This is a genomic window from Serratia marcescens (assembly GCF_006715005.1).
In the GTDB taxonomy this organism is placed as follows: domain Bacteria; phylum Pseudomonadota; class Gammaproteobacteria; order Enterobacterales; family Enterobacteriaceae; genus Serratia; species Serratia montpellierensis.
Genome location: NZ_VFMJ01000001.1, coordinates 2,730,317 through 2,960,046, shown reverse-complemented (window position 1 = coordinate 2,960,046; position 229,730 = coordinate 2,730,317). Strand labels below are relative to the sequence as shown.

General features: G+C 57.2%; 211 protein-coding genes, 4 pseudogenes and 1 other annotated feature (2 of these 216 running past the window's edge). Of the genes and pseudogenes, 130 read left to right on the top strand and 85 right to left on the bottom strand.

The features are described from left to right. From FHU12_RS14230 to dinG, 4 genes are all read left to right on the top strand, one after another. A protein-coding gene (locus FHU12_RS14230; protein ID WP_141970076.1) for a glutathione S-transferase family protein crosses the window boundary here: on the top strand, window positions 1-314 show its final stretch. It extends 343 nt beyond the left edge of the window; the window shows 314 of its 657 coding nt (coding positions 344-657); the start codon falls outside the window, past its left edge; it ends in the stop codon at window positions 312-314. A 124-nt stretch (window positions 315-438) separates the two neighbouring features. Then, window positions 439-771, top strand: coding sequence for a carboxymuconolactone decarboxylase family protein (locus FHU12_RS14225; RefSeq protein WP_141970074.1), 333 nt, complete (start codon window positions 439-441; stop codon window positions 769-771). Continuing rightward, window positions 761-1,153 carry a tautomerase family protein gene (locus tag FHU12_RS14220; RefSeq protein ID WP_141970073.1) on the top strand — a complete coding sequence of 131 codons (393 nt, stop codon included), beginning with the start codon at window positions 761-763 and terminating at the stop codon, window positions 1,151-1,153. The genes FHU12_RS14225 and FHU12_RS14220 overlap by 11 nt, the downstream gene beginning before the upstream one ends. A 66-nt stretch (window positions 1,154-1,219) precedes the next feature. Beyond that, window positions 1,220-3,418, top strand: a complete 2,199-nt coding sequence (dinG, locus tag FHU12_RS14215) for an ATP-dependent DNA helicase DinG (protein ID WP_141970071.1) — start codon at window positions 1,220-1,222, stop codon at window positions 3,416-3,418. Here the strand turns inward: dinG and FHU12_RS14210 are convergent, their stop codons facing one another. Next, window positions 3,419-3,853: an Lrp/AsnC family transcriptional regulator gene (locus FHU12_RS14210; RefSeq protein WP_063988798.1), complete on the bottom strand. Its 435-nt coding sequence runs from the start codon at window positions 3,851-3,853 to the stop codon at window positions 3,419-3,421. Between the two features lie 136 nt (window positions 3,854-3,989). Here FHU12_RS14210 and FHU12_RS14205 point away from each other — a divergent pair, with 136 nt between their 5' ends. Then, window positions 3,990-4,898, top strand: coding sequence for a DMT family transporter (locus tag FHU12_RS14205; RefSeq protein WP_141970069.1), 909 nt, complete (start codon window positions 3,990-3,992; stop codon window positions 4,896-4,898). Window positions 4,899-4,901: 3 nt separating this feature from the next. On the opposite strand, the gene prpR is transcribed toward FHU12_RS14205, so the two are convergent. Further along, window positions 4,902-6,503 (bottom strand): propionate catabolism operon regulatory protein PrpR, encoded by a 1,602-nt coding sequence (gene prpR, locus FHU12_RS14200; protein ID WP_141970067.1) that lies wholly within the window; start codon window positions 6,501-6,503, stop codon window positions 4,902-4,904. Window positions 6,504-6,872: 369 nt separating this feature from the next. Between prpR and prpB the strand changes: the two genes are divergently transcribed. The 4 genes from prpB (at window position 6,873) to FHU12_RS14180 (ending at window position 11,171) form a co-directional block, all read left to right on the top strand. After that, window positions 6,873-7,763: a methylisocitrate lyase gene (gene prpB / locus FHU12_RS14195; protein WP_141970065.1), complete on the top strand. Its 891-nt coding sequence runs from the start codon at window positions 6,873-6,875 to the stop codon at window positions 7,761-7,763. Between the two features lie 33 nt (window positions 7,764-7,796). Beyond that, window positions 7,797-8,960, top strand: a complete 1,164-nt coding sequence (gene prpC, locus FHU12_RS14190) for a bifunctional 2-methylcitrate synthase/citrate synthase (protein ID WP_089180679.1) — start codon at window positions 7,797-7,799, stop codon at window positions 8,958-8,960. Window positions 8,961-9,010: 50 nt separating this feature from the next. Further along, the gene (locus FHU12_RS14185; RefSeq protein ID WP_141972990.1) at window positions 9,011-10,462 is read left to right on the top strand and encodes a bifunctional 2-methylcitrate dehydratase/aconitate hydratase; all 1,452 of its coding nucleotides are present in this window, start codon (window positions 9,011-9,013) and stop codon (window positions 10,460-10,462) included. A 79-nt stretch (window positions 10,463-10,541) separates the two neighbouring features. Beyond that, window positions 10,542-11,171, top strand: coding sequence for a LysE family translocator (locus tag FHU12_RS14180; RefSeq protein WP_019454632.1), 630 nt, complete (start codon window positions 10,542-10,544; stop codon window positions 11,169-11,171). Here FHU12_RS14180 and FHU12_RS14175 read toward each other — a convergent pair. Beyond that, complete coding sequence (locus tag FHU12_RS14175; protein WP_141970062.1) at window positions 11,168-12,007, bottom strand: helix-turn-helix transcriptional regulator; 840 nt, start codon at window positions 12,005-12,007, stop codon at window positions 11,168-11,170. The genes FHU12_RS14180 and FHU12_RS14175 overlap by 4 nt on opposite strands. A gap of 99 nt (window positions 12,008-12,106) precedes the next feature. Between FHU12_RS14175 and FHU12_RS14170 the strand changes: the two genes are divergently transcribed. The 4 genes from FHU12_RS14170 to FHU12_RS14155 are packed head-to-tail and all read left to right on the top strand — an operon-like array spanning window position 12,107 to window position 17,118. Next, window positions 12,107-13,531, top strand: a complete 1,425-nt coding sequence (locus FHU12_RS14170) for an MFS transporter (RefSeq protein WP_141970060.1) — start codon at window positions 12,107-12,109, stop codon at window positions 13,529-13,531. 56 nt (window positions 13,532-13,587) lie between these two features. Beyond that, window positions 13,588-14,217: an FMN-binding negative transcriptional regulator gene (locus FHU12_RS14165; RefSeq protein WP_141970058.1), complete on the top strand. Its 630-nt coding sequence runs from the start codon at window positions 13,588-13,590 to the stop codon at window positions 14,215-14,217. 38 nt (window positions 14,218-14,255) lie between these two features. Further along, the gene (gene ybiB / locus FHU12_RS14160; protein WP_141970056.1) at window positions 14,256-15,215 is read left to right on the top strand and encodes a DNA-binding protein YbiB; all 960 of its coding nucleotides are present in this window, start codon (window positions 14,256-14,258) and stop codon (window positions 15,213-15,215) included. A 46-nt stretch (window positions 15,216-15,261) separates the two neighbouring features. Continuing rightward, on the top strand, window positions 15,262-17,118 hold the full coding sequence (locus FHU12_RS14155) for a M3 family metallopeptidase (RefSeq protein WP_141970054.1): 1,857 nt from the start codon (window positions 15,262-15,264) through the stop codon (window positions 17,116-17,118). Between the two features lie 62 nt (window positions 17,119-17,180). On the opposite strand, the gene FHU12_RS14150 is transcribed toward FHU12_RS14155, so the two are convergent. The 3 genes from FHU12_RS14150 to FHU12_RS14140 all read right to left on the bottom strand — a co-directional run bounded on the left by FHU12_RS14150 (window position 17,181) and on the right by FHU12_RS14140 (window position 19,160). Next, the gene (locus tag FHU12_RS14150; RefSeq protein ID WP_101453365.1) at window positions 17,181-17,816 is read right to left on the bottom strand and encodes a carbonic anhydrase; all 636 of its coding nucleotides are present in this window, start codon (window positions 17,814-17,816) and stop codon (window positions 17,181-17,183) included. A 286-nt stretch (window positions 17,817-18,102) separates the two neighbouring features. Beyond that, window positions 18,103-18,363, bottom strand: coding sequence for a multiple stress resistance protein BhsA (gene bhsA, locus FHU12_RS14145; protein ID WP_060432705.1), 261 nt, complete (start codon window positions 18,361-18,363; stop codon window positions 18,103-18,105). A gap of 167 nt (window positions 18,364-18,530) precedes the next feature. Beyond that, window positions 18,531-19,160: a flavin reductase family protein gene (locus tag FHU12_RS14140; protein ID WP_141970052.1), complete on the bottom strand. Its 630-nt coding sequence runs from the start codon at window positions 19,158-19,160 to the stop codon at window positions 18,531-18,533. Between the two features lie 118 nt (window positions 19,161-19,278). Between FHU12_RS14140 and rlmF the strand changes: the two genes are divergently transcribed. The 5 genes from rlmF (at window position 19,279) to FHU12_RS14115 (ending at window position 24,246) form a co-directional block, all read left to right on the top strand. Then, window positions 19,279-20,244, top strand: coding sequence for a 23S rRNA (adenine(1618)-N(6))-methyltransferase RlmF (gene rlmF, locus FHU12_RS14135; RefSeq protein ID WP_185742311.1), 966 nt, complete (start codon window positions 19,279-19,281; stop codon window positions 20,242-20,244). A 294-nt stretch (window positions 20,245-20,538) separates the two neighbouring features. Further along, complete coding sequence (locus FHU12_RS14130) at window positions 20,539-21,843, top strand: methyl-accepting chemotaxis protein (protein WP_141970050.1); 1,305 nt, start codon at window positions 20,539-20,541, stop codon at window positions 21,841-21,843. Window positions 21,844-22,028: 185 nt separating this feature from the next. Then, window positions 22,029-22,598, top strand: coding sequence for a TetR/AcrR family transcriptional regulator (locus FHU12_RS14125; protein WP_141970048.1), 570 nt, complete (start codon window positions 22,029-22,031; stop codon window positions 22,596-22,598). An 11-nt stretch (window positions 22,599-22,609) separates the two neighbouring features. Then, window positions 22,610-23,248, top strand: coding sequence for a GNAT family N-acetyltransferase (locus FHU12_RS14120; RefSeq protein ID WP_141970046.1), 639 nt, complete (start codon window positions 22,610-22,612; stop codon window positions 23,246-23,248). After that, window positions 23,236-24,246: an alpha/beta hydrolase family protein gene (locus FHU12_RS14115; RefSeq protein WP_141970044.1), complete on the top strand. Its 1,011-nt coding sequence runs from the start codon at window positions 23,236-23,238 to the stop codon at window positions 24,244-24,246. Before FHU12_RS14120 ends, FHU12_RS14115 begins: the two co-directional genes overlap by 13 nt. Here FHU12_RS14115 and ybiO read toward each other — a convergent pair. From ybiO to dps, 6 genes are all read right to left on the bottom strand, one after another. Then, a complete protein-coding gene (gene ybiO, locus FHU12_RS14110) occupies window positions 24,243-26,468 on the bottom strand; it encodes a mechanosensitive channel protein (protein ID WP_141970042.1) in 2,226 nt (741 codons plus the stop codon). The genes FHU12_RS14115 and ybiO overlap by 4 nt on opposite strands. A 153-nt stretch (window positions 26,469-26,621) precedes the next feature. Next, the gene (gene glnQ / locus FHU12_RS14105) at window positions 26,622-27,344 is read right to left on the bottom strand and encodes a glutamine ABC transporter ATP-binding protein GlnQ (protein ID WP_004939230.1); all 723 of its coding nucleotides are present in this window, start codon (window positions 27,342-27,344) and stop codon (window positions 26,622-26,624) included. Continuing rightward, entirely contained in the window at window positions 27,341-28,000 is a 660-nt protein-coding gene (gene glnP / locus FHU12_RS14100) for a glutamine ABC transporter permease GlnP (RefSeq protein ID WP_019454487.1), read from the bottom strand. Before glnP ends, glnQ begins: the two co-directional genes overlap by 4 nt. Window positions 28,001-28,103: 103 nt before the next feature. After that, window positions 28,104-28,847, bottom strand: coding sequence for a glutamine ABC transporter substrate-binding protein GlnH (gene glnH, locus FHU12_RS14095; RefSeq protein WP_038880498.1), 744 nt, complete (start codon window positions 28,845-28,847; stop codon window positions 28,104-28,106). A 338-nt stretch (window positions 28,848-29,185) separates the two neighbouring features. Continuing rightward, the gene (locus tag FHU12_RS14090) at window positions 29,186-29,452 is read right to left on the bottom strand and encodes a DksA/TraR family C4-type zinc finger protein (RefSeq protein WP_141970040.1); all 267 of its coding nucleotides are present in this window, start codon (window positions 29,450-29,452) and stop codon (window positions 29,186-29,188) included. A gap of 140 nt (window positions 29,453-29,592) precedes the next feature. Next, window positions 29,593-30,096 carry a DNA starvation/stationary phase protection protein Dps gene (dps, locus tag FHU12_RS14085; RefSeq protein WP_004939215.1) on the bottom strand — a complete coding sequence of 168 codons (504 nt, stop codon included), beginning with the start codon at window positions 30,094-30,096 and terminating at the stop codon, window positions 29,593-29,595. 367 nt (window positions 30,097-30,463) lie between these two features. Between dps and FHU12_RS14080 the strand changes: the two genes are divergently transcribed. Next, entirely contained in the window at window positions 30,464-31,009 is a 546-nt protein-coding gene (locus FHU12_RS14080; RefSeq protein WP_141972986.1) for a shikimate kinase, read from the top strand. On the opposite strand, the gene nanQ is transcribed toward FHU12_RS14080, so the two are convergent. Together nanQ and rhtA are read right to left on the bottom strand one after the other, a co-directional pair. Further along, the gene (nanQ, locus tag FHU12_RS14075; RefSeq protein ID WP_141970038.1) at window positions 30,991-31,458 is read right to left on the bottom strand and encodes an N-acetylneuraminate anomerase; all 468 of its coding nucleotides are present in this window, start codon (window positions 31,456-31,458) and stop codon (window positions 30,991-30,993) included. The genes FHU12_RS14080 and nanQ overlap by 19 nt on opposite strands. Window positions 31,459-31,590: 132 nt before the next feature. Next, entirely contained in the window at window positions 31,591-32,478 is an 888-nt protein-coding gene (gene rhtA, locus FHU12_RS14070; RefSeq protein WP_141970036.1) for a threonine/homoserine exporter RhtA, read from the bottom strand. A gap of 399 nt (window positions 32,479-32,877) precedes the next feature. On the opposite strand from rhtA, the gene ompX reads away from it, so the two are divergent. Then, the gene (gene ompX / locus FHU12_RS14065) at window positions 32,878-33,396 is read left to right on the top strand and encodes an outer membrane protein OmpX (protein WP_019454480.1); all 519 of its coding nucleotides are present in this window, start codon (window positions 32,878-32,880) and stop codon (window positions 33,394-33,396) included. Between the two features lie 87 nt (window positions 33,397-33,483). On the opposite strand, the gene FHU12_RS14060 is transcribed toward ompX, so the two are convergent. Then, the gene (locus FHU12_RS14060) at window positions 33,484-34,467 is read right to left on the bottom strand and encodes a nitrilase family protein (RefSeq protein ID WP_141970034.1); all 984 of its coding nucleotides are present in this window, start codon (window positions 34,465-34,467) and stop codon (window positions 33,484-33,486) included. Window positions 34,468-34,558: 91 nt separating this feature from the next. Between FHU12_RS14060 and FHU12_RS14055 the strand changes: the two genes are divergently transcribed. Next, on the top strand, window positions 34,559-35,431 hold the full coding sequence (locus FHU12_RS14055) for a LysR family transcriptional regulator (RefSeq protein WP_141970032.1): 873 nt from the start codon (window positions 34,559-34,561) through the stop codon (window positions 35,429-35,431). A 4-nt stretch (window positions 35,432-35,435) separates the two neighbouring features. Here the strand turns inward: FHU12_RS14055 and FHU12_RS14050 are convergent, their stop codons facing one another. Beyond that, the gene (locus tag FHU12_RS14050; protein WP_141970031.1) at window positions 35,436-35,966 is read right to left on the bottom strand and encodes a GNAT family N-acetyltransferase; all 531 of its coding nucleotides are present in this window, start codon (window positions 35,964-35,966) and stop codon (window positions 35,436-35,438) included. Between the two features lie 29 nt (window positions 35,967-35,995). Here FHU12_RS14050 and FHU12_RS14045 point away from each other — a divergent pair, with 29 nt between their 5' ends. Continuing rightward, window positions 35,996-36,184, top strand: coding sequence for a hypothetical protein (locus FHU12_RS14045; RefSeq protein ID WP_141970029.1), 189 nt, complete (start codon window positions 35,996-35,998; stop codon window positions 36,182-36,184). Between the two features lie 164 nt (window positions 36,185-36,348). Here the strand turns inward: FHU12_RS14045 and FHU12_RS14040 are convergent, their stop codons facing one another. From FHU12_RS14040 to FHU12_RS14025, 4 genes are all read right to left on the bottom strand, one after another. Then, window positions 36,349-36,861 carry a hypothetical protein gene (locus FHU12_RS14040; RefSeq protein WP_141970027.1) on the bottom strand — a complete coding sequence of 171 codons (513 nt, stop codon included), beginning with the start codon at window positions 36,859-36,861 and terminating at the stop codon, window positions 36,349-36,351. 122 nt (window positions 36,862-36,983) lie between these two features. Then, window positions 36,984-37,751: a molybdopterin-dependent oxidoreductase gene (locus tag FHU12_RS14035; protein ID WP_141970025.1), complete on the bottom strand. Its 768-nt coding sequence runs from the start codon at window positions 37,749-37,751 to the stop codon at window positions 36,984-36,986. Beyond that, entirely contained in the window at window positions 37,744-38,349 is a 606-nt protein-coding gene (locus FHU12_RS14030; RefSeq protein WP_063988827.1) for a cytochrome b/b6 domain-containing protein, read from the bottom strand. Before FHU12_RS14030 ends, FHU12_RS14035 begins: the two co-directional genes overlap by 8 nt. Window positions 38,350-38,361: 12 nt before the next feature. Further along, window positions 38,362-38,988, bottom strand: a complete 627-nt coding sequence (locus tag FHU12_RS14025) for a hypothetical protein (protein ID WP_060421289.1) — start codon at window positions 38,986-38,988, stop codon at window positions 38,362-38,364. A 141-nt stretch (window positions 38,989-39,129) separates the two neighbouring features. On the opposite strand from FHU12_RS14025, the gene FHU12_RS14020 reads away from it, so the two are divergent. The 9 genes from FHU12_RS14020 to FHU12_RS13980 all read left to right on the top strand — a co-directional run bounded on the left by FHU12_RS14020 (window position 39,130) and on the right by FHU12_RS13980 (window position 50,016). Next, a complete protein-coding gene (locus tag FHU12_RS14020; RefSeq protein WP_021504273.1) occupies window positions 39,130-39,801 on the top strand; it encodes a heavy metal response regulator transcription factor in 672 nt (223 codons plus the stop codon). Further along, window positions 39,798-41,219, top strand: a complete 1,422-nt coding sequence (locus FHU12_RS14015) for a heavy metal sensor histidine kinase (RefSeq protein WP_141970023.1) — start codon at window positions 39,798-39,800, stop codon at window positions 41,217-41,219. Before FHU12_RS14020 ends, FHU12_RS14015 begins: the two co-directional genes overlap by 4 nt. A 528-nt stretch (window positions 41,220-41,747) precedes the next feature. After that, entirely contained in the window at window positions 41,748-42,587 is an 840-nt protein-coding gene (locus FHU12_RS14010) for a winged helix-turn-helix domain-containing protein (RefSeq protein WP_141972985.1), read from the top strand. Between the two features lie 165 nt (window positions 42,588-42,752). Next, a complete protein-coding gene (locus tag FHU12_RS14005) occupies window positions 42,753-43,382 on the top strand; it encodes a helix-turn-helix transcriptional regulator (protein WP_141970021.1) in 630 nt (209 codons plus the stop codon). Window positions 43,383-43,809: 427 nt separating this feature from the next. Further along, entirely contained in the window at window positions 43,810-44,397 is a 588-nt protein-coding gene (gene ecpA, locus FHU12_RS14000; protein WP_004939148.1) for a common pilus major fimbrillin subunit EcpA, read from the top strand. A gap of 78 nt (window positions 44,398-44,475) precedes the next feature. After that, window positions 44,476-45,144: an EcpB family pilus assembly chaperone gene (locus tag FHU12_RS13995; protein ID WP_141970019.1), complete on the top strand. Its 669-nt coding sequence runs from the start codon at window positions 44,476-44,478 to the stop codon at window positions 45,142-45,144. Window positions 45,145-45,194: 50 nt separating this feature from the next. Continuing rightward, complete coding sequence (locus FHU12_RS13990; protein WP_141970018.1) at window positions 45,195-47,714, top strand: CS1-pili formation C-terminal domain-containing protein; 2,520 nt, start codon at window positions 45,195-45,197, stop codon at window positions 47,712-47,714. Continuing rightward, the gene (gene ecpD / locus FHU12_RS13985) at window positions 47,704-49,338 is read left to right on the top strand and encodes a fimbrial adhesin EcpD (protein WP_141970016.1); all 1,635 of its coding nucleotides are present in this window, start codon (window positions 47,704-47,706) and stop codon (window positions 49,336-49,338) included. The genes FHU12_RS13990 and ecpD overlap by 11 nt, the downstream gene beginning before the upstream one ends. 9 nt (window positions 49,339-49,347) lie before the next feature. After that, on the top strand, window positions 49,348-50,016 hold the full coding sequence (locus tag FHU12_RS13980; protein WP_060438937.1) for a fimbrial biogenesis chaperone: 669 nt from the start codon (window positions 49,348-49,350) through the stop codon (window positions 50,014-50,016). Here FHU12_RS13980 and FHU12_RS13975 read toward each other — a convergent pair. Beyond that, window positions 50,013-51,479 (bottom strand): sensor histidine kinase, encoded by a 1,467-nt coding sequence (locus FHU12_RS13975; protein WP_141970014.1) that lies wholly within the window; start codon window positions 51,477-51,479, stop codon window positions 50,013-50,015. The genes FHU12_RS13980 and FHU12_RS13975 overlap by 4 nt on opposite strands. 3 nt (window positions 51,480-51,482) lie before the next feature. Beyond that, complete coding sequence (locus tag FHU12_RS13970) at window positions 51,483-52,196, bottom strand: winged helix-turn-helix domain-containing protein (RefSeq protein ID WP_141970012.1); 714 nt, start codon at window positions 52,194-52,196, stop codon at window positions 51,483-51,485. A 150-nt stretch (window positions 52,197-52,346) separates the two neighbouring features. Here FHU12_RS13970 and FHU12_RS13965 point away from each other — a divergent pair, with 150 nt between their 5' ends. The 4 genes from FHU12_RS13965 to FHU12_RS13950 all read left to right on the top strand — a co-directional run bounded on the left by FHU12_RS13965 (window position 52,347) and on the right by FHU12_RS13950 (window position 54,645). Then, the gene (locus tag FHU12_RS13965; protein ID WP_141970010.1) at window positions 52,347-52,958 is read left to right on the top strand and encodes a cytochrome b/b6 domain-containing protein; all 612 of its coding nucleotides are present in this window, start codon (window positions 52,347-52,349) and stop codon (window positions 52,956-52,958) included. 10 nt (window positions 52,959-52,968) lie between these two features. Further along, entirely contained in the window at window positions 52,969-53,745 is a 777-nt protein-coding gene (locus FHU12_RS13960; RefSeq protein WP_141970008.1) for a molybdopterin-dependent oxidoreductase, read from the top strand. 59 nt (window positions 53,746-53,804) lie between these two features. Continuing rightward, window positions 53,805-54,095 (top strand): pentapeptide MXKDX repeat protein, encoded by a 291-nt coding sequence (locus tag FHU12_RS13955; RefSeq protein WP_060436890.1) that lies wholly within the window; start codon window positions 53,805-53,807, stop codon window positions 54,093-54,095. Between the two features lie 79 nt (window positions 54,096-54,174). Next, window positions 54,175-54,645 (top strand): YkgB family protein, encoded by a 471-nt coding sequence (locus FHU12_RS13950; protein WP_019454465.1) that lies wholly within the window; start codon window positions 54,175-54,177, stop codon window positions 54,643-54,645. 45 nt (window positions 54,646-54,690) lie between these two features. Here the strand turns inward: FHU12_RS13950 and FHU12_RS13945 are convergent, their stop codons facing one another. After that, a complete protein-coding gene (locus tag FHU12_RS13945) occupies window positions 54,691-56,730 on the bottom strand; it encodes a choline transporter (protein ID WP_141970006.1) in 2,040 nt (679 codons plus the stop codon). Between the two features lie 398 nt (window positions 56,731-57,128). Between FHU12_RS13945 and betI the strand changes: the two genes are divergently transcribed. The 3 genes from betI to betA all read left to right on the top strand — a co-directional run bounded on the left by betI (window position 57,129) and on the right by betA (window position 61,023). Then, window positions 57,129-57,731 (top strand): transcriptional regulator BetI, encoded by a 603-nt coding sequence (gene betI / locus FHU12_RS13940; RefSeq protein WP_038880897.1) that lies wholly within the window; start codon window positions 57,129-57,131, stop codon window positions 57,729-57,731. Between the two features lie 14 nt (window positions 57,732-57,745). Continuing rightward, window positions 57,746-59,218 (top strand): betaine-aldehyde dehydrogenase, encoded by a 1,473-nt coding sequence (gene betB / locus FHU12_RS13935; protein WP_123894349.1) that lies wholly within the window; start codon window positions 57,746-57,748, stop codon window positions 59,216-59,218. Between the two features lie 137 nt (window positions 59,219-59,355). Beyond that, window positions 59,356-61,023 carry a choline dehydrogenase gene (gene betA / locus FHU12_RS13930; RefSeq protein ID WP_141970004.1) on the top strand — a complete coding sequence of 556 codons (1,668 nt, stop codon included), beginning with the start codon at window positions 59,356-59,358 and terminating at the stop codon, window positions 61,021-61,023. A 101-nt stretch (window positions 61,024-61,124) separates the two neighbouring features. On the opposite strand, the gene FHU12_RS13925 is transcribed toward betA, so the two are convergent. The 3 genes from FHU12_RS13925 to FHU12_RS13915 form a co-directional block, all read right to left on the bottom strand. After that, complete coding sequence (locus FHU12_RS13925) at window positions 61,125-62,750, bottom strand: FMN-binding glutamate synthase family protein (protein ID WP_141970002.1); 1,626 nt, start codon at window positions 62,748-62,750, stop codon at window positions 61,125-61,127. A 185-nt stretch (window positions 62,751-62,935) separates the two neighbouring features. Continuing rightward, window positions 62,936-63,526: a LuxR family transcriptional regulator gene (locus tag FHU12_RS13920; RefSeq protein ID WP_004939094.1), complete on the bottom strand. Its 591-nt coding sequence runs from the start codon at window positions 63,524-63,526 to the stop codon at window positions 62,936-62,938. 21 nt (window positions 63,527-63,547) lie between these two features. Continuing rightward, window positions 63,548-64,264 carry an EAL domain-containing protein gene (locus FHU12_RS13915; RefSeq protein ID WP_079656351.1) on the bottom strand — a complete coding sequence of 239 codons (717 nt, stop codon included), beginning with the start codon at window positions 64,262-64,264 and terminating at the stop codon, window positions 63,548-63,550. 514 nt (window positions 64,265-64,778) lie between these two features. On the opposite strand from FHU12_RS13915, the gene FHU12_RS13910 reads away from it, so the two are divergent. The 4 genes from FHU12_RS13910 to FHU12_RS13895 are packed head-to-tail and all read left to right on the top strand — an operon-like array spanning window position 64,779 to window position 69,745. Continuing rightward, complete coding sequence (locus FHU12_RS13910) at window positions 64,779-65,321, top strand: fimbrial protein (RefSeq protein WP_033647475.1); 543 nt, start codon at window positions 64,779-64,781, stop codon at window positions 65,319-65,321. Between the two features lie 48 nt (window positions 65,322-65,369). Continuing rightward, entirely contained in the window at window positions 65,370-66,056 is a 687-nt protein-coding gene (locus FHU12_RS13905; protein WP_141970000.1) for a fimbrial biogenesis chaperone, read from the top strand. 12 nt (window positions 66,057-66,068) lie between these two features. Beyond that, complete coding sequence (locus FHU12_RS13900) at window positions 66,069-68,663, top strand: fimbria/pilus outer membrane usher protein (RefSeq protein ID WP_084826566.1); 2,595 nt, start codon at window positions 66,069-66,071, stop codon at window positions 68,661-68,663. Window positions 68,664-68,677: 14 nt separating this feature from the next. Further along, window positions 68,678-69,745 (top strand): fimbrial protein, encoded by a 1,068-nt coding sequence (locus FHU12_RS13895; protein ID WP_260440730.1) that lies wholly within the window; start codon window positions 68,678-68,680, stop codon window positions 69,743-69,745. 75 nt (window positions 69,746-69,820) lie between these two features. On the opposite strand, the gene FHU12_RS13890 is transcribed toward FHU12_RS13895, so the two are convergent. The 5 genes from FHU12_RS13890 to FHU12_RS13870 all read right to left on the bottom strand — a co-directional run bounded on the left by FHU12_RS13890 (window position 69,821) and on the right by FHU12_RS13870 (window position 75,552). After that, entirely contained in the window at window positions 69,821-70,279 is a 459-nt protein-coding gene (locus FHU12_RS13890; protein WP_141969997.1) for a helix-turn-helix domain-containing protein, read from the bottom strand. 206 nt (window positions 70,280-70,485) lie between these two features. Further along, a complete protein-coding gene (mqo, locus tag FHU12_RS13885; RefSeq protein WP_141969995.1) occupies window positions 70,486-72,066 on the bottom strand; it encodes a malate dehydrogenase (quinone) in 1,581 nt (526 codons plus the stop codon). 461 nt (window positions 72,067-72,527) lie between these two features. Next, window positions 72,528-73,955 (bottom strand): alkaline phosphatase, encoded by a 1,428-nt coding sequence (gene phoA, locus FHU12_RS13880; protein ID WP_141969993.1) that lies wholly within the window; start codon window positions 73,953-73,955, stop codon window positions 72,528-72,530. Window positions 73,956-74,085: 130 nt separating this feature from the next. Beyond that, the gene (locus FHU12_RS13875) at window positions 74,086-74,793 is read right to left on the bottom strand and encodes a glutathione S-transferase N-terminal domain-containing protein (protein ID WP_060440382.1); all 708 of its coding nucleotides are present in this window, start codon (window positions 74,791-74,793) and stop codon (window positions 74,086-74,088) included. Between the two features lie 75 nt (window positions 74,794-74,868). Next, the gene (locus FHU12_RS13870) at window positions 74,869-75,552 is read right to left on the bottom strand and encodes an ArsR/SmtB family transcription factor (RefSeq protein WP_141969991.1); all 684 of its coding nucleotides are present in this window, start codon (window positions 75,550-75,552) and stop codon (window positions 74,869-74,871) included. 80 nt (window positions 75,553-75,632) lie between these two features. Between FHU12_RS13870 and FHU12_RS13865 the strand changes: the two genes are divergently transcribed. Both FHU12_RS13865 and FHU12_RS13860 read left to right on the top strand, forming a co-directional pair. After that, window positions 75,633-76,652, top strand: a complete 1,020-nt coding sequence (locus tag FHU12_RS13865) for a cytochrome P450 family protein (protein WP_141969990.1) — start codon at window positions 75,633-75,635, stop codon at window positions 76,650-76,652. Window positions 76,653-76,664: 12 nt separating this feature from the next. Then, window positions 76,665-77,012: an antibiotic biosynthesis monooxygenase family protein gene (locus tag FHU12_RS13860; RefSeq protein ID WP_025302122.1), complete on the top strand. Its 348-nt coding sequence runs from the start codon at window positions 76,665-76,667 to the stop codon at window positions 77,010-77,012. A 31-nt stretch (window positions 77,013-77,043) separates the two neighbouring features. Here FHU12_RS13860 and FHU12_RS13855 read toward each other — a convergent pair whose 3' ends face one another. Continuing rightward, complete coding sequence (locus FHU12_RS13855) at window positions 77,044-77,775, bottom strand: isochorismatase family protein (protein WP_089195680.1); 732 nt, start codon at window positions 77,773-77,775, stop codon at window positions 77,044-77,046. 132 nt (window positions 77,776-77,907) lie between these two features. On the opposite strand from FHU12_RS13855, the gene FHU12_RS13850 reads away from it, so the two are divergent. Beyond that, a complete protein-coding gene (locus tag FHU12_RS13850) occupies window positions 77,908-78,804 on the top strand; it encodes a LysR family transcriptional regulator (protein ID WP_141969988.1) in 897 nt (298 codons plus the stop codon). Window positions 78,805-78,973: 169 nt separating this feature from the next. Next, window positions 78,974-79,471 carry a P-loop nucleotide/nucleoside kinase family protein gene (locus FHU12_RS13845; RefSeq protein WP_141969986.1) on the top strand — a complete coding sequence of 166 codons (498 nt, stop codon included), beginning with the start codon at window positions 78,974-78,976 and terminating at the stop codon, window positions 79,469-79,471. Window positions 79,472-79,501: 30 nt separating this feature from the next. Here the strand turns inward: FHU12_RS13845 and FHU12_RS13840 are convergent, their stop codons facing one another. The 4 genes from FHU12_RS13840 to FHU12_RS13825 all read right to left on the bottom strand — a co-directional run bounded on the left by FHU12_RS13840 (window position 79,502) and on the right by FHU12_RS13825 (window position 81,701). Further along, complete coding sequence (locus tag FHU12_RS13840; RefSeq protein WP_141969984.1) at window positions 79,502-80,008, bottom strand: GNAT family N-acetyltransferase; 507 nt, start codon at window positions 80,006-80,008, stop codon at window positions 79,502-79,504. A 58-nt stretch (window positions 80,009-80,066) separates the two neighbouring features. Continuing rightward, complete coding sequence (locus FHU12_RS13835; RefSeq protein WP_004939031.1) at window positions 80,067-80,324, bottom strand: YjhX family toxin; 258 nt, start codon at window positions 80,322-80,324, stop codon at window positions 80,067-80,069. Between the two features lie 233 nt (window positions 80,325-80,557). After that, complete coding sequence (gene cynS / locus FHU12_RS13830; RefSeq protein ID WP_141969983.1) at window positions 80,558-81,028, bottom strand: cyanase; 471 nt, start codon at window positions 81,026-81,028, stop codon at window positions 80,558-80,560. A gap of 19 nt (window positions 81,029-81,047) precedes the next feature. Then, a complete protein-coding gene (locus FHU12_RS13825) occupies window positions 81,048-81,701 on the bottom strand; it encodes a carbonic anhydrase (RefSeq protein WP_141969981.1) in 654 nt (217 codons plus the stop codon). Window positions 81,702-81,815: 114 nt separating this feature from the next. Between FHU12_RS13825 and cynR the strand changes: the two genes are divergently transcribed. After that, a complete protein-coding gene (gene cynR, locus FHU12_RS13820) occupies window positions 81,816-82,766 on the top strand; it encodes a transcriptional regulator CynR (RefSeq protein ID WP_141969980.1) in 951 nt (316 codons plus the stop codon). Here cynR and FHU12_RS27525 read toward each other — a convergent pair. After that, window positions 82,690-83,120: pseudogene (locus tag FHU12_RS27525) on the bottom strand (hypothetical protein). The gene cynR and the pseudogene FHU12_RS27525 overlap by 77 nt on opposite strands. A 91-nt stretch (window positions 83,121-83,211) precedes the next feature. On the opposite strand from FHU12_RS27525, the gene FHU12_RS13810 reads away from it, so the two are divergent. Further along, complete coding sequence (locus tag FHU12_RS13810; protein ID WP_141969978.1) at window positions 83,212-84,123, top strand: alpha/beta hydrolase family protein; 912 nt, start codon at window positions 83,212-83,214, stop codon at window positions 84,121-84,123. A gap of 86 nt (window positions 84,124-84,209) precedes the next feature. Here FHU12_RS13810 and FHU12_RS13805 read toward each other — a convergent pair whose 3' ends face one another. Further along, the gene (locus tag FHU12_RS13805) at window positions 84,210-84,425 is read right to left on the bottom strand and encodes a hypothetical protein (protein WP_025302132.1); all 216 of its coding nucleotides are present in this window, start codon (window positions 84,423-84,425) and stop codon (window positions 84,210-84,212) included. Next, complete coding sequence (locus FHU12_RS13800) at window positions 84,422-85,066, bottom strand: Ssp6 family T6SS pore-forming effector (RefSeq protein WP_065424615.1); 645 nt, start codon at window positions 85,064-85,066, stop codon at window positions 84,422-84,424. The genes FHU12_RS13805 and FHU12_RS13800 overlap by 4 nt, the downstream gene beginning before the upstream one ends. A gap of 181 nt (window positions 85,067-85,247) precedes the next feature. Here FHU12_RS13800 and FHU12_RS13795 point away from each other — a divergent pair, with 181 nt between their 5' ends. Beyond that, window positions 85,248-86,840, top strand: coding sequence for an ABC-F family ATPase (locus tag FHU12_RS13795; protein WP_025302134.1), 1,593 nt, complete (start codon window positions 85,248-85,250; stop codon window positions 86,838-86,840). A gap of 51 nt (window positions 86,841-86,891) precedes the next feature. Here the strand turns inward: FHU12_RS13795 and moeB are convergent, their stop codons facing one another. Further along, entirely contained in the window at window positions 86,892-87,647 is a 756-nt protein-coding gene (gene moeB, locus FHU12_RS13790) for a molybdopterin-synthase adenylyltransferase MoeB (protein ID WP_141969977.1), read from the bottom strand. A 2-nt stretch (window positions 87,648-87,649) separates the two neighbouring features. Further along, window positions 87,650-88,888, bottom strand: a complete 1,239-nt coding sequence (gene moeA, locus FHU12_RS13785; protein WP_141969975.1) for a molybdopterin molybdotransferase MoeA — start codon at window positions 88,886-88,888, stop codon at window positions 87,650-87,652. 157 nt (window positions 88,889-89,045) lie between these two features. Between moeA and FHU12_RS13780 the strand changes: the two genes are divergently transcribed. The 6 genes from FHU12_RS13780 (at window position 89,046) to gsiD (ending at window position 96,241) form a co-directional block, all read left to right on the top strand. Next, window positions 89,046-89,582: a DUF924 family protein gene (locus FHU12_RS13780; protein ID WP_038880951.1), complete on the top strand. Its 537-nt coding sequence runs from the start codon at window positions 89,046-89,048 to the stop codon at window positions 89,580-89,582. A gap of 358 nt (window positions 89,583-89,940) precedes the next feature. Then, on the top strand, window positions 89,941-90,897 hold the full coding sequence (locus tag FHU12_RS13775) for an isoaspartyl peptidase/L-asparaginase family protein (RefSeq protein WP_141969973.1): 957 nt from the start codon (window positions 89,941-89,943) through the stop codon (window positions 90,895-90,897). Window positions 90,898-90,916: 19 nt separating this feature from the next. Then, window positions 90,917-92,791, top strand: a complete 1,875-nt coding sequence (locus tag FHU12_RS13770; protein WP_141969971.1) for a dipeptide ABC transporter ATP-binding protein — start codon at window positions 90,917-90,919, stop codon at window positions 92,789-92,791. Window positions 92,792-92,814: 23 nt separating this feature from the next. Continuing rightward, window positions 92,815-94,350, top strand: coding sequence for a glutathione ABC transporter substrate-binding protein GsiB (gene gsiB / locus FHU12_RS13765; RefSeq protein WP_141969970.1), 1,536 nt, complete (start codon window positions 92,815-92,817; stop codon window positions 94,348-94,350). Window positions 94,351-94,402: 52 nt separating this feature from the next. Beyond that, the gene (gsiC, locus tag FHU12_RS13760; RefSeq protein WP_038880960.1) at window positions 94,403-95,323 is read left to right on the top strand and encodes a glutathione ABC transporter permease GsiC; all 921 of its coding nucleotides are present in this window, start codon (window positions 94,403-94,405) and stop codon (window positions 95,321-95,323) included. A 9-nt stretch (window positions 95,324-95,332) separates the two neighbouring features. Further along, window positions 95,333-96,241, top strand: coding sequence for a glutathione ABC transporter permease GsiD (gene gsiD / locus FHU12_RS13755; protein ID WP_185742310.1), 909 nt, complete (start codon window positions 95,333-95,335; stop codon window positions 96,239-96,241). A 433-nt stretch (window positions 96,242-96,674) separates the two neighbouring features. Here the strand turns inward: gsiD and FHU12_RS13750 are convergent, their stop codons facing one another. The 4 genes from FHU12_RS13750 to ptrR all read right to left on the bottom strand — a co-directional run bounded on the left by FHU12_RS13750 (window position 96,675) and on the right by ptrR (window position 100,393). After that, the gene (locus FHU12_RS13750) at window positions 96,675-97,001 is read right to left on the bottom strand and encodes a hypothetical protein (protein ID WP_074181154.1); all 327 of its coding nucleotides are present in this window, start codon (window positions 96,999-97,001) and stop codon (window positions 96,675-96,677) included. Window positions 97,002-97,461: 460 nt separating this feature from the next. Beyond that, entirely contained in the window at window positions 97,462-98,304 is an 843-nt protein-coding gene (fghA, locus tag FHU12_RS13745) for an S-formylglutathione hydrolase (protein WP_141969968.1), read from the bottom strand. A gap of 14 nt (window positions 98,305-98,318) precedes the next feature. After that, window positions 98,319-99,443, bottom strand: coding sequence for an S-(hydroxymethyl)glutathione dehydrogenase/class III alcohol dehydrogenase (locus FHU12_RS13740; protein WP_043142415.1), 1,125 nt, complete (start codon window positions 99,441-99,443; stop codon window positions 98,319-98,321). Window positions 99,444-99,472: 29 nt separating this feature from the next. Continuing rightward, window positions 99,473-100,393, bottom strand: coding sequence for a putrescine utilization regulator PtrR (ptrR, locus tag FHU12_RS13735; protein WP_141969966.1), 921 nt, complete (start codon window positions 100,391-100,393; stop codon window positions 99,473-99,475). 105 nt (window positions 100,394-100,498) lie between these two features. On the opposite strand from ptrR, the gene FHU12_RS13730 reads away from it, so the two are divergent. The 7 genes from FHU12_RS13730 to mglC all read left to right on the top strand — a co-directional run bounded on the left by FHU12_RS13730 (window position 100,499) and on the right by mglC (window position 108,869). After that, window positions 100,499-101,656, top strand: coding sequence for a YbfB/YjiJ family MFS transporter (locus FHU12_RS13730; protein ID WP_141969965.1), 1,158 nt, complete (start codon window positions 100,499-100,501; stop codon window positions 101,654-101,656). A gap of 244 nt (window positions 101,657-101,900) precedes the next feature. Further along, window positions 101,901-102,566, top strand: a complete 666-nt coding sequence (gene folE / locus FHU12_RS13725; protein WP_004938969.1) for a GTP cyclohydrolase I FolE — start codon at window positions 101,901-101,903, stop codon at window positions 102,564-102,566. Between the two features lie 79 nt (window positions 102,567-102,645). Next, window positions 102,646-103,818 (top strand): DUF418 domain-containing protein YeiB, encoded by a 1,173-nt coding sequence (gene yeiB, locus FHU12_RS13720; RefSeq protein WP_141969963.1) that lies wholly within the window; start codon window positions 102,646-102,648, stop codon window positions 103,816-103,818. Window positions 103,819-103,944: 126 nt separating this feature from the next. Further along, complete coding sequence (galS, locus tag FHU12_RS13715; protein WP_141969962.1) at window positions 103,945-104,982, top strand: HTH-type transcriptional regulator GalS; 1,038 nt, start codon at window positions 103,945-103,947, stop codon at window positions 104,980-104,982. 264 nt (window positions 104,983-105,246) lie between these two features. Next, the gene (gene mglB, locus FHU12_RS13710; protein WP_141969960.1) at window positions 105,247-106,239 is read left to right on the top strand and encodes a galactose/glucose ABC transporter substrate-binding protein MglB; all 993 of its coding nucleotides are present in this window, start codon (window positions 105,247-105,249) and stop codon (window positions 106,237-106,239) included. Window positions 106,240-106,338: 99 nt separating this feature from the next. Further along, window positions 106,339-107,847 carry a galactose/methyl galactoside ABC transporter ATP-binding protein MglA gene (mglA, locus tag FHU12_RS13705; RefSeq protein WP_033637724.1) on the top strand — a complete coding sequence of 503 codons (1,509 nt, stop codon included), beginning with the start codon at window positions 106,339-106,341 and terminating at the stop codon, window positions 107,845-107,847. Window positions 107,848-107,858: 11 nt separating this feature from the next. Next, window positions 107,859-108,869 (top strand): galactose/methyl galactoside ABC transporter permease MglC, encoded by a 1,011-nt coding sequence (gene mglC / locus FHU12_RS13700; protein WP_004938953.1) that lies wholly within the window; start codon window positions 107,859-107,861, stop codon window positions 108,867-108,869. Between the two features lie 67 nt (window positions 108,870-108,936). Here mglC and sanA read toward each other — a convergent pair whose 3' ends face one another. The 8 genes from sanA to metG form a co-directional block, all read right to left on the bottom strand. Next, a complete protein-coding gene (gene sanA / locus FHU12_RS13695; protein WP_060432736.1) occupies window positions 108,937-109,680 on the bottom strand; it encodes an outer membrane permeability protein SanA in 744 nt (247 codons plus the stop codon). A 169-nt stretch (window positions 109,681-109,849) separates the two neighbouring features. Beyond that, entirely contained in the window at window positions 109,850-111,547 is a 1,698-nt protein-coding gene (locus tag FHU12_RS13690; RefSeq protein WP_025302151.1) for an NAD-dependent malic enzyme, read from the bottom strand. Between the two features lie 221 nt (window positions 111,548-111,768). Beyond that, on the bottom strand, window positions 111,769-112,653 hold the full coding sequence (gene cdd / locus FHU12_RS13685; RefSeq protein WP_141969958.1) for a cytidine deaminase: 885 nt from the start codon (window positions 112,651-112,653) through the stop codon (window positions 111,769-111,771). Window positions 112,654-112,791: 138 nt separating this feature from the next. Continuing rightward, window positions 112,792-113,487, bottom strand: coding sequence for a CidB/LrgB family autolysis modulator (locus FHU12_RS13680; RefSeq protein ID WP_019454415.1), 696 nt, complete (start codon window positions 113,485-113,487; stop codon window positions 112,792-112,794). Next, window positions 113,484-113,891 (bottom strand): CidA/LrgA family protein, encoded by a 408-nt coding sequence (locus tag FHU12_RS13675; protein WP_025302154.1) that lies wholly within the window; start codon window positions 113,889-113,891, stop codon window positions 113,484-113,486. Before FHU12_RS13675 ends, FHU12_RS13680 begins: the two co-directional genes overlap by 4 nt. A gap of 138 nt (window positions 113,892-114,029) precedes the next feature. After that, window positions 114,030-115,241: an MFS transporter gene (locus FHU12_RS13670; RefSeq protein ID WP_141969956.1), complete on the bottom strand. Its 1,212-nt coding sequence runs from the start codon at window positions 115,239-115,241 to the stop codon at window positions 114,030-114,032. 131 nt (window positions 115,242-115,372) lie between these two features. After that, window positions 115,373-116,440: a sugar ABC transporter substrate-binding protein gene (locus FHU12_RS13665; RefSeq protein ID WP_141969954.1), complete on the bottom strand. Its 1,068-nt coding sequence runs from the start codon at window positions 116,438-116,440 to the stop codon at window positions 115,373-115,375. A 222-nt stretch (window positions 116,441-116,662) separates the two neighbouring features. Next, the gene (gene metG, locus FHU12_RS13660) at window positions 116,663-118,690 is read right to left on the bottom strand and encodes a methionine--tRNA ligase (protein WP_141969952.1); all 2,028 of its coding nucleotides are present in this window, start codon (window positions 118,688-118,690) and stop codon (window positions 116,663-116,665) included. A 159-nt stretch (window positions 118,691-118,849) separates the two neighbouring features. Between metG and apbC the strand changes: the two genes are divergently transcribed. Beyond that, on the top strand, window positions 118,850-119,962 hold the full coding sequence (gene apbC / locus FHU12_RS13655; protein WP_141969950.1) for an iron-sulfur cluster carrier protein ApbC: 1,113 nt from the start codon (window positions 118,850-118,852) through the stop codon (window positions 119,960-119,962). 45 nt (window positions 119,963-120,007) lie between these two features. Here apbC and FHU12_RS13650 read toward each other — a convergent pair whose 3' ends face one another. Continuing rightward, window positions 120,008-120,637: a phosphatase PAP2 family protein gene (locus FHU12_RS13650; protein ID WP_141969948.1), complete on the bottom strand. Its 630-nt coding sequence runs from the start codon at window positions 120,635-120,637 to the stop codon at window positions 120,008-120,010. A gap of 232 nt (window positions 120,638-120,869) precedes the next feature. Here FHU12_RS13650 and udk point away from each other — a divergent pair, with 232 nt between their 5' ends. The 4 genes from udk to dcuC all read left to right on the top strand — a co-directional run bounded on the left by udk (window position 120,870) and on the right by dcuC (window position 125,623). Further along, window positions 120,870-121,511, top strand: coding sequence for a uridine kinase (gene udk / locus FHU12_RS13645; protein WP_141969946.1), 642 nt, complete (start codon window positions 120,870-120,872; stop codon window positions 121,509-121,511). A 125-nt stretch (window positions 121,512-121,636) separates the two neighbouring features. Next, window positions 121,637-122,218 (top strand): dCTP deaminase, encoded by a 582-nt coding sequence (gene dcd, locus FHU12_RS13640; protein WP_019454407.1) that lies wholly within the window; start codon window positions 121,637-121,639, stop codon window positions 122,216-122,218. A gap of 44 nt (window positions 122,219-122,262) precedes the next feature. Further along, entirely contained in the window at window positions 122,263-124,095 is a 1,833-nt protein-coding gene (asmA, locus tag FHU12_RS13635) for an outer membrane assembly protein AsmA (RefSeq protein WP_141969944.1), read from the top strand. 175 nt (window positions 124,096-124,270) lie between these two features. Beyond that, window positions 124,271-125,623: an anaerobic C4-dicarboxylate transporter DcuC gene (gene dcuC, locus FHU12_RS13630; protein ID WP_141969942.1), complete on the top strand. Its 1,353-nt coding sequence runs from the start codon at window positions 124,271-124,273 to the stop codon at window positions 125,621-125,623. Window positions 125,624-125,654: 31 nt separating this feature from the next. On the opposite strand, the gene FHU12_RS13625 is transcribed toward dcuC, so the two are convergent. Then, window positions 125,655-127,238 (bottom strand): TerC family protein, encoded by a 1,584-nt coding sequence (locus FHU12_RS13625; protein WP_038881010.1) that lies wholly within the window; start codon window positions 127,236-127,238, stop codon window positions 125,655-125,657. A 645-nt stretch (window positions 127,239-127,883) separates the two neighbouring features. Here FHU12_RS13625 and galU point away from each other — a divergent pair. The 16 genes from galU to FHU12_RS13545 all read left to right on the top strand — a co-directional run bounded on the left by galU (window position 127,884) and on the right by FHU12_RS13545 (window position 148,414). Further along, window positions 127,884-128,783, top strand: a complete 900-nt coding sequence (galU, locus tag FHU12_RS13620) for a UTP--glucose-1-phosphate uridylyltransferase GalU (RefSeq protein ID WP_141969940.1) — start codon at window positions 127,884-127,886, stop codon at window positions 128,781-128,783. A gap of 40 nt (window positions 128,784-128,823) precedes the next feature. Then, window positions 128,824-129,717 carry a sugar phosphate nucleotidyltransferase gene (locus FHU12_RS13615; RefSeq protein WP_141969938.1) on the top strand — a complete coding sequence of 298 codons (894 nt, stop codon included), beginning with the start codon at window positions 128,824-128,826 and terminating at the stop codon, window positions 129,715-129,717. Between the two features lie 293 nt (window positions 129,718-130,010). Beyond that, window positions 130,011-131,147, top strand: coding sequence for a polysaccharide export protein (locus FHU12_RS13610; RefSeq protein ID WP_089186857.1), 1,137 nt, complete (start codon window positions 130,011-130,013; stop codon window positions 131,145-131,147). A gap of 16 nt (window positions 131,148-131,163) precedes the next feature. Continuing rightward, on the top strand, window positions 131,164-131,598 hold the full coding sequence (locus FHU12_RS13605; protein WP_089185719.1) for an arsenate reductase/protein-tyrosine-phosphatase family protein: 435 nt from the start codon (window positions 131,164-131,166) through the stop codon (window positions 131,596-131,598). Between the two features lie 16 nt (window positions 131,599-131,614). After that, window positions 131,615-133,792, top strand: a complete 2,178-nt coding sequence (gene wzc / locus FHU12_RS13600) for a tyrosine-protein kinase Wzc (protein ID WP_141969936.1) — start codon at window positions 131,615-131,617, stop codon at window positions 133,790-133,792. 295 nt (window positions 133,793-134,087) lie between these two features. Continuing rightward, entirely contained in the window at window positions 134,088-135,521 is a 1,434-nt protein-coding gene (wbaP, locus tag FHU12_RS13595) for an undecaprenyl-phosphate galactose phosphotransferase WbaP (RefSeq protein ID WP_141969934.1), read from the top strand. A 147-nt stretch (window positions 135,522-135,668) separates the two neighbouring features. After that, complete coding sequence (locus FHU12_RS13590) at window positions 135,669-136,757, top strand: glycosyltransferase (RefSeq protein WP_141969932.1); 1,089 nt, start codon at window positions 135,669-135,671, stop codon at window positions 136,755-136,757. A 10-nt stretch (window positions 136,758-136,767) separates the two neighbouring features. After that, window positions 136,768-137,754, top strand: coding sequence for a glycosyltransferase family 4 protein (locus tag FHU12_RS13585; RefSeq protein WP_141969930.1), 987 nt, complete (start codon window positions 136,768-136,770; stop codon window positions 137,752-137,754). 22 nt (window positions 137,755-137,776) lie between these two features. Continuing rightward, on the top strand, window positions 137,777-139,294 hold the full coding sequence (locus tag FHU12_RS13580; protein WP_141969928.1) for an MATE family efflux transporter: 1,518 nt from the start codon (window positions 137,777-137,779) through the stop codon (window positions 139,292-139,294). A gap of 34 nt (window positions 139,295-139,328) precedes the next feature. Next, entirely contained in the window at window positions 139,329-140,306 is a 978-nt protein-coding gene (locus FHU12_RS13575; RefSeq protein ID WP_089185725.1) for a polysaccharide pyruvyl transferase family protein, read from the top strand. Window positions 140,307-140,443: 137 nt separating this feature from the next. Beyond that, window positions 140,444-141,862: a mannose-1-phosphate guanylyltransferase/mannose-6-phosphate isomerase gene (locus tag FHU12_RS13570; RefSeq protein ID WP_089185726.1), complete on the top strand. Its 1,419-nt coding sequence runs from the start codon at window positions 140,444-140,446 to the stop codon at window positions 141,860-141,862. Window positions 141,863-141,875: 13 nt separating this feature from the next. Beyond that, the gene (gene cpsG / locus FHU12_RS13565; RefSeq protein WP_141969926.1) at window positions 141,876-143,255 is read left to right on the top strand and encodes a phosphomannomutase CpsG; all 1,380 of its coding nucleotides are present in this window, start codon (window positions 141,876-141,878) and stop codon (window positions 143,253-143,255) included. Between the two features lie 95 nt (window positions 143,256-143,350). After that, on the top strand, window positions 143,351-144,505 hold the full coding sequence (locus FHU12_RS13560) for a glycosyltransferase family 4 protein (protein WP_141969924.1): 1,155 nt from the start codon (window positions 143,351-143,353) through the stop codon (window positions 144,503-144,505). 103 nt (window positions 144,506-144,608) lie between these two features. Continuing rightward, window positions 144,609-145,610, top strand: a complete 1,002-nt coding sequence (locus tag FHU12_RS13555; RefSeq protein WP_185742309.1) for an acyltransferase family protein — start codon at window positions 144,609-144,611, stop codon at window positions 145,608-145,610. A gap of 141 nt (window positions 145,611-145,751) precedes the next feature. Continuing rightward, window positions 145,752-146,912: an O-antigen ligase family protein gene (locus FHU12_RS13550; protein ID WP_185742308.1), complete on the top strand. Its 1,161-nt coding sequence runs from the start codon at window positions 145,752-145,754 to the stop codon at window positions 146,910-146,912. Further along, on the top strand, window positions 146,912-148,414 hold the full coding sequence (locus FHU12_RS13545; protein WP_141969918.1) for a hypothetical protein: 1,503 nt from the start codon (window positions 146,912-146,914) through the stop codon (window positions 148,412-148,414). The genes FHU12_RS13550 and FHU12_RS13545 overlap by 1 nt, the downstream gene beginning before the upstream one ends. Before the next feature lie 111 nt (window positions 148,415-148,525). Here the strand turns inward: FHU12_RS13545 and FHU12_RS13540 are convergent, their stop codons facing one another. Then, window positions 148,526-149,584 carry a glycosyltransferase family 4 protein gene (locus tag FHU12_RS13540; RefSeq protein ID WP_141969916.1) on the bottom strand — a complete coding sequence of 353 codons (1,059 nt, stop codon included), beginning with the start codon at window positions 149,582-149,584 and terminating at the stop codon, window positions 148,526-148,528. Window positions 149,585-149,974: 390 nt separating this feature from the next. On the opposite strand from FHU12_RS13540, the gene FHU12_RS13535 reads away from it, so the two are divergent. The 4 genes from FHU12_RS13535 (at window position 149,975) to FHU12_RS13520 (ending at window position 157,526) form a co-directional block, all read left to right on the top strand. Further along, window positions 149,975-152,614 carry a beta strand repeat-containing protein gene (locus FHU12_RS13535; protein WP_141969914.1) on the top strand — a complete coding sequence of 880 codons (2,640 nt, stop codon included), beginning with the start codon at window positions 149,975-149,977 and terminating at the stop codon, window positions 152,612-152,614. Between the two features lie 380 nt (window positions 152,615-152,994). After that, the gene (locus tag FHU12_RS13530) at window positions 152,995-154,761 is read left to right on the top strand and encodes a type I secretion system permease/ATPase (protein WP_047728091.1); all 1,767 of its coding nucleotides are present in this window, start codon (window positions 152,995-152,997) and stop codon (window positions 154,759-154,761) included. A 54-nt stretch (window positions 154,762-154,815) separates the two neighbouring features. Continuing rightward, window positions 154,816-156,147, top strand: coding sequence for an HlyD family type I secretion periplasmic adaptor subunit (locus tag FHU12_RS13525; RefSeq protein WP_141969911.1), 1,332 nt, complete (start codon window positions 154,816-154,818; stop codon window positions 156,145-156,147). Between the two features lie 2 nt (window positions 156,148-156,149). Continuing rightward, complete coding sequence (locus tag FHU12_RS13520; RefSeq protein WP_141969909.1) at window positions 156,150-157,526, top strand: TolC family outer membrane protein; 1,377 nt, start codon at window positions 156,150-156,152, stop codon at window positions 157,524-157,526. A 20-nt stretch (window positions 157,527-157,546) separates the two neighbouring features. Here the strand turns inward: FHU12_RS13520 and FHU12_RS13515 are convergent. Continuing rightward, a pseudogene (locus FHU12_RS13515) lies at window positions 157,547-158,664 on the bottom strand (IS3 family transposase). A 495-nt stretch (window positions 158,665-159,159) separates the two neighbouring features. Here FHU12_RS13515 and galE point away from each other — a divergent pair. The 8 genes from galE to gnd all read left to right on the top strand — a co-directional run bounded on the left by galE (window position 159,160) and on the right by gnd (window position 170,225). Then, complete coding sequence (galE, locus tag FHU12_RS13510; protein ID WP_141969907.1) at window positions 159,160-160,179, top strand: UDP-glucose 4-epimerase GalE; 1,020 nt, start codon at window positions 159,160-159,162, stop codon at window positions 160,177-160,179. 371 nt (window positions 160,180-160,550) lie between these two features. Next, a complete protein-coding gene (rfbC, locus tag FHU12_RS13505) occupies window positions 160,551-161,084 on the top strand; it encodes a dTDP-4-dehydrorhamnose 3,5-epimerase (protein WP_141969905.1) in 534 nt (177 codons plus the stop codon). Beyond that, the gene (gene rfbD, locus FHU12_RS13500) at window positions 161,084-161,944 is read left to right on the top strand and encodes a dTDP-4-dehydrorhamnose reductase (RefSeq protein ID WP_141969903.1); all 861 of its coding nucleotides are present in this window, start codon (window positions 161,084-161,086) and stop codon (window positions 161,942-161,944) included. Before rfbC ends, rfbD begins: the two co-directional genes overlap by 1 nt. A gap of 166 nt (window positions 161,945-162,110) precedes the next feature. Further along, window positions 162,111-162,953: a glycosyltransferase gene (locus tag FHU12_RS13495; RefSeq protein WP_141969901.1), complete on the top strand. Its 843-nt coding sequence runs from the start codon at window positions 162,111-162,113 to the stop codon at window positions 162,951-162,953. Window positions 162,954-163,074: 121 nt separating this feature from the next. Beyond that, window positions 163,075-163,908 carry an ABC transporter permease gene (locus FHU12_RS13490; protein WP_049205867.1) on the top strand — a complete coding sequence of 278 codons (834 nt, stop codon included), beginning with the start codon at window positions 163,075-163,077 and terminating at the stop codon, window positions 163,906-163,908. After that, window positions 163,898-165,214, top strand: coding sequence for an ABC transporter ATP-binding protein (locus tag FHU12_RS13485; protein WP_049205871.1), 1,317 nt, complete (start codon window positions 163,898-163,900; stop codon window positions 165,212-165,214). Before FHU12_RS13490 ends, FHU12_RS13485 begins: the two co-directional genes overlap by 11 nt. 8 nt (window positions 165,215-165,222) lie before the next feature. After that, window positions 165,223-168,597, top strand: coding sequence for a GT99 family glycosyltransferase N-terminal domain-containing protein (locus FHU12_RS13480; protein ID WP_141969899.1), 3,375 nt, complete (start codon window positions 165,223-165,225; stop codon window positions 168,595-168,597). A gap of 221 nt (window positions 168,598-168,818) precedes the next feature. Further along, entirely contained in the window at window positions 168,819-170,225 is a 1,407-nt protein-coding gene (gene gnd, locus FHU12_RS13475) for an NADP-dependent phosphogluconate dehydrogenase (RefSeq protein WP_141969897.1), read from the top strand. Between the two features lie 74 nt (window positions 170,226-170,299). Here gnd and hisIE read toward each other — a convergent pair whose 3' ends face one another. The 9 genes from hisIE to hisL all read right to left on the bottom strand — a co-directional run bounded on the left by hisIE (window position 170,300) and on the right by hisL (window position 177,587). Then, entirely contained in the window at window positions 170,300-170,920 is a 621-nt protein-coding gene (gene hisIE / locus FHU12_RS13470) for a bifunctional phosphoribosyl-AMP cyclohydrolase/phosphoribosyl-ATP diphosphatase HisIE (protein ID WP_060440333.1), read from the bottom strand. Continuing rightward, a complete protein-coding gene (gene hisF / locus FHU12_RS13465; RefSeq protein ID WP_060440332.1) occupies window positions 170,914-171,690 on the bottom strand; it encodes an imidazole glycerol phosphate synthase subunit HisF in 777 nt (258 codons plus the stop codon). The genes hisIE and hisF overlap by 7 nt, the downstream gene beginning before the upstream one ends. Further along, window positions 171,672-172,409 (bottom strand): 1-(5-phosphoribosyl)-5-[(5-phosphoribosylamino)methylideneamino]imidazole-4-carboxamide isomerase, encoded by a 738-nt coding sequence (gene hisA, locus FHU12_RS13460; RefSeq protein WP_060421534.1) that lies wholly within the window; start codon window positions 172,407-172,409, stop codon window positions 171,672-171,674. The genes hisF and hisA overlap by 19 nt, the downstream gene beginning before the upstream one ends. A 5-nt stretch (window positions 172,410-172,414) precedes the next feature. After that, on the bottom strand, window positions 172,415-173,005 hold the full coding sequence (gene hisH / locus FHU12_RS13455) for an imidazole glycerol phosphate synthase subunit HisH (protein ID WP_033637766.1): 591 nt from the start codon (window positions 173,003-173,005) through the stop codon (window positions 172,415-172,417). Then, on the bottom strand, window positions 173,005-174,072 hold the full coding sequence (gene hisB / locus FHU12_RS13450) for a bifunctional histidinol-phosphatase/imidazoleglycerol-phosphate dehydratase HisB (RefSeq protein ID WP_033637767.1): 1,068 nt from the start codon (window positions 174,070-174,072) through the stop codon (window positions 173,005-173,007). Before hisB ends, hisH begins: the two co-directional genes overlap by 1 nt. After that, entirely contained in the window at window positions 174,069-175,157 is a 1,089-nt protein-coding gene (gene hisC / locus FHU12_RS13445) for a histidinol-phosphate transaminase (protein WP_141969895.1), read from the bottom strand. Before hisC ends, hisB begins: the two co-directional genes overlap by 4 nt. Then, window positions 175,154-176,461, bottom strand: coding sequence for a histidinol dehydrogenase (hisD, locus tag FHU12_RS13440; protein ID WP_141969893.1), 1,308 nt, complete (start codon window positions 176,459-176,461; stop codon window positions 175,154-175,156). Before hisD ends, hisC begins: the two co-directional genes overlap by 4 nt. A 4-nt stretch (window positions 176,462-176,465) precedes the next feature. Next, complete coding sequence (gene hisG / locus FHU12_RS13435; protein ID WP_049202244.1) at window positions 176,466-177,365, bottom strand: ATP phosphoribosyltransferase; 900 nt, start codon at window positions 177,363-177,365, stop codon at window positions 176,466-176,468. Window positions 177,366-177,437: 72 nt separating this feature from the next. Beyond that, window positions 177,438-177,564 (bottom strand) — a sequence feature (His leader region). Beyond that, window positions 177,540-177,587: a his operon leader peptide gene (gene hisL, locus FHU12_RS13430; protein WP_100396937.1), complete on the bottom strand. Its 48-nt coding sequence runs from the start codon at window positions 177,585-177,587 to the stop codon at window positions 177,540-177,542. (Overlaps the previous feature by 25 nt.) A 229-nt stretch (window positions 177,588-177,816) precedes the next feature. Here hisL and FHU12_RS13425 point away from each other — a divergent pair, with 229 nt between their 5' ends. Next, on the top strand, window positions 177,817-178,641 hold the full coding sequence (locus tag FHU12_RS13425) for an SDR family oxidoreductase (protein ID WP_141969891.1): 825 nt from the start codon (window positions 177,817-177,819) through the stop codon (window positions 178,639-178,641). Between the two features lie 15 nt (window positions 178,642-178,656). On the opposite strand, the gene FHU12_RS13420 is transcribed toward FHU12_RS13425, so the two are convergent. After that, window positions 178,657-179,541 carry a LysR family transcriptional regulator gene (locus tag FHU12_RS13420; RefSeq protein WP_141969889.1) on the bottom strand — a complete coding sequence of 295 codons (885 nt, stop codon included), beginning with the start codon at window positions 179,539-179,541 and terminating at the stop codon, window positions 178,657-178,659. A 137-nt stretch (window positions 179,542-179,678) separates the two neighbouring features. Here FHU12_RS13420 and FHU12_RS13415 point away from each other — a divergent pair, with 137 nt between their 5' ends. Next, a complete protein-coding gene (locus FHU12_RS13415; RefSeq protein ID WP_141969887.1) occupies window positions 179,679-180,869 on the top strand; it encodes an MFS transporter in 1,191 nt (396 codons plus the stop codon). Here FHU12_RS13415 and FHU12_RS13410 read toward each other — a convergent pair. Next, window positions 180,860-181,765 (bottom strand): LysR family transcriptional regulator, encoded by a 906-nt coding sequence (locus FHU12_RS13410; RefSeq protein ID WP_141969885.1) that lies wholly within the window; start codon window positions 181,763-181,765, stop codon window positions 180,860-180,862. The genes FHU12_RS13415 and FHU12_RS13410 overlap by 10 nt on opposite strands. A gap of 248 nt (window positions 181,766-182,013) precedes the next feature. Here FHU12_RS13410 and speB point away from each other — a divergent pair, with 248 nt between their 5' ends. The 4 genes from speB (at window position 182,014) to FHU12_RS13390 (ending at window position 186,680) form a co-directional block, all read left to right on the top strand. Beyond that, window positions 182,014-182,946 carry an agmatinase gene (gene speB / locus FHU12_RS13405; RefSeq protein ID WP_141969883.1) on the top strand — a complete coding sequence of 311 codons (933 nt, stop codon included), beginning with the start codon at window positions 182,014-182,016 and terminating at the stop codon, window positions 182,944-182,946. Window positions 182,947-183,023: 77 nt separating this feature from the next. Beyond that, on the top strand, window positions 183,024-184,409 hold the full coding sequence (locus FHU12_RS13400; protein WP_141969881.1) for a sodium:solute symporter family protein: 1,386 nt from the start codon (window positions 183,024-183,026) through the stop codon (window positions 184,407-184,409). 34 nt (window positions 184,410-184,443) lie between these two features. Further along, window positions 184,444-185,871: a purine-cytosine permease family protein gene (locus tag FHU12_RS13395; RefSeq protein ID WP_141969879.1), complete on the top strand. Its 1,428-nt coding sequence runs from the start codon at window positions 184,444-184,446 to the stop codon at window positions 185,869-185,871. Continuing rightward, window positions 185,868-186,680 (top strand): nitrilase-related carbon-nitrogen hydrolase, encoded by an 813-nt coding sequence (locus FHU12_RS13390; RefSeq protein WP_141969877.1) that lies wholly within the window; start codon window positions 185,868-185,870, stop codon window positions 186,678-186,680. Before FHU12_RS13395 ends, FHU12_RS13390 begins: the two co-directional genes overlap by 4 nt. A gap of 74 nt (window positions 186,681-186,754) precedes the next feature. Here the strand turns inward: FHU12_RS13390 and FHU12_RS13385 are convergent, their stop codons facing one another. Then, complete coding sequence (locus FHU12_RS13385; protein WP_141969875.1) at window positions 186,755-187,738, bottom strand: magnesium and cobalt transport protein CorA; 984 nt, start codon at window positions 187,736-187,738, stop codon at window positions 186,755-186,757. 11 nt (window positions 187,739-187,749) lie between these two features. Further along, window positions 187,750-188,169, bottom strand: coding sequence for a GNAT family N-acetyltransferase (locus tag FHU12_RS13380; protein WP_141969873.1), 420 nt, complete (start codon window positions 188,167-188,169; stop codon window positions 187,750-187,752). 130 nt (window positions 188,170-188,299) lie between these two features. Here FHU12_RS13380 and FHU12_RS13375 point away from each other — a divergent pair, with 130 nt between their 5' ends. Continuing rightward, a complete protein-coding gene (locus FHU12_RS13375) occupies window positions 188,300-189,400 on the top strand; it encodes a PQQ-dependent sugar dehydrogenase (protein ID WP_141969871.1) in 1,101 nt (366 codons plus the stop codon). A 13-nt stretch (window positions 189,401-189,413) separates the two neighbouring features. Here the strand turns inward: FHU12_RS13375 and FHU12_RS13370 are convergent, their stop codons facing one another. Both FHU12_RS13370 and FHU12_RS13365 read right to left on the bottom strand, forming a co-directional pair. Continuing rightward, a complete protein-coding gene (locus FHU12_RS13370; protein WP_060432761.1) occupies window positions 189,414-190,034 on the bottom strand; it encodes a glutathione S-transferase family protein in 621 nt (206 codons plus the stop codon). Between the two features lie 89 nt (window positions 190,035-190,123). Further along, window positions 190,124-190,780, bottom strand: a complete 657-nt coding sequence (locus tag FHU12_RS13365; RefSeq protein ID WP_060432762.1) for an HAD family hydrolase — start codon at window positions 190,778-190,780, stop codon at window positions 190,124-190,126. A gap of 107 nt (window positions 190,781-190,887) precedes the next feature. Between FHU12_RS13365 and FHU12_RS13360 the strand changes: the two genes are divergently transcribed. Both FHU12_RS13360 and FHU12_RS13355 read left to right on the top strand, forming a co-directional pair. Beyond that, window positions 190,888-191,124 carry a hypothetical protein gene (locus tag FHU12_RS13360; RefSeq protein ID WP_141969869.1) on the top strand — a complete coding sequence of 79 codons (237 nt, stop codon included), beginning with the start codon at window positions 190,888-190,890 and terminating at the stop codon, window positions 191,122-191,124. Continuing rightward, window positions 191,069-192,091, top strand: a complete 1,023-nt coding sequence (locus FHU12_RS13355) for an isopenicillin N synthase family dioxygenase (RefSeq protein WP_141972982.1) — start codon at window positions 191,069-191,071, stop codon at window positions 192,089-192,091. The genes FHU12_RS13360 and FHU12_RS13355 overlap by 56 nt, the downstream gene beginning before the upstream one ends. A 58-nt stretch (window positions 192,092-192,149) precedes the next feature. Here the strand turns inward: FHU12_RS13355 and FHU12_RS13350 are convergent, their stop codons facing one another. Next, window positions 192,150-193,295 carry a trans-sulfuration enzyme family protein gene (locus FHU12_RS13350; protein WP_141969867.1) on the bottom strand — a complete coding sequence of 382 codons (1,146 nt, stop codon included), beginning with the start codon at window positions 193,293-193,295 and terminating at the stop codon, window positions 192,150-192,152. A 12-nt stretch (window positions 193,296-193,307) separates the two neighbouring features. Continuing rightward, window positions 193,308-194,675, bottom strand: coding sequence for a pyridoxal-phosphate dependent enzyme (locus FHU12_RS13345; protein ID WP_141969865.1), 1,368 nt, complete (start codon window positions 194,673-194,675; stop codon window positions 193,308-193,310). 466 nt (window positions 194,676-195,141) lie between these two features. Here FHU12_RS13345 and FHU12_RS13340 point away from each other — a divergent pair, with 466 nt between their 5' ends. Further along, entirely contained in the window at window positions 195,142-196,347 is a 1,206-nt protein-coding gene (locus FHU12_RS13340) for a serine hydrolase (RefSeq protein WP_185742307.1), read from the top strand. A 102-nt stretch (window positions 196,348-196,449) separates the two neighbouring features. On the opposite strand, the gene FHU12_RS13335 is transcribed toward FHU12_RS13340, so the two are convergent. The 3 genes from FHU12_RS13335 to FHU12_RS13325 form a co-directional block, all read right to left on the bottom strand. Further along, the gene (locus tag FHU12_RS13335; RefSeq protein WP_204275807.1) at window positions 196,450-196,941 is read right to left on the bottom strand and encodes a fimbrial protein; all 492 of its coding nucleotides are present in this window, start codon (window positions 196,939-196,941) and stop codon (window positions 196,450-196,452) included. Between the two features lie 19 nt (window positions 196,942-196,960). Then, on the bottom strand, window positions 196,961-197,878 hold the full coding sequence (locus FHU12_RS13330) for a fimbrial protein (RefSeq protein ID WP_141972980.1): 918 nt from the start codon (window positions 197,876-197,878) through the stop codon (window positions 196,961-196,963). A 141-nt stretch (window positions 197,879-198,019) separates the two neighbouring features. Next, window positions 198,020-198,340, bottom strand: coding sequence for a hypothetical protein (locus tag FHU12_RS13325; protein ID WP_060432766.1), 321 nt, complete (start codon window positions 198,338-198,340; stop codon window positions 198,020-198,022). A gap of 665 nt (window positions 198,341-199,005) precedes the next feature. Here FHU12_RS13325 and FHU12_RS13320 point away from each other — a divergent pair. From FHU12_RS13320 to FHU12_RS13280, 9 genes are all read left to right on the top strand, one after another. Next, window positions 199,006-199,527, top strand: a complete 522-nt coding sequence (locus FHU12_RS13320; protein WP_025302212.1) for a fimbrial protein — start codon at window positions 199,006-199,008, stop codon at window positions 199,525-199,527. Between the two features lie 78 nt (window positions 199,528-199,605). After that, window positions 199,606-200,142 carry a fimbrial protein gene (locus tag FHU12_RS13315; protein ID WP_141969861.1) on the top strand — a complete coding sequence of 179 codons (537 nt, stop codon included), beginning with the start codon at window positions 199,606-199,608 and terminating at the stop codon, window positions 200,140-200,142. A gap of 46 nt (window positions 200,143-200,188) precedes the next feature. Continuing rightward, the gene (locus FHU12_RS13310) at window positions 200,189-202,723 is read left to right on the top strand and encodes an outer membrane usher protein (protein WP_141969859.1); all 2,535 of its coding nucleotides are present in this window, start codon (window positions 200,189-200,191) and stop codon (window positions 202,721-202,723) included. Between the two features lie 81 nt (window positions 202,724-202,804). Continuing rightward, complete coding sequence (locus tag FHU12_RS13305) at window positions 202,805-203,569, top strand: fimbria/pilus periplasmic chaperone (RefSeq protein WP_048321394.1); 765 nt, start codon at window positions 202,805-202,807, stop codon at window positions 203,567-203,569. Between the two features lie 71 nt (window positions 203,570-203,640). Next, complete coding sequence (locus FHU12_RS13300; protein ID WP_141972978.1) at window positions 203,641-204,279, top strand: fimbrial protein; 639 nt, start codon at window positions 203,641-203,643, stop codon at window positions 204,277-204,279. Between the two features lie 50 nt (window positions 204,280-204,329). Continuing rightward, window positions 204,330-204,884, top strand: a complete 555-nt coding sequence (locus tag FHU12_RS13295; RefSeq protein WP_141969857.1) for a fimbrial protein — start codon at window positions 204,330-204,332, stop codon at window positions 204,882-204,884. A 24-nt stretch (window positions 204,885-204,908) separates the two neighbouring features. Next, window positions 204,909-205,331: a YuaE family lipoprotein gene (locus tag FHU12_RS13290; RefSeq protein WP_141969855.1), complete on the top strand. Its 423-nt coding sequence runs from the start codon at window positions 204,909-204,911 to the stop codon at window positions 205,329-205,331. After that, window positions 205,328-206,716 (top strand): FKBP-type peptidyl-prolyl cis-trans isomerase N-terminal domain-containing protein, encoded by a 1,389-nt coding sequence (locus FHU12_RS13285; protein WP_141969853.1) that lies wholly within the window; start codon window positions 205,328-205,330, stop codon window positions 206,714-206,716. The genes FHU12_RS13290 and FHU12_RS13285 overlap by 4 nt, the downstream gene beginning before the upstream one ends. Continuing rightward, the gene (locus FHU12_RS13280) at window positions 206,713-207,378 is read left to right on the top strand and encodes a response regulator transcription factor (RefSeq protein WP_141969851.1); all 666 of its coding nucleotides are present in this window, start codon (window positions 206,713-206,715) and stop codon (window positions 207,376-207,378) included. The genes FHU12_RS13285 and FHU12_RS13280 overlap by 4 nt, the downstream gene beginning before the upstream one ends. A gap of 54 nt (window positions 207,379-207,432) precedes the next feature. Here the strand turns inward: FHU12_RS13280 and FHU12_RS13275 are convergent, their stop codons facing one another. From FHU12_RS13275 to deoC, 4 genes are all read right to left on the bottom strand, one after another. Continuing rightward, on the bottom strand, window positions 207,433-208,800 hold the full coding sequence (locus tag FHU12_RS13275; protein WP_025302221.1) for an L-serine ammonia-lyase: 1,368 nt from the start codon (window positions 208,798-208,800) through the stop codon (window positions 207,433-207,435). A 92-nt stretch (window positions 208,801-208,892) separates the two neighbouring features. Beyond that, on the bottom strand, window positions 208,893-210,191 hold the full coding sequence (locus FHU12_RS13270; protein ID WP_141969849.1) for an HAAAP family serine/threonine permease: 1,299 nt from the start codon (window positions 210,189-210,191) through the stop codon (window positions 208,893-208,895). A gap of 979 nt (window positions 210,192-211,170) precedes the next feature. After that, window positions 211,171-211,935 (bottom strand): DNA-binding transcriptional repressor DeoR, encoded by a 765-nt coding sequence (gene deoR, locus FHU12_RS13265; RefSeq protein ID WP_141969847.1) that lies wholly within the window; start codon window positions 211,933-211,935, stop codon window positions 211,171-211,173. A 151-nt stretch (window positions 211,936-212,086) separates the two neighbouring features. Then, window positions 212,087-212,767: a deoxyribose-phosphate aldolase gene (gene deoC, locus FHU12_RS13260; protein ID WP_038881133.1), complete on the bottom strand. Its 681-nt coding sequence runs from the start codon at window positions 212,765-212,767 to the stop codon at window positions 212,087-212,089. Between the two features lie 213 nt (window positions 212,768-212,980). Here deoC and FHU12_RS27420 point away from each other — a divergent pair, with 213 nt between their 5' ends. Both FHU12_RS27420 and FHU12_RS27415 read left to right on the top strand, forming a co-directional pair. Further along, the gene (locus tag FHU12_RS27420; protein WP_260440727.1) at window positions 212,981-213,400 is read left to right on the top strand and encodes a hypothetical protein; all 420 of its coding nucleotides are present in this window, start codon (window positions 212,981-212,983) and stop codon (window positions 213,398-213,400) included. A gap of 1 nt (window position 213,401) precedes the next feature. Further along, window positions 213,402-213,803 carry an aldose epimerase family protein gene (locus FHU12_RS27415; RefSeq protein WP_260440726.1) on the top strand — a complete coding sequence of 134 codons (402 nt, stop codon included), beginning with the start codon at window positions 213,402-213,404 and terminating at the stop codon, window positions 213,801-213,803. Between the two features lie 37 nt (window positions 213,804-213,840). Here FHU12_RS27415 and ybjG read toward each other — a convergent pair whose 3' ends face one another. Together ybjG and FHU12_RS13245 are read right to left on the bottom strand one after the other, a co-directional pair. Further along, window positions 213,841-214,446 carry an undecaprenyl-diphosphate phosphatase gene (ybjG, locus tag FHU12_RS13250; protein WP_141969845.1) on the bottom strand — a complete coding sequence of 202 codons (606 nt, stop codon included), beginning with the start codon at window positions 214,444-214,446 and terminating at the stop codon, window positions 213,841-213,843. A 5-nt stretch (window positions 214,447-214,451) separates the two neighbouring features. Next, entirely contained in the window at window positions 214,452-215,186 is a 735-nt protein-coding gene (locus tag FHU12_RS13245) for a phosphatase PAP2 family protein (RefSeq protein WP_141969843.1), read from the bottom strand. Window positions 215,187-215,333: 147 nt separating this feature from the next. On the opposite strand from FHU12_RS13245, the gene FHU12_RS13240 reads away from it, so the two are divergent. The 13 genes and pseudogenes from FHU12_RS13240 (at window position 215,334) to FHU12_RS13180 (ending at window position 227,486) form a co-directional block, all read left to right on the top strand. After that, window positions 215,334-216,179 carry a 5'-methylthioadenosine/S-adenosylhomocysteine nucleosidase gene (locus FHU12_RS13240; protein ID WP_049205942.1) on the top strand — a complete coding sequence of 282 codons (846 nt, stop codon included), beginning with the start codon at window positions 215,334-215,336 and terminating at the stop codon, window positions 216,177-216,179. A gap of 140 nt (window positions 216,180-216,319) precedes the next feature. Next, window positions 216,320-216,832 carry a serine protease inhibitor ecotin gene (gene eco / locus FHU12_RS13235; RefSeq protein ID WP_049202226.1) on the top strand — a complete coding sequence of 171 codons (513 nt, stop codon included), beginning with the start codon at window positions 216,320-216,322 and terminating at the stop codon, window positions 216,830-216,832. Between the two features lie 403 nt (window positions 216,833-217,235). Then, window positions 217,236-218,711 carry a Tle-like phospholipase domain-containing protein gene (locus FHU12_RS13230; RefSeq protein ID WP_141969841.1) on the top strand — a complete coding sequence of 492 codons (1,476 nt, stop codon included), beginning with the start codon at window positions 217,236-217,238 and terminating at the stop codon, window positions 218,709-218,711. Continuing rightward, entirely contained in the window at window positions 218,708-219,451 is a 744-nt protein-coding gene (locus FHU12_RS13225; RefSeq protein WP_141969839.1) for an ankyrin repeat domain-containing protein, read from the top strand. Before FHU12_RS13230 ends, FHU12_RS13225 begins: the two co-directional genes overlap by 4 nt. 56 nt (window positions 219,452-219,507) lie before the next feature. Beyond that, entirely contained in the window at window positions 219,508-220,281 is a 774-nt protein-coding gene (locus tag FHU12_RS13220) for an ankyrin repeat domain-containing protein (RefSeq protein WP_141969837.1), read from the top strand. Window positions 220,282-220,370: 89 nt separating this feature from the next. Then, a complete protein-coding gene (locus FHU12_RS13215; RefSeq protein ID WP_141969835.1) occupies window positions 220,371-221,114 on the top strand; it encodes an ankyrin repeat domain-containing protein in 744 nt (247 codons plus the stop codon). Window positions 221,115-221,281: 167 nt separating this feature from the next. Then, window positions 221,282-222,256 (top strand): annotated as a pseudogene (locus FHU12_RS13210) (molybdopterin-binding domain-containing protein); the annotation flags it as partial. Window positions 222,257-222,336: 80 nt separating this feature from the next. Next, window positions 222,337-222,519, top strand: coding sequence for a hypothetical protein (locus FHU12_RS13205; RefSeq protein WP_230202221.1), 183 nt, complete (start codon window positions 222,337-222,339; stop codon window positions 222,517-222,519). A gap of 47 nt (window positions 222,520-222,566) precedes the next feature. Further along, window positions 222,567-222,764 carry a hypothetical protein gene (locus FHU12_RS13200; protein WP_060442994.1) on the top strand — a complete coding sequence of 66 codons (198 nt, stop codon included), beginning with the start codon at window positions 222,567-222,569 and terminating at the stop codon, window positions 222,762-222,764. 333 nt (window positions 222,765-223,097) lie between these two features. Further along, complete coding sequence (locus FHU12_RS13195; protein WP_141969833.1) at window positions 223,098-223,856, top strand: hypothetical protein; 759 nt, start codon at window positions 223,098-223,100, stop codon at window positions 223,854-223,856. Window positions 223,857-224,266: 410 nt separating this feature from the next. Then, window positions 224,267-224,644: a hypothetical protein gene (locus FHU12_RS13190; RefSeq protein ID WP_141969831.1), complete on the top strand. Its 378-nt coding sequence runs from the start codon at window positions 224,267-224,269 to the stop codon at window positions 224,642-224,644. Next, entirely contained in the window at window positions 224,641-226,017 is a 1,377-nt protein-coding gene (locus FHU12_RS13185; RefSeq protein WP_141969830.1) for a KGGVGR-motif variant AAA ATPase, read from the top strand. Before FHU12_RS13190 ends, FHU12_RS13185 begins: the two co-directional genes overlap by 4 nt. Beyond that, on the top strand, window positions 226,014-227,486 hold the full coding sequence (locus FHU12_RS13180; protein ID WP_141969828.1) for a hypothetical protein: 1,473 nt from the start codon (window positions 226,014-226,016) through the stop codon (window positions 227,484-227,486). Before FHU12_RS13185 ends, FHU12_RS13180 begins: the two co-directional genes overlap by 4 nt. Window positions 227,487-227,530: 44 nt before the next feature. On the opposite strand, the gene FHU12_RS13175 is transcribed toward FHU12_RS13180, so the two are convergent. Both FHU12_RS13175 and FHU12_RS13170 read right to left on the bottom strand, forming a co-directional pair. Beyond that, window positions 227,531-228,556 (bottom strand): phage portal protein, encoded by a 1,026-nt coding sequence (locus tag FHU12_RS13175; RefSeq protein WP_141969826.1) that lies wholly within the window; start codon window positions 228,554-228,556, stop codon window positions 227,531-227,533. Further along, window positions 228,556-229,665: pseudogene (locus FHU12_RS13170) on the bottom strand (phage terminase large subunit family protein); the annotation flags it as partial. The pseudogene FHU12_RS13170 and the gene FHU12_RS13175, both read right to left, overlap by 1 nt. On the opposite strand from FHU12_RS13170, the gene FHU12_RS13165 reads away from it, so the two are divergent. After that, window positions 229,616-229,730 carry the 5' portion of an ogr/Delta-like zinc finger family protein gene (locus FHU12_RS13165; protein WP_141969824.1) on the top strand. It continues 101 nt past the right edge of the window, so only the first 115 of its 216 coding nucleotides appear in the window; it begins with the start codon at window positions 229,616-229,618; the stop codon falls past the right edge of the window. The pseudogene FHU12_RS13170 and the gene FHU12_RS13165 overlap by 50 nt on opposite strands.

Sequence of the window (229,730 nt, the reverse complement as noted above, 5' to 3'; positions counted from 1 at the left end):
CCGATCATCCGCAGCGCTGGCAGCCGCAGGCGGCGGGGGCGGAACAGCTGAAAAACGCGGTAATGGATTATCGTGAGCGTTTATTGCAGCTGCTGAACGCCGCCGCCGGTGCAGCGGGCCCGTGGTTTCTCGGCAAGAGCTTCAGCGCGTTGGATCTGTACGTGGCGGTGATGTGCAACTGGCGGCCGGGCCGCGCGTGGTTCCGGCAACACTGTCCTCGGTTGTACGCCATCGCCGAACGGGTGGAGCAGCGGCCGGAGCTGAATGCGCTGCTGAGCGCTCAGTTCGACGGCGTTGCCCCGTTGGAATCGTGAAATCTCCCCGCCGCCCGGCGGGGAACCCTCCTGTTTTTCTGAACCGAGACTGCCGAAAATCCCGATTTTCACTCGCCGTGGCGGCGGGTAGCGTAAGGCTATCCGCAACTGACAGGAGAGTGTGATGCCATCAGAATCCCAGGCCGGGCAACAGGCGTTCGGCGATATTGCCCCCAAGCTGGCGCAGCTCAGCGACCGCGTTTTGTTTGACGATATTTGGCAGCGGCCGGCGCTGAGCCCGCGCGAGCGCAGCCTGATTACCGTCGCCGCGCTGGTGGCGCTCAACCGCGTGGAACAGCTGCCGTTTCACCTGCAGCTGGCGCAGCGCAACGGCGTGACGCGTCAGCAGCTGGCTGAGCTCATCACCCATTTGGCGTTCTACGCCGGCTGGCCCGCGGCGGCGTCGGCCGTGGCGCGCTTGCGCGAACTGGAACAGGAGGCCCACCATGCCGTTTAGCCGTATCGCCCTGCATCAGGGCAAGTCCGCCGACTATCTGCAAACCTTGTCCGACAGCCTGCATCAGGCGCTGGTGGAGGCCTTTGAGGTGCCGCCGACGGATAAATTTCAGGTGATCGATCAATACCGCCCCGGTGAGCTTATCTACGATCGCGATTATCTCGGCGGGCCGCGCAGCGCGGATTTCGTGCTGTTTTACATCACCGCCGGGCGGCTGCGCGACACCGATACCAAGCGGCGTTTCTACCGGCGGCTGGCGGCGCTGCTGGCGGAGAACCTGCGGCTGCGCCCCGAGGATGTGATGGTGGTGATCACCACCACTCAGTTGGATGAGTGGTCATTCAGCGCCGGGCGCGCCTCGATGATCGATCCGCAGGCGTAACTCGGGCTGACGTCGCCGGCGGTCTGTGGGACAATAGCGCCATCATTTCGTTTAGATAAGAGTTGAATGGCGCTCTCCTCCGCAGTTAAAGATCAGATTGGCCAGTGGTACAAAGCCCTGCAGCAGCAAATACCGGATTTCATTTCCCGTGCGCCCCAGCGACAGATGATCGCCGAGGTGGCGAAGACGCTGGCCGGTGACTACCCGCGCCATCTGGCGATCGAGGCGCCGACCGGCGTCGGTAAAACGCTGTCTTATCTGATCCCGGGCATCGCCGTCGGGCGGGCGGAGAGCAAACCGCTGGTGGTCAGCACCGCCAACGTGGCGCTGCAGGACCAGATCTACAGCAAAGATTTGCCGCTGCTGAAGAAGATTATCCCCGCTCTGAAATTTACCGGCGCCTTTGGCCGTGGGCGCTACGTGTGCCCGCGCAACCTGGCGGCGATGAGCACCGACGTCAGTCAACAGGGCGATCTGACGCTGTTCCTCGACGACGAGCTGGCGCCGTCCAGCGGCGAAGAGCAGGCGCTGTGCCAGAAGCTGACCAAGGCGTTGGCTCGCTTCGAGTGGGATGGGTTGCGCGATCACTATCAACAAAGCATCGACGATCCGCTGTGGGCCAAGCTGAGCACCGACAAGGCCAACTGTCTGGGGCGCAACTGCCACTACATTCGCGAATGCCCGTTCTATATCGCTCGCAAAGAGATCGAGAGCGCCGACGTGGTGGTGGCCAACCACGCTCTGGTGATGGCGGCGCTGGAGACGGAGTCGGTGCTGCCGAACCCGAAAGAGCTGCTGCTGGTGCTGGACGAAGGCCACCATTTGCCTGAGGTGGCGCGCGACGCGTTGGAGATCGACGGGGAAATTACCGCGCTGTCGACCAACCTGCAGCTGGACATGATCGTGCGCCAGGTCGAGCAGTGCATGACGCAGTACCGGCCGAAGAATCCGCCGGGGCTGGCCAACAGCGAGCGGCTGAAGAACCATTGCGAGGAGCTGCGCGAGTTGGTGCAGATCTTCGAGCATCAGGTCAGCGCCTACCTGCCCGGCGACAGCGTGGCGGCCGAGCACCGCTTTGAAATGGGCGAGCTGCCGGCGGAGATGGTGGAGAGTTGCGCGCGGCTGTTCAAACTGACCGATGCGCTGCGCGGGCTGGCGGAGTTCGTGCTTAACGATCTCACCGAGCAGACCGGCAAGCACGACATCGTGCGCCTGCACCGGTCGATCATTCAGATGAGTCGCACGCTGGGCTATCTGGAAGCGATGAGCAAGCTGTGGCGGCTGGCGGCGCTCGACAAGTCGTCCAACGCGCCGATCTCCAAATGGGTCACGCGCGAGCTGCGCGATAACGTTACCCATCTCTACCTACACTGCGTCGGCATTCGCGTCAGCGACCAGTTGGAGAAGCTGCTGTGGCGCAAGGTGCCGCACGTGGTGGTGACCTCGGCCACGCTGCGTTCGCTGAACAGCTTCGCGCGCTTGCAGGAGATGAGCGGGTTGAGCGAGAAGGCCGGCGATCGCTTTGAAACGCTCTCTTCGCCGTTCAATCACGTCGAACAGGGCAAGATTGTCATTCCGCAGATGCGCTACGAACCGGCGCTCGCCAACGAGGCGGAGCACCTCGAGGAGATGGCGCGATGTTTTCGCGCCGAGCAGGCGAGCGGCAAGCACAAAGGCATGCTGATCCTGTTCAGCAGCCACCGGGCGATGCAGACTTTCCTCAGCTACGTGACCGATCTGCGGCTGATGCTGCTGGTGCAGGGCGACCAGCCGCGCTATCGGCTGGTGGAAGAGCACCGCAAGCGGGTGGAGAAGGGCGTCGCCAGCGTGCTGGTGGGGCTGCAATCGTTCGCCGAAGGGCTGGATCTGAAAGGCGAGCTGCTGACCCAGGTACACATTCACAAAATTGCGTTCCCGCCGATCGACAGCCCGGTGATCATTACCGAAGGCGAGTGGCTGAAATCGCTGAAGCGCTATCCGTTCGAAGTGCAGAGCCTGCCGAGCGCCTCGTTCAACCTGATCCAGCAGGTCGGCCGCCTGATCCGCAGCAACCAATGCTACGGCGAGATCCTGATCTACGATCGCCGGCTGTTGACCAAAAACTACGGTTCGCGGCTGTTGGCGTCGCTGCCGGTGTTCCCGATCGAGCAGCGCGCGGTGCCGGAGGCCGACAAGGCGCATCTGGCGGCGCTGAAATCCGCCGCCGACGCGGCCAAAAAAGAGAAGAAGCGCGGCAACTCGTTTGCCCGCAAGCGGCGGCGTTAATCAGAGCAGCGGCGGCAGGCGGCGTTTGACCGGCGTGGTTTTTACGATCGAGGTGTTGCTCTGCGCATGCTCGGCCAGCCGATCGAGGGTGTGGTCGAGCTGTTCCATCGAGTGCGCCACCAGCCGCACGATAAAGCAGTCTTCGCCGGTCACCTTATCGCATTCGACCACTTCCGGGATCGCCTGAATCAGCTGCTCGACCTTCTTCAGCATGCCCGGCAGCGGCTTGATGCGCACCAGCGACTCGAAGGCGTAGCCCACCGCCTGCAGATTGACGTTCAGGGTATAGCCCTGGATCACGCCGTTTTCTTCCAGCCGCCGCAGCCTTTCCGAGGTGCTCGGCGACGACAGCCCCACCTGCGCGCTCAGCGTCTTCAACGATGCGCGCGCATCTTCCGCCAGAATGGTCAGGATTTGGCGATCGATATCATCCATAACGCCTCCGTTAGGTATTTTCTTTACTATAGCTGCGAGAAAAAGGCAGTTAAGCATATCTGCCTTTTTTATGCTATGGAAAGCCGCCTCGCAAAGCCGCAAGCTATGTCTCTGGGCAAGCTTCGAGGAACGCAGAATGAATGCAGAGATAAAACGCGGATCGCTGGAGATGACGGCGGCGATGCTGATTTCCGGCTCCATCGGCTGGTTTGTGCTGATGTCCGGCCAGCCGGTTATCAACGTGGTGTTTTGGCGCTGCGCGGTGGGGGCGCTGGTGCTGCTGGCGGTGTGCGGCGTATTGGGGCAGCTGCGACGCGATGCGCTGACGCGCGCCACGCTGCTGCTGGCGATCGCCGGTGGCGTCGCGCTGGTGATCAACTGGCTGCTGCTGTTTGCCGCCTATTCCTATGCCTCTATTTCCATCGCCACGGCGGTGTACAACACTCAGCCGTTTATGCTGGTGGGGCTGGGGGCGCTGTTTCTGGGGGAACGGCTGACCGCCCGCAAACTGCTGTGGCTGGGGTTGGCGTTCGGCGGCATGATGCTGGTGGTGCTGGCGCAGCCGCGGCAGACGGGGGAGCAGAGCCATTATTTGACGGGCATTGCGCTGGCGCTCGGTGCGGCGTTTTTCTACGCCCTGATGGCGCTGGCGGCCAAGCGGTTGAAGGGCACGCCGCCGCATCTTATTGCGCTGATCCAGGTGACGGTAGGGGCGATGATGCTGTTGCCGCTGGTGGATTTCCACGTTTCGGCCAGCGTTGGGCAGTGGGGGATGCTGGCGACGCTCGGGGTGCTGCACACCGGCCTGATGTATGTGTTGATGTACGGCGCGCTGCAGAAGCTGCCCACCAACCTGATCGGCTCGCTGTCGTTCATCTACCCGATCGCCGCCATGCTGGTGGATCGCCTGGCGTTTGGCCACCGCCTGTCTGCATGGCAGCTGCTGGGCGCGGCGATCATTCTGCTGGCGGCGGCGGGCATGAACCTGCTGGGCGAGCGGCGAGCGCGACTGCTGCCGGCCTCGGACGGCCGGCGCGCCGGCTGATGCTCAGGCCGGGTGCTTCAACCGGCGCCATAAGGTGGTGCGGCTGATCCCGAGCAACCGGGCGGCGGCGGCGTGGTCCCCCCCGCATCGCGCCAGCGCTTCATGAGCGGAGACGGGCACCGCCGGCGCCTCGGGCGGCGTGGCCGTCGCCAGCTCCGGCAGCAGCCACCTCAGCGTCTCGCCGCTCGGCGCTGCGCCGGTGCTCAACATCAGCGCCACCCGTTCCATCATGTTGCGCAGTTCGCGCAGGTTGCCGGGCCAGGCGTAATGACTCAGCGCGGCGTAACAGCCGGCCAGGGCGGCGCGCAGCGGCTCCGTCAGCGGCACGTCGAGCGCCGCCAGCGACTGTTTCAGAAAGTGCTCCGCCAGCATCGCGATATCGTCGCCGCGCGCGCGCAGCGGCGGTAGCTGCAGCCGCAGGGCGCTCAGGCGGTAGAACAGATCGGCGCGAAAGTCGCCCCGTTGAATCGCCTGCTCCAGGTGGTTGTGGGTGGCGCTGATGACGCGAAAGTCGACCGTTACCGGCTGTTGCCCGCCCACCCGGGTGATGGTTTTCTCTTCCAGCGCGCGCAGCAGTCGCGTTTGCAGGTGCAGCGGCATCTCGCCGATCTCATCCAGAAACAGGGTGCCACCGTTGGCGGTTTCCAGCAGCCCGCGTCGGCCGCCGCGCCGTGAGCCGGTGAAGGCGCCTTCCTCATAGCCGAACAGTTCCGCCTCCAGCAGCGATTCGGCGATGGCGCCGCAGTTAATGGCGACGAACGGCGGCGTCGCCCCCCTGGACGGTGCGCCGCGCCGGGAAAAGTATTCCCGGTGGATCGCCTGCGCCGCCAGCTCCTTGCCGGTGCCGGTTTCTCCTTCAATTAATACCGCCGCCGGCGAGCGGGCGTACAGCATGATGGTGCGCCGCGTTTGCTCCATCTGCGGAGACCCGCCCTGCAAATCGCCCAGCCCATAGCGCGGCTGGAGGGTATTGCGCGCGGCGTAATCGCCCCCGCGTTTGCTGCCGCCCAGCATCAGGCGCGTTACGTCCAATGCATCGCTGAAGGCGGCGCGCAGGGTGGCGGCGGAATAGAGGAAAATGGCGGTGAGCCCGGCCTCTTCCGCCAGATCGCTGATGAGGCCGGCGCCGACCACGGCCTGAATGCCGGCGGCTTTCAGCTCGGCGATCTGGCCGCGGGCGTCCTCTTCGGTGACGTAGCTGCGCTGTTCCAGCGGCAAATCGAAGGTCTGCTGGAACTCCATCAGTGCGGGCAGAGGCGTTTTATAGGTGATGACGCCGATCCGATCGGCGGTTCTGCGTGCCTTGCTCAGCGCCTGCAGTAGGTCGAAGCCGCCGGGCTTGACCAGGATGACCGGCACCGACAGGCGACTTTTCAGGTAGGCGCCGTTGGAGCCGGCGGCGATGATGGCGTCGCAAGGCTCGGTCGCCAGGCGAGCGCGGATATGCTGCACCGCCTCCTCAAAGCCGAGGCGGATCGGGGTGATGGTCGCCAAATGATCGAACTCGAGGCTGATATCCCGGAACAGATCGAACAGGCGGGTGATGGAGACGGTCCAGATCACCGGCTTGTCCGGCGTGCGGGGCGGCGTGATGTGATCGCTCATGATGAGTTACCGAATGAAAGTGGCTGCATTATACCCGTCATACTTGAAGCCGCCTCTTTGTTGGCTGCGCCTGTGCGCCCCAGTCACAGAGTTGTCTATGTTCCTGAGGGCTTACAGGCTTGCCGCCTTGATGCAGCTCCAATTATTTAGGGTATAGGTGTAGCCCGGTTTCAGTTATGTTTCAAATTTACTGTGTGAAACAACGATTGAAACGTTAACTGAAACGTTTTTTATCCCTTTGCCAGGCCAATGGCGCTGAATATGTTGTAACTCACTTATTTTTATCGTTTTTAATTTTTCCCCCACCGAAGTGCAACCTGGCCCGCTCCTTGCTCTGTCTGTTTCATCTGGCTAATCGGAGAAAACGTCATGACGCTGCGCTCACCCGGGCTCGCCTTTCGTCAGGCCCTGAGTAAAGAAAAACCCCTGCAAATCGCCGGCGCGATCAATGCCAACCATGCCTTGCTGGCTCAGCGGGCCGGATTCCAGGCCATCTATCTTTCCGGCGGCGGCGTGGCGGCCGGTTCGCTGGGATTGCCGGACCTGGGCATTTCGACGCTGGACGATGTGTTGACCGATATCCGCCGCATCACCGACGTCTGCCCGCTGCCGCTGCTGGTGGATGTCGACAGCGGTTTCGGCGCTTCGGCGTTCAACGTCGCCCGCACGGTGCGCTCGGTGAGCAAGGCCGGGGCGGCGGCGCTGCATATCGAAGATCAGGTCGGCGCCAAGCGCTGCGGCCATCGGCCCAATAAGGCCATCGTCTCCACCGAAGAGATGGTGGATCGCATCAAGGCGGCGGTGGATGCGCGCAGCGATCCGGACTTCGTGATCATGGCGCGCACCGACGCGCTGGCGGTGGAGGGGCTGGAGGCGGCCATCGAGCGCGCTCAGGCTTACGTAGCGGCCGGGGCCGACATGCTGTTCCCGGAAGCGATCACCGAGCTGGGCATGTACCGCCGCTTTGCCGAGGCGACGCAGGTGCCAATCCTTGCCAACATTACCGAATTCGGCGCGACGCCGCTGTTTACGACCGAGGAGCTGCGCAGCGCCCAGGTGGATATGGCGCTGTATCCGCTGTCGGCCTTCCGGGCGATGAACCGGGCGGCGGAGCGGGTGTACCGCACTTTGCGCGAGGAGGGCACGCAGAAAAGCGTCATCGACACCATGCAGACCCGCAACGAGCTGTATGAAAGCATCAACTACTATTTGTTTGAAGAGAAACTCGACGCCCTGTTTGCTCGCCAGCGCGACGAATAGGCGCTATTCACGCAGAAGCCAAATGAGGACAGTATGAGCCAAGCGATCCCCCCGCAAAGCCCGACTGGCGTTAAGCCGAAAAAATCCGTGGCGTTATCCGGCGTGCCCGCCGGGAATACCGCGCTGTGTTCCGTAGGGCGCAGCGGCAACGATCTGCACTACCGTGGTTACGACATCCTCGACCTCGCGCGCCACTGCGAGTTTGAAGAGGTCGCCCACCTGCTGATCCACGGCAAGTTGCCCAACCGCGACGAGCTGCAGGCCTATAAACACCGTCTCAAAGCGCTGCGCGGCCTGCCCGCCAGCGTGCGCACGGTGCTGGAGGCGCTGCCGGCGGCGTCTCACCCGATGGACGTGATGCGCACCGGCGTTTCGGCCCTCGGCTGCACGCTGCCGGAAAAAGAGCAGCACGGCGCGGCCGGCGCACGTGATATCGCCGATCGGCTGCTGGCATCGTTGGGATCGATGCTGCTGTATTGGTATCACTACAGCCACAACGGCGAGCGCATTCAGCCGGAGACCGACGACGATTCCATCGGCGGCCACTTTCTGCACCTGCTGCACGGCGAGGCGCCTTCCGCCAGTTGGGAGCAGGCGATGCACGCGTCATTGATCCTGTACGCCGAGCATGAATTCAACGCCTCGACCTTCGCCGGCCGGGTGATCGCCGGCACCGGATCCGACGTCTATTCGGCGATCGTTGGCGCCATTGGCGCGCTGCGCGGGCCGAAGCACGGCGGCGCCAACGAGGTGTCGCTGGAGATCCAGCAACGCTATGAAACGCCGGACGAAGCGGAAGCCGACATTCGCCGCCGCATCGACAACAAAGAGGTGGTGATTGGCTTCGGGCACCCGGTGTACACCGTCTCCGATCCGCGCCATCAGGTGATCAAAGAGATCGCGCTGCGCCTGTCGCAGGAAGCGGGCGCGATGAAGCTGTATGACATCGCCGATCGGCTGGAAAGCGTGATGCACGACACCAAAAACATGTTCCCCAACCTCGACTGGTTCTCGGCGGTGTCTTACCACCAGCTGGGGGTGCCCACCGAAATGTTCACGCCGCTGTTCGTCATGGCGCGGGTGAGCGGCTGGTCGGCGCACATCATCGAGCAACGGCAGGACAACAAAATCATTCGCCCGTCCGCCAACTATACCGGGCCGGAAGCGCGGGCGTTCGTACCGCTGGATCAGCGCTGAGCGCCGATCGTTATCGTGTCATTTTCACTCTGGAGCCTTTGGGAATCATGATGCTTGAGTCTGCCAATACCCGCCGTCCGCCGTTCGATCGCGAAATGGTCGATATCGTCGATTATGTGATGAAAGAGGCCGTCGATACCCCGGCGGCGTACCGCACCGCTCACTATTGCCTGCTCGATACCCTCGGCTGCGGGCTGGAGGCGCTGAGCTATCCGGCCTGCAAAAAACTGATGGGGCCGGTGGTGCCGGGCGCCGAGGTGCTGAACGGCAGCCGGGTGCCCGGCACCCGTTTCCAGCTGGATCCGGTGCAGGCGGCGTTCAATATCGGCGCCATGATCCGCTGGCTCGACTTCAACGACACCTGGCTGGCGGCGGAGTGGGGCCACCCGTCGGATAACCTGGGCGGGATCCTGGCGGTGGCCGACTGGCTCTCGCGCCAGGCGGTGGCGGCAGGCAAGGCGCCGCTGACCATGCGGCAGGTGATGATCGCCATGATCAAGGCGCATGAGATCCAGGGCTGTCTGGCGCTGGAAAACGCCTTCAACCGGGTGGGACTGGATCACGTGCTGCTGGTGAAGGTGGCGTCCACCGCGGTGGTGGCACAGCTGCTCGGCCTGAACCGCGAGGAGATCCTGAATGCGGTGTCGCTGGCGTGGGTGGACGGGCAGTCGCTGCGTACCTATCGCCACGCGCCGAACGCCGGCACCCGAAAATCCTGGGCGGCGGGGGATGCAACCGCCCGCGCGGTGCGACTGGCGCTGATGGCCGCCACCGGCGAAATGGGCTACCCCTCGGCGTTGACGGCGCCGACCTGGGGGTTTTACGACGTTTCTTTCAACGGCAAGCCTTTCCGCTTCCAGCGGCCGTACGGCGCGTATGTGATGGAGAACGTGCTGTTTAAAATTTCGTTCCCGGCGGAGTTCCATGCCCAGACCGCCGTGGAGGCGGCCATGACGCTGCACCGCCAGATGCAGGCTGCCGGCAAAACCGCCGCCGACATCGCCAGGGTGAGCATCCGCACCCACGAGGCCTGCCTGCGCATTATCGACAAGCAGGGGCCGCTGGATAACCCGGCGGATCGCGATCACTGCATTCAGTATATGGTGGCGATCCCGCTGCTGTTCGGCCGGCTGACGGCGGGGGACTACGAGGATCGGGTGGCCGAGGATCCGCACATTGATGCATTGCGCGGCAAGATCCATTGCCACGAAGATCCCGCCTTCACCCACGATTATCACGATCCGGAAAAACGCTCGATCGCCAATGCGCTGACGGTGGAGTTCGCCGACGGCAGCCGTCTGGATGAGGTGGCCGTGGAGTACCCCATCGGCCATGCGCGGCGGCGCGAAGAGGGTATCCCGCTGTTGATCGAGAAGTTCAAAATCAACCTGGCGCGCCAGTTTCCGGCCCGGCAGCAGCAGCGCATTCTCGAGGTGTCGCTGGACCGGCAGCGGTTGGCGCAGATGCCGGTCAACGAGTATCTCGATTTGTGGGTGATCTGAGGTAAGTGGCGCTGACAAGCCATGTCGGCGTCGCTATGATGGACGCTCCATTCCCGTCCGTCTTCTTATCAGGTGATTCATGATTGATGCCGCAACGCTGTTGTTGTTTTCCGGTGCCTGCGTGGCGCTGGCGCTGACCCCCGGCCCGGATATGCTGCTGATCGCTTCGCGCAGCGTCAGCCAGGGGCGGCGTGCCGGTTTCGCTTCGTTGGCGGGTATTCAGCTCGGTACTTACTGCCACGCGCTGGCGGCGGCGCTGGGGTTGTCGCAACTGTTCGTTGCGGTGCCGCTGGCTTACGACGCGGTGAGAATGTTGGGCGCCGCCTATCTGCTCTACCTGGCGTGGAAAACGCTGCGATCCGGCAGCAGTCTGCAGGCTTCCTCCGGGTTGCAGGCGGTGCCGACCGCGCGCATTTTCCGTCAGGGACTGTTCACCAACATCCTCAACCCGAAAATGGCGCTGTTCGTGCTGGCGCTGTTCCCGCAGTTTATCGATCCGCGCGCCGGCTCGGTGGTCGTGCAGATGCTGGCGCTGGCGACGGTGCTGAATCTGGTGGGGTTGCTGATTAACGGCGGGGTGATCCTGGCGGTCAGCGGCATGAAAAGCCGCTTTGCCGGCCGCCGTTTCAGCGCCCGCTGGCCGAACTACCTGCTGAGCGGGGTGTTCGCCGGGCTGGCCTGCAAACTCATTTTCGACAGCCGTCGTTAACCCTCGCGCAGCAGCGCTTCAAACGCCGCGCTGGCCGGTTCGTCCGGCAGCGCGCTGTACATCACCAGCCGCAGGTGATTCTCTTCGTCGACGATAAAAGAGGCGTGGTCAAAGGTGACCGGGCCGATCTCCGGGACGATGAAGCTGCGTCGCCCCTGGCAGCGCCCGTGGATATCGTGCTGCCGCCAGAGCCGGCGGAACGGCGGCGACACCCGCTCCAGCGCCTGTACCCGTTGGCGCATCACCTCATCCTCCGGCGCACGGGCATAGTCGCGGCGGAAGCTGGCCAGGATCTGCGGCGCCTGCGCCTGCCACTCCAGCAGGCGTTCATTAAGCTGCGGATCGGCAAACAGCATCCACAGCATGTTGCGCTCTTCCGTCGGACGTTCGTCGATGGCGAACAGCCGCTGCGCCGCCGGATTCCAGGCGATGATGTCCCAACTCAGGTTCATGACGTAAGCCGGCCGCAGCGTCAGATCGTCCAGCAGGCGCCGCACCAGCGGCGAGACCTGGCACCACTGATGGCCGACCGGCACCGGCGGGCGCTGATGCGCTAATAAAAACAGGTGGTAGCGGCCGGCGGCGTCGAGCTGCAGCACCCGCGCCAGGTTTTCCAAAAATGCCACCGACGCATTGATTTCCCTGCCTTGTTCCAGCCAGGTGTACCAGGTGAGGCCGACGCCGGCCAGCGCCGCGACCTCCTCGCGCCGTAATCCCGGCGTGCGGCGGCGGCTGCCGCTCGGCAAACCGACCGCCTCCGGCGACAGCTGTTCTCGTTTTTGCCGCAGAAAGTCCGCCAGTTCGTGGCGGGTGCGTTCGAGGGTGCGTGGGGGCATGGCGGCCGTCCTGTTGCTGTTAGTAATAGTATAAATGGCTATATAGTAACAGTTTAAACCCTGTTCCATACTGCGGCCATCATAATCTCTGGAGGTGGTATGGAACATTCATTATCTCGTGAGCGGCGAGGGCTGCCCGGCCTGCCGGTGCTGCTGTTGGGCGGGTTCGTCACGGTGTTCGATCTGTTTGTGGTCAACGTGGCGGCGCCGGTGATCCAGCGGCAGTTCGCCGCCGATTTCGCCGGTGTCGGTTTGATCGTCGCCGGTTATGAGTTGGCGTTTGGGGTGCTGCTGATCGCCGGTGGGCGCCTGGGCGATCGCTTCGGACGTCGGCGTCTGTTCAGCCTCGGCATGCTGGGATTCGCGCTGAGTTCTCTGCTGTGCGGGTTGGCGGGATCGCTCAGCCTGTTGATCGCCGCGCGTATTCTGCAGGGGGCGACGGCGGCGTTGCTGTTTCCGCAAATTTACGCCTTGATGCGGGTGCTGTACGCGCCGCAACAGCGGCGGCGCGCTTTCGCCTGGCTGGGCATGACGCTGGGGTTGGCGGCGATCTTTGGCCAGATCCTCGGCGGATTTATCATCGAGGCTAACCTGTTCGGCAGCGGCTGGCGCATGATCTTTTTGATCAATTTGCCGATCGGCGCACTGGCGCTGTGGGCGGCGCGGTGCATTCCCGAATCGCGGGTGGCGCAGGCGCAGCGGTTGGACGGCGTTGGCCTGTGGCTGGCGGCGACCGGCCTGTCGCTGTTGCTGCTGCCGCTGCTGGAGGGGCCAGCGCGCGGCTGGCCGTGGTGGATAGCGCCGATGTTGGCGTTAGCGATGCTGACGCTGTGGGGCTTCCTGCGTTGGGAGCGCCGTCTGGCGCAGCGCGGCGGCGATGCAGTGCTCGATCCGGCGCTGTTCCGTCAGGCGGGCTTCGCACCGGGTATGGCGGTGGTGCTGGCGATTTATGCCACCGCTTCCTCGTTTTTCTTGTGTTTCGCACTGCTGATGCAGGCGGGGGCGGGGCTGACGCCTTTTCAGGCGGGCAGTCTGTTCGCCCCGGCCAGCGCGGCCTTCATGCTGGCCTCGATGTTGGCGCCCCGGTTAGCGCTGCGTTGGGGTAATGGCGTACTGAGCGTGGGCGTGGCGATTTACGCCGCCGGGTTGGCGCTATTGATGGCGCAGGCGCTGTGGGGTGAGGCGCTGGCGCATCCGCTGCGGCTGCTGCCGGGGTTAGTGGTGCTGGGGTTCGGTCAGGCGCTGAGCATGACGCCGCTGCTGAATCTGGTGCTCGGTTTGGCGCCGGAGCGGCAGGCGGGCATGGCGGCGGGTCTGGTTGCCACCGTGCAGCAGGTGGGGGGCGCGCTGGGCATCGTGGTCAGCGGCGTCGGTTTTGTGCCGCTGTTGGCGAGCGGCGGCGCAGCGGAGCGCTATGCCCAGGCCTTTGCCGGCGCGATGCTCTGTAATTTGGTGGCGATGGACATTGCCCTGCTGTTGTTAAACCGGATCACTCGAAATACTCAGAAAGCGGATCTTAAGTAGGCCGTCGGCAGGTGCTTTACTGTCGTCATCATGAGAGAGCGTAAGGAGCCACACTGATGTTTCAACCCGCCGCATTTCGCGAAGACGATCTGGATGCCCAACTGGCGCTGGTGCGCGCCCACCCATTGGGGCTATTGGTCAGCCACGGCGAACAGGGATTGACGGCCGATCCGCTGCCGTTTCTGGCCGATGTCGAACAGGGGAAAATCCGGCTGCGGGCGCACTTGTCGCGCGCCAACGCGCACTGGCGGCGGCTGCAGCATGCGGCGGAATGCCTGGTAATTTTTCAGGGCGTGGAAGGTTATGTGTCGCCCGGCTGGTACCCGAGCAAACGCCAGACCGGCAAGGTGGTGCCGACCTGGAATTACAGCATGGTGCAGCTGTATGGCGTACCGACGGTGATGGACGACCCGGCCTGGCTGCGCCGCCAACTGATCGATCTGACCGCGCAGCAGGAAGGGCGCCGCCCGGCGCCCTGGCGGCTCGATGATGCGCCGGCCAACTACATCGCCGCGCAGCTTAAAGGCATTGTCGGTATCGAGATCGCCGTCACCCGGCGCGAAGGCAAATGGAAGATGAGCCAAAACCGCAGCGCCGACGATGCAGATGGGGTGATCGCCGGGCTGCGCGAGGGCGATGACGCGCAGCGGCGGTTGGCGGCGGAGGTTGAGCGGCGGCGCGGATAGGGTATGCTAACCGAAGAGTGAGCTGAGGGAACCTTCGGATGGATTACACCAAAATTATCAAAGAAATAGGCCGCGGCAAAAATCATGCGCGCGATCTGGATCGGCAGACCGCCTTTGAGCTGTATCAGGCGATGCTGGCTGGAGAGGTCCCCGAGCTGGAGCTGGGCGGCATTCTGATCGCGCTGCGCATCAAGGGCGAAGCCGAAGAGGAGATGCTGGGCTTCTACCAGGCGATGCAACAGCAGGTCTTGCCGCTGCAGGCGCCGCAGGGGCGGCCGCTGCCGGTGGTGTTGCCGAGCTACAACGGCGCGCGCAAGCAGGCCAACCTGACGCCGTTGCTGGCGCTGCTGCTCGCGAAAGTGGGCCTGCCGGTGGTAGTGCACGGTATTCTGGACGACAGCACCCGCGTGACCAGCGCCGAGATTTTCCATGCCCTGGGGCTGCCGTGGTCGGAACAGGCCGCTCATGCCCAGCAGCGCCTCGATAACGGCGAGGCGGTATTCATGCCGATTTCCGCGCTGTCGGCGCCGCTGGCGCGGCAGCTCGGGTTGCGTTGGCGCATGGGGGTGCGCAACAGCGCCCATACGCTGGCCAAGCTGGCGACGCCGTTCGGCGAACAGGATGCGCTGCGCCTCGCCAGCGTCTCTCACCCGGAGTATGTTGGCCGGGTGGCGTCGTTTTTCCGCCAGATCGGCGCCCGCGGGCTGTTGATGCACGGCACCGAAGGCGAAGCCTACGCCAACCCGCTGCGCTGCCCGCAGATTCATTATATTGCCGGCGGCGAACAGCGCGTATTGCTGGAGCGCACCTTGCAGGATGAAACGCCGGCATTGCCGGCGGCGAAAGACGCGGAAACCACCGCACGCTGGACCGAGCGCTGCCTGGCGGGCGAGGTGGCGATCCCGCAGGCCATCCAGCGGCAGGTCGCCTGTTGTCTGGTGGCCGCCGGCGAGAGCGAGACGCTCGAGCAGGGGCTGCAGCGGCTGCGTCAGGCCTAAGCGCGACTATACTGGGATATTTCCTCATCGGCTGAGAAGGACGGTTATGCAACAGGCTCTCGATTACTTCAATCAATTGAACCAGGATTACCTCGACGTTCACCGCGCCAAAGAAGAGCTGTTCTGGCAAAACTACATGGGCACCGGCGGTGAAGACGTGTCGGCGCGCTTTTCCGCCGCGGAAAGCGCCTATAAGCGCTTTATCGCCGAACCGCGCCGGCTGGCCGAGATCCGCAATCTGCTGGCCGGATTGGAAGCGCTGCCGCAGGAGGCGCAGCGCGATGCGCTGATCCACGGCCTGCAAGGTTGGCTGCGTTTCTTCGACTGTAACGCCATTGAAGATCCGCAGGCGCAGGCGTTGTTGGATCAGATCATTCATGCCGAATCCGATCTCTACTCGCGCCGCAAGGGCTATCAGGTCACGCACCTGAACGCCGACGGCCAGCGGGTGGCGGCCTCGCTCGGCGAGCTGCTGACCAACCAGGCGACCAACCCGAATGAAGACTACCGCCGCAGCTCGCAGCAGGCGCTGCGCGACCTGGAGCAATGGCTGCTGCATAACGGCCTGCCGGAGCTGATTGGCCTGCGCAACCGCTTTGCGCGCCAGATGGGTTATCGCAACTATTTCGACTACAAGGTGAACAAAACCGAGCGCATGACGCCGGAGCAGCTGTTCGCCATTCTGGATCGCTTCGAGCGGGAAACCCGCGAGGCCAACGCGCGCAGCCTGCAACAGCTGGCGGCCGACAAGGGCAGCCAGGCGCTGGAGCCGTGGAACGTGCGCTTCGCCAGCGCCGGCGACGTCACCCGTCAACTGGATCCTTACTTCCCGTTTTCTCGTTCGCTGGAACGCTGGGTCGACAGCTTCAAACGCCTGCACATCGGCTTTGGCGGCGCCGAGATGAATCTCGATCTGCTGGTGCGCAAAGGCAAGTATGAGAACGGCTTTATGCACGGCCCGGTGCCGCCGTTTGTGCGCCAGGGGGAATGGGTGCCGGCGCGCATCAACTTCACCAGCCTGGCGCAGCCGGGGCAGGTGGGCAGCGGGGCTTACGGGCTCAACACGCTGTTCCACGAGGGCGGCCATGCGGCGCACTTCGCCAACATTCGCCAGAATGCGCCGTGCTTCTCGCAGGAGTTCCCGCCGACCTCGATGGCCTATGCCGAAACTCAGTCGATGTTCTGCGACAGCCTGCTGGACGATGCCGACTGGTTGAAACGCTATGCGAAAAACGCCGCCGGCGAAGCGGTGCCCGATGCGCTGATCGAAGCCGGCATCGCGGCGCGCCAGCCGATGCGTGCGTTCAACGAACGCCACATCCTGCTGGTGCCGTACTTCGAGTGGGCGCTGTACCAGTGGGATGACGCGCAGCGAACGCCGGAAGCCATCACCGCGCTGGCGCGCGAGGTCGAGCAAAAGATCCTTGGCATCAGCGGCAGCCCGCGCCCGACGCTGGCGATCCCGCACCTGCTGTCGCTGGAGTCAGCCTGTTCCTACCAGGGCTATCTGCTGGCGATGATGGCGGTAGAGCAAACCCGTCACTTCTTCCTGCAGCGCGACGGCTACCTGACGGACAACCCGGCCATCGGCCCGGATCTGGCGCAACACTACTGGTTGCCGGGCAACAGCGTCAGCCATGACGACACGTTGCGTAGCCTGACCGGCGAAGGATTCAATCCGGACTATCTGGCGCAGGCGTGCAACCAGACGGTGGCGCAGGCGTGGCATGAGGCGCAGCAAACGATGGCGGCCGCGGCCAGGCGCCCGCAGCCGCCGGCAGATTTCGATTTGGAGGCGCACATCCGGGTGGTGGATGGCGAGACGGTATTGGCGGACAACGCCGACGGTGATGAACGGATGTGCCACGACTTCGCCGCGGCGATAGAGGCGCGCCAGGTTTAAGGCTGACAATAAAATCCACGCCGCGGCGTGGATTTTATTTAATGGCTAAAACCGGCGCTATTTTATTCGAAATAGACGTCGGGATTATCGGCCAGAGAAATGAAACTCTTGGTGTTTCTATCCAGCGTACGAATCTCCCCGCTTTCGATGTCGTACACCCAGCCGTGCAGGCGCAGCCCACTGTTGCGCAGACCCACCGCCACAGAAGGGTGGGTTTTGATATTATTTAGCTGAGCTATGACGTTCTCTTCAACCATAGCGTTAACTTTGTCTGTTTCGTTATCCCAGGTTTTCTTCTCGACCACCGCTTTGGCCGCATCCGCGTAGTGCAGCCAGTGGGCAACGGCAGGCATGGGGTCGAGGCACTGACAGGACGCGATAGCCTTCATGGCGCCACAGTTCGAGTGGCCACAAATCACGATATCAGTCACGCCCAGCGCCACCACCGCGTACTCGATGGTGGCAGAAACCCCACCCGGCTCCGGGCCAAAGGAAGGGACGATGTTACCGGCGTTGCGGATAACGAACAGTTGCCCAGGCTCTTGCTGCGTCACCAGCTCGGGCACCAGACGACTGTCAGAACAGGAGATAAACAGCGCTTTAGGATTTTGGCTGGAGGCCAGGCTGCGAAAGAGTTCCTTACGCTGCGGGAAAATCTCTTTCTGGAAACTGAGGAAACCTTCAATGATATGTTGCATACAACGCTCTCTGCATCTGTAGTCTGCGTAACATGATAATCATCCTCTCCCGTTAGTCCAGCAATGGGGTGGTAAAAAAATGTGTGCTCATCCCCCTGCAAACCCCATTAAATACGCGGTTTCTACCCGTTTCCGGCTGCATTGTCCGGTTCGTTTACGCGTGGGGTGCTGACGAAGCGGACGGCAATAAACTCGCTGTCGTACCCATTCAGCGCTGACGCACGCGAACATAAAAAAAGCCCGCCGGGATGATATCCGGCGGGCTTTTTGACGTCTGGGGCGGTGATTATTTGTAGATAACCGCGGTCGCGTGCATCAGGTTGTTGCCGCTGGTGGAGGTGATGGTGAAAGCTTTGGCACCCGCCGCATCGGCTTTGGCGGCCAGCTGAGAGGTCAGGCTACTCAGGTCGGTGGCACCGCTGGCGACGATCACGCCGGCTTTTTCGAATTGGGCGGCATCCTGGGCGCTGACGTGTTCAGCGGCGAAAGTAGTGAAAGAAACGGTGGCCAGGGCGATAGCGGCAGCAAAAGTTTTGATGGTTTTCATGTTCGTCATTCCTGTCAAAGTCAATTAGGGAAAAAGGGGTTTGCCTTTCGATGGGAGGATTATTGCGCAGTGACAGGCGGGATGAAATCGGAGAGTGTTGATAGTTTTATTCAATTTTTTTGATTATTAATTCCCCCGTTTATCTTCTGCCTAAACGGGGGAAACGATCAGCGTGTCGGGCGCGTCAGATCGAAACGGTGCTGTTCGGAAATGCCGTAGTAGGCGGTCGGGCCGCCGGCGCGCAGGATAGGCTCGGCGACGGCGGTCTGGTAGACGCCGTGTTCGTCCAGCAGCGCCGGATCGAGGTGCACCGCCACCACCTCGCCCAAGACCAGCCAGGTCTCCACCTGCTCCCCGGCGGCGGTTTGCAGTTGGATGCATTGGGTCAACCGGCATTCGAAGTTCACCGGGCTTTCGGCCACGCGCTCGGCTTTGACCCGGCGCCCGGGCAACGGCGTAACGCCGGCGAAGGCGAATTCGTCCTCACCGCGCGGCAGGGTGATGGAACTGTTGTTCATCGCTTCCGCCAGCGGGCGCGTCGCCAGGTTCCAAACGAACTCACCGGTTTCCACGATATTCGCCACGCTGTCTTTCCAGCCGGTGCTGGCGAAACCGATGATCGGCGGGCGATAGTTGAAGCAGTTGAAAAAGCTGTAGGGGGCGAGATTACGCAAGCCGGCGGCGCTGCGGGAAGAGATCCAGCCGATGGGGCGCGGGCCGACGATGGCGTTCAGCGGATCGTGCGGCAGGCCGTGGCCGGCGGCGGGTTCATAATAATAGCGAGATTCACGGCTCATGGGGGACCCTGTGGCAATCGATGAAGCTTTCATTGTGCCGGGTTTCCCGCCGCTGCGCCATTCCGGGCCGGATGTGTTATCTTACGCGCCGGAAATACCTTCAAGAGAGCCCGTCACGGTGGAAAAAAAGAAAACCTTCCCGCAGCAGAAAAGCGGCCTGCATCCGCGCAACCGTCATCGTTCGCGCTACGACTTCCCGGCGCTGATCGCCAGCTGCCCGGCGCTGGCACCGTTCGTAAAACCGAACGCCTGGGGCGATGTTTCGGTGGACTTCGCCGATCCGGCGGCGGTGAAAATGCTCAACCGTGCGTTGCTGCAACACTTTTACGGCATCGAGCACTGGGATATTCCGGCGGACTACCTGTGCCCGCCGATCCCCGGCCGCGCCGACTATCTGCACCACCTGGCGGATCTGCTGGCGACCAGCAACGGCGGCGAGATCCCGCGCGGCAAGGGCGTGGCGATCCTCGACGTCGGCGTCGGCGCCAACTGCATCTACCCGATCGTCGGCCTGCGCGAATACGGCTGGCGTTTCACCGGGTCTGAAATCGATCCGGTGTCGCTCAACGCGGCCAAGATGATCGTTGAGATGAACCCGACGCTGCGCAATAGCGTGCGTCTGCGGCTGCAAAAACAGCCTGAGCTGATTTTTAGCGGCATCATCGGCGCGGCCGAGAAATTCGACGCCACCCTGTGCAACCCGCCGTTCCACGCGTCCGAGCAGGAAGCGCGCGCGAGCACCCGCCGCAAGCTGCATAAATTGGGCAAAGGGGAAGTGGCCGACAAGCCGGTGCAAAACTTCGGCGGCAAGAACAACGAGCTATGGTGCGAAGGCGGTGAAGAAGCCTTTGTGCGCAAGATGGTGGAAGAGAGCGTCGGCAAGGCCAACAACTGCCTGTGGTTCACTTCGCTCATCTCGAAAAACACTACGCTGCCGGCCATTTATCATGCGCTGAAGGTGGCGGGCGCGGCCGAGGTGCGTACCATCGAGATGGCGCAAGGGCAGAAGATCAGCCGCTTCGTCGCCTGGACCTTCCACGACGCCGAGCAACAGGCCGCCTGGGCAGCCGAACGCTGGTGTTAATCCTTCCGGCGCCGGTTATCCTGCCGGCGCCGACAAAAAACCGCATTTTACCTTTCAATTTTCATCACTTACGTTATTCTCAATACAGTTTTGATAATAAAAATCTTAGGTTGTTGGTTTATTTAAATTCGAATAATTACTTTACTGAATAAATAAATTTAATCCGGTTAAGAGCAATAACCAGAAGGATCGGCGCTGCCCGTTCCTTCCGCGATGGCACGTCTGCGTGTGGGCGCGGCATGTGGCCAGAAAAAATAAGAAAAGCGCCATCATCTGCCACAAGGACTACACCTTATGCTGTTACGATTCAGTCAGTTAACTACCCACAAAGGCGCCGAACTGAGCGCGATAGAACACGCCGTTCCGATGATCGTATTCTCGCCAGACGGCACGGTCTTGCGCGCCAACGATCTCTTCCTCAGCACGCTGGGATTTCAACGCGATGACGTGATAGGTCAGCATCACCGTATTTTCTGCGATCCGAACTATGTCGCCAGCCCGTTATATCGTAAGCATTGGGAGACGCTGAATAAGGGGCAGCCCATCACTGACACCATAAAGCGCATCGCGAAAAACGGCGAGGCGGTGTGGCTGCAGGGCACCTATGCGCCGGTGCTGAATAAACAGGGTAAGGTAGTGGAAATCGTCAAGATCGCCAGCGAAGTGACCGAGCGAGTGACCCAGGCGCAGGAGCACCGCAGCCTGCTGGCGGCGCTGAATCGATCGATGGCGATGATCGCTTTCACGCCGCAGGGCACCATTGTCAGCGCCAACGACAATATGTTGGCGCTGATGGGCTATCGGCTTGAAGAGGCGTGTGGGCAGTCGCATGCGGTGCTGTGCCCGCCGGAGTTCGCCGCTTCCGACGATTATCGGCGGCATTGGCAGCGCCTGGCGCGCGGCAAGTTCATCACCGGGCGTTTTGAGCGCGTCAACCGGCGCGGCGAACGGGTATGGCTGGAGGCCAGTTACAACCCGATCCTCGACAACGACGGTCAGGTGGTGAAAGTGGTGAAAATTGCCCAGGACATCACCCGGCTGATGCAACAGCAGCAGCACGAAGAAGAGATGGTGCGCAACGCGCATCATCTGTCGCTCGACACCGATCGGCAGGCGGCGCAGGGTGCGGTCATCGTACAGCAGGCGGTGAAGGGCATGCAGCAGGTCGAAGCGGCGGCGCGCGAAACCTCAGACGTGGTCACCGAGCTGGGCAAGTGTTCTCAGCAGATCGGCACCATCGTCGAAGCCATTCGTAAAATCGCCTCCCAAACCAACCTGCTGGCGATTAACGCCTCCATCGAAGCCGCCCACGCCGGTGAGCACGGGCGCGGTTTTGCGGTGGTCGCCAACGAAGTGCGCACGCTGGCGGAACAGTCACGCAAGGCGGCGACCGAGATTGAACGCATGACCAAGTCTATCCAGCAAGGCGTGGCGGCGGCGATCGCCGGCATGGCGACCTGTGTGGAACAGGCCGGCGGCGGTGTGGCATTGACCCATGACGCCGGGGAAGTGATTAACCAGGTCAACATCGGCATGCATGACGTCGTGAAACTGATGCAGGCGTTTACGTCGGTGAAGCAGGGCGACGCGCTGCACTGAGTGTTCATCACGCCGCCCGCCGAAAACAGGGGCGGCGTTTTTATCTTCCCGCCGATTCGCACGCCGTTGAGCCGCGGTTCAATTTTGCCGGTCTATGCTATCTTTAAATATGAACGAACGTTCGTTCATATATTTATGTTGATTCGATGGCGCCAGGCGCCCCTTCACCCTTTCAGGAGTTGCCGATGGGAAACCGAGAAAGGATCGTCGAGGCCGCGCTGCACAGCTTTACCCATAAGGGATTTCATCAGACCAGCATGCGGGATATCGCGCAGGCGGCGGGCGTCAGCGTCGGCAATCTCTATAACCACTTTACCGGCAAGGAGGCGCTAATCGGCGAAATTGCGCTGCTGGAAAACGGCGTATTCGTCGAGCTCGTCGCCGGATTGCGGGCCGACAGAACGCGGCCGAAGCAGGCGCTGTCGGCCTTTTTCACCGCCTATCACGCCTTTGTTGCTGAACCGGCCAATGTACAACTGTCGGCGGAGATCGTGGCGGAGGTCGCGCGCAACCCGGCGTTGGCCGAGCCGTTCAGCGCCAACCAGCGGCAGTTGATTGAGGCGCTGGCGACGACGATCGCCGAGGCTCAGCAAACCGGTGAGATCGCGGCGGCGATAGCGCCGTTACCGCTGGCGCAGCTGGTGCTGGACGTGATCGAAAGTCAGGCCTGGCGGCAGGCGATATTTGCGTCGCCTGCGCCGGAGGAGACCGCGTCGGTGCGGCTGCTGGAACAGCTGCTCTACCGGCATGCCTAGTTGAGGTGGATATGCTGCACATTGAGCCGTACTGCAATGCTGACCGCCTGCAAACGGCGGCGCTGATCTACGCCGCGTTCTGCGACAAGTTCCAGCGCACGCGCCGTCTGAGCCCTCGCCTTCAGTGGCGTCTGTTCTATCGGCTGTGGAGTTGGCAGCAAAGCGGCAGCCGGGAGCGCAGCTTCGTGGTGAAGCAGGATGAACAGGTGGTGGCGGCCTTTGCCCTCCATGCGGCCGCCGGTGAGAACAACGCCGGGCGGCGTCCGCGCACCTTGCCGATTTGGCGGCTGTGCCGCCGCTATGGTTGGCTGAACGTGTGGCGCATGTATCTGCAAATAGCGGTGTTGCAGCACACCCCGGCGGCCGATGAGCTGTATCTTTCCTACCTGGCGGTGGCCGAGAGTCAGCGCGGCAAAGGGGTGGGCAGGCGACTGCTGCAGTGGATGAATGACTACGCCGCCGGACAAGGCGCGGGCCGGCGCCTGAGCCTGCACGTCAGCCGGCGCAACGTGGATGCGCAGCGCCTGTATCGGCGCTGCGGTTTTCAGGTGCGGAGAGAAGAACATTACGCGTCGTTGGGGCTGCTCTTCGGCCAGGCCGACTGGGTATTGATGGAGAAACGCGGCGGGGAGGCGACGTGCGCAAAATAGGGCTGTGCAGCGTGGCGCTGCTTCTGTTGGCGCTCGGCTGGGTCATTTTCGTCAACGACTTTCGCTTCGTCACCGAACCGGTCACGGTGACCGCCGGCGGCAACCGGCTGACCGGCACGCTGGTGTTGCCGCAGCATGCGCCGGTCAAGCCCGGCGTCGTGGTGTTCGTGCACGGCGATGGGCCGGCTAACGCCAGCCGCGACGAAGGCTATTACGGCATTTGGGAGGCGATGGCGCAGCAGGGCTACGCGGTTTTATCCTTCGACAAGCCGGGCGTTGGCGGCTCCGGCGGCAACTGGCTGCATCAGACCATGGCGGATCGCGCCCGGGAAACCGCCGATATCATCGACTGGGCCCGGCGGGACGGGCGCTTCGATGCACGCTGCGTGGGGCTGTGGGGCACCAGCCAGGCGGGGTGGGTGATGCCGGAGGTGGCGCGTTTGCGCCCCGACATCGCCTTCACGCTGGCGCTGGCGCCGGCGATCAACTGGCTGCGACAGGGGCGCTATAACACCCGGGCGGCGATGGCGGCGGCGGGGGATGATGAAACGCAGATCCAGGCGCGCGAGGCGTATTGGCGCCATATCCAAACGCTGCTCGAACAACCGGACGGCTATGCGCAGTACCGCCGCGAGTCTGGCGCCGCCGCCGCATTGAGCGCCGACCGCTGGCGCTTTATTCGCGTCAACATGGCCAGCGACGCGACGGCGGGATTGCGAAATTTCACCACGCCGGTGCACCTGATCCTGGGGGGGCGCGACGTCAACGTGGACGTGGACGAAACCGAACGTGTGTATCGGCAAACGATCCCGGCCTCGCTGTTGACCGTGACGCGTATCGACGAAGCCGACCACGTGATGATTAAACCGCTGTTCGCCCGCCATCCGTGGCTGATCAACGTGGTGGGGCTGTTTGCCCCGCGCTCGGTGCAATACGATACCTACCGGCAGGACGTGGCGGGCTTCCTGGCCGCCCAGCCCTGCGGCAGGGGGCGCTAACCGCCGGGAGCCGCGGGCGGTGCCTGTTCTTCGTGCGGCTGCGGCGCGCGGGAGATTTGCATCGCCTGCTGCGGCATGCCGATGCCGGCCCGATCGAAATGGATTTTCACCAGCCGATCGAGGGCGTATTGCACCACCCACTGTTTCAGCGCCAGCGTGCGCACCGTCACGCGGGTGGTGAACGAGCGGTCACCCAGCGCCACCACGCCATTGAAGACCGGCTCGCCAATCAGGAAATGTTTCACCTGTTCATCCTGCTTCAACGCCGCGATGGCCTGATGCAGCACCTCATTGACCCGATCGATGTCCTCGTCGCGGCTGACGGTATAATTGGCGCGATACACCCCGAACTCACGCGCATAGTTGGCCAGCGTAGTGATCGAAGAGTACGGCACGATGTGATAGACGCCGTAGTCGTCGCGCAGGCCGATCGAGCGGATGGTCATGCGCTCCACGGTGCCGGTGATGCCGCTGACGGTGACGTATTCGCCGGTGTTCATGCCGTTTTCGAACTGGATGAACACGCCGGTGATCACGTCTTTCACCAGCGTCTGGGCGCCGAAGCTGATGGCCAGCCCCAGCGCCCCGGCGCCCGCCAGCAGCGGCGCAATGTTTAGCCCCACCTGCGACAGTACGATCATCACGGTAATGGTGCTGATAACGATAGCCAACACGTTGCGAAACAGCGTCAGCAGCGTGCGTTCGCGCGCGCTCGGCCGCACGCCGTTGCTGAGTTCCAGCGCCAGGCGGTGCTCGATGATGCTGGCCATCAGCGTCCAGCTGAACACGGCGATCAGCAGGATCAGCAGGATATGCACCAGCCCGCCGAGGGTGCGCTGGCCATTTTCGCTGCTCGCCCACTGGTACAGGTTGATCAGGTGCCAGGCATCGAGCAGGAACAGCGTCACCGCCAGCACCACCATCACCCGCAGTATCTTCAACCCGTTGGGGATGTAAGAGTTGATGCGCCGCTCGAGCATCGGATAGCGCAGATTGACGTCGGTCGGCAGCGAAATGCGGCGGAAAATCCAGCGGGTCAGCATGCCGGACAGCAGGGCGCCGACGCCGACCACCAGCAGGCTTTTCACCGTGGCGCTCATCATAAAGCGCAGGCTGTTGCCGATGTCGAACTGAGACAGCACGAACAACACCAGAAAATAGGCGATCGCCAGCAGGTGCCAGATATGCCCCAGGCCGCGCAGGATCACGCTGAAAAACGCCATCGACCGTTCGGCCAGCAGGTTGATCTGTCGCTGTATCGGCTTGCGGTTGTGCAGGATCAGCCAAATGGCGTACAGCGTCAGCGCCAGCATCACCACCAGGTTGACGGCGGCGGCGGCCGGGTAGCTTATTTGTACCGCCACCACCGGCACCACCACCATCAGACCGTAGCCGATCAGCCCGCTGAGCCAGGCGAGACGCGTGTTCCAGTAACGCGCGCTCGGGTCGCTGAAGGGGAAGGGGCGCAGATAGTCGAAGTTAGGGGCGAAAATCAGCCGCAGCACCGCCTTGAAGAATTCAATCACCGCAAAGGCGCTGAGAAACAGGGTTTGCAGTCGCAGAATGGTGGCGCTGTCGGCGTGGACGTGGCGGGCGAACAGGTTGCCCGCCGCCAGCGCCAGCAGCAGTACCAGCAGATCGACGGCGAATGCGCCGAGAATGGCGGCGGGGCGCTTATACCACGGGCCGCGCTGCAGCCTGGCGTTGTGCCCCCAACTGCCCATGCGCTTGTACAGCGGTGCGATCAGCCGCCGGATCAGGTGGAACAGCGCAAAGGTGACCGCCACCGTCAGCAGAAAATAGCCCAGCGCGCGGAAAAAGCCGGCGGGATTGAAAACGCGCTTCGGGCCGGAATCGATCAGCTTTTGCAGCGCGCCGAGCTTTTGGTTAAAGGTGCCGATGCCTTCCTGCGCCAGCGAGTTCAGGCTGTCGCTCAGCGTGGCCGGCGTTGACTCCTCCGGCGTTGCCGGGGCGGCGGCGTGGGCATTGTCGGCGGCCTGTTTCAGGTGGTTGATGAGTTCCGCGCGCGCTTTGTCGTCCTGCAGCAGATCGGCCAGCGCGGCGTAGGCGGCCTTTTGCTGCTCGCTCTTGTCGGCGGGCGCGGGCGGCGCGTTTTGCGCCAGCGCTGGTAGTGCGAAGATGCTCAGGGTCAGCAACAGCAGCAGGAAAAGCAGGTGTTCTCGCAGATGAGAACCTCGTCGGGAGTCTGCGTTTGGCGGCATTGTTCCTCTCTTTGGCGTTCTGTGATCGGCGGATGTAAAAGCAATACGATGAAAACAATGAATATAGTAGGAAAGGAAACGCGATGGGGCGTGGGAACGCGTGCGGAATGAAAGCGGCGGGCGCGTGGCGCGCCCGCCGTTAAACCGCCAGGATCAGGACACGTGCTGCAGGAACTCCTGCAGACGCGGGCTTGGCGGGTGGTTGATCAGGTCGTGCGGGTTGCCGTCTTCGGCAATCCGGCCTTTATCGATAAAGATCAGGCGCGACGCCACTTTTTCGGCAAAACCGACTTCGTGGGTGACGATGACCATCGTCATGCCTTCCTCGGCCAGATCCTGCATCACCTTCAGCACTTCGTGGCGCAGCTCCGGATCGAGCGCGGAGGTCGGCTCGTCAAACAGCATCATTTTCGGCTTCACCGCCAGCGCGCGCGCAATGGCCACGCGCTGCTGCTGGCCGCCCGACAGTTCGGACGGATAGTGGTGGGCACGTTCCGCCAGACCGACCTTGGCCAGCAGCTCGCGCGCCAGCTTTTCCGCATCGGACTTCTTCGCGCCGCGCACGCGGATCGGGCCGAAGGCGACGTTTTCCAGCGCCGTCAGATGCGGGAACAGGTAGAACTGCTGGAACACCATGCCGGCTTCCTGGCGGATCAGCCGATCGTCTACTTTCGGATCGTTGGCTTTCAGGCCGTCGACGATCAGATCGCCGCTGGTGACCTCTTCCAGCTTGTTGATGCAGCGCAGCAGGGTGGATTTGCCGGAGCCGGACGGCCCGATGATCACCACCACTTCGCCTTTGTCGATCTTCAAGTCGATGTTGTGCAGCACCTGGGTTTGGCCAAAGTGCTTGGAGACATTTTTAAATTCAATCACAGGATTTTCATCCTTCTTTCCAGACGACGCAGCACGAAGCTCAGCACCAGGGTAATAATCAGATAGATAACCGCCACGGCGCTCCAGATTTCCAGTGCGCGGAAGTTACCGGCAATAATTTCCTGACCCTGACGGGTCAGCTCCGCCACGCCGATCACGATGAACAGCGAGGTGTCTTTGATGCTGATGATCCACTGGTTGCCCAGCGGCGGCAGCATGCGGCGCAGCGCCAGCGGCATAATGACGTAGCGGATGGTTTCGCGGCGCGACAGGCCGAGCGCCAGGCCGGCTTCGCGGAAACCGTTATGGATAGACAGCACCGCGCCGCGGGTGATTTCCGCGATGTAAGCGCCGGAGTTGATCATGATGGTCACCACCGCCGCGGTGAACGGATCGATGCGCAAGTCGCTAAATGCCATCGGCAGGGCGAAGTAGATGAACATCACCTGCACCACGATCGGCGTGCCGCGGATCACTTCGATAAACACCAACGCGATGTGGTTGGCGATCCAACCGCCGTAGGTGCGGGCAAAGCCGGCGACGAGGCCGATGATCAGGCCGCCAATCAGACCGAGGACCGAAATCCACAGGGTCATTTTGGCGCCCTCTAACAAGATAGGAATGGCGGGCCAGATGGCGCTCCAGTCGAACTGCATGATATTTCTCCCGGTGATCCCAAACGTGGGTATCAGATACAACGAAGCGCAGGGGGTTAAGCGACCCCCTGTGCTTAAGTTAATAGCTTGCTAAATTCACAGCTTACTTAGGTTCGGTGCCGAACCACTTCTTGTAGATCTCGTTATAGGTGCCGTTCGCGCGCAGGGTTTTCAGCGCGCCGTTCACCTTCTCGCGCAGCTCGTCGCTGCCTTTCGGGAAGGCGATGCCATACTGCTGTGCTTCCAGCGAATCGCCTACGGTTTTGAACTTGCCGGCGCCGGCCGTCTTAATGAAGTATAGGATGTTTGGCGTGTCGTGCAGCACCGCATCGGCGCGCTTGGTGCCCAGCTCCATGTAGGCGTTGTCGATGTTAGGGAACTGACGCAGATCCTTGGTTTTGATGTGCTGCTTGGCGTAATCCACCGAGCCGGTGCCGCTCTTCACCGCCACCACTTTGCCGTTCAGATCGTCGATGCTTTTCACGCTGTTGTTGTCGGCGTTGACCATCACCAGCAGGCCGCTCTTGTAGTAGCCGTCGGAGAAGTCGATGGCTTTCTTGCGCTCATCGGTGATGGTGATGCCGGCCAGCGCCAGATCGACGTTTTTGGTCTGCAGCGCCGGAATGATGCCGCCGAAGTCCATTGGCTTCAGGGTGTAGTCCAGCTTCAGCTCTTTGGCGACGGCGGCCCACAGGTCGATGTCGAAGCCGACGTATTTGTCGCCTTGTTTGAACTCAAAAGGAACGAAAGCGGTGTCGGTGGCGACCACCAGTTTGTCTGCTGCGTGGGAACTTACGGCAAAGGCCAGAGAGAGTGCGGCCAGGGAGACTTTAAAAATCGACTTCATGAGAGGAATTCCTGTACAGGTTGCGGATTACCCATTTTTTATATTGCAGTTGGTGCCATGAAAAAATCGTGCCATGTTTTCAACTACTATAAAAACAAAGAGTTAGTACGTGATGTTGTGCCGGAAAGGCGAATTGTTATGGTTATGCACCAAGGTGGAGCACCAAAATGGTGCGTAAGAATTATCTTGGTGCACAGGGCTATCATTAACCAAATTTTGGCTGTGAAACAACCGTTCTTTAACGTTTTTGCTTCAATATTGATAACTAACTCTAACTTTCATGATGCACTGACGGTGCAAGCGGGGCCGCGAGGGCGCAAAAGGGGGAGCAGATAATGCTAGCGCAACTGGCTGTCTTTGCTGCCGCGCCGGTTGTACAGGCTGGCGGCCGCGTGTTTTTTGTCTTGTTCGGTCTGGCAGGCGAGGCAAAAACGCACGCCTGTTAACGCCTTGCGGCGCGCTTCCGGGATCGGTTCTCCGCATTCCTGGCAATAGCGTTCGCTCTCGCCGTGCCCGAGCGCATCACGCGCGCGCTGCACCGCATCGTCGACGGTGGAGTCAATCTGATCTTGTACGGCGCCGTCCGCCGCCCAGCCGCTGGCCATCATAACCTCCTGACAAGGGAACCCTACCGTTTAATATGGGGCGTTTTTTGTACAATGCAACGGCCTCGCAAAAGAAAACAGGCCGGGCAAAGCCCAGCCTGTTCTGCCCGGAACGACGGGCCCTCTGCAACGCTTTCGCGTTATTCGATATTGGATTCGATGAACCACAGGAACTTGTCCAGATCGCGCGAGGCGGCGGTGAACATGTCGGCGGTGTCTTCGTCTTCCACTTCAGTAATCGCCTTGCGGATGTCATTCGCGACCGCGCCGTAGCGATCGGCCAGCGCCTTCAGGTGCTCTTGCACGCTGTGGATATTGGTCGGATAGCTTTTCAACGGCGTGCGATCGTTGACCACCTGTACGGTGCCCAGTGCGACGCCGCCCAACTGCACTACGCGCTCCGCGAAGGTGTCCTGATGCTCGATGATGGCGGTGCGGAAGCCGTCCAGCATTTCATGGACCGCGATGAAGTTCGCGCCGCGCATGTTCCAGTGCGCCTGTTTGGTGATCAACGAAAGATCGATAAATTGCACGACCTGATGGTTCAGCGCCTTGATGGCGGCCAGTTTGACTTTTTCGTCCAGATCGTTACGGGTATACAGCAGATCAGAAGATTTCGTTTTCACCAGTTTAGCGGTACTCATATCAGATATCCTCTTGATTAGTCGTTGTCCTATTTCGTTACGGGATCAATTATAGCAGGGGTATTTATTTTTGCCGTACGAAAATGGCTATTGCACAAATAGGAATGGCCTACTGGTAATATTTCAATGTGGTTTTTGTTTTTGATTAATGAAATTGATTTTTATTGGTTTTTTTATTTTTTGTTGCAGATTTATTATTTACCGCAGTGACGGTTTACCCCTGTTATTTTATTTTCATTGAGCATGCCGGCTTCATAGGAATATCCACTTTGTTATCGTGGTGTTAATTTTAAGCCTATTCAGATTGATAGCCGTAATTGATGCGGTTACAGTAGGGGAATTATCCCCTCTCTATGAGTGGCGAGTGATGAAAATTAACGTCGTCGGCACCAGCGGCAGCGGTAAAAGCACCCTGGCGCGTCAACTGGCGGAACGGCTTGACGTGCCCTATATCGAGATGGACAGGCTCTATTGGCGGCCCGAGTGGCAGGGGACGCCCGATGATGTCTTCCTGACGCGGCTTGAGCAGGCGCTGGCCGAAGCGGGCGAAGGCTGGGTGCTGGACGGCAACTACAGCCGCACGCAGCCGATCAAGTGGCGCGAGGTCGACTATATCCTGTGGCTGGACTACGGTTTCGGCCGCACGCTGTGGCAAGCTGTGCGCCGCGCGTGCCGACGCGCGGCCAGCAAACGAGAGCTGTGGCCGGGCACCGGCAACCGGGAAAGTTTTCGCCGTTCTTTTTTCAGCCGCGAGTCGATCGTGTTGTGGACGATCCGCACCTATTCCAAGAATCGGCGAAAATACCTGGCGGAAATGGCCGGCGCCGGGCGCCGCTTCGTACGCTTGCGTTCTCCCCGCCAGGCCGCCGATTTTGTACGGGCGTTGCCGCAGGGTCAAAGCAGCAGGCGGTGATGGATCCTCACCACCGCTTTTTTGATTTGCTGCGGCCGCTGCCAAAGACAGCCGGTTTTGTGCGGCTCCATTTGGAAAAAGATTGCGAACATGCCGTGCGTCATGTGCAGCGTTTGCGGGTGGCGTTTGATGTCCAGCAGCAGAAGGTCGCTATTTTCTGCGTGGGGCTGCTCGCGATGCCAGTCGCCCGCCAGACCGTATTCGATGCGCTCTTCACCGCTGATCAGCAGGTGGAGCGCGATGTACTCCTGATGCATCTCGGCGCGCTTCTGCGCCGCTGGCGTAGTGGTCAGCGTCATGACATCCATAAAAATGTTGTCGCCGTCGATCGGGTGATGGCCCGGCGCCAGTTCGGGCAGGTCGCATCGACGCAACTCGGTCAGGGTTGAAACCAGCGCCGGCGCGAGTCCGCGGCCGAAGCGTGGGTTGAACAGGCTGTTGTGAATCACTGTTATTCTCCATGTGAGCGAAAGTCCAAGGTGCCTGCGGTACAGGCTAAGGGGAAGTATGCCGACTTGTCACGAGGAAAACAGTTAACCCGCCTGCATTCCGGCGTTGCGGTCGGCAGGCGGGTCGGGCGATCAGGAAAGGCTTTCGAGGCGCGGTTTGGGGCGGATGGTTAGGGCGGATCCCATGGAAGCGGCGATGATGGCTGCCAGTGCCAGCCATTGCACGCCGCTCAGGTGTTCGCCGAGGAACAGCATGCCGGACAGCGCCGCCATCGCCGGTTCCAGGCTCATTAAGGTGCCGAAGGTGCGCGCCGGGATTTTGGGCAACGCAATGATCTCCAGCGAGTAAGGCAGTGCGGTGGAGAGGATCGCCACCGCCAGCGCCACCGGCAGGATATCGACATTGAACAGCACACTGCCGGTTTGCCAGGCGCCGATCGGGCAGAACACCAGCGCGGCGATCAGCGAGCCGAGCGCCACCGTGCCGGGGCCATGATCGCCACCGGCCTTCTGGCCGAAGATGATATAGACCGCCCAGCAGGCGCCGGCGCCGAGCGCGCAGGCGGCACCGAATGGATCGATCCCACCTACACCGTGGCCGAGCGGCAGCAGGAACCATAGCCCGGCGATCGCCAATGCCACCCAGAGGAAGTCGATCGGCCGCCGCGAGGAGAACATGGCCACCGCCAGCGGGCCGGTAAATTCCAGCGCTACGGCGATGCCGAGCGGCACGGTGCGCAGTGACAGGTAGAACAGGTAGTTCATCGCGCCGAGCGACAGGCCGTAGATCAGCAGCGGCAAGCGACTGCCGGCGGCGAGGCGCATGCGCCACGGGCGGAAGATGATGAACAAAATCAGGGTGCCGATGAAAAGACGCAGCGTGGTGATGCCTTCCGCGCCCACGATCGGGAACAGGCTTTTGGCCAACGAGGCGCCGCTCTGGATAGACACCATGGCGATGATTAACAGACAGATGGGCAGCAGCGCGGAGGGCGCTCTGCCGGAAGTAGATAACGACATCCTTAACGGGCCTTTTATGCGCCGTTCCTCAGCCTTGAGAAAACGGTCGAAACGGGGATGCGAGCAGTGTAAATGAAATGCGAAAATCTGTCTGAGAAAAGCGCACATCGCGGTGAAATCCGCCGATCCTCGGATGAGATGTGGTGAATTTGGTCAAAAAGTGCGCTTTTTCTTAAGAATTATCTGGATATTAAATAGGTGATTTTTGTCACAGAAAGCCGTAGAATACGGCCGAAAATAGAGCGAAAAGAAGAAGATACACTGTTCTTGAAATCTTCTGTTACACGATATAAAGCATTAGACACTCATTTCAAGGCAGAGTTTCACGCTAATTTTTGTTATATTTTCAAAGCATGAACAAATGGATGTACTTAATAATAAAACGCGTTTGAGGTGGTTATGAAAAAAATTGCATGTCTTTCCGCAGTAGCAGCTTGCGTATTAGCAGTTAGCGCAGGTACCGCATTCGCTGGTCAGAGCACCGTATCCGCTGGCTATGCGCAGGGTGATTTCCAAGGCGTTGCTAACAAAGCCGACGGTTTCAACCTGAAATACCGTTACGAGTTCGACAACAACCCACTGGGCGTAATCGGTTCCTTTACCCACCTGGAAAAGGACGGTTCTCAGGACGGTTTCTACAACAAAGCTCAGTACAACTCTATCTCTGCCGGTCCAGCATACCGTATCAATGACTGGGCGAGCATCTATGGTCTGGTTGGTCTGGGTTACGGTAAATTCACTACCAACGCTCAGAACGGTACTTCTCGTCACGACACCGCTGACTACGGCTTCACCTACGGTGCCGGTCTGCAGTTCAACCCAATCGAGAACGTTGCCCTGGATGTCGGTTACGAGCAGAACCGCATTCGTAGCGTTGACGTTGGCACCTGGAACGTTGGCGTAGGCTACCGCTTCTAAGTGTGTTCGTGCCTGCGGGCATGAACCTGCGGCAGCTTTTGCCGCACCGATAAAAAATCCGCCTTCGGGCGGATTTTTTTTTATCTGTTATCGGCTGCCGCGCCCCGTCGGCTGTGTCGAAAAGCGTGCGCTGCGGGCATCGCGCTCATAGCCTTGTGGCTCAGTCAGTAGCCCGTACAGCTCGGGGCGGCGTCCGTAAATCCAGCGGCGACCGGTGCTGAGCGGGATCAGCGTCAGATCGAGCTCGGCGCTGACCATCCGATCTTCCGCCGCCCAGGTCTCCGCCACGATGCGGCCGTAAGGATCGAGGATCATCGCGTTGCCGGTGCGTATCTCATCGTCATCGCGGCCCACGCCGTTGCTGAACAGCAAGAACAGCCCGTTGTCGTGAGCGCGCGACGGTAGCCAGCGCATCAGCCAGCCGCGGCCGTGTTCGCCGCGAAAGGCGGCTTCTATTGCCTGCGGATCTTCCGCGCGCCGTTGCCACAGCGCCTGCGGGATCGGCTTCATGCCGTGCGGGCTGCGCGAATGGGTGCCGCCGGTCTGGTGCGGGGCGATCAGCACGTCTGCACCCAGCAGCGCCGTCGCGCGCACATTCTCCACCAGATTGTTGTCCCAGCAGATCAAGACGCCCATGCGCACGCCCCAGGGGGTGTCGAACACCGTATACCGGTCGCCGCTGGCGATAGCCGGGTGCTCGAAGGCATGCAGTTTGCGGTGCACATGCAGTTCGCCGTCCGGCAGACAAACGGCATAGGCGTTGTAGCAGCGGCCGTCGTCGCCCAGCTCGATCAGCCCGACGCCGATCGCCATGTTGTAACGCTCCGCCAGCGGGCGAATGCGCGCCAGCGAAGGGCTGTTTACGATCGGTTCCGCCAGCGCCCGCACTTCGGCGACGGAAAGATGGCGCACGTGCCAATAGCCGGTGACGCACATTTCCGGGAAGGCCAGCAGCTGTATCTGTTGCTCGGCTGCCTCCGTGATAAAGCGTTCCATGGTCGACAGGTTGTAATTCTTGTCATTGGCGCGATGCTGGAATTGCACCGTGGCGGCGCGTAATGAAGGGGTCATGGTCTCTCTCCGGTTGGGGTCTGCGTTGATTACAGCAGGTGGATTGATTACTGTATAATCAATTAAATTCCTTATTCGATAACCTGATGGAATGGATATAAAACAACTGCGCGCCTTGGTGGCGCTGGCCGAACAGGGCAACTATCGGCAGGCGGCGAACCTGCTGTGCATCAGCCAACCGGCGCTGAGCAAACAGATTCAGGCGCTGGAAACCCAGCTCGGCGTTCGGCTGTTCGAACGTGGCCGACAGGGGGCGGTGCTCACCGCCGGTGGGCAGCGGCTGTACCCGGAGGCGCAGGCGCTGGTGGAACAGTACCAGCAGTTTCAGCGGCGCGCCCGGCGGGTGGCGCTCGGGGAAGCGGGGCGGCTGGCGCTGGGATTTGGCCTCTCCAGCTTTCATCTGGCGCCGCAGCTGGTGGCGGCCTTTCGCCAGCGGTTTCCTGAGGTAGCGATTGGCCTCGAAGACATGCCGTCGGAACGTCAGTATCAGCTGTTGTTGCAGGGGGAGTTGCAGGCGGGGTTCGTGCGCTTGCCGGTCAATACGCCGCTGTGCGGCGCGGCGTTGTTGAGCGATCGGTTGGTGCTGGCTGCGCCGGGCGCGCTGGCGCTGTGCGCCGACGATCTGATGGCGCGTTTCAATCAGCTGCCGCTGCTGCAGCTGACGCCGAAACGCGGGCGCGGGCTGAGCGATCAGTCGTTGCGGTTTATCGCCGCTCACCGGTTGACGCCGAACGTGGTGCAGCAGGCTGGCGATATCCAGACGCTGTTGGCGCTGGTCGCCGCCGGCGTCGGCGTCGCGCTGCTGCCGCACAGCATCACGCATATCGCGCCGGCCGGCATCGACATTTTACCGCTGAGCGGCGAGGAGACGGAGTGGCAGGTTGGTATCGCCTGGGATCCGCAGCGCGTGGACGCGCTGCGGGACAACTTCATTCAGACAGCGTTGGCGATGCAACGCGCTTAGGCATTCAAAGCGGGCAATGCATCACGACGATTGGACTCTGGTGGTACTCGCTGCGGTGGCTTTCGCTGAAACCGACCTTTTTCGCCAGCGCCAGCGAGGCCTGGTTTTCCGGCGAGATGATGCAGACGGTTTGCTCGCCCGGCAGGTGCGTCTTACCCCAGGCCAGCGCCGCCCGCAGCGCCTCGGTGGCGTAGCCTTTGCCGTGCGCCGAGCTCACCAGCGTCCAGCCCATTTCCGGCGCGTCGAGCGCCGGCGTGATGTCGCGCAGGAAGTTGGAGAAGCCGATGCTGCCGAGATACTCACCGCTCTGTTTGTCACGCACCGCCCAATACCCGTACCCCAACAGCGCCCAGTGGCCGACGTAACGCATCAGGCGCCCCCAGGAGTCTTCCCGGTCGCGCGGTGTGCCGCCGATATAGCGTACCACCAGCGGATCGGCCCACAATGCGGCCAGCGACTCGAAGTCGTCCAGCGTGTGTGCGTCCAGCCGCAGGCGTTCGGTGACAAGCGTTGGCGCGGTGTTGAATACGGTCATGTTGCTGCTCCTGCACAGGGTGAAAGGCGATGAAAAACAACGGCGTTCAGTATGCCAGAGAAATCACACCGCCAGCCACAACAGCCGGGTCAACAGAAAGCCGCTCAAGACTGAGCTGGGTGGTCAGCTTCGTCCAGGTTTCGAGGCCAGCCGCCGCCGTACAAGAGGCAATCGAGCAAGCGGGGATTGCATTGCTGACGGCGGGAGAAGAAGAATAAGAACGAACCGGAATTAGGATGAAAGTTCGGTATCGATGCCACGTGCGGGCGCTTCACTGGCTTCAACGCCACCGCGTTCATGCCATTCGCGGCGCCTTTGTTCCCACCACTCTTCGTGGAAGGCTTGCATCTCTTTCAGGCGCTGTTCCTTAACGTGCTGCTGGTCAGTATGAGAGGTTATGGGGGCTACGCGGGATTTCGATGACATAGAGGCCGTCCTTTATAAACTCTATTTTGTATAAATAATGCCCTGTATGGGCGTATTTTTTCAACAAAAAATCATAAATTTTAGCTAGTGCTGGCCTTAACGGTGCACTGAAGATGATCCTGGCCTGATACTGATAGGCAAACTTGAGAAGGGTTTCCCCGATGCCAACTACGAATAAGCGTTCGCGTTGGAGAAGGGTATAATGCATTGCGGTATAGGTATCGAAAGCTGAGCGCCGGTGCCTGTTTGCGTCGCTCAACGCCTTAACATCATAAAACTCCAGAGAGAAAGCATTATTGAGGAGAGCCGTGTCCACATACACAGGGGAAAACCAATGATGCATGTTTTGCCCAATTTTCTTGAAATCCAAATGATAGACGGCCGTTTTACCATCACCTTTTCTTACTGCAATCTGATACCTGTATGTGTCAGCTATCCCTGTGTGTGACGCCCTCACATCAATCTCCATGATAAAATCCTTTTTACTATTATTTTTCCTATAGTTATCCCCTTTGTGACGAACAGATTATTAACCGCGATGGAGAAGATCCTCCAGCCGCCGATGAGGCTTATGCGCAGCGCTGCGCAAAACTAAATGCCGCTGAACCAGTTGTAGCCCTGATCCTCCCAATACCCGCCCGGATTGACGTCGCTGACGAAGATCGCGGCGATATGCTTGGCGTTTTTGAACCCCAGCTTGGTCGGTACACGTAGCCGTAGTGGATAACCGTAGTCCGCCGGCAGCGCCTTGCCGCCGAAATCCAGCGCCAGGATGGTCTGCGGGTGCAGCGCGGTGGCCATGTCGAGGCTGGAGTAGTAACGATCGGCGCATTTGAAACCGACGTAGCCGGCGTTCAGATCCGCGCCGACGTGCTGCAGAAAGGTGCGCAGCGGCACGCCGCCCCATTGGCCGATGGCGCTCCAGCCCTCAATGCAGATCAGGCGAGTGATCTGGCTTTGCTGCGGCAGCCGCTGCAGCTGTTCCAGCGTCCAGGGCGCTTTTTTCTCCACTTTCCCCGCGACCTCAAGCCGATAGCCGGCGAGATCGATCTCAGGGACGTTGTATTCCGGGTAAAACGCGTTGAAGGGGAAAGGCTGGGTAATCTGATCGGGCCGGTAAGTTTGCGCCAGCCGATGACCGCTGAACAGCCAGGCCTGCACCCGGTCGTTCCAGCGCGACATGGCCCACAGCACCTTATCCACCCGATCGCCGTCTTGCAGGTTGCAACCGGTGAGCATGGCGATACCGCCCAGCGTCAGGCCGGAACGCAGCATCAGGCGGCGCTGCAGATTGACCAGCTGCTTTTTTTGGTCCGGTTCCAGCGTCGGCGCGGTTGCCCGCTGTTTTTTCTCATTCATGTTTGCCACCCGTTATCATCGCCCACAGCGTTTTGGGTACGACTATCACCATAAAGACGTGGATCGCCACAAACAGGCCAATGCCGGCCATGGCGAAGAAATGCACGTAGCGCGCGAAATCAAAGCCGCCAAACAGGGCGACCAATCCCTGCAGCTGAACCGGCTTCCAAATCGCCAGGCCGGACAGCACCAGTAATAGCCCCAGCGCCAGTACGCCGAGGTACATCAGTTTCTGAATGGCGTTGTAGTGGCCATGCCGGTGGCGCAGGCGCAGCGTCAATGCCAGCCAGATATCCTGCCGCAGCGCGCCGACGCGCAGCGGCAACAGATCGCGGCGAAAATGGCCGCTGAACAGGCTCCACAGCAGATAGCAGACGGCGTTGAGCGCCAATAGCCACATCACCGCCAAATGCCAACCAATCGCGCCGCCCAGCCAACCGCCCAGCGTCATCTGCGGCGGAAAGCGGAAATCGAACAGCGGCGAGGCGTTGTAGATTTCCCAACCGCTCATGAACATGCACACCATGGCGAACAGGTTGATCCAATGAGTGATTCGAACCGGCCAGCGATGCACCGGCCGCGACGCGTTGGTCTTCATGGCTTCCCTCCGTTACATCGGCGGCACGGTGCCGTCTTTGCCGGCGGAAATGCGGGTGGCGATGCGCTCGCCCTTATCGTTGACGGCGGAGAACAGCACGATGTGCACGCCCGGCTTCAGCAGGCTCAAATCGCCCGGATCCAGCGTTACGATCGGCACGTCTTCCGGCACGACGACGGTTTTCTGCTGGTTGCCGTAGGTGACGGTCAGGGTGCGGCCGTTGGATTTCACCAGTTTGCCGACGGTGCCGTTGGTCATGGTGTCCACTTTGCCATCGGCGGATTCCCAGGCTGAATGTCCTTCGCCGGTGCCGCGCAGGCTGGCGGCGAACACGTGCACTTCCAACGCTTTGAGCGTGCCGTCCGGCTGCGGCACGGCAGCGGTGCCGATAAAGCTGTCCGGTTTGATGTCGTCCAGCGTGGCTTTGGAAACGCTGAGCACTTTGGTCTGATCGTTCAGCTTGACGCTGAGTGTCTCGCCCTTGCGGTCGGTCAGTTGCAGATTGCCGTCGGCAACCTGGCTGATGGTGCCACGCAGCGGCGCGATAACCTTGCCCGGCGTTTGGGCGGCGGCGGCCAAGCCGCTGGACAGCAGTAACGTGGACAACAGTAAACCGGCTATACGATGACGGGTAATCATAACGTTCTCCTGAAATGAGTTTGCCGGTTAAGCATGGTTGAGCGATGGGGTCAGCGCCATGGCCGTTTGATGACATTAATGTCATCAAGTTTGTCCGCCGAAACTGCTAGTATTTTTTGCAGACGTAACGAGGTGGTGAGCATGCGAATACTGGTAGTTGAAGACGATATCGGCACAGGGGATTACCTGAAGAAAGGGCTGGGTGAGGCGGGGTACGGCGTCGATTTGGCGCGCACCGGCACCGACGGATTGTTTCGCGCGTTGGAGCAGGACTACGATGCGATCGTGCTCGATGTAATGCTGCCGGGGCTGGATGGTTGGCAGATTATCGAGGTGCTGCGCAAGAAAAGCGACGTGCCGATTCTGTTTCTCACCGCCCGCGATGGCGTACAGGATCGCATTCACGGTCTGGAGCTGGGCGCGGACGACTATCTTATCAAGCCGTTCTCGTTCACCGAGCTGGTACTGCGTTTGCGCACCTTGCTGCGCCGCGGGCCGGCGCGCGAAGCCGATCATTACGCTATCGCCGATCTGCAGCTGGACGTGCTGCGCCGCCGGGCGGTGCGTCAGGATCAGGTGATCCCGTTGACCAACAAGGAGTTCATGCTGCTGCACCTGCTGGTGCGGCGCGAGGGCGAAGTGCTGTCGCGCACGCAGATCGCCTCTCAGGTGTGGGACATGAATTTTGACAGCGACACCAATGTGGTTGACGTGGCGATCAAACGCCTGCGCGCCAAAATCGACCGGCCGTTCGACGTCAAGCTGATCCACAGCGTGCGCGGCATCGGCTATGTCTGCGAGCCACGTTCGTGAGCGGGCGCACGTCACGTCGGCCGGTGTCGCTGACGCTGCGCACCGCCACGCTGTTCGCGCTGGTGGCCGCGTTGGTGGTGAGCGGGACAGGCGGGTATCTGTTTAGCGCCATGCGTCAGGAAATGACGCTGCGCAGCGATCTGCAGGTGACCGGGCGCGTAGAGTATTTCCGCCATTTGCTGGGGCAGCGCTTTCCTTTGGCGCGCCTGACCGCCAATAACGGCCTGTTCGAAAACATGCTGGGCAATGAACAGGACGTGCTGATTTTCCAAATCCCGGGGCAAAAACCGCTCATCAACGTAAACCCCGCCAGGGTGGTCCTGCCGCCGATCGCGCCGACGCCGCCTGAACAGGCGCAGACGCTGGCCGCCGTGCGCGGCGGGGAAACGGCGCAGGGGGTACCGCTGCGCGCCGCTTCGGCGATGGTCCGATTGGAAGACGGCAGCCTGTTGCAGATCTCCGCCGCGCACGTGATGGTCAACGAACAGAAGATGCTGGCGCGTTACCTGTGGCGCATCGTCGCGGCGGTCGCGGTGGCTTTCCTGCTGATTGCGCTCCTGGGGTATGGGGTCATGCGCAGGGGATTGAAGCCGTTATGGCGCATGGCGGCGCAGGCGGCGCAGATTGCGCCCAATACGCTGTCGACACGCCTCAGCGAGCAGGGGGCGCCGAAGGAGTTGCAGCAGCTGACCCGTTCGTTCAATGCGATGCTTGATCGGTTGAATGAAGGCTATCAGCGGCTGACGCAATTTTCCGCCGATCTGGCCCATGAGATCCGCACGCCGGTAGGGGCGTTGATGGGCCAGTGCCAGGTGGCGCTTTACCAGCCCCGCAGCGTGGAGGAGTACGAAACCCTGCTGTCGAACAATATGGATGAGCTGGAGCGCATTTCCCGCATGGTGGAAAATATCCTGTTTCTGGCGCGCGCCGGCGAAGCGCAGTCTGCGCTGAACTACAGTCGTCTGGATGTGGCGCTGGAGCTGCGGCGGGTGGCGGATTACTTCGAAGGGCTGGCGGAAGAACGCGGCATCGCGCTGAGCTGCGAAGGGGAAGGCGTGCTGAAGGCGGACGCCATGCTGTTCCAGCGGGCGCTGAGCAACCTGGTGGCCAACGCGGTACGTTATGCCGACGAAAACAGCCTGATCGTCCTGCGGGCTGAACGGCGTGCCGATGCCTGGTGGGTGCAGGTCATCAATCAGGGGCCGCCGATCGCGCCGGCACAGCTGGAAAAGCTGTTCGATCGCTTCTATCGTGCCGATCCCGCACGCAGCGCCGGCAATCACGCCAGTGGGTTGGGGTTGTCTATCGTGCGCGCCATCATGACGCTGCACGGGGGAGAGGCGTGCGCGCAGTGTTCTGATGGCCGGGATTCTGCCAGTTTGACCTTTAGCCTGGTTTTCCCTTCATCAGTTCAATGAGCTGCAGCGAATGTTTTCGCCTACTGCGGATCATGCGATAGGCGTCATTCGCAAGTTTTTCCTTTCATTACTATTTCCCATCGCCTTGGCTGAACCTAAAATTTAACATTTACGTCGCGGTAAGCGCATTAATTCATCAGGATAATGCGGATGGCCTGCGGTCTGTGATTATGCTCAACATTCACTTGTTATTATTTTTTTATTAAAATTTAGTTCCCCAGTCCTTTTTTGAGATGTTTTTCCTTAAAATGGATAATCCGCGATACAAAAAACTAACTTTATGGTTTTTGGCGCGTCAATATATCAATGGGTGTGGTGATTGGTTAACCTTTGGTTATGGTTTGCAAGAAAAATCCTATATAAACGATGGTGAGGTGAAAAAGCGTATTTCGTGGCGTTAATTGAGTGGTTTTTCTTGCCTGTGCTTGGGTATTTTCGCGAATTACCTGATTAAATATTTATTTAATATTTCATTAACATTTGACGCCAAACTATAAATGATCGCTATAGTGAAAACATGTGAATAAAATGAAATATAGATTTAATGACCATATTCTCTTTGACGCAGACACCAGAACCCTTAGCCCAACAGATTTTTCTGACGATCCCATATCCATATCCAGTCCTTCCAAACGGTTGTTGTTGCTGTTGATTGCCCACCATGGCGAGGCCGTAGGGCGTGAACTGATATTCAAGAAGGTCTGGGACGATTACGGCATGGTGTCCAGCAATAATAATCTTAATCAGTGCGTCAGCAAATTGCGTCGGGTGATTAAAAACCTTGGCGTCGAGGATGAGGTTATTGTTACGGTCCCTAAAGTGGGTTTTATGTTGCGTGATGAGATTACCATCGAGTCTTATGAGGACGCGGAAGATATTCACGACGCGGAGCCTGCCGCGGCTGTGCCGGGAACTACGCCCGAAGCGGCAACCAATCCGCCGTCCGAAACCGCCATCAATAGGGCCACTTCTCATCTTGGTTATTCCCGCCGCGGGTGGCTGATGTTCAGCGCGATGGTTCTGGGGGGGATCCTCATGGCTATTGCTGTCACGGCCTATTTCAGCGGCTCGGGGGCCCGGCAGGAGAGCTACCTGGGAAAGTCGGGCAACTGTAAGGTTTTCATGTCGTTGCCTGATGCCTCCGCGACGGTCAACGCCAGCCTGAATCGGGATATTCTGGCTTACGCCGCGCACCAAACGGGAGAGTGCAGCGGCGATGAGTTTTTGCTGGTGGTGCGCAGCAATCAGGTTAGGGCTTACATTTCCGGCATTTCCCGCTTATTCCTGCTGCGCTGCAAGATCTTGCGTGAACATAAAATGGAGATCTGTTCAGGTTTGGAAAGCGACAATGCCGAGTTTATTAATTGACCATTGATAGCCGCTGCCCAACACGATTGAAGGACGATGGATATGACAAAAATATTACAGTGTTGAAATAGAACGTTCGACTTTCATTGGGCGGGTTGCCGTGTGGCGTTTACGAGAGGTATTTCCCTTTCTCTACCGCTTTCTACCTCATTATGGTGATTATGTATGGTTAAAGCCGATTTCGGTGATGCGCTGCTATTTTTTGAACCCAGCTATTTAGTGAGAAGAGGAATGGAAGCATTTCTCGTTACCCAATCAAGTGACAGCTATTTTATCGATACCTTGAGGGAGCTGGAGGGGGCATTGAAAGAGGGAAAGCCTCGCGCGCTTATTATGGAGTTATATCATCAGAGCGAATATTTGTATGATGTATTACGATTCGTTCTGACGGCAAAAAATGTCTGGCCGGAAATTCCCTTGGTGATTTTCACCACGGTAGAACATCCCGGCATATTAGCGTTGTTGGCGGCGGATGCGCGCATAGCTATCGTGGCTAAGGAGGACCCTTTGCATTGCCTGAGTGACGCCATTGCGGCTGCGGGCAAGTTCTCTGGCTATCGTTCCCCGCATATTCGCGCCCGGCTGGTGCACTCTACAGCCGCATTATCTGACGGTGAATGGCGAGTTTTGGCCATGATGGTTGCCGGCGCATCTCCACGAAGCATCGCCACCGTGACTCGCCGAAGCTACAAAACCATAAGCTCCCATAAACTGAATATTATGCGAAAACTGGGCCTCAATCAGGCCGGCTTTATGCGGCTTATCCTTACTCTGAGAACCCGATACCCTTCCTGACACGTGACGAGAAGCCCCCCTTTTCTCTACAGCGGCCGATCTTGATTGGCTGCTGCCTCCCTGCGTAAATCCAATCAATCCCCCCTCAGCGAACAACGCCGGCGCTGAAATTTTGCACCGACATGGGAAGGGCGAACAGAGCATATTTGTGGTTAAACAATCACCGCCTTGCAGGGGATAAACCACAATGTGATTGTGCTTTCATTAAAGGCTTAACCCGCTTTTTAATGTGATTGGTGGGGGGTTAAAACATTAATGTCGGGATTTAAATCTAAATATTTGAACTTTAGTAGTTAATGATTCTTTTTTGATCGGTCGGGGATATTCTTGTGGCGTCAAGCAGACTGGCTAAACGCAGTGATGCAAACGGCTGGCTGAGAATGGACGAAAGAAAGAAAACATATTCAACATTGAAGGGAGTTATACCATGAAGAAAATGACACTGGCTCTGGCGATCGTTTCCGCCTTTGCAGCGGTCAGCACTGCTCAAGCCGCCGACGTTACCGCTCAGGCGCTGGCAACCTGGTCTGCGACCGCCAAGAAAGACACCACCAGCAAACTGGTTGTGACGCCGATTGGCAGCCTGGCCTTCAACTATGCAGAAGGCATTAAGGGTTTCAACAGCCAGAAAGGCCTGTTTGACGTCACCGTGGAAGGCGATACCACGGCCACCGCTTTCAAACTGACCTCAAAACTGGTCTCCAATACGCTGACTCAGCTGGATACTTCCGGTTCTACGCTGGAAGTCGGGGTGAACTATAACGGTGCGGTGGTCGGGAAAACGGCTGAAACCACCATGATCGACACCACCGCCGGCATTTTGGGCGGCAATCTGAGCGCCCTGTCCAACGCCTACAACCAGGCCGGCCGCACCAGCGCGCAGGATCAGTTCACCTTCAGCATCATCGGCGCGACGTCAAACGGCACCACCGCCGTCACGGATTTCAGCACGCTGCCGGAAGGTATCTGGAGCGGCGACGTCAGCGTCGAGTTCAACGCGACCTGGACTTCCTAATCCCTCCGAACGATCTGCATCTGGCAGGGGGGAGACCTCCTGCTATTTATCGCTCATCAACGCCAGTGGAATACCGCAATGACACGCTTTTCTCTCGCCGTCACTCTGATGTTAATGCTGCTGCGGCCGGCTTTGGCTCTCGATGTGGGTGAGATCAGCTCCTTCATGCCTGGCGACAGCGCGCGCCTGAGCAAGGAAATCAAAAACACCACCGACAGCGGCCGGCTGGTGAACATCAAGATCGAACGCATTTCCAGTCCCCTGGCCTCCGGTACGGTGATCCCGATGAGCAGCCGGGATGAAATGCTGCTGTCGCCCGCCAGCCTGATCTTGCCGGCCAACGCCAGCGATGTGATCCGCTTTTACTACAAGGGGCCGAATGATGCCCAGGAGCGTTACTACCGCATCGTTTGGTTCGATCAGGCGCTGAGCGAGGCGGGGCAAAACTCCGCTCGGCGTAATGCCGTGGCCACCACGTCGGCGCGCATCGGCACCATTTTGGTGGTGGCGCCTCGGCAGGATCGCTTCGCCTATCAGTTCGCCAACGGACGGATCAAAAACACCGGCAACGCCACGTTCAAAGTGGTGGCCTACGGCAATTGCAGGAACAAGCAAGACGGCAGCGACTGCAAGGAAAACTATTTCGTGATGCCGGGGAAGGATCGCGCCTTCAGCAAGGTTGACGTCAACGATAAAAAAGGACGCGTCGCGCTGTGGCACGGCGAACAGTTTATCCCGGTGAAGTGATGCGCGCGTTATCCACGATGGATGCAAAACAATCACGCAAGGAGTGGCATGTGAACGCTGTGCTGTTGAGAACGCTTTTGGCTGCCGGTGCGCTGGCGCTCCCGACGCTGTTGCCTGGCCGTATGGCGATGGCGGCCGGTTTGACGCAGATTAACGGCGTGCTGATCCCGCACACTTTCAGCCTGGCGTTGCGCGAGGGGATGAGTATTCCGCTGTTATTGCATTATGAAAAGAGCGATGGCGTCAAAGACGACAGCCGCATCGGCCATGCCTTTCTCTACCTGGATCAGGACAGGCTAAAGATTCGTCGGGTGACGCTGGAGGATAACGACGACGGCGCCCGGCTGACGGCGTCGATTGCCGGCCAGCTGCAGGCTTTGCAGGATGCGCCATTCGATCGGCAGCAGCATATCCGGGTCGCGGACGACGCTTGGCTGGCGCTGGATTTCCGGCAGCTCAACCTGCAGCTGGTGGTGAAGGAATCCGCGTTGGGGACGGTGCTGCGCGCTCGTTCCAGCGACATCGGCGCGTCCAGCGTGGATGCCGTGAGCAGCACGCTGGATTATAACCTCGGGGTCTACGATAACCGGGCCCGCGCCAGCGAAGGCAACACCTCCAGTTATTTATCGCTCAACAGCGTCACGGCGTTGCGTGAACACCACGTGGAGTTGAACGGCTCCATCTACGGTATCGGCAGCGGCGATGAAAACGCCACGCTGTACAAAGCGATGTACGAGCGTGATTTCGCCGGTCGCCGTTTCGCCGCCGGCATGTTGGACAGCTGGAATCTGCAGTCGCTGGGGCCGGTCACCACCATCAACTCGAGCAAGATTTATGGTCTGTCCTACGGCAACCGCGCCAACTCGACGGTATTCGATAATTCCCAATCGCTGACGCCGATCGTGGTTTTTTTCCCCTCGGCCGGCGAGGTGCATCTGTCGCGCGACGGGCGGCTGCTCAGCGTACAAAACTTCACGATGGGCAACCATGAAGTGGATACCGGCAGTTTGCCCTACGGTATCTATGACGTAGAGGTGGAGGTCGTGGTCAACGGCAAAGTGGTCGATAAACGCATGCAGCGAGTGAATAAACTGTTCAGCCCTAATCGCGGCGCCAATGCGCCGCTGGCCTGGCAATTCTGGGGCGGGATGCTGCGCATGGACGACTGGCGAGGTGAACGGGAACGTCACCGCCCGGCAAAGGACTCTTATTTGCTTGGCGCTTCGGCTACCGGCAATCTGCAAACGCTTAATTGGGCGCTGTCGGGGTATTCGTTTGACGGCAACGCCGTCGGCGAGAGCCGCGTCAGCCTGCCGGTGACCGAGTCGATTCAGATCAACCTGCAAAATATGGCGGCCTCCGATCGCTCCTGGAGCCTGGTCAATAGCGTCAGCGCCGCGTTGCCCGGCGGCTTCAGCAGCGTATGGATCAATCAGGAGAAAACGCAGATTGGCGATCGTCTGTTGCAAAATGACGCCTATAACCGCGCCGTTGGCGGCAGCCTTAATCTGGGGGCGCTGTGGTCTCCGCTGGGCACCCTGAGCGCCAGCTACAACGACGATAAGAAGAACGACAGTCACTATTACAACGCCGATTATTACCAAAATATTTTTACCGGCCGCTTCGGCACGCTGGGCGTACGTGCGGGCGTGCAACGCTACAACAACGGCAGCAGCAACGCCAATACCGGCAAGTACATCGCGCTCGATTTTTCACTGCCGATGGGCAACTGGCTCAGCGCCGGCGTTTCCAACCAGAACGGCTACACCACCGCCAACCTGGCGGCACGCAAGGACATCAAGGACGGGCCGATCCGTACCCTGGGCGCCAACCTGTCGCGGGCGATTTCCGGTGATACCCGCGGCGACAACCGCTTCAACGGTGGCGGCTATGCGCGCTTCGACACCAAGTATTCGGCCGGCACGCTCAACGTCAGCAGCTCCGCCGACGGCTACGTTAACAGCAGCCTGACCGCGAGCGGCAGCGTGGGCTGGCAAGGGCGTGATATCGCCATCAGTGGCCGCAACGAAGGCAACGCCGGGATCATCTTCAATACCGGCATTGAAAACGACGGCCTGCTGACCGCACGTGTTGACGGCCGGATGGTGAAGCTGAGCGGCAATAAGAATTACCTGCCTTTGTCGCCTTACGGTCAGTACGACGTTGAGCTGATGAACAACAAAAACTCGGCGGAGAGCTTCGACATCGTCACCAAGCGCAAGAGCAAGCTCACCCTGTATCCGGGCAACGTGGCGGTGATCTCGCCGGAGATAAAACAGATGGTGACGGTGTTCGGCCGCATCAAAGCGGAGGACGGCACGCTGCTGGCCAACGCCTATATCAAGAACCATATCGGCCGCACTCGCACCGATGAGAAAGGCGAATTTATCATGGACGTCGACAAGAAATTCCCGGTTATCGATTTTACCCACAGCGGCAATCAGACATGCGAAGTGGATTTGGATCTCAGCAAGGCGCAAGGCGCCGTGTGGGTCGGCGACGTGATCTGCACCGGGCTGAAAACCTATGCGGGCAATATGTCATCCGGGGAGTCTGATCATGAGAGCTAACGTTGCGCTGTTGTTGTTGGCGCTGGTCGCCCCCGCGCTGCAGGCGGCGGTCAGCCAGACCAACTGGCCGGATGCGGCGGTCATGAAATTTGTCTTCGTGGAGAACAACGCCGACGACAACTTTTTCGTCACGCCGGCCGGCGGGCTGGATCCGCGTATGACCGGCGCCAATAAGTGGACCGGGCTGAAATACGGCGGTTCCGGCACTGTCTATCAGCAAAGCCTGGGGTACGTGGATAATGGTTACAACACGGGGCTGAATGCCAACTGGCGCTATGACATGTGGCTGGAAAATGCGCCGATAAAGAATCCGTTCCTCGGCTTGCGCTGCATCAACTGGTATGCCGGCTGCAATATGGATACCAGCTTGATTCTGCCGCAGACCACCGACGAAAAGGGATTTTACGGCGCCGTGGTCACGCCCGGCGGTGCAAAATGGATGCACGGCATGATGTCGCCGAGCTTCTATCAATATCTGAAGCAGATGGCGGCGGGCGAAGCTTTCAGCATGCAGATCAACGGCTGCCAAACGTCGGTGGCTTACGACGCCGCGGCCGGCGGCCGCTGTCGGGATCAGGCCAGCGGCAGCTGGTACAAGCGCACCGTCACGCACAGCAAGGCGGCCCACCTGCGCTTTATCAATACCAATGCCGTATCGGAGGTGTTCGTCAACAGCGATGGGGTGCCGATCATCGGCGAGGGCAATGCCGATTGCAAGAACCAGACCATCGGCGCCCGCTCAGGCATCATGTGCAAGATGGTCAGCTACGATTTGCAGACCGACGGCAGCGTCAGCAATACCTCGATTCATATTTTCCCGGCGATTAACCATGCGGCGCTGTCCTCTGCGGTGAACGCCGCCGATCTGCAGTTCAGTCTGAACGGCAACACCTGGAAAAACACGTCGGGCACCGGCAGCTACTATACGTTTAACGAGTTGAAGAGCAGCAACGCGGTCTATGTGTTCTTCTCCAGTAACTTCTTCAAACAGATGGTCGCGCTGGGGATTTCCGACAGCGGCACCCGCGATCTGATCAATTTCCGTTTTCAGAACACCACCTCGCCGGAGTCGGGATGGTATGAGTTTTCCACTTCAAACCAGCTGATTATCAAGCCGCGTGATTTCAGCATCAGCATTATTTCCGATGATTACGACAACAGCCCACACCGTGAAGGCTATGTCGGCCCGGCGGAGCCGGCGCTGGAGTTCGGCTACTTCGTGACCACCAGCGGCAAAACCGCCGCCGATCAGGTGAGGGTGATGGCGACCGGGCCGACTCAGGCGATCAACGGGGTGAACTATTGCCTCTTTTCTTCTGCGGATGACAGTACCCGGGTACCGTTCCCCGCCACCCTTGGCATCACCACCAGCACCAACGGCCAGCAGAGCTTCGCCGCCGGCTGCGATGGCCAGTGGCACGACATGACCAATGCGCTCTGGAGCAGCACCCCGTGGAATGATATCTCCGGTGAAGTGGGGGTGCTGAACAAGACCCGCGTGACCTTTAGCATTCCGATGAACAACCCGATCTCGCTGAGAACCGTCGACGGCAACGGTTGGTATGGCGACGTCAGCGCCGCCGGTGAAATTCATGTCGAAGCCACCTGGCGCAACATCAATTGAGGGCAGGGCGTGAAACTTGTGCTGATAGGGTTGCTGTGTTTGTCCTTCCCCTTTACCGCCGCCGCGATCAATGTCGGTACCCTGACGTTTGCCATGGATCAGGATCGCTCATTCACCGCCAAGCGGGTGTTGAATAACAACCGCAGCGCGCGCCTGTATCAGGTGAGCATTCGCGCTATCGATCGGCCGGGAGAGCGCGAGGTGCGCAGCCGGCCGGCGGACGGCGAGCTGCTGTTCGCGCCGCGTCAGCTGACGCTGCAGGCCGGGCAGGCGGAGTACTATAAGTTTTTCTACCGCGGGCCGCAGGATAATCGCGAGCGTTATTACCGGGTGTCATTTCGCGAAGTGCCGACCCGATTGTTCGAGCCGGGGCCGCGTCGGGGCGCCGGCGTCAACCTGGAGCCGATCGTGGTGATGGACACCATTCTGGTGGTACGCCCGCGTCAGGTAAACTTTGCCTATCGGCTCGATACCCAGCGCGGTACGCTCACCAACACCGGCAACACCTACTTCAAGTTCCTGCTCAAGCCGGGCTGCAACAGCACGGATGAAGAGGGCGTCACCGAATACCTGCGCCCCGGCGATACGCTGACCCATGCCGGTATTCGGCTGAAGGGGCAGAAATTCATTATTTATAACGACAAATTTATCAGCGTCGATCGCAGCTGCCTCGATTAACGCGGCGGAATGGCAAAGCGGAAGCAGGCGCCGCTTTGCGCTTGTTCGATCAGCTGAATATCGCTGTCGTGCAACTGCAGAATGCGCCGCACGATCATCAGGCCCAGTCCGCCGGAAGGGCGCCGGGCGCCGCTCAGAACAGACGGGCGCACGAACAGATCGGCGCGCAGCGTCTGCGGAATGCCGGGGCCGTTGTCGCTGACCTGCACCATTACCTGGTCTTCCTGCCGCCACAGCCGCACGCCGATGTCGCCGCCGGGCGGCGTATGGCGAATGGCGTTGTCCAGCAGGTTGGTCAGCACCCGCTCAATCATGCTGAGATCGGCGAACACCGGCGGAATGCCCGGAGCGATGTCGGCGTGCAGCCTCTGGTTGCGCGCCTCCGCCGCCAGCTCGAACTTTTGGAATACGTCCTGCAACAGTTCGCTGAGGGAGAAGGGCTCTTTCTGCGGCTTCACCACGCCGTACTCCAGCCGTGCCAGCTCGAACAGCTCCTGCGCCAGCTTGCCCACCTTGCGGCTCTGCGCCAGCGCGATCTCCAGATAGCGCCGCCGATCGGCTTCGCTCAGGGTGGCGGCCTTGACCGACAGCGTCTCCAGATAGCCGTGCAGCGAGGTGAGCGGGGTGCGCAGATCGTGCGAGACATTGGCGATGAACTCACGCCGCAGCCGATCCTGCTGTGCCAGCGTTTGCCATTGTTCGGCAAGGCGCTGCGCCATGCGGTGGAAGGCCTGCTGAAGCTGGCTGACTTCGTCGCGCCCGGCCCGTACCGCCGGCAGCGCCGCGTAGGCCTGCACCGCTTCGATGCCGCCGCTGTCCAGCGCATTGACCTGCCGGGTCAGGCGACGGATCGGGCGCGTCACCCAATAAAACGCGAAACCGCCGGCCAGCAGGCTGAACAGCACCATCACCCCGGAGGTCCACAGGGCCATCCTGGCCGCCGAGTTGAACTGGGCGTTGCTGGCCAGCGCCGTGTACTCTTCGCCGAGCAAGACCACGTACAGATAGCCTTCGATCCGGCCATCGACCTTCAGCGGCGCGACGCTGAACACCTTGCGCCCGTCCTCGCTGCGCGGATCGTCGCCATACACCGGCATCTGCGCGCCATCGAGCAGCGCCTGCAGCGGCGGCAATGCGACCCGCTGCCGTTTCAGATGCCCGGTCGGCGCGGCGTTGCCGATAATCGCGCCCTGTTTGTCGAGCAGGTAAACCTCCACGCTGGGGTTCACCGCCATCAGCTGATCGAACAGGGTATGCACCGCCTGCGGATCCGGTCCGTTCACCCCCAGCAGCGGGTTGCTGTCGGCGATATGCTGCGCCAGGTTGCCGGACAGGCGCTGGATCACCGCCTGGCTGTACTGGGTATTGCTGCGCACCTGCATCCAGCCGGAAAAGGCGCAGCCGATGACGATCAGCAGCGCGAAGATCAGCGTGAGGCGTTGCGCTAACGTAAGGTTTTTCATGGCTTACTCTTGCGGCGCGGCCGCGAATTTATAGCCCATGCCCCACACCGTGAGGATGCGCTCGGGTTCCGCCGGGTTGCGCTCGATCTTGATGCGCAGCCGGTTGATATGGGTGTTGACGGTGTGCTCATACCCTTCGTGCTGATAGCCCCAGACCTGATTCAACAGGCTGAGGCGCGAGAACACCTGGCCCGGGTGGCGGGCGAAAAAGTACAGCAGATCGAATTCGCGCGGCGTCAGCTCGACCGGCTGCTGGTGCAGGTGCACCTCGCGGGCGATCGGATCGATGGTCAAATCGTTGAAGCTGAGCACGCCGGCGTCCATGCGCAGGTTGCGGCTCATCGCTTCCTGGCGGCGAAACAGCGCCTTGACCCGCGCCACCAGCTCCAGCATGGAGAAGGGTTTGGCCAGATAGTCGTCGGCGCCCAGTTCCAGCCCCAGCACGCGGTGCACCTCGCTGGAGCGCGCGCTGGTGATGATGATCGGCGTGTAGCGCGTCATGGTGCGCGCCCGGCGGCAAATCTCCAATCCGTCCACGCCCGGCAGCATCAGATCGAGGATGAGGGCATCCCAGCCGCCCTGTTCCAGCATCGCCATGCCCCGGTTGCCGTCGGCGGCGTGGCTGATGGCGTAACCCTCGTCACGCAGATGCAGCTGCAACAGCTCGGCGATGTCGCCGTCGTCCTCGACGATCAAAATTCGTTTTGGCTTTTCCATTCTCATTACCGCTGATTGCCTGATTCTCTCTGAAGTCTACACAACCCCCACCGGTGGAGTTATCACATTTTATTTAACTTTGCGTGAGGTCTTGGGGAACAAATCCGGGGAATACTCGGCTCATCGCATCGCTAGCTGGCAGGAATCTTTATGAGCCTCACTCTCACTCCGGAACAACGACAGACCGTACATCCGCTGTGGCTGCGGTTGACGCACTGGCTGAATGCGCTGGCGATGCTGATCATGGTGACCAGCGGCTGGCGTATCTACAACGCCTCGCCGCTGTTCAACTTCAGCTTTTTCAACGAGTTGACGCTCGGCGGCTGGCTGGGCGGCGCGCTGCAGTGGCACTTCGCCGGCATGTGGCTGTTTGGCGTCAACGGGCTGTGCTACCTGCTGATCAACCTGGCCAGCGGGCGTTTCAAACGCAAGTATTGGCCGCTCAGCCCACGGCAGTTTCTCGCCGATATAGGTACCGCGCTGCGCGGCAGGCTGCAACACGCCGACCTGCGCCACTACAACATGGTGCAACGCGTGGCCTATCTGTCGGTGATGATCCTCGGCGTGATGAGTGCGCTGTCCGGGCTGGTGCTGTGGAAATCGGTGCAGTTTCCGCTGCTGCGCACGCTGCTCGGCGGTTATGAGGCGGCGCGCTATATCCACTTTTTCGCCATGTCGGCGCTGGTGGCCTTTGTCGCGATTCACCTGGTGATGGTGGCGCTGGTGCCACGGACGCTGCTGGCCATGCTGCGCGGACGCTAAGGAGTGAATGATGGAAAAGGATAAACCGATCATGACGGTCATTGAAGGGCAGGCGATCGTCAAAGAAGCGCAGCGGCTGTTGAGCGCGCCTTCGCGCCGCCGCTTTCTGCGCAACGGCCTGACGCTGGGCGGCATCGCCATGCTCACCGGCTGCGATCTCAGCGATAACGCCAACGTCGAACAGGCGCTGAGCCGCATCTCGCGCTTCAACGATCGGGTGCAGGGCTGGCTGTTCAATGGCGACCGCCTGGCGCCGGTCTACCCGGAATCGATGATCACCCGGCCGTTCCCGTTCAACGCTTTCTACGCCGAGGAGGACGCGCCGGACATCAACGGCGACGACTACCGTCTGGAGGTTGCGGGACTGGTGCAGGACAAACGCGCCTGGAGCCTGCCGCAGCTGCACCGGATGGCGCAGGTCAGCCAGGTGACGCGCCATATTTGCGTCGAGGGCTGGAGCGCCATTGGCAAGTGGGGCGGCGTGCCGTTCGCGACCTTTCTCAAGGCGATCGGCGCGGATCTGAGCGCCCGCTACGTCAGCTTCAAATGTGCCGATGACTACTACACCAGCATCGACATGGCCACCGCGCTGCACCCGCAGACGATTATCGCGCTGACCTATGACGGCCAGATCTTGCCGCGCAAGTATGGCTACCCGATGAAGCTGCGCATGCCGACCAAGCTGGGCTACAAGAATCCGAAACACATTCAGGTGATCGAGGTCACCAACCGTTTCCCGGGCGGTTACTGGGAAGACCAGGGTTACAACTGGTTTGGCGGCAGCTGAGGCGGCCGCCGGCCATTCTCCGGCACCCCGGTGCCTTTGACATGACGGAAGGAAATACCATGAAAAAGTTATTCGCAATGATGATGTGCAGCGCGTTGATGCTGGGCGTGGCCGGCGCCAACGCCGCGGACGGCATGAGCAAAGACGCGATGAAAAAGGACGGCATGAGCCAGATGTCGCACGACGGCATGGCCAAAGACGGCATGAAGAAAGAGTGTATGGGCAAGGAGTGCATGAAGAAAGACAAGATGGGCAAAGACGCGATGAAAAAGGATGGCATGGCGAAAGACGGTATGGCCAAAGACGGCATGAAGAAAGACGAAATGAAGAAGGACGCGATGGGGCACTAAGCCGCCGCACCCCGCGGCCGCAAGCGGGCGAGCCGCAAGCGGGCGAGCCGCGGCGGCCGCGGACAATTAAGGAGAGAGGATGATGCAGGCGACATGGCTGCGGCGCTTTCAGCGCTCGAACGGGGACGTTATCTTTATGCGCGCGGCGCTGGTGGTGATCTTTGCCGCCTTCGGTTACGCCAAGTGGTTTGATTACGAGGCGCAGGGGCTGGTACCGCTGATCGGCAACAGCCCGCTGCTGAGCTGGATGCATCAGGCGTTCGGCATCCGCGGCGCCAGCTATGCGCTGGGCGTTGCCGAGTGGAGCTTCGGTTTGCTGCTGCTGGCGGGATTCTGGTCGCGGCGGCTGGGATTGCTGGGGGCGATCGGTTCGACGGTGACCTACCTGACCACGCTGACGCTGATCTTTTCCACGCCGGGCGCCTGGGAGCCTTCCGCCGGCGGTTTTCCTGCCATGGCCGGGGCCACCAGTTTTTTAATCAAGGATCTGGTGTTGCTGGCCGGTTCCCTGGTGCTGCTGAAAGCCGACTTGCCGGCCGAGCAGGCATAAAAAAGGGCGTAGCCTGGCTACGCCCTTTCGCTGATTGACCGGTTATCACATATCCGGGAAGGTCAGGGTGCCCCCCGGCGCTTCGCGATGAATGTGCAGGAAGTTCAGGTGCTTCTCGTACTGGTCGAGGATATCGCCAATCACCTGTTCCTTGCTGTAGTCCATCAGGTCGTTGCCCTGGGTGCCTTCCATCAGGAAGGTTTCCAGCCGGTAGTAGTGCGACTTGCCGGAGCGCGCGCGGTAGGTGAAGCCCGGCACCGAGTAGCGCATCGGCCAGATCTGATAGATAAAGTTCTGTTCCTCACCCAGGTGCACCAGCAGCTCCAGGTGGTTCAGGCGTTCGTCTTCGGTCGGCGGCACTTCGCTGAACTCCACTTTCGCGCCGCGCAACTCCAGCTCGCGCGCCACGTCCTGCATCGCCGGGCGGCACACCTTATCCAGCATTTTCTGCGTGTACTGGGTGCCCGGGTAGTTCATCACCCGCGACAGGCGCTGCTTCCAGTTGAGCACGTCGTGGCTGGAGACCGGCACTGGCGCCAGGGTGCTGAGCGCGCTGGCCTTGCGGTAGTCTTCCACCCGCAGCGATTTATACAGCCCGGCCATCACGAAGAAGATCACGAAGCTGAACGGCAGGCCCATGATCACCGTGGTTTTCTGCAGCGCCGGCACGCCGTCGGTCATCAGCATGCCGATGGTCAGCAGGCCGATAGCCACCGACCAGAAAATCCGCAGCCAGTTCGGCGCATCATTATTAATGTCGGCCAGGCGCGAGGTGAAGTTGCCCAGCACCAGCGAGCCGGAGTCCGCCGAGGTGACGTAGAACAGCAGGCCGGTGATGGTGGCCACCGAGGCGCTGAAGGTGAAGCCGGGGTATTGCGCCAGCAGGCTGTAGAAGCCGCGCTCCGGGAACTGCATCACTTCCTGCGCGAACTCGGCGTTGCCGTGAATGATCTGGTAGAGCGCGCTGTTGCCGAAGATAGACAGCCACAGCAGGGTGAACACGAACGGTATGATCAGCGTGCCGACCACGAACTGGCGAATGGTGCGCCCGCGCGAGATGCGCGCCAGGAACAGGCCGACGAACGGTGACCACGCCACCCACCAGGCCCAGAAGAACAGCGTCCAGTTGTTCATCCACTCCACCGGCCGATCGAAGGCGAAGCTGTTGAGCGTCATGCCCATAAAACGATTGACGTAATCGCCGACGTTGAGCACCAGCGCGTTGAGCAGGAACTCGGTGTCGCCAAAGAACAGAACGAACAGGATCAGGCCGAGCGCCAGCAGCACGTTCAGCTCGGACAGGATGCGGATGCCCTTGTTGACGCCCGAGGTGACCGAGATGGTGGCCATGATCACCGACAGCAGGATCAGCGAGCCCTGCACCGTCAGGTTTTCCGGGATCTCGAACAGCACCTTGAGGCCGTAGTTGAGCTGCACCACGCCGATACCCAGCGTGGTGGCGATGCCGAAGATGGTGCCGAGCACCGCGGCGATGTCCACGCTGTGGCCGATCGGGCCGTTGATGCGTTTACCGAAGATCGGGTACAGCGCCGATCGGATGGTCAGCGGCAGATTGTAGCGATAGCTGAAGTAGCCGAGGGCGATGCCCATCAGCGCATACATCGACCAGCCTGTCAGGCCGTAATGGAACAGCGTCCAGACCATCGCCTGGCGTGCGGCCTCCAGCGTTTGCGCGTCGCCTTCCGGCGGCATCATGTACTGGGTCACCGGCTCGGCGACTGAGAAGAACATCAGGTCGATGCCGATGCCGGCGGCGAACAGCATCGCCGCCCAGCTCATCAGGCTGAACTCCGGTTTGGACTGTTCCGGCCCGAGCTTGATCGAACCGAAGCGCGAAGCGGCGATAAACACCACGAACACGATGTACAGCGTCGCCGCCAGCAGGTAGTACCAACCGAAGGTGGCTGACACCCAATTCAGCGTGCGGGTGATCCACTGCCCGGAGAAGTCGGTGAAAAAGATGGTCATCAGCGAGAAGGCCAGGATCAGCCCCGCCGAGGTGAAGAAAACCACAGGGTTGAGGCGGTCCTGCTGCGGTTTGGAGGAGGTTTCGTGGGTTGTCATCGTCATCCTCTGAACTGAGAAAATCGTGCCGCTCCGTATTCCGGGGCGCGTTGGCCTCTGAAAAACGGGCGAATGAAGGCGGCGGCCGTCTCCGCAGAGGAGGGCCTGAATGATGCCGCTTTCGCCTGTTGCTGAAGCGCCGGAGCGCTTCGCGGCGGGAACCGCTTACAGCCACTGATTTTGGTCAGATTCGTTAATTACCTCACAAAAATCAGCCAGTTCCACAACCAGATAGTACAAATTTTTAACCAGGCGGCAATAAAATATATGCAATTTTTATTGAACGTTCAATCAAAAAAAAGTTTAATAGTCCTCATGATGACCTGAATCACGGGCGAAACGGCAGTGAAATTTGCCCGCTGAGATAAGGCCGAAGTCGGTTTTGTGAGAGTCGAAATATGCCAAAGGTAGGAATGCAGCCAATCAGAAGGCAGCAGTTGATTGATGCCACGCTCGCCGCGGTAAACGAAGTGGGAATGCATGACGCCACCATCGCGCAGATCGCGCGGCGGGCCGGCGTTTCCAACGGCATCATCAGCCATTATTTCAAGGATAAGAATGGCCTGCTGGAAGCCACGATGCGCTATCTGATCAGCCATCTGGGCGAGGCGGTGAAGCTGCGCTTGCAGGCGCTGACCGATAACAGCCCGGCGGCGCGGCTGCAGGCGATCGTCGCCGGCAACTTCGACGACAGCCAGATCAACAGCGCGGCGATGAAGACCTGGCTGGCCTTTTGGGCCAGCAGTCTGCACCAGCCGCAGCTCAACCGGCTGCAGCAGGTGAACGGCCGCCGGCTTTATTCCAACCTGTGCGCCGAGTTTCGTCGCGTTATGCCGCAGCCGCAGGCGCGGTTGGCGGCCAAGGGGCTGGCGGCACTGATCGACGGACTGTGGCTGCGCAGCGCGCTGCGCGGCTCAGCGTTCAATCAGTCGCAGGCGTTGGCGCTCACGACCGAATACATCACGTTCCAACTCCGGGGGCAAACGCCGCCCGGAGGATAACCCAAGGAGATCCTATGTCCCGTTTTGGCTTGCAGAAGCTCTATATTCATGGCGCCTATGTAGACAGCACCGCTGGAAAAACCTTCAACGCCATTAACCCGGCGAACGGCGAAGTTCTGGCTGAAGTCCAGTCCGCCGGCGCTGAAGACGTCGATCGTGCGGTGGCCAGCGCGGCCAGCGGGCAGAAGGTGTGGGCGGCGATGACGGCGATGGCGCGTTCGCGCATCCTGCGTCGCGCGGTGGATATTCTGCGCGAGCGCAACGATGAGCTGGCGGCGCTGGAAACGCTGGATACCGGCAAAGCGATGTCGGAAACCACCGCGGTGGACATCGTCACCGGCGCCGACGTGCTGGAGTATTACGCCGGCCTGATCCCGGCCATTGAAGGCGAACAGATCCCGCTGCGCGAAACCTCATTCGTTTACACCCGCCGCGAACCGCTGGGCGTGGTGGCCGGCATCGGCGCCTGGAACTACCCGATTCAAATCGCGCTGTGGAAGTCCGCGCCGGCGCTGGCGGCGGGCAACGCGATGATCTTCAAGCCGAGTGAAGTCACGTCGTTGACGGCGCTGAAGCTGGCGGAAATTTACACCGAAGCCGGCCTGCCGGACGGCGTATTCAACGTGGTGACCGGCAGCGGCGCGGAGGTGGGGCAGTACCTGACCGATCATCCGGGCATTGCCAAAGTCTCTTTCACCGGCGGGGTGAAAACCGGCAAGAAGGTGATGGCCAACGCGTCGGGATCGACGCTGAAAGAAGTCACCATGGAGCTGGGCGGCAAGTCGCCGCTGATTATTTTCGACGATGCCGATCTGGATCGCGCTGCCGATATCGCCATGATGGCCAACTTCTACAGCTCCGGGCAGGTGTGCACCAACGGTACCCGCGTCTTCGTGCCGGCGGCGCTGCAGGCACAGTTTGAGGCGAAGATCCTCGAGCGCGTCAAGCGCATTCGCCTCGGCGATCCGACCGATCCGCAGACCAACTTCGGGCCGCTGGTCAGCTTCGCGCACATGGAGTCGGTGCTGCGCTTTATCGAGAGCGGCAAGAACAGCGGCGCGCGCCTGCTGTGCGGCGGCGAACGCGTCACCCACGGCGAATTTGGCAAGGGCGCTTACGTGGCGCCGACGGTATTCAGCGACTGTCGCGACGACATGGAAATCGTGCGTGAGGAGATCTTCGGGCCGGTGATGAGCATTCTCAGCTACCAGAGCGAAGAGGAAGTGGTGCGCCGCGCCAATGATACCACCTTCGGCCTGGCCGCCGGTGTGGTGACCAACGATCTGGCCCGCGCGCACCGCGTGATCCATCAGCTGGAAGCCGGCATTTGCTGGATCAACACCTGGGGCGAGTCGGCGGCGGAAATGCCGGTCGGCGGCTACAAGCAGTCCGGCGTCGGCCGTGAGAACGGCCTGACGACGCTGGAACACTACACCCAGATCAAATCGGTGCAGGTCGAGCTGGGCGAATACGCCTCGGTATTCTGATCTTCCCGCCGTCTTTCGAGCCGCAGCCGCGTTGGCTGCGGCCGACAATCTCTAGAGAGCCAAAATACACAGCCTGTTGCCGAGTCGCGCTTCGCGTCTTTGCCTGACCAGGCCTCTATAAAGTAAGGAGATAATGAATGGAATTTGACTACATCATTATCGGTGCCGGTTCCGCCGGCAACGTGTTAGCCACCCGATTGACCGAGGACGCCGACGTCAGCGTCCTGCTGCTGGAAGCCGGCGGCCCGGACTACCGGATGGATTTCCGTACCCAGATGCCGGCCGCGCTGGCGTTTCCGCTGCAGGGTCGCCGCTATAACTGGGCGTATGAAACCGATCCTGAGCCGCACATGAACAACCGCCGGATGGAATGCGGCCGCGGCAAAGGGCTGGGCGGTTCGTCCCTGATTAACGGCATGTGTTACATTCGCGGCAACGCGATGGACTTCGATAACTGGGCCAAGGCGCCGGGTCTGGAAGACTGGACCTATCTGGACTGCCTGCCGTATTTCCGCAAGGCGGAAACCCGCGATATCGGCCCGAACGATTACCACGGCGGCGAGGGCCCAGTGAGCGTCACCACGCCGAAAGCCGGTAACAACGAACTGTTCCACGCGATGGTGGAAGCCGGCGTGCAGGCGGGTTACCCGCGTACCGACGATCTGAACGGTTACCAACAAGAAGGCTTCGGTCCGATGGATCGCACCGTGACGCCGAAAGGGCGCCGCGCCAGCACCGCCCGCGGTTATCTGGATCAGGCGCGTTCGCGGCCGAACCTGAAAATCGTCACCCATGCGCTGACCGACCATATCGTGTTCGACGGCAAGCGTGCGGTAGGCGTCAAGTATTTGCAGGGCGACAGCAATCAGCTGACTCACGCCACAGCACGGCGCGAAGTGCTGCTGTGCGCCGGCGCCATCGCCTCGCCGCAGATCCTGCAGCGTTCGGGCGTTGGCCCGGCTGCGCTGCTGAAAAGTCTGGATATTAATGTGGTACACGATCTGCCGGGCGTCGGGGAAAACCTGCAGGACCACCTGGAGATGTACCTGCAATACGCCTGTAAGAAACCGGTATCGCTGTACCCGGCGCTGCAATGGTTCAACCAGCCGAAGATCGGCGCGGAATGGCTGTTCAACGGCACCGGCGTCGGCGCCAGCAACCAGTTCGAGGCCGGTGGCTTCATCCGCAGCCGTGCAGAGTTCGCCTGGCCGAACATTCAGTATCACTTCCTGCCGGTGGCGATTAACTACAACGGCAGCAACGCGGTGAAAGAGCACGGCTTCCAGGCGCACGTCGGCTCGATGCGTTCGCCGAGCCGCGGCCGGGTACAGGTGAAATCGAAAGATCCGCGTCAGCATCCGAGCATTCTGTTCAACTACATGGCGACCGAACAGGATTGGCAGGAGTTCCGCGACGCTATTCGCATCACGCGCGAGATCATGGCGCAGCCAGCCCTGGACGAATACCGTGGCCGCGAGATAAGCCCTGGGCCGGACGTGCAGACCGATGAGCAGTTGGATGCCTTCGTGCGCGAGCATGCCGAAACCGCGTTCCACCCGTCCTGCTCGTGCAAGATGGGCGAGGATGAGATGGCAGTGGTCGACGGCCAGGGCCGGGTGCACGGCATGGAAGGATTGCGGGTGGTGGATGCGTCGATCATGCCGCTGATCATCACCGGCAACCTGAACGCCACCACCATCATGATCGCCGAGAAGTTAGCCGATCGCATTCGCCAGCGCGCGCCACTGCCGCGCAGCACCGCCGACTATTACGTCGCCGGCGATGCGCCGGTGCGCAAGCAGTAACCGACACGCCCTCTCGCCGTTGAGGGGGAGGGCCGCCGTAGCAAGCAACCCCTCTCCATATGCTCTTCCCCAAGGCGAGGGGGCAACTCTTTTTTATCCCCTCATGCCGCCGGCAGCGAGATCGCCTGATCGAAACTGGTGGGCGTCGCCATACGCCACATGCGGGCGTAGAACTCGCTTTTGATCTCCGGTTGCAGCAGCGCGCCCGGCTCCAGGTAGTAATAGATATCGGCGTACACTTTGATCTCGGTCGGCGTGATGCGGCGCAGCATATGGTGCGAGGTCAGCTGTTCCGGGCGGCTGACGCCGGCCGCCGCCAGCATGTCCGCCAGCGCTTTCACCGTATTTTGATGGAAGTGGTAGACGCGCTCCGCCTTGTTCGGCACCACCAGCGCCTTCTGCCGCAGCGGATCTTGCGTCGCCACGCCGGTCGGGCAGTGGTTGGTGTGGCAGCTTTGCGACTGGATGCAGCCGACGGCGAACATAAAGCCGCGCGCCGAGTTCACCCAATCGGCGCCGAGCACCAGCACGCTGGCGATGTCGAAGGCGCTGATGATCTTGCCACTGGCGCCTACCTTGATTTGGTCGCGCAGGCCGCAGCCCACCAGCGTGTTATGCACGAACAGCAGCCCTTCGCGCAGCGGCATGCCCATATAGTTGGAGAGCTCGAGCGGCGCGGCGCCGGTGCCGCCTTCCTTACCGTCCACCACGATGAAATCCGGCAGGATGCGGGTGTGCAGCATCGCCTTGACGATGGCGACGAACTCCCACGGGTGGCCGATGCACAGCTTGAAACCGACCGGTTTGCCGCCTGACAGCTCGCGCAGCTGCTGGATGAAATGCATCATTTCCAGCGGAGTGGTGAAGGCGCTGTGCGAGGCCGGCGAGATGCAGTCGACGCCTTCCGGCACGCCGCGGGTGGCGGCAATTTCCGCATCCACCTTTTTCGCCGGCAGAATGCCGCCGTGGCCGGGTTTGGCGCCCTGGCTGAGCTTGATTTCAATCATTTTGACCTGCGGGCTTTGCGCCTGTTCGGCAAAGCGGCGCGGATCGAAATGGCCGTCGGCGGTGCGACAGCCGAAATAGCCGCTGCCCAGCTCCCACACCAGATCGCCGTTGTTTTCACGGTGATAGCGGCTGATGCTGCCCTCGCCGGTGTCGTGGTAGAAATTGCCCTTGGCCGCACCGAGGTTGAGTGCGCGAATGGCATTGGCGGAGAGCGCGCCGAAGCTCATGGCCGAAATGTTGAAGATCGACGCAGAGTAGGGCTGGCGGCAGTCGGCGCCGCCGATGGTGATGCGAAAACTGGTCGGGTCGGCGGCTTCCACCGGCCGCATGGAGTGGCCGATGCACTCATAGCCGGTTTGGTACACATCCAGCAGGGTGCCGAACGGCTTGTCGCCCATCTCGTTTTTCGCCCGGCGATACACCAGCGTGCGCTGGGTGCGTGAAAACGGAATCTCTTCATTATCCTGCTCGAGGAAATATTGGCGCAGTTCCGGGCGGATGAATTCGAAGAAGAAGCGCAGGCGGCCGATGATCGGGTAGTTGCGGCAGATGGCGTGGCGTTGCTGCGTGAGATCGTAGATACCCAGCACCATCAGGCAACCGCAGGCCAGGGCCGGCAGCCAGAACCACGGATGGTTGTGCATCATGATCAAGAAAACCAGGGTGAGCAAGATGCTCAGCACAAAGCAGGTATAGCGGCTGAATAAGGACGACTTCATAACATCTCCTGATGTTTATTTTAATCCACACGACATGACTCACGGATAATCCGTGTGCAAATCGTAACCAACAGGAGAGGATGTTGTGTGTCTGTTGCTGCTTTGTCGCCGGTTGTTACATTAATTTAACTTGGCGGGAGAAGGCGGGTTGCCGCGCGGCGTACCGCGCAACAAGCCAGGGCAGGTTATTTTCCGGCGACGAAGATGGTGCTCATGCTGCGCAGCCGCAGCTTTTTCATCGCGCTGTATTTCTGCGAAAAGATGGTTTTCGGATGCGTGCCGCGCTTTTCCGCAATGTGCAGCAGGCTGTCGCCGCGCAGCAGATTGAAGATCACATCGCTTTCCGCCGGGCTGAGCTCGCGGGTTTTCTGCACCCTGATGCCGCCCGGTTCTTTGCTTTCCAGCAGCCGCTGGATTTTTTCCTGCAGCGAATAAAGCGGAATGCGGGTGGAGACCAACTCGACGGAAATCCCCAGGATCGACAACAGTTTCACTACGCGCTCGTCGTCATAGAACACCAACAGGCGCGTTTTGCTGTTGTACTGCTGGTGCAGGGACACCAGGCTTTCGATCACGTTGACGCTCTGTTCGAGGTTTTGCGAGGTGAAAATCAGCGCGATATCGTGCTTGGTGATCTTCTCTGCTTTGGCGCCACCGTGCATGAAATCGGAAAACAGGCGGATATCGTACGCGCCGTAGTGTTTCTTCAGCAGCACCGACAGGCCAACATAGCTGTACTTACACTCACTAATCACAAGAACGTTGTTTTTAGACATAGGGCAAACACCAATACCGAGTTAAAAGTATTCAGCTGTAAGAAGCGAGTTCAAATCCTTGATGCTGGATTCCTTCCACAGCTTTCCCTGCAGTGCGTAATATGGCATTTCATCCAGCCATTTCTTGTGTTCGGGAGTTTCAACTCCTTCGATAATTACCTTGTAATGATTAAGGTAAAAGAAGCGCAGTAACGCGCGCATCAAGCCCTCACCGCCGGACTTTTTCATGAAGTCCCAAAGCAGAAAACGGTCGAGCTTAACGAAGCGGAACTGGCTGTTGTACAACGCGGAAAAACCCGCATAGCCAGAACCAAAATCATCGAGCCAAAATGAATAACTATTCAATGACGGATCGCCGTGCACGCGATCTTTCACCAGCCGGGTTGAATTCTCGCTGATCTCGAAATGAATACAGCGCATAGCATTAATTCTTTCGGCAAAGTGAGTATTCGCCAGCGATTGCAGGGAATAATCGTCAACATTCAAAGTGGCTATCACTTGGTTTTCATGAAACCAGTGTTTGTATTTATCGATCAGATTGATCTGATCCATCAAAATCTCAATCCGGGTGGCGCTGTCGGCATGGCGAAAGAACTGTTCAGGGGAAAAATGGGCATATTCGCTATTAAACGTAAAGCGAGACAGACATTCAACGGCCAGCAATTGTCCCGATTTCGCGAACATTGGCTGAAAAACATAATTAATGCCGTTATTTTTCTCTCTGAAAGAACTGCTCATTTCCCAATCCTTGGATTGATATTTAACTTGTTGATTTTAAATGGTTAAAAAGAAAGTTACTCCAGGCTTATTGGTAAATTTCTTATTTAAAGCGTCAGGATGGCCGAAGCGTGTCGACAGACCATTTAACGCGTAATTTGTGCCAAAGTCCAAACGTCGCAATCTGTTACTAAATGTAAATATTCGGGATAATATTCTGATTTTCAGGCCTTAATGCAAAATCTTGAACTCTGCAGCTTTCCCAAACACAGATTATTCCTATTCATATGAATCGTCAACATCGATCGATAGGTATCCGCCGATAGTTTATTCCTATCAAGAGGGGCCTTATGAATGTTTTAAACGATTTAACATTAAGAATATGCTTAGTCTATATTTCGTCCGGCAATGAGTTCATCGAGGCAACGCTCCTTTTCAGCAAGGGAGTGCTATCGCTGAGTGTATGCTCAGTGGCGGCAATATATATATAAGCCCGCCACTGAATCGATTATTTTATTGTTCTATGGAGCTGGAAATGAAAAAAGTATTATTGCCTTTGGCTGCCCTGGTATTGTCTGCAACTGCTTCCAACGCAATGGCAGCAAACGGCACTGTTAAATTCACCGGTGAAATCAAACAGTCTACCTGCCAGGTAACTAGCGATACTCAGAATAAAGAAGTTTACCTGGGTACTTACCCAACTTCTGCGTTCCCAACCGTGGGTTCTAAATCCGCTTCTAAAGCTTTCCAGATCTCTCTGGAAAAATGTGATGCCGGCGATTACAGCCTGCGCTTCGACGGTAACACCGTTGCTGGTAACCCAGACCTGCTGTCCGTAAGCAACGTTGGCGGCACTGGCGCTGCAGCTACCGGCGTGGGTATCGAAATCACCGATAACAACGGCAAGCCATTCGCTATCGGCGACGGTTCAAACATCAACGACGACGTAGCGAAAGTCACCATCGCTGCTGACGGTAAAGCGACCTTCAACCTGCAGGCTCGTTACCGTTCATTCGATAGCAACGTAACTGCAGGTCTGGCTAACGCCACCAGCCCGTTCACTATCGAATACAAATAATCGTCTTTCAGGACACACACGGCCAAGGATGGCCCGTAGAGGAAACCGATGAAAAAGTTCTTTGCTGCTCTGCTGATGCTGGGCACCTTTAACAGCTACGCCGGTATCCAGGTAGATGCCACTCGCGTTATCTATAAAGGCGATGACAAATCCGCCTCTCTGCCCATTCATAACGATGCTTCAGAAGCTTATATGGTGCAGACCTGGCTGGACACCGGTGACAGAAACCAAGTGCCGAAAAATCTGCCTGTCGTTGTCGTTCCACCGATTCTGAAATTGGACGCTGCTAAAACTGCAGTTCTGCGCTTTATCTATTCCGGTAATGGTTTACCTCAGGATAAAGAAACCCTGTTGTGGATTAACGTGCAGGAAATTCCACCGGCGCCGAAGCAAGAAAACGTGCTGCAGGTTGCGGTGCGTACCCGAATCAAACTTTTTTACCGGCCGGTGGCGTTGAAAGCGACGCTGGACGAGCAGGTACAAAACTTGCGTTGGCAGCGTGAAGGTTCACGTTTGCAAGTGATTAACGATGGCCCGCTGCATATTACCTTTGGGGCGCTGCATTTGAAAAACAGCGCAGGCAAGACCGTGGATGTGGACGCCAACATGGTGAGCCCGAAAGATCGCTTATCGATCAACATCCCGGCGGGCGTCAGCGTCGGCAACAAGATTGCTTTCAGTTATATCAACGATTTTGGCGGTAGAACGGAAGTCAAGGACGTTCCAGTACAATAAGAGAGACAGGGAATGGCAAATCAACGAAAAGTAGCAGGCGGAACGACGCGGCTGACACAGCTGATCCGAATTGCAATCATTGCCGCCAGTGCGCCGATGTTATGGAGTGAAGCGGCGCTGGCAGAGTTTAACATGTCGTTTATTCACGGCGATGAAAACCTGAGCAACGCGGAAGCGGTCGCTCAGGGCGATGCTTTGCAACCGGGCGTTTACCCATTCGACATCTACGTCAACCTGACTCAGGTCGATCATAAGGATGTTACTTTTCGTCAGGTTAAAGGCCAGACCGCGTCTCAACCCTGCCTGAAAGTTGAAGACCTGCGCAACTACGGCATCAAACTGCCGGAAACGCTGCAGGCCGGCAGCTGTGTTGATGTGTCTGAGTTGATTAAAGACGCCACCGTCAGCTATGACGCGGCGGTGCAGCAGATCAACATTTCCGTGCCGCAGACCATGATGGATCTGAGCGCGATCGGGGCGATCCCGCCAAGCATGTACGATGAAGGCATCAACGCGCTGTTCGCCAACTATAACTTCAACTACAACAAGAACAGCTATCGCCGAGATGACGCCGACGACAGCGAGTACATGTTCCTCGCGCTGAACAGCGGCCTCAACCTGGGCAGATGGCGCCTGCGCAACAACTCCACCTGGGACAAGCAGAGTGGCAGCAGCAGCAACTGGACCAACGTCTCCTCCTGGGCCGAGACCGATATCGTGCCTTGGCGCAGTCGTTTGGTGATGGGCCAGGCGAGCACCAACAACAGCGTGTTCAACAGCTTCCAGTTCCGCGGGGTACAACTCTCCAGCGTTGACGACATGCTGCCGGACAGCCTGCGCGGTTATGCGCCGGTGGTGCGCGGCGTGGCGGCGACCAACGCCCGCGTCGAGATCCGTCAGAACGGTTACGTCATCTATAGCACCAACGTCGCGCCGGGTCCTTTTGAGATCCACGACGTTTATCCGCATACCAACAACGGTGACCTGCAGGTCACCGTGAACGAGGCCGACGGTTCGCACAAAACGTTCAGCGTCGCCTACTCTTCCGTGGCCAACATGCTGCGCGAAGGCATTTGGAACTTCCAGCTGACCGCCGGTAAATACCACAACGGTAACGGCGGCTATCAGCCGAAACTGATCCAGGGCACCGCGGCGTACGGCATGAACTATGGCCTGACGCCATTCGGCGGCGCCATTATCGCCGAACATTACCGTTCCGCCGCCGTGGGTATCGGTAAGAGCCTGGGCTCATGGGGTGCTATCTCCGTGGACGGTTCTATTTCCGATACCGAGCTGGCGAACGGCGATCGCAAGCAGGGGCAGAGCTTCCGTTTCTTGTACTCCAAGTCGCTCAACCAGATGGGCACCAACTTCCAGTTGGCGGGTTATCGCTATGCGACGTCCGGTTACTACGATCTCAGCGATGCGGTCCAGGAGCGCAACAGCTGGCGCAACGGCATTTATGCCAATGATTACTGGGATCCAAACGATCTGCAGCCGGGGCAGCCTTCCTGGAGCAACAACCAGAAACGCACCCGATATACCGCGCGCTACGGCAACAAGCGTGAACGCGTCGAGCTGTCGCTCAGCCAGCAGCTGTGGGCGGGCGCCAGCCTGTACGCCAACGTGAGCCACCAGAACTACTGGGGCGTGTCCGGTAACGATCGCACGATTCAACTGGGTTACAACGACGGCTTCAAGCGCATTTCCTACGGTGTTTATCTGCAGGATACGCGCGGCCAGTACGGCTATTCCGATCGCAGCGTGAACTTCACGATGTCGATCCCGTTGGATTGGGGCCAGAGCAACAACTCGACCACCGCCAACTTCAGCGCGGCGCACAGCAAACAGAGCGGCGACAGCTACTCGACCGGCATCAGCGGCACCATGCTGGACGACCGTCGCATGAACTACTCGGTCTCCACCGGGCATACACAGTCCTCCGGTCAGAGCAGCAACCTGAACCTGGGCTACAGCAGCAGCATCGGTAACATCGACGGTAGCTATGCCTACAGTTCGAAATACCGCCAGGAAGGGCTGGGCCTCTCCGGTGGTCTGCTGGTGCACTCCGGCGGCGCGACCCTGACTCAGCCGTTGCAGAACACTATCTTGCTGGTGGAAGCGAAAGACGCCAAAGGCGTGCGTTTGGAAAACCAGCCGGGCGTGACCATCGATCGCTTCGGTTATGCGGTGGTGCCGTCGGCCAACCCGTACCGCTACAACTATGTGGCGCTGCGCACCGAAGATTTTGGCCCGGGTCTGGATGTGCCGGTGGCCAGTAAGCAAGTGGTGCCGACCGAGAAATCGGTGGTGAAGGTGAGCTTCGATACCTTCAAGGGCGTCAGCCTGCTGATTCACGCTCGTCTGGGTGATAACGGTTATCCGGCCATCGGCGCCGGCGTGTTCAACGAGTCCGGCCGCAACAGCGGCACCGTGGGCCTGGAGGGCGCAACCTATGTTTCCGGCGTGAAAGCGGGTGAAAAACTGACGATCAAATGGGGTCCGAAAGCCGATCAACAATGCGTACTGCCGATTCCGGCGGACGTGGGCGACAAACAAGCGGCCATGGGATATCAGGAACTGACCCTGCAATGCCAAAAACTGTAAGGTACACCATGAACTTGAACAAATTAGCACGTAACACACTTCTGTCGGTGGTGGGGCTGGCAGGGTTGGCCATGGCGCAACAGGCGGCGGCGATGCAATGCCGCTTCGGCAACTCGACGGGTTCAAAAAACCCGGTTGGCAGCGTGACGCAGGATATCGATGTCGGCCGCCCGATCGTGCTGGCCGCTAGCGACTTCGTCAAAGGCAACCTGATTTGGCGTTCGCAGAACTTTACCTCCACCTTTACCTGCTGGGATACGGATAACTACCCGCGCGGAGAGAACGCTTACATCTATTGGAACCCGCAGAACTCGTTCGGCGCACTGGATAAGTCGTTGGAGATTGGGGTATCGATCAACGGGCGTGATTATGATGCGATCAACCTGAAGCAAAGCTCCAACCGGCCGACGGGCCCTGATTTGGGGCCGGGTACCAAGCCGGGTAGTAACAGAAGAAAAGCCGATCCTCAGGCGGTGACTGCCACCTATTCGGTGTATATCAAAGCCACCGGGGTGAAACCGCCGGCGGGTAACTTCCCACCGTTGGCGCGCGCTTCGCTGTTCCAGATCGATGGTGAGTTGGGGCTGAACGCCACCAAAGACAGTAACTTTAACGCCTACATCAAGGGGCTGGACAAGATCCGCGTAATTCAGTGCAACCCGCAGATCACCGTGTTGGCCAACAATGGCGCCAGCGTCGATTTCGGCGTGCTAACCAGCTCCAGCGCCAAAACCGGCACCATCGCCAAGCAGGTGCCGTTCGATATCAAGGCTACCTTGAGCGGCGGCGAATGTGCCGGTCAATCTCTGCAGGCCAGTTTCAGCAGCACCAACGCCGATCCGTCAGACAACACGCAGATCCTGCCAACCACCCAACCGGGCGTGGCGATCTTCCTGACGCAGCAGCGCGACACCAGTAAAAAACCGATCCCACTGCAAACCAACGTGGATTTCGGCGGTGTGCTGCAGGATAAGCAGAACGAAGTGAAAGAGACCTTTATCGCGAACCTGAAGTGGTTGACCAATACGCCGAAGACCGGGGTGTTCAACGCTACCGCCAACGTCGACGTCACCTTCAAATAATTCGGCGTCTCGTCAATAAAGAAAGGGTTCAGTTCTCGCGAACTGAACCCTTTTTGTGCCTTAATACCGTAAGGATTAACGCAGCCCCATCCAGCTGGTGCAGACGCCTTCCGGCGGTTTGCCTGCATACCAACGAGGCAGCGCGGGGGCATCGTGGCGCGGTTCGGCCTCCACGTCTACCGGCTGGGCCGGCCATTCCGCGACGTCCCAGCGGGTGGTGCGGCGATAGACCGCCGGGGTTTTGCCGAACTGTTTCTTGAAGGCGCGCGAGAACGAAGGCTGAGAATCGAAGTGGTATTGCAGGGCGATATCCAGGATCGGGCGCGGGCTGGAACGCAGCGCCTGCGCCGCCTGCGACAGGCGCCGCTCGCGGATATAGCTGCCGAGCGCGTGGCCGGTGGTGCTGCGGAACATGCGCTGCAGGTGCCATTTGGAGTAGCCCGACTTGGCGGCGACGTTATCCAGCAGCAGCGGCTGGTCCAGATGAGTTTCAATCCAGTCTAGTAAATCGTGAATGATATTGACGCGATCCATGGTTTTAGTTCTCCCGCAAAAACGACATTCAGGTCACAGTGACTTAGCTTAATTATCCAAGAATATGCTTTGATAATAGGCGTGAGTGCGCCGTTACGCAAGGGTAAACCGGGGGTAAAAAGGTGGCCAAAAATGCTCTTTGAACGGCAGGGGGATAAAAGAAAGGCCGCATAAAGCGGCCTTTTCAGCAGGAAACGAGTGGAAAATCAGTTGGTTTCCGGCTTCACTTCAATGTAGTTCAGACCCAGTACGCTGCTGGTGTAGCCGCGGATCTTGTTGGTCATCTCGATATCGCCGTTCAGCTTGTGGCCGTAGGACGGGATGATTTCTTTCAGCTTGCTCTGCCATTCCGGCGTCGCCACTTTGTCTTTGAACACGGTTTCCATCAGGTGCAGCATGATTGGCGCAGCGGTGGAAGCGCCCGGCGAAGCGCCCAGCAGAGCGGCGATGCTGCCGTCTTCAGAGCTGACGACTTCGGTGCCGAACTGCAGCACGCCGCCTTTATCCGCGTCTTTCTTGATGATCTGCACGCGCTGGCCTGCGGTCCACAGCTTCCAGTCTGCCTGCTTGGCGTCCGGGAAGTACTCTTTCAACGCGGCGAAGCGATCGTCGTCGTTCATCATCAGCTGGCCGACCAGGTATTTCACCAGATCGAAGTTATCCAGACCAACGTGAGTCATCGGCATCAGGTTCGAGGTGCTCAGCGAGTGCATCAGATCGAACAGCGAACCGTTCTTCAGGAACTTGCTGGAGAAGGTGGCGAACGGCCCGAACAGCAGCACGCGCTTGCCGTCCAGCATGCGGGTATCCAGGTGCGGCACGGACATCGGCGGCGAACCTACGCTGGCCAGGCCATACACTTTGGCCAGGTGCTGGTTGGCGATCTCCGGGTTGGTGGTGACCAGGAACTGGCCGCCGACCGGGAAGCCGCCGTAGCCGTCGGCTTCTGGGATGCCGGATTTCTGCAGCAGGGTCAGGGACGCGCCGCCGGCGCCGATGAACACGAACTTGGCGTTAACGGTGGTTTCTTTACCGTCGCGGTTCAGATCGGCAACGGTCACGCTCCAGGTCTGGTCGGCGTTGCGCTTGATGTCGCGCACTTCGTGGCTCAGGTTCAGCTTGAACTTGTCGCTGGTGCTCAGCGCGTCAACCAGCTGGTGGGTGATCACGCCGAAGTTGACGTCGGTACCCAGCGGCATACGGGTCGCGGCGATTTTCTGCGCCGGATCGCGGCCGTTCATCACCAGCGGGGCCCACTGTTTGATTTGCGCAGGATCTTCGGAGTATTCCATGCCGCGGAACAGGGTGCTGTGCTGCAGCGCCGCGTAGCGTTTACGCAGGAAGTTGACGTTGTCGTCGCCCCACACGAAGCTCATGTGCGGCACGCTGTTAATGAAGGATTTCGGATCTTTCAGGACATCGTTTTTCACCTGATAAGACCAGAATTGGCGAGAGATTTCGAAAGACTCGTTGACCTTCACCGCCTTGCTGATGTCGATGGTGCCATCGGCTTTTTCCGGCGTGTAGTTCATTTCACTGAAGGCGGAGTGGCCGGTACCGGCGTTGTTCCAGCCGTTGGAGCTCTCTTCCGCTACGCCGTTCATGCGTTCGTACATGTCGATGGTCCAGGTCGGCTCCAGCTCATGCAGATAGGTACCCAAGGTGGCACTCATGATGCCGCCGCCGATCAACACCACGTCGACGGTTTTATTCTTCTCTTCAGCCGCCGCCTGTTGCGTAACGCTAAACAGGCTGAGACTGAAAATCAGGACGAGTAATTTTCTCATTGAATTAAATCTCTTGTGTGTAAATTCTACTCATTGCAGGTGAAAGAATTTAGCGGGAGTTACCCTGGAAAATAATGAAGCCGACCGCCCGGCGTGAGCCGATAGGCAGCGATAATGCCTTTTTGTTAATAGGGTATTTAACGAAAAGTGAACTATTGCAGGCCGTCCGGATGCAAATTGATCGGTTCACGTTACTGGCGGGGTATTATTGTTTGCGAGAATGTTAAAAACTACTTTTGTAACTAAAAAAAATGAATATAAGCAAAAATCGGTCGGTTGTTGTCGCAGGAATAAACAGAGAGGGAAGAAAGGCCATATAACCGCGTTATTTCCAGGGGTTAATTGTCGCGCAATTAAACGTTATTTCGTTATCACACAATAATTGCGGTTAAATGGCAAATACCTATCGGTAACCAATAATAAATGGCCGCCGTGGCGGGCGGCCATCGTGCAGAAGACGGTTACTTGATGCCCATCGCATCGCGCATGGTGAAGAACAGATCGGTCTGATCGGTCAACCCCACCACGTTGGCGGCATGCGGGCCGTAGGCCGCGACGCGCAGTTGGGTGCCGGTATGTCCCTGCGACTCTTCTTCCGAGTTGCCGTAGCTGAGGGTCATTGGCGCACCGTCTTTGGTGGTCAGCATCTGGGTCAGGCCCGGCGCTTTGGCGTCGGCGGCGACGATCTGGCTGGAGTGCGCGTGGTCGGCGGTGACGATCACCAGCGTGTTGCCGTCGGCGCGAGCGAAGGCCAGCGCTTTTTGCACCGCTTCGTCCAGATCGACGGTTTCGCCAATCTGCCCACACGGGTTGGCGGCGTGATCCTGCTTATCGATCGACGCCCCCTCTACCTGCAGGAAGAAGCCATTCGGGTTGTCTTTCAGCAGCGCGATCGCTTTGTCGGTCATCGCCGCCAGCGTTGGCGTGGCTGCGGTGCGCGCCGGGTTGTTTTCACAGGTTACTGCCGGTTTATCGAGGTTGCCGTGGTAGCTGGCTTTCGGCCCCAGCCAGCGCACCGGCATGTTGCCGTCGGCAAACAGGCCCAGCAGCGGTTTTTGCTGATTGGCCAGGGTAACGGCCTGCAGTTCATCCGCGTTGCTCACCCACTGATAACCCTGCGCCGCCGCCTGGTCCTTCAGCGATTTTCCTTGCCATTCGCCGCTTTTCGCCAGTTGGTTGAAAGACTTCGCGCCACCGCCGAGCGTGACGTCGGCGCGGGTTTTCAGCAGTTGCTCGGTGATCGAGCCGCGGCCGCCGTTTTCCAGCGCGTTAGCGGCACATTTTTCGCTGGTTTCCTCCGGGCCGTAGCATTTGCGCGAGGTGACGTGCGACACCAGCGCCGCCGGCGTGGCGTCTTGCAGTTCGGCGGTGGAGACGTTGCCGGTGGCCTTGCCGGCCGCCTTGGCTATCTCCAGCAGCGTTGGTTGGTCTTTGCCGTTCACGTCTACGCCGAGCGCGCCGTTATAGGTTTTCACCCCGGTGGCCCAGGCGGTGGCCGAGGCGGCGGAGTCGGTCACGTAATCCGGTTTGTGGGTTTTCTTGTCCAGTGAGTAGTGGGTGTATTGCCCGGTCAGCGGCAGGGCATCGATGCCCTTGAAGTAACCGCCTGCGCCTGCGGCGTAGTTACGCGCGGCGGTGATCTCGGAATCCCCCATGCCGTCGCCGATCAGCAGGATCACGTTTTTCACCGTTTTGTCCGACAGCGACGCCTTCAGCGCGGCGGTCTGATCGCCGGCCAGACGACGGGCGCCGCCCGGCTCGGTGAGGGTGCCGCGCGCGGCGCGCTCGGTCAGGCCATCGGCATTGGCCGAGGTTTCCGCCGCGATGGCGGAGGAACAGAGCAGGGCGGACAGCACGGCGCCGGCGATCAGGGATACAGCAGGTTGCATGGGTAAGCTCCTTGTCGTAATACAACAATGTAAATAACATCAAATTGTTACGAAAGGAGAGTAGAACAGAGGGATGACAATTTTATGACAATGAAAGACGGGACGGCCCGGCGGCCATCCCGTTTGACGATCAGGCCGCGCGCGCCGGGATAGCGAGCCCACGCTGCACCGCCGGCCGCGCCAAACCGCGCTCCAACCACTGCGCGACGCGCGGGAAACTGTCGAACTCGACCAGTTCGCGCGCCTCATAGAAGCCGATCAGGTTGCGCACCCAGCCCAGCAGCGAGATATCGGCGATGGTGTAGTCTGCGCCCATGATCCAGTCACGGCCCTCCAGGCGCGTTTCCAACACGCCAAGCAGGCGTTTCGATTCGTTTTTGTAACGTTCCAGGGGCCGCTTGTCTTCATATTCGCGCCCGGCAAACTTGTGGAAGAAACCGAGCTGGCCGAACATTGGGCCGACGGCGGCCATCTGGAAGAACACCCACTGAATGGTCTCATAGCGCTGCGCCGGATCCTGCGGCAGGAAACGGCCGCTCTTTTCCGCCAGGTAGAGCAGAATAGCGCCGGATTCGAACAGCGGCAGCGGCCGGCCGCCTGGGCCATCGGGATCGATGATCGCCGGGATCTTGCCGTTCGGGTTCAGCGCCAGGAATTCCGGCGTCCAGGTTTCGTTGTTGCCGATGTCGATCAGGTGCGCCTCATAGGGCAGGCCGATCTCTTCCAGCATGATGGACACTTTGACGCCGTTCGGCGTCGGCAGAGAGTAGAGCTGCAGCCGTTCCGGATGCTGAGCCGGCCAGCGTTTGACGATCGGGAATTGAGTGGAATCGAGCATGGAAACTCCTCGGGTTGACGGGGGCGCTTAAGCGTACCCCCTTGAGTATTGCAGTAAAACTACCCCGCCGCCGGGTTACACCGTGAGGTCAAAATGTGCGGCCAGCGCTTTTTTACCGGCGGGGGTCAGCTGCAGCTCGCGGCTGTCGAGCCGGCGGACGATCCAGCCGCGTTGAATAAAGGCGGTCAACAGCGCGGCGCCCAGTGCGCCACCGAGGTGAGAGCGGCGTTCGCTCCAGTCCAGGCAGCCGCAGGCGAAGCGGCGGCGGGTGGGGGCGGGGGAGCAATCGACGCCTAACCGCGTCAGCGCGGCCTGACCGGCGTCGCTTAACCGGTAGTCTTCCTCACCGCTCAGCCAGTTCAGCGCATGCAGCCGATCGTGCAGCTTCACCGCCACCTCGCCCGCCATATGGTCGTAGCAGGTGCGAGCATATTGCAGCGTGGTGGGCGTGCTGCTTTTCACCGACGGGCGCGGTACGCCCGCCAGCGCCATCAGGCCTTCCAGCGCGTCGGCCACCGGCTGACCGGCCAGCCGAAAATAGCGGTAGCGCCCCTGTTTGACGCAGGCGATCAGCCGCTGCTCCAGCAGTTTCGCCAGATGCGCGCTGGCGGTGGACGGGGCGACCTCGACCGCCGCGCTGAGCTCGGTGGCGGTGTAGGCGCGCCCGTCCATCAACAGGCACAGCATGCGTGCCCGGGTGCGGTCGGCGATGGCGGCGCTCAGCGCCGCTAAACGATCTTCGATGTCGATGTTATGCATACTTCGAGGTTAGACGAAGTATGACTGCGCGTCCATCGCTAACCTGTGATTATCGCCATCTGGTACCGAGGGAGAAAACCATGTCCGTATGTCCTTATGCCGCCGCGCTGGCCGCCGAGCCGCAGATGCGCTATCGCGCCTTGCCGCCCCTGAGCTGGGATAGCGCAGGGCAATGTTGGGTGGCCGCGGCGTCGCAGTGGGTGAGGGAAGCGCTGCTCAATGCCGATCTCGGCGTGCGGCCGGCCGATGAGCTGGTGCCGACGGCCTTGCTGGAGACGCCGATGGCGCCGCTGTTCGCCGGGCTGGCGCGGATGCGCGACGGCGAGGAGCACCGCACGCTTAAGGCGGCGCTGCAGCGGGCGTTCGCTTCCTGCGACGATATCCTGATTCAGCAAACCGCGACACAGTGCGCGGTGCGTTTAGCGCCAAAAGCGCCCGAGGCGGCAGCGATCACCCGCTTTAACTACGGATTGCCGGTCTGCACCCTCGGCGCATTGCTGGGCGTGCCCGAAGCGCAATGGCAACATCTTATCGATGACAGCCTGGACTTTGTCCGCTGTATCGCGCCCGGCGGCACGCCGCAGCAGCTGGCACGCGGCATTACGGCGGCGCAGCGGCTCTGCGCCCGGCTGGCGACGGGAAAGGGCGTGCTGCGCCAGGCATTAGCGCGGGAGATCGGCGACATCCGGCTTGAGTTGGCCAATGCGCTCGGTCTGCTGTTTCAGGCCTGTGAGGCGACGGCGGGCTGGATCGGGCAGGCGTATTTGCTGGCGCGGCAGAACGGTGAAGTGGACACCGCGCTGGATCGGGTGCGGGCGCTAACGCCACCTATCCAAAACACGCGCCGTTTCGTCTTGCGCGAGACGCAGCTTGGCGGTTATACGCTGCGCGTGGGGCAGACCGTCTTGCTGTTGCTCGGCGCCGACGGCGAACTGGCCTTCGGCGCGGGGGCACACCGCTGCCCGGGCGAACGCTGGGCGAGGATTATCGCGCGCTGTGGCGTGGCGCATCTGTGTTCGCTTGATATTGATGAGCGGGCGTTGAAATCGGTGCGGTGGCGCCATTCTTACAATGCGCGCGTACCGGAATTTTACCGTTGAGAGGAGACGATAATGATCGCCGTGATTTTTGAACTGCAGGCCGCCGATGGGCAGCGCGATACCTATCTGGCGCTGGCGGCGGAACTGAAGCCGCTGCTGGCGCAGATCGACGGATTCATTTCCATCGAGCGCTTTCAAAGCCTGGCCGATCCTGCGCGCCTGCTGTCGCTCTCTTTCTGGCGTGACGAGGCGGCGGTGCAGCAGTGGCGCAATCTCGAGCAGCATCGCGCGGCACAGGCGCGCGGCCGTGGCGAGGTGCTGGCGCAGTACCGGCTGCGGGTGGCGGAGGTGGTGCGGGACTACGGGCTGGAGAGACGCGACCAGGCGCCGCAGGATAGCCGTTGCTATCATCGCACCTGAAAAAAGCCCGCCGGCGGCGGGCTTTCGTCCGCTATTTCGCTTCGCTGCCCACCTTCATCGCTCCGGCGTAGCTGGCGCCCATTCCCCAGGCGGCGCCGTGGTCGCGGGCGATCTGCAATACGCCCCCCGCCGTGGCCTTGCGGCTCCAGTCCTGCTGCCATTCCAGCATCAACGCCACCCAGTTGATAGGGGTGGCGCCCGCCTGTATCAGGCGCTGCATGGCGTTGTTTTGGCTATCTGGCGTAATGTCGCCGGTGACGTCCGACAGAATATAAACCTCATACCCCTCGCCCAGGGCTGACAGCGCCGGCAGCATCACGCAGCTGGCGGTCCACAGCCCGCCGATGATGATTTTCTTGCGGCCGGATTGTTTAATCAGATCCACCACGCGCCGATCCTGCCAGACGTTGATGGCGGTGCGATCGTACACCTGCAGGTCCGGGCGTGCCTGCGTCACTTGCTGGAATACCGGCCCGGCGAAGCTTTTGGCGTTGGCCGAGGCCAGAATGGTCGGCACGTTGAACACCTTGGCGGCCTTGGCGATGCCGGCGGCGTTATTCACCAGATTGGTTTGATCGATAGAGGAAATGGTCATGCCGAACATGTCCTGCAGATCGACCAGCAGCAACAGGCTGTTGTCGGCGGTCAGCGGTTGCACATAACCCGCCTGGCGGCTATCGGCGGCGGGGGATTGCGCCAGCGCGGCCACGGGGGCGGCGGCGGCGCTCAGGCCGAGCATCAGGGCGATTAGGGTCTTTTTCATTATTAACTCCATGATTATCAGTAGATTAAATTCACTTCCCACTCAGGGAAGCGGTTGAATAAAGTCTACTGAGGTTGTTGAGGTTAATAATCTGTGTTTTATTGAATTTATAATTAACCAATAGGACATAATATGGACGTGCTACTGACGATGCGCGCCTTTCGCCGCGTGGTTGAGCGCAACAGTTTCTATAAGGCGGCGGAGGATCTGGCGATCACGCCGGCGGCGTTGAGCAAGCAGATTAAGCAGTTGGAGAGCCGGTTGGGTACGTTGTTGCTGGTGCGCACCACCCGCAGCATGAGCCTGACCGAAGCCGGGCAGCTCTATTACCAGGAAGCCTGTCGGCTGCTCGGCGAGTTCGACGCCTTGGAGCAGACGGTTGCCGCCAGCGCGCAGCAGGTCTCCGGCACGCTGCGGGTCAATGCGCCGCTCTCGTTCGGCCTGACGGTGCTGTCGCCGCTGCTGCCGCCGTTTATGCAACGCTACCCGCAGCTGCAGGTGGAACTGACGCTGGACGACAGGGTATTGGACGTAGTGGCGGCCGGTTTCGATATTTCCTTGCGCATTCGCCGACGGCTGCCGGATTCTTCCCTCAGCGCCCGGGCGCTGGGTGACGTGCACCAGCGAATTTGCGCCGCGCCCGGCTATTTGGCGCAGCACGGCGTGCCGCAAACGCCCAATGAATTGCAGCGGCACAGCTGTCTGGCCTATTCCCTGGCGGAAAAGCCGGGGCAATGGCAGTTCACCGCCGGCGAGGAGAGCCTGAGCGTGGCGTTCACTCCCCGGCTGATCGCCAACAACAGTCTGATGCTGCGGGATATGCTGGTGGCGGGACTGGGTATCGGTTCGCTGCCGTCGTTCGTGGCGGATCCCGAGATCGCCGCCGGCAGGCTGGTGCGGCTGTTCCCTGAACAGATTGCCGACGTGCATCAGATTTTCGCGGTTTACCCGACGCGCCGGCATCTGCAGCAGAAAGTGAGTTTATTCACCGAGTTTGTGCGAGAACAGGGATTGATGGCGGCGAATTGACAACGGCGCACGGTTGTCATATTCATTAGCTATGAAAAAATCCTACCGCTCATTCGCGCTAATTATTATCACCCGTCTCCAAAGGGTGGGATAGCGCGAGTGTCGCCAATAAAAACCCGCCGGCAGGCGGGTTTTTATTATCCCCTTCCGGCAACGACCGGAGAACGTCATGCAAACCTACCCTGCAGTTTTACACCTGATGTGCGGCAAGGCCGGCGCAGGCAAATCGACGCTGGCGCAGCGTTTGGCGCAGCAACCGCAAACGCTGTTGCTGGTCGAAGATGCGTGGCTGGCGACGCTGTATGGACAGGAGATGGCCAGCCTGCAAGACTATGCGCGCTGTTCCGACCGGTTACGGCGGGCGCTGGGCGGGCACCTCGTGCAGCTGCTGCGCGGCGGTTGGTCCGTGGCGCTCGATTTTCCGATGAATACGCCGGACAGGCGGCGTTGGGCCAAAGCGTTGGCGGAGGAGGCCGGCGTCGCACACTGCCTGCACTTTCTCGATGTCAGCCATGCGCAGTGCCTGAGCAGGATAACGCTGAGAAATGCGCGCGGCGAGCACCCATTTGCCCTGAGCGAAGCGGAGTTTGAGCGCCTGGCGCAGTACTTTGTTCCCCCGGCGGAAGAGGAAGGGATGACCGTCTGGCGTTATGGCGAACAGGACTGAAAACCGGCGCCATGACGGCGCCGGCAACGGTTAGGCTTCGGCGTTAAACGCGTTGTGGAAGGTGACCTCCGCGCACGGCAGCACGCCCTGGAAGGCGATGGCGCGGAAGTAGTCTTGCGGCACGCCCGGCAAGGTCAGCGCGGTCTGCGCCTGGAAGCCGAAACGGCCGTAATAGTTCGGATCGCCCAGCACCACGCAGCCTGCGGCGTGCCGTTCTTGCAGTTCGGCCAATAGCTGGCGGATCAGCCGGCTGCCGATCCCCTGGCTCTGACAGGCCGGCAGCACCGACACCGGCGCCAGCCCGTACCACCCGGCGGCGCCGTTGCTGAGTACGACCGGCGAGACGGACGCGTGCCCGATCGGTGTGCCATTGTGCTCGGCGACCAGCGACAGGGTAAGGGCTCCCGCCGCGCGCAGCGCGTTGACGATAAACTGCTCGGTGTGGCTGCTGTGTTCGGCATGCAGGAACGCAGCGGCGGTCAGGGTGGCGATGGCGCCGACGTCGGTCGGCGTTTCGTGGCGTAAAGTGATGTTCATGGTTGTATCCTGATTAAATAAGGCTGTGCCGACCGGGCTGCCCGGCCGGTATCGATGATTAACGGTTATCCAGCTGCGCACGCACGGCCTTGAGCCCGGCAAAGGTGACGCGATAAGGGCGCCCCTGGCGAGAGAGGATCAGGCGTTTGGTTTTGAGCTTGGTGAAGACGGCCAGCGAGCAGTCGGCCAGGCCGAGCCCTTCGCGGGTGTAGCATTCGACGTGGGTGACGCGACCGGCGTCGTTGCGGGTGAAGGCGATATAGCCGCCTTTGGCCAACACGTGCAGCACGCGTTGTTCCGCTTTGGAAATGTTCATGTTGGGAGATCCTGTAATAACCCCAGATACGCGCATCCCCGCGCAAACGCGCGTCGGATACGTCAGAGTCCCTCGCCATACGGCAAGGAAGCGACTATCGGGTGGTTACAATCTCCAACATACAGGCCTCGGGCAGTGAAAAACGCCAGGGCGGCGTTTCAGCGCAGATAATGTAGCCAATGGCCGGTTGGCTGTCAATTTGCCGGCGGCGCGGGCCGCCGGCGAAAGGCCAATTAGAAAGGCTTGGTCGGCAGGTATTTGCCGTCCAGGGTGATCACCGCGCGTTCGCCGCCTTCGGGATCGGCGACCTTTTTGATATCCAGCTTGAAGTTGATGGCGCTGATGATGCCGTCGCCGAACTGCTCGTGCACCAGCGCTTTCAGCGTGGAGCCGTAAACCTGCAGCATTTCATAGAAGCGATAAATGGTCGGATCGGTCGGCACGCCGCCGGGAATGCTGCCGCGCAGCGGGATGGTTTGCAGCAGCAGCACCGCCTCTTCGTCCAGCCCCAGCTTGGCCGCTACCGTGCGCGCCGCCGGTTCCGGCAGCGCATGCTGCCCCAGCAGCGCGGCGGTGACGAACGCCAGGCTGAGACCGGTGCCCTCGGCCAGTGCGTCGAAAGTCAGGTTATGGCGGATCTTGGCGTCCATGATGGTGTCGGTGAGCGCTTCGCGCGGGGCGGCGTTGTGCAGAGAGTGTGTCATGTTAGCTCCTTTTGTTGACTTAAAAACGGGCGATCGCCGGGATGGCGGTCACGTCGGGATGGGTGGCGAGTGGCACGAAGCGGCGGGTTTCGCCGTCCAGCGCCTCGATAGCGCCGCTGGCGATATCATAGACCCAGCCGTGCAGCGCCAGGCGGCCCTGATCCAGCGCCAGGGCGACGGAAGGGTGCGTTTTGATGTTGTTGAGCTGGGCGATGACGTTTTCGCGCACCATCGACGCGACCCGGGCAGCGTCGGAGACGTGCGGATAAGCCTGGTTGACCGCCTTGGCGGAATCGGCGTAACGCAGCCAGCCGGCGACCGTCGGCAGGTGATCCAGACACTGGCAGGTGGCGATGGCGGTCATCGCGCCGCAGTCGGAATGGCCGCAGATCACGATGTCTTCCACGCCCAGCGCAGCGACGGCGTACTCGACCGAGGCGGTAACCCCGCCGGGTTCGGAGCCAAAAGAAGGCACGATGTTACCGGCGTTGCGGATCACGAACAGATCGCCCGGCTCGCGCTGGGTGACCAGCTCCGGCACCAGGCGGCTGTCGGAACATGAGATAAACAGGGTGCGCGGGTTTTGGCGGGTCGCCAACTGCTGAAACAGCGCCGTGCGTTCAACAAAGGCTTCGCGCTGGAACTTCAGGAAGCCTTCAATCACCTCTTTCATCCGTTTCTCCATTGGGTGTCGTTATGCGATGGCGACATGATGAACGCTTCTGGCTATAGGGTCTAAGACCCATTTATAATGCTGGTTATAGGTTTTACTAATAGTTGGGACGCTATGCTGCTGCGACACATCCGTTATTTTCTGGCCGTTGCCGAACAGGGCAACTTCACCCGCGCCGCCGAAGCGCTGCACGTCTCGCAACCGACGTTGTCCCAGCAGATCAAGCAGTTGGAAGACGCACTGGGGGCGCCGTTGTTCGATCGCAGCGGCAGAGCCGTGCGCCTGACCGACGCCGGTGAGGCGTGGATGCGCTATGCGCGGCTGGCGCTGCAGGATTTGGACGCCGGCGCGCGGGCGATCCATGACGTGGCGACGCTGGCGCGCGGCCATTTGCGGCTGGCGATGACGCCAACCTTCACCGCCTATCTGGTGGGGCCGACGATCGATGCGTTCTACCGCCGCTACCCGGGGATTACCCTGAGCATTGAGGAGATGGCGCAAGAGCGAATTGAGGCGCTGCTGGCGCAGGATCGGCTGGACCTGGGGATCGCCTTCGAGATGGCGCAGTCGGCGGAGGTAGAAGCCACGCCGTTGTTCAGCGAGACGCTGGAGCTGATGGTCGGCGCCGATCATCCCCTGGCGGCGCATCGCCGGCCGCTGAGGCTGGCGGAGTGGCAACATCTGCCGCTGGCTTTGCTGAGTGGCGACTTCGCCACGCGGCAGTTTATCGATCGTTACTGCACACAGTTGGGATTTCGGCCGCAGGTGGCGGTGGAGGCCAATGCGCTGGGCGCTATCGTCGAGATCGTGCGGCGCGGGCAGCTCGCCACGCTGCTGCCGGCCGCCATTGCGCGCGAGAACCGGCAGTTGAAAAAAGTGGCGTTGGCCAACGCCATGCCGGTGCGGCAGGCGGTATGGCTGCAGCGCAAAGGCGCTTACCGCAGCGCCGCCGCGCAGGCGTTTATCGCCGTTTTGCAGCAACAGGGCGTTACGCCAACGCACTCCAGCGCTGCGTCATCCCCAGCAGATGGACCAGCCCGAAGCCGAGGCAAATCAGCGAGCTGACGACGATAAAACGCTGGCTGCGGCCGGTATCGCGCAGGGCGAAGGGGCCGGCGACGCCGCGCAACAGGTAGATGAAGGTAATGATAAACAGCGCGGGCCGCAGCAGTGGCAGCGGCGCGATCAGGCCCGCGCCGGAAAGCGCATACAGCGCCCAAATAAACAGCATCAGCGCGATACCGGCGGTGACGACGGCCGGGAACTTTTACCCGCTTCCGCCGCCTTAATGAAGCGATCGCCGGCGCCGCACAGCCGATAGCCGCGCGGCCCGGCGGCGATCACCCAAATATGCAACAGGGCGGCGATGGTGCTCAGCGCGGCGCCGATCAGCAGTGCGGTGTTATAGAGGTGTGGCATGGTAAGGCTTCCCTGTCAGAAACGTGATTGGCATGAAGCGTAGACCAGAAAAGACGAATTAACCGAACGCAACAGGGAAGAGGAGCAAGTGATGAGAGTGGCGACAGGCATGCTGAACGTATTGGCGCTGTGGAGCGGGCTGGCGATGGCGCAATCTGCAGCGCTGACGCTGCCGCGGGAGGATGGTTCGAGTATTCATTACTATCTGGACGCTGCGGTGCCCGGGCAATCGTCGGCGGCGCTGCTGGTGATCCTGCAAGGTTCGGATTGCAACAGCGTGCGGCATATCCGCCTGGTCACGCCGATGCGGCAGGCGTTACCCGCCGCAGACCTGCTGACGGTGGAGAAATACGGCATCGACGACACCTTGCCGTACCGCGAAGAGGTGCCGCGGCAGGATTGCCCGGATGCTTTCGTGCAGCATGATACGCCGCAGCGGCGGGTGAGCGATGTCACCCAGGTGCTGCAGGCGGTGATTGCGCGAAACGGCTATCAAAAGGTCGCGGTGCTGGGGGGCAGCGAAGGGGCGGTGATCGCCAATCTGGTGACGGCCTCCTCGGGCCTGGTTGACGCCACCCTCGCGTTCAGCGGTGGCGGGCGCTGGTTTATCGACGACGTGCGCCACAGCGCCGCCGACGCGCCGAAGGAAGAGGTGGCCGGGCTGAACGCATTTTTACAGCAGGTGATGACGGCGCCGCCGTTCCCCCTGAACGCCAGCGATCATGGCTATGCCTGGTGGCATGGCATGCTGAACATCGATCAGCTCGCCACCCTGCGCAGCATCAAGACGCCGGTGCTGATCGTGCAGGGTGACCAGGATCGCGCCGTTTCGCCGGGGGCGGTCGGGAAAATGATCGCCGAGCTGCGGGCCGACGGTAAAACGAATATCACCTACCTTAATTATTCGACATTGGACCATGTGATGCGGCGCGAGAACGGCGACAGCGAGATGACGCGGGTGGTGGCGGATATGCGCGCGTGGCTGGAGAAGCAGCTGCGCTGAGCGTCGGTATTAGGACAAGCTATGTAATAATTGACGCGAGTTTCTTTGGACTGAGTGATCTGCTGCTCAATTGAACACAATGTTATTTAATCAGGGCTTCCGTCGTGTATTTTTTTAACCGCAAACCTGAAAATGAAATACCCTAAGAAAATTCCAGCTATGGAGGTCGCAACCCACAGATACTTAAAACTATCGTCGGAATAAAACATGAACCAGACAATGGCTAACAGCGAGAGGGCCACAACGCCGCACCCAATGCCCTGAATAATTCTGGATAAAGCCGCCAGCATAAAGTTCTTCATACGTTAACCTTTGCAAAAAAGTACTGACAAATTTGGTTGAATTTCTTTCGATCTCTTTCCCAAACCGAGACGGCATCCTCGAATGGTCGGACTTTGTTTTCTAACAGAAAGTACAGCAGATCGAGGTTTCCCAGGCGTCTAAGTTGATCATACATCCGTGAGTTTCTTGCCCTCAAGTCGCGTGATGTATAGACAGAGCGCGATATGCTTGCCCCTGCGGTGAGAATTGAGCCAACGGCAACACCGGAGACAAGCCGTGGGATGATTTGTTTAGAGAATATATATCCCATGTTTGCGGTGGCTAACTGATTAAAGGCGAATTTGCCGATGAGTTTGCCTGATGTTCTTATGGTCATGTCCTTAACATCTTCAAACTTGACCTTACTGGCGAAGTTTTCGATGAAGATATGAGCCACTTTCTCGATGCTCGCTTTATTGGCCAGGCCTGACTTGATGAGTCTGATAAATCGCTCTTTATCTTGCGAGTTTAACCATCTGTTTTCAGTATCAATATAGTCGTAGCCCAGGTAGTAGAAATCGACCGGTACGCTGATAAAACCTTGTGCAAACCCGCGCACTAAATTGCTATCAATGTTTACGGCATCGGCCATATCGTTGGCTATCTGCTTTGCGCTTTTCATAGAAATCCTTTTCAATATGAAGCGCCGAATCTAGCAGACTTTTTGTACGCAAGCCAATGCCCACCGGCAAACGGCGTGAACCCACCGCTCAAAATGTCACCGAAACTTCCCGCGATCTCTGCACCCCGTTGTGGCATAATGCGCGCCAAATCACATTCCCTATGTATAAAGAGCGAGCGCTGTGTTAAGCACTAACAACATCACCATGCAGTTCGGCAGTAAGCCGTTGTTTGAAAACATCTCTGTCAAATTCGGCGGCGGCAACCGTTACGGCCTGATCGGCGCCAACGGCTGCGGCAAGTCCACCTTTATGAAAATCCTCGGCGGCGATTTGGTGCCGAGCGGCGGCAACGTGTTCCTCGATCCGAACGAGCGCCTGGGTAAACTGCGTCAGGATCAGTTCGCCTTCGAGCAGTACAGCGTGCTGGACACCGTGATCATGGGTCACACCGAACTGTGGGCGGTGAAGGAAGAGCGCGACCGCATCTACGCATTGGCGGAGATGAGCGAAGAAGACGGCTATAAAGTAGCCGACCTGGAAGTGGCCTACGGCGAAATGGACGGTTATACCGCCGAAGCGCGTGCCGGCGAACTGCTGCTTGGCGTGGGCATTCCGGTGGAACAGCACTATGGCCCGATGAGCGAAATCGCGCCGGGCTTCAAGCTGCGCGTGTTGCTGGCGCAGGCGCTGTTCTCCGATCCGGAAATCCTGCTGCTCGACGAACCGACCAACAATCTGGACATCGACACCATTCGTTGGCTGGAGCAGGTGCTGAACGAGCGCAACAGCACCATGATCATCATCTCGCACGACCGTCACTTCCTGAACATGGTCTGCACCCACATGGCGGATCTGGACTACGGTGAGCTGCGCGTTTACCCGGGCAACTACGACGAATACATGACCGCCGCCACCCAGGCGCGTGAGCGTTTGATGGCGGACAACGCCAAGAAGAAAGCGCAGATCAGCGAGCTGCAGTCGTTCGTCAGCCGCTTCAGCGCCAACGCCTCCAAATCCAAGCAGGCCACGTCGCGCGCCCGCCAGATTGACAAGATCCAGCTGGAAGAGGTGAAAGCCTCCAGCCGCCAGAACCCGTTCATCCGTTTCGAGCAGGATAAGAAGCTGTTCCGTAACGCGTTGGAAGTGGAAGCGCTCACCAAGGGCTTCGACGAAGGCCCGCTGTTCAACAAGCTGAACCTGATGGTGGAAGTGGGTGAGAAGGTCGCGGTGCTGGGCGCCAACGGCATCGGTAAAACCACCCTGCTGAAAACGCTGGTGGGCGACGCGCAGCCCGACAGCGGCACCGTGAAGTGGTCGGAAAACGCCCGTATCGGTTATTACGCACAGGATCACGAATACGAGTTCGACGACACCCTGACCGTGTTCGACTGGATGAGCCAGTGGAAGCAGGAAAAAGACGACGAGCAGGCGGTGCGCAGCGTGCTGGGCCGTTTGCTGTTCAGCCAGGACGATATCAAGAAGCGCGTGAAGGTGCTGTCCGGTGGTGAGAAGGGCCGCATGCTGTTCGGTAAGTTGATGATGCAGCGCCCGAATATTCTGGTGATGGACGAACCGACCAACCACCTGGATATGGAATCCATCGAATCGCTGAACATGGCGCTGGAGATGTACGAAGGCACGCTGATCTTCGTCTCCCACGACCGTGAATTCGTCAGTTCGCTGGCGACCCGGATTCTGGAAATCACCCCGAACAAGGTGATCGACTTTACCGGCAACTACGAAGACTATCTGCGCAGCCAGGGCATCGTATAACCCTCGCGGCAACGCATCAGGGCGGGAATTATCCCGCCCTTTTTTTATCCGTCACGCCCCGCCGCACACCTCGCAGTGCGGATCCTTCGGCAGTTTCATCTCGCGGAACTGCATGCTCATCGCATCGAACATCAACAGCTTGCCGCGCAGCGGCTGACCATAGTCGGCCAGCAGCTTGATGGCTTCCATCGCCTGCAGGGTGCCGATGGTGCCGACCAGCGGCGCCATCACGCCTGCTTCGACGCAGGTGAGGGCGCTGTCGCCGAACAGCCGGCTCAGGCAGCGGTAGCAGGGCTCGCCCGGCTGATAGGTGAACACGCTGAGCTGGCCCTCCATGCGGATCGCAGCACCGGAAACCAGCGGCTTGCGCTGCGCGTGGCACAGGCGGTTCAGGGCGTCGCGCGCCGCCACGTTGTCGGTGCAGTCCAGCACCAGATCGCAGGCGGCGATCTCTGCCGCGATCGCGTCATCTTCCAGACGGCCGTCGATGGCATCGATGCGGATATGCGGATTGATGGCGCTCAGTTCCCGCCTGGCAGAGGCGACTTTGCTCTGGCCGATGCGATCGTCGCGGTGCAGGATCTGGCGCTGCAGGTTGGAGAGCGAGACGGTGTCGAAATCCACCAGCACCAGATGGCCGACGCCGGCCGCCGCCAGATATGGCGCAGCGGCGCAGCCCAGCCCGCCCAGCCCGGCGATCAGCACGCGGGCGGCCTTCAGCTTCTCCTGGCCGTCGAAGTCAAAGCCGCGCAGCACGATCTGGCGGTTGTAGCGCAGCGCTTCGGCGTCGGTCAATTCCGGCAGCATGTTTAGCTCCTCAGCAGGGCGTTGAACGGCTCGATCTCCACCGTTTCGCCTACCGCCACCGAACCGCGTTCGCGCTCCAGCACGATGAAACAGTTGCCCTGGCTGTAGGAGCTGAAGACGTGCGAGCCCTGGTGGCCGGTAGTGCTGACCTCCAGTTCACCCGCGGCGTTGCTGCTGAACACCCCGCGCTGGAAATCGAGGCGGCCCGGCGATTTCTTCAGCGGGGTTAGCGCGCGCGCGCACAGACGCGGCGGCAGGCGCCAATCGCTGTGGCCGGCCAGTTTGGCCAGCAGCGGTTGCACCAGTTGGTAGAAGGTCAGGGCGGCGGAAACCGGGTTGCCCGGCAGGCCGCAGAACCAGGCGTGGCTCAGTTTGCCGAAGGCGAAGGGTTTGCCGGGTTTGATCGCCAGCTTCCAGAAGCTGACCTGGCCCAGCTCGTCGAGCATCTGTTTGGTGTAGTCGGCCTCGCCGACCGAGACGCCGCCGCTGCTGATCACCACGTCGGCCTGGCTGTCCGCCCGTTCGAAAGCGGCGCGCAGCGCATCGCGATCGTCGCGGATAATGCCGAGATCGAGCACTTCGCAGCCCAGCTGTTCCAGCATCAGGCGCACCGCGAAACGGTTGGTGTCGTAGATTTGGCCCGCCTGCAGCGGCTGGCCGACCGGCTGCAGTTCATCGCCGGTGGAGAACACCGCCACCTTCAGCTTACGCATTACCTGCACCTCGGCGACGCCAAGCGAAGCCAGCAGCGGCAGCTGCGCGGCGCCCAGCTTCACGCCGGCCGGCAATACGCTCGCGCCCCGGCGAATGTCTTCACCCGCCAGACGGATATTCTGGCCGGCTTCAACCGGTGCGGTAAAACGCACGCCCTGGTCGCTCACCTCGGCCTGCTCCTGCATGACCACTGCGTCCGCTCCGGCCGGGATCGGAGCGCCGGTCATGATGCGCACGCAGCTGTTGGCCGGCCATTGGCCGTCGAACGGCGCGCCGGCGAAGGCTTTCCCGGCGACCGGCAGCGGCGCATTGGCCGCCAGATCGGCGAGGCGCACCGCATAGCCGTCCATCGCCGAGTTGGCGAACGGCGGCACGTCGAGCGGCGAGACCACTGGGGCGGCGGTGATGCGGCCGGCGGCGGCGGTCAGGGCAACGGATTCGGTTTGCTGCAGCGGGGCGATCTGCCCGAGCATTTTTTCCAGCGCTTGCTCCAGGGAGATGAGATCGGAAGTATGGCAATGATCCATAAAGGGAACTCCGTAATCAGGGTGCGCTAAAATAGCGACAAAGTGCGGGTATTATGGCAGAGAACGCCGGGGGGGAGAACGGGTTATGCTTGCCATCTTTCGTACTGTGGCACCGGGGCGAACGGGTATAAACTGCGCAAAACAGAGGAGAATCATGATGCATAAACAGGTGATCGAGTTCTGGTTCGACGAAATCGAACCGGTGATGTGGTTTAAAAAGGACGACGATTTCGATCGTCTGTTGCACAGCCGTTTCGGCGAAATCTGGCGGGCGGCGGCGGCGGGGGAGCTGGCGCACTGGCGCGACACCATCGAGGGGCGCTTGGCGGAGGTGATCGTGCTCGATCAGTTCAGCCGCAATCTGTTCCGCGGCACGCCGCAGTCCTTCGCCTGCGACGGCATGGCGCTGATCCTGGCGCAGGAGGCGATCCGCAGCGGCGAGTGCGAACGGCTGAGCCGCGAGCAGCGCGGCTTCCTTTATCTGCCGTTCATGCACTCGGAATCGCCGTTGATCCACCAACAGGCGCTGGTTCTGTATACCGAGCTCAATAACGGCGATCAGCTGGAATTCGAGCTGCGGCATAAGGCGATCATCGATCGTTTCGGCCGCTACCCGCATCGCAATGCGATATTGGGGCGCACCAGCACGCCGGAAGAAGAGGCCTTTTTGCAGCAGCCTGGATCGGGTTTTTAATCGTTGGATCATCTGCGCCCGGCCGGAGGAAAAAACGCAGGCCGGGCGCCACAATAAGCGTGACTCAGCGCGAACGTTTATTTCATTACGCTCTACCGCTATTTCCTCCCGCGAAATTACCAATAATCCCGGCCGCACTGTCAGCGGTTTGCTGCTTTTTATAACCTGCTGTTTTTATTCCAATAAGCTATTTTAAGGTGCGAAACGGTCTAAGCGCGCTACGCTAAAAGCGGGGCGTGGACGTTATGCTGTACTTCCACTGTAGGACTAAATAGAGTCGAAAAAGACTGAATAATAATGATACCGCGCTCAGCTTATTCGCTGTGCAACGGCGGGATTAACACAGGGTGTCAGGCAAATGAGCAAACCAGTGATTGCCATTCATGGCGGCGCGGGCGCAATTACCCGGGCGGCGCTGAGTGCGGAAAAAGAACGGCAGTATATCCAGGCGCTGTCCGAGATCGTGGCTGCCGGGCAGGCGATATTGGCACAGGGTGGCAGCGCGCTGGACGCGGTGACCGAAGCGGTGCGACTACTCGAAGAGTGCCCGCTGTTCAACGCCGGCAAAGGCTCGGTGTTCACCCATCAGGGCACCCACGAACTGGATGCCTGCGTGATGGACGGCCGCACCTGCGATGCCGGTGCCGTCGCCGGCGTCAGCCGCGTCCGCAACCCGGTGCTGGCGGCGCGCGCGGTGCTGGAAAACAGCGAACACGTGCTGTTTGCCGCCGAAGGCGCCGAGAAGTTTGCCGCCGCCCACGGCCTGGAAATGGTTACCCCCGACTTCTTCTTTACCCAAGAACGCTTTGATCAGCTGCACCGCGCCCAGGCGGAGCAGGGCCGGGTATTGCTCGATCACGACGGCGCGGCACAGGCCGGCGATCCGCTCGATCCCGATCGCAAATTCGGCACCGTCGGCGCGGTGGCGCTGGATGCGCTGGGCAACCTTGCCGCCGCCACCTCCACCGGCGGCATGACCAACAAGCAGGCAGGGCGAGTGGGCGACACGCCGATTATCGGCGCCGGTTGCTATGCCAACAACGCCACCGTGGCGGTCTCCAGCACCGGCACCGGCGAGATTTTCATGCGCGGCGTGGCGGCCTATGACGTCTCCGCCCTGATCGAATACGGCGGCCTCAGTCTGCAGGCGGCCAGCGATCGGGTGGTGATGGAGAAACTGCCTGCACTGGGCGGCAGCGGCGGCATGATCGCCGTCGATCGCCACGGCAATATCGCGCTGCCGTTTAACTGCGAGGGGATGTATCGCGGTTTTGGTTATGTCGGCGATGCGCCGTCCGTCGGGATTTATCGCTAAGCGTTCACCGGGAGGGGGTATGACCGACGTTTCATTCCGGCCCGCCGGCGACGAATTGTCATTGCCGCCGCAGCGGGTGCTGACGGTGCGCGATCTGAGCATCAGTTTTCCTCAAGTGGACGGCGCCGTGGAAGCGGTGCGCAACCTGTCGTTCGATCTCGATCGCGGCGAGACGCTGGCGATCGTCGGTGAGTCCGGCTCTGGCAAATCGGTGACTTCGCTGGGGCTGATGCGGTTGGTGGAGCAGGGCGGCGGGCGCATCGTCAGCGGCGCCATGACGCTGCGCCGGCGCGACGGCGCGTTGCTCGATCTGGCGCACGCCTCGCAGAGCACGCTGCGCACGGTGCGCGGCGCCGACATGGCGATGATCTTCCAGGAGCCGATGACCTCGCTCAACCCGGTATTTCCGGTCGGCGAGCAGATCGCCGAATCGCTGCGCCTGCATCAGGGCATGGACCACCGCAGCGCGCGTCAGGAGGCGCTGCGCATGCTCGATCTGGTGCGCATTCCGGAGGCCAAAGAGGTGCTGGGGCGCTACCCGCATCAGCTTTCCGGCGGCATGCGCCAGCGGGTGATGATCGCCATGGCGCTCTCCTGCAAACCGGCGTTGCTGATTGCCGATGAACCCACTACCGCCCTCGACGTCACCATTCAGGCGCAGATCCTGCAGCTGATCCGCGTGCTGCAACAGGAGATGCAGATGGGGGTGATCTTCATCACTCACGACATGGGCGTGGTGGCAGAGATAGCCGACCGGGTGCTGGTGATGCGCCGTGGGGAGCAGGTGGAACAGAATCGGGTGCGTGAGTTATTCGCCGCGCCGCAGCAGGCCTATACCCGGGCGCTGCTGGCGGCGGTGCCGAAGCTGGGGGCGATGGCCGCACTGCCGCTGCCGGCGAAGTTTCCGCTGCCGGACGGCGAGGGGGATACGGCGCCGCAGGATACCGTACCGCCAGACGCTGCGCCGATCCTGCGGGTAGAGCATCTGGTCACGCGTTTTGATCTGCGCGGCGGGTTGTTTAATCGGGTCACTCGCCGGGTGCACGCGGTAGAAAACGTCAGCTTCGATCTTTACCCCGGCGAGACGCTGGGGCTGGTGGGCGAGTCCGGCTGCGGCAAGTCCACCACCGGGCGCGCTTTGCTGAAGCTGGTGGACAGCCAGAGCGGCACCATCACCTTCGCCGGGCGGCGGATAGACCAATTGAAGGGGCCGGCGCTGCAGCACCTGCGGCGCGATATTCAGTTCATCTTTCAAGATCCTTACGCCTCGCTCGATCCGCGCCTGACGGTCGGTTTTTCCATCATGGAGCCGCTGCTGGTGCACAACGTGATGCGCGGCCGGGAGGCGGAGCAACGGGTGGCCTGGCTATTGGAACGCGTCGGCCTGTTGCCGGAGCATGCGCGCCGCTACCCGCACGAATTTTCCGGCGGCCAGCGCCAGCGTATCTGCATCGCGCGCGCGCTGGCGCTAAACCCGAAAGTGGTGATCGCCGACGAGGCGGTCTCGGCGCTGGACGTGTCGATTCAGGCGCAGATCGTCAATCTGCTGCTCGATCTGCAGCGCGAGTTCGGCATTGCTTTTCTGTTCATTTCACACGACATGGCGGTGGTGGAGCGCATCAGCCACCGGGTGGCGGTGATGTACCTCGGGCAAATTGTCGAGATCGGCCCGCGGCAGGCGGTGTTCGACAATCCGCAGCACCCCTATACCCGCAAACTGATGGCGGCGGTGCCGGTGGCCGATCCCGCTCATGCCCACAAACGGCAGCCGCTGCCGGCCGATGAGATCCCGAGCCCGGTGCGCGCACTGGGCGATGAACCCGTTACCGCACCGTTGGTGCAGGTTGGCGCCGGGCACTTTGTCGCCCGCCACCCGATCGCCGGTGCTTTTTAAAGACCTCAGGAGAGACAAGCGACATGAAGCACACATTCAAACGCAATGCGCTGTTGGCCGCCATACTGCTGGCGGCGGGAACCGGCCCGGTTTGGGCGGCGAAGGACGCGGTGATCGCCGTGGCGTCCAATTTCACCACTCTCGATCCTTACGACGCCAACGACACGCTGTCGCAGGCGGTGGCCAAGTCTTTCTATCAGGGGCTGTTCGGCTTCGACAAGGACATGAAGCTGGTGAACGTACTGGCGGACAGCTATGAGGTCAGCAAAGACGGCCTGACCTATACCGTCAAACTGCGCCAGGGCATTAAATTCCACGACGGCACCGCGTTCAACGCCGAGGCGGTGAAGGCCAACCTCGATCGCGCCAGTAACCCGGACAGCCACCTCAAGCGCTACAACCTGTTCAAGATGATCGACAAAACCGAAGCGGTAGACGCCAATACGGTGAAGATCGTGCTGAAGGCGCCGTTCTCGGCGTTCGTCAACAACCTGGCGCACCCGGCGGCGGCGATCATCTCGCCGGCGGCGCTGAAGCAATACGGCAAAGAGATCGGTTTCCACCCGGTCGGCACCGGCCCGTACCAGTTCGTGACCTGGAACCAGACCGACTTCGTCAAGGTGAAGAAGTTCGACGGCTACTGGCAGCCGGGGCTGCCGAAGCTCGACAGCATCACCTGGCGCCCGGTGGTGGATAACAACACCCGCGCGGCGATGCTGCAGACCGGCGAGGCGACCTTCGCCTTCCCGATCCCTTACGAGCAGGCCAAGGTGCTGGAAGGCAACGCCAAGCTGGACGTGGTGGCCGCGCCGTCCATTCTGCAGCGTTACATCAGCATGAACGTCACCCAAAAGCCGTTCGACAACCCGAAGGTGCGTCAGGCGCTGAACTACGCCATCAATAAGGACGCGCTGATCAAAGTGGCGTTCGCCGGTTACGCGGTGCCGGCGGAAGGGCCGGTGCCGCCGGCCATCGATTTCGCCGCCCGTTACAAGCCGTGGCCGTACGATCCGGCCAAGGCGCGCGAGCTGCTGAAAGAGGCCGGCTACCCGAACGGCTTCACCACCACGTTGTGGTCTTCCCACAACCACAGCACCGCGCAGAAAGTGCTGCAGTTCACTCAACAGCAACTGGCGCAGGTGGGGGTGAAAGTGACGGTGACGGCGATGGATGCCGGGCAGCGCGCGGCGCAGGTAGAGAGCGTCGGGGTGAAAGACACCGGCGTGCGGATGTTCTACACCGGCTGGTCGGCCTCGACCGGGGAAGCGGACTGGGCGCTGTCGCCGCTGTTCTCTACCCAGGCGGCACCGCCGAAGCAGTTCAACACCGCGTTCTACAGCAACCCGCAGGTGGACAAGGATCTGACCGACGCGCTGGCGACCACCGATCGCGCCGAGAAGCAGAAACTGTATCAGGACGCACAGGATCGCATCTGGGCCGACGCGCCCTGGATCTTCCTGGCGACCGAACGTCTGTTGTCGGCCAACAGCAAACAGCTGAGCGGCTTCTACGTGATGCCGGATACCTCGTTCAACTTTGATAACGCCGATCTGAAATAAGGCGCCCATCCCCGCCTGCGGCCAGACGGCGGCAGGTGGGGGAAGGAATGAGATGCTCAATTATTTTCTGAAACGACTGCTGGGCCTGATCCCGACGCTGCTGATCGTGGCGGTGCTGGTGTTCCTGTTCGTTCACCTGCTGCCGGGCGATCCGGCGCGGCTGGCGGCGGGGCCGGAGGCCGACGAGGCGGTGGTGCAGCTGGTGCGCAAGGATCTGGGGTTGGATAAGCCGCTGCCGCAGCAGTTCGCGCACTTCTTCGTCAACGCGCTGCGGGGCGACTTCGGCATTTCGATGGTGTCCAAACGCCCGGTGAGCGAAGAGATCGCCTCGCGCTTTATGCCGACTTTCTGGCTGACCGTCACCAGCATGCTGTGGGCGGTGGCGTTTGGTCTGGCGATCGGCGTGGTGTCGGCGGTGTGGCGCAATCGCTGGCCGGATCGCCTCGGCATGACGCTGGCGGTGTCGGGGATCTCGTTCCCGGCCTTTGCGCTCGGCATGCTGTTGATGCAGGTGTTCTCGGTCGAGCTGGGGTGGCTGCCGACGGTGGGCGCCGACAGCTGGCGGCACTACATTCTGCCTTCGATCACTCTGGGGGCGGCGGTGGCGGCGGTGATGGCGCGCTTCACCCGCGCTTCGTTCGTGGAGGTGTTGCAGGAGGACTACATGCGCACCGCGCGCGCCAAGGGCGTGCGGGAAAGCGTGGTGGTGATGAAGCACGGCCTGCGCAACGCGATGATCCCGGTGGTGACCATGATGGGGCTGCAGTTCGGCTTCCTGCTCGGCGGTTCGATCGTGGTGGAGAAAGTGTTCAACTGGCCGGGGCTGGGGCGGTTGCTGGTGGACTCGGTGGAGATGCGCGATTACCCGGTGATCCAGGCCGAGGTGCTGCTGTTCTCGCTGGAGTTCATCCTGATCAATTTGCTGGTGGATATGCTGTACGCGGCGATCAACCCGGCGATTCGTTACCAATGAGGAGGCGGCATGATTAAGCACTGGCGGCGCAACGCTGCACTGAAGGCGATGCCGCTTATCGATCCCAACGCGGTACGCACGCCGTGGGACGAGTTTTGGCGGCGCTTTCGCCGCCAGCGGGCGGCGCTGGTCGCCGGCCTGTTCGTGCTGCTGCTGATTGCGGCGGCGCTGCTGGCGCCTTATTTGGCACCGTTCGATGCGGAAAACTATTTCGATTACGATCGGCTGAACGAAGGGCCTTCGCTGATGCACTGGCTGGGCGTGGATTCCCTCGGGCGCGATATCTTCAGCCGTATCCTGATGGGCACGCGCATTTCGCTGGCGGCCGGGGTGTTCTCGGTGCTGGCGGGCGGGGCGATCGGCACCCTGCTGGGGCTGCTGGCCGGTTACTATGAGGGCTGGTGGGATCGCCTCACCATGCGCGTCTGCGACGTGCTGTTCGCGTTTCCCGGCATTCTGCTGGCGATTGGCGTGGTGGCGATCATGGGCAGCGGCATGGCCAACGTGATCGTCGCGGTGGCGATCTTCAGCATTCCGGCCTTCGCCCGCCTGGTGCGCGGCAACACGCTGGTGCTGAAGCACCTGACCTATATCGAATCGGCGCGCAGCATCGGCGCCTCGGACTGGACCATCATCCTGCGACACATTCTGCCGGGCACCCTGTCTTCGATCGTGGTCTATTTCACCTTGCGCATCGGCACCTCGATCATCACCGCCGCCAGCCTGTCGTTTCTGGGCCTGGGCGCCCAGCCGCCGACGCCGGAGTGGGGGGCGATGCTCAACGAAGCGCGTGCCGATATGGTGATCGCGCCGCACGTGGCGATCTTCCCCAGCCTGGCGATATTCATCACCGTGCTGGCGTTCAACCTGTTGGGTGACGGATTGCGCGACGCGCTCGATCCTAAGCTGAAGGGGTGATGGAGAAAGCTATTGCCATGTGGGTATTCTGCATGGCGAATAGCCTGTTTCTGCCGGATATTCAGACCATTGCAAATTTTTTGCGTGCTCGCTTTTTGTTATCGCGATTAAGGGAGGAAAAGTGAAATCCACGTTCTTCTTTACTTTTGGTTGCCCGTCGCTCGATGAGTGGGGTCAATATGCTAATGCCGTTAAAGCTGTTTTGCCAATAAATTGCTTTTACTTCTGATGATGTGTCCTGGCGTGTTATTTTATTCCTATTTCTCTGCGTTTTTATTTTATTTTGGCTGTGGTTTGTTGCAGGTCTTTTTGACCAGGGTTAGGTACGGCCAGTTTTTACTGATAATCGTGTCATTAAAAACCTTCTGCCGCTGTTGAACGCGCTCTTTTGGGAATTGCCGGTATTTCAGGCCTGCAATTCCCTTTATCCAAGCTACTCGATCAGCACAATGGCAAAACCGATTAACGTCGTGCCAACGGCATCATAGGTCGCAATCTGTCCGTTGGAGGCAGAGGAAACAAACGGTGTTCCCTGGCCCGAAGTGCCGAGCACTGCATGTCCATATGGCGTTACAGCCAAAGCATCATCCGGGACACCAATTTCATTAAGCGGAGGTGTTGTTCTGGACTGCGCGACAGGATAATTCCCACTGTTCCAGTCAGTGGTATTCCATTTTCCGTCGCTTCCTAACCATTGAACTGAGAAATTAAATACATAGCCACCTTTATTATTTACGGTGATTTTCTGAACTTGTCTCATGGTATTTTCCTTTAATGTTCACTGTGTAATAAAAAGCGTTATTTACCTGTGCGTCGGCATGGGGTTTAATCCTGGCCTTACACTTAATCGTATCAGGGTAATTTATTTTCACAACAAGCCTGGATATTAAATTATTTAATTGCTGAGCTAATCAAAGGATATAAAATGATAATAATTAGGAGTCGCTTAAATCAGGGTGAAATGATGGCTATTTAATTAATTGGAATAATATTAGATGTGGGGATTGCAGATAATTAGTTAGTTGTCATGAGGTTTGCTCGTTATATCACGCTGTTTTATTTTTTGTGTTTTTCCTGTTTTATTGATTTTTCAAATAGTATCAGGCTGCCCGCCGATCTCTGGGCACTCGCTCAGCCCACGCAAATGGGAGGATAATTATCGATTTTTTATCAACGGAATCTGAAGAAATCCGGGCGCTTTAACCACCCGGATTTTTTTATCAGCGGAACAGGTGCTCGGCGTGGAAGCGCAGGTGATCTTCCACGAAGGTGGCGATGGTGAAGTAGCTGTGATCGTACCCCGGCTGAATGCGCAGCGTCAGCGGCCAGTCGCGCTGGCGCGCCAGCTCGGCCAGCCGCGCGGGCTGCAGCTGATCGGCCAGGAACTGGTCGTCATCGCCCTGGTCGATAAGCACCGGCATTTTTTCCGCGCCGCTGGCCAGCAGATGGCAGCTGTCGTACTGCAGCCACTGGCTTTCGTCGCTGCCCAGATAGGCGGTGAAGGCCTTACGACCCCACGGCACCTGGCACGGGTTGACGATCGGCGCGAAGGCCGATACCGAGCGGAAGCGCTGCGGATTGCGAAACGCCATCGTCAGCGCGCCGTGGCCGCCCATCGAGTGACCGAAGATCGACTGACGATCGCTGACGCTGAAGTGCTGTTCGATCAGCGCCGGCAGTTCGGCGCTGATGTAGTCGTACATGCGGAAGTGGCGATCCCATGGCGCCTGGGTGGCGTTCAGGTAAAACCCGGCGCCCTGGCCCAGGTCGTAACCTTCGTCGTTCGGCACCTCGTCGCCGCGCGGGCTGGTGTCCGGCATCACCAGCACCAGGCCCAGCTCGGCGGCGATGCGCTGCGCGCCGGCTTTCAACGTGAAGTTCTCGTCGTTGCAGGTCAGCCCCGACAGCCAGTACAGCACCGGCGGCGGGTTGTCATCGCGCGGCGGCGGCAGGTAGATGCTGAATGTCATGTTGCAATTCAGGCTCTGCGCCGCGTGGCGATAACGCTGTTGCCAGCCGCCGAACATGCGGTGCTCTTCGAGAAGTTCCAATGACAGCGTCATCTCTGCCTCCTGGCTTATTTGTCGAAGTGGATGACGGAACGGATCGATTTGCCTTCGTGCATCAAATCGAACGCTTCGTTGATCTGCTCCAGCCCCATGGTGTGGGTGATAAAGTCGTTCAGCGCGAATTCGCCGTCCAGATAGCGCTCGACGATGCCCGGCAGCTGTGAACGGCCCTTGACGCCGCCGAATGCCGAACCGCGCCAGACGCGGCCGGTGACCAGCTGGAACGGCCGGGTCGAGATCTCTTCGCCGGCGCCCGCGACGCCGATGATCACCGATTCGCCCCAGCCCTTGTGGCAGCACTCCAGCGCGGAACGCATCACGTTGACGTTGCCGATGCACTCGAAGGAGAAGTCGACGCCGCCGTCAGTCAGCTCGACGATTACGTCCTGAATCGGCTTGTCATAGTCTTTCGGGTTGATCAGATCGGTGGCGCCCAGCTTGCGGGCCAGATCGAACTTGCTGGTGTTGATGTCGATGCCGATGATGCGGCCTGCGCCGGCCATCTGCGCGCCGATGATCGCCGACAGGCCGATGCCGCCCAGACCGAAGATCGCCACGGTGTCGCCCGGTTGTACTTTGGCGGTGTTCATCACCGCGCCCATGCCGGTGGTGACGCCGCAACCCAGCAGGCACACTTCTTCCAGCGGCGCTTCCTTGTTGATTTTCGCCAGTGAAATCTCCGGCACCACGGTGTATTCGGAGAAGGTGGAGGTGCCCATGTAGTGGAAGATCGGCTTGCCGTCCTTGAAGAAGCGGGTGGTGCCGTCCGGCATCAGCCCTTTGCCCTGGGTGGCGCGGATCGCCTGGCACAGGTTAGTCTTGCCGGATTTACAGAATTTGCACTCGCCGCACTCCGGGGTGTAGAGCGGGATCACGTGGTCGCCGACCGCCACGCTGGTGACGCCTTCACCGACCGCTTCCACCACGCCGCCGCCCTCGTGGCCGAGGATCGCCGGGAACACGCCCTCCGGATCTTTGCCGGACAGGGTGTAGGCGTCGGTGTGACAAACGCCGGTGGCGACGATCCGCACCAGCACTTCGCCTTTTTGCGGTGGCATCAGCTCGACTTCTTCGATCTTCAGCGGCTGGTTCGGGCCCCAGGCAACGGCGGCGCGGGTTTTGATCATCTCCATCATAGTCTCCTCAGTGGTTTTCTTTTAAATCAGACGATATCGATAACGTCTGATAAATCGTTGGGGGTGCTTTCATCAACAGCGGCGGTTTCCGTCTGTTCAATAATCAACTCTTTCAGCGCGCGCACGTTCGGCCCGAACGCGTCGCGGCGCCACAGCAGCCAGGTGGCGGTGTCGGCGACTTCAGGCGGCAGGGTGTGAACTCGAACCCGCTCATGACCCGGCAGCAGGCTGAGCACCGAATGCGGGATCATCGCCAGCCCGGCGCCGCTGGCGACGCAGGCCAGCATGGCGTGATAGGACTGGATCTCCATAATTTGCCCCGGCCGCGCGCCTTCGCGCTTGAACCAGGCCTCCAGCCGCAGGCGATAGGAGCAGCTGGCGCGAAAGGCGAACAGCGTTTCGCCATTGGCGTCTTTGGCGCTGTGGATCTTCGCGTGATCGAGGCAGGAGATCACCACCATATGTTCAGGATAGGCGATGCAGCCGTTCAACTCGTCATAAGGTACCGGGCCATCGACCAGCGCCGCCGCCAGCGTGCCGGCGCGCACCCGATCGGCGATTTCGCCGGAGGTGCCGGTGGTCAGCGACAGCGAAACCTGCGAGAAACGTTGGTGGTAAGCCGCCAGCAGCGAGGGCAGGCGGGTGGCGGCGGTGCTTTCCATCGAGCCGAGGGCGAAGTTGCCCGCCGGTTCACCGGCATGGGTGATGCTCATCGCCTCGTCGCTGAGCGCCAGGATGCGGTTGGCGTAGCACAGAAAGTTATGGCCCATCGGCGACAGGCGCAGGCGCTGTTTTTCGCGGATAAACAGATCGGCGCCCAGCTCCTGCTCAAGCTGGCGCAGCCGGGTGGTCAGGTTCGACGGCACGCGGTGCAGCTGCTCGGCGGCGCGGGCGACCGAGCCGGTTTCCGCTACGCAGCAGAACATGCGAAGCTGGGTCAGATCCATAATATTCTCGTTTCGTGATGAACTTGATAACTATTATTCAGTTTTTGTGAGTTTAATACTGCGGCATGATACTGGCAACTTTCTTTTAACCTTTTGGATACCGGTATGGCTTTACGTATTGCCTTGAGCGGTTTTGCCGCGCTGATCGTCGCGATGGGCATTGGCCGCTTCGCTTTCACTCCCCAGGTGCCGCTGATGATCGCGGAACACCAGTTCAGCCTCACCGGCGCTGGACTGGTGGCGGCGATCAACTATTTGGGCTACCTGTGCGGCGCCTACGACGCGATGCGCGCCACGCGCCACGTCGAGCGGCGCCTGTGGCTGGGCGTATGGGGCGCGATGGCGCTGACGCTGCTGTCGGCGCTGGCGCAGGATGAATGGATGCACGGTGCGCTGCGCTTCGTCATCGGCTGGGCCAGCGGCTGGGCGATGGTGCTGGTGGCGGCCTGGACCAACGAGCGGTTGGCGCACTACGGCCGGCCGGCGCTGAGCGCGGCGGTGTTCGCCGGGCCGGGCGCCGGTATCTTCCTCAGCGGCATGCTGGCGGTGGGCATCAACACGCTGGGGCTGACGGCGGCGCAGGCCTGGCTGGTGTATGGCGGGCTGGCGCTGGTGTTGGTCGGGGGAATTAGCGCCTTTCTGCCGCGCAGCGGCGAGCTGCATCGCCCGGATGTGGCCCCGGAGCCGCTGCTGCTGACGCCGGCGCTCAAACGCCTGGTGTGGAGCTACAGCCTGGCCGGCTTTGGCTACATCCTGCCGGCGACGTTCTTGTCGCAGATGGCGGCCGCGCGCTTTCCCGGTAGCCTGTTCGCGCAGTTCGTCTGGCCGGTGTTCGGCGGCGCGGCGGTGCTGGGGATTGTGATCGGCATTTTGACCCGTCATCGGCTGACCACCCAGACCCGGCTGGCGATCACGCTGTGGATACAGGCGCTGGGCGTGCTGAGCGCCGAAGTGGTGCCGGGTGTGACCGGCCTGGCGTTGGGGGCGTTGCTGACCGGCGGCGGTTTCCTCTGCGTGGTGCAGCTCGCCCTTCAGCACGGCCGTGAACTGGCGCCGCGCCATGCGCGCTACATGGCCGGATTGCTGACCACCGGTTATGCGATCGGCCAACTGGTCGGGCCGATGCTGTCGGCGCTGTCGACCGCCATGACCCATCGGCTGGAGCCGGCGTTGTACGTGGCGGTGGCGGCGCTGTTGGTGGCCGGTGCGTTGGTGATGAATACCCCGGCGCGGCGGTTGGCGCAAAAAACGGCGATGCGCTGATTAAAATCCATACAAAAAGCGTGGAATCCCGCAGCCGGCCTGATTGTGCTAAATGCGAATATTTCACCTGCGGATGAAGCACAATCACTGGATAATCGCCGCGCTCTCATCTACAGTGGGGGCAAAATCTTGACCGGGTTCACGTTATCCATCACGAAAACTCTGCCGTCACGAGAGCAAGCAATTCGCCGGCCGCACGCCCTACCAGGCCGCCGGCGGGTTCCGTCCGCAGGAGAACAAGTACATGACATCATTAAGTAAAGAAGCCGCGCTGGTGCATGCGGCACTGGAAGAGCGTGGTCTGGAGACACCGCTGCGCGGGGAAGTGCTGGATCGCGAAACGCGCAAGCGCCGCATCAAAGAGCACATGACCGAAATCATGCAGCTGCTGAATCTCGATCTGTCCGACGACAGCCTGGCGGAGACGCCGCATCGCATCGCCAAAATGTATGTCGACGAGATCTTCTCCGGGCTGGATTACGCCAACTTCCCGAAAATCACCGTCATCGAGAACAAGATGAAGGTGGATGAGATGGTGACGGTGCGCGATATCACGCTGACCAGCACCTGCGAGCACCACTTCGTAACCATCGACGGCAAGGCCACCGTGGCCTATATCCCGAAAGACTCGGTGATCGGCCTGTCGAAGATCAACCGCATCGTGCAGTTCTTCTCCCAGCGTCCGCAGGTGCAAGAGCGCCTGACCCAGCAGATCCTGGTGGCGCTGCAGACTCTGCTCGGTACCAATAACGTGGCGGTATCGATCGATGCGGTCCATTATTGTGTCAAAGCGCGCGGCATCCGCGACGCGACCAGCGCCACCACGACCACCTCGTTGGGGGGGCTGTTCAAGTCCAGCCAGAACACCCGCCAGGAGTTCCTGCGCGCGGTGCGTCATCACCAGGGGTGATGGCGTTGCGGGGCAACCCGCAAGACGACAACAGGCGCCTGCGGGCGCCTTTTTCATGAGCGGAAGACAGCGATAAAAAATGAACAGTCACCCTCTGCCGCGCATCGCCACGCTGGACTGCGTGCGCGGTATCGCCATCCTCGGCATTTTATTGCTGAACATCAGCGCCTTCGGTTTGCCGAAGGCCGCCTACCTCAACCCGGCCTATCTGGGCATGCCGTCATCGCGCGACGCCTGGACCTGGGCGCTGCTCGATCTCTTCGCCCAGGCCAAGTTCCTGGCGATGTTCGCGCTGTTGTTCGGCGCCGGGCTGCACATGCTGCTGCGGCGCGGCAAAAGCTGGATCCGCGCGCGGCTGTCGTGGCTGGTGCTGTTCGGCCTTGCCCACGCCATCTTCCTGTGGGACGGCGATATTCTGCTGGCCTACGGGCTGATCGGCCTGGTGTGCTGGCGTATGATCCGCGAGGCCAAAGAAACTTTCCAGCTGCTGAAAACCGGCGTGGTGCTCTACCTGATCGGCGTGGCGGTGCTGCTGCTGCTTGGCTTCGTCTCGCACGGTGAGCCGGGCAGCTTCTGGCAGCCGGGCGTGGCGGAGCTGCAGTACGAGAAGTTCTGGAAGCTGCAGGGCGGTTTCGAAGCCTGGCGCAGCCGCACCGATCTGCTCTCGTCCAGCCTGCTGGCCATCGGCGCGCAGTATGGCTGGGAACTGGCGGGTCTGATGCTGTTCGGCGCCGGGCTGATGCGCAGCGGCTGGCTGCGCGGCAGTTATTCCTCAGCCTATTACCTGCGGCAGGCGGCGTGGCTGCTGCCGCTTTCGGTGCTGATTCAACTGCCGGCGGTGGCGCTGCAATGGCAGGTCCATTGGGATTATCGCTGGAGCGGTTTCCTGCTGCAGGTACCGCGTGAGCTGGGCGCCCCGCTGCAGGCGATGGGCTATCTGGCGCTGTGTTACGGTTTCTGGCCCACGCTGTCGCGCATGCGCATCGCCCACTGGTTGACCCTGGTGGGGCGTATGGCGTTGAGCAACTACCTGCTGCAAACGCTGATCTGCACCACGTTGTTTTATCGCTTTGGCCTCTATGAGCAGTTCGACCGGCTGCAGCTGTTGGCGTTCGTGCCGCTGGTCTGGCTGGCCAACCTGGCGTTTTCCGCACTGTGGCTGCGTTACTTCGAACAGGGGCCGATGGAGTGGCTGTGGCGCAAGCTGACGCAGCTGGCCGCCGGCGAAGCGGAACCCAAAGCGCTGAAGTGAGCGTCTGCCGGCAGGTTAAAAAAATGTATGTAAACGTTTTCTTTCCTGTGACGTAATTCACGCGAGCAGCGAGCCAATCGGGGTAGGATAGCGCCACCGGCCACTACCCCGATTTCAGGATCCCGCATGCCTCCAGTTCATCCGATCACCATTCGCGACGTGGCGAAACGCGCCGGGGTTTCCGTGGCGACCGTCTCCCGCGTGCTGAACCACAGCGCGCTGACCAGCAAGGAGACGCGCGAGCAGGTGTTGCAGGCGGTGGCGGAACTGGGCTACCGGCCCAATGCCAACGCGCAGGCGCTGGCGACCCAAAGCAGCGATACCCTGGGCGTGGTGGTGATGGACGTCTCCGATCCGTTCTTCGGTGCGCTGGTGAAAGCGGTAGACACGGTGGCGCAGAAACACCACAAGTATCTGCTGATCGGCAACAGCTATCATCAGGCGGACAAAGAGCGCCACGCGATCGAAGTGCTGATCCGCCAGCGCTGTAATGCCCTGATTGTTCATGCCAAAGCCCTGAGCGACGCCGAGCTGATCGGCTTTCTGGAGCAGGTGCCGGGCATGGTGCTGATCAACCGGATTATCCCCGGCTATGAGCCGCGCTGCGTCGGGCTGGATAACGTCTGCGGCGCGGAAATGGCGATGCGTCTTTTGCTGTCGCAGGGCCATAGGCGCATCGGCTATCTGGGCTCCAATCACCCGATCGAAGACGGGCCGCTGCGCCAGCAGGGCTATGCGCAGGCGATGGCCGCCGCCGGGCTGGCCACATCGGACAACTGGCGCGCCTACGGTTCGCCGGATCTGCAGGGCGGCGAGGCGGCGATGGTGGAACTGTTGGGGCGTAACCTACAGCTGAGCGCGGTGTTCGCCTACAACGACGCCATGGCCGCCGGCGCCATGGCGGTGCTGAAAGAAAACGGTATCACGGTGCCGCAGCATTTCTCGCTGATCGGCTTCGACGACATTCCCATTGCGCGTTACACCAGCCCCAAACTCACCACGGTGCGCTACCCGATCGTCTCGATGGCCACGCTGGCCACCGAGCTGGCATTGCAGGGCGCAGCAGGCCTGGCGGAGCCGCAGGCCGCTCATCTGTTCATGCCGACGCTGGTGCGGCGCCATTCTGTCGCCCCCTGGCAAAGTGAGGTGACGGTCACTCTCTGACGATTTAATCTTGTGTAACCGTTTTCAATCTGTGAGAAAATTCACAGAATATTAACATCACGCCGTCTATGCTCTAGGCGTTTTCCGGCGCAAAGGCCCTTGCCGCTGCAACCTTTATCTCGCGCTGACACAGCATTTCTCGGAAATAACAAGATCCACGGACGACAGGTGTTGAGTGGAAATCGCCTGGCCTGGGGTGTGCGCACTGCCGGTGACCATTGGCTCAAAGACGAGTAATACCCTACACAGAACCGGAGACTGACAATGAATAAGAAGGTTTTCACCCTGGCCGCCATGGCCGCAGCCATGATGTTTGGCGCCGCAGCCCATGCTGATACCCGTATTGGCGTCACGATTTACAAATACGACGACAACTTTATGTCGGTGGTGCGCAAGGCGATTGAGAAAGACGCTAAAGCCTCCCCGGACGTTACCCTGCTGATGAATGACTCGCAGAACGACCAGTCCAAACAGAACGATCAGATCGACGTGCTGCTGGCCAAGGGCGTGAAAGCGCTGGCGATCAACCTGGTCGATCCGGCCGCGGCGCCGGTGGTTATCGATAAGGCGCGCGCAAACGATATCCCGGTGGTGTTCTACAACAAAGAACCTTCCCGCAAGGCGCTGGACAGCTACGACAAGGCGTATTACGTCGGCACCGACTCCAAAGAGTCCGGCGTGATCCAGGGCGAGCTGATCGCCAAACACTGGAAAGCCAACCCGGCCTGGGACCTGAACAAAGACGGCCAGATCCAGTACGTGCTGCTGAAGGGCGAACCGGGCCACCCGGATGCCGAAGCGCGCACCACCTACGTGGTGAAAACGCTGAATGAAAAGGGTATCAAGACCCAGCAGCTGCAGATGGATACCGCGATGTGGGATACCGCGCAGGCGAAAGACAAGATGGACGCCTGGCTCTCCGGCCCGAATGCCAACAAGATTGAAGTGGTGATCGCCAACAACGACGCCATGGCGATGGGCGCGGTGGAAGCGCTGAAAGCGCACAACAAGACCAGTATCCCGGTGTTTGGCGTCGATGCGTTGCCTGAAGCGCTGGCGCTGGTGAAATCCGGCGCGATGGCGGGCACGGTGCTGAACGATGCCGACAACCAGGCGAAAGCCACCTTCGAGCTGGCGAAAAACCTGGCGGCGGGCAAACCGGCCACCGAAGGCACCCAATATAAAGTCGAAAATAAAGTCGTGCGTATTCCTTACGTCGGCGTAGATAAAGACAACCTGTCTCAGTTTGTTAAATAAGAATTGAGATCCCGCTAAGACCCCGCCGGCGGCGCCAACACCAGGAATACCGCCGGCGGGGATGTTTACGACTGCAAGATCGTTAAGCCAGGTGTATTTATGGCCGATAGCTCACGCGAATTTTTGCTGGAAATGACGGATATCTGTAAGTCGTTTCCCGGCGTCAAAGCCTTGGACAATGTCAATTTACGCGTCCGTCCGCACTCTATTCACGCCCTGATGGGGGAGAACGGCGCGGGGAAATCGACGTTGCTGAAATGCCTGTTCGGCATTTACAAAAAAGACAGCGGCAGCATTGTGTTTCAGGGCCGGGAAATCGATTTCAAGAGCTCGAAGGAAGCGCTGGAACACGGCGTATCCATGGTGCATCAGGAGCTGAACCTGGTGCTGCAACGCACCGTGATGGACAACATGTGGCTGGGGCGTTACCCGACCAAAGGCCTGTTCGTCGATCAGGAAAAAATGCTCAAAGACACCCAGGCGATCTTCGACGAGCTGGATATCGACATCAACCCGCGCGAAAAGGTGGGCAACCTGTCGGTGTCGCAGATGCAGATGATCGAAATCGCCAAGGCGTTCTCCTACGACGCCAAAATCGTCATCATGGATGAACCGACCTCTTCGCTGACGGAAAAAGAGGTCAATCACCTGTTCACCATCATCCGCAAGCTGAAAGAGCGCGGCTGCGGCATCGTCTATATCTCGCACAAGATGGAAGAGATCTTCCAGCTGTGCGACGAGATAACGGTGCTGCGCGATGGTCAGTGGATCGCCACCCAGCCGCTGGAAGGGCTGGATATGGACAAGATCATCGCCATGATGGTCGGCCGCTCGCTGAGCCAGCGTTTCCCCGACAGGCAAAACACGCCGGGCGAAGTGATCCTTGAGGTGAAGAACCTGACGTCGCTGCGCCAGCCCTCGATCCGCGATGTGTCCTTCGATCTGCATCAGGGCGAGATCCTCGGCATCGCCGGGCTGGTGGGCGCCAAACGCACCGATATCGTCGAGACGCTGTTCGGCATTCGCGAAAAGGTGGCGGGCACTATCAAGCTGCACGGTAAAGCGATCGATAACCACAGCGCCAACGAAGCAATCAACCACGGTTTTGCGTTGGTGACCGAAGAGCGCCGATCCACCGGGATTTATGCTTACCTCGACGTGGGCTTCAACTCGCTGATCTCCAATATCCGCAACTATAAAAACAAGCTCGGCCTGCTGGATAACGCGCGGATGAAGAGCGACACCCAGTGGGTGATCGACGCCATGCGGGTGAAAACGCCGGGGCATCACACCCATATCGGCTCGCTGTCCGGCGGCAATCAGCAGAAGGTGATCATCGGCCGCTGGCTGCTGACGCAGCCGGAGATCCTGATGCTGGATGAACCGACGCGCGGCATCGACGTGGGCGCCAAGTTCGAGATTTATCAGCTGATGACCGAACTGGCGAAGAAGGGCAAGGGGATCATTATCGTCTCGTCCGAAATGCCGGAGCTTTTGGGGATCACCGACCGTATTTTGGTGATGAGCAATGGTCAGGTTGCGGGCATCGTTAATACCAAACAGACCTCGCAAAATGAAATCTTACGTCTCGCCTCCCTGCACCTTTAAGGATCGGAATTATGAACGCGCTAAATAAAAAAACCTTATTTACCTATTTCAAGGAAGGCGGCATTTACGTGGTGTTGCTGGTGCTGTTGGCCATCATCATCATTCAGGATCCTACCTTCCTCAGCCTGATGAACTTGAGCAACATCCTGACACAGTCTTCGGTGCGCATCATCATCGCGCTGGGCGTGGCGGGGCTGATCGTGACTCAGGGCACCGACCTGTCCGCCGGGCGGCAGGTGGGGCTGGCGGCAGTGGTGGCGGCCACGCTGCTGCAATCGATGGATAACGTCAACAAGGTATTCCCGCACATGGAAACCTGGTCGATTCCCCTGGTCATCTTGCTGGTGTGTGCGGTCGGCGCGGTGATCGGTCTGGTTAACGGCCTGATTATCGCCTATCTCAACGTAACGCCCTTCATCACCACCTTGGGCACCATGATCATCGTCTACGGCATCAACTCGCTGTATTACGATTCGGTCGGCGCTTCGCCGGTCGCGGGTTTCGATCCGAAGTTTTCCACCTTTGCCCAGGGCTTCTTGCGCTTCGGCGACTTTAAGCTGTCGTACATTACCTTCTATGCGCTGATCGCCATCATATTCGTCTGGATCCTGTGGACCAAGACCCGCTTCGGCAAGAACATCTTCGCCATCGGCGGCAACCCGGAAGCGGCCAAGGTGTCCGGCGTCAACGTGCCGCTGAACCTGATCATGATCTATGCGCTGTCCGGCGTGTTCTACGCCTTCGGCGGCTTGCTGGAAGCGGGGCGCATCGGCAGCGCCACCAACAACCTTGGCTTTATGTATGAGCTGGACGCCATCGCCGCCTGCGTGGTGGGGGGCGTCTCCTTCGCCGGCGGGGTGGGTACGGTGTGGGGCGTGGTGACCGGGGTGATCATCTTTACCGTCATCAACTACGGCCTGACTTATATCGGTATCAACCCGTACTGGCAGTACATCATCAAGGGCAGCATCATCATCTTCGCCGTGGCGCTGGACTCGTTGAAATACGCCAAGAAGAAGTAGATTTCCCGCAGCACAGACAACAAGGCCGGCCTATTTTGCCGGCCTTTCTTTTTGGGCGTTTGCCGCGTCAGGGCTGTTTGGCTTTCTGCTTCTCTTCTTTCAGCTTGTGCTCCAGCTCCACCAGCTGTTCCGGTGACACGGCGGGATAGCCCTGGGCGTCTTCCGGCACGGTGTGCATGGCTGAGATCGGGATCAGCGGGCCAAGGAAGCGCGGCTCGCGCTTGAGGATGTACAGATCGGTCAGCGCGCCCAGACGGGCGAAAATCTCGCGGACCCGCACCGTCATCATGTCTTTCGGCGACGGCACCGCATAGCACTGCGCCTGAATGCCCATGTGCAGGGCGATGAACAGCGCCCGTTCGCAGTGGAAGCGCTGGGTGATGATGATGAAGTCGTTGGTGTCGAACACCTTGCGGGTGCGCACGATGGAATCCAGGGTGCGGAAGCCGGCGTAATCCAGCACGATATCGCTCGGCGCCACGCCGGCGGCGATCAGATCGCGGCGCATGGTCATCGGTTCGTTGTAGCTTTGCTGGGCGTTGTCGCCGCTCAGCAGCAGGTATTTCACCTTGCCGCTGTTATAGGCGTTAATCGCCCCCTGAATGCGGTAACGGTAGTACTGGTTGATCACCCCGGTGCGGTAATACTTGGCCGTGCCGAGCACCACGCCAACCTGGCGGTGCGGCAGCTCCTGCAGTTCGTCGTAGACGTAAGGTGCAGTTTTCCAGCTAATCCAGCGATCGAGCGCAATAGCCGAACCCATCAACACCGCAATGATGATGAACAGGCTGATGATCAGGCGTTTCCACATGTTGTTGCCTTACGCGCGCCGGGCTGAAAAAGATGGATCAAGGCTACTTTACCTGACCGATCGACGCAAGACGCGAACCGCCTGAAGCACGCGCAACGCCGCATTTTTAGGCGGTTTTGCCGCACAAAAAAGCCCGGCGGAGCCGGGCTGGGTCATTTCAGCGCGTCAATCAGAACGAGGTGCGCTTGTAGCTGCGGTACTGCGGCCGCCAGAAGTTGTGCTCGATGGCTTTAGACAGCGCGTCTTCGGAGGTGACGATTGCCACGCCCTGCAGCTGCGCCGCTTTACCCACTTCCATGGCGATGCACTTCGACACGCCCTGAATATCGTCGATATTCGGCAGCAGTGCGCCGTGACCGTCGGTGGCCAGCGGCGAACAGTCCGCCAGCGCGCGGCTGGCGGCCATCAGCATGGCGTCGGTGACGCGGGTGGCGCCGGAGGCCAGCACGCCGAGGCCAATCCCCGGGAAGATGTAGGAGTTGTTGCACTGGGCGATCGGATACAGCTGCTCTTTATAGCTCACCGGTGCGAACGGGCTGCCGGTCGCCACCAGGGCGGCGCCGTCGGTCCAGTTGATGATGTCTTCCGGACGGGCTTCCACGCGCGAAGTCGGGTTGGACAGTGGCATCACGATAGGGCGTTCGCAGTGCTTGTGCATTTCGCGGATCAGCTCTTCGGTAAACAGCCCCGGCTGGCCGGACACCCCGATCAGAATGGTCGGCTTGGCGTTGCGCACCACGTCCAGCAGCGAGATGGCGTCGCTGGCGGTTTCCCAACCGGTCAGGTTGTCGCTCTTCTGTACCAGCTTGCTCTGGAAATCGAGCAGGTTAGGCAGTTTGTCGGTCAGCAGGCCGAAACGGTCGACCATGAATACGCGGGCGCGCGCTTCGTCTTCGCTCAACCCTTCGGACTTCATCTGCGCGATGATCTGCTCGGCGATGCCACAGCCGGCGGAACCGGCACCGAGGAAGGTGACGGTCTGATCGCGCAGCTGGCTGCCGGCGGCGCGGCTGGCGGCGATCAGGCTGCCGAGAGTCACCGCGGCGGTGCCCTGAATGTCATCGTTGAAGCAGCAGATCTCGTCGCGATAGCGGTTCAACAACGGGGTGGCGTTGTTCTGCGCGAAGTCTTCGAACTGCAGCAGAACGTTCGGCCAGCGGCGTTTGACCGCCTGAATAAACTCTTCGACGAAGGCGTGGTACTCCTCGCCGGAAATGCGCGGATGGCGCCAGCCCATGTACAGCGGATCGTTGAGGCGCTGCGGGTTGTTGGTGCCGACGTCCAGCACCACCGGCAGGGTGTAGGCCGGGCTGATGCCGCCGCAGGCGGTGTACAGCGACAGCTTGCCGATGGGGATACCCATGCCGCCGATGCCCTGGTCACCCAGGCCGAGGATACGCTCGCCGTCGGTGACAACGATCACTTTGACGTTCTGCTTGGTGGCGTTTTGCAGCATGTCATCGATGCGATCGCGGTTCGGGTAGGAAATGAACAGCCCGCGCGCGCGGCGATAGATATCGGAGAAGTGTTCGCAGGCCTCGCCGACGGTCGGGGTGTAGATGATCGGCATCATCTCGCTCAGGTGCGAGTCCAGCAAGCGATAGAACAGGGTTTCGTTGGTGTCCTGAATGTTGCGCAGATAGATGTGCTTGTCGTTATCGTTCTTGAAATCCTGGTACTGGCGGTAGGCGCGTTCCACCTGTTCTTCGATGGTTTCCACCGCTTCCGGCAGCAGGCCGTGCAGGTTGAAGTGGCTACGTTCTTCCTCGGTGAAAGCGCTGCCTTTGTTCAGCAGCGGAAATTCCAGCAGAATCGGGCCGGCGTAAGGGATGTAGAGCGGGCGTTTGCTTTCGTATTCTAGTTCCATCAGTTTTACTCTTCACGTATCAGATAACTTTATTGCCGACGATCCTAAGAGATAAAGAGAAGATGTACAGCATTTGTTGCCAGATGATGAACCAGGTTGGCGTAATTATCGACAATCAAATGATTTTTTAACTAAAGAAAGTTTCTCTGGCGGCGTTGGGGCATTGTATTTGGCGGGCGGGGCTGTTAACGGCGGAACCGGATGGCCCCGCCGTGGTGCGCTTAGAAAGCGGCGCGGCTGACGTTCTGGCAGCCCAGCGACGCCAGGGTCGCGCGGGTGGCGTCCCACTGGCTGACGATCGCGTCCTGCGGTTCGGCCAGCACGGCGCGGCGGATGTTCAGGCAATCGCCACCGGAGAGGTTCAGCAAGATCAGCGCGGCCTGCAGCGGCGGCAGGCTAGGGTTGAAGGCGGCGTTTTCCGCATAGCGGCCGGCATAGATAATGCCGTCTGTCGTTTCCAGCGCCACGCCGCTGTGGGCGTTGCTGTAAGGCGCGTGACTCCGGTTGGCCGCCGCCAGCGCCGCCTGCGTCAGCGCATCGTTCAGCGCCAGCTGGTGGCCGTGATTGACTTCATCCATCAGCAGCGAAGCGACATCCAGATCTTTCGGGCCGAAGGCGTCCGGCAGATAGTCCGCCAGCGTGGCCGGCGCGCGGCCCGGCAAACGGATTTGCAGCTCGCCGCCGCTGTTCAGCTCATTCATAAACTGGCGGCAGTGGCCGCACGGCGTGTAGTTGACGGTGACCGAGGCCAGCGCTTTTTCGCCGCGCAGCCAGGCGTGCGTCACCGCACTTTGTTCCGCATGCACGGATTGCTGCAGCGGCGCGCCGCTGAATTCCATATTGGCGCCAAAATAGAGGTTGCCGCTTTGCCCGCGTGTGATGGCGCCGACGTGGAAGTGTGATATTGGGGTTAACGAGCAGGCCGCCGCCAGCGGCAGCAGCGCGAATGCCAGCGCGTCATCGTCCAACTCGCAGCCTGAGCGGATCGCCGCCGCTTGCTCGGCCGTGAACATTGCCGGGAAGTCAGGCGCGTCCAGATAGGGCAGCAGGGCGGATTGCAGTGTCGCGGGCAGTGCGCTGAAAGCGGTGTGAAAACGCGGATGCATAGAAGGGTCTCTCTACAGGTTAACGGGATGACATTCTAGGCAGGCCAGAGACATTAAATTGTGACTTATGTCTCTTAATTGATGAAATTAATGCAATGAGATACATAAATGCGAGATGTATCGCAAGTTTCACCCTGTTCAACCGAACAGGTGCAGCAGCACCGGGAACAGGAAAGGTGCCAGCAGCGAGGTGATGATGCCGCAGATTACCAGCGCCAGCGAGCCGAAAGCGCCTTCCTGGTAGTCCATCTCCGCGCAGCGTGCGGTGCCCAGCGCGTGGGATGCGGTGCCCATCGCCAGGCCACGCGCCGAGTGGGTGGTGATTTTCAGCAGGTTGAACAACGTATGGCCGAACACGGCGCCGAGGATACCGACGAAAATGACGCAGACCGCGCTGATCGCCGGAATACCGCCGAGCGAGTCCGCGACGGCCATGGCGATTGGCGTAGTGACCGATTTCGGCAGGATAGAGGCGGCGATTTCCGGCGTGGCGCCCAGCCACAGGGCGATGGCGCCGCCGCTGATCATGGCGGTCAGGCTGCCGATGAAGCACACCGCGATAATCGACTTCCAGCGCGCGCGGATCTGGTGCAGCTGTTCATACAGCGGGAAGGCCAGCGCGACGACCGCCGGCTGCAGCAGATCGTTGAGGATTTTGCTGCCCTGAAAGTAGCGCTCATAGGGGATGCCGGTGAGCAGCAGCAGCGGGATGATCACCGCCATGGAAACCAGCAGCGGATTGAGCAGCGGCATGTTCAGCTTGCGCGCCAGCCAGCGCGCGGCGAAATAGACCGCCAGCGTCAGCGGCAGCGACCACCAGATTTCATGGATCATGGGTTGCCCTCCGTGTCGTCGGGCTTACCGGCGATGCGGCGCTCGCGGTGAAAATAGTGTGAGGTATAGCCGACTACCACCAGCACCATCAGCGTGCTGATGAGGCAAGAGATGACCAGCGGGCCAAGATGCGCGACGATCTGATCGTAGTATTTCATCACCCCGACGCCGATAGGCACGAACAGCAGCACCATATAGCGGATCAGCAAATGGCAGCCGGGTTTAACCCATTTGGCCGGCATAATCTGGGTCGAGAGCAGGGCGAACAGCAGCAGCATGCCGAGAATGCTGCCGGGAATGGCGAACGGCAGCAGCGCCGCCACTGCATTGCCGACGAACAGACACAGGTAGATGAGGAGCAGGGCTCTCAGGTATTTCCAGCACAGTGTGAGCACGTTGGCCATTGTCTTTCCCCGTTTAATTGCTGCATTCATCATACAATTAAACTGTGAGCCATGCCACAGATCGCACCATGAATTATCGCTATGGGTGCCATACCCGATCGGCGGGTTGACAGCCCGCAATGGCTGCCACGCGCGGGTTCAGCGCGTGTCTTCGGCCGCTGCCGCCGCGTGTTCTGCCAGCCGGTGGCCGAGGAAGAAAAACAGCAGGCTGAGCAGTGCGGCGACGATCAGCATCACGAACATCAGCGGCGGCGCGGCATAGCTGAGCAGCACCCCGCACAGCACCGGGTTGATGGCACCGCCCAGCGCGCTGAGGTTCTGTACCCCATAGTAGCTGCCTTTCAGGTGCGGCGGCGCGATAAAGTCGATGAACATGTATTCCACCGGGATCACGATGATTTCGCCGAGGGTAAACACCGCCATCGCCGCCAGCCACAGCCAGACCGCCTGGCCGGCCATCATAAAACCGAGCAGCCCGACGATGAAAAACAGCGTGCCCAGCGCCAGCCAGCGCAGCATGTTTTCCTGACGCATGCCGCGGCTGAGCAGGTATTGCAGAGCGATGACGATGCTGGCGTTGACGATCATCACCAGCCCGATGATTTTGTAGGCGAACTCGGCGCTGGAGACGGTGATCAGGTATTGCGACAGATAGCCGGTGAACTGACCGAACACGACGGCGCCCAGGGTGCTGCCGAGGGTGAAGTAAATCAGCCGCCGATCGCTGCGCAGGATAGTCACCGTCTGGCGGAAGTTGGGGAGCGCTGTGGGGGCGGCGGCTGGCGTTGCGCGCTGTTCCCGACCGCGCAAGCGCAGGCTTAGCGTCGCCACCGTCACCAGCGCCAACCCGCCCGACAGGTAAAACGGCAGCAGCGGGCTAAGCCCGGCCACCAGAACGCCGAGTGCAGAACCGATCGCCCAGCCGACGTTGACCAGCGTGTAGTTGATTGAAAAAGCCTTGATGCGCTGCTCAACCGGCAGCCAGTCGGCGAAGCAGGCTTTAATGGTGATGCTCAGCACCGAATAACAGGTATGCAGGATCGCCAGCACCACGATCACGCCGCCGGGGCGCGGGATCCAGGGAAGGGCGAAGAAGCTCAGCGCAAACAATAAAATCGACAGCAGGATCAGGCGGTTCTTGCTGAATTTGTCCACCAGATAGCCGCCGTACAGGCTGGCAAGGATGCCGAGGGTCAGGCTGACGCCCAGGATCACGCCCACGCTCTTCGGCAGCAGATGGAAATGCTCGGTGAGATAGATGGTAATGAACGGCAGCGTCACGCCGCGGCCGATGGTCAACACCAGCGAACTGGCCAGCAGCGTGTTAATCAGCGAGGGGAATCCCTTCATTCGAAGCCTGTTTATGCATACAGTTATTGGGCAATGCAGATAACATAGCGTATTTTGGCGAGGACGGAAGGGGGAAGCCGAAAATTAGTTTAAAAACAGAGGCTGCGTCGGCAGCCTCGTCAAAAACAGCATTATTTACCGTGTTCGGCCTGCAGCGTGGCGAACCACGGCTGCACGAAGTCGCTGCTGCTGCCCCAGCCGGGGATGATCTTCGCCAGCCCGGCGACGTTGACCGGCCCCGGCTGCGCCAGCAACAGCGCCTGCGGAATGACCGTCGCTTTGAACTGATAGCTGTCCGGCGTGCTTTCCCCGGCGATCTTGTTGGCCACCAGGCGCAGGTTGACTGCGCCGATAAGCTTCGGATCCACCGCCACGCTGACCTGCCACGGGCTGCCGGCTTCGCGCATCAGCTGCAAGTCCTGGTTGGAGATATCGATGCTGTACAGTTTGATTTCGGTGCGGCCGTTCTCTTTCAACGCTTTGTAAGCGCCTTGGGTGAAGGCGTCCCAGGTGCCCCAGATGGCGTCTATCTTGCCTTTCGGGTATTTAGCCAGCACCGCGCCCACCTTGTTGGCGGTATCGCCCTGTACGTCGGATGAGACCGCGCCGATCGATTCCAGCTCATGAATGCCCGGATGCTGTTTCAGCAGCTGCTGATAGGCGGCCTGGCGGCGTTCCATCGGCGGGAAGCCGGCCACCCAGAGTTTGATGATGTTGGCCTGGCCGTTGAAATCCTTCACCAGCTGGCCGAAGGAGGCGTTGGCCAGTGAAGCGTCGTCCTGCTGCGAGACGGTAACGCCGGGAATGCTGCCGCTGACGTCGGTATCGAAAGCCGCGACGGCGATGCCGGCCGCCGCGATGCGTTTGACCAGATCGGTGGAATAGGGGGCTCGCCCCTGCGAAAGAATGATGCCGTCATATTTCTGGCTGATAGCCTGGTTGACGAAGTCCTGGAAGCGCGCGTCGTCGCCGTTGCTGAGGAAGGTGTCCACCTTGAAGCCCAGCTTGCGCCCTTCCTGAATGGCGCCCGCTAAAAATTGCGTGGTGTTGTCGTCGGATCCGAGGTTACGGATCACCGCGATACGCACCGGCCCCTGGTGCTGAGCAATGGCGGCCGGCACGGCGGCGTTTTCCGCCGCCTGCAGCGGCAGGGCGGCCAGCAGGCTGAGGGCGAGCAGCGAAGTCTTGAAGTTTTTCATTATTATAGGCTCCAAAAAAGCAGGGAAACGATCCCGGTGAAGGTCTGTTATAGCAGTCTTTCTGTCTGGACGTCTATTTGTTGTTGCGGAGCATCATAGCGAGATGCGGCGGGCGAGGGAATCAGAGCGGTTATGACTTTTTCTTACTGCTTATAACGCCGGGTTTGAGGCATTAAAAAAGGGCCGAGCAAGCTCGACCCTCGATGTGACACGCCGGCGCAGTTACTTGACCTGCATGCCAGGCTGCGCGCCGCTGTCCGGGCTCAGCAGGAAGATCTCTTTCCCGCCAGGGCCCGCCGCCATCACCATGCCTTCCGAAACGCCGAAACGCATTTTGCGCGGCGCCAGGTTGGCGACCATGATGGTCAGTCGGCCTTCCAGCGCTTTCGGATCCGGGTAAGCGGAGCGAATGCCGGAGAAGATCTGGCGCGATTCGCCGCCCAGATCCAGCTGCAGTTTCAGCAGCTTGTCGGAGCCTTCGACAAAGTCGGCGCTCTTTATCAGGGCGATGCGCATGTCTACCTTGGCGAAGTCGTCGAAGGTGATGGTTTCCTGAATAGGATCATCGGCCAATGGACCGGTCACCGGCTTGGCGGCGGCCATGTCTTCCTTCGAGGCGTTGACCATTTCGCTGACCTTGTCCAGATCGATGCGGTTGAACAGCGCTTTGAATGCGTTCACCTGGTGGCCCAGCAGCGGTTGCGGGATCGCGTCCCAGCTCAGCTCGGCGTTGAGGAACGTTTCGGCGCGTTCGGTCAGCGAAGGCAGCACCGGCTTCAGGTAAGTCATCAGCACACGGAACAGGTTGATGCCCATCGAGCAGATGGCCTGCAGATCGGCATCGCGGCCTTCTTCCTTCGCCACCACCCACGGTGCCTGCTCATCCACGTAACGGTTGGCCAAATCGGCCAGCCACATGATTTCGCGGATCGCGCGGCTGAACTCGCGGCCGGCGTAAGCTTCGGCGATGCTCTGCGCCGCGTCGACGAAGGTCTGGTACAGGGCCGGATCGGCCAGGCTGTCGGCCAGCTTGCCGCCGAAGCGTTTGTTGATAAAGCCGGCGTTGCGCGACGCCAGGTTCACCACCTTGTTGACGATGTCGGCGTTTACGCGCTGCACGAAGTCTTCCAGGTTGAGATCGATGTCATCAATGCGTGAAGAGAGCTTGGCGGCGTAGTAATAGCGCAGGCAGTCGGCATCCAGATGCTGCAGGTAGGTGCCGGCCTTGATGAAGGTGCCGCGCGACTTGGACATTTTAGCGCCGTTCACCGTCACGTAGCCGTGCACGAACAGGTTGGTCGGTTTGCGGAAGTTGCTGCCTTCCAGCATCGCCGGCCAGAACAGGCTGTGGAAGTAGACGATGTCCTTACCGATGAAGTGATACAGCTCGGTGGTGGAGTCTTTGCGCCAGAATTCGTCGAAGTCCAGATCGCCGCGCTTGTCGCACAGGTTCTTGAAGGAGCCCATGTAGCCGATCGGCGCGTCCAGCCAGACGTAGAAGTACTTGCCCGGCGCATCCGGGATCTCGAAACCGAAGTAAGGCGCATCGCGGGAGATGTCCCACTGCTGCAGGCCGGATTCGAACCACTCCTGCATCTTGTTCGCCACCTGCTCTTGCAGCGCGCCGGAGCGCGTCCACGCCTGCAGCATTTCGCTGAAGGCCGGCAGGTCGAAGAAGAAGTGTTCGGAGTCGCGCATCACCGGCGTCGCGCCTGAAACCACGGACTTCGGATCGATCAGTTCCGTCGGGCTGTAGGTGGCGCCGCACACTTCGCAGTTGTCGCCGTACTGATCCGGTGATTTGCATTTCGGGCAGGTGCCCTTCACGAAACGGTCCGGCAGGAACATGCCTTTCTCCGGATCGTACAGCTGGGAAATGGTGCGGTTCTTGATAAAACCGTTTTCTTTCAGGCGGCTGTAAATCAGGGTGGACAGCTCACGGTTTTCATCGCTATGGGTCGAATGGTAGTTGTCATAGCTGATGCCAAAGCCGGCGAAATCCTGTTGGTGCTCCTGGCTCATCTCCGCGATCATTTCTTCCGGCTTGACGCCCAGTTGCTGCGCTTTCAGCATGATCGGCGTGCCGTGCGCGTCGTCCGCGCAGATGAAATGCACTTCGTGGCCGCGCATTCGTTGGTAACGCACCCAGATATCCGCCTGGATGTGCTCGAGCATGTGGCCGAGATGGATGGAACCATTTGCGTACGGTAGCGCGCACGTCACCAATAATTTTTTCGCGACTTGAGCCATAGTGAGAACTTGCTTTCTGTAATGAATAAAAGGGCCTTCGATGTTAACCGATCGCGCCCTTCGCTGCTAGGGCGGTTTCTTGCAGGTTATACGCGCCAGCCGCCGGGCAGTTCTGATATGCTTAGCCGGAAGCTACCCATTCAAAATCAAGGAGCCGGGATGAACGCAAAATCCCCTGAGCAGACCAACCCCGAAGTTCTGCGCGCCCTGGTGACCGGTGTACTGGCCGCCTTTGAACACCCGACGTTGAAAAACAACCTGACCGCATTGAAGGCCATTCATCACTGCGCGTTACTGGACGATGTACTGCATATCGAACTGGCGATGCCGTTTGCCTGGCAGAGCGGTTTTGAGGCGCTGCAGGCGAGCGTCGGCCCCGAGCTGTTGCGCGTGACCGGCGCCGCGGCCATCGATTGGAAGCTGAAACACGATATTACGACGCTGAAGCGTGCCAACGGCCAGGCCGGTATCAAAGGCGTGCGCAATATCATTGCCGTCAGCTCCGGCAAAGGCGGGGTGGGGAAATCCACCACCGCCGTCAACCTGGCGCTGGCGTTGGCCGCCGAAGGGGCCAAGGTCGGCATTCTGGACGCCGACATTTACGGCCCGTCGATCCCCAATATGCTGGGCACCGAACATGAGCGGCCGACTTCGCCGGACGGTCAGCATATGGCGCCAATCATGGCGCATGGCCTGGCGACCAACTCCATCGGCTATCTGGTGACCGACGACAATGCCATGGTGTGGCGCGGCCCGATGGCCAGCAAGGCGCTGATGCAGCTGTTGCAGGATACGCTGTGGCCGGATCTGGATTATCTGGTGCTGGACATGCCACCGGGCACCGGCGACATTCAGCTGACGCTGTCGCAGAACATTCCGGTGACCGGCGCGCTGGTGGTTACCACCCCGCAGGATATCGCTTTGCTGGATGCCGCCAAGGGCATCGTGATGTTCGAGAAAGTGCATGTGCCGGTGCTGGGCATCGTGGAGAACATGAGCGTGCACATCTGCAGCAACTGCGGTCACCATGAGCCGATCTTCGGCACCGGCGGCGCCGAGAAGCTGGTGCAGAAATACCACAGCCGTCTGCTGGGGCAGATGCCGCTGCATATCTCGCTGCGCGAAGATCTGGATCGCGGTACGCCGACGGTGATCAGCCGCCCGGACAGCGAATTTGCCGAGATGTATCGCCAGCTCGCCGGCCGCGTGGCCGCGCAGATGTATTGGCAGGGCGAGACGATCCCGACGGAGATTGCGTTCCGCGCGCTGTAATCGGCCTATGGCAATGCAAGAACCCGGCTTAAACGCCGGGTTTTTTTATGGGATACGGGCAGGGTTATGCAAATCCGCGCGGGTATAAGGACGTTCGATTTGCGCCAGCGTTTTGGCGATATGTTCCAGCAACCCCTGGGTGGGGGCCGGCTGCCGCTGCCCCATCAGTGCCAGCGGCAAGGTCAGCGCGATGGCCAAGTGTGGCCAGGAAAGGCGGGGACGAGCCTTAGCGCGTTGCAGCCACAGGAACAGGGCGCTGGCCAGGTAGCCTAAAATCAGCCCGCTGATCACCTCGGATACCGAATGAACGCGAATTTCCAGCCGTGACACGCCGATGGTGAAAGGCAATATCCATCCGGTCAGCAGCGCGAGGCTACGCACCGGATGGGAAAAACGGCCGGTCAACGCCCAGAGTAACGGCGGCCAGATGCTGGCGGCGAGGGCCGAATGGCCGCTGAATCCGGTGAAATCATAACTTGCGTTACCAATACCCCAGCCCATAAAGGCCAGTTTGGACAGGCAGACCAGCCCGCCGGTGAATCCGAAGATCAGCGCCCACTGCCAGCCTGCCGCGCGGGTGGTGGAAGACGTGAGCAGCAATAAAAACAGAATCAGCGCGCAGGGCAGCAGCAGCATGCTGTCGCCGAAAAAAGTCAAAAAATACCAATCCAGCACATCAATCTCCGATGAAGGGGCATGGGGGAGCATAAGTCAGCGCAGGAGTGTATCTTGTTAGCGCGCGTTGCCCTAGCCGTGAGATTCTTAAAATACGGCAGTACCGATAAGACGAGATAGCCCGAATTCGCCCGCCGTCGCGCAATATACAGTGGCGCAAACCCTGACGACTCCCTATAATTGTCGCGTTTTAGTTCCCCCCTTCACACTATGAAATCAGGTCTTTAATTTTATGACTGACAATCCGCATCAGTGCGTCATTATTGGTATAGCTGGCGCATCTGCCTCCGGAAAAAGCCTTATTGCCAGCACGTTGTACCGCGAACTCCGCGAGCAGGTCGGCGATGAGCACATCGGCGTTATTCCAGAAGACAGTTACTATAAAGACCAGACTCACCTGACCATGGAAGAACGGGTCAAAACCAACTATGACCACCCGAGCGCCATGGATCACAACCTGCTGTTTCAGCATCTGCAGATGCTGAAGGCCGGCAAGGCGATCGAGCTGCCGCTGTACAGCTACACCGAACACACGCGCAAGAAAGAAACCATCCATCTCGAACCTAAAAAAGTGATCATTCTGGAAGGGATCTTGCTGCTGACGGATATCCGCCTGCGCCAGGAAATGAACTTCTCGATCTTTGTCGATACGCCGCTCGATATCTGCCTGATGCGCCGCATGAAGCGCGACGTCAACGAGCGCGGCCGCTCGATGGATTCGGTGATGGCGCAATACCAGAAGACCGTGCGCCCGATGTTCCTACAGTTTATCGAACCTTCCAAACAATACGCCGATATCATCGTCCCGCGCGGTGGCAAAAACCGCATCGCGATCGATATTCTGAAAGCCAAAATCAGCCAATTCTTTGAATAATGCCGCTTAATGGCCGGAAATGTGTATTTCCGGCCGGTGGCCAACTATTTGCACCCCGGCGTAGACCTTTCGCCCGTTGTGTGGCAATTTTTGTTTAGTTATGCGTTTTGATGGAGAAGAAAGACATGAGACTGTGCGACCGCGATATAGAAGCCTGGCTGGATAGCGAGAAACTGGTGATTTCCCCGCGCCCGCCGCTCGAACGCATCAACGGGGCCACAGTAGATGTCCGTTTGGGCAATCAGTTCCGCGTGTTCAGTGGCCATACCGCGCCTTTTATCGATCTTAGCGGGCCGAAAGACGAAGTCAGCGCCGCGCTGGATCGCGTGATGAGCGACGAGATTGTCCTGCCGGAAGGCGAGGCGTTCTTCCTTCATCCTGGCGAGCTGGCCCTGGCGGTGACGTTCGAATCCGTGACGCTGCCGGACGATCTGGTGGGTTGGCTCGACGGCCGTTCTTCTTTGGCGCGCCTGGGGCTGATGGTACACGTCACTGCGCACCGTATCGATCCGGGTTGGCACGGCCGCATCGTGCTGGAATTTTACAACTCCGGCAAGCTGCCGCTGGCGCTGCGGCCGGGGATGCTGATCGGGGCCTTGAGCTTTGAGCCATTGTCCGGCCCGGCGGCCCGGCCATACAACAGCCGCCAGGACGCAAAATATCGCGATCAGCAGGGCGCAGTAGCCAGTCGAATCGACAAGGACTAACGGCGCGGAATGCACCGTCGGTGTGGCGCTGACAAGAGGGTGGCATGAGAAGATTACTGACGACATTGGCGATTTTACTGGTGGTCGTGGTGGCGGGGATGTCCGCGCTGGTACTGCTGGTCAATCCGAATGATTTTCGCGGCTACATGGTCAAAAAGGTCGAGCAGAAGAGCGGCTACCAGCTGACGCTCGAAGGCGACCTGCGGTGGCATATCTGGCCGCAGCTCAGCATCCTGGCCGGCCGCATGACGCTAACTGCACCGGGTGCCAAAGCGCCGGTGGTGAGTGCGGAAAACATGCGCCTCGATGTCAAACTGTTGCCGCTGCTGTCGCATCAGCTGTTTGTGAAGCAGGTGATGTTGAAAAACGCGGTTATTCGCCTCACGCCCGACAGCGAAGAGCACTCGCAGGTGGACGCCCCGATCGCACCCGCCGGTAGCGGTACTGACGCGGTAGACGCGGCCTGGAAGTTCGATATCGATAACCTTCGGGTGGTGGACAGCCTGCTGATTTGGCAGCGTGCCGATAATGAACAAATCAATGTCCGGGATATCAATCTCACCCTGCAACAAACGGAGAAACGCCAGGCGCAGCTGGAACTTTCCAGCCGGGTCAACCGCGATCAGCGTGACCTGACCTTCAGCATGGCGGCCGATGTCAATCTGCAGCAGTTCCCACGCCAGATTGGCGCCAAAGTGACCCAGTTCAATTACCAACTGGCGGGCGCGGATATTCTGAACGGCGGTATTCAGGGGGAGGGTAATGCGCAGGTGGTCTATCAGCAGACGCCGGCGCAGATTGCCGTCAGCCAGCTGAACGTCAGCGCCAATAACAGTCAGTTGACCGGCGATATCAGTGCCACGCTGGGACCAGTGCCCGGCTATGTGGTGAACCTCAATTCGGCTAACCTCGATCTCGACGCGCTTTCCGGCTGGCAATCCAGCACCACTACCGCCGAGCAGCCCGCCGTGACTTCCGCGCCGGTGATCGCCAGCCAGGTTGACGATCGGCAGCAAAACCTGGAGGCGCTGCGCGATTTCACTGCACAGTTGAACCTGCAGGCGGCACAGGTAACCTATCGCGGTATGAACGTTACCCAGTTGGCCGTTACGGCGGATAACCAACGCGGCCTGCTGACGTTGCACAAGCTTGCCGGGCAATTGGCCGGCGGGGATTTCTCCTTGCCAGGATCGCTGGATGCGCGCGGCAATAAACCGGTTATCAGTGTGCAGCCGACGCTGAACCAGATTGAGCTGGGCACGGTGCTCAAAGCCTTCGACATGCCGCAGATGCTGACCGGCAAGTTCAGCATGAAAGGGGATCTGACCGGCGATCGCCTCTCTTCACAGTCATTTGAGCACCGCTGGCGCGGTACGGCGCAGCTGGCGATGCAGGATGCGCAACTGCACGGTTTGAACATCCAGCAACTGATCCAACAGGCCGTGGCGCGCAATGACAACAGCGTGCGTGGACAAGACAGCTATCAGCGCTATACCGAGGTCAAAAGCGTTTCGGCGCAGGCTACCCTGAACCAGGGCACGGTCAAACTCAGCGGCCTGACGGCGGATTCGCCTTTGCTGGCACTGACCGGCACCGGCAGCATCGATATGCCGGGCAAACAGTGTGATATGGCGCTTAACGTGCGCGTCACCGGCGGTTGGCAAGGGCGCGGCGAGCTGATCGAACAGCTGCAAAAAACGCCGATCCCGCTGCGGGTCTACGGGCCGTGGCAACAGCTGAATTATCAACTGCAGGTCGATCAGGTGCTGCGTAAAACGCTGCAGGATCGCGCAAAAGATGCGTTGAACAAGTGGGCTGAAAAGAACAAGGATTCGCGCGAAGGCCAGGATCTGAAGAAGTTGCTCGACAAGCTGTAATTCCTCCTGACGCGGGCCGCATTGGGGCCCGCGTCAATATCGATGTTTCCCACGATAATTTCCCTCCGTTACCTTGATGAAGGTCATGAAGACTCGCGCGCAGTTTGTGCAGAGTAAGAGCCTGTTCTGCTGAGGCTATGCGCCTGAGCGCGAAAACATGACGAGTTGAGGAAACATGATAGAGCTTCTTATTGGCGCCGTAGTAGCGGCGGGCGTGGGCCGTTACATCATCAAGGGGTATTCCGCCACCGGCGTTTTGATGGTGGGCGGGTTACTGCTGCTCGGTATCAGCGCCCTGATGGGGAAAACGCTGTTGCCACCCGGCGCGGCGTCTACCGGCTGGCGCGCGACCGACATGATCGAGTACGTCAAGATCTTGCTGATGAGCCGCGGTGGCGATCTCGGCATGATGATCATGATGCTGTGCGGCTTTGCCGCCTATATGACGCATATCGGCGCCAACGACGTGGTCGTCAAGCTGGCCTCGCGCCCTTTGCAGATGATCAACTCGCCTTATCTGCTGATGGTGGCGGCCTATTTTGTCGCTTGCCTGATGTCATTGGCAGTCTCTTCCGCCACCGGCCTCGGCGTATTGCTGATGGCGACGCTGTTCCCGTTGATGGTGAACGTTGGCATCAGCCGTGGTGCGGCGGCAGCCATTTGCGCTTCGCCGGCGGCGATTATTCTGGCGCCGACCTCCGGCGACGTGGTGTTGGCGGCCAAGGCGGCGGAGATGCCGCTGGTGGACTTCGCGTTCAAAACCACGCTGCCGATCTCGATTGCCGCCATCGTCTGCATGGCCGTGGCGCACTTTTTCTGGCAGCGCTATCTCGACAAAAAGAACAATGAACAGCATCACATCATGGACGTCAGCGAAATCAACACCCACGCGCCGGGGTTCTATGCGATTTTGCCGTTTACGCCGATCCTCGGCGTGCTGATTTTCGACGGAAAATGGGGGCCGGAGCTGCACATCATTACCGTACTGGTCGGGTGCATACTGTTGGCGGCCGTGATCGAGTTTGTGCGCAGCTTCAGCGCCAAACAGGTGTTCAGCGGCCTGGAAGTGGCCTATCGCGGCATGGCGGACGCTTTCGCCAGCGTGGTGATGTTGCTGGTGGCCGCGGGTGTGTTCGCGCAGGGGTTGAGCACCGTCGGCTTTATCAGCGGATTGATCGGGCTGGCGCAGTCGTTCGGCACCGGCGGTTTGATCATGATGTTGGTGCTGGTGGTGATCACCATGCTGGCGGCCATGACCACCGGTTCCGGCAATGCGCCGTTCTATGCGTTTGTCGAACTGATCCCGAAACTGGCGGCGCAGATGGGCGTGAATCCGGCCTATCTGGTGATCCCGATGCTGCAGGCGTCTAACCTCGGCCGCACGCTGTCGCCGGTCTCCGGCGTGGTGGTGGCGGTTTCCGGTATGGCGAAAATCTCGCCGTTCGACGTGGTGAAACGCACGTCGGTGCCGGTGATTGTCGGGTTGGTAGTCGTGATCGTGGCGACCGAGCTGTTGGTTCCCCAGTAAAAGAAAGGCCGGGCGATGCCCGGCCTCAATGCTAAACCTCGTAGTCCTCCGGTGGGGGAGGCGGGGTGATCTTCACTTTCAGGATGCGGTGGCTGTTGACCTCCAGCGGTTCGAACAGATAGTCACCGATCTTGATTTGCTCGCCTTCTTGCGGCACACGCTGGCTGTGCTCCATCAGCAGCCCCGCCAGCGTGTGGTATTCGCGCTTGTCTTCCAGCGGCATCGGCAGGTACAGCACCAGATCTTCCAGCGGCATATAGCCGTTGGCAATCCAGCTACCGTCTTCGTTTTGCTGAATGTCATGGCGTGCGTCCACCTCTTCGCCAGCCTCCGGCAGATTGCCGGCGATGGTTTCCATCACGTCCGTCAGGGTGACGATACCTTCGACGGAGCCGAACTCGTCGACCACAAAGGCAAAGTGTGTCTGCGCCTGGCGGAACTGCTCCAGGGCGCTTAACAGCGTGAGCTGTTCCGGGAAGATCAGCGGTTGGCGTATCAGCGCGCGCAGATCCAGCGGCGCCTGCGCCAACTGCTGTTTGAGGACGTCGATAGTATGGATAACGCCCAGCGGTTCGTCGCTGGCGCTGCTTTCCACCACCACGATACGCGTGTGCTGATTACGCTCCAGCAATTGCGTCAGTTTCTCCTGCGGATCGTTCAGCTCGAGGTATTCGACGTCGTGACGCGAAGTCATGATGCTGCTGACCGTGCGCTGAGCCATGCCCAGCACGCGTTCGATCATGCGCCGTTCTTGCTGATTGAAGATCTCGCCGTTTTCGCTGTCGCTGTCCGCCAGCAGGTTGGCGGAGTGGCTGTCGACCTCCGCTTCTTCGTGTTTACCGCTCAGCATGCGCAGTACCGCCTCGGCGGTGCGCTCGCGCAGTGGCCGCACCTTCGACAGGAAGCGCCGGCGGTTGAACTGGGCCAGTTGGTTCAAGGCTTCGATCATCACCGAGAAGCCGATCGCCGCGTAGAGGTAACCTTTCGGAATGTGATAGCCGAAGCCCTCCGCCACCAGGCTAAAGCCGATCATCAACAGGAAGCTCAGGCACAGGATAACGATAGTCGGGTGTGCGTTGACGAAGCGCGTCAGCGGCTTGCTGGCCAGCAGCATCAGGCCAATGGCGATACAGACCGCGATCATCATCACCGCCAGGTGGTCGACCATGCCGACTGCGGTGATCACCGAGTCGAGCGAGAAAACGGCGTCCAGCACCACGATCTGGGCCACCACCGGCCAGAAACGCGCGCCTTTGCGTGCGCCGTGCTGCTCTTCATCCTTGCCCTCCAGCCGTTCGTTCAGCTCCATGGTGGCCTTGAACAGCAGAAATATCCCGCCGACCAGCATGATCAGATCGCGGCCGCTGAAGGGGTGCTCCGCGACGATGAACATCGGTTTGGTCAGGGTCGCCAGCCACGAGATGGAGGCGAGCAGCGCAAGACGCATGACCAGCGCCAGCAACAGACCGACGACACGAGCCTTATCTCTTTGTTGTTTTGGTAGTTTGTCCGCCAGAATGGCGATGAAGACAAGGTTGTCTATACCCAGAACGATTTCCAGCACGACCAATGTGGCCAGGCCGGCCCAAATTGTTGGATCAGCGATCCATTCCATACGCCCAATTTCACCTGTAAGTTCTACGGCTTATGCCGCACGGGAATGATGGGCGCTGGGGCGGCAAAATTCAACTTTAATCAGAGGAAGTGGATGAAAACGAGGTATTTAGGCTGACAAAAGTACTCAGTAATCTGAATCACGTTTAGGTGTATCCGGCTTAGCGGGGAAACGATGTATAAGAATGCGAACGTGTCTGTTCATAAAAGAAACATGCCTTAAACCTTAATAATTTCAAAGTATTGAAATAGGTTTCTTATGCTATTATTTGCATAACTCCAGCGCGTTAGTAGTCTTATTCTGAAAACACCTAGCCATGGGTATCTAAGGCTTGTATCAGCAAGTCAATAGTATAAGAATCTTAGCCATATAAGCGAAGATAACTCGCGTTTTTTGGTTATAAGGGCATAGGTTCTCCTTGTTCTTCAAGCTGCGAAATACCAACGTGTGATGCGGGCTCTTTGTCATGTACAGAAGCGTGCTTAGCGTTCATTGGATTGCGTACAGGAATTTTTCATAACAGCGTTTTGGCAGCTATAAGCCAAGGGCGGTAGCGTGTCTGATAGCATTGCTTGCGCTGCCATGCTTTGCCTGAAATTCGCTGTTTATACTATATAAATCAGTTAATTGATTGTGGAAGTAGAAATGCAAAAAAGACTGAAAGCTGTGATCCCAGTGGCGGGTTTGGGCACTCGTATGTTGCCGGCAACCAAGGCGATTCCTAAAGAAATGTTGCCGGTGGTCGATAAGCCACTTATCCAATACATTGTCGGTGAGTGTGTCGCCGCCGGCATTAAGGATATCGTGCTGGTCACCCACTCCTCGAAAAATGCGATTGAAAACCATTTTGACACTTCTTTCGAGTTGGAAGCCGTGCTGGAAGCGCGTGTAAAACGCCAGCTGCTGGCCGAAGTGCAAAACATTTGCCCGCCGGATGTGACCGTGATGCAGGTGCGTCAGGGGCAAGCGAAAGGGCTCGGGCATGCGGTATTGTGCGCGAAACCCATGGTAGGGGATTCCCCTTTTGTCGTCTTGCTGCCAGATGTATTGCTGGATGATGCAACTACGGATCTTCGTAAAGAAAACCTGGCTAAAATGATCCAACGCTTTGAGGCAACAGGGTGCAGCCAAATCATGGTTGAACCGGTGCCAGAGCAGGATGTGTCAAAATACGGCGTGGTTGACTGTGCAGGTGCGACGATTGCTGCGGGAGAAAGTGCACCGATGTCTGCCGTGGTTGAAAAACCCTCACGCGAGGAAGCGCCTTCTAACCTGGCGGTAGTGGGGCGCTACGTGCTTTCCGCCGCTATTTGGCCGTTGCTCGAGAAGACGCCCCCAGGCGCGGGCGATGAGATCCAGTTGACCGACGCTATCGCCATGCTGATGGATGAGCAAAGAGTGGAAGCCTTCCATATGAGCGGTAAATCACACGACTGCGGCGATAAACTTGGTTATATGAAGGCCTTTGTGCAATACGGTCTACGCCATGCCACAGAAGGTGAAGATTTCTCGCGATGGTTGAAGCTGGCCTTGAATAACAACTAACATGTGGCTGAGTACGTTCACAAGATTGAAGAGGACGAGCATGACGAAGTTGAAAGCTGTCATTCCTGTCGCTGGCCTTGGCATGCATATGCTACCGGCGACCAAAGCGATTCCTAAAGAGATGTTGCCGATCGTCGATAAGCCTTTGATTCAATATATTGTTAATGAGTGCGTAGCGGCAGGTATCAAAGAGATCATTCTGGTTACGCATTCATCTAAAAATGCAATAGAAAACCATTTCGATACGTCCTTTGAATTGGAAGCGATGCTCGAGGCACGCGTTAAGCGCCAGTTGTTGGATGAAGTCCAATCAATAACGCCGAAAGGCGTAACGTTGATGCATATTAGGCAAGGGCAACCTAAAGGGCTGGGTCATGCGGTGCTCTGCGCCAAACCATTGATCGGAGACTCTCCTTTCGTGGTGCTGTTGCCGGATGTGTTGCTTGACGATGCTACAGCCGATCTGAAAAAAGATAACCTGGCTCACCTCATTTCCCGCTTCGAAGAGACGGGTTTGAGTCAGGTACTGATCCAACCCGTGGATGAGCATGTTTTGCGTGACTATTCCGTTGTGGAGTGCCAGAACAATGCGTTGCGGCAAGGTGAATCCTCGCCCATTACCGCGATTATCGAAAAACCGGACAGCGATGTTCAACTGAAATCCAACTATTCAGCCGTTGGGCGCTATGTGCTTTCAGCCGCTATCTGGCCCATTTTGGAAAAAACCGAGCCGGGCGCCTGGGGGCGTATTCAGTTGACGGACGCGATTGCCGAATTGCTGAAACATCAGACGGTAGAGGCCACTGAGTTGGTTGGCGAGTCGTTTAACTGCGGTGAGAAGATGGGCTACTTGCGGGCATTCGTGACGTATGGCTTACGCCATCCAACGCAAGGTAAGGCCTTCCGTGAGTGGGCTGAACGACTGTCTTTGTAAAATATATCGATTATTCTTAATGACCGGTTGGGAACGATGCGTAACTGGTCGCTGCTATGTTTAGGACAAAAACGACGGGCTTGCCGCAGCTCTTTTTTTAAGAATTATGCAATAATGCTCCGAGAGTTTAAGTCTAACAAATCTGAATTCAACACTTGCTCAATGAACGCGCAACTTAGAGTGCCTTCGTGTGAGTATTGACAACTCATTTCGCTGAGTGCCGCAGTAGGCGCCATGGTTGGCCTGGGGCTTGGCATTACATGCATTTTTACTTTGAAAGTGATGATAACTCGATGGCAAAAAAAAAATGGAAACTGATACCGCTTCTGGTATCTATCAGTGTGGTCAGCGGCTGTACTATCGTGCCGGGCTCTCATCTTTCAACCAGTGGCAAAGACGTCGTAAAACAGCAAGATAGTGATTTTGATCTTAACAAGCTGGTAAATATTTATCCGATGACGCCGAGCTTGGTCGAGAAAATGCGGGCGAAGCCGGTTGTGGCGCAGCCGAACTCGTTGCTGGAGCGCGAGCTTCAGACTTACGAATACCGTATCGGCATCGGCGATGTATTGATGGTCACTGTGTGGGATCACCCCGAACTGACTACGCCGGCTGGCCAATACCGCAGCGCTAGCGACACGGGTAACTGGGTCAATTCTGACGGCACCATCTTCTATCCCTATATTGGCAAAGTAAAAGTTGCGGGCAAGACGATGGTTCAGGTTCGCGAAGAGATCACCAACCGCCTAGCACAGTATATTGAGAGTCCGCAAGTGGATGTAAGCATCGCGGCGTTTCGTTCGCAGAAAGTCTACGTGACGGGTGAAGTGGCGGCCTCTGGGAAACAGGCAATCACTAACGTGCCGTTGACCGTGATGGACGCGATCAATGCAGCAGGCGGTCTGGCGGAGAATGCCGACTGGCGCAACGTGGTGTTAACGCATAATGGTAGAGAACAGCGTATTTCTTTGCAGGCGTTGATGCAGCGCGGCGATCTGACCCAAAACCGTTTACTTTATCCCGGCGATATTCTTTACGTTCCGCGCAATGATGATTTGAAAGTCTTCGTGATGGGCGAGGTTAAGAAGCAAACTACGCTGAAGATGGATCGCAGTGGTATGACCCTAACCGAGGCGTTGGGCAATGCAGAAGGCATGGATCAATCCTATTCCGATGCGACTGGCGTATTTGTGATTCGTCCTTTGCTCGGCAAGGGGAACAACAAGCTGGCGGATATCTATCAGTTGAACGCGTCTGATGCGGCCGCCATGGTCATGGGCACAGAATTCCAACTCCAGCCGTATGATATTGTTTATGTGACCACCGCACCGGTTGTTCGTTGGAACCGCGTCATCAGCCAATTGGTACCGACGATCACCGGGTTCAACAACTTGACAGAAGGTTCATTGCGCGTGCGAAATTGGCCGTAGTAGGGTGGTGTGAAGCATGTTTGATTCTATTTTGGTTGTATGTGTAGGAAATATTTGCCGCTCCCCTACCGGGGAGCGTTTATTGAAAAGAAATTTACCGCATAAAAAGATCAGTTCGGCTGGGCTGGGTGCTTTAGTGGGGAAACCGGCAGATGGCAGAGCGACAGATGTTGCAAACCAGCATGGCCTATCGCTTGACGGGCACCAAGGAAAACAGCTAACTGCTTCTATGTGTCGTGAGTATGACCTGATTCTGGTGATGGAAAAAGATCACATCGATGCCGTATGTAGACTGGCGCCGGAGGTCAGAGGTAAAACCATGCTCTTTGGGCATTGGATAGGGAAACGTGAAATTGCCGATCCCTACCGCCAAAGTCGCGAAGCGTTTGAGTTTGTCTATCGCCTTCTTGAAGAATCCGCCCATAAATGGACGCAAGCCTTAAGCCGATAATCAGTCAGGACTATCAATGTCAGATAAAAATAGAGTAAATAATTCAGGAAGTGAAAAGTCAGATGAGATCGATCTGGGGCGTCTGTTAGGCGAGTTGATTGATAACCGCTGGCTGATCATTGGAGTAACGGCATTATCCCTGACCCTGGGTATTCTGTATTGCTTGTTTGCTACGCCAATTTATCGTGCCGATGCTATGGTGCAAGTTGAGCAAAACGTAGGGAATGCATTACTTAATAACATTAACCAGATTTTGCCTAATGGGCAACCCGAGTCGGGTCCTGAAATAGAATTATTGAAGTCTCGGATGATCTTAAATAAAACAGTAGAAGATCTTAATCTTCGGACCATCGTTGAGCAGGAATATTTTCCTCTGTTTGGCAAAGGCTTCGCTCGTTTGACTAAAAAGGTGCCGGGAAAAATAGCGGTTTCCAAATTCGACCTACCAGAAGCATGGGCTGAAGACCCTTCGGTGACGTTAGTCGTTGGTGATGGCAAAAGCTTCTCTATCCTGCGTGACGGGGAAGAGATCGCTAAGGGTAGCGTTGGACGTTTGCTTGATAACAACGGCGTGACCATCTTGGTAAGCAATATTGAAGCACCGCAGGGTACGAAGTTTAAAGTTTCTAAGATCAGCGAAATGCGGGCAACGAATAATCTGCTGGATAAGTTTGAAGTTGCCGATAAAGGCAAGAACACTGGTGTGTTGGGGCTAGGGCTCACCGGTGAGAATCCGGTCCTTATTAGAGAGATTTTGGACTCCATTTCAAGAAACTATCTTGAACAAAATATTGTGCGAAAGTCGGAAGAAGATGCGAAAAGCTTGGACTTCCTGAGGGATCAGCTGCCTAAGATCCGTAATTCACTTGACTCTGCAGAGAATAAACTCAATCAATATCGACAGCAGAAAGATTCAGTCGATTTATCGCTCGAAGCGAAATCTGTCTTGGATTCGATTGTCGCCGTCGACTCTCAGCTGAATGAATTGACTTTTAAAGAAGCGGAGATTTCTAAGCTCTATACCAAACAGCATCCTTCATATCGTGCATTGCTTGAGAAACGTAAAACGTTGGAAAACGATCGAGACAGACTCAACAAGCGTGTGAGCGCGATGCCTAAAACGCAGCAAGAGATTGTGCGTTTAAGCCGCGATGTACAATCGGGCCAAGAAGTATACATGCAGTTGTTGAATAAAGAGCAGGAACTTGGTATTTCGAAGGCAAGTACTGTGGGTAACGTACGGATTATCGATCGTGCCGTCACGCAATCAAAACCGGTAGAGCCTAAGAGCATCATTGTAATTCTCTTCAGCATTGTGCTGGGAGGAGTACTGTCTGTGGGGTATGTCTTGTTGCGTTCGTTCCTGCATCGCGGCATTGAAAACCCGGAACAGCTGGAAGAGTTGGGTATCAATGTGTATGCGAGCGTGCCACTCTCTGAGTGGCAGCAGAAGAAAGACCAAGAGTTCGTCCTGAAAAATAAAGGGCGGAAGCTCAATAGCGATTCCAACTCACTGCTTGCCGTCGGCAACCCGGCAGATCTGGCTATCGAGGCGATTCGTAGTCTACGAACCAGCCTTCACTTTGCCATGATGGAAGCAAAAAATAATGTGTTAATGATCTCTGGGGCAAGCCCCGGCATTGGTAAAACCTTTATCAGTGCTAACCTGGCAGCCGTTGTGGCGCAGGCGGGTCAGCGCGTGTTATTCATCGACAGTGACATGCGTAAAGGGTATATGCATGAAGTGCTAGGTCTGGAGGCTAAAGATGGCCTGTCAGATATTCTTTCCGGCCGAATCACTGCAACCTCTGCTGTCAGAAGCACAGTGCATGGCGGTTTCGCTTTCATTCCGCGTGGCCAGATCCCACCTAATCCGTCAGAATTGTTGATGCACAGCCGTTTCTCCGAGGTTTTGGCGTGGGCATCAGAAAATTATGACTTGGTGTTGGTCGATACCCCGCCGATTTTGGCCGTTACTGATGCTGCAATTATTGGTAAACACGCCGGTACATCGCTGATGGTTGCCCGTTTTGAACTGAACAGTCCTAAAGAGGTTGAGGTCAGTATCAGACGCTTCGAGCAAAATGGTATTGATATCAAAGGCGTTATTTTGAACGCGGTGATGAAGAAAGCCTCGAATTACTATAATTATGGTTATGATTATTACGAATACAGTTATAAATCCAAAAGCTAAATAAAGTTATGCCAGAGAGGCTGTTAACAGCCTCTTTAGTTTTGCATGATCTGAAGCTGATGTGGTGAATATAATATCAAAAACCACGCTTATACCTATTGTTATCAATTGTCTTTCATACAATCTAACAGTCTGCCTCTGACTGTCAAAATAGATGGGTTTAATGGTGTAGGTGAGCTTTGATTTTAGCTTTACTTATAGAAAGTATAACTGTTTCGATGTGGTAAAAAATACCTGTACGTAGAATGTCTGTGTGGTGTACTAAGGTAAGATTCTACTAATAAAGGAAAAAAACATGAGTGCGCTTGCCTACTCAAAAAGAACTAATTTAGTTAAGTTATCCCTCGCCTTTTCTGATTTCATATTTTTTACTTTATCGTTGAGTATCGCGATCTATCTTATTAGTTTTTTTGGGTGGAATATCAACGAATTTATCCCAGAGTCAGAAATGCCGGCACGTTTTCTGACGCATGTTATGCTATCTTTAGTATGCGTTGCTTGGTTTTGGGTTCGCTTGCGTCACTATACATATCGCAAACCGTTCTGGTTTGAACTGAAAGAAATATTTCGCACATTGCTCATTTTCGCAGTATTGGATTTGGCCCTGGTTGCCTTTTCAAAGTGGCAGTTCTCCCGTTATGTATGGATACTCACTTGGGGAGTTGCATTGTTATTAGTACCATTCGCGCGGGCAATAACCAAGCGGATCCTAAATAAGTTAAATTTGTGGAAAAAACATACGATTATTATCGGTTCGGGCAAGAATGCCTGTGATGCGTATAGAGCATTACAAAGTGAAGAAGTTCTTGGCTTTGCGATCTGCTCGTTCTTTTCCAGCGGTGAGTCAGGTGAGAAAACCTTGTTTGACAAACCAGTTATTGCGAATGAAGCTGAGCTCTGGCAACTATGTGATCCTGAAACCACCCAATTCATTGTAGCATTAGAGTTTGAACAGAACGCACTGCGTGATGAATGGCTAAAAAAATTGGCGAAGCACCACTGCCGTTCAGTTTCAGTGATACCTACGCTGCGCGGGGTTCCGCTATATGGAACTGATATGTCATTTATTTTCAGCCACGAGGTTATGATCCTTCGGGTCAGTAATAATTTGGCTAAGCGAACATCTCGTTTTTTGAAGCGTATATTCGACATTGTGGGATCGGCCAGCATCATTGTCTTGCTATCTCCAGTGCTGCTCATATTGAGTTATCTAGTGAAGAAAGACGGCGGAAATGCTATCTATGGTCACGAACGCATTGGCCGCGATGGTCACAAATTTAAATGCCTGAAGTTCCGTTCTATGGTAACTAATTCGCAAGAGGTATTGCAAAACCTCTTGCAAAATGATCCTGAAGCCCGCAAAGAGTGGGATAAAGACTTTAAATTGAAAAATGACCCGCGTATAACCCGCGTTGGTCAATTTATCCGTAAAACGAGTCTTGATGAGTTACCTCAGCTTTTCAATGTATTGCGGGGAGAAATGAGCCTCGTCGGTCCTCGTCCGGTGATCGAAAAAGAACTGGAACGCTACGCCGGCGATGTCGACTATTATCTGATGGCGAAGCCGGGCATGACAGGATTGTGGCAGGTGAGTGGCAGGAACGATGTCGACTACGATACGCGTGTTTATTTTGACGCCTGGTATGTCAAGAATTGGTCGCTGTGGAATGACATCGCCATTCTCTTTAAAACCATCAACGTTGTTTTGAAAAGAGATGGGGCGTATTGATCACAAGCGATACCCTATCGCAGGGGCAGAACAATAACGTTCTGCTTTCCTACGGCTGCTGAAGTTGATGTTGTCATGCCCCTTGTGTTAATGCTTAAGAATATAACTCTTTGAGTTTATATCTATAGTGTAATTCAATGAGGATGTATGTTAAAAAATAAAAAAATTGCCATAGTTTTTACCGCCTCTATTTTAGGTGGCCATGAACTGATGAGCGTTGCTCATATAAAAAAGTTTGTTAAAAAGGGATTTTCCATTTCGTGTTATCTGCCGAGTGACAACGGCAAGCTTATTGCTTTATTAGATTCAGCCAGTATTAATTACGAATTGCATCATGTGCTGCATAAAAGAATGGAGATCATTCATTCTTTCTTTAATCCTCTTCATGTCATAAAGTCGAGTCTTCTGCTCAAGAAGCTAAGCCAATACCATGATTATATGGTAATTATTCAGGGCGATATTGAGCTTGGTGCCGGTTTTTTAAACGGCAGCCGTTTACTGGGGTTGGGCAACAGAGTCGTTAGCTACATCCCGTATGCACACAGTTTTGAGAAGATGGGAAGTCGCCTGGCAAAGGCGAAGGATTTCCTGGCGAAATTTGCGTATAGAAACTGTGATAACTACGTAACTATCTGCAACCAATTTCGCCATGATTTGAAAGAAAAAAATAAATCGGCAAATGTGAGAGTGTTGAGGAATTTTGTTGCTAAGCCGGCACCAAAAGACATCCGAGGCGTTGGTTATGAATTTCTGTCAAATCCAGAAAAAATAAAAATACTGATGGCGGGTAGGGTGTTCTTCCGCCAGAAGGGGCAGGATATTTTGCTTGAGGCGCTGCGTGATATCAATAACCGTGTCGATCTGACAGTGATAGGTGATGGCCCCGATCTCGATGAAATGAAGCACACAGTCCGTCAGCTAGGAAATAATATAAACGTTGAGTTTTTAGGCTGGAAAGATAATGTCTGGGATTTCGCATACGATGCAGACTTAATTGCGATTCCGTCAAGCTATGAAGGCGTGCCGCTGATCATGCTGGAAGCTCTGAAAAGGAATGTACCGGTCATAGCGCCAGCCAGAGATGGCATGTTGGATTATCTAGGGAAAGACAGTTTGTATTTTGTTGGTGATAGCGAATCAGACGTTGATAAGTTAAGAGAAAAGATAGCGCTATTCATCGCTAAAAAAAATAGACTTGGTGCTAAAACCATTAATAACTCAAATGAAATTGTATAACGAGACTAAAATGAAGAAGATTCTTATTGATAATCGGTGGAGCGGTTCAGGAGGCATAGGGACATTCTCAGAACAAATAAATGCTATCAATAATTATTCTGATGCCGGATTTCAGGGCGAACCATATAGTCCGTTAGATTGTGTTAAAACAACCCTGAAGTTGTTTTCAAAGAAAGGGCGCGTAATATTTTTCCCTGGCTATATCCCCCCGCTGTTCTCGCGGGAACCCTATGTCTTCACCATACATGACCTTAATCATATTGACAGGTCGGAAAACTCCAGCTTTTTCAAAAGAATTTTTTATCGATTCGTCATATTAAACGGTTGTAAGAAAGCCCAACTTATCTTTACCGTTTCCGAGTTTTCGAAGAAAAGAATCGTCGAGTGGTCCGGCGTTGACGCCAACAAGGTCATCAACGTGGGTAATGGCGTATCGGAAGACTTCACCCCGGTGGGTGATACCTTGAATTTCCCTTTTGACTATTTTCTTTGCGTCAGCAATCGCAAGGCGCATAAGAATGAGTTTGGCACCCTGGCGGCCTTTAAGCAGGCGAATTTGCCGGAACATGTCAAATTGCTGTTTACCGGGAAAGCCACCGAGGAGATCGAACGTAAGATCGTTGAGTTGGGACTCAGCGACCGGGTGGTTTTCACCGGCTATATCGAAAGCGAGGCCCTACCAAAACTCTATCGCGGGGCACGTGCGCTGATCTTCGTTTCGCTCTATGAAGGGTTTGGGCTGCCCGTTGTTGAGGCTATGGCGAGTGGTGTACCGGTGATAACCTCACACACAACTTCTCTGGGGGAAGTGGCGGGCGATGCAGCGCAGCTGGTTGATCCGGAGAATATCGGTGAGATCGCCGGCGTTATGACCAAAGTCAACCACGATGAAGGGCTGCGTGCGCAAATGAGGCAGGCTGGCCTGCAACGGGCTAAGAAGTACTCATGGAATATGACGGCGAAACAGGTCGATGAGCAGTTGAATAAGATCCTATAAATGATTATATGAGAGAGCTTGTGTGGTCGATAAAAAGGTAATGGCAAAAAATACCTTCATGTTGTATGGCCGAATGTTACTCATCATGTTCGTGACATTCTATACATCAAGAATGGTTTTGAATACGTTAGGGGTTTATGATTTTGGCTTATATAGCGTTGTTGGCAGTATAATCGTTTTATTTTCATTTATACAAAACGTTTCTGCACTGGCTACTCAACGTTTTTTATCTGTCGGCCTTGGCAAGAACGACCATAAATGGACCAACAGCGTCTTTAATGTCAGCATTATTGTGCATCTCATTATTTGTGGGCTGGTCTTAATTTTATCTGAAACAGTCGGGCTTTGGTTTTTACTGCATAAGCTTAAAGTACCCGCTGAGCGTTTAGACGATATCTTCTGGGTCTACCAAGTCTCGATCGTTTCGTTGATTTTCCAGATTATGCAAACGCCGTTTATGGCCTCGTTGATCGCCAGCGAAAAGATGGATCTCTTTGCCAAGATCGGCATCTTTGACGCATTTCAGCGCTGGCTAATGGTATTCTTGTTTACCCTGTTTTATTTCCAGAATAAAATAATCAGCTATTCCTTGTTCCTGCTCGTTGGTTATGTATTGGTATTTGCCGTTTACGTATTGATATGCACGAAGAAACTCAGCATATGCAGGATAAATATACGCGTTAAAGAAAATATCGGCTTGATTAAAGAGATCTTCTCTTTTTCAAGTTGGTCGATGATTGGCTCTTTAAGCGTGGTGGGGTTGTCTCAGGGGATCGCCCTGCTGACATATTATTTTGTCGGCGTTATTGCCAATGGATCCATTTGGCTTGCAGAGCAAATTCTGGTCGCTTTCAATCGCATCATTGGCACCTTACAGACCGCTATCAACCCGCAAATAATCAAGCAGCATTCCATCGGCAACAGCGATCATGTCACCTCGCTGATCTCGCTGTCATGCAAACTAACGGGGTTTGTGGTGATGATCTCGGCAATCCCGGTGTTCATCGATGCGGACTATATCGTCAGTCTCTGGCTTGGCCAGGCACCGCCTTATCTGACGGGGCTGATAAAAATAGTCGCCATATATATTCTGATTGATTCGCTATCTGGCCCCTATATTACCGCTATATATGCTGTTGGAAAGTTGAGAAACTACCAGTTCATCGTGTCGGCGATCATGATGCTTTCGCTGCTGTTGACGTTTATACTGTTTACCCTCGGGGCTTCTGTTTATGTAGCGGTATCCGCCAGGATCCTGTGCGCATTCTCTCTATTGGTTTTTAGAGTTATCTATGTAAATAGAATTGCAGGGGTAAGTGCCAGTCAATTTATTTTCATCGACCTGCCAAAGCTTGGTTTTGTTGCATGCGTTGCCGTTTTTGCTATGCAGTATATGAGCAATTATCTGCCTGGCGGATTTGTGGGGTTAGTTCTGTTGACTGCCATTAATTTAGTTTTGGTTATGCTTGCTTTCTCTTTTGTTGTGTTGAAAACAGAAGAGAGAAAGCAAATTATACAATTGATTAAGAATCGATTTTAAATTATTTATAGGTATCTTTTTTAAGGTGGGAATAATGAGTTCTAAGTATAGTGTCTTAACCTATGAGAGTGACATTTACGTTAAGAGAAACTGGATTAATTTAGGGGACTACGTACAAAGTACGGCAGCGAAGCAATTTCTGCCCTCTGTCGATGCCTTTATCCCCCGCGATCATATGAACGCTTACCAGGGCGATCCGGTCAAGATGATCATGAATGCCTGGTACATGGACTTGCCGGAGAACTTTCCACCTGCCGAGAGCATCAATCCTCTGTATGTCTCAATTCATATCAACTCCACGATTGTTGATAAAATCTTTACCCCCGAATCCATCGCGCATTTCAAAAAATTCCAGCCGGTTGGATGTCGTGACTTCTATACCCGCGACCTGCTGATTTCGAAAGGCATCGATGCATATTACTCCGGTTGCATGACGCTGACTCTGGGTCAAACCTATAAACGCGATAATGTCACCGATGACGTTTACTTTATTGACGTTATGTACGATTCCATGACACTGCCGGAACTGATGCGTCAACCGTTAAGATTTGGGAAACGCCTGCTGAATGGTCGCGCTTTTGAGTTTGCTCATCGCAATAAAGTGTTGAAAAAACACTTCGATGCGGACTTGCTTAAAAACGCCAAATTTGAAACGCAAATCATACCGTACATCTCCGCCGAAGAAGGCTTCAAGTTGGCTGATGACTTCCTGCGCCGTTTGGCGAATGCCAAGCTGGTCGTAACCTCGCGGATCCATACCGCGTTGCCTTGTTTGGCGATGGGTACCCCGGTGATCTTTGTTAACGGCGGCTTTAAAAACAAAATCGACAATTGCCGTTTCGACGGCCTGTTCGATTTCTTCAACCGCATCGATGTGGATAGCAACGCAAATTCAACCACCAACTTTGAGTTCAAAGGCGAGAAGATTGGTTTGCACAGCGAAATATCAAATAAAACCCTGCACCATGAGTACGCAGCACAGCTTATTGAAAAGTGCCGCTCCTTTGCCTGATTCGGTGCGCGCTTATCTTGGCTGTCAAAAGATAAGAGCGGTTAATTTTAAGCGGTTTCCGCTTCTTTTCGTTCTTCTCTGGGCTTTTGCATGTAACCGCGACGCATGAGCACTTAACTTAATAATTGAGGATAACAATGATTCTTCCTGTAATCATGGCCGGTGGCACGGGCAGTCGTTTATGGCCAATGTCTCGCGAGCTTTATCCCAAGCAATTTTTACGCCTGCACGGCGAACAGTCGATGCTGCAGGAGACGGTATCCCGTCTGGAAGGTCTGAATGTCGGCGCACCTTTGGTCATCTGCAACGAGCAGCACCGTTTTCTGGTCGCCGAACAGCTGCGACAGATTGACCAATTGGCCAATAACATCATTCTCGAACCCGTCGGCCGCAATACGGCGCCGGCTATCGCCTTGGCAGCGTTAAGCGCGGTCGCCAAAGGTGAAGATCCTCTGCTGTTGGTGCTTGCCGCCGATCACGTTATCGAGAACGTCGATGCGTTTCATCGGGCGGTCGATTCCGCTATCCAATTTGCCGAGCAGGGAAAACTCGTGACTTTCGGTATTGTGGCGACCGGCCCGGAAACAGGCTACGGCTACATTCAGCGCGGAGCGCCGCAGGAAAATGCAACCCCGGCATTCGCCGTTCGGCGTTTCGTGGAGAAACCGGACCTGCACACTGCGCAAGCGTATCTGACCAGCGGTGAATATTATTGGAATAGCGGGATGTTCCTGTTCCGAGCGAAGCGCTATCTGGAAGAGTTGGAGGCTTTCCGCCCGGATATTTTGGACGCGTGCCGGCAGGCAATGGCAACCTTGCAGCCGGATGCATTGCAGGACTTCATTCGTGTCGATACCGCGGCGTTCACGGCTTGTCCGGATGAATCGGTAGACTATGCCGTGATGGAGAAAACCTCCTCCGCGGTGGTTGTTCCGCTGGATGCCGGCTGGAATGACGTGGGCTCCTGGTCCGCATTGTGGGAAGTGAACGAGAAAGACAACGACGGCAACTCGCTGAACGGCGACATCTTTACCCACAATGCCGCCAATTGCTACATCAACACCGATGAGATACTGGTTGCGGCCATCGGCGTAGAAAACCTGGTGATAGTCAGCACCAAAGATGCGGTGCTGGTGATTGATAAATCGCAGGTGCAAGACGTGAAAAAAGTCGTTGAACATCTGAAGAAAAGCGACCGGCGCGAGTATCGTCTGCATCGCGAGTCATATCGCCCGTGGGGGCGCAACGATAAGGTCGTCAATACGCCTCGCTACCATGTCAATCGGGTGACGGTGAAACCCGGCGGCAAGTTCTCTTTGCAGATGCACCATCACCGCGCTGAACATTGGGTGGTGTTATCGGGCACGGCACAGGTGACGCTCAATGAGAAGAGCTATTTGCTGACGGAAAATCAGTCCACGTTTATCCCTGCCGGTGCGTCCCATATGTTGGAGAATCCAGGGAAGATCCCGCTGGAAGTGCTTGAGATCCAATCAGGTTCGTACCTGGGTGAAGATGACATTATTCGTATCAAAGATCATTACAGCAGTTGCTGAACAGGAAGAGATCATGTCAGAAGCATTAACGTGTTTTAAAGCCTATGATATTCGCGGGAAGCTGGGAAGCGAATTGAATGAAGATATCGCCTACCGCATCGGGCGCGCATACGGAGAATATCTGCGTCCCAAGACCATGGTGCTCGGCGGCGATGTGCGCCTCACCAGCGAGTCGCTCAAATTGGCCCTGGCGCGCGGCCTGCAAGACTCCGGCACGGATGTGATTGATATCGGCCTTTCGGGTACCGAGGAAATCTATTTCGCGACGTCGCACCTGAAAGTGGATGGTGGGATTGAAGTGACCGCCAGCCATAATCCGATGGACTATAACGGCATGAAGCTGGTGCGTGAGGAGTCCAAACCGATCAGCGGTGATACCGGTCTGCGCGATATACAGCGGCTGGCGGAGAACAATAGCTTCCCTGCGGTGAATGACGCTGCGCGCGGCGGCTATCAGCAGCTTTCAATACTCGATGCGTACGTGCAGAAGTTACTGAGCTTTGTGACGCTGGATAACTTCACTCGTCCGCTGAAGCTGGTGATCAACTCCGGCAATGGCGCTGCCGGGCATGTCATTGATGCGATCGAGGCTCGTTTCAAAAACGCCGGACTGCCGGTCGAGTTCATCAAGGTTCATCACGCGCCGGACGGTAATTTCCCGAATGGCATTCCTAACCCTCTGCTGCCGGAATGCCGGCAAGACACCACCGATGCGGTGCTTAAGCACGGGGCAGACATGGGGATTGCCTTTGACGGCGATTTTGACCGCTGTTTCCTGTTCGATGAGCGCGGTAACTTTATCGAGGGGTACTACATCGTCGGTTTGCTGGCCGAGGCATTTCTTGAGAAAAGCCCGGGTTCGCGCATTATTCACGATCCTCGTTTGAGCTGGAATACCATCGATATCGTTGAAAAGGCCTACGGCATTCCCGTGATGTCGAAAACCGGCCATGCGTTCATTAAAGAACGTATGCGCAAGGAAGATGCCGTGTACGGCGGGGAAATGAGCGCCCATCACTATTTCCGCGATTTCTATTATTGCGATAGCGGCATGATCCCGTGGCTGTTGGTGGCCGAACTGCTCTGCATTAAAGGCAGAAGTTTGGGCGAGCTGGTGAACGACCGGGTGGCCGCCTATCCGGCATCGGGCGAGATCAACAGTTCTTTAAGCAATCCTAAAGAAGCGATCGATCGGGTTTTGGGTAAATACGAAATGGAAGCCGATGCCGTCGATCACACAGACGGTATTAGCGTTGAGTATGACAACTGGCGCTTCAACCTGAGAAGTTCGAATACGGAACCGGTGGTGCGGTTGAATGTGGAGTCACGCGCCAACGTTGAGCTAATGCAGGAAAAGACAGAAGAGATACTGCAGCTGCTGCGTAGCGAATGATTTTCTTCGATGGGCAATAGGATGATATTGCCCATCTTTATATTTTTTTATTGATAGCTTCATGTGAAATAAAATTCTGATAATAAGGTGTAGACATGTCTCGGGATTTAAGCGTTGGATTGGTCGCTGATTGGTTAGTGACGTATGCGGGGGCTGAAAAGGTAATTGCTGAGTTTATTGAAATTTTCCCAGACGCTGACTTGTATTCAGTGGTTGATTTCTTATCTGACGAGAATCGGCAGCTGTTCAAAAATAAAAAAGCAACGACCTCGTTCATTCAGCGTCTTCCGAAGGCCAGAAAAAAATATCAGACCTATCTGCCGTTAATGCCGGTGGCCATTGAGCAGCTGGACGTTTCAAAACACGACGTCATTTTATCCAGCAGCCATGCGGTGGCCAAAGGGGTTCTGACCGGGCCGGATCAGTTGCATATCAGCTATGTTCACTCGCCGATCCGCTATGCCTGGGATTTGCAGCATCAATATTTGCGTGAGTCTGGGATGGATAAGGGGCTTAAGGGCAACCTGGCTCGTTGGTTACTGCATAAAATAAGAATGTGGGATTGCCGCACGGCGAACGGCGTCGATCACTTTATCGCCAACTCGCAATTTATTGCACGACGTATAAAGAAAGTCTACGGGCGGGATGCCGATGTGATTTATCCACCGGTCGACGTCGAACGCTTCACCTTGAATGAAAATAAAGAAGATTATTACTTTACCGCATCACGCATGGTGCCTTACAAGCGAATCGATTTGATTGTTGAGGCCTTCAGCCAGATGCCGGATAAAAAACTGGTGGTGGTTGGCGACGGTTCAGAGATGACGAAGATCAAGTCAAAGGCGACCAAAAACATTGAGATCCTCGGTTATCAACCTAACAGCGTGATGCAAGAACATATGCGGAATGCCAAAGCCTTCGTGTTCGCCGCGGAGGAAGATTTCGGCATTACGCCGGTTGAGGCGCAGGCTTGTGGAACGCCGGTCATCGCTTTTGGCAAGGGGGGAGCGTTAGAAACGGTCCGGCCGCATGGTGTTCAAGCTGCGACGGGGATCCTGTTTGGTCAACAGAACGTGGCGGATGTCATCAACGCGGTGAAGCAGTTTGACAACCTGGAAGGCAGCATTCTGCCTGCCGACTGCCGAGCCAATGCGCTGCGTTTCTCACAGGAAAGATTCCAGCGCGAGATGAGGGACTATGTGCAAGAGAAGTGGAACCTCTTTGAAGAGAGTAAAAAGATAATTTATTGAAGTTCTTGACTGTATTTTTTTAGCTTTCTTATATTCGTGCTGAATATCGCTTGATATATATTCATCATAAATTTTCTTCTCTATGTATGCAGACGGTGCAGCCATGAATAGTAATGTCTCTTATCAACCTAACCATATGCGCTGGCTAGAAGCTCTACGTGGCATAGCGTGCCTTTCTGTTGTGATTGAACACTATCTTGATCCTAGGGCGCTATATTTTTCTTTCGGGAATTTTGGCGTCATTGTTTTTTTCATTATCAGTGGATACATTGTTACAGCGACAACAATTAAGAAGAAAGACGAGACAGTCACGTCTTTCTTAATGCTACGTATAGGAAGATTATACCCTGCATATATCGTGTCTGTGCTTTTGTCATTTCTAGTATATTCGGCTACGTGGTATGAGTTACTCGGTAATTTTACAATGCTCCAGCGCTTCTTTGGCGTGAGGGATATTAATGGGGTTTATTGGACGCTACAAATTGAGTGGGTTTTCTATTTCGTAATCGCCGCGTGTTTAGCTTTTTCAGGTGTAACGGGGAATAAGTTGAAGGCGGCTTTTTTATCATTTGTTTTCATTTCCTTAGTTTTTGGTGTTATCCGCTATTATATGAACATCAAGGCACCTTCTGCGGTGCCAATAGGTATTAGTGTCATCCTGATCTCATCAATTTTTGTCACTGAGAAAGATAGTAAGCAGCGGTGCTTATACGGCTCTATTTTTGTCATTTTCACTATCATTGCATCGTCATTTTTGTCTTACAGCAAAGATTGGGGATATCACGAGAATCCATACAGATTTATTAGCTCAGACTTAATAGCAATAGCAATGTTTTTACTCTTTAAAAATTTCTCACTCCGTTCTTCTTTACTGGAATTTTTCGGTAAAATATCGTTTTCCCTTTATCTTTTTCATCAGCCTTGCGCGGTGTTGGTTAAGCGGTATATTACTGAGGAACATGTGTATGCGGTTATTTTATCATTCGCTTTTTCAACCATACTCTCATTATTTATATTTAAGATGTTAGAAGAGCCGGTGAATAAGAAGGTAAAAGTACTCGTAAAAAGACACATTTTAGGTAAGGCGAGCGTTAATTACACGTAAGGTAAAAGATAAGACTGAATTAAAACTTTATTTTAACTTGTTTATTGCTCTATTTTAGTGTTCTATGATAAAGTTTGTGTATAATTTAATGACTAATGATTGATTGGTTTATCTTAAATGAAGATAAGAAAAGTAAGATTGATGGCGATTATTGCAACGTTACTTGTTAGCGTTGATGTAATTCAGTTCTCTGGTCTGAGGCTGACGCTTATTCCTTTACTCTGTTATGGTGTTTATACTATATATAAAAAAAGGTCGATAGATAAATGGCTTATATATGTCATTCTATTTGCCGTCGCTTGCCTGCCCTCGGTTCTATACTCTCCGCTCCAGGGTAAGTCACTGGGTTATGTGCTATGGATAATATTTAATTATCTCTCCGTTTCGATTGTTTATAAAAACCTTGTTGCTGCGGATGAATCACAAGCCATTCTTGGTGTCAGAGATGCCTATAGAATACAGGTAATTATTGGTGCAATTCTCTACTTTACCGGTATTCAATGGCGAGCACAGGTCTTATATTATGAGCCATCTTATTTTGCGCTTTCTCTGACGCCATATATTGTTCTGGTCTTTAGCGCTTATCTTAAGAGCGGCAGGGCGGGGGCCACACAACAAAAATATGCATCTCCTATGGATGTTGCCTTTTTGCTTGTTGCGCTGTATACAACCAAAAGTGCCAATATGCTTTTCGTTTTCCTTATTGCAGCGATAGTTCTCTCTCTGTATGGGAAAGGTAAGTTTAAAAAAATCATTGTTATGATTGCAATGTGCTCTGTGGCTTGGCTTGGAATGTCGTGGTATTCTGAAAGTAATAACGACTTAATATCAGAGACTTTCCAGAACTTTTCTAATTCTGCTAATTTATTTGATGCTGCGATGGACCGAACAGGGAACAGGTGGCCTCGCGCACAGTTAACATTTGATACTGCTTTTAATACATTCTTTGGGGTTGGCATAGGGACCTTCCAAGAATATACCCTAACGACGTATTTGCCTAAATTCTCTGGAATGCCAGAATATATATCGCCATTGGGTAATGAGCCTATCAATATCTATTTTGAGATCGCGGCAACATGTGGGTGGATGGCATTGGCTGTGTGGTTAGCATGGCATTTTAAACTGCTTGCAGAAGCTAATCGTGATAAGTCTAGTGCGCCAATCATCGTTTGTTCATTGATAGTTGCTATGTTGGCATTATTTATCGAATCTAATTTCATGCGGCCATACTACTGGATGTTGATAGGTATGGTTATGGGACAGATTTCTTATGCCAAATGTCATCGTGATGAGGGAAGTTAATGGTATCTCGTAGAAAATTGCTGAGCATTGCGTTACCTGCTGCGGTTGCATTACCTATTTCTGCTTCAGGGCGGAGTGGGGATAATGTCGCCCGACCGAGCGCTGCTACTTCATACGACAGTGTCGCCAGCCTGAAGTCTGCCGCCGCAGAAAACGGCGCAATCGCTTGCCTGTTGTCTTATCATGAAGGAGGACGCATTGGCGGTGGTTTGCTTGTTCATTCGGTAGGCAACGACATCAAAATTAACATGATAACCACATACCCTTCTGCGAACGGCGTGTGGTCACGGGTTATGGATAGAACGGGCGCCATTGACGCTTCGTTTGCCGGCATGGTTCCCGATGGGAAATATGATAATACTGCCGATCATATAAATCTTATCAATTACGCCGATCAAGAAGGTATTGATATATCATATGGTTCTGGTGTCTATTATCATTCAGGTATTGTTGAGAAGAAAGCTTCATTCTCCTGCCCAAACCTTATCGGTTGTGGCGGACGTCGGGCTGACAAAGGAACAATCCTGAAGTTTTCAAGCAATAGCTTCATGAAAATTAAGGGCGGATCCGGTATTCTCTGTTCATCCAATATCTCCGGGATTCATTTCTCCGGTGATGGGGATAATAATGGCATTCTTATTGTTGCTGACCAGTGTGGCCTCTCTATTGAACGCTGTATATTCTCAAACTGCCATATTGGCATTAGGATGATAAACGAAAGCAGTAAAGGATTCAGTGAGTTTAACGTTCTGGATAAATGTACTTTTTCTGCGTCGTGCAGCACGGGAATTTCTTATGAAAGAGACAAAGGCAATGAGTCTTTTCATGGCACGGGGTTGAGTGAGTGCATCTTTCAACAGCAGACCAAGGATGATAACTCACCGCATGTTTTAATCGGCAAAAACTGCCTGGTGTATAATGCACCGATGTCAATTCACGTTTTCAGGGGGCTATCTTCCTCACCGATTATTCAACACGACGGACTACCGCGTTCTAATTTTTATGGAATTATAACGGTTGAAAAGCATCCGAAAAACACTATCGATTTGGTTTCTGGTGGGGTGCTGTACATTGTGGGGAGTGTCGTTTGCCTGAGTGAAAATCTGGCTACAACCAAGACCGTGTTTTGCAGCCGATTCCAGGCTAACTCTGATGGTTCGGTTAACTACATTAGAAATCCGGCCTCTCTCTCCGGCACATTCGAACAAACGGATAGCGTTGATGTTATCAAGTTTAACTCTGGAGAAAGCGCCTTTATAGACGTTTCTATCATGTCGCCGGCGGGGATTGAGCGGAAACTGGTCTTTGCTGCTGTTGATCGGGATGGCAATGGTATGATATCTGACACGGCTCTTTCGCCGATGAAGTCGAAACTGGCACATGATTCCATCATATCGTTCAACAAATCGATGTTAAGCATAACCAGGCCCAGCAGTGATGGGCGCCAGTGGATCGTAGATATTTCTTTTGTGGCAAGCCGGTTGCAATATTCGATGAAATAAACGCATTATTTAGTGATGTCTGTCCGGTTTGACAGCAATATGCGTTTCTTCTGAATGTTCAATATGTGCTGCTTATACTATAAATTTCTTTTTTATTATTTTTTTATTTTATTAACCAATACCTCTTACTATCTGAATCAGTTTTTCCGCCGATAGCTTCCATGAGAATCGCTTAATGTTCTCATGCCCCTTCCTAATCAGCTGCAACCGCAGTTCATTCTCTCGCAGAATATCCTCCATTGCGTGAATCATTTCATTCCCACTGAATGGGTTGAAGTACAGGGCGCTCTCTCCCAAGATCTCGGGGATAGACGCCTGATTCGAGGCCAGCACGGGGCAGCCGCATGCCTGCGCCTCCAGTGGCGGAATACCAAAGCCCTCATAAAATGATGGGAATATGAAAGCGTAAGCGTTTTGATAGAGCCTAATTAACTCATTATCATCTACTCGCCCTAAAAATTCTATACCTTCCATTTTAGCATCGGTATTATGATTCTTATAAGATAATTCCTTGAACAAGTCCCCAATGATTTTTAGCTTGATATTCCTGCTGCTTGGCAATTTTTCTTTTAATGCCAGGAAAGCATCAATCATTCCGCGATGGTTCTTGTGAAAGTTTTTTGATGCAACAGCAAGAAAATAAACGTCGGGAGTATCTTGCTGTTTGGGCTGGAACTTATCCTCTACGGCATTATAAATCACAGAGGTTTTATCTTGTGGGTATTGATAAGCGTTGGTTATTTCTCTCTTAGAGAATTCGCTCACGGTGAGAAGATGCTTGGACGTTCTAATCATCATCGGTACCAAAAGCTTGTAAAATAAAAGAAAACTTCTGGAGTAGCTTTCGGGATATCTTAGATAGGTGATATCATGATGAGTGATGATTTTATTTTTATAAGCGATAGGACCGGTGCTTCCTAAGTTTATCAGCAATGGAGAGCCTTTTCTCATCAAGTAAGCGGGAAGCTCAACTTGTTCCCATAGATGCCCATGCGAGAAGCCTACTTGTTTTACACGCAATTTTTGTGCAACATCCTGCCTCAACACTCCTTGCGGACAGACAAAAATAATATCATTGTATTTTTTACATAGTTCTAATGAAATCATTTCTGCAAATCTTTGAACTCCAGTTATTTCCTGCGTCAAAAAACGAGCATTAATATATATCATCGTATTTAGCTATTATCTTTTTAAGAGTACTTGGCTATTATCTTTAAAGAGGCGCCGATTATGACAACAATCGTGCGTCATCTGAGCATTTTAGTCAAGTGCTATGGCGATAGCATCGGCAGTTGTACCCACGGCTTCTCTAGTGCTGGTTTTGTTTTTTTAACTAAAAATCAAGTTGTTTTGGTTTTTTGTTCTGCATTTATTCAAGTGTGCGACATTAAGCTTTGTCATGTTGACAACCTTACCCTTTTGAACTGTTCTTATCCTCGACATTGGCTGCGTGAGTTGCGATCGCATCTTGCATGCATCCATTCTTTTTGTGTGGCTAATGTCTCTTTGGAGTACGTTTAGGATTGAGTTTTTCAATTTTGAATTTTTGAGGATATTATCATGGCTTCTCAAGTACTGTTTTATCAAAAAGAAGTAGCTGCTATACTTTACGCGGTTCTCGGCCAAAACACCTTTACTGGTCCTACATCATTTGATAGCGCTGCGGGACAAATTCGTACCGGGCAAATAACGGCACAGGATTATATTGGCGGGTTAATAACATCTGCGGCAGGGCAGGCTCTATACGCATCGAAAAGCCCGTTGGAAATTTTAAAAGCTATTTATACGCAAGCTTACGGTTCTTCACCAGCGGATGCGGCGCTGCAAACCATATTGAATACCACTTCTCTTAACGATGCCATTTTTAACGCTATCGACGGTTTGCTCAATTACAAGGGCTTTGATGGCGCGACGCTTTCTTCGCAGTCCGCGTTAGAAGGCCATCTGGACGTTATGCTCTATAGCTCTTATGGTTCTGCAGCTTGGAACCAGTGGAGCGTGGCGCTTAGTGCTCAAGAACAAGTTGCCTCAGTGTATCTTGCTGGTGCCTACCGGGCTGCAGACTCCAACGGCCTTGGATATTGGGCGAACTATGTACTTCAACCAGGAAATACATTCCAGTCGCTGGTTAAGAGCCTCATCTATTCCTCTGAATTCCAGCAAAAGGGGACGAAATTAAGTGGTGACGCTTTTATCCAATATGTCTATAAAGGTGTTTATGGTGTCGATCCTAGCGCCGGTGCTTTGGCAACCTATCGTGCGCTGGGAACGGACAAGTCCGTTATCACTCAGGCTATTATCAACGATTTGCGTAGTTCAGTGGCGACCGATGCTGCTACAGTGACCAATCAGCATGCTTTTGAATACAACATTGGTACCAGCTTGGTCTACAAAACTGCCGCAGCGCTGACGGCCACCGCCGCCGGCGGCAACGCAACCGGCTCCATCAACTCGGGCATTTCTCATCAGATCAGCAACGCAGAGACGGCGGTGCTGACTGATGTTCAACTGAACGCCAACGCCGCCAGCCTGGTCAACCTGAAGTTCGCCGATCACCTGGCTAACCTGACCATCAACGGCACCAGCGCTGCAACGGTTAACCTGTCTGATAACGGCGTCAACCCTGGCGTGGCGGTGACTGTCAACAACGGCAACGTCATTCTGAATGCCAGCTCCGGTTCAGACAACGTGGTCGTGACTTCGACGGCTAACATCGCGACCGGTACCGCACAGTTTAACCTCGGCGCCGGCAACGACAGCCTGCACTGGGCGGGTAATGGGGTTGCCGGCGGGGCGAACACCGTTGCCAATACCGTCAAGGCTGACGGCGGCACCGGCACGGATTCCATCTCTGCCAACTTCATCACCAAAACCGTCGTGACCAACCAGAACGCCTTGGGCGTTCGTACCAGCACCGTGACCAGCAACGCCAACAACTTCTCGAACTTCGAGAAGATCGACCTGACTGGCTATATCGGTAAGTCTGTTGGTACGCTGATTACGACACCGCTGATTGGTTCACCGACCACCACTAGCGTCACTACGCCAACCAATACCTTCGACTTTGGCCTGACCAACGGCACGTCTACGGTCGAAGGCACTACGGGCGGTACGGTCACCCAGAACGCAGCGGCGACCAACCTGGGGGCGCAAGGGTTCGTGATCTCCGGCCTGGCTAACGTCAACGTCATCAACGCTGCCGGCGGTAACGCCGCACAGCTGGAAGTGAAAGGGGACGCGACCTCAGCCAGCACGCTGAACTTCACCTTCGTCCAAAACGCCACCGACCACTTCAACATCAACTTTGATGCGGTGAGTTCGGCGAACGTGAATGCCGGCGCCATCAGCCTGAACAGCAGCAGCAGTGCGCTGTTGGGCACCGCGCTGACGACGGTGAATGTGGCTTCCGGCGGTACCGGCTCGTTCAACAACATTCTGTCCCTGGCTGGCACCAATGCGCAGGTTCAGACCGTCAACGTGACCGGTGACCATGCGCTGAACTTGACGTTGGGCAGCGGCTTCAGCAACGTTCGTGACGTTAACGCCTCAACCAATACCGGCGGTTTGAACCTGGATTCAAACCATGCGGGTACCGGTGACGGTATTATCGTGCAACTGTTGAACGCGTTGCCACTGAGTGCGGTTACCACCGCATTGCTGACTCCGCTGTTGAACACGCTGGGTCTGAACGGTTACCAACTGACGGTAGAAGGGACGTCGACGGCCGACAGCTTCAACGTACTGGGTAACACCACGTTGACCGGCGGCACTGGGGCGAATATCTACGATCTGAAATCCAGTACTTCGCAGGCGGGGGTCACCATCACCGACTTCAGCACCGCGAAAGACAAAATCGTGGATGCGGCTTCCGGGCTGACCCTGTCCAACACCGGTACCGCGGTGGCGGATTACGGTACTCGCGCTTCAGATACGTTGGATGCGCTGTTAGGTTCGCTGGTTGGCGGTCTGACTACCGGCGTTGTCGGCCTGTTGGGCGGCATCCTGGGCCTGAGCAATCCTAACTCGCTGACGGCGAAGGTGGGCGTGGCCTCGGTGGTGTTCAGTGGTACAGGTAACAATGCTGACTCCTATGTGATTATTGACAATAACAATAACCACACGCTGGATGCTAACGATACCGTCATTTACCTGACGGGCCAGAATCACCAGCAATTGGTGGATACTCTGCACTACGCCTAAGGGTAAACCACAATAATCAATAATTCCCTATGGAACTATTGAGGTTTAAATAATGCGGGGGAGGTTATCCCCCCGCATGTTTAAATTTGTGAGCGGCATCATCCTCTCTAAGTTATTCCATTTCGTTATCTTCCCATTGCTTTTTCATTTTCCCGTATCATTCTGTTTTATCATGCCTTTTTAAGGCGTGATGACCGGCTTTTTTTTTATACCCTACCTTGCCGGTTTTCACTTTCTCTACCTATAGTTAACAAAAGTATCTGCAGTCTCGGGCATTTCTTTGGGGTGAGTCTTCTCGGGATAATTCTTTTTTAGGAATTTCTTTAGGGAAGGGGTCAATGCGGATTGGACTGACAGTGCACATGATGTAAGGGCAGAACGTGAATCAATTTATCCCGCGCAACGAAATTGCGGATGTTATACGGACGCGCAGTAAAGTCTTCTGGACCGTTGGCATATTCACTGCGTTTATTAACCTGTTAATGCTGGTGCCTTCCATTTACATGCTCCAGGTTTACGACCGGGTGCTTCCTTCTCGTAATGAAATCACGTTGTTAATGCTGACGCTGATCATGCTGGGTATGTTCGGCATGATGTCCTTGCTGGAATACGTGCGCAGCATGGTGGTGATCCGCATCGGCAGCCAGCTGGATATGCGCCTCAATACGCGTATCTATACGGCGGCTTACGAGGCGAATTTAAAGAACGGCTCTTCCGATGCCGGCCAGATGCTGAGCGATCTGACCAACGTGCGTCAATTCCTGACCGGCAGTGCGCTGTTCGCCTTCTTCGATGCGCCGTGGTTCCCTATTTATCTGCTGGTGATTTTCCTGTTTAACCCTTGGCTGGGGTTGTTCGCGCTGGTGGGCTCCTTGCTGTTGATCGCCCTGGCGGTGATCAACGAAGTGGTGTCGAAGAAACCGTTGGCGGATGCCAGCCGGCTTTCAATCATGTCGGGCAATCTGGCCAGCACCAACTTGCGTAATGCCGAAGTGATTGAAGCGTTGGGGATGTTACCTAACCTGAAGGGGCGCTGGTTCAGTTTGCATCAGCGCTTCCTGAACAGCCAACGCATCGCCAGCGAGCGGGCATCACGGGTCACGTCGATCACGAAGTTTGTGCGTCTGTCGCTCCAGTCGCTGGTTTTGGGCCTGGGGGGCTGGCTGGCGATCGATGGGCACATCACGCCGGGCATGATGATCGCCGGTTCCATTTTGATGGGGCGCACGTTGGCGCCTATCGAGCAGGTGATCAACGTTTGGAAAAGCTGGAGCTCCGCCAAGCTGGCTTACCAGCGCCTGGTGCGTTTGTTGGAGCAGCATCCGCCGCGCGGTACCGCCATGTCGCTGCCGCGCCCGGAAGGGGTAATTTCCGTTGAAGGGGTAACCGCGACGCCGCCCGGCTCGAAGGGGAGCGCGGTGTTGCATAACGTCAGCTTCGCCATTCAGCCGGGAGACGTGCTGGGGATTATCGGGCCAAGTGCGTCCGGCAAGTCGACGTTGGCGCGCCTGCTGGTCGGCATCTGGCCGGTCAGCGAAGGCATCGTGCGGCTGGACAACGCCGACATCTACCAGTGGAACAAGGATGAGCTGGGACCTTACATCGGCTATCTGCCGCAGGATATTGAGCTGTTCGCCGGCAGCATCGCGGAGAACATCGCCCGCTTCAACGAGCTGGACTCGGAGAAAGTGATCGAGGCCGCTAAGTTGGCCGGGGTACATGAGCTGATTCTGCGCTTCCCCAATGGCTATGATTCGGTTATTGGCAGCGGAGGCGCCGGGCTTTCCGGCGGACAGAAACAGCGTATCGGTTTGGCGCGCGCGCTGTATGGCGATCCCTCTCTTATCGTGCTGGATGAACCCAACTCCAATCTGGACGATGCCGGCGAGCGGGCGTTGAACCAGGCCATTACGTTCCTTAAACAGCGGAATAAGACGGTGATCCTGATTACGCACCGCACCAATCTGCTGGCGATGACCAACAAGCTGTTGCTGCTGGTTAACGGGAACGTCAATGCGTTTGGCCCAACGCAGCAGGTGCTGCAGGCCTTGGCGAATGCGCAAAAAGCGCAGGTGCCTACGCAGGCGGTGCGTGCGGTGAACTCCGAGCCGGATGAAGGCGATGTTCCTAAAACTCAAATTAATTAAGCCGTGAACTGGCCTGGCGGCGCCGTTGCGCCGCCGGCAGTCAAAGGAGTTGGTATGTCTACGCATATTGGCGAGCCGAATGACTCGTACTCAGAACAGATCCCGCTGGATGAGCGCCGTTATACCCGTCTCGGGTGGTTGGCGCTGGGTGTGGGCGTGTTCGGTTTCTTGGCCTGGGCGGCGTTTGCACCTTTGGACAAAGGGGTCGCGTCGCCGGGATCGGTAACCGTTTCCGGCAACCGTAAAACGGTGCAGGCACCGGCCGGCGGCATCATCAAAAATATCGTGGTGAAAGACGGCGACAAGGTGAAAGCCGGCGAAGTCCTGGTGCAGTTGAGCCAGGTGCAGGCACAGGCGCAGGTCGATTCGCTGCGCGATCAGTATTACACCACGCTGGCGACCGAAGGGCGCTTGCTGGCTGAACGGGACGGTCTGAGCAAGGTCACTTTTTCCCCTGTTTTCGCTCAGGTTAAAGATCAGCCGCGCGTCGCGGAGATCATTGCGCTGCAGACGCAGCTGTTCGCCTCCCGTCGCCAAGGGCTGCAAAGTGAAATTGACGGTTATAAGCAGTCGATGGACGGGATCCGTTTCCAATTGAAAGGCCTGCAGGACTCTCGCGCCAACAAACAGATCCAGCTCTCCAGCCTGCGTGAGCAGATGAACAGCATGAAACAGCTGGCGGCGGACGGTTACCTGCCGCGCAACCGCTATCTGGAAATTCAGCGCCAGTTCGCCGAGGTGAACAGCAGTATCGATGAAACCGTCGGGCGGATTGGCCAACTGCAAAAGCAGCTGCAGGAATCTCAGCAACGCATCGATCAGCGCTTCGCCGACTATCAGCGCGAGGTCAGAACGCAGCTGGCACAAACCCAAATGGACGCCAGCGAGTTCCGCAATAAGCTGCAAATGGCCGATTTCGATCTGGGCAACACCGCCATCACCTCACCGGTGGACGGCACCGTGGTCGGATTGAATATCTTCACTCAGGGGGGCGTCGTGGGAGCGGGTGACCACCTGATGGACGTGGTACCCAGCCAGGCGACATTGGTGGTGGATTCTCGCCTCAAAGTTGACCTGATCGATAAGGTGTACAACGGGTTGCCGGTGGATCTGATGTTTACCGCCTTCAACCAAAACAAAACCCCGAAAATTCCGGGGACGGTCACGCTGGTTTCCGCCGATCGTCTGGTCGACAAAACCAATGGCGAACCTTACTACCAGATGCAGGTCACGGTCTCGCCGGAGGGCATGAAAATGCTCAGTGGCGAGGACATCAAGCCGGGGATGCCGGTGGAGGTGTTCGTGAAAACGGGGTCACGCTCGCTGCTGAGCTATCTGTTTAAACCTATTTTGGATCGCGCTCATACTTCATTAACCGAGGAATAATTTTGATTCATTCAAAACGACAGGCTGCCGGTCTGGTTATCGGCACCCTTTTGTTTGCGATGTCTGCGCCGGTTTATTCGATAGGGATTTTAGACGCATATTCGCTGGCATTAGAAAAGGACCCGACCTTCCGGGCGGCTATAAAAGAAAAAGAAGCGGGAGATGAGAACGAAAATATCGGCAGGGCGGGGCTGCTGCCGAAGGTATCGCTGAACTACCAGAATTCGCCGCGCAACTGGCAAACGCAGAAATACCCGCAAAGCGATTTCTTTGGCAACATTACGGAAGCGACGCGGCGTCAGCAGTACCGCAGCTACTCCAGCTCGGTGACGTTGACGCAGCCGCTGTTCGATTATGAAGCCTATGCGCGCTACAAAGGCGGCGTGGCGCAAACGATGATGTCGGATGAACGCTATCGCGGCAAACTGCTCGACCTGGCGGTGAGGGTGATCAGCGCCTATGTCGAAGTGGCCTATTCCAAAGATCAAATCGCCCTGGCCGAGGCGCAAAAAACAGCCTATAAAGAGCAGCTGGCGTTGAACGATCGGTTGATGAGCGCGGGTGAGGGAACGTTGACCGACGTTTCCGAAACGCAGGCGCGCTACAGCCTGGCCGAGGCGCAGGTGATCGAGGCGCGCGACGCGCTGGATGCCGCACAGCGCGAGCTGGAGGTGATCATCGGCGTGCCGTTGAATCAACTGGATGAACTGCAGGTCTTACGGCCGGGCAAGTTCCAGGTGGCACCGCTGATCCCGTCGAAGTTCGAAGAGTGGCAAAAGATCGCCCTGGAGAATAACCCGGTGCTGGCCGCCTCGCGCCATGGCGTCGATGCGGCAAAATACGAGGTAGAGAGAAACCGCGCCGGCTTTATGCCGAACGTGCAGCTCTATGCTTCGCATTCGGAGAACGATTCCAGCAGCGACAACACGGTTAACCAGAAATACCGCACCGACAGTATCGGGGTGCAGGTGAGTTTGCCGATATACTCCGGCGGCGGCGTGGCGGCCTCAACGCGGCAGGCGGCGGCACGCTACGGCCAGGCGATGGCCGAGATGGACACGCAGGTTGGCTCGACGCTGAACGATTTGCGCAAACAGTTCAATCTGTGCATCAGCAGCCGCGCCAAGCTGGCGGCCTACGAGCTGGCGGTGAAGTCGGCGACCACGCAGGTGACGGCGACCCGGCAGAGCGTCTTGGCGGGGCAGCGCGTCAACGTCGATGTGCTCAACGCCGAACAGCAGCTCTATAGCGCCCAGCGGGATCTGGCTTCTGCCAAGTACACCTACATCAAGTCCTGGATTACCCTGCTGAGCGACTCCGGCACGTTGGACGAGAAGGATGTGCTGCGTGTAGCGCAGTATTTCGCCCGCAGTCGTTAGCAATATATTCACTATGATGACTAGTCCTGATATAGGTTGACACTTTTCAAGCCAGATAACGCCCGATGAACCTCATCGGGCGTTTTGTATTTTAGCGACAGGTGCGGCCGCCGTGTGTTGTAGAGTTTCACCGACTCCCTGACCCTCTTTCTTGCCTGCGCGATATCTTATGGCTTGCCGAGCAGGTATTCCCTGTCCGAGTGATGCACTAACGGCAACGCCGTGCGTCTGCCGGCCAGTGCCATTTTGAACGCGCAGGCGACATGCCGGGTATGCAGACTGTCATGCACGTGATATCCCACGATTTTTCTCGACCAGGCGTCCGTTACCAGGCTGACATACGCCGTCCCTGTTCTCAGCGGCAGGTAGGTGATATCCGCCACCCATACCTGTTCCGGACGGCTGACTATTACTTGATTGTCTCCCGCTTTCAGCAGGTTGGGATGGCGATAAAAACGATGATGGCTCTGCGTCGTCTTGTGATATGCCCGTTTAGGCATCACCAGTAACCGCGCGCAGCGCAGGATACTGAACAGCCGGTCACGGCCCACATGCAACGCCGGTTCGGGGCGTTGCCGCAACAGGTGATGCAGCTTACGTGTCCCCAGTCGGGGTTGGTGCAAGCGGATGGCCGTCACCTGTTCGACGAGATGCCGGGCCTGCTCCTCTTTGCCTGCTTCACGCTGCAGGGACTGATACCACGCTTGTCGGCTGATGCCCATCCATCGGCAGGCCCGCGTTACTGTGAGTCCCGGTACTTGTGTTTGCGCGATAAGGCGGTTAGCTGCTTTTTTGTCAGCGTTGCGCCAAAGTCGGTGTTCATCACTTTGACGACAGCTTCGAAGAACTGGGCTTTGACTTCAGATTCAGCCAGTTGCTGCTTAAGTTCTTTAATACGCTGTTCGGGCGTCAGGGGGAGTTTGGGCATGCTGTCTCCGCTCGTGCTGGTTGAAGGAGAAGTTCGCCAGTCAAGCTGACCGTATTTGCGCAGCCAGTTCATGACGGTTGCGTTGCCTTGAATACCATAACGGTCTGTGGTCTGACGACAAGTCATTTCACCTTTTTCGACCTGTTCGACGACAGCCAGTTTAAAGGATAGAGAGTAATCGCGTTGTGTGCGTTTAATATACTGGTTCATCACATTTTCCTCTGTGCGTGAGTAAAATGTGTCAACGCTATTCAGGACGGGTCATAAGCATTAGTCTGAAAGAGCAGTACTATGCTGCTTTTTTTGGCGTTAATACGTTATGTTATCGGCTGGTGGTTCTTTTCATTCTTTCGCCGGTCTGTTCTATTTTCATACCTAATCTTGTTAAGAGGCGCGTGGCGAGGGATAGCAGATATTGTTAGCGAAAACGTAACAATTGGCTGAAATTGACTTAGGTTGATGAACCCAGTTATTCAGGCTACATCAGCATGTTGTGCGCAAAAGGAAATACTCTGGGGCTGTCTAAGACAGCTCTTTTCGTTTGTAAGTTTTCAAAGCCAATCGTACCAAGGGAACTCTGGGGGCATATGGATGGTCAATTATGATCGAAAAGGCGTGCGTGAGTCCAAGTTTCGTTTAAAATCAATTGATTGATTAAATAAGACAGTTCATCTTGAGCGCCAGGGGCGCGAGTAAGGAGTTTTTATGGCGGTTTTAGTCACCGGTGGGGCCGGTTACATCGGTTCTCACACTGTTCTGGCTTTGTTGGAACATGGCGAAGATGTCGTAGTGTTAGATAATTTATCGAACTCTTCCGATGAGTCTCTGCGTCGCGTTGAGAAACTCGCGGGCAGAAGTGCTCAATTCTACCAAGGCGATATCTTGGATGCTGAGTGTCTGCATCGTATCTTCGAGGCTCACGCCATTTCGGCCGTGATCCATTTTGCTGGGCTAAAGGCTGTCGGAGAGTCGACGCGCAAGCCGCTAGAGTATTATCAGAACAATGTCACTGGCACGTTGGTATTGTTGGAGGAAATGCGTCGTGCGGGTGTGCATAAGTTTATCTTCAGTTCTTCTGCCACGGTGTACGGTACTCCAGAACAAGTTCCTTTGACTGAGACGTCACGCGTTGGCGGTACGACGAATCCTTACGGCACCTCGAAGTTGATGGTAGAACAAATTCTGCAAGATTTCGCTAAAGCAGAACCGCAATTCTCCATTACCGCCTTACGTTACTTCAACCCGGTCGGGGCGCACGAATCTGGCATGATCGGTGAAGATCCAAATGGTATTCCTAACAATCTGATGCCTTATATTGCTCAGGTGGCAATCGGAAAACTTGAGAAACTGTCAATTTTTGGTGATGACTATCCGACACAGGATGGCACGGGTGTCAGAGATTACATTCATGTCATGGATTTGGCTGAAGGTCATCTCAAGGCGATTGAACACATCGATGAACACCAAGGCTTTACGGTCTATAATCTGGGGACTGGGGTAGGGTATTCGGTGTTGGAGATGCTCCATGCTTTTGAAAAGGCTTCAGGTCGCAATGTAGCTTACCAAATTGTACCACGTCGAGAGGGCGACATTGCAGAATGCTGGTCCGCTCCAGAATTGGCGTTCAAAGAATTGGGATGGAGGGCTACTCGTGATTTGGATGCCATGATGCGTGATGCGTGGAATTGGCAAAAGAACAACCCTCGGGGCTATCGTCACGGTTGATAGCGAAGTTCGTTAATGACAAAACATGACATAATGTAAATTAATTGTAACCAACGAGGGCTCGATTGACCATTTGTATGTTGGTTGCAATTAAAATATGTTTAATAACAATGATGTGTGATGATTCACCCTTCAATGAGCCACATAAATTTTGACTATTTTTTGTGGATGAGTGTCGGATATTTTGATTAATTGTGCTAATCTCCGATACCTTCATCTACGGTGCGTTCATTGAGCTATCCAAAATTTATTCTCGTTTAGTTTCTGTTCGAAAACTGGGCGAGTGGGTAGTGATAGACTGCTGGGGATGCATGTTCAGGCGGCCATCCTTTGGGCCTCTGAGGTGAGCGTATTAGTTAGCAGGTTACCTAATGAAAGTGATTGAGACACCAGTCGCAGGTGTGAAGTTGATTGAGCCGAAAGTGTTCGGTGATCATCGTGGTTTTTTCGTCGAAACGTTTCAAAAAAACCGCTATCAAGAAATGTTAGATATTGATGTGGATTTTGTTCAGGACAACCATTCGCGTTCTTCTAAAGGAGTATTGCGTGGTTTGCATTTCCAGCGAATCAAACCCCAAGGCAAGTTAGTCCGAGTTGTACGTGGAGAGGTCTATGATGTTGTAGTGGATATCAGGGTCGATTCGCCGACGTACAAAAAATGGGTTGGTGTTCACTTGTCGGAAGATAACCACCACCAACTTTGGGTTCCGCCAGGTCTCGCACATGGTTTCTTAGTGATTTCAGATATTGCTGATTTCGAATACAAGTGCACAGAGTACTATGATCCTGCTAGCGAAGCATGCTTGCTTTGGAATGATCCTGAAATTGGCATTGATTGGCCAGTCGATGAGCCATTGCTATCGCCAAAGGATCTACAAGGTAAATTACTTAGAGAGCTTTTTTAATGCGTGTACTTTTGACAGGTTCTATGGGGCAACTGGGACGCTGTTTCAGCGATAGGTTTCCTACCGATTGGAGCCTGCTAGCACTGGACAGCAAGCAACTTGACATCTGTGATTCTGATGCGATTGAGCAAGCGGTGACGGAATTTGAGCCCGATGTTATCGTAAACGCCGCCGCCTATACTGCTGTTGATAAGGCTGAATCTGAACCAGATGTAGCTAAAGCAATCAATACCTACGGGCCTGGCTACCTGGCATCTGCTGCTGCTGCACGAAATATTCCTTTTGTACACGTATCAACCGACTATGTTTTTGATGGCCGTTCGGAAGAACCCTACTGCGAAGATGCTCCCTGCTCGCCACAAAACATTTATGGTAAAACCAAGCTTGAAGGTGAGATTGCTGCGCTGAAGGCTAACCCAAAAACTATTGTAATAAGAACGGCTTGGGTGTTTAGCGAGTACGGCAATAATTTTGTTAAAACGATGTTGCGCGTCGGGTCACAAAGGGGTGAGCTTGGCGTGGTAAGCGATCAGCAAGGCTGCCCGACTTATGCCGGTGATATCGCTGATGCCATAATCTCCATGCTGCAAGAACCAGGTGAATACGGTGTCTATCACTTTTGTGGTGATTCAATGGTTTCCTGGTATGAGTTTGCGCAGATAATTTTCCAACAGGCTACTGAAAGTGGGCTATACCCACATCAGGTCATCGTGAATCCGATTACTACGCAAGAGTATCCTACACCTGCGCCCCGGCCTGTATACTCTGTTCTTAACACCGATAAGATCTGCGCGTTGAATCTTAAACCTAGCGCTTGGCGCCAGCAGTTACATGCTGTGATTCGCAAACTGTTGCAGTAGGTGGATCTTGGTTTGCATGGAATAAAAGGGGATAATTTTATCCCCTTTGATGTTTTTGTTTATTGGTGACGGTTTGCATTCCAATAGACGAGTGATAATACATCAGCCATCAGACCCTTGTAACTGATTGTTTTTAAATGATTATTGGTTAGGAACTTCATACTGCATGTTTTCAACACAAAAACAATACCAAATTGTTGCTTCAATCGTATTGTATAACCATAGCTATGCCCAACTAGAAGACACGTTACTTTCTTTGCTTAGCGAAAAATGTGTTCAAAAAATAGTTTTGGTTGATAACGGTGGTTCTGAATGGGCTGCAAAACTAGATAATCATCGTATTAGTTATATGTGTGCGGAAGCCAATAACGGTTTTGGCTACGGCCATAATCTGGCAATGAAGCGTTACCTGAATGAATGTGAATATTTTTTGATTTGTAACCCAGATATCAGTTTTACCTCGGGGGCGCTCGAGAGTCTCTACAATTTTGCGCGGAACCAAAAACACCGTTTTGTTTCTCCTCGCATTCAATATAGCGATGGGCGATTCCAATACAGTTGCCGCTTACTGCCTACACCTGCAAATTTGTTTCTTCGGCGCTTTTTCCCTAAATGGGGAGCTAAGCTGGATGCCACTTATGAAATCCAGCGTGCTGATTACACTAAATCCTTCGCAGTTCCTTCCGTTTCTGGTTGTTTTATGCTGGTTGAATCCACGTTGTTAGCGAACTTGGGGGGATTTGATGAACGGTATTTTATGTATTTAGAAGATGTGGATTTGTGTCGCCGGGCTTTGTCAATGAGCGATATTGTCTACTTCCCTGGCGCTACTATCATCCATGTTTTTGGTAAAGGTTCTTATAAAAACCTTAATTTATTCATTTATCACATGAAATCAGTTGTCTTATATTTCAATAAATGGGGATGGTGGCACGATCCACAGAGATCCAAGGTGAATGCTGCCTGTTTGAAGACTATTCCCATGACTTCTCCTGAAATCAAGCGGTAACATGGTTGAAGATGATGTCTATGTTTTATGAGTTCAATTACATCTAAGGTATTGATTATGTTTGTTATGACTGGATGCAATTTCGAAGCGCAAAATGTTGGTATGGCAGCGGGGTGGGGTAATGAGTAACCCTCATAAATCACAACCTCTGTCACCCCTAGCTCTGATCCGTAACATTTGGGGGTTCAAATCGCTGATCTTGCAAATGACAAAACGTGAGGTTGTTGGGCGATACAAGGGTTCCACTATGGGACTGGCCTGGTCGTTCCTCAATCCTTTGTTTATGTTGACGGTCTATACATTTGTTTTTTCGGTTGTTTTTAAAGCACGTTGGTCCGTCGGTGGCGATGAAAGCCGTACGCAGTTTGCTGTAATCCTCTTTGTTGGTATGATTGTGCATGGTTTTTTTGCCGAGGTGGTTAATCGGGCACCGCAAATTATCCTTGGGAATACCAACTATGTGAAGAAAGTGGTTTTCCCTTTGGAAACGTTGCCTGTGATTGGGTTATGCGCTGCGTTGTTCCATACCCTGATCAGCTTGGTCGTACTGCTATGTGCATTCTTTTTATTCAACGGTTTTCTGCACTGGACCGTCGTTTTTATACCGTTAGTTTTCTTGCCGCTGGTCGTTTTTTGCCTAGGATTGGCATGGATATTGGCATCCTTGGGTGTCTTTATACGCGATGTTGGCCAGACGACTGTAATTATCACAACGGTTATGATGTTTTTGTCACCAGTATTTTTCCCTATCACGTCGTTACCGGAAAAATATCGCATTTGGATAATGCTTAATCCCTTAACATTTATTATTGAGCAATCACGGAATGTCTTAATTTGGGGGCGTCTGCCAGAATGGCAAGGTTTAGCTGTTTACACCCTGGCGGCATCATTAGTTGCATGGTTCGGTTTTGTATTCTTCCAGAAAACCAGAAAGGGGTTTGCTGATGTCCTCTAATGAAATCGCGATCCAAGTGACTGCATTGAGCAAATGTTATCAAATTTATGATCGTCCACGAGATCGTTTAAAACAGTTTTTTGCTCCGAGGTTACAACGTGTAGTACGACGTGAGTCTCGCCGCTATTTCCGCGAGTTTTGGGCACTTCGCGATGTCTCATTCTCTATTAAGAAAGGTGAGACCGTAGGTATTATCGGACGAAATGGTGCAGGTAAGTCAACGTTATTACAGATGATATGCGGTACGCTGACTCCAACTCAGGGAGAAATACAAGTCAATGGCCGTATTGCGGCCTTACTTGAGTTAGGTGCAGGGTTCAATCCTGAGTTCACGGGGCGTGATAATGTCTATCTTAATGGTTCTGTTCTAGGTTTTTCCCGTGAACAGATCGATGAGCGTTTCCAGGAGATTACTGACTTCGCAGATATTGGCGAGTTTATCGATCAACCCGTTAAAACATACTCAAGCGGGATGTATATTCGCCTGGCTTTTGCTGTCCAAGCCTGTGTCGAACCTGAAATCCTTATCGTGGACGAGGCGTTAGCCGTAGGCGATATCGGTTTTCAATATAAATGCTATAAACGCATGGAGGCTCTTCGTGCTAAGGGGGTCACTATTATCATGGTGACCCACTCTACCGGTAGTATTCTGGAATACGCTGACCGTTGTTTGGTTATGAACAATGGGGAGTTAGTGGGCGACACCTATGACGTACTGGCTGCTGTTCTGGCTTATGAGAAAGGAATGCTGTTGTCGCAAGCAGTGAAACGAGAGAATACGGGCAAGATCTCCTCGTCTGTTGTGATGAATCAATCTGACTTGCAGGGTTTGCAACAGGGGCAGTTGAATACCGAAGTGGGAGAAAAGCGCTTTGGCAGTGCTCGAGCGATTATTCAAAATCTCGAAGTGATAAAATCGGATGGCACTTCACTCTCCGATAAGCCTTTGGTACGTTCTGGTGATGAACTGACCTTGGATTTTACTATCCTTGCTTCAGAAGAGATTCGAGATGTTGCCTTGGGAATCTCCATTTCTAAAGCGCAGGGGGGAGATATTTGGGGGGACAGCAACATTGGAGCCGGCAAACCTTTAATCCTCAAGGCTGGTGAGCAGCATGTGATTTATAAGGTTAAATTGCCAATTAACTCAGGAGATTACCTGGTTCATTGCGGCTTGGCATCGCTGCAAGGCGGCGAGCGAGAAGAGTTGGATCAACGCAGACCAATGATGAGATTGAAGTTTTGGTCCTCTCGTGAACTCGGGGGGGTTGTTTATGCCCCTATCAGTGTTTTAAGCGAGGAGTAATTAGAGCAATGATTGCTGTATTCTTACCGCCATATCCGTTTAGGGGAGTGAAAGCTCCCTATTTATGGATATTTTATCGCCTGCTTAACTCATTGCAGCAGCGTTCACTTTTTATCGCCGGTAATGATTACTTGTTGTCTCCGGAAGAGTGGCGCAAGTCAGAACGTTGGGAATTTGATGTACCTACAATGAATAATTTGGGTTACAGCATTCCGTCTGATGAGCTATTGGCCAGTCATGATTATTACCATTTGAGAGAGAGTGTATTTGAGAGTTTATTAGACTCTTCAAACTACAATCCGATGTTGGCGTTCAAGAAAATGCTGACCCAGCGAATCCCCGAGCTGGAAGCTGAGCTGCTAAACCATCTCCAAGGCTATGAGTCTGGAAAAATAGAGGGGATATTGTCAATTTGCAATTGCCCTTCTCTGGAGGCCGTTGCCGAGTCTTTATCTATTCCTGTCATGCACTTTGAAGTAGGGCCGTTGAGAATGCCCTCTTATTATAGTACAGGGTATTTGGATTTCTCAGGTGTTAACGGTCACACAGAGGCAGAGAAGCGCTATTTGGCGGTTCAGGAACAGTGCCAGGTCGATCTTTCCATAGAGGAGTTGCATCGTTACTTCCTGCGTGTGCCAAATACTCATGAGCAGCAGTGTGATGCCGATCTGGGGATCGCATTACAGGTTGAAGACGATTCAAATCTCGTTGCTTATGGTGAAGAATTCACTAATCTGACGTTGCTTTCCTATGCGCGTACACGTTTTCCAGAGAAAAAATTATTAATTCGCACTCATCCTGGTAGTCAGTTCCAGCTCAAGGAGGGTGAGTATGAGATCGACAGTTCACCGACCAGTTTGTCTTTCGTCCAGCGTTGTCGAGAGATTTTAACGATTAATTCTAGTGTGGGATTAGAAGGAATTTTCGCTGGTATACCAACGACAGTCGTTGGTGACAGTTCATATAAATATATAACCTTGGCAGACGATGAACAAGAAAGAACTAATCGTTTGGCATTTTATCTATTTTCATACTTAGTTCCATTCGAATTGATTTTCGATATTGATTATCTGCGATTCCGTTTATCTCGGCCAAGTGAACAGGCAATAGTCAGTCGCCATATTGAATATTATTCTACTGAGAAGGAAGGATTTTTAAAAATGCAGGGGTTGACTCTGGGTGAGTTGCTATCAAAACAGGTTAAGCAAGAAAATGAAAAGCAGGATGATATGCAACAAAAAATTCGTGTTGCTGAGCATCATCTGATGATCGATAACGAAGAAAAGCAGGCAATGATTTCTTCTATGCAAGAGCAATTGCTGTTGCTTCAGGAAACGCTTATACAACAGCGAGAGCAACAGCTGGTTACTCAGCAATTGTTGGAGAATGCGCAAAAAGAAGTTCTTCTTTTAAATAATAATTATGTTGAAGACGAACCTCTTAAATTAAAGGTTGAAACACTGAGTCAACAACTTAATGAAAGTCAGTCCGACATGAACAATATGCGAAAAAGTCTGTCGTGGCGACTAACGGTACCTGTTCGTATGCTTGGTCGGGCCATTCGCGGTGAGTTTGGGGTAATCAGGGATATATCCAGACACTACATGCGACAGCGTAAAGGGACAAAATCGACCTCTTTGGTTGGGAAAGGTTGGCAAGCGTTTCGTGCAAGTCCGCATCCTTATAAGGCTTTGCTGCGCAAAACTAAAGTGGCAGGCAAACTATTGCTAACCGGCCGTTTCGGTGAGTTGCGTAGCAGTCTTCTACGTGTGGCGAAAAATACCGCTAATACGCCGATGCCGCTAGTTAATATAGATACCGACCATATTGTTATTCTCACTACTAGGCATACACTGTTTGTGGCCCATTTGCTTGAGAAAACGCTTGTAGAGGTGGGGCGCGGCGTTACCATAATTGAAGCATACTCAGCGCCGGCGGACAGTGGGCAACTGCATATTGTTATTTGCCCTCAAATTTTTGCTGAGCTGCCGCAAAACTTTGTTGCGTTCCAAATGGAACAATCTATTAACCCACGTTGGTTTACGCCAGAGTATTTTGCGATTCTCGAACGTGCAATGGCTATATTTGACTATTCCCTGACTAACATTAATTACTTATTAGAACATGGTATCCCTTATCAGAAATTGTTCTACCTCCCAATTGCTTCTTTTGCAGACTACAGCTCAAAATTGACCCAGAAAGGTCATAAGTTGAACGGCAATGAGGAGCAAATTGACGTTCTCTTCTATGGTGATACGAATTGTGAGCGTCGTCGTCATTATCTTGAACAATTGGGACAACGTTTTAATATTCATATTGCCTCTGGTGTATTCGGCGATGAGCTGACCCGGCTGGTGAAAAATGCCAAACTGGTTATTAACCTGCATTACTATGAGAATGCGTTGCTTGAGACCACACGTATTTACGAAGTGCTATCGTTGGGAACGCCAATTGTTAGTGAAGAAAGTGTGGATATCGCGGAGCATACGTCTCTCATTGATGTTATTGATTTTGCTCCTATTGGCGATATTGACACAATGGCGAAAAAAATTGATCGTCTCTTGAACGATCAAGATTATCATGCTAGCCGTAAGAAAAATATTGCGTTGTTTACTCATAGCGACAACAACTTTGAAGGCTATTTCAAACGCTATCTTTTGGCGAATGATTTGATTGATTTCGAAACTTATAAAAATGGCGTTGATTTTATCCCTGCGATAGAGGCGGATATTCCAAAACTCTGCCTCTCACTGACGGAAACACCAGTACGGAAGCAAGATTTCCTCAGTAAGCCTACCCATGGTTTCAAGGTCATTGAGGGGGTTAGACACCGTATTGGCTGGATCGGATGTGGCATGAGTTATAAATACATGCTGTCCGTGCTTGCCGATCGTAATACCGAAATGGCTATGATCTGCGAGGACGATGCGTTATTCCCTGACGACTTTGACATTAAACTTGAGAAGATTGTTGCTTATCTGGAACGCAGCAATTGGGATTGGCACATTTTCTCGGGCATTATTGCGCATTTGAATGAAGATACGGAGATTCTGGCTGTCGAGGAGGTCGATGGCATTGAGTATATTTATATCAATCGCATGACAAGCACGGTGATGAATATTTACTCACGTCGTGGGATAGAGGCAGTTAGCCACTGGGATGAACGTAACGTTGATGCTCAAACCAATACCATAGATCGCTATTTGGAGTCAGTGCCAAATCTGGTTGTGGTGACCACTCTACCTTTCCAGGTTGGGCATGCTGAGGATCAAACCTCCACGTTGTGGGGGTTCGTAAATACTCAATATCTGGATATGATCAGTGAAAGTGAGCGTTTATTGAAGGAAAAAGTAGACGCGTTCAAGGCGGCCCAGGTGCGGTGACTCAAGCCCCTCGTTTCGTACTGATTGACTGAACCGCAGACCACGGCACCTTAGGGTGCCGTGGTTTTTTGTGGGGAGGATATGAATATATTGCGACATCATGTGACCTATCGCACCAATCACTACCCACGCGGCTCAATCCTGAGTTAACATGTGTGCCACATCACAAAACCTGCTGGCCGACGTTGCCGGCAGGGTCATCCTCAGACAGGAGTTCCTAAATGTCCAAGCAACAAATCGGCGTTGTCGGCATGGCGGTAATGGGCCGCAACCTCGCGCTGAACATCGAGAGCCGTGGTTACACCGTTTCCATTTTCAACCGTTCTGGCGACAAAACTGACGAAGTGATCGCTGAGAACCCGGGCAAAAACCTGGCGCCGTATTACACCGTTGAAGAGTTTGTTGAATCGCTGGAAAAACCGCGCCGCATCCTGCTGATGGTGAAAGCGGGCGAAGCGACGGATAAAACCATTGCCTCGCTGACTCCGCACCTGGACAAGGGCGATATCCTGATCGACGGCGGCAACACCTACTATCAGGACACCATCCGTCGTAACCGTGAACTGTCCGACCAGGGCTTCAACTTCATCGGCACCGGCGTTTCCGGCGGTGAAGAGGGCGCGCTGAAAGGGCCTTCCATCATGCCTGGCGGCCAGAAAGAAGCTTACGAGCTGGTGGCGCCAATCCTGGAGAAAATCGCTGCGGTTGCGGAAGGCGAGCCTTGCGTGACCTACATTGGCGCAGACGGTGCCGGCCATTATGTGAAAATGGTGCACAACGGCATCGAATACGGCGACATGCAGCTGATTGCCGAAGCTTATTCTCTGCTGAAGCAGGCACTGAACCTGAGCAACGAGCAGCTGGCCGACACCTTCGCCGAGTGGAACAAGGGCGAACTGAACAGCTACCTGATCGACATCACCAAAGACATCTTCACCAAGAAAGACGAAGAGGGTAAATACCTGGTCGATGTGATCCTGGACGAAGCCGCCAACAAAGGCACCGGCAAGTGGACCAGCCAGAGCTCGCTGGATCTGGGCGAACCGCTGTCGCTGATCACCGAATCGGTGTTCGCACGCTACCTGTCCTCGCTGAAAGATCAGCGCGTTGCCGCGTCTAAAGTGCTGACCGGCCCGAAAGTGGCGCCGTTCACCGGCGACAAAGCCGAGTTCATCGAGAAAGTGCGTCGCGCGCTGTATCTGGGCAAGATCGTGTCCTACGCGCAGGGCTTCTCTCAGCTGAAAGCTGCGTCTAAAGAAAATAACTGGGATCTGCACTACGGCGAAATCGCCAAGATCTTCCGCGCCGGCTGCATCATCCGCGCCCAGTTCCTGCAGAAGATCACCGACGCTTACGCGGCGGATGCCGATATCGCCAACCTGCTGCTGGCGCCATACTTCAAGCAAATCGCTGACGAGTACCAGCAGGCGCTGCGTGACGTGGTAGCTTATGCTGTGCAGAACGGTATCCCTACGCCAACCTTCTCCGCTGCGATCGCCTACTACGACAGCTACCGCTCTGCGGTGCTGCCGGCGAACCTGATCCAGGCGCAGCGCGACTACTTCGGCGCACACACCTACAAACGCATCGACAAGGAAGGCGTGTTCCATACCGAATGGATGGAATAAGCCTGCTCGTTGAGCGATAAAAAAAGCCGCCGAGGTTAACGCCCGGCGGCTTTTTTATTGCGCGTGATTTAACGTCACGCTTTTTTCTGATGCCGCTCGCGCAGCCGGCCAATCACCGCGCTCAGATCCAGATCCTGGTCCTGCAGCAGCACCAGCAGGTGATAGATCAGGTCCGAAGCTTCGTTGGTCAGCTCTTCGCGATCGTTGACCGTGGCGGCCAGCGCGGTTTCCACGCCTTCCTCCCCGACCTTCTGCGCGATGCGCTTGGTACCGCTGGCGTACAGGCTGGCGGTGTACGAGCTGTCCGGGCTGGCGTGCTTGCGCTCCGCCAACAGCTGCTCCAACTGATAGAGGAACGTCCAGTCGCTGGCGGCCGGGTGGAAGCAGCTGCTGTTGCCGAGGTGGCAGGTCGGGCCGATCGGGTTGGCCAATACCAGCAGCGTGTCGTTATCGCAGTCCGGCGTAATGCTGACCACCTTGAGGAAATGGCCGGAGCTTTCACCCTTGGTCCACAGACGCTGCTTGGTGCGTGAGAAGAAGGTGACGTTACCGCTCTGCTCGGTGGTCGCCAGCGCTTCCTGCGTCATGTAACCCAGCATCAGCACTTCGCCGGAAACGGCGTGCTGCACGATGGCCGGCATCAGACCGTCGGTTTTTTCCCAGTCCAGCTGGTTTCTCTGTTGTTCTGTCAGCACACGCGAATCTCCACGCCTTGTTCAACCAGGAACCTTTTCAGTTCGCCGATATTGATGATTTGTTTGTGGAACACCGACGCCGCCAGCGCGCCGTCGACGTCCGCATCGCGGAACGCTTCCAGGAAGTGCTCCATGGTGCCCGCGCCGCCGGAGGCGATGAGCGGCACCTTGCAGGCCTCGCGCACCAGGCGCAGCTGCTGCAGATCGTAACCGTTGCGCACGCCGTCCTGGTTCATCATGTTCAGCACGATCTCACCGGCGCCGCGGCGCTGCACTTCCTGTATCCAGTCGAGGGTTTCCCACTGGGTGATGCGGGTGCGGCTCTCATCGCCGGTATATTGGTTGACGTGATACTTGCCGGTTTCACTGTCGAACCAGGTGTCGATGCCTACCACGATGCACTGCACGCCGAAGCGTTCCGCCAGGCGACTAATCAGCTCAGGATCGGCCAGCGCCGGCGAGTTGATTGAAATCTTGTCGGCGCCGAAAGACAGGATCTGGCTGGCGTCCTCGGCGCTTTTAATGCCGCCGGCGACGCAGAACGGGATATCAATCACCTCCGCCACGCGCGATACCCAGCTTTTGTCCACCACCCGGCCGTCGCTCGAGGCGGTGATATCGTAAAACACCAGCTCGTCCGCACCTTCTTGCGCATAGCGCTGCGCCAGTGGCACGATGTCGCCGATGATTTCGTGGTTGCGGAACTGCACGCCTTTCACCACTTGCCCGTCTTTAACATCCAGGCACGGGATTATCCGTTTTGCCAGCATGCGATCGCCTCCTCAACGCTAAATTTACCTTCCAGCAGGGCGCGCCCCACGATCACGCCGGCAACGCCGCTGCCGCGCAGCTGGGCGATGTCGTCCAGATTGCCGATGCCGCCCGAGGCCTGGAAGGCCACCTGCGGATAACGGCGGCCGATCTCCTGATACAGCGCCACGTTGGACCCGGCCAGCGTACCGTCGCGCGAAATGTCGGTGCACAGCACGTGCTTGAGCCCGTAGGGCAGGAACTGCTCCACCACCTGTTCCAGCGTGGCGTCGGAATCCTCCTGCCAGCCGCTAATGGCTACGCGTTTCACGCCCTGCGCGTCGATGCGCACGTCCAGCGCCAGCACCAGCGCGTCGGCGCCGTAGCGCTCGAACCAGCTCTGCACCAACTGCGGCTGTTTCACCGCGGTGGAGCCGATCACCACGCGCGTGGCGCCGGCCTCCAGCAGGGCGCTGACGTCCTGCTCATTGCGGATGCCGCCGCCGACCTGCACCGGTACGTCAACCCCCGCCAACAGCTTGCGCAGCAGCGGGATCTGGCGCGCCGCCGGATCCTTGGCGCCGGTCAAATCGACCAGGTGCAGCACCTGGGCGCCCTGTTGTTGATAGTCCTGCAGGCGCAGCAGCGGATCGTTGCCGTAGTCGCGCTGTTGGCCGTAATCGCCCTGATGCAAACGCACCACGTTGCCGTCGATCAAATCCAAAGCCGGAATAATCATGCTGCCTACATCTCCAGAAAGTTTTTCAACAGTTGCGCGCCGGCCGCTCCAGATCGTTCTGGATGAAACTGCACGCCGAAGAAGTTGTCTTTTTGCACGGCGGCGGTGAAGGGCTCGCCGTAGTTCGCCTGGGCGATGGTGCTGGGGCATATCGGCATCGCATAGCTGTGAACGAAATAGAAGTAGGCGCCGTCATCGATGCCGCGGAACAGATGGTGGCCCGCCTGCGCGGACACCTGGTTCCAGCCCATGTGCGGCAGCGGCAGGCCGAAGTCGGTCATCTGCTTGACCGGCGTATCGATGAGGCCGAGCGTAGTCACGCCGCCGTTCTCTTCGCTGCTGGCCGCCAGCAGCTGCATGCCGAGGCAGATGCCCAGCACGGGCTGCGTGCAGGCCTTGATCAGTTCGATCAGATCGCGCTCGCGCAGTTGATCCATCGCCGCCTGTGCGGTGCCGACGCCCGGCAGGAACAGCTTGTCAGCGCGCAGCACGATCTCCGGATCGCGGCTCACCTCCGGCTGATAACCCAGGCGCCGCACCGCGTAGGTGACGGAGGCCAGGTTGGCGCAGCCGGTATCCAAAATCACCACGTTCATCACAGCACTCCTTTCGAGCTCGGCAGGGTATTGCCCTCGACGCGGATCGCCTGGCGCAGCGTGCGGCCAAACACTTTGAACAGGCTCTCGACCCGGTGGTGGTCGTTTTTGCCCTTGGTCTTCAGGTGCAGCGTGCAGCCCATGGTGTAAGAGAGCGAACGGAAGAAGTGCTCAACCATTTCGGTGCTGAGATCGCCGACGCGCTGATAGTTGAACTCGGCCTTGTATTCCAGGTGCGGGCGGCCGGAGATATCCAGCGCGCAGCGCGCCAGGCATTCGTCCATCGGCAACACGAAGCCGAAGCGAGCGATGCCGCGCTTGTCGCCCAATGCCTTGTTCAGCGCTTCACCCAGCGCCAGACCGGTGTCTTCCACCGTGTGGTGATCGTCGATATACAGATCGCCTTTGACGTCGATCTCCATGCGGAAGCCGCCGTGGGTGGCGATCTGATCCAGCATGTGATCGAAGAAGCCGACGCCGGTTTTGATCTTGCTGCCGCCTTCGCGATCCAGCCAGACGTTGACGTCGATCTGCGTCTCTTTGGTCACGCGGTTAACCCGCGCGTGGCGATCGCGCAGGGTCAGCTGGCGCACGATCTCTTTCCAGCCCAGCACGCCGCGCTGGTAGCGCAGCCCCTGGATACCCATGTTTTCCGCCAGCTGCACGTCGGTCGGCCGATCGCCGATCACGTAGCTGTGGGCGGCATTCAGCACGCCGGGTTCGAGGTAACCTTTCACCAGCGCGGTTTTCGGCTTGCGGCAGTCGCAGTTGTCCGCCGGCAGGTGCGGGCAGATCAGCACATCGGCGAACTGAATGCCCTGCGAGCTGAGGATCTGCATCATCAGGTTGTGCGGCGGATCGAAGGTTTCCTGCGGGAAACTGGCGGTGCCGAGCCCATCCTGATTGGTGATCATCACCAGCTGATACCCCGCCTGTTGCAGCGCCAGCAGGGAAGGGATCACGTCCGGCTCGAGCGCCAGCTTGTCCAGGCGGTCAACCTGGAAATCTTCCGGTGGCTCGGCGATCAGCGTGCCGTCACGATCGATAAAGAGGATTTTTTGGCTCACATTGGCTCCTGGCGAGTCGGGTTGGCGCCGGGCAGGGCGGACAAAGCGTCCACCACGCGTTGACATTCGTCGCGGGTGCCTATGGTGATGCGCAGGCAGCCGGACAATCCGGGCTGTTTGTTTTGGTCTCGTAAGATAATGCCCTGATCCCACAAGCTTTTAAACACATTACTTGAGGCGGTGAAGCGAGCCAGCAGGTAATTGCTGTCGCTGGCGAAAACCTGCTCGACGCAGGCGCATTTCTCCAGCTGTTGCTGCAGCCAGCTGCGGGTGGCTGCAATGTCGGTGACGCGCTGGCGCATGGTGCGGATACCTTCTTCGCTCAGCGCCTGCGCGGCGATATCCGCCACCGGCGTCGAAAGCGGGTAAGGCGCGATCACTTTCAGCAGCAGGGCGATCAGATCTTCGTTGGCGAGCGTAAAGCCGCAGCGCAGGCCGGCCAGCGCAAAGGCCTTCGACAGCGTGCGCAGGATAGCCAGGTGCGGATAGTCGCTCAGCCAGCCGGCCACCGAGGCCTGCGGGCAAAACTCGATGTAGGCTTCGTCCACCGCGACGATCGCCTTGCCTTTGGCCAGCTCCAGCAGGCTGCGCAGAGAGTCAGGGTCGATCAGATTGCCGGTCGGGTTGTTCGGGCTGCAGACGTAGATCAGCTTCACGCTGTCCATGCTGTCTGCGATGGCCGGCAGATCCAGCTGCCAGTCCTCTTTGGCGGCTACGGTGCGGCGCTCCACGCCGAAGGTTTCGGCACTGACGGCGTACATGCCGTAGGTCGGCGGGCAGAACAGAATGGCGTCTTTACCCGGCTCGCAGAAGGCGCGGATCAGCAGCTCGATGCCTTCATCGGCGCCGCGGCTGACCAGCACCTGCTCCTTCTTCACCCCGGCGTAGGCGGCGTAGCGTTCGATCACCAACGCCGGCTGGCACTCCGGATAGCGGTTGAAGGTTTGCACGGTCAGCTGGAACTCGGGCGCGATCGGGTATTCGTTGGCGTTGAGCCACACATCGCCCTTACCGCCGAGGCGGCGCGCCGATTGATAAGGGGTCAGCTCGCGAACGTTGGCGCGCGCCAGTTTTTCGATGCTCATGCTTGCTCCTTCAGGGCGGCGACGCGCAGGGTCACGGCGTTCTTGTGGGCGATCAGCTGCTCGGCGGCAGCCAGCGTCTCGATGGTGGCGGCCAGGTTGCTGAAGCCCTGCGGCGTCAGCTCCTGCACCGTCATGCGTTTTTGAAAATCGGCCAGCCCCAGGCTGGAGCAGGTGGCGGTGTAGCCGTAGGTCGGCAGCACGTGGTTGGTGCCGGAGGCGTAATCGCCGGCGGACTCCGGCGACCAGTCGCCGAGGAACACCGAACCGGCGCTGGTGATGCCGTCCACCAGCTCACGCGCATTGCGGGTCTGAATGATCAGGTGCTCCGGGCCGTAGCGGTTGCTGATGGCCACGCACTCAGGCAGATCGCGCGCCACGATAAGGCGGCTGCTCGCCAGCGCCTGACGGGCGGTGTCGGCGCGCGGTAGCTCGGCCAGCTGGCTTTCCACCGCTTCGGCCACCGCCTGCGCCATTGCCGCGTCCGGCGTCAGCAGGATCACCTGCGAATCCGGGCCGTGTTCGGCCTGCGACAGCAGATCGGAAGCGACGAATGCCGGGGTAGCGCCGGCATCGGCGATCACCAGCACTTCCGAAGGGCCGGCCGGCATGTCGATGGCCGCGCCGTCGAGGCGCTGGCTGACCTGCCGCTTGGCTTCGGTCACGAAGGCGTTGCCCGGCCCGAAGATTTTCGCCACGCGCGGCACGCTTTCGGTGCCGAACGCCAGGGCGGCGATCGCCTGCGCGCCCCCGACCTGAAACACTTCCTGCACGCCGCACAGCTGTGCCGCATACAGGATCTCATCGGCGATCGGCGGCGGCGAGCACAGCACCACCCGGCGGCAACCGGCGATGCGCGCCGGCGTCGCCAGCATCAGTACGGTGGAGAACAGCGGCGCCGACCCGCCGGGAATATACAGGCCCACCGAGTCGATTGGGCGGGTCACCTGCTGGCAGCGCACGCCCGGCTGCGTTTCGACGTCCACCGGCGGCAGTCGCTGCGCGTTGTGGAAGGTGTCCACGTTGGCGACGGCCACCGCCATCGCCTGTTTGATGTCATCGCCCAACCGCGCGCAGGCGGCGGCGATCTGCTCGGCGCTGACGCGCAGCGCGGCGACGTCCGCCTTGTCGAAACGGGCGCTGTAGTCGCGCAGCGCCCGATCGCCGTTGGCCTTCACGTTGTCGAGGATCTCGCTCACCGTGCGGGTGATGCTGTCGGAAGCGGCGATTGCCGGGCGCATCAGCAGCTCGGCCTGGCGTTCGGCGCTGCACGTTGCCCAATCGATCGGCGTGTTGAAGGTCGACATGGCGTTACTCCATCATCTTTTCAATCGGCAGCACCAGAATCGAGCTGGCGCCGAGCGCTTTCAGTTTTTCCATGGTTTCCCAGAACAGGGTTTCGCTGCTCACCATGTGCATCGCCACGCGGTTCTGCGCGCCGGCCAGCGGCAGAATGGTCGGGCGCTCGGCGCCCGGCAGCAGCGCGACGATCTCGTCCAGCTTCTCGCTCGGCGCGTGCAGCATGATGTATTTGGATTCACGCGCCTGGATCACGCCTTGGATGCGGGTCATCAGGCGGTCGATCAACTGCTGTTTGGCCTCCGGCATTTCGCCGTCGCGTTGGATCAGGCAAGCTTTGGAACGGTAGATCACTTCCACTTCGCGCAGGCCGTTGGCCTCCAGCGTGGCGCCGGTAGAGACCAGATCGCAGATGGCGTCGGCCAGGCCGGCGCGCGGCGCCACTTCCACCGAGCCGTTCAGCAGGCAAGATTTGAAGCGCACGCCCTGCTTGTCGAGGTATTGCTTCAGCAGGTGCGGATAAGAGGTGGCGATGCGGGCGTCCTGCAGATTTTGCGGGCCGGTGTATTCGGCGTCGAGCGGGGTGGCCAGCGACAGGCGGCAGCCGCCGAAATCGAGGCGGCGCAGGGTAAAGTAGCGCGGGTCTTCGCCTTGAGCGCGGCGGCTGAGCAGCTCTTCTTCCAGCACGTTTTCGCCGATGATGCCCAGATCGACCACGCCGTCCATCACCAGGCCCGGAATGTCGTCATCGCGCACGCGCAGGATATCGATCGGCATGTTTTCCGCGAAGGCGATCAGACGCTGCTGCTGCAGGTTGATCTTGATGCCGCAGCGCGCCAGCAGCTCCTGGGATTCATCGCTCAGGCGACCTGACTTCTGCATTGCGATCCGTAAACGTGTCTTGTCCAGCATGGTAACCTCTGTTTAATCTGTAATTTTATGAATTTATTGTAAAAACTATTCTTTTCTGTCTGTCCGGAGCCAAAAAAAAAACCCTCGGAAGAAATCTTCCGAGGGCTCTCTCTTGCGTTCTGCGCGCCACTGGAAGATTAACAAACCGTCTTCCAGCACTCATCGCCTGAAAGACTAGTCAGGGTGATGGTGATGATGGTGGTTGAACTGAACGCGTGTCATGGTGTTTTTCTCTAATCAAAAGCCGGTAAAAACCGTATGCCAATTAAGCTAAACTATCCGCTGTCCACCGCGCAACCCTTTTTTAACGTCATAAATTTAATTTATTGAAACAGGTTAGGTTATTAGCCACAGACGGCTTTACCTAACCTTAAGCCGGGCAGATTGTATCGCCGTGCACAGTGGCGTAGCCTTAGGGGTAGGGCGCTGCGATCTTCAGGAGAGGAAGAGGATGAAAAAGGTAGCCATTATTGGTTTGGGTTGGCTGGGCATGCCGTTGGCGCTGTCGCTGATGGGGCGCGGGTATGATGTGGTCGGCAGCAAAACCACGCCGGACGGCGTCGAGGCCGCGCGCATGAGCGGCATCGAATGCTATCAACTGGAGCTGACGCCGGAGCTGGTGTGCGATCCGGACGATCTGGAATCGCTGCTGCGCGTGGATGCGCTGGTGGTGACGCTGCCCGCGCGCCGCACCGTCGAAGGCAGCGAGAACTATTTTAATGCGGTGCGCATGCTGGTGGACAGCGCGATGGCCTTCGGCGTGCCGCGGGTGATCTTCACCAGTTCCACCTCGGTGTACGGCGAAACCGCCGGCACGCTGCGTGAAGAGTCGCCGCTGCGGCCGGTCTCGCCGTCGGGCCGGGTGTTGGCCGAGCTGGAGCGCTGGCTGCATGAATTGCCGAACACCTCGGTGGACATTCTGCGGCTGGCGGGGCTGGTGGGCGCCGAACGTCACCCCGGCCGCTTCCTGGCGGGCAAACTCGACGTAAAGGGCGGATCGCAGGGGGTGAATCTGGTGCACCAGGACGACGTCATCGCCGCCATCCAACTGTTGCTGAAGCTGCCGAAGGGCGGCCATGTGTACAACCTGTGCGCGCCGCATCATCCGGCCAAACGCGAATTTTATCCGGCGCTGGCCGAACAGCTGCACCTGGCGCCGCCGCAGTTCGCCGACGAAACGGAACAGGATGAGCGGCTGGTGGACGGCAACCGCATCTGCAACGAGCTGGGTTTTGAGTACCAGTATCCCGATCCGGCGCGTATGCCGGTCAGTTAAGGCGGCATACGTCGTTTAAAGCGGGAAAAGGTGGCTCGTCACAAAGTCGACGAACAGCCTGATTTTGACTGACAGGTGGCGGCCCGACGGCCAGAGGACATGAAAAACCATGTTCTCGCGGTCGTATTCATCCAGAATCGTCACCAGGCTGCCCTGTTCCAGCTGTCTGCGTACGGCGATCTCCGGCAAATAAGCGATGCCCAGCCCTTGTTCGGCGAAGCACACCTGCGGATCGAGGGTATTTGTCACCATGCTGGCCGGCCGTTCGGGGATCATCTCCGTCTTGTCTCCCAGCGGCCAAACATCCAGTTTTCCTGTGCGGGGAAAGCGATAATGCAAACGGGCATGGCTTGTCAGATCCTCGGGCTTGCGCGGCATACCCGCTTTGCTGAAATAGTCCGGCGCGCCAACGAACACCTTGCGGCAAGTACCCAGCCGGCGGGCAACCAGCCGTGAATCGCTCGGAGTGCCGCTGCGGATAACGGCATCGAAACCTTCCTCAATCACGTCAACCAGCCGATCCGAATAATCAATATCCAGCTCGATCTCAGGATAGCGGCGCTTGAAGTCCCCCAGTTTTGGCATGAAAAGCGTGCCCAGCGACGGGAGACTGATGCGCAGCTTACCCTGGGGCGTTCCTCGCGTTTGCAACAGTTCGGCTTCCGCGTCTTTCACCTCGCTCAAAATGCGTCGGCACCTTTCCAGGAACAAGGCGCCTTCCGGCGTCAGGTTGACCGTGCGGGTGGAGCGGTGAAACAGGCGCACGCTGAGCCGCTCCTCCAGCCGGGCGATGGTTTTGCTGACCGCCGACGCGGAGATCCCCAGCTGTTGCCCGGCCGCCGTGAAACTGCGGCTTTCACTGACCCGCACGAAAACGTCGAGAGAACCCAAGCTTTCCATAGGCTTCCATTCTATTGATGACCTTTATGTCATGAGTGTTGTTCACTTTAGCCTGTTTTTCTTTTATCAGCGAGTGGGCAGCATGATGCAAACGTCATCCGCAATGGGCGGAAACATCTTTGAATGGGGAGTAATTGATGAATCAAACGACGATATCTGCGCCTGCCGCGAGCAGCGAGCGGTTGCCGCTGGGGCGCCTGCTGGCGTTGGCGATGGCCGCTTTCATCACGCTGCTGACCGAGATCATGCCGGCGGGCGTGCTTTCTTCGATTGCGGGCGATTTGAGCGTGTCTGAAAGCCTGGCGGGGCAATTCATCACCGCCTATGCGGTGGGGGCGTTGGTCGCCGCCATTCCGCTGACCGCATTGACGCAAGGCATGCGGCGCCGCCCCTTGCTCTTGAGCGCGATCGGCGGTTTTGCCATCGTCAACCTCGTCACGGCGCTGTCGCATGATTACCACGTCTCATTGGCGACGCGTTTCTTCGCCGGCGTTTTCGGCGGCATCGTTTGGTCCTTGCTGGCCGGTTACGCCGTGCGCATGTCGCCGGCCCATCTTGGCGGCCGCGCTATTGCGATCTCCGGCGCCGGCGCCACCCTGGCGCTGGTGCTCGGCGTACCGCTCGGCACGTTGCTTGGCCGAGCCATCGGCTGGCAGGGCGCCTTTGGCCTGATGACGTTGATGGCGGTGATGCTCGTGGTGTGGATCATCGCCATCGTGCCGGATTTCCCCGGCCAGGCTAAGGCGCATCGCCCGTCTCTGAGCGGCGTATTCTTGCAATGCGGGATCCGCGCCGTGCTGTTCGTGGTGTTCACCTTCATCGTTGCCCACAACATTCTGTATATCTACCTGGAGCCTTTCCTCACGCCGTCGGGGTTGTCCGAACGGGTCGATATCGTTCTGTTTATCTTCGGGTTGGGCGCGATTGTCGGATTGGGCGTCGCCGGGATGCTGGTCGATCGGCGAGTCCAATCTCTTACGGTGATGAGCATCGTCATCTTTGCCCTCGCGGCGATGCTGCTGGGGAGTGGGGGGAGGATGGCTCCGATGGTTTATCTCGCGGTCGCATTGTGGGGCGCGGCTTTCGGCGGTTTCGCCACCCTCACGCAGACGGCATTGTCACGCCTTTCCGGCCGAGCGGCCGACGTGGCGCAGTCTATGTATACGACGGGCTGGAATACCGCCGTGGCCGCCGGTGGCGCGGTCGGTGGCATGCTGCTCGACAAGGGCGGGGCGGCCTCTTTCGCCTGGGCCATTATCGGGCTCCTCATCCTGTCTTTAATCGGCACGCTGTTTGCCATGAATCGGGCGCTGGCCTCTCAGCGATGAAGTGATTGGCGTGCGGCGCGCGCCAAATCCTCCAGCAGCGCGTTCAACGCCTCGTCGGGCTGAACGGGGCGGCTGACCAGGCTGAGCGTGGCGCGGTAAGAGAGCGCCGCGCCGCCCAACTGCCGCAGCAATCCCTGTTCAACCCAGCGCGCCGCGTAGTGAGTGGGGAGATAGCCGAGACAGGTGCCGCTCAGCACCAGATGGGCGACGCTTTCCATATGATGAGCCACCGCCGCCAAGTGAGGCGGCGCGATCGGGCACAGCTGCTGCGCCAGCAGGTAGCCGCGCTTGACCCAGCGCGCGTTTTCAATCTGCTCGCGATCGGGGGCTTCCACCGCGAACAGCGGGTGATCCGCGCTGCAGTAAATCGCCTGCGTTTCCTCCAGCCACGGCTGATAACACAACGCCTCCAACTGTTGGCCAAAGTAGCCGATGCCCAGATCGAGCTGCCGGTGCAGCAGCCCCTGCTCAATCTCGTTCGGCGAACAGATGCGGCACTGCAATTGCACGTCCTGATGTCGGCGCTGGAAGTGCTGGATGGCCTGGCTGAACGGATTACCCGGCAGCGAAACCAGGTTATCCACCAGACCTATCTGCAGATCGCCGGTCAGCAAGCCGTTCAGCGACTGACTGACTCGGGTGAAGTCGCGGGCGGCGTTGAACAGCGAGCGGCAGGCGATCAGCATGCGTTCGCCCTTGGGCGTCAGCCGGAAGCCGGAGCGGCCGCGTTGGCACAGGCGAAAACCCAGCCGGGTTTCCAGCGAGGCCAGGTGGGTGCTGATGGTGGATTGGTTCATCAGCAGGGTTTCCTGTGCGGCGCTGACGCCCTGGGCTTCCGCCACCGCGACGAACACCCGCAGCAGTTTCAGATCGATATCGCTTAGGTTGGTGAGCATTCCCCCTCCGCAGAACGTCGGCCGGTTAACCCATTTTTAACATCAAAGAAATAGGGGCGGCGCTAAAGATATGGCCTTCCTTATGGCATGAAGTGGAAATAAAAATCAATACTTCAATAAGTTAGTTGCATCGTGTTTTTCGATGTTTACATGCAAAAGCGGGAATGGTAGCCGGGGTGGCCAACGGGGTAGTCTGCGAATGTTGCTCAAATGTTTCAATTCATCGCAGATAAAGACAAGGAAACGCCATGCTGAACCAACCCCAAAGCGGTAACGACATGCCGCGCTTTGCCGGTATTCCCACCATGATGCGCCTGCCCGCCGCCGATCAGGCGCACGGTCTGGATGCTGCCTTTGTCGGCATTCCGCTGGATATCGGCACCTCCAACCGCAGCGGCACCCGCTATGGCCCGCGCCAGATCCGCCAGGAGTCGGTGATGATCCGCCCTTACAACATGGGCACCGGCTCCGCCCCGTTCGAACGGCTGCAGGTGGCCGATCTGGGGGATGTCGCCATCAACCCTTACAGCCTGGCGGACAGCGTGCAGCGTATCGAGGCGGCTTACCACGAGATCCTGGCGCACGGTTGCATGCCGTTGACGCTCGGCGGCGACCACACCCTGACGCTGCCGGTGCTGCGCGCCGTCGCCCGTCGGCATGGTCCGGTCGGGCTGATCCACGTCGATGCGCATTCCGACACCAACGAGGAGATGTTCGGCGAACAGCTGGCGCACGGCACCACCTTCCGCCGCGCGTTCGAGGAGGGGCTGCTGGCGCCGGAAAAGGTGGTGCAGATTGGCCTGCGCGGCAGCGGCTATGCGGCGGACGACTTCGACTGGTCACGGCGCCAGGGCTTCCGCGTGGTGCCGGCCGAGGCCTGCTGGCACCGGTCGCTGACGCCGCTGATGGCGGAGATCCGCGAACAGATGGGCGATGCGCCGGTTTACCTCAGCTTCGATATCGACGGACTGGATCCGGCCTTCGCACCGGGCACCGGCACGCCGGAAGTCGGCGGGCTGTCGGTCTGGCAGGGGCTGGAAATCGTGCGCGGCTGCGATGGGCTGAACCTGGTGGGCGGCGATGTGGTGGAGGTGTCGCCGCCTTACGATCGCTCCGGCAACACGGCGCTGCTGGCCGCTAACCTGCTGTTTGAAATGTTGTGCGTGCTGCCGGCCCGCTGAGGCCGGTGCGCTGACCCTACCGGCGGAGCGGTTGCGTCGGGGCCCCTGATAACAATAACAACGGAGTGGAGGTACCCATGAATCTCGATCTGCTGGTCGTGGTGTTTTACTTTCTGGTGATAGGCGCGGTGGGGTGGATGGGCATTCGCCGCGCCAATTCCAAAGAGGCGTATCTGGTCGCCGGGCGCAACCTGGGGCCGGGGCTGTATCTGGGCACGCTGTCGGCGGTGGTGCTCGGCGGCGCGTCGACCATCGGCAGCGTCAAGCTCGGCTACACCTACGGCATCTCCGGCGTCTGGCTGTTCGGCGCGCTCGGGCTGGGCATCGTGGTGCTGAGCCTGGTGCTGGCCAAGCCGCTGCTCAAGCTGAAGCTGTATACCGTCAGCCAGGTGCTGTCGCGACGCTATCACCCGGCGGCGCGGGTCACCAGCGGCGCGATCATGCTGGCGTATGACCTGATGGTGGCGGTGACCTCGATCATCGCCATCGGCAGCGTGATGCAGGTGATGTTCGGCCTGTCGTTCAGTGCGTCTATCCTGCTCGGCGGCGGGCTGGTGGTGCTGTATTCGACGCTGGGGGGCATGTGGTCGCTGACGCTGACCGACATCATTCAGTTCATCATCATGACCGTCGGCATGATGCTGGTGCTGATGCCGATGAGTATCGTCAAGGCCGGCGGCTGGGAAGCCTTCACCAGCCAGCTGCCCGCTGGTTACTACCAGCTGTCGTCGATCGGATTGGACACCATTCTGGTGTTCTTCCTGATCTACTTCTTCGGCATTCTGATCGGCCAGGACATCTGGCAGCGGGTGTTTACCGCCCGCAGCGCCAACGTGGCGCGCTTCGCCGGGCTGGGGGCGGGCGTCTATTGCGTGCTGTACGGCGTGACCGGCGCGCTGATCGGCATGGCCGGCAAGATCGTGCTGCCGTCGCTCAGCAACACCGACGGTGCCTTTGCCGCTATCGCGCAGGCGGTGTTGCCGGTCGGCGTCAGCGGGCTGGTGGCCGCCGCGGCGTTGGCGGCGCTGATGTCCACTGCCAGCGCCTGCCTGCTGGCGTCTTCCACCATCGCGCTGGAGGACGTATTGCCGGCCATCCGGCGCAAACCTTCCGGCGGGTTGGCCGCCGGGCGCTTCACCACGCTTTTCATGGGCGTGGTCATGCTGGGGCTGGCGTTCGTGGTACGCGACGTGCTGGCGGCGCTGACGCTGGCTTACAACCTGCTGGTGGGCGGCATGCTGATCCCGCTGGTGGGGGCGATCTTCTGGCCGCGCGCCACCAGCGCCGGCGCGATTGCCAGCATGCTGACCGGCAGCCTGTGCGTGGTGGGGCTGATGGCCTGGCACGGCATCGACGCCAACAGCCCAATCTACGGCGGCCTGCTGGGCGGCGGCGTCGCCTTCGTGTTGGGCAGCCTGTTGAGCCGCCCGGCGCCGCAGCTGCAGCCGCAAACCGAGCGTTGAGACGACGAGGCTAATGACCGCGACGAGGTGGAACATGAACAATCGCAATGTGGCGTCACGCCCAAAAATTGAAGTGCGCTCGATAGACTATGTGCCCCGTCACGAGCGGCATGGCAAGGTTTGGCATCAGGCGCCGTTTTGGTTCACCGGCAATTTCGTTTTGACGACGATGGTGGTCGGTTTCACCGGCCCGGCGTTGGGGTTGGGCGCGCTTTATTCGATGCTGGCCATTGCCGTCGGCGTAGGGGTCGGCACGTTCTTCATGGCGTGTCATGCTAATCAGGGGCCGCGCATGGGGCTGCCGCAGATGATCCAGTCGCGGGCCCAATTCGGTCTGCGTGGCGCCATCGTTCCCTTTACCGCCGTGGTGTTTGTTTACATCGGTTTCAACGTGTTCAACGTTATTCTCGCGACCGATGCGATCAACACGGTGTTGCCGGGCCACCGTCTGCCCTGGTATGCGTTGCTGATTGCGGTGGCCGTGCTGTTGGCGATCGTCGGCCACGACATGCTGCATGCGGTGCAGCGCTGGCTGACCTATGTGATGATGGCGGTGTTCGGCGTGCTGACGGTCGGCGCCGTGTTGTCGTTGCGGATGGATGCTGCCGCCGGCGCCGGACATTTCTCGTGGGCGGCCTTTTTGATTCAGCTGTCGGCCGCCGCCGGCTACCAGATCAGCTACGCGGTGTACGTTTCCGACTACTCGCGTTATTTACCGCATGAAACGCCGTCTGCCAACGTGATCTTTTGGACTTACCTGGGGGCGGCAGGATCGGCGCTTTGGCTGATGTCGCTGGGCGCGTTTCTGGCTTCAGCCATACCGGCCCCCGATGCGATCGGCAGCGTACAGGCGGTGGGTAATGCCGTTTATCCGGGGTTTGGCACGCTGGCCGTGCTGATCGCCGTACCCTCGCTGGTCGGCATCATGGCGGTCAACTGTTATGGCGCAATGCTGACCAGCCTCAGCGCGATTGACGCGTTTTGCAAAGTGACGCCGACGTTGAGATTACGCATGATCGGCATTGGCGTCGTCGCCCTGACGGTGTTTGCGGTGGCGATGGCCATCCCGGCGAGCTACCTCGCCAGCTTCAATACCTTCGTGCTGCTGATGCTGTATTTCCTGGTGCCCTGGACGGCGGTAAATCTGATGGACTTTTACGTGGTGCGCGGCGGGCATTACGCGATCGGTGAAATCTTCAACCCGGCGGGGATCTACGGCCGCTGGGGGCGCCATGGCCTGACGGCTTATGCGATCGGCCTGCTGGCGATGGTGCCGTTCATGACGTTAGGCTTTTACACCGGCCCCTTTGCTGTTTTACTGGGCGGTGCGGATATCGCTTTTCTGGTCGGCCTGCTGGTGGCCGGGAGCGTTTATATCGTAATGTGCCGAAAGCTCGATCTCGAAGCCGAACGGCGGGTGGCGTTGCGCTGCGAGGGTTTATTGGAAGGAGAACGGGAGTGAAGGAAAAAATCAGCGTCGCATGCTGCCAGTTAGCGTTGCGGGTCGGGGAAGCGGAACACAATCGGGCTCTGTCCGCCCAGGCTATCCGCCGGGCGGCGCAGCGCGGCGCCAACGTCATCGTGTTGCCGGAGTTGGTGAACAGCGGCTACGTGCTGCGTGACAAGGCAGAGGCGCGGGCGTTGGCCGAGGCCGAAGACGGGCCTAGCCTCAGCCTGTGGCGGGGCCTGGCGCGCGAGTTGGATGTGGCGATCGTCGCCGGTTTTTGCGAACGCCTGCCTGATGGCGAGGTGGCCAACAGCGCGGCATTGATCGATGCGCAGGGGGTGAGGGCGATTTATCGCAAAGCGCACCTGTGGCATGAAGAGAGCACCATTTTTACCGCCGGCGATCGACCACCGCCGGTCGTCGAGACCCGCTTTGGCCGGTTGGCGGTGATGATCTGTTACGATCTCGAATTCCCTGAGTGGGTGCGGCTACCGGCGCTGGCCGGCGCTCAGCTGCTGTGCGCGCCGGTCAACTGGCCGCTGGCGCCGCGCCCGCAGGGTGAACGGCCGGCGGAGATGGTGAAGGCGCAGGCCAACGCCGCCGTCAATCGGCTGTTCATCGCGGTGTGCGATCGCTGCGAAACGGAGCGCGGCGTTGCGTGGATCGGCGGATCGGTGATTGTCGACGCCGATGGTTATCCGTTGACGCAGAGCCTGGAGGGCGAAGGCATGGTGCTGGCATCGATGGATATCGGCGCAGCCGATGACAAGCACATCGGCCGCCACAATCACGTGCATCGCGATCGACGGCCGATGCTGTACTGAAGCAACGGGACGGCCGGTGGATCCGGCTGCCTCGCAGAGCGTCTTTGCCGGCGGGAAAAGTCGCCGTTTTGGCGCTACAGCCAGCCCGATTTCTTCAGCTTCTGATACAGGAAAATGCAGCCGACGGCGGTCACTCCCAGCGTGGCGTGATAGGCCCACGGGAACTTCAGCTCCGGCATGTCGGCGAAGTTCATGCCGTACAGGCTGAAGATCACCGTCGGGATGGCCAAAATCGCGCCCCAGCCCGCCAGCCGTTTCACCACTTCGTTTTGTTTGACCGTCACCAGCGCCAGGTTGACGTGCATGGCGTTGGTCAGCATTTCGCGCATGTCGTCGATGTTGCTGACCACTTGATGCGCGTGATCCTGCACGTCGCGCACGTAGGCGCGCAGCTCTTTCGGAATCACCTCTTCGTGCAGGCGGATCAGCTGGTTGCAGATTTCATCCATCGGCAGCGCGGCGTTGCGCAGCGCCAACAGGTGGCGGCGCAGGGTATAGACGTTCTCGATCGCCGCCTGATCGAAGTCCGACTGGAACATGTTGGCTTCGATGTTCTCGATGGTGCTCTCGAAGCGCGTCACCACGCTGCGGTAGTTGTCCACCACGAAGTCCAACACCGAATAGAGGGCGAAGCCCGGCCCGCGGCACATCTGCTTGTGGTTCTCTTCCGCCTTGGCGCGGATCGGCGCGTAGCTGGGCGAGGCGCCGTGGCGCACCGTCACCAGAAAGTTTTTGCCGACGAAGAAGTGGGTTTCGCCGTATTCGATTTCGTCGTGTTCGCCCCACTGCGCGGTCTTCACCACGATGAACAGCGAGTCGCCGTAGGTTTCCAGCTTCGGCCGCTGATGCGCGCACAGCGCGTCTTCGATCGCCAGATCGTGCAGGCCAAACTCCTCCTGCACCTTGCGCATAAACGCCGGCTCCGGCTGCCGCAGCCCCAGCCAGACGAAGGTGTCCGGCTGTTTGACCACCTCGCTGATATCGTCGATGGTCACTTCGCCCAGCCGTTGTCCGGCTTTGTACGCCACACAGTTCACCACCATGCTTTTGCTGTCCATCCGTCCATCCATTAATCAGTCAGGGTTTTGGTGAGAAAATAGCACTCATGTTCCACCGGATAATCTTTCAGCGTCATTTGCAGCTGATAGCCGAGTTTTTCGTAGAACGGCCGCGCCTGGAAGCTGAAGGTGTCCAGGCGAGCGTAGCGGCAGCCGCGCGCCTGCGCCTCGTGTTCGGCGGCGCGCATCAGCCGGCCGCCGAGGCCGCTGCCGCGCTGGGAGTCCGCCACCCACAGCCACTCGACGCTCAGCCAGTTGCCCCAGGTTTCGGCGGTCAGCCCGCCGATCACCGTGCCGGCCCCGTCGCGCGCATAGACGCTGAGCGGCTTGCGGTGACGGGCGTCGATATGCGGCAGGTTGTAAGCGCGCAGGCCTTGCCTGATCGCATCGAGGGTGTGTTCGTCAATCGCGTCGGTAACGGTAATATCCATGATTCCTCCTGGGTGATGCGTTAACTTAAGCACACTACGGCCAAAAGGCAACCTGTTGAAATGTAATGCAAACGACCGCGTCCGCTGAGTGGGCTACACTAAACGGGTCATTTCACCCCAGGAGGACGCCATGCCCCGATTGACTTTGCTGGCCGGCTTGCTGCTGTGCAGCGGCCTGCTGCACGCCGCGCCGATGGTCAGCCAACTGCAGGACGGCCTGGAACACCCTTGGTCGCTGGCCTTCTTGCCGGCGGAACAAGGCCTGCTTATCACCGAACGGCCCGGCCGGCTGCGGCTGTGGCAGCAGGGCAAAGGCCTGTCGCCGCCGATCGCCGGCGTGCAGCAGGTTTACGCCGAGGGGCAGGGCGGCCTGCTGGAGGTGTTGCCGGCCCCCGACTTCGCCGCCAGCCGCCGGGTGTACCTCAGCTTCGCCGAACCGGGTGACGGCGGCAAAGCCGGCACGGCGGTCGGCTACGGCCGTTTGAGCGACGACGGCGCGCGGCTGGAAAACTTCAAGGTGATCTTCCGCCAACTGCCCAAGCTGTCGGTCGGCAATCACTTCGGCGGCAAGCTGGCGTTCGACAGGCAGGGCTACCTGTTTATTGCGCTGGGCGAAAACAACCAGCGGCCGACGGCGCAGGAGACTGACAAGCTGCAGGGCAAGCTGGTGCGGCTGACCGCCGAGGGCGCGGTACCGCCGGACAATCCTTGGGTCGGCCAGGCCGGCAAACGGCCGGAGGTCTGGTCTTACGGCCACCGCAATCCGCAAGGGCTGGCGTTGAACCCGTGGAGCGGCGCGATCTGGGAACATGAGCACGGCCCGCGCGGCGGCGATGAGCTCAACATTCCGCTGCCGGGTAAAAACTACGGCTGGCCGCTGGCCACCTACGGCATCAACTATTCCGGCCAGCCGATCCCGGAGGCCAAAGGAGAACGGGTGCCCGGCACCGAACAGCCGCTGCACTATTGGCGGGTTTCGCCCGGCCTCAGCGGCATGGCATTTTATGACGGGCAGCGCTTCCCCGCCTGGCGGCACTCGCTGTTCATCGGCGCACTGGCGCAAAAGGAATTGATTCGTCTGACGCTGGAAGGTGACAAGGTGGTGGCGGAAGAGCGGCTGCTGGGCGATCGCGGCGAACGCATCCGCGAGGTGCGCAGCGGGCCGGACGGCTACCTGTATCTGCTGACGGACGAACGGGACGGCAAGCTGCTGAAGGTCGGGGCGTCGTAACGCCCCGCACGCATCAGGTGAGTTCGCTCATCACGCCGCGCTGATAGGCCGGGCGATCGCGCAGCTGCTGATACCAGCGTTCCATGTTCGGCCGCGAGCGGCGGGCGATCGGCATCTCGAACCAGCCGTAGGCGAAGCTGCCGAGCGGAATATCGCCGAAGCCGAATGCGTCGCCGGAGAGGTAAGGCTGGTGCGCCAGCGTCTGTTCAATGACGTCGAAGTGTTTTTCCAGCGTGGCGATCGCCGCTTCGATTTTCGCCATGTCGCGCAGCTCCGGCGCGGTGCGGATCAGGCCCCAAAAGACGATGGTGAAGGCCGGAACGATAGTCGAGGTGGTCCAGTCCATCCATTTCTCGGCGGCGGCGCGCGCCTGCAGATCTTGCGGATAGAACGTCGCGTCGCCGAATTTCGCCGCCAGGTAGCGCACGATGGTGTTGGACTCCCACAGCACGAAGTCATCGTCCTGCAGCAACGGCACCAGGCCGTTCGGGTTCAGCGCGCGGTAACTCTCTTCGTTGACCTTGCCGAACGCGCCGCCGGCGTTGATGTGGGTATAGCTCAGCCCCAGTTCGGCGGCGCACCACAGCACCTTCCTGACGTTGTTCGAATTCTCACGACCCCAAATGGTCAGCATGGGATAACTCCGTTAGCGGATTAAAGACCCTTAATACCTACGCCACAATGCGCTTTTTGTCACACCGCAGGGCATTTTTTGTCTGCCGATCAACGCTCCCAGCGGCACACTTCCCAACCGTGCTCCGCCGCCAGCGCGCTCAGTTCGCTGTCTGGGTTGATCACCGTGGCGCTGTCGACGAATTGCAGCATCGCCTTATCGTTGAGAGAGTCGCTGTAGCCATGGCTGTGCTCGAACTTCAGGTGTGGATGCTGCGTCAGCCAGTGCTGCAGGCGGATCACCTTGCCCTGTTGGTAGGTCATGGTGCCGTAGGTGTTGCCGGTGAAGCGGCCGTCGCTGATTTCCACGCCGATCGCCAGCGCATCGTCGGCGCCGAGCTGTTCGGCGATCGGCGCCACCAGGTGTTCGCCGGTGGCGGAGATCACCAGGATGCAGTCGCCGCGCTCGCGGTGCCACTGCAGGCGCTCACGGGCGGCGGGATAGACGCGCGGCAGGATATCGCGGCGAATGTAGCGTTGCACCCAGCCGGCCACGGTTTGCACGCTCAGGCCGGTCAGCGGTGCCAGCGTGGCCTGCATGTAGTCCTCCATCGACAGCTTGCCCTGATAATAGAGCTGCATCAGCTGCTGCTCCTGCAGTTCCAGCTCCGCCGGCGCGAAGCCCTGGCCGACCAGCCAGCGGATCCACAGGCTGGCGCTGTCATCGTCAATCAGGGTTTCATCCAGGTCGAATAAGGCTAAATCCATCAGTATTTCTCCGGCAGGCAGGGTATGTGGTCGTTTACAGGATAGCGGATAGCGCCCATCGCCAGCCAGCGGCGTCGGCGAAATTGCGCAGAGCATAAGAAACATTGATGACGGTTTTGCGACAGTTTGTTGAACGTTTGCATAACTTAGAACGCAACAATATTGGCCGCCCCGGCGAGCGCGGTGATAACTATGAGGCAAACGCAGCTACCCGCTGGAGAGAGACAATGTTGATTATTCGCCTGTATGGCAGCCCGATCGTGATCGGGGAACAAGAGGAACCGCATGATGACGCACCTGACGACGCTGAAGACGCTGCCGCTGCTGGATCTTTCGCAGCTTGACGGCGATGCGCGCCGGCGGCGCGCCTTTCTCGACGATCTGCGCGCGGCGGCCCGCGACGTCGGCTTTTTCTATCTGCGCGGCCACGGCGTGGACGGCGCGTTGAATGCGCGGCTGCAGCACGCCGCGCGGCAATTTTTCGCGCTGCCGGAAGCCGACAAATTGGCGGTGCAGATGGTGCATTCGCCGCACTTTCGCGGTTACAACCGGGCGGCGGCGGAGCTGACGCGCGGGCAGCCGGACTGGCGCGAGCAGTTCGATATCGGCGCCGAACGCCCGGCGCTGACGTTGTCTGACGACACGCCGCGCTGGGCGTGCTTACAGGGGCCAAACCAGTGGCCGGCGGCGCTGCCGACGCTGAAACCGCTGCTGCTGCAGTGGCAACAGGCGATGACCGCCATGTCGCTGCGGCTGCTGCGCGCTTTCGCTTTGGCGCTGTCGCTGCCGGAGCAGGCTTTCGATCGCTTGTACGGCGAGAAGCCCAACGAGCACATCAAACTGATCCGCTACCCGGGGCGGGAGGCTACCGACAGTGCACAGGGCGTCGGTGCGCACAAGGACTCCGGTTTTCTCAGCTTCCTGCTGCAGGACGCGCAAAAAGGGCTGCAGGTGGAGGTAAGCGAAGGGCAATGGATAGACGCGCAGCCGCGTGAAGACACCTTCGTGGTGAACATCGGCGAGCTGCTGGAGCTGGCGACCAACGGCTATCTGCGCGCCACGGTGCATCGGGTGGAAACGCCGCCGGCGGGGTACGACAGGATGTCGATCGCGTTCTTCCTCGGCGCGCGCTTGGACGCGGTGGTGCCGTTGTATCAACTGCCGCCGCCGTTGGCGGCGCAGGCGCGCGGCCCGGCCAGCGATCCGCTCAACCCGCTGCTGCGCGACGTGGGGTATAACTACCTGAAAGGCCGCATCCGTTCCCACCCCGATGTGGCACAGCGCTTTTATCGGGACGTCATCGGCGTCTGAACATCAGGCACAAAAAAGCCCGGCACGCCGGCCGGGCTGATGGCGATTGATTCGGCGATTATTCCGCCAGCGCCTGCTGCAGATCGGCGATCAGATCTTCCACATCCTCAATCCCCACCGACAGGCGCACCAGCTGCGGTGTGATGCCGGTTGCCAGGCGCTGTTCCAGCGGAATGGAGGCGTGCGTCATGCTGAACGGTTGGCTGATCAGGCTTTCCACGCCGCCCAGGCTTTCCGCCAGGGTGAACAGGTGCGAGCGCTGGATGACCCGGCGCGCATAGGCGTCGTCGCCTTTCAGCCGCACCGAGATCATGCCGCCGAAGCGCGTCATCTGGCGCGCCGCCAGTTCATGCTGCGGGTGGCTCGGCAGGCCGGGATAGTAGACGTTTTCCACCTGCGGCTGGCTCTCCAGCCACTGGGCGATGCACAGCGCGCTGTCGCTGTGGCGCTGCATGCGCAGGGCCAGGGTGCGAATGCCGCGCAGCGTCAGGAAGCTGCTGAACGGATCGAGAATGCCGCCGACCGCGTTTTGCAGGAAACCGAGCTGCTCCGCCAGCGCCGGGTTATCCCCCACCGCAGCGACGCCCGCCACTACGTCGGAGTGACCATTGAGGTATTTGGTGGCGGAGTGCACCACCACGTCAAAGCCCAGATCCAGCGGACGCTGCAGATACGGCGAAGCGAAGGTATTGTCCGCCACGCTGATAAGCTGATGCTTTTTGGCGATCGCGGCGATGGCGCTCAGATCCGCCAGTTTCAGCAATGGGTTGGTCGGGGTTTCCACCCAGATCATTTTGGTATCCGGCTCGACCGCCTGTTCCAGCCCGGCGAGATCCGCCGGTGACACGTAGGTGACGCGCAGGCCGGCGGTGCGGCTGCGCACCTTTTCCAGCAGGCGATAGGTGCCGCCGTACAGGTCGTCTACCGCGATCAGGTGGCTGTCTTTATCGAGCAGCTCCAGCACCGTGGAGCAGGCCGCCAGACCGGAGGCGAAGGCGTAGCCGCGGCTGCCGCCTTCCAGTTCGGCGATGGCGCTTTCCAGCGCGGTGCGCGTCGGGTTGGCGCTGCGGGAGTATTCGTAGCCGGTATGCTCGCCCGGTGCCGGTTGGGCGTAGGTGGAGGTGGCGTAAATCGCCGGCATCACTGCGCCGGTCGCGTCCGGGGTGTAACCGGCGTGAACGGTCAACGTATCAAACTTGGCCATAATGGGTCCTTATTAACGTAATTTTTGGCGCCAGGCGTTAAGTACGTCTGTGCGGGTAATCAGGCCGAGGAAGCGCTCGCCGTCGAGCACTACCGCGACGTGGCCATGGTTGAAGGTGGCCTGTAATTCGTCGTAGCCGGCTTCTTTTTGCAGCGTATGGACTTGCTTGGTCATCGCGCTGCCGGCCGGCAGGCTGAAGTGGGCGGCGTCGGCCTGGACGGCGTTCAGCAGATCCCACTCATCGATCAAACCGACCACCCGATCGCCTTCCAGCACCGGCAGCTGCGAGATGTCGTACAGCCGCATGCGGGCGTGCACGATCGCCAGCGTGTCGTCCGGCGCGGCAGAAACGGCCGCACCTTCGTCGTGGCGGTAGGCGATCAGATCGCGCAGATCGCCGTGCTGCGGCTTGCTCAGCAGGCCCTGTTCCAGCATCCAGTGGTCGTTATACATTTTAGACAGGTATTTGTTGCCGCTGTCGCAGACGAAGGTCACCACTCGCTTGGGTTCGGCCTGTGCGCGGCAGTAACGCAATGCGGCGGCCAGCAGGGTGCCGGTGGACGATCCCGCCAGCACGCCTTCCTTGCGCAGTAGATCGCGCGCGGTAGTGAAGGCCTCCGCGTCGCCGATGCGGTAAGCGTTGCGGACCTGGTCAAAGTCGCTGAGCGGCGGGACAAAGTCTTCGCCGATGCCCTCGACTAACCAACTGCCCGCTTCGCCGATGTGACCGTTGTCGAGATAGTCCGCCAGAATAGAACCGGCAGGGTCGGCCAGCACAAATTCCGTCTGCGGCGAAACGTCGGCGAAATAGCGGCTCAGCCCGCCCAGCGTGCCGCCGGAGCCGACGCCGACCACGATAGCGTCCACGTCGTGCTCCATCTGCCGCCACAGTTCGGGCGCGGTAGTGGTGGTATGGGCTGCCGGATTGGCCGGGTTGTTGAACTGATCGATATAAAAGGCGCCGGGGATCTCCCCGGCGAGGCGTTTGGCGTAATCCTGATAGTAAGCCGGATGCCCCTTGCCGACGTCCGAGCGGGTCAACAGCACTTCCACGCCCAGCGCGCGCAGGTGGAAGATCTTCTCGCGGCTCATCTTGTCCGGCACCACCAGCAGCAGCTTATAGCCTTTCAGCGCCGCCACCAGCGCCAATCCCAGGCCAGTATTGCCGGCGGTGGCTTCGATGATGGTGCCGCCCGGCTGCAGCTTGCCGTCGCGCTCGGCCTGTTCGATCATCGACAGCGCCACGCGGTCTTTGATCGAACCGCCGGGGTTTTGGTTCTCCAGCTTGACGAACAGCCGGCACGGGCCGGTATCGAACTGGGTCAGTTCCAGCATCGGGGTATTGCCAATCATCTCGATGACGGAATGGGGGATCGCCATGACTCATCTCCAGGATTATTCGGTATAAAAGTCTTTGTATGGATGATAGCGCTGAGGATAAGCGCTTTAAAAAGAACAAATAACGGTTCTATATGCCATTATGGAATATATTAATCTTTTTTAGACGTATGGATGCGCAGATGTTTAGCAGTGCAGATGCTTGGCCGTGTGGCCGTGGATGGGTGCAAAAATGCGCGTCGCGATGTTTTTTTAAACGATCAGCAGGGGCCTGCGTACAGTTATGTAAAAATGCTGAAAATTCACGCTAAACCCTGCAAAAATAAGATAAATCACATAAACTCACAGCAAGGGCATTTTCGGTGCGTTGTGTTACCCGCTATGGGCGCCGCAGGGGGTTGCGGCCGGCATGCGCGCACCGGGCCACTCTCGCTGGTTGGCTTAAAACGTGAACATGTTTGAAAGTTAACGCTATTTCAATGGTTTGAATGGACACTCTGGCGACGTCATGATGAAAAAAAACTTATCCACTTCCCTGAAAAAACTGACCTTCAGCGTAGGCATCCTGTTGCTGGCCGCACCGGCCGTGCGCGCTGCCGAGCCGCCGGCGCCGCCGCAGGTAGACGCCAAGGCCTACATTCTGATGGATTACAACAGCGGCAAGGTGCTGACCGAAGGTAATTCCGATACGCGTCTCGATCCCGCCAGCCTGACCAAGATCATGTCCAGCTACGTGATCGGCCAAGCGATCAAGGCCGGCAAGATCAAGCCGGACGACCTGGTCACCGTCGGTAAAGATGCCTGGGCGCCCGGTAACCCGGCGCTGCGCGGTTCTTCACTGATGTTCATCAAGCCGGGCGATCAGGTGCCGGTGCTGGAGCTGAATAAAGGCATCGTGATCCAGTCGGGCAACGATGCCAGCATCGCGCTGGCGGATTACGTGGCGGGCAGCCAAGATTCGTTCGTCGGCCTGATGAACAACTACGCCAAATCTCTGGGGCTGCAGAATACCCACTTCCTGACGGTGCACGGTCTGGATGCGGAAGGGCAGTACAGCACCGCGCGCGACATGGCGCTGCTGAGCCAGGCGCTGATCCGCGACGTGCCGGACGAATACGCGCTGCATAAAGAGAAAGAGTTCACCTTTAACAAGATCCGCCAGATTAACCGCAACCGCCTGCTGTGGAGCAGCAACCTGAACGTCGACGGCATCAAGACCGGTTACACCAGCGGTGCAGGCCACAACCTGGTGGCGTCCGCCACCGACGGCCCGATGCGCCTGATCTCGGTGGTGCTGGGCGCGCCGAGCGATCGCGTGCGCTTCAGCGAAAGCGAAAAGCTGCTGACCTGGGGCTTCCGTTTCTATGAAACCGCGACGCCGATCAAGGCCGATAAGCCGTTCGTCACCCAGAAAGTGTGGTTCGGCGACGTCAGCGAAGTGCCGCTCGGCGTGGCGAAAGACGCCTCGGTCACCATTCCGAAAGGGCAGATGAAAAACCTGAAGGCCAGCTACAAGCTGACCCAACCGACGCTGGAAGCGCCGCTGGCGAAAAACCAGGTGGTCGGCACCATCGATTTCCAACTGGACGGCAAGACCATCGAGCAGCGCCCGCTGGTGGTGATGCAAGAGGTGAAAGAGGGCAACTTCTTCAGCCGCATCTGGGATATGGTGATGATGAAGCTGAGCCAATGGTTCGGCGGGATCTTCGGCTAAATACCCTGATGTGAGGCGCGCGCCCCGGGCGCAAGATTCTCGACCAAGCCGCAACGGAGACGTTGCGGCTTTTTTTTCGCAAGTTTCTGGGATGCGGGGTGTTTAAAAGTAGTCCACCAGCATGGTGGCGCCGCTGGTGAAATCGCCTTCCGCCAGGGTGACGGCGCTGTTTTTCACCGGTACTGCATCAAGCGTCGGCGGATTGGCGTAATCGATGTTCAGCGGCGTATTGATGGCAAAGGCCTTACCGTTGGCCAACAGCTTGATGCCCAATCCATTGACGCTGCTGGTTAACACGCTGCCGTCGAAGGCCGCCGCGCCGCCCATGATCTTCATTTTCAGCTGGCGGCTGTTATCCAGAAATTCGCATTTGATGCTGTAATCGATGCGTTGCATATAGCGATTGCCGTCGATGCGCTTGATACCGACCTTGCCGAAGTCGATATCGATGGTGCGCCCGTCATTGATCACGCAAGGCGGAGGCGCCACCACGGTGGCGGTGATGTTGACCTTGGTGCCCTGGTCGGCGGCCTGGGCGGCGGCGCTAATCAGGCTCAGTGACCACAGCAGAGCGCAGCGCGTTTTTTTCGTCATGTTCATTCTGACTCCCGTTTCAAGGTGCGCTGAAGATCAGCGTGGCCGAGCCTGACAGCGGGCCGGTGGCGATGCTGGTGTAAGGCACATTGTTCTTCACCGGCACAAAGGTTACGGTGTCGTTGCCCAGTCCGTTGACGATGCGCGTTCTGAAGGCATTGTTGGGCTTTACCACCGCCCCGTTGTACACCATGGCCACGCCGACGTTAGGGTTGCTGGTCTTGATAAAATCGCTGGAGAAGCCGCTGGCGTCGCTGACCATACGGATCAGAATATCCTGCGTCGCGCTCTGGTCGTCGCATTGGTAGCTGAGCGCTTTATCCTGTTTTATCTGGGCATCGCTGGCGCTCTGAGTCAGAAAGTCCTGACGGATCTGGCCGAAGTCGACGTTAATCTGCTGGCCGTTGTTGATGGTGCAACTGGTGGTGACGAAGTAAGCGTCATTGTCGGCGATCAGGCGCCAGCGATAAACGCCGCACTGTGGGCAACCCGGCTGATCGTTAGTCTGAATAAAGTTGATTTGACCGATGACGTCGCCCTTGTTCACCTTGATGTCCGGCGTTGGGAAACGGTTCAACACGATATAGACCCGGATGGCGACCGACTGAGTTTGCAGGTTGGTCAGGCTGAGTACGCTGATGCCTGATGGCACCGGAGAGTTGTAATCGCTGCCGTTGATGGTGGTACCGCTGCCGATGGTGCCAAAAATCGCACTGTTCATCGACAGCGCCGGGCTGTCGGTTTTGAGATAGTCATACCAGCTCGCGACGTCGTTTTTACAGGTGACCTGGCTGACGTTGACGATTTCGTTTTTGCCATAAGAAAGCTGTGGCCCGATGCGTACCCGGACGTCAACCGGCGTGGCCGAGCCCCCGGGTGGAATCAGTCCGCCATCGGACGTGCGGCAGGTAAATGCGTTGGCATTGCCAAGCAGCATGAAGAAAGATAATGCCAGGCAGCAACGTAAAAATAGCAGGGCTGTTTTTCTCACGATAATATCCCAATATATATAAATAGTGTGCGGCATTACTCCGCAATGAAATATCGCCAATCAGGCCGGTTGGCCATATTTATTCCGTTAAAGGGGAGTGAGGGCATCTCTGTTGGGGATGCCGTCGTTATCACCGTTCAGCAACGCGGTGGGATACCACCTCAACGAGTTGTTGATAGAGCCGTCCGTCACAATCACTTTTTGCCGAACGACAAGATCCAACAACAGCCGCCGAGCCCGGTAAACACCGACGTTGACAGCATTGGCCAGTTGCCGCGTCGATAGCCATTGCTGCTGCGGCGGCAGCCCGGCGACGGGGCACTTGCGGGGCGACTGCGCAAATAATGTTTGCAGCAGATCGTGCTGCAATTGCCGTATTTCCTTTTGTTTCGGAGATAACGCTTCCATAGCACTTCCTCTGTATTCCGATTGCCGTATTCCTAAGAAAAAACAAACTTTCGCTGCCTACCAACAACGAGGTAAAACGCGAACAAAGAAAAATCCTATCTATTTATCAGGATTGAAAAAAAAGGCGTTGCCCGCCCCGCTTTTACCTATAGCAAGGCAGGGGAGGCGTCACGCTGAAACCTAAAATTTTGGTTTATTATATTCACAAAGTGCCACTTTGCGATCTGATTACTTGGTAATCTCAGAAAAACAGGATATTACTCTATAAAAGCATCTTTTACGATCTATGAGCCTAAAAATAACAGTAAATTAACTTCAATTAGGAAATAAATTGCGAATGTTCGCCTTGATCAAAAAAAGCCTTTTTTTGCTTGGAGGCATTTGCCAGAATATTCATCGCCGGACAAGAAGGGCGGATTAGAAAGTATTGGCCTCTGCTTGTTGTGATTTCGTTTATTTTTATATGACGAATTCATTAATGGGTGGGCCGCTGCGAACTTGCCGTGATCGACATGTTTATTGTCGGTGCCTTTGGGTTTTGGCAGTTAACCAACCAGCAAGATGCTAAAGAATCAGGGCTGCGCATATATAAGCGCGAGCGGGTTTCCTGTTGCTCTTTTTCTTGATTGGAATATGCATTTTTTCTTATAAGGAATATAGGTTCTATGAAACTTAACAAAATCATGATGGCTGCAGTGATTGCATTTGGCGCAAGTTCTTTTGCACAGGCAGCCGATCAGGGACACGGTAAGGTCACCTTCACGGGCTCTATTATTGATGCGCCATGCTCTATTGCACCCGAGTCGATCGATCAGACCGTAGATCTGGGCCAGGTTTCCAACGTGGCGTTGAAAAACGGCGGCAAATCCAACCCGCGTCCGTTTGAAATCAAACTGGAGCAGTGTGATATCACCACGCTGAAAACCGTTAAAACCACCTTCAGCGGCGTAGCGTCGTCCACCGACAAGGATCTGTTGGGTATCGCGGGCACTGCCAGCGGCGCCGGCGTAGCCATCTCTTACAATGGTCAGCCGATCAAACTGGGTGAAGCGACTACCGCACAGACCCTGAACACCGGCAACAATACCCTGCATTTCGCCGCCTACCTGCAGGGCGAAGGCGCTTCCGCCGCCATCGTTCCGGGCGATTTCACTGCCGTAGCCGATTTCACCCTGGCTTATCAGTAAGTGAGTCCGAAGGCTTAATCAACCAGGCATGGGGTTCGCCGCATGCCTGGTGAATCTCCCTGTCAAAGGAATGTCGCGATGTTTTTACCAAGGAATCGAGCGGGTGCCGTTCTTTTGGCGTCGTTGGCGTTTGTGCCCGGCTATGCAACTTCCGCCGCGCAGGGGTGGGGCAAAGTCAACATGCACGGCGCCATTATCGACACCGCCTGCGCCATTGCCGCCGGCAGCCGCGATCAGACGATCGATATGGACACTATTCCTCTCGGGCAGATCATTCGTGACGGCCAGGGGATGACCAAACCTTTCAGTATCGAATTGGTCAATTGCATTTTGGAACGACCGGAAAACAAGCCTGACTGGAAATTCTTTCAGGTCACGTTTGATGGTTATGCGGAAGGCGCTCTGTTTGGCGTACAGGGCGATGCGCGCGGCGTTGCATTGGAGATAAAAGACAGCAGCGGCACGGCGGTTATTCCAGGGAAACCTTTACCGATGGAGGGAATAATACCGGGAAACCGAGTGCTGAATTATTCCATGACGTTGATGCCGAATCACCAGCCGTTGAAGGTGGGAGCGTATTTTTCCACAGTGCGTTTTAAGCTGGATTATTTTTGATTTTTTCTCGTACTGACGGTTAATTCGTTATTGAAAGGACTTTATTATGCTTTCACCGGCAGGGAAGTTATTTCGTCTTCAGGCCTTGGGGCTTTGCGTTGCCCTTTCTCTGGGAAATCCAATCGCGTTGGTCTATGCCGCCGACGTTATTCAATTCAATACCGACGTATTGGACATCAACGATCGTAAAAATATCGATCTGAGCCAATTCACGCGCAGCGGCTACATCATGCCGGGCGTTTATACCATGGTGGTGCACGTCAATAAGAACGATCTGCCGGAACAGCCGGTGACGTTTATGGCGCCCGAGAACGATCCTAAAGGCAGCGAAGCCTGTCTTTCGCCGGAATTGGTCAACCAACTGGGGCTGAAAGAAAAACTGTTAAGCACGCTGAACTGGACGCACGGCGGCCGTTGCCTTGACGCCTCCAGTCTGGCGGGGATGGAAGCCCGCGGCGATCTTGCCAGCTCCTCACTGTATCTCAACATTCCTCAGGCCTATCTGGAATACAGCTCGGAAAACTGGGACCCGCCTTCGCGCTGGGATGACGGTATTCCTGGGCTGCTGTTTGACTATAACGTCAACGCCCAAACGCAAAAGCATCAGAAAGGCGGCAGCAGTTACAGCCTGAGCGGCAACGGCACCGGCGGCGCCAACCTGGGCGCCTGGCGTCTGCGCGCCGACTGGCAGGCCAACCTCAACCATCAGACCGGTTCGTCTCAGCCTACCGATAAGCAGTTCGACTGGAGCCGCTATTACGCCTACCGGGCGATCCCGGCGCTGCGTTCGCGGCTGACGATGGGTGAGGATTACCTGAACTCCGACATTTTCGACAGCCTGCGCTTTACCGGCGTCAGTCTGCGATCCGACGACAGCATGTTGCCGCCCAACCTGCGCGGCTATGCGCCGGAAGTGACCGGCGTGGCGAAAACCAACGCCAAGGTGGTGGTCAGCCAGCAGGGGCGCGTGCTGTATGAAACGCAGGTAGCGGCGGGGCCGTTCCGCATTCAGGACATCAATGATGCGGTTTCCGGCGAGCTGGACGTGCGTGTCGAAGAGCAAGACGGCAGCGTGCAGGAGTTCAAGATGAACACCGCCAACATTCCTTATCTGACGCGGCCGGGTACGGTGCGTTACAAGCTGGCGACGGGCAAACCGTCAGAGTGGGGGCACCATCTGCGCGGGCCGATGTTCGGCACCGGCGAGTTCTCCTGGGGGATCAGCAACGGCTGGTCGCTGTACGGCGGGGCCATCGCCGGCGGCGATTACAACGCGCTGTCGCTGGGGATCGGGCGCGATCTGATGGCGCTGGGGGCGCTGTCGTTCGATGCCACGCAGTCGCGTGCGCGTTTGCCGCAGGATGGCACGCTGACCGGTGGTTCGTACCGGCTGAGCTATTCGAAGAACTTCGATGAATACGACAGCCAGGTCACCTTTGCCGGTTACCGCTTCTCCCAGGAAGATTTCATGAGCATGGGGGACTACCTAGATGCGCGTTACGAAGGGGGGCGCAGCGGCAAGAGCAAGGAGATGTACACCATCACCTTCAACAAGCAGTTCCGCGAGCTGGGACTGAGCACCTATCTCAACTACAGCCACCAAACCTACTGGGATCGGGCGCCGAACGATCGTTACAACCTGATGGTATCGCGCTACTTCGACATCGGTGATTTCAAGAACGTCAGCGTGTCGCTGTCGGCCTATCGCAACCGTTACAACGAGCGCAACGACGACGGGATGTATCTGTCGCTGTCGCTGCCCTGGGGCAGCGCCGGGACGCTCAGTTACAACATGACGCTCGATCGCGAAGAGAACGCCCACCGGGTCGGGTACTACAACCGGGTTGATGAACACAACAACTATCAGATCAGCGCCGGCGCCGCACGCAGCGGAGCGACGGCCAGCGGTTATTACAGCCATCAGGGCGACATGGCGCAGATCAACGCCAACGCCAGCTACCAGGCCGGCCGCTACAGCGCCGTCGGCATCGGCGCGCAGGGCGGCCTGACGATGGCGGCGGAAGGGGCGGTGCTGCACCGCGTCAATACGCCGGGCGGTACGCGTTTGCTGCTCGATACCGAAGGCGTCGCCGGTGTGCCGGTGCGCGGCTACGGCAGTACGGTGCTGACCAACCGTTACGGCAAGGCGGTGGTGGCGGATGTAAACAGCTACTACCGCAATAAGGCCAGTATCGATCTCAACAGCCTGAGCGACAACGTCGAGGCGACGCGTTCGGTAGTGCAGGCCACGTTGACCGAGGGGGCCATCGGCTACCGCAAGTTTGAAGTGATTGCCGGCGAGAAGGCGATGGCGATCGTCAAGCTTGCGGACGGCAGCGAGCCGCCGTTCGGTGCCACGGTGCTGAATGCCCGCAAACAGGAGACCGGCATCATCAACGACGGCGGCAGCGTTTACCTGTCCGGCCTCAACCCCGGCGAGCGCATGAGCGTGCACTGGAACGGCGCGGCGCAGTGTGAAATCCAGCTGCCGTCGCCGCTGCCGGCCGAAATGTTGATGAACACGTTGCTGCTGCCTTGCCGCCCGCTTGACGGCAGCAAGTCGGCGGCTGACGCCAACTGACATACACCCGGCGGAGCCCGCTCCGCCGCTAAACCGCCGGGGCGGGCTCGTCCGCTTCCGGCCGACTGGAACCGTGAAGACATGATGAATCTGACTATGACCAGAAAGACCGTTTTCCTTGTGGGCCCGCTCGCCGCCGCGTTGACGATCGGCGCGGTCAGCCTGCCCGCTCATGCGGCTATCGCGCTGGATCGCACGCGCGTGATTTTCGACGGCGACCTGAAAACGGTCAGTCTCAACATCAGCAACCAGAACAAACAGTTGCCGTATCTGGCGCAGGGATGGATCGAAGACGATCGCGGCAACAAGATTCAAAGTCCTTTCACCGTGCTGCCGCCGGTGCAGCGGGTGGAACCGGGCAAACCGAGCCAGGTGAAGATCCAGTCGCTGCCGGCCGCGCGTCAGCTGCCGCAGGACAGGGAGACGCTGTATTACTTCAACCTGCGCGAGATCCCGCCGCGCAGCAATAAGCCGAATACGCTGCAGATAGCGCTGCAGACGCGCATCAAAATGTTTTATCGCCCGGCGGCGCTCGCCCCGAAAAAGAACGCCGCGCCGTGGCAGGAGCAGCTGACGCTGACCCGGCAGGGTGATAAGTACGTGGTGAATAACCCGACCCCTTATTACGTGACGATCGTTGAGGCGAGCGCCGGCAAGGGCGGAAAAGGGGCGGCGGGCTTTGAACCGCTGATGGTGGCGCCGAAGGCCAGTGCCCCGCTGAACGTCTCTGCCGCGAGCCTCGGCAACGGTCCGTCGCTGGCATACATCAACGATTACGGTGGGCGGCCGCAGTTGAACTTCCGCTGCGCCGGCAATGCCTGCCAGGTCGTGCCGGTCGCCAAATGACGATCCGCGCGCAAGCAGGGAAGACAGAGTGAACACAGCGGAGTGAACGAATCATGCAACGAAAGATCCCCATGCTGTTGGGAAAGGCCTATGAACGTCATCAGCGACGCACTATCGGCCTGACGGTGTTGGCCGCGCTGATGGTACCGCTGACGGCAGGCACGATGCTGATGCTGATGCCGTCGGCCCGCGCGGTGGACAACTGGGACGTGGAGGGCGCGAACGGCACGCTCCACGTCTACGGCGCGTTGACGGAAAGCGCCTGCAGTCTGGAAATGACCACCGCTCGTCAGGAGGTTTGGCTGGGGGAGACCGGAACAGCGCACTTCCAGCGTCCGGGCGATCGCGGCACGCCGGTGGCGTTCGAGTTGACGCTGAAAGACTGTCTGCGGGCGCCGGCGAGCAATCGCGACGCCTGGACCGGGGTTCTGGCCTGGAGCGGCAGTCAGCCTGCGGTGTCGGTGGCGTTTGCCGCGCCGACGGATGACGACGCGCCGGGTTTGGTCAGGGTCGCCGGCGTCACCGGCTTGGGGCTGCAGTTGGCGGATGCCAGCGGCCTGCCGGTGCGCCTCGGCGCGCGTAACAAACCGATCTTGCTGACGCCGGGGCAAAACACCCTGACGTATACGGTGACGCCGGTGCGCACCCCGGCGACGCTGAGCGCCGGCGCCTACCGTGCGGCGATCGATTTCCGCCTTTATTACGACTAATACGCCGCTTGTGCCGGAGCGGCGCAAGCACAACCAAAGGGAGTGGCGTCATGCGCGCGACAGAGACGAACCGGCGCCGGAGCGCGCTGTTGGGGGCCGGCATGGTCATGGCGGCCGGCATGATGGCGCCGCCGGCGGCTGCGGCGGAAAACATGCGCTTTCACGGTACGCTGGTGGCCGAGCCGTGCGTCATTCAGCCGGGAGATGAGGATATCCAACTGGATTTCGGCACCATCGTCGACAAATACCTGTATCTGAACACCCGCACCCATAGCCAAAGCTTCGCGTTGCACCTGACCGAGTGCGATCTCAGCCTGGGCAATACGGTGGCCATTACGTTTACCGGCACCGAGAACGCCAAACTGCCCGGCCTGTTGGCGCTGGATGCCGGCAGCCTGGCCTCGGGGATCGGCATCGGGCTGGAGGACAGCACCGGCAAGGCGCTGCCGCTCAATCGGGCAAGCGATAAATTCCGCCTGAATGCCGGCAACACCACGCTCACGCTGCAGGCCTATGTGCAGGGGGAGCCGGAGGCCATCCAAACGAAGTCCATCGGCCGCGGCACCTTCAGCGCGGTGGCCACCTTTACGTTGGAATACGAATAAGCGTCTACAAGGACAAAAAACGCAATGATGATAAAGCCCCTCAATCGCGCTCTGCGCATGAGCCTGCTGTGCCTGTTGGCGTTGAGCGCCGCCGCCTGTCAAAACCAAAAGTCGGGCAAGCCCGCCGTGAACACCAAAAATCAGGCTGTGCAAGCTCCGTCAGAAGAGGCTTTGCGCAAGCAGCGTGAGGCCGAGCAGCTGCAGCAGTGCCAGCAGCAACTGGGTGCATTGCGCACGATCGACGAGAAACAGTATCAGCGCTATAAACAGGCCTTCGACAGCCTGATGAGCGGCGCTTCGCAGTACGCCAACCTGCGTGCACGGGTAAACGGCGACACGCAGGAGACGGTGGATGCGCTGTATCGCTACAAGGTCAACTATCTGTGCGCCGGAGTGAATCAGGCGGTGTTGACCGGCTTGGCGGATCGCGGGGAGCAGGTTAAATGAGGCTGCGCCTGCTGGGCTGTGCGGCTCTGCTGTTCACCGGCGTCGCGCAGGCGGACGACGGCGTGCCGGCGCTGCTGCAGTTTGCCGAGCAGTATCAACGGCAGAACACCGCGCCGAAGAGCGAAAACGCGGCGCCCGCCGACCGCGGGGCGGGGCAAAAAAAGCGTGAGCCGGCAAAGCGTCCGCCGGACACCCACCAGCCTGCTTCACCGGCCAAAGCTTTTACGCTGAGCCAGGAATTATTGGCGCGTGACCAACAGCTGGCGCGCCAGCGAATGGAACTGACGATGTTGCGCCAGGAACTTACTGCGCTGCGGGCTGAGAAAGCAGCGCCACCCGTCGCGACGTTGCCTGATTCGTCAACGCTGCAGCAGTGGATCGCCGGGCTGGGCGCCGCCTGGCGCGGCTCGCCCGATGCGCAGCGCGCCGAGGCGCTGCTGCGGCAGGCGACGCAGGAAACCGCCAAAACCAAAGCGACGGCGATGCAGGCCGAACGGCGCGTCACCGAGCTGGAGTCCGCCGCGCAGGCATCGGCGCAGACGCTTGCACAACGCCAGCGCGAGCACCAGGAGGAACTGCACGCTCTGCGTAACGCGCTGGAGGCGAGTGAGCAGAAGCGGGCCGATGAGCAGAAAGTGACCCAGCAGGCGCGCGAAGCGCTGTTGGCGCTGCATAAGCGGCTGCAATGGGAGGTGACGCCGGAGCAGTTGAAGGATGAACGCAAGCGTTTGTCCTATGCGGCGGGCAGTGCGCTGGGGAGGGATATTCAGGGGGTAGTGACGGAGCGTCAAAGCTGGGGCGTACCGGTGGACCGCGACAGCCTGTTGGCGGGCGTCATCGATAGCGTGTCGGGGCGTTTGCAGCTGCCGCCGGATGAACTGAATACGCTGACGGCGCAGGCGGATGCCGCCGCCATGGCCGCGCGTGAGAAACGCGTTAACGAACAGCGGCGGCGTGATGAAGATTATCTGGCGCAGTTCAGTCAACAAAAGGGCGTAAAGCAGTCGGCGATGGGCTTTTGGTATCGGGTGGATTACGCCGGGGAGGGCGCGCTGGCGCCAACGGCGGTGGTCGATGTGGTCGTGAAGGAGAAATTGACCGACGGCACGGTGATCCAGGATATGGAGCTGAGCGGCAAGGTGCTGTCGCAACCGCTGTCCGAGTATCCGCCGCTGTTCAGAGAGGCGATAAGCCATCTGCATAACCACGGTTCGCTGACGATGGTCGTGCCGCCGGCGCTGGCCTACGGCGAAACCGGCTATCCGCCGAAAGTGCCACCTAACGCCACCATGATTTATGAATTACGCATCGACAACAGTCAGGCTCCGACAAAGGGGGCCCAGGCGGTTAAACGGGAAGCCGGAACGGCGGGAGGGCAGGGATGAACACCATGATAAAAATCGCGCTATTTGATGAAAACCGTTACTTCAGCGCCGGTTGGCAGGAGGCCCTGGCGCTGCATTTCAGCACTTACGGCAAGCGCACGCTGTTATTGGATACGCAGCAGGTTCACGAAGCCGATCTGGTGTTCTGCTATTTTCCTCCCGGCGTGCAAAGCTGTTTTTGTCACTTTTTTGAGGCACAGACCGCAGGGCGCAAAACGCTGTATTTCTCGTTGCGAACGCCGGAGGGGCGGTATAAACGCACCGTCGGCACCCGCTGCTCGCTGGAGGCCGGCGTCATTTATCACGATACGCCGCTGGTATCGGCATTGTATCAGGTGAGCGCCGAACTGGAGCGGCGCAGCAAATGGCCGGGCAGGCCGGGTTGTGGCATGAACTGCGTATGCCAGCACCGCGGCCTGACGCTGCGCGAACAGGAGATCATGCGCTGCATGACGCGGGAGATGGGGGTAACGCAAATTGCACGGATGCTGGACATCAGTGTGAAAACCGTCAGCAATCACAAGATGAGCGTTATGCGCAAGATGGGATTCCGGCGTAATGCCGAACTTTACGGCTGGCTGCGGCACAGCGCCCGCCCCGGCGCCGTGGGGGCTCGGGCCGGCATTCAGCCGGGCGTTGCGGCAGGGAAAGAGCGGCATTGAAACGGCGCCGGCCAGATCGGACCGGCCGGCGCCTTTAGGGCCTCGCCGTGGCGGTCAGTTGCAGGCCACGACCTTAATCGCCAGCCCGCCCTGGGAGGTTTCGCGGTATTTGGCGTTCATGTCTTTGCCGGTTTCGTACATGGTTTCGATCACCTTATCCAGACAAACTCGTGGTTCGCTGGTGCGGCGCATCGCCATGCGTGCGGCGTTGACCGCCTTGACGGCGGAAATGGCGTTGCGTTCGATGCAGGGCACCTGAACCTGGCCGGCGAGCGGATCGCAGGTCAGCCCCAAATGGTGCTCCATGGCGATCTCCGCCGCGATGCACACCTGCGCCGGGCTGCCGCCCAGCAGCTCGGTCAACCCGGCCGCCGCCATCGAACAGGCTACGCCCACTTCCCCCTGACAGCCCACTTCGGCGCCGGAGATCGAGGCGTTCATTTTGTACAGCGCGCCAATCACGCCGGACGCCAGGAAATAGCGGGTGTAGGAGTTGGCGTTTACCGGACGGATGAACTTGTCGTAGTAAGCCAGCACAGCAGGGATGATGCCGCAGGCGCCGTTGGTCGGCGCGGTGACCACGCGGCCACCGGCGGCGTTCTCTTCGTTGACCGCCAGCGCGAACATGTTGATCCAATCGACCACGTTCATCGGGTCGATATTGTTCTTGTCGCCGGTCACCAGAATGCGGCGCAGCGCGGCGGCGCGGCGCGGCACTTTCATCGGGCCGGGCAGCAAGCCTTCGGTGTTGATGCCGCGTTCGATACCGGCGCTCATCACCTGCCAGACATCGGCGAAGTGCGCGTCGATATCCGCCTTGCTGCGCAGCGCCAGCTCGTTCTGCATCACCAGGCCGGACAACGACAGCCCGGTGTCTTTGCAATGCTGCTGCAGATCGTGCGCCGATTTGAACGGGTAGGGCACCGGCGTGGCGCCCTCGGCGGACTGACCGAAGTGCTCTTCGTCGACGATGAAACCGCCGCCGATCGAGTAATAGGTTTTGCTGTGCAACAGGCGTTCACCGGCGAAGGCGCGGATACGCATGCCGTTTTCGTGCAGCGGCAGGTTGTCGCTGTGGAAGTTCATGCCGCCGTGTAGCGGGAAATCCACCTCGTGATGGCCGTTGGCCAGCGGCAGGCGGCCGCGCTGTTCGACGTCGCGGATAAAGCCCGGGATGCTGTCGATGTCCACGTCGTGCGGCAGGTTGCCGGCCAGGCCCATGATGATGGCGATATCGGTGTGGTGGCCTTTACCGGTCAACGACAGCGAACCGTACACGTCGACCACCACGCGGGTGGTGTCCTGCAGCTGCTGGTGGGCGATCAGATCGTCGACGAACTGTTTGCCGGCTTTCATCGGGCCAACGGTGTGGGAGCTGGATGGGCCGATGCCAATTTTGAAAATATCGAAAACGCTGACCATGGTCTCGCCTCCTTCTTCAGGTTTCAGGCGGTGAATACGGGAAATGGGGGAGTGCGGGAGGGCCGGCGCACAGCGGCGCCGGCCGGACGTGATTAGCCGATCAGGCTGAACACGATAGCAGAGATGGCGATCAGACCCATCACAACCACGAACACGTTGCTGATGTGGCCGCTGTACTTGCGCATGGCAGGCACTTTACGGATGGCATACATCGGCATCAGGAACAGCAGCATGGCGATGATTGGGCCACCCAGGGTTTCGATCATGCCCAGGATGCTTGGGTTCAGGGTGGCGACAATCCAGGTGGTCACCAGCATGAAGATAGCGGTCATGCGGTTCAGTTTGGCGGTGCTGACGGTTTTGCCGCGGCTCTTCATCGACTTGGCAACCAAGCCGTTGAAGCCTTCACGGGCGCCCAGGTAGTGGCCCAGGAACGATTTGGTGATGGCGACGAAGGCGATAACCGGCGCGATGTACGCGATCATCGGGTTGTTAAAGTGGTTAGCCAGGTAAGACAGAATCGAGATGTTCTGCGCTTTGGCTTCCGCCAGGTTTTCCGGCGTCAGGCTCAGCACGCAGCTGAACACGAAGAACATCACGGTCAGCACCATCATGATGTGTGCATAAGCCAGAATGCGGGAGCATTTCTTCTCGGCGTCTGCGCCGTACTCCTCGCGTTTGGCGACGGCGAAGGCGGAGATGATCGGCGAGTGGTTGAAGGAGAACACCATTACCGGGATCGCCAGCCACAGGGTCATGATCAGGCCGTGGCCCATGCCGGTACCGCTGCCGGACAGCGACACGTTTTCGAAGATGGCGCCGGTCCAGTTAGGGATCAGATAGACGGCCAGCAGCATCAGCACCGCGACGAACGGGAAGACCAGGATGCTCATGGTTTTCACGATGGCCTGCTCGCCGAAGCGCACGATGGTCATCAGGCCGACGATCAGGATCAGCGACAGGATGGCGCGCGGTGGCGACGTCATGCCCAACTGATGGGTGATGAAGCTGTCGACGGTGTTGGTGATCGCCACGCTGTAAACCAGCAGAATCGGGTAGATGGCGAAGAAGTACAGCAGGGTGATCAGTTTACCGGCGGTGATGCCGAAGTGCTCTTCTACCACGGCGGTGATGTCTTCACCGGGATTTTTGCCGGACAGAACAAAACGGCACAGGCCGCGGTGGGCAAAGAAGGTCATCGGGAAAGCGATGATGGCCATGATGATCAGAGGAATCAAACCGCCGATGCCGGCGTTGATGGGCAAGAACAGGACGCCTGCGCCGATGGCGGTGCCGTACAGGCCCAACATCCACATGGTATCCGTTTTACGCCAGGTACTGCTGGAGCCCGAGGCCGCAGAGGCAATTGTGCCGGTCTGTGTAGTGTCCATAAATATCTCCGAAGTGAACACGAATTTAAAATTAAAAGGCAAAACTTAAGGTTAAACCGTCAAACGTCCTATTCAGGCAACGCTTGCGGTAAGAATCAGGTGTTGCTTGCGGGGATGTTTTGGCGTCCCCCTGGTTGTTTATTGTGTTCATTACCAAGGCACAGCGCCGGGTAATTCACTAAAGACTTTCCACCGTCACGGGTGATAAAAGTCGTTACCGCTGCCGACAGGTCTTTGCCTGTCGATTTTTGTTGGCGGCAAGATAACGATTTACAGTAGAAACAACCGTGATCCTGCTCTCAAATGCGCAATATGTGCAGTTATCCGCTTTTTTATCGATTTTTCGCGCATTTGTTGCACATTTGTGTAAGATTTTGTGCTGAGAACGCTCTCATAAAACTTTCTGCGATTATGCGGGTTGTACAATAATTAGCCGGATAAAGCGCTGTGCTCAGCAGCAAGCCGAGCAATATATTTTATGCGTGGTTTTGGATCTAGCGAAAAACCCGGATTAAGCAGTTTTAGTGACGTAGATCACATTGTATTTTTAAGTAAAATTTAATTCATCTATTTGTTTTTAATGGTTTTTAATTAAAAATCACCGCTAATAACGAAGGGAAATTACTTACGTGGTTAGCGGATAAAAATGCGTAACCATTCATCATATAAATAACAGATAACTAACAGGTATTGGCGAGATTTGCTGCAATCGCTTAAAACGCCGTTTATTTAAACATCCCGGCCTTTGGCGCGATTTATCATATAAAAGTCATAAATAGTCGTTAATTCACGCAGCCGACAGCGTGTTTTGCCTACGAGAGAATAATCACTCGGGTAACCTGTTGCATTTTATTAACCTGATGTTGCGTGCGGATAAGCGAAAAACGCGAATCGATTGCGCATTATTTGTTCATTTTAGAGCAAGGAAAGAGGGGGATTGCAGCGGTGCGCCGTCGGTTTCGACGGCGCAGAAGGCGGATTAATAGCGGGTAGCGATGGCGTTGTCGTTGAAGAACGCCATGAAGTCGGCGTCCGGTTGGCGGTCGCTGATCACCCGATCGAACTGCGTCAGGGGGCCGATACAGGCCGGTTTGGTTTTGCCGAACTTACTGTGGTCTGCCACCAGGATCTTTTGCTGCGCCATCGCCATGGCGCGATGCTTCATCTCCAGCTCGTCAAAGTTGAAGCAGGTGGCGCCGTGCTGCAGGCTGAGGCCGGCGGCGGAGATAAAGGCGATGTTCGGGCAGATATGATCGAGCTCGTTACGGCCACTGACGCTGGAAAAGATGTAGTTGTTCGGCTTGAACTCACCGCCGCACAGGATCACTTTGCAGTTCGGTTTGTCCTGCAGCGCCAGGAAGGTGTTCAGCGAATGACAGACGGCGGTGAAGGTCAGCTCGTCGGCGATGGCATCGATGATCGCGGGGGTGGTGGTGCCGCAGTCGAAAAACACCGTATCGTTTTCATTGATCAGCGGTGCTGCCAGTAGGCCGATGCGCCGTTTCTCCGTCACCTGCTTGGCTTTTTGATCGGAAACGAAGTAGTTGGTCACGCCGTTGCTGCGCGGATCGGTCACCACATAGCCGCCGAGCAGCACCACCGCCGCCGGTTCGGCGCTCAGATCGCGGCGAATGGTCATCTCCGAGACCCCCAGCAGCACGGCGGCTTCTTTCAGGTGGATCTTGTCAGCGCGTTTTAACGCCTGAACTAGCCGGTTGATACGTTCTTCGCGCCGCGTTTCCATAGGTCCGTCTTCCCACAGGTAGTAGAGGTAAAGGGCGTGCCGGCGTGTCCGGCGCTAAACACAACAATGCGGGGCAATATCGGGCCGCCTTGGCCGCCCGTATTGTCCCGCATCGGAGTGTATTGCTGTGCCCGTCAGGGCATGCCGACGATCAGTAGCTGCCTGCCGCCGGCTGCGCGCCGGAAACGATGGCGACGCCGGAGCTGGTGCCGATACGCGTGGCGCCGGCGTTGATCATCTTCTCGGCGGTGGCGCGATCGCGCACGGCGCCGGAAGCTTTCACGCCCATCTCGCTGCCCACGGTCTCGCGCATCAGTTTGACGTGCTCTTCCCGAGCGCCGCCGGTGCTGAAGCCGGTGGAAGTTTTCACGAAGGCCACATCGAGTTCGCGACACATTTCACAAACCTGGACGATCTGCGCATCGCTGAGCAGGCAGGTTTCCAATATTACCTTCAACGGGATCGCCGCGCAAACCTCGCGCACGGCGGCGATGTCGGCTTTCACTTCGTCCAGCAGGCCGCTTTTCAACCAACCGACGTTGATCACCATATCGATCTCTTGCGCGCCGGCGGCGATCGCCGCTTTGGCTTCAAAGGCTTTGGCAACGGTCAGGCCGGCGCCCAGCGGGAAACCGATCACCGAGCAGACTTTCACGGTGCTTTCCTGCAGCAGTTGGGCTGCCAACGGCACGTAGCCGGAGTTGACGCACACCGCATAGAAGTTGTGCTGCTGCGCTTCTTCGCACAGCTTGGCGATCTGCAGTTCGGTGGCGTCCATCGCCAGCAGGGTGTGGTCAACGTAGCTGGCGTAATCGATGGTTTCGGTGGTCATCGCGATTCCTTAGTGAGGTTAAGACAGTAAGCGGGATGGATAATGTGAAAATAATAACATTCAGATGCCGATAAACCTAGCGATGTTTAAAAAATGTCGACCAGATCTTCGCTATCAGGCTGTTATGGGTATAACTTAAAGGCGTTTTATTTGTTATTTAAATAACATTTCAGGGCTCGCGGCCTGCGCGGGCGAAACGTCGAGGGAAAAAAGATGAAGATCAACATCGATCTGGCTCCTGAAGCTTTCGGGGCGCATCGGCAGGAACTGTTCCGCAATGCGGATTTCGCGGTGAGCACGCATCGCTGCACAGAACGCGGGCCGATGCTGACGTTGGCGAATCACCGTGGCGCACTGACGGTTTTGCCGTATCAGGGCCTCACGATCTGGGACGCTGAGTTTGACGGTTATTCGCTGAAGTCGGGCCGGCGCAGCGTAAAGGGCGCCGGAAGAAAGCGCGCCGACGACGCCGCATTCTGCCCCGCCTGGCCGCATCAGGACGGTGAGCCGCTGCAGATGCAACGCGTGTGGATCCAGCTGGCGGGCGATGAGCTGACATTGCACGGCGGGTGGGCGTTGGCGCATCGGCCCGGCGCTGCGTCTGGCGGCGCAGAGCGCGCAGTTCGCCATTGAGATGACGGTCACCAACCTGGCTGAGCGGCCGCAGCCGCTGCGCTATGTGTGTCATCTCAACTACGACTGCATTCCCGATGCGGTATTCCGTCAGAACCTGCCGACGCCGGCGCTGTTGGGGGATGCGCTCGGGCAGGAACTGCTGTGCTCCGACGATCTGTCGCGCTATGTGGATCAGGCCGAGTTCTTTATGCTGGCGCCGCAAGGCCGGCGCTATGTGACGCGCTTCGCCACCGGGCAATTCAACTATGGCCTGCGGCGCATCGCCGTTCAGGGCAACCGGCGGTTGCTGGCTTTTATCCAGCCGGCGAACTGTCGCCCGAATGCGCCGGAGGAAGAGGCAGGAATGATGCTGGGGGCGGGAAAAACGCGGGCGTTTTGCGTGACCACCGGCGTGGTCTGAAATAACGGGGCGGTAACGCCCCGGTCATGTTGTGCAGTTACTCTTTCACCCAGCCACGGCGAATGGCGAAGGCGAACAGGAAACGATACAGGCGCGACAGCTTGTCGGCGATGACATCGCCGAACAGATTCCACACCAGCTGGGCGAACAGGCAGCCGACCAGGCCGAGCAGGAAACCGCCGACCATATCCAGCGGCCAGTGCACGCCGAGGTAAACGCGTGACCAGGCGATACCGATGGCGACGATCATCAGCAGCACGCCGGACCAGACCCGGTGCCAGAACAGGAACGCCAGCGCAAAGGTAAAGATGGCGGTGCCGTGATCGCTCGGGAACGAGCTGTCCGGCGCATGTGCCAGGAAGGTATAGCCGACGCCGGCGACGAACGGGCGCTCATGCGGCAGCAGCGCGCCGATGGTGGCGGCGGCGAGCATGGCGAACAGCAGCGCGATAGTGGTTTTCGCTACCACCTGGCGCTGCGAAACCAGCTGGCTTTGCGGCCCCCACAGCCACAGGCCGACGATCAGCAGCGGCACGATGATGATCAGATCGCGTGCCAAAAAGGTGGCGAAATCGATCATCCATTCGGGAGACGCCGGGGTCGCATTGATCCAGGCGAAAAAAAAATGGTTTAACTGTTCCATAACCGTTACCTCGTTTTGCGGCGCCAATAGCCGCTAACCGTCCAATAAATAGCCAACTGGCTTAACCAAACCCACCAACCTGCCCACAGGTTATGGGTAAGAAAATGTGCGCCGCGCATTATCTGGCCAAAGCCCATCAGCATGCCGAGCGCAATGCCGCCCCACCAGCACCACCAGGCCAAGCGCGGACGCTGCGGATAAAACAGGAAAAACAACGCCATGATCGCGAAACCGCTTGAGGCGTGCCCGCCGGGGAAGCAGCGGCCGGGGCCCGGCAGCGCCGGTACCGTGCCGAACAGCGGGAAAGACATCGCCTTGCCGCCATACTCGATCAGATCCCACGGGCAGGAGTGCGCACTGGTGGCCTTGATAATGCCCACCACCAATGGGCCGATACCGATCAACAACATGGTCACGATCAGGCGCGCGCTGCGGCGATAGATACCCCAAAACAGCGTCAGCACCGCCCCGACGATCACTATTTGCTTCAGCAGGCGGTGGTTGATCAGGTCCAGCCAATAATTGTTTTGCCACGGGAAATGCCCGCTGGCGGCATCGTACCAAGCGTTACTGATCGCCCAGTCCAGCTGTTCGTTGCGGGAGAGCCACAGGAACACCAACCCGCTGATCAGCAGGCCAAAAACTTGCCAACGGTAAAAGGATGCCGGCAGGGAGTAAAGGGCGGTTGTCTTAATTTGCGGTGTCGTTGAGGATTGATTTAATGATGATTCTGGATTCACGCGCAGGCTCGGTGACAGGATTGAATAACGCCACTGTAATAATTCTGTCTTAAGAAAACCTTAGTCCCCCGGTAAGAAAACCCTATCCGAGGCCACCGCCTTCGGCTAAGGTAATCGTTTGCTTTTTTTCGGGATGAGAGTGTGGTGATGCAGAATAAAGCGCGTGTCTTACTGTTGGCAGCCGCCGGTGCGGCCTTTTCTCCGCTGAGCTTTGGCCAACCTGCGGCGGCCGGGCCGATCGTGGTACAGGGCGCCATGCCGGTGGAGGCGGAACGTTTCGCCCAGCGGTTGGAAAACCCGCGTGAGGAGCAGGTTGGCGGCTGGCGCTTTTGGCACGGTACCGTAGACGGCTACCCGGTGGTGGTGTCGGAGACGCTGAAGGGCATGTCCAACGCCGCGGCGGCAACGGCGATCGCCGCCACGCAGTTTCACCCGGTGGCGATCATTAATCAGGGCACCGCCGGCGGCCATGACCCGGCACTGAAAGTATATGACATCGTGCTGGGCAAATATTCGGTCAATCTCGGGGCGTTCAAAACGCCGGCCAAGGCGTTGGGGGAAGGCAGCGACTCGCGTCAGTGGCAGCCGATGGATCTGTTGGCTTCCAAGGGCAGCGCCGGCGAGGACCAAAAGGCGCACAGCCTGCGCCAGTTTCCCGCCGACCCCAAACTGCTGGCGATTGCGCAAAGCGTTAAGAGCGATTACCGACAGGGCAAGGTAGTGGAAGGGGTGATCGGCTCGGCCGACGTATGGAACAGCGAGCTGGATCGCATTCGCTATTTCCACGACAGCTACCGGACGTCGGTCGAAGAGATGGAGACCGCCTCCGCCGCGCAGATCGCCGCCGAGTTCAAGGTGCCGTTCGTCGGCATTCGCGTGCTGTCCAACAACATCACCAATCAGGGCAAGTACGATCCGCAAACCGGGCTGGCATGCCAGGATTATGTCTATCAGGTGGTGAAGGCCTATATCGCTCAACTGAAGACGCACTGAGCTATTGCTCCGGATAATTGATAATATTAGGCGATTGTCACTATTCATCGCCTATTGTAAAGAAGATTAAACCTGTGGCGAGCTTGGCTGTAGTGTATTAGTTTATAGGCGGATTATTTGACAACGTGTAGGGATAAAACATGAACAAGGCATCCGTTGTATTTTCTGGCCTGCTGATGGCCGTTTCCGCCGGCGCAATGGCGGCGACCTCTGGCGATGACGCGGATATCAGCAAGCAGCCGCTGGAAAAGATCGCGCCTTACCCGAAAGCCGAGAAGGGCATGAACCGCCAGGTGATCTACCTGCCGAAGCAAGAGCACGAAGAGAACTACAAGGTGGAGCTGCTGATCGGCAAGACGCTGGAAGTGGACTGCAACCGCCACATGATTGGCGGCACGCTGGAGACCAAAACCCTTTCCGGCTGGGGCTATGACTATCTGGTGTTGGAGAAGCTGTCCGATCCGGCCTCCACGCTGATGGGCTGCCCGGACAACACCAAGACCAAGCAATTCATCGCCGCCAACCTGGGTGATGCTGCGATGCAGCGCTACAACAGCCGCCTGCCGATCGTGGTGTATGCGCCGAAAGACGCGGAAGTGAAATACCGCATCTGGAAAGCCGAAGACACCGTAAGCCAGGCTGAACAGAAGTAACCGCTGCCTGACGCCGCTCCGCTGGCCATTCCAGGTTGGCGGAGCCTTTCTCCTTCCTGTCTCCTTATCATTCCCGCATCTTTGACACTCGACTGATTGCTTTCGGACGTGGCTTTTAGCCGCAACATGGCAACGAAATACGCTCTTCACATGGGCACAGGAAGCACGCAGCTGCATGGATGGGAGAGGATGCGCGCGTATAGAAATAGAGCAAAGAAATCTTTACTGAATTGTGATAATTTTGCCCATACCCTATTTAGGCGTGACACAGAAGATAAGGATATCCAATGCGTTATCGTTCGCTAACGCTCGACGAGACCCGTAACAGCCGCACACCATGCGAGTTGCTTGATGATGGTGCGCCTGTGCCGACCACGGAACCTTACGAGTGGGCAGGCACCGCATGAAACTGATTCATTTCTCCTCTGAACACACGGCGCCGGAAAGCTTTTCCAGGATACTTAACCCAACAGCAGCGCGGTATGAGCTGGAACGGCATTATCTGTTCGGCGGCGCAGCCGGCATATCGATAAGCAGCCGGTATCCGATTACCCGCAATGCTCAATCCGGGATTGGCGTCACCGGTTATCGTGAGGACGTGGCTATGAAGCGCAGCGTGCTCGATGAGATCAACCGGGGCGGCTTGCTGGCGATTGATAAGGGAATGGGCGCCTGGACGCCGACAAAATACGCTTTTTACGTCGATGCGGAAGGCCGATTGCAGCGCTATCCCGGCAGCTCTCTTCCCGCCTTTTATCCTACCGGGCGCGTGATAGCCCGCTATGAAGAAATGGTCAGCCGCTATGGTCACCGGGCAAAACCGACGGTGCTGCCGGTGAGGCAGAATACGACCCGGAATCCCCCTCTGCAGCAAGCCATTGCTACCGCAGTAGCAACCGTTGCCGCCACGGTGCAGGCCATCCGTCCGCTGACCAAGGCAGAACGCTGGCAAGAACGCCAGTACCTGATAGGACGAGGCAACCGCAGCATTTACCCGGATGCGCGCATGGCGGCACAGCGCCTGGCGGAGAACAACGTCGCGGTCGAAAAAGCGAAGCTGGCTGAGAATGTTTACAAAACCACTAACCCGCTCAAGGACACGATAGACATCCCTGAGGGCTGGAAGGACATCAGTAACAATGATGGTGCGCTGGGTAAACTCGGTTTAAGCAAAGATATGCTCTATGACGATGAGGATACACCGGGCTTTCTGGCTCGGGTTTATCAGCCAGATGAAAACGTCTTTGGTAAAGCGATGAATCCGACGGTGGTGTTCCGCGGATCGCGTGCGCCTCAGTTCCCGGAGGGAATAAGCAAGGCTGCCCAGAAAGCGTTACTGAACGGTGATTTGTCAGGCATTAAAAACCTGAGTGACTGGTCAAATAATGGCGCTCAAGGGTTGGGGTTTAATTCGGAATACTACAAAAAAGCGGTCAATATAGGTAAAGCAATTAAAGGCGGTGCTGGGATATCTGGCCATTCGCTGGGCGGTGGCATGGCGTCTGCGGCCTCCATGGCCAGTGGCAAACCGGCTTGGACGTTTAATGCTGCAGGCCTGAATGCGGGAACCGTAAAAAAATACGGCGGTTCGATTATAGGCAGTACCGATAATATTCAGGCGTATCGCGTAAAAGGGGAACTGTTGACCAAGTTGCAGGAGGTTGATTTGTGGGAGGATGCCAAAGACCTTAAATTTTATCCCCCGGCGGTGATGGCGAAAGAACGGCTGTCCATGTTGGCGCCTGACGCCGTGGGAGTAAAACACACGCTTCCTGGTGGAACAGGTTCACTGCTGGATAAGCACGGTATAGACCAGGCGATACAATGCATTGAAAATGAAAAAGACGATGACATTGCCACAATCAAGGGAAGAATATGAAAAAAATCATACTCATTATCACGATGGTAGTGTCTACGCTCATCATGCAGGGGTGCAAACAAGGTATGGATTTACAACCACAGGATTATTTTGAAGGGACGCAGCTGGACATCGCCAACATCATCTACGAGGGTGACAGGCAAAAGCTGGATAAGGTTTTACCGACGGTAAGCAAAGAAACGTTAAATCGACCGGCCAAGGCGGAGATGACGTTGCTATTCTGGGCGATAAACAACGCCATCTTTGATAAGAATACGCCAGAGCGGCTCAAGATCATTACGGATTTGGTCAAGGCGGGGGCAGATCCACTGCAGCCAAGACCGGAAGGGCGAAGTAGCCCGGCTGAATATGTTATGAAAGCGGATAAAGGCGTCTGGATACAGGCTATGCTTGAAGGCGGACTATCGCCTAATGCAAGGGATGAAATAAACAATCAACCAATAATTTTCAAGAGCTTTCAAGCGGTTAATACAGAGACGCTGAGTACTCTAATAGATTACAAAGTTGATGTTAATATCAAAGGTGCTATGAACAGAACGCCATTAATTAATGCGTTGTATAATAGTTGCCCAGAACACATTGAGGTTCTTTTGGCTCATGGCGCTAACCCATTAGCCAAAGATGATTTTAATGACAGCTTCCTTTCTTTGATTTCTGCGGAAATAGCCAAGGGAGACAAAAATAATTCTTATATAAAGAAATTAATTAAAATTAAAGAGAAAATAAACATTATGAATTAGTTGGCTCTCAGGTGGTTGAAATAATTGGCGTTTGACGTGGATGGGATGGGTATTGCATGAAGCACATTATTCTCATTATCACCGTGATGCTGTCTATATGTGTGATGCAGGGATGCGAACAAGGTAGGGATCTACAACCACAAGATTACTTTGAAGGGAAGCAGCTGGACATCGCCACCATCATTTACGAGGGTGACAGGCAAAAGCTGGATAAAGTTTTATCGACGGTAAGCAAAGAAACGTTAAATCGGCCGGCCAAGGCGGAGATGACGTTGCTATTCTGGACGATAAACAACGCCATCTTTGACAAGAACACGCCAGAGCGGCTCAAGATCATTACAGATTTAGTCAAGGCGGGGGCTGAGCCATTACAACCTCAGCCTAACGCACCAGGCAGCCCCGCTGAATTTGTTATGAAAGCGGATAAAGGCATCTGGATACAGGCTATGTTAGAGGGCGGACTTTCTCCAAATGCCAGGGATAAGGTTCATAATCAACCCATTATATTTAATAGCATCTTTGCAAAAAATACAGAAACATTAGAGGTCATGTTGGAGCATGGTGCTGATATAAATATAAGAAATTCACTGGGTGATACGCTGCTCATCGATGCTTTAGACTATCACTCCTATGACCACGTCATTCTTTTATTAGAAAAAGGCGCCGATAGCGATATAAGAGGCAACTCGGGTTGGACGATGGGTAATCAACTACAACGGCTGATTAATAGGAGTCCGGACGGCAGTGAGGCGAAAGAGTCTCTTGAGCGCATCAAAGACGAGCTAATTAAGCGTGGTGGGAAATGGCCGCCTGCTCCTGTCAGTCAATAGGCCGTTCTCAGTATCCCAAGGGGGTAGAGGGATACTGATACGGTAATAAAGCAAAGTGGGGCCGTGGTTATGTTAAAAATGGAGATGGCATGAGGCACAGCGCTCTTATCATTATCATGTTGCTGTCGATGCTCATGATGCAGGGATGCGAACAAGGTAGGGATCTACAACCACAAGATTACTTTGAAGGGAAGCAGCTGGACATCGCCACCATCATTTACGAGGGTGACAGGCAAAAGCTGGATAAAGTTTTATCGACGGTAAGCATAGAAACGTTAAATCGGCCGGCCAAGGCGGAGATGACGTTGCTATTCTGGGCGATAAACAACGCCATCTTTGACAAGAACACGCCAGAGCGGCTCAATATCATTACAGATTTAGTCAAGGCGGGGGCAGATCCATTACAACCTCAACCTAACACGCCAGGTAGCCCCGCTGAATTTGTTATGAAGGCGGACAAAGGCGTCTGGATACAGGCCATGCTGGAAGGTGGCCTTTCTCCAAATGCCAGAGATAAGGTTCATAATCAACCCATTATATTTGAAAGTTTTGATGCGGCGAACACAGAAACATTAAAGATGTTAATTGCATACCAAGTTGATGTTGATATCAAAGGTGCTATGAACCGAATGCCATTAATTAATGCCCTGTATAACAGTTGCCCAGAACACATTGAGGTTCTTTTGGCTCATGGCGCTAATCCATTAGCCAAAGATGACTTTAATGACAGCTTCCTCTCGCTGATTTCTGCGGAAATAGCCAAAGGGGATAAGAGCAATGCGTATATAAAAAAGCTAATTAAAATTAAAGAAAAAATAAAACAGGTGGATTAGTTCGCCTCGACTCTCATGGGGGACAATGCTGGCACTTCCCCCAGTGCACTACCATGACGTGATGGCATACAGGAAGATGATAGGATGAGCCACCAAAGAGCACCCAGCCGGTGGTGACGAGAGTGGTACTGTTAACAACCGGTTTTGGTGCCGCCTCTTTGAACAGTGGCGCCGCCAAAAACCGGTTTGACTGCAAGCATCTGAACAAAGGTGGTGCGGCGGGCTATATCGCCAAATACATTGCAAAAAACATCGATGGCTATGCGCTGGACGGCGAGCGCGATCATGAAACCGGTGAGCTGTTGACTGATACAGCCGCCGCCGTCACCGCGTGGGCGTCAACGTGGCGTATCCCTCAATTCCACTTTATCGGCCTGCCGTCGCGCGGCGCATGGCGTGAGTGCCGCAAGATCCGCTCTGTCAGTCTGGCCGATGAGTTTGACGAAACCGTTGAGGCGGTGCGCGCTGCTGCTGATGCCGGTGACTTTGCCACTTACATTCTGGCCCAGGGCGGCCCTAACGTTGCCCGTGACGATCAGACTGTGCGTGTAGCCCGCCGGGTTGCCGACGAGCGCAACGCCTATGACGAAGAAGTGCAGAAAATCGCGGGGATTTTTGCCCCGCACATCGGCGCCGATCGCGTTTATGAAACCCGCACCACGCAATGGCGCATCGTCGCTAAAGCCGTTGCCGTTGAGCCTTTGACTTTGAAAAGCGTCTCCGGCGCGCCTCGGAGTCCTGTCAATAACTGTGGGTTGGTCGGCAGCGGTGTCGCCAAAAATGCGCAGGATGGGGGGCCTGTAGAGGCCGTGGCAGTGATGGAACATGCACCGGAAACCCAGATTGACTGGGATGACATGACCGTTGCACGGTCTGTTATGACGCGTTTACGGGCAAATGCCCCACAGATAAACAGGCAGCAAAGAGGAATTGACCCATATAAGCGTATAGAGCCTGCTGCATCGGCCAGATTGACCACTGCCGAGCGCGATCGCGTATCCAAAATTTACTCAGAGCTGGCACTACACGGCATCGAGCCGACGCGCTGGGAACTTGAGGCACTGGCGTGCGGCGCTAAAGTCAAATTTGGTGATATTTCAATGCACTATCCGGCGGTTAGCGATTGGGCGGGCTTCCAATAATTTCTTGCGCAATTAAATCTGATAGGCATACACTGTATGTGTATACAGTAATTAAGCATCGGAGGGAAAGGGTGCAAGCAGTGGATGAAGTAGTTGTTTTAGAAAGAATTGAACTCATCGCCCGTCTGGGGGTTTGTTATGAGAGCCAAGCGAAAGACAAAGACATTGCACTGATATGGATTTCAGAACTGGCGGGGGAGATGAAAACCAGCATAGCCCCTGAAAAAGCAGAAGTGATCAGGCAGCTTGCCACGATCTCTTAATCCATAGGTGACGTATGAGACGAGATTTAAACTTAGCCGGGGCGTTTATGGAGGCGCTTAACTTCAACGAGAACGGCAAGGGCCGCCGCATAAAGACCGTTGATTTCATTCACGCCGCAAACCGGCTCGGCACACACCTAACGCCTGAAGAGGCGAATTACTACATCAAGCACCAGTCCGGCCACGTGTTCAGGCTGATTGACGAGGGGCGTTATCAGCACAATACATACCTTTATCTGGGTTAAAAATTGTATTGACTCAGACTTAATCTGATATTGTCACAGTACAGAGCTTAACCTAATAGGGCAGCTCTGTGCCAGAAGCGGACTTTGGCTTTGTTGAATAATAGGAAATTATCCTGTTTTGTTAGGATGATTTTGGTCGAAAATGCTTAACAAATTAGATGTGCTTTTTTCCCATGAAGCCTAACTAATTAATTTCTCGCTGCTGAGATCATCTGTCTAACTTTGCTGGTAGCATAAATCTATTTATTCAACAGCGCCCTGTAGGGATAATTATTTACACGTAATAACTTTGAAGGTAAAATTATCCACATTAAAACTATACTGGATGATGCGATGAAGATTGAAATCGATACACTTCCAAACTATCTCAAAGCAACCCTTGAAAATCATGTTTATCATTCGAAAGAAGAGCCAGACTTGATGGGAATTACCCTTGAAATGGACAGGATTTTTCACCAAGAGATTTTCGTCGGCGAATATGACGCAAACGCAGCAACCATGCTGCTGGCGATGAACTCATATATGATGCTTTCAAATGCAGTTCTTCAGGCACTATCTGGTCATTTTGTCGCAGTATTTCCAGTAGCCCGTACTGCTCTGGAGTCAGCGTGTTATGCCTATCTAACTTCATCCGATGATAAGATGAGTGAAATCTGGTTTAACAGAGATAAATCCAAAACCGCAACTGACAAATGCCGTAAGGTGTTTACTATCAGAGCGACGGTTGACAGACTAAAGCACCTCTCGCCAGATATGTCTGACTACCTGAAAAACCTATACGATTCGTCTATTAAATATGGTGCACATCCAAACATCAAAGCCATATCTCCCCATCTTCATAACATACGCTTGGTGGATGATAAGTTTCACGCCTTTTCACATATCGGCGTTTATGGCGAAAACAGTCATGAGGTAAACAGTGCCTTAATGCTATGTGTTGATGTTGGGCAGGCTATTGCATTTCTGCTTTGTGCATCAGCTAAAGACCACCCTTTTATTAATGAAAAAAATGAGGTTTTTCAGAATTGGATTGATGAGAAGAATCAGATCTCTGATGAGATTTCAGCCAAGCATGATAAAAATATGTCATAGCTACCGGAGGATGTGACCTACTCCACATTGAGAAGGCCCCTCAAAGTCATGCAGTTACAGTTGTTAGAACAGCTACGAACTTCCGCTCTTCGCTCAGAGCGGACTGTCAGATTTCATTGTGCGCTGCTAGGGAATGTTGCCAGCTCCAGTCTACATACCCTATGCATGCATTAGATGCATGAATTTGCATGATGATCCGGTGTGACATTTACCTCCGCAGCGCCAGCACTGGCGCGGATCGCGCCGGATAGTGCAACTGCATTAAAAGCGACACATGAAGCGGGCAGGCGAGGCGGGGATAGCATTGCGCGCAAACTGGGTAGATCGATTGTTTTTGTTCGATTACTATGTATCTTTGACGATCACTCTTAAAAGTGGATCTTGAAATTCAGCCGTAGAGAGGTAGGTAAATGGAAGACTATGCCAGCGCTGCAATTAGGCATTATATATATGCCGAAAAGTTAAAGAGTAGTGGCTCAATTGATAATGCAGGGCACCTTGTCGGATTTGCTGCAGAATGCGCTTTAAAATATAAAATAAGCACTATCTCTCCAGATATGGATAGACCACGAGGACATTTTCCTGATTTTGTTAATATTGCGAAAAAAAGATTGAATTCTAGAGCACATATGTCTGTCTTTAAGCTTCTTTCCAATCCAATTTTAGCTGGGTGGGATGTTAATTATAGATACTATGTTGATGGTACAGTTAACTCGGCCGTTCTAGATTCTTGGATTAGAGATACAGTTAGATTAATTTCTGCTGCGGGGTTAAAAGTAAGAAAATGAATAAGAAAATATATTTTGATGACTCGTTGCCTATTTTTGCAAAGTTTGTAAGTGAGGAGCTGGGCGTTGCAGCCCTCGAGAATAATTATTTTTTGCGCGATGCGGAAGGTCGACTCTCCGTAATTGTTTTAGATGATAAAATTGACAAGGAAAATAGAACGCGACTTTCAACTAAAGCTAAAAATTATTTGGGTGATTATGTCGATGATAATGATTTTGTCTTCTCTACTCCTGATGAGCTCTTTGATGAGTCGTTAAAAGATATTGGTATTGCTTCTAAAATAGCCTTGTCCTCTAGTTTTTATAGCGGGAATGTGTTTTTATTTGAAAGGCGAATAATAGGTTCTGATTGGTTGAAAAAAACAAAACAAGAAACTAACAATCCAGTGAGAATTGTTTTTTCAAGTATTAAGGGGGGGGTGGGTCGTTCGACAGCCTTGTGTGTTGTTGCTAGTGCATTAGCCCAAGAAGGAAAAAGAGTATTAGCAATAGACATGGATTTAGAAGCTCCTGGGCTTGGCAACATGCTTTTAACTGAAAAAACTTTGCCAAAATATGGTCTTTTAGACTTTTTTGTTGAAAAAAATGTTAGTAAAGTTAATGGTTCTAGTTATATTGATATGGTCAGCTCTTCATGGATTTCATCAGGGAAGGGGCGTGTTGATGTAATTCCTGCTCTTGGTGAAAGTTCATTCAATAATCCAGAAAATGTCTTAGGGAAGATTGCTCGATCTTATCTTTCTACAACTGATTGTGCTGGTAATAACTTCTCTTTCATTGATTACATGGATATCTTGGTAGATAAATTTTCTGATCCCACTAGATATGATGTTATTTTAATTGATGCTCGTTCCGGTTTGCATGAAACGACAGCGTCTGCAATGGTCGGCTTGGGGGCGAATATATTTTGTTTCGGTGTGGATCAGCCTCAAACTTTTGCTGGGTATGATCTGTTGTTTTCACATTTATCTATATTCAATAATATTGATCCCTCATGGTTAAATAGATTTAATTTTGTTCAGGCTAAAGCTTCTGACGGACAAGATAAACGAGATCTTTTTGCCCAAAAAATGGAAGCTAAAATAGCTTCATATTTCTCAAAAAAAGAGGCTGATGTTGATATTAATGTGGCATCCCTTAAGGACACATTTGAAGTAGAATGGGATGATACTGAATCGGTAGAGCTTATAACCGAAGAGATTGATGTTATTAATCCGATAATAAGTATTTTAGATGATAGCAGGTTCAGTGATTTTGATCCTATTTCGAATAGGGATATACTAACAAGTAATTTTTATGATGTTACATTTAAACTTCTTTTGGAGAGGGTGAGATCAATCCTAGAGGAGTCTTTGGAGGGGGAGGAGATATGAATACCATTAATTACTCCAAAATATCAGAGGCCTTAGCTTCGTTGCCTTCTGATCATGATGCTAGTGGAGAGTATAAACCAACAGTAGATGAGATATTTGCGCCACAGCAACATGCTAATGCCTTAGATCCTTATACGACAATAGTTGTAGGTGCTAGAGGTACAGGGAAGAGCTTTTGGGCTGGTGTACTAGCGCAAAAGGATACTCGAGATGTTGCGGCTCAATCGTATCCTAATTTAGGCCTTGAAAAGCTATTGGTTGCGGAAGGTTATAATGGTTTTTTATCGACAAGAATACTGCAGGAGTTAGTGCCTGAGGGACAGGAGAGTAAAAAATCTTACGAATTTTGGCAAGCGTCCATAATAATGGCTATCGATCGGATGATTGCTGAAGAAAAGGGCGTTAAATTTAAAGAAAAATTATCTGACTATATAAAGAGATACTCAGATCCTGAAGATGCAGATCTATATCTTTCTGATCTTGATGATAAACTTGAAGAGGATGAAAAGACAGTTTTAATAACATTTGATGCCTTGGATAAGCTGTCTAAAGACTGGGGCCGTTCAAATTTGTTACTGGATTCTTTGTTTGAAGTTGTATGGGACTTGCGAATCAGAAAGCGTATTCGTGCAAAAATATTTATACGTCCTGAGCAATTCAATGATGATTCTTTAAAGTTTGTAGAAATACCAAAATTGAGAAGTTCTCGAGTTGAACTAGAGTGGACACAGATCGAGCTTTATGGGCTTTTGTTTTCTCGCTTAGGTTATGATCAGTCTAAAAATGCAGATGAATTTCTTAAAGTTGCAAAGTCGATAGGTGCTCCATTTAAGCCTTTACCTCATAAGCAAAGAAGAAATTGGAATCTTGTTAGTGATAAAAAAATTCAAAAAGACATGATGACTGCTCTTGCTGGCCCTTATATGGGGAAGAACTTTAAAAAAGGTGGAACATATGATTGGCCTTATAAACATTTGGCTGACGCTAATGGGGATGTTACACCTCGGAGCTTCTTGAAGCTATTTTCAGAAGCTGGTAAGTTTGGCTCCTTATTACAAGATAGGGCGATCTCCGCGGAAGGTATTCGACATGGTTTACGTGAGGCTTCAAAAGTAAGGGTTGAACAGTTAGTTGTTGAATATCAATGGGTTAAGAGGGCTTTGGCACCTTTGGCCGGATTGCGTGTGCCATGTACGGAAGAGGATATACTTTCCCGTTGGGAAGATAGTAATACCATAGAAGTTATTATGAATGCTTCTCAGTCTGATAGTGGTGGTTTCTTGCCACCATACCCCTATCCCCTCTACAAGAAGTTGAAGGGTGAGGCGAAATTATCAGCCTTAGCCGACTCAATGGCTAAGATTGGCTTGTTTGAAATTAGAGCTGATGGCCGCTTTGATATCCCTGACTTATTCAGGGTTGCAGCTAAGATGTTGAAAAAAGGCGGTATAACACCAACCGCAAAATAATTTGGTAAGGCTGCTATTGTTGCAGCCTTAATTTTAAAATGATTTTATAGTATATATTTTTTAAAATTAATCACATTGCAATTGAAATGCGAGTTTATTGCTTGCATTCTTTCTTGTTGTGGTATCAATTCGTTCCGCACAAACACCTGACTAGCCTTCTCAACATCTCCAAAACCGCCAGTATTGTTCGGAATAATCCCCATCATCTGAGGTGGCACCCGATGGGCACTCAGCAGATCGTCCCTCGTTGCATTCTTAATATTGAAGAAATCATCTTTGGTAGCGACTTCACTCAGAGGCAGTATTTTTATGCCGTCCGGCTTGCCGTTCGGCGCGTACATAAACAGATTCCGGAAGTTCCCCAGTCCCTTTGTGTCTCGCATCGCTTGGCGCATCCTGTCTACGTCGCTGGTGCTTTGCGCCGCGTCGGTCATATACAGTATGTATCCGGCGTGCGCGCCGTTTTGATAGTATTTACGGCGAAATAGTGTTGCCGCTTCATTCAACCACGCTGAGTTAAGCGCGCTGAGGTATTCTGGTAGGCCATACAGTTCCTGATTAATGTCGGGTTCAATTAGGTGAAACACGCTCCCCGGCGCAAATTGGTGTGGATCTTTCCAGTCCTGCACAAACCAATACGTATCAGGTGCAACACCCCGGCGGGTATATTTTGCTGGTGAACATTGTAGTCGCAACGGTTCTCCGAGTCGGTTCTTCCTGACCTCTAAAAAGGCGTTACCAAATACCAGATAATCCAGCACGTAACGGCTAAACTCCTGCTGGCTTAATAGCGGGTGCGGGATGAACGTAGACGCCAAAATGTTACGCTTAACATATATCGGCGAGCTGTGATGCACGGCGGCGCGCAAGCTGCGTGCCAGCCCATCGAAGCTGATCGGCGGTTCGTACCACTTGCCATTGGTCGTGCACTCGATGTAATCCAGAATTTCCCGCTTATCCAGCACAGCGGACGGCTCGCCAAAGGTGAACGCCTCAAAATCCTGCTTCTGCTCTGCTGCCGGGGCTGGCGCTGGGGAGGTAAATGCCTTGCGACCTTTGCGCTTGCTCATCAGTAAAACTCCAAAATGTTCGGGCTGCTGTGGCCGCTGCCTGCGGTCAGCGGTTCGTTTAAGAGGGCGTGCATGATTGCCCACGCAACATCGGCGTGGCTGGCTTCCTCGCTGCGGCTGGCGGTGTAGGTTGAACGCGCGCCGCTGGCGGTCATGGTTTTGCGGATCGCCATAAAGGCTGCGGTGATGTCGGTGTGGCTGGTGTCGTATTCCAGACAGCCGCGCCCGATGGTGTCTTTAGCCTTCAGCACCATAGCGGTTTTGATTTCCGGGGTGTATTTGATTTCCCGCGCGGCCGGGAAGAACTCGCGCACCAGCTGGAAAACGCCTTGGCCGACGGTGGTCGCATCGATGCCGATGTACTCCACGCAATATTTTTCGGTAAGGTCTTTAATCTTCTGGGCCTGCGCGGCAAAGTTCATGCCCTGCCACTGGTAGCGCTCGAGCACGCGGAATTTGCCCCCGGCCACCATTGGCGGCGCGATCACCGCGCACCCGGCGCTGTCGCCGCCGTTGGCTTCCGATGGGTCGTAGCCGATCCACACCGGGCGATAACCGAACGGCCGCACGGCGTATGGGTTGAAGTCCTCCCACTCTTCCAGCGTATCGACCATACAGCCTTGTAGCTCGGCGAACGGGAATACCGACGCGGTATCATCCACAAATTCACACATCAGCAGGTTCTGATACTCTGCCGGGCTGTATTCGAGCGACAGCTGATCGAGGTCGAACAGGTTACAGCCGCCGGTCAGCGCATCCTCAACCGTGACAATCTGGCGCCATTGTCCATCACCGCACAGCACGCCTTTTGACAGGTGGCTGTGGCTGAGGTCGAGCTGAACGTGATCGGCTTTGCTGCGGCGGCCTTTGTTGAACAGTTCCCCCGACCAGAACGGATAAGCCGAGTGCGCCAGACTCGACGGCGTGGAAAAGTAGGTGGTGCGCCACCGCTTGTGCAGCGACATCCCGCTGGCGACTTTGCGCAGCTCCTGAAACTTCGGTATCCAGAAATACTCATCAAGATATAGATTGCCGGTGTAGCTCTGCGCGGTGCGTACGTTGGTGCCGAGGAACATCAGCCGGGCGCCGTTCGGCAGCACCATCGGATCTCTTAGTGAGAACACTAAAGAGCGTTATCATCAATGCCAAAACATAAACTGCAGTTGTACTTTTG

Coding starts and splice junctions, on each gene's coding strand:
- FHU12_RS13240 (WP_049205942.1), top strand. CDS start 215,334: ATGCAGAATAAAGCGCGTGTCTTACTGTTGGCAGCCGCCGGTGCGGCC.
- FHU12_RS13490 (WP_049205867.1), top strand. CDS start 163,075: ATGAGTAACCCTCATAAATCACAACCTCTGTCACCCCTAGCTCTGATC.
- FHU12_RS13190 (WP_141969831.1), top strand. CDS start 224,267: ATGGAAGACTATGCCAGCGCTGCAATTAGGCATTATATATATGCCGAA.
- FHU12_RS13550 (WP_185742308.1), top strand. CDS start 145,752: ATGGCGATTATTGCAACGTTACTTGTTAGCGTTGATGTAATTCAGTTC.
- FHU12_RS13370 (WP_060432761.1), bottom strand. CDS start 190,034: ATGCTGACCATTTGGGGTCGTGAGAATTCGAACAACGTCAGGAAGGTG.
- cpsG (WP_141969926.1), top strand. CDS start 141,876: ATGTCAGAAGCATTAACGTGTTTTAAAGCCTATGATATTCGCGGGAAG.
- hisH (WP_033637766.1), bottom strand. CDS start 173,005: ATGAACGTGGTGATTTTGGATACCGGCTGCGCCAACCTGGCCTCCGTC.
- FHU12_RS13585 (WP_141969930.1), top strand. CDS start 136,768: ATGAAGAAGATTCTTATTGATAATCGGTGGAGCGGTTCAGGAGGCATA.
- FHU12_RS14125 (WP_141970048.1), top strand. CDS start 22,029: ATGGGAAACCGAGAAAGGATCGTCGAGGCCGCGCTGCACAGCTTTACC.
- cynS (WP_141969983.1), bottom strand. CDS start 81,028: ATGACACACTCTCTGCACAACGCCGCCCCGCGCGAAGCGCTCACCGAC.
- FHU12_RS13400 (WP_141969881.1), top strand. CDS start 183,024: ATGAATCTCGATCTGCTGGTCGTGGTGTTTTACTTTCTGGTGATAGGC.
- FHU12_RS13835 (WP_004939031.1), bottom strand. CDS start 80,324: ATGAACATTTCCAAAGCGGAACAACGCGTGCTGCACGTGTTGGCCAAA.
- FHU12_RS13875 (WP_060440382.1), bottom strand. CDS start 74,793: ATGCTCGATTCCACTCAATTCCCGATCGTCAAACGCTGGCCGGCTCAG.
- asmA (WP_141969944.1), top strand. CDS start 122,263: ATGAGAAGATTACTGACGACATTGGCGATTTTACTGGTGGTCGTGGTG.
- ecpA (WP_004939148.1), top strand. CDS start 43,810: ATGAAGAAAATGACACTGGCTCTGGCGATCGTTTCCGCCTTTGCAGCG.
- FHU12_RS14180 (WP_019454632.1), top strand. CDS start 10,542: ATGATTGATGCCGCAACGCTGTTGTTGTTTTCCGGTGCCTGCGTGGCG.
- mqo (WP_141969995.1), bottom strand. CDS start 72,066: ATGAGAAAATTACTCGTCCTGATTTTCAGTCTCAGCCTGTTTAGCGTT.
- FHU12_RS13290 (WP_141969855.1), top strand. CDS start 204,909: ATGATGATAAAGCCCCTCAATCGCGCTCTGCGCATGAGCCTGCTGTGC.
- FHU12_RS13800 (WP_065424615.1), bottom strand. CDS start 85,066: ATGAAAAGCGCAAAGCAGATAGCCAACGATATGGCCGATGCCGTAAAC.
- FHU12_RS13850 (WP_141969988.1), top strand. CDS start 77,908: ATGGACGTGCTACTGACGATGCGCGCCTTTCGCCGCGTGGTTGAGCGC.
- FHU12_RS13560 (WP_141969924.1), top strand. CDS start 143,351: ATGTCTCGGGATTTAAGCGTTGGATTGGTCGCTGATTGGTTAGTGACG.
- FHU12_RS13840 (WP_141969984.1), bottom strand. CDS start 80,008: ATGAACATCACTTTACGCCACGAAACGCCGACCGACGTCGGCGCCATC.
- ybjG (WP_141969845.1), bottom strand. CDS start 214,446: ATGGAACAGTTAAACCATTTTTTTTTCGCCTGGATCAATGCGACCCCG.
- FHU12_RS13485 (WP_049205871.1), top strand. CDS start 163,898: ATGTCCTCTAATGAAATCGCGATCCAAGTGACTGCATTGAGCAAATGT.
- wzc (WP_141969936.1), top strand. CDS start 131,615: ATGTCAGATAAAAATAGAGTAAATAATTCAGGAAGTGAAAAGTCAGAT.
- FHU12_RS13350 (WP_141969867.1), bottom strand. CDS start 193,295: ATGGCCAAGTTTGATACGTTGACCGTTCACGCCGGTTACACCCCGGAC.
- FHU12_RS14010 (WP_141972985.1), top strand. CDS start 41,748: ATGAAATATAGATTTAATGACCATATTCTCTTTGACGCAGACACCAGA.
- deoR (WP_141969847.1), bottom strand. CDS start 211,935: ATGGAAACGCGGCGCGAAGAACGTATCAACCGGCTAGTTCAGGCGTTA.
- FHU12_RS14155 (WP_141970054.1), top strand. CDS start 15,262: ATGCAACAGGCTCTCGATTACTTCAATCAATTGAACCAGGATTACCTC.
- FHU12_RS13605 (WP_089185719.1), top strand. CDS start 131,164: ATGTTTGATTCTATTTTGGTTGTATGTGTAGGAAATATTTGCCGCTCC.
- FHU12_RS13975 (WP_141970014.1), bottom strand. CDS start 51,479: ATGAAAAACCTTACGTTAGCGCAACGCCTCACGCTGATCTTCGCGCTG.
- FHU12_RS14130 (WP_141970050.1), top strand. CDS start 20,539: ATGCTGTTACGATTCAGTCAGTTAACTACCCACAAAGGCGCCGAACTG.
- FHU12_RS13295 (WP_141969857.1), top strand. CDS start 204,330: ATGCGCGCGACAGAGACGAACCGGCGCCGGAGCGCGCTGTTGGGGGCC.
- FHU12_RS14150 (WP_101453365.1), bottom strand. CDS start 17,816: ATGCAACATATCATTGAAGGTTTCCTCAGTTTCCAGAAAGAGATTTTC.
- FHU12_RS14120 (WP_141970046.1), top strand. CDS start 22,610: ATGCTGCACATTGAGCCGTACTGCAATGCTGACCGCCTGCAAACGGCG.
- FHU12_RS13920 (WP_004939094.1), bottom strand. CDS start 63,526: ATGTCTAAAAACAACGTTCTTGTGATTAGTGAGTGTAAGTACAGCTAT.
- FHU12_RS14035 (WP_141970025.1), bottom strand. CDS start 37,751: ATGAATGAGAAAAAACAGCGGGCAACCGCGCCGACGCTGGAACCGGAC.
- gsiD (WP_185742310.1), top strand. CDS start 95,333: ATGATTAAGCACTGGCGGCGCAACGCTGCACTGAAGGCGATGCCGCTT.
- betB (WP_123894349.1), top strand. CDS start 57,746: ATGTCCCGTTTTGGCTTGCAGAAGCTCTATATTCATGGCGCCTATGTA.
- FHU12_RS13925 (WP_141970002.1), bottom strand. CDS start 62,750: ATGAAGTCGTCCTTATTCAGCCGCTATACCTGCTTTGTGCTGAGCATC.
- FHU12_RS14060 (WP_141970034.1), bottom strand. CDS start 34,467: ATGACCCCTTCATTACGCGCCGCCACGGTGCAATTCCAGCATCGCGCC.
- FHU12_RS14020 (WP_021504273.1), top strand. CDS start 39,130: ATGCGAATACTGGTAGTTGAAGACGATATCGGCACAGGGGATTACCTG.
- prpR (WP_141970067.1), bottom strand. CDS start 6,503: ATGAGCGATCACATCACGCCGCCCCGCACGCCGGACAAGCCGGTGATC.
- FHU12_RS13410 (WP_141969885.1), bottom strand. CDS start 181,765: ATGCTCACCAACCTAAGCGATATCGATCTGAAACTGCTGCGGGTGTTC.
- FHU12_RS13575 (WP_089185725.1), top strand. CDS start 139,329: ATGAGTTCTAAGTATAGTGTCTTAACCTATGAGAGTGACATTTACGTT.
- FHU12_RS13310 (WP_141969859.1), top strand. CDS start 200,189: ATGCTTTCACCGGCAGGGAAGTTATTTCGTCTTCAGGCCTTGGGGCTT.
- FHU12_RS13995 (WP_141970019.1), top strand. CDS start 44,476: ATGACACGCTTTTCTCTCGCCGTCACTCTGATGTTAATGCTGCTGCGG.
- gsiB (WP_141969970.1), top strand. CDS start 92,815: ATGAAGCACACATTCAAACGCAATGCGCTGTTGGCCGCCATACTGCTG.
- FHU12_RS13275 (WP_025302221.1), bottom strand. CDS start 208,800: ATGGTCAGCGTTTTCGATATTTTCAAAATTGGCATCGGCCCATCCAGC.
- bhsA (WP_060432705.1), bottom strand. CDS start 18,363: ATGAAAACCATCAAAACTTTTGCTGCCGCTATCGCCCTGGCCACCGTT.
- FHU12_RS14030 (WP_063988827.1), bottom strand. CDS start 38,349: ATGAAGACCAACGCGTCGCGGCCGGTGCATCGCTGGCCGGTTCGAATC.
- mglC (WP_004938953.1), top strand. CDS start 107,859: ATGAACGCGCTAAATAAAAAAACCTTATTTACCTATTTCAAGGAAGGC.
- FHU12_RS14170 (WP_141970060.1), top strand. CDS start 12,107: ATGGAACATTCATTATCTCGTGAGCGGCGAGGGCTGCCCGGCCTGCCG.
- folE (WP_004938969.1), top strand. CDS start 101,901: ATGACATCATTAAGTAAAGAAGCCGCGCTGGTGCATGCGGCACTGGAA.
- FHU12_RS13910 (WP_033647475.1), top strand. CDS start 64,779: ATGAAAAAAGTATTATTGCCTTTGGCTGCCCTGGTATTGTCTGCAACT.
- FHU12_RS13740 (WP_043142415.1), bottom strand. CDS start 99,443: ATGGAGATGATCAAAACCCGCGCCGCCGTTGCCTGGGGCCCGAACCAG.
- FHU12_RS14185 (WP_141972990.1), top strand. CDS start 9,011: ATGCTTGAGTCTGCCAATACCCGCCGTCCGCCGTTCGATCGCGAAATG.
- udk (WP_141969946.1), top strand. CDS start 120,870: ATGACTGACAATCCGCATCAGTGCGTCATTATTGGTATAGCTGGCGCA.
- rfbC (WP_141969905.1), top strand. CDS start 160,551: ATGAAAGTGATTGAGACACCAGTCGCAGGTGTGAAGTTGATTGAGCCG.
- FHU12_RS14220 (WP_141970073.1), top strand. CDS start 761: ATGCCGTTTAGCCGTATCGCCCTGCATCAGGGCAAGTCCGCCGACTAT.
- FHU12_RS13825 (WP_141969981.1), bottom strand. CDS start 81,701: ATGAAAGAGGTGATTGAAGGCTTCCTGAAGTTCCAGCGCGAAGCCTTT.
- betA (WP_141970004.1), top strand. CDS start 59,356: ATGGAATTTGACTACATCATTATCGGTGCCGGTTCCGCCGGCAACGTG.
- mglA (WP_033637724.1), top strand. CDS start 106,339: ATGGCCGATAGCTCACGCGAATTTTTGCTGGAAATGACGGATATCTGT.
- FHU12_RS13540 (WP_141969916.1), bottom strand. CDS start 149,584: ATGATATATATTAATGCTCGTTTTTTGACGCAGGAAATAACTGGAGTT.
- FHU12_RS13750 (WP_074181154.1), bottom strand. CDS start 97,001: ATGAGACAAGTTCAGAAAATCACCGTAAATAATAAAGGTGGCTATGTA.
- FHU12_RS13570 (WP_089185726.1), top strand. CDS start 140,444: ATGATTCTTCCTGTAATCATGGCCGGTGGCACGGGCAGTCGTTTATGG.
- FHU12_RS13225 (WP_141969839.1), top strand. CDS start 218,708: ATGAAAAAAATCATACTCATTATCACGATGGTAGTGTCTACGCTCATC.
- glnP (WP_019454487.1), bottom strand. CDS start 28,000: ATGCAGTTCGACTGGAGCGCCATCTGGCCCGCCATTCCTATCTTGTTA.
- FHU12_RS13480 (WP_141969899.1), top strand. CDS start 165,223: ATGATTGCTGTATTCTTACCGCCATATCCGTTTAGGGGAGTGAAAGCT.
- mglB (WP_141969960.1), top strand. CDS start 105,247: ATGAATAAGAAGGTTTTCACCCTGGCCGCCATGGCCGCAGCCATGATG.
- FHU12_RS13950 (WP_019454465.1), top strand. CDS start 54,175: ATGATGCAGGCGACATGGCTGCGGCGCTTTCAGCGCTCGAACGGGGAC.
- FHU12_RS13535 (WP_141969914.1), top strand. CDS start 149,975: ATGGCTTCTCAAGTACTGTTTTATCAAAAAGAAGTAGCTGCTATACTT.
- hisA (WP_060421534.1), bottom strand. CDS start 172,409: ATGATTATTCCGGCTTTGGATTTGATCGACGGCAACGTGGTGCGTTTG.
- FHU12_RS13955 (WP_060436890.1), top strand. CDS start 53,805: ATGAAAAAGTTATTCGCAATGATGATGTGCAGCGCGTTGATGCTGGGC.
- FHU12_RS13285 (WP_141969853.1), top strand. CDS start 205,328: ATGAGGCTGCGCCTGCTGGGCTGTGCGGCTCTGCTGTTCACCGGCGTC.
- FHU12_RS13365 (WP_060432762.1), bottom strand. CDS start 190,780: ATGGATTTAGCCTTATTCGACCTGGATGAAACCCTGATTGACGATGAC.
- yeiB (WP_141969963.1), top strand. CDS start 102,646: ATGAACAGTCACCCTCTGCCGCGCATCGCCACGCTGGACTGCGTGCGC.
- FHU12_RS13965 (WP_141970010.1), top strand. CDS start 52,347: ATGAGCCTCACTCTCACTCCGGAACAACGACAGACCGTACATCCGCTG.
- FHU12_RS13270 (WP_141969849.1), bottom strand. CDS start 210,191: ATGGACACTACACAGACCGGCACAATTGCCTCTGCGGCCTCGGGCTCC.
- FHU12_RS13355 (WP_141972982.1), top strand. CDS start 191,069: ATGACGCACCTGACGACGCTGAAGACGCTGCCGCTGCTGGATCTTTCG.
- FHU12_RS13340 (WP_185742307.1), top strand. CDS start 195,142: ATGATGAAAAAAAACTTATCCACTTCCCTGAAAAAACTGACCTTCAGC.
- dcuC (WP_141969942.1), top strand. CDS start 124,271: ATGATAGAGCTTCTTATTGGCGCCGTAGTAGCGGCGGGCGTGGGCCGT.
- FHU12_RS14040 (WP_141970027.1), bottom strand. CDS start 36,861: ATGGAGATTGATGTGAGGGCGTCACACACAGGGATAGCTGACACATAC.
- FHU12_RS13220 (WP_141969837.1), top strand. CDS start 219,508: ATGAAGCACATTATTCTCATTATCACCGTGATGCTGTCTATATGTGTG.
- FHU12_RS13670 (WP_141969956.1), bottom strand. CDS start 115,241: ATGAAGGGATTCCCCTCGCTGATTAACACGCTGCTGGCCAGTTCGCTG.
- FHU12_RS13320 (WP_025302212.1), top strand. CDS start 199,006: ATGAAACTTAACAAAATCATGATGGCTGCAGTGATTGCATTTGGCGCA.
- FHU12_RS13690 (WP_025302151.1), bottom strand. CDS start 111,547: ATGGAACTAGAATACGAAAGCAAACGCCCGCTCTACATCCCTTACGCC.
- ecpD (WP_141970016.1), top strand. CDS start 47,704: ATGAGAGCTAACGTTGCGCTGTTGTTGTTGGCGCTGGTCGCCCCCGCG.
- FHU12_RS13180 (WP_141969828.1), top strand. CDS start 226,014: ATGAATACCATTAATTACTCCAAAATATCAGAGGCCTTAGCTTCGTTG.
- FHU12_RS13890 (WP_141969997.1), bottom strand. CDS start 70,279: ATGGATCGCGTCAATATCATTCACGATTTACTAGACTGGATTGAAACT.
- betI (WP_038880897.1), top strand. CDS start 57,129: ATGCCAAAGGTAGGAATGCAGCCAATCAGAAGGCAGCAGTTGATTGAT.
- FHU12_RS13385 (WP_141969875.1), bottom strand. CDS start 187,738: ATGGACAGCAAAAGCATGGTGGTGAACTGTGTGGCGTACAAAGCCGGA.
- phoA (WP_141969993.1), bottom strand. CDS start 73,955: ATGCAACCTGCTGTATCCCTGATCGCCGGCGCCGTGCTGTCCGCCCTG.
- galE (WP_141969907.1), top strand. CDS start 159,160: ATGGCGGTTTTAGTCACCGGTGGGGCCGGTTACATCGGTTCTCACACT.
- FHU12_RS13665 (WP_141969954.1), bottom strand. CDS start 116,440: ATGAAAAACTTCAAGACTTCGCTGCTCGCCCTCAGCCTGCTGGCCGCC.
- FHU12_RS27420 (WP_260440727.1), top strand. CDS start 212,981: ATGAAGATCAACATCGATCTGGCTCCTGAAGCTTTCGGGGCGCATCGG.
- hisD (WP_141969893.1), bottom strand. CDS start 176,461: ATGTCGACCTTCAACACGCCGATCGATTGGGCAACGTGCAGCGCCGAA.
- FHU12_RS14210 (WP_063988798.1), bottom strand. CDS start 3,853: ATGGATGATATCGATCGCCAAATCCTGACCATTCTGGCGGAAGATGCG.
- fghA (WP_141969968.1), bottom strand. CDS start 98,304: ATGACGCTGTCATTGGAACTTCTCGAAGAGCACCGCATGTTCGGCGGC.
- rhtA (WP_141970036.1), bottom strand. CDS start 32,478: ATGTCGTTATCTACTTCCGGCAGAGCGCCCTCCGCGCTGCTGCCCATC.
- FHU12_RS13200 (WP_060442994.1), top strand. CDS start 222,567: ATGGAGGCGCTTAACTTCAACGAGAACGGCAAGGGCCGCCGCATAAAG.
- prpB (WP_141970065.1), top strand. CDS start 6,873: ATGACGCTGCGCTCACCCGGGCTCGCCTTTCGTCAGGCCCTGAGTAAA.
- eco (WP_049202226.1), top strand. CDS start 216,320: ATGAACAAGGCATCCGTTGTATTTTCTGGCCTGCTGATGGCCGTTTCC.
- FHU12_RS13195 (WP_141969833.1), top strand. CDS start 223,098: ATGAAGATTGAAATCGATACACTTCCAAACTATCTCAAAGCAACCCTT.
- FHU12_RS13615 (WP_141969938.1), top strand. CDS start 128,824: ATGACGAAGTTGAAAGCTGTCATTCCTGTCGCTGGCCTTGGCATGCAT.
- dinG (WP_141970071.1), top strand. CDS start 1,220: ATGGCGCTCTCCTCCGCAGTTAAAGATCAGATTGGCCAGTGGTACAAA.
- FHU12_RS14055 (WP_141970032.1), top strand. CDS start 34,559: ATGGATATAAAACAACTGCGCGCCTTGGTGGCGCTGGCCGAACAGGGC.
- FHU12_RS13420 (WP_141969889.1), bottom strand. CDS start 179,541: ATGGAAAGCTTGGGTTCTCTCGACGTTTTCGTGCGGGTCAGTGAAAGC.
- metG (WP_141969952.1), bottom strand. CDS start 118,690: ATGGCTCAAGTCGCGAAAAAATTATTGGTGACGTGCGCGCTACCGTAC.
- FHU12_RS13865 (WP_141969990.1), top strand. CDS start 75,633: ATGTCCGTATGTCCTTATGCCGCCGCGCTGGCCGCCGAGCCGCAGATG.
- FHU12_RS13555 (WP_185742309.1), top strand. CDS start 144,609: ATGAATAGTAATGTCTCTTATCAACCTAACCATATGCGCTGGCTAGAA.
- FHU12_RS13945 (WP_141970006.1), bottom strand. CDS start 56,730: ATGACAACCCACGAAACCTCCTCCAAACCGCAGCAGGACCGCCTCAAC.
- FHU12_RS13675 (WP_025302154.1), bottom strand. CDS start 113,891: ATGGCCAACGTGCTCACACTGTGCTGGAAATACCTGAGAGCCCTGCTC.
- FHU12_RS13175 (WP_141969826.1), bottom strand. CDS start 228,556: ATGAGCAAGCGCAAAGGTCGCAAGGCATTTACCTCCCCAGCGCCAGCC.
- rfbD (WP_141969903.1), top strand. CDS start 161,084: ATGCGTGTACTTTTGACAGGTTCTATGGGGCAACTGGGACGCTGTTTC.
- FHU12_RS13845 (WP_141969986.1), top strand. CDS start 78,974: ATGCAAACCTACCCTGCAGTTTTACACCTGATGTGCGGCAAGGCCGGC.
- FHU12_RS13395 (WP_141969879.1), top strand. CDS start 184,444: ATGAACAATCGCAATGTGGCGTCACGCCCAAAAATTGAAGTGCGCTCG.
- hisF (WP_060440332.1), bottom strand. CDS start 171,690: ATGCTGGCAAAACGGATAATCCCGTGCCTGGATGTTAAAGACGGGCAA.
- FHU12_RS13730 (WP_141969965.1), top strand. CDS start 100,499: ATGGCTTTACGTATTGCCTTGAGCGGTTTTGCCGCGCTGATCGTCGCG.
- dps (WP_004939215.1), bottom strand. CDS start 30,096: ATGAGTACCGCTAAACTGGTGAAAACGAAATCTTCTGATCTGCTGTAT.
- FHU12_RS14025 (WP_060421289.1), bottom strand. CDS start 38,988: ATGATTACCCGTCATCGTATAGCCGGTTTACTGTTGTCCACGTTACTG.
- FHU12_RS13780 (WP_038880951.1), top strand. CDS start 89,046: ATGCATAAACAGGTGATCGAGTTCTGGTTCGACGAAATCGAACCGGTG.
- FHU12_RS13905 (WP_141970000.1), top strand. CDS start 65,370: ATGAAAAAGTTCTTTGCTGCTCTGCTGATGCTGGGCACCTTTAACAGC.
- FHU12_RS27415 (WP_260440726.1), top strand. CDS start 213,402: ATGACGGTCACCAACCTGGCTGAGCGGCCGCAGCCGCTGCGCTATGTG.
- deoC (WP_038881133.1), bottom strand. CDS start 212,767: ATGACCACCGAAACCATCGATTACGCCAGCTACGTTGACCACACCCTG.
- FHU12_RS13970 (WP_141970012.1), bottom strand. CDS start 52,196: ATGGAAAAGCCAAAACGAATTTTGATCGTCGAGGACGACGGCGACATC.
- FHU12_RS14175 (WP_141970062.1), bottom strand. CDS start 12,007: ATGCCCCCACGCACCCTCGAACGCACCCGCCACGAACTGGCGGACTTT.
- FHU12_RS13545 (WP_141969918.1), top strand. CDS start 146,912: ATGGTATCTCGTAGAAAATTGCTGAGCATTGCGTTACCTGCTGCGGTT.
- FHU12_RS13315 (WP_141969861.1), top strand. CDS start 199,606: ATGTTTTTACCAAGGAATCGAGCGGGTGCCGTTCTTTTGGCGTCGTTG.
- FHU12_RS13335 (WP_204275807.1), bottom strand. CDS start 196,941: ATGACGAAAAAAACGCGCTGCGCTCTGCTGTGGTCACTGAGCCTGATT.
- FHU12_RS13425 (WP_141969891.1), top strand. CDS start 177,817: ATGAAAAAGGTAGCCATTATTGGTTTGGGTTGGCTGGGCATGCCGTTG.
- speB (WP_141969883.1), top strand. CDS start 182,014: ATGCTGAACCAACCCCAAAGCGGTAACGACATGCCGCGCTTTGCCGGT.
- FHU12_RS13230 (WP_141969841.1), top strand. CDS start 217,236: ATGAAACTGATTCATTTCTCCTCTGAACACACGGCGCCGGAAAGCTTT.
- FHU12_RS14205 (WP_141970069.1), top strand. CDS start 3,990: ATGAATGCAGAGATAAAACGCGGATCGCTGGAGATGACGGCGGCGATG.
- wbaP (WP_141969934.1), top strand. CDS start 134,088: ATGAGTGCGCTTGCCTACTCAAAAAGAACTAATTTAGTTAAGTTATCC.
- prpC (WP_089180679.1), top strand. CDS start 7,797: ATGAGCCAAGCGATCCCCCCGCAAAGCCCGACTGGCGTTAAGCCGAAA.
- FHU12_RS13900 (WP_084826566.1), top strand. CDS start 66,069: ATGGCAAATCAACGAAAAGTAGCAGGCGGAACGACGCGGCTGACACAG.
- FHU12_RS13360 (WP_141969869.1), top strand. CDS start 190,888: ATGACGGTTTTGCGACAGTTTGTTGAACGTTTGCATAACTTAGAACGC.
- hisC (WP_141969895.1), bottom strand. CDS start 175,157: ATGAGCATCGAAAAACTGGCGCGCGCCAACGTTCGCGAGCTGACCCCT.
- FHU12_RS13380 (WP_141969873.1), bottom strand. CDS start 188,169: ATGGATATTACCGTTACCGACGCGATTGACGAACACACCCTCGATGCG.
- ybiO (WP_141970042.1), bottom strand. CDS start 26,468: ATGCCGCCAAACGCAGACTCCCGACGAGGTTCTCATCTGCGAGAACAC.
- FHU12_RS13590 (WP_141969932.1), top strand. CDS start 135,669: ATGTTAAAAAATAAAAAAATTGCCATAGTTTTTACCGCCTCTATTTTA.
- gnd (WP_141969897.1), top strand. CDS start 168,819: ATGTCCAAGCAACAAATCGGCGTTGTCGGCATGGCGGTAATGGGCCGC.
- FHU12_RS14005 (WP_141970021.1), top strand. CDS start 42,753: ATGGTTAAAGCCGATTTCGGTGATGCGCTGCTATTTTTTGAACCCAGC.
- dcd (WP_019454407.1), top strand. CDS start 121,637: ATGAGACTGTGCGACCGCGATATAGAAGCCTGGCTGGATAGCGAGAAA.
- FHU12_RS13805 (WP_025302132.1), bottom strand. CDS start 84,425: ATGAAGAACTTTATGCTGGCGGCTTTATCCAGAATTATTCAGGGCATT.
- FHU12_RS13495 (WP_141969901.1), top strand. CDS start 162,111: ATGTTTTCAACACAAAAACAATACCAAATTGTTGCTTCAATCGTATTG.
- FHU12_RS13870 (WP_141969991.1), bottom strand. CDS start 75,552: ATGCATAACATCGACATCGAAGATCGTTTAGCGGCGCTGAGCGCCGCC.
- FHU12_RS13280 (WP_141969851.1), top strand. CDS start 206,713: ATGAACACCATGATAAAAATCGCGCTATTTGATGAAAACCGTTACTTC.
- FHU12_RS13960 (WP_141970008.1), top strand. CDS start 52,969: ATGGAAAAGGATAAACCGATCATGACGGTCATTGAAGGGCAGGCGATC.
- FHU12_RS14050 (WP_141970031.1), bottom strand. CDS start 35,966: ATGACCGTATTCAACACCGCGCCAACGCTTGTCACCGAACGCCTGCGG.
- FHU12_RS13610 (WP_089186857.1), top strand. CDS start 130,011: ATGGCAAAAAAAAAATGGAAACTGATACCGCTTCTGGTATCTATCAGT.
- FHU12_RS13215 (WP_141969835.1), top strand. CDS start 220,371: ATGAGGCACAGCGCTCTTATCATTATCATGTTGCTGTCGATGCTCATG.
- ptrR (WP_141969966.1), bottom strand. CDS start 100,393: ATGGATCTGACCCAGCTTCGCATGTTCTGCTGCGTAGCGGAAACCGGC.
- cynR (WP_141969980.1), top strand. CDS start 81,816: ATGCTGCTGCGACACATCCGTTATTTTCTGGCCGTTGCCGAACAGGGC.
- FHU12_RS13345 (WP_141969865.1), bottom strand. CDS start 194,675: ATGGCGATCCCCCATTCCGTCATCGAGATGATTGGCAATACCCCGATG.
- ybiB (WP_141970056.1), top strand. CDS start 14,256: ATGGATTACACCAAAATTATCAAAGAAATAGGCCGCGGCAAAAATCAT.
- FHU12_RS13300 (WP_141972978.1), top strand. CDS start 203,641: ATGCTGTTGGGAAAGGCCTATGAACGTCATCAGCGACGCACTATCGGC.
- FHU12_RS14140 (WP_141970052.1), bottom strand. CDS start 19,160: ATGAGCCGTGAATCTCGCTATTATTATGAACCCGCCGCCGGCCACGGC.
- sanA (WP_060432736.1), bottom strand. CDS start 109,680: ATGTGGAAACGCCTGATCATCAGCCTGTTCATCATCATTGCGGTGTTG.
- galU (WP_141969940.1), top strand. CDS start 127,884: ATGCAAAAAAGACTGAAAGCTGTGATCCCAGTGGCGGGTTTGGGCACT.
- gsiC (WP_038880960.1), top strand. CDS start 94,403: ATGCTCAATTATTTTCTGAAACGACTGCTGGGCCTGATCCCGACGCTG.
- cdd (WP_141969958.1), bottom strand. CDS start 112,653: ATGCATCCGCGTTTTCACACCGCTTTCAGCGCACTGCCCGCGACACTG.
- FHU12_RS13810 (WP_141969978.1), top strand. CDS start 83,212: ATGAGAGTGGCGACAGGCATGCTGAACGTATTGGCGCTGTGGAGCGGG.
- FHU12_RS14045 (WP_141970029.1), top strand. CDS start 35,996: ATGAAAAACAACGGCGTTCAGTATGCCAGAGAAATCACACCGCCAGCC.
- FHU12_RS13305 (WP_048321394.1), top strand. CDS start 202,805: ATGATGAATCTGACTATGACCAGAAAGACCGTTTTCCTTGTGGGCCCG.
- FHU12_RS13625 (WP_038881010.1), bottom strand. CDS start 127,238: ATGGAATGGATCGCTGATCCAACAATTTGGGCCGGCCTGGCCACATTG.
- FHU12_RS13415 (WP_141969887.1), top strand. CDS start 179,679: ATGAATCAAACGACGATATCTGCGCCTGCCGCGAGCAGCGAGCGGTTG.
- FHU12_RS14225 (WP_141970074.1), top strand. CDS start 439: ATGCCATCAGAATCCCAGGCCGGGCAACAGGCGTTCGGCGATATTGCC.
- FHU12_RS13860 (WP_025302122.1), top strand. CDS start 76,665: ATGATCGCCGTGATTTTTGAACTGCAGGCCGCCGATGGGCAGCGCGAT.
- moeB (WP_141969977.1), bottom strand. CDS start 87,647: ATGCTGCCGGAATTGACCGACGCCGAAGCGCTGCGCTACAACCGCCAG.
- FHU12_RS13770 (WP_141969971.1), top strand. CDS start 90,917: ATGACCGACGTTTCATTCCGGCCCGCCGGCGACGAATTGTCATTGCCG.
- glnH (WP_038880498.1), bottom strand. CDS start 28,847: ATGAAGTCGATTTTTAAAGTCTCCCTGGCCGCACTCTCTCTGGCCTTT.
- FHU12_RS13855 (WP_089195680.1), bottom strand. CDS start 77,775: ATGAAAAAGACCCTAATCGCCCTGATGCTCGGCCTGAGCGCCGCCGCC.
- FHU12_RS13330 (WP_141972980.1), bottom strand. CDS start 197,878: ATGCTGCTTGGCAATGCCAACGCATTTACCTGCCGCACGTCCGATGGC.
- ompX (WP_019454480.1), top strand. CDS start 32,878: ATGAAAAAAATTGCATGTCTTTCCGCAGTAGCAGCTTGCGTATTAGCA.
- apbC (WP_141969950.1), top strand. CDS start 118,850: ATGAACGCAAAATCCCCTGAGCAGACCAACCCCGAAGTTCTGCGCGCC.
- FHU12_RS13680 (WP_019454415.1), bottom strand. CDS start 113,487: ATGATCCATGAAATCTGGTGGTCGCTGCCGCTGACGCTGGCGGTCTAT.
- FHU12_RS14080 (WP_141972986.1), top strand. CDS start 30,464: ATGAAAATTAACGTCGTCGGCACCAGCGGCAGCGGTAAAAGCACCCTG.
- galS (WP_141969962.1), top strand. CDS start 103,945: ATGCCTCCAGTTCATCCGATCACCATTCGCGACGTGGCGAAACGCGCC.
- FHU12_RS13775 (WP_141969973.1), top strand. CDS start 89,941: ATGAGCAAACCAGTGATTGCCATTCATGGCGGCGCGGGCGCAATTACC.
- FHU12_RS14090 (WP_141970040.1), bottom strand. CDS start 29,452: ATGGCCAGCGGCTGGGCGGCGGACGGCGCCGTACAAGATCAGATTGAC.
- FHU12_RS13375 (WP_141969871.1), top strand. CDS start 188,300: ATGCCCCGATTGACTTTGCTGGCCGGCTTGCTGCTGTGCAGCGGCCTG.
- hisG (WP_049202244.1), bottom strand. CDS start 177,365: ATGCTGGACAAGACACGTTTACGGATCGCAATGCAGAAGTCAGGTCGC.
- FHU12_RS13525 (WP_141969911.1), top strand. CDS start 154,816: ATGTCTACGCATATTGGCGAGCCGAATGACTCGTACTCAGAACAGATC.
- FHU12_RS13915 (WP_079656351.1), bottom strand. CDS start 64,264: ATGAGCAGTTCTTTCAGAGAGAAAAATAACGGCATTAATTATGTTTTT.
- moeA (WP_141969975.1), bottom strand. CDS start 88,888: ATGGATCATTGCCATACTTCCGATCTCATCTCCCTGGAGCAAGCGCTG.
- FHU12_RS13185 (WP_141969830.1), top strand. CDS start 224,641: ATGAATAAGAAAATATATTTTGATGACTCGTTGCCTATTTTTGCAAAG.
- FHU12_RS14165 (WP_141970058.1), top strand. CDS start 13,588: ATGTTTCAACCCGCCGCATTTCGCGAAGACGATCTGGATGCCCAACTG.
- FHU12_RS13325 (WP_060432766.1), bottom strand. CDS start 198,340: ATGGAAGCGTTATCTCCGAAACAAAAGGAAATACGGCAATTGCAGCAC.